This is a genomic window from Agromyces fucosus (genome assembly GCF_004134865.1).
Taxonomy (GTDB): domain Bacteria; phylum Actinomycetota; class Actinomycetes; order Actinomycetales; family Microbacteriaceae; genus Agromyces; species Agromyces fucosus.
In genome coordinates this window covers 403,011-613,236 of sequence record NZ_SDPO01000004.1, presented here as the reverse complement: position 1 = coordinate 613,236, position 210,226 = coordinate 403,011, and the positions used below count along the sequence as shown (strand labels likewise).

The following is a 210,226-nucleotide window of genomic DNA, read 5'->3' as shown; positions in this document are numbered from 1 at the left end:
AAAGGCCGTGTGAGTGGCCAAAGATACGCTCGCGTCCACTCTGTGGTTCCCTTCAGACGGGAAACCCAAAAACTCAACACTGAGAACACACCCGCACCACCACACCCCCACACCGGGGCCTGGTGGGTGCGGTCACCGAGACCACCAACCACCCCAACCGGGGTGTGATTGGTTCTAGAGTTTCGGCGGCCATAGCGCGAGGGAAACGCCCGGACACATTCCGAACCCGGAAGCTAAGACTCGCAGCGCCGATGGTACTGCAGGGGGGACCCTGTGGGAGAGTAGGACACCGCCGGACATAAATTCGAAGAGAGCCGCCCAGAAATGGGCGGCTCTCTTTGGTTTAACACCCGCCCCAACGCGGCACAACCCAACAGCACACGGCCGCCCCAACCGGGCGGCCTTTCCACGTTCACGAGACCGGATCCGAAGCGCTCGCTATCCTGAGGGCATGGGGAGCCGTCTGAGCGAGGCGATGAGTCCCTACCTGCGCGCCCACGCCTCCAACCCCGTCGACTGGTATCCATGGGGTGAGGCGGCGTTCGAGACCGCCCGGCAGCGGGATGTGCCGGTGCTGATCTCCATCGGCTACGCCACATGCCACTGGTGCCATGTCATGGCGCGGGAGAGCTTCAGCGATCCCGCCGTCGCCGCGTTGCTCAATGACGGCTTCGTCGCGATCAAGGTGGATCGCGAGGAGCATCCCGACGTCGACGCGAGCTACCTCGCAGCCGCGTCGGCGTTCACGCGCGAGCTGGGCTGGCCGCTCACGGTGTTCGCCTCACCAGACGGTCGCGCGTTCTACGCCGGCACGTACTTCCCGCCGCGCGAGATCCGCGGGGTTCCCTCCTTCACGAACGTGCTCGCCGCGGTCAGCTCGGCGTGGCGCGAGCGCCGCGCCGAACTCGACGCGACGGCGGCGGCCGTGGGCGAGGCGTTGGCGGCGGCATCCGCTGTTCGGACCGATGGGGTGCTGCCCGGCCGACCAGAGCTCGAGGGCGCGATCGCGTCGCTCGCCGCTCAGGAGGACCGTGTGCACGGCGGATTCGGCGGCGCGCCGAAGTTCCCGGTCGCGCCGGTGCTCGAGTTCCTGACCGTCGCGGGCGGATCCGGGCGGGCGCTGGCCGAGCGCACGGTTCGGCTCATGGGGGCCTCGCCGCTGCACGATCCGGTCGAGGGCGGGTTCTTCCGCTACGCGACGCGTGCGGACTGGACCGAGCCGCACTACGAGCGCATGCTCACCGACAACGCGCTGCTGCTCAGGGTATCGACGGAGCTCGGTCGGGCGCGCCCGACCGACGAGCACACGGGGTCGATCGCCGACGGCGTCGCGCGATTCCTGATCGACCGGTTGCAGCTGGCGAGCGGCGGCTTCGCCAGTGCGCAAGACTCCGAGAGCGTCATCGACGGCGAACGGAGCGAGGGCGGGTACTACCGCCAGGACGCCGAGGGGCGGGCGCTGCTGGCGCCGCCGCCCCTCGACGAGAAGGTGCTGACCGGCTGGAACGGGCTCGCGATCGGAGCGCTGGCGAGGCACGGCTTCGTGCGCGGCGACGATCGGTCGGTCGAGGCGGCGCGTCGCGCTGCGGACGTGCTGCTCGCCACGCATGTGCGGTCGGACGGCAGCCTGGTGCGTGCGTCGCTCGACGGGCGTGCCTCGACGGCCGTCGCCACGTTGGAGGACACGGGCATGTTCGCGGGCGGGCTGCTCGAGCTCGCCCTCGTCACCGGCGAGCCCGGTTACGCGAATGCCGCACGATCCCTGATCGACGCAGCCATGGCAGCGAGTGGCGCGAGCGGCGCCAGCGACGGCGAGGCCGACGCCGTTCTCCCGTTCGCGGCGCCGGCCGGGGGAGACCCCGTGCTGCGGGCGCGCGGTCTCGAGCTGCCCGACGACCCGGCAGAGGGCGCAGCGCCGTCGGGCCTCACCGCCTGCGCGGATGCCGCGTGGCGGCTGTACCTCCTCGGCGCAGGCGACGCGTATCTCGCGGCGGCGGAGCGGGCGATGGCCTCGGTCGCGGGGATCGCGCTGGAGCGGCCGATCGCCTTCGGCGGTGCGCTCGCGCTGATGGCGCGGCTTGCGGCCCCGATCGTGCAGCTCGTGACGGTCGTGCCCGAGCAAGGGGAGCGCGAAGGCGGTGCCGAGGCAGGGGAGCACCCGCTCCTCGCGGCGACAAGGGCGCACGAGGCATCCGTCGTGGTGATCGTCGACGAGCGGCAGGCCCGCGAGTTCGCCGACGCGGGATTCACGTTGTTCGCCGAGCGCACCGCGCGGAACGGGGCTGCCGCCGCGTACCGCTGCGAGGCGTTCGTCTGCGCGCTGCCGGTCGAGGACCCGTCGATGCTCGGGGCCCTCGGTCCTCGCGAATGAGGGTGTGCACCGGGATGGGCGCGCGAACTCGGGGATCCGTACGATGAGAGCATGACGCAGCGCGCGAACGACCGACCCGGCACGATCGCGATCGCGGCGGTGCTCGATGCCATGCTCGTCGTCGTCTTCGTCTCGATCGGCCGGAGCAGCCACGCCGAAGGCCTCGACCTCGCGGGCATCGCGGCGACCGCGTGGCCGTTCATCGCGGCACTCGCGGTAGGCTGGCTCGCGGCACGGGCTTGGAGGCATCCGCTCGCCGTCTGGCCCACGGGCGTGATCGTCTGGGCCGTCACGGTGATCGGCGGCATGCTGCTCCGCGTGGTCAGCGGCCAGGGCACGCAGTTCGCGTTCATCGTCGTCGCCACCCTGACGCTCGCCGCGTTCCTGCTCGGATGGCGGCTCGTCGCCCTGCTCGTGACCCGGCGGGTCCGAGTCGGAGCCACGAGCGGCACCACGAGCGGAGGAGCCACGACCGACGCCGACACCGGCGCCGTCGACGCCGGTGCTCCCGACGCCTCGCGAACCGATCGCGCATGAACCCGATCGAGTGGCTCTTCGACGCCCAGTTGGTGATCGGCGACCAGGTCATCCTCTGGCGCGAGATCGTCGGCAACCTGTTCGGACTCGCGAGCGCGCTCGGCGGCCTGCGGCGCAAGGTCTGGGCGTGGCCCGTCGGCATCGTCGGCAATGCGCTGCTCTTCACCGTCTTCATGGGTGCGCTCTTCGAGACGCCGAACCCCGTGAACCTGCTCGGGCAGGCCGGCCGGCAGCTCATGTTCATCGCCGTCTCGATTTACGGCTGGGTGCGCTGGAGCCAGCACAAACAGGTGAGCGACTCCGCCGTCGAACCGCGGTGGGCGAGCGCGCGGGCCCGCATCCTGCTCGGCGTCGCGCTCGTCGGCGGCACGCTCGTGCTGACCCCGATCTTCCGCGCCCTCGGCTCGTTCGAACCCGTCTGGGCCGACGCGTGGATCTTCATGGGCTCACTGCTGGCGACCTGGGGCATGGCCAAGGGATGGACCGAGTTCTGGCTCATCTGGGTGGCCGTCGACATCGTCGGCGTGCCGCTGCTCGTCAGCGCCGGCTACTACGCCTCGGCGCTGCTCTACGTCTTCTACGGGCTGTTCACGATCTTCGGCTTCATCACCTGGATGCGCGTGCAGCGGGTCACCAGCGCGACGGCACCCGGTCGAGCACCAACCACACCGCAGAGCTGAGCTCGGGGTGCTCGAGGGCGATCTCGCGCAGCAACTCGTACTCGAACTTCGCGACGTCTCCCTCGCGGGCGGCCGGGTGGTACGCACGTGCTCGCACCGTGCGCCAGCGTTCGGAGTGGAGCCGGTCTTCGCGCAGCGTCGCGACGACCTGTTCGTCGACCGACGGCAGGTCGGGCAGGAACACCCACGGGTCTTCGCCGAGGCGGCATCGGAGCTCGATGAGCGCCGAGAGCTCGTCGCGTGCGTCTTGACGCAGCCGCTCCAGAGTCGTCGACTCTGCCATGCGCGCCTCCCCTCGCCTCGTTCGATCGTAATCAACGCTAAACGCACCGTGTGACGGCAGGGTTACAGAGCGCAACCCGACATGTACGCCAGATGACGAACGGATGACGGTCGACATCGTCGTCATGCCGGTCACCTGATTGAATGGTGCGCACTGCCGGGACCCGCCACGGCGGACGACGCCCGGGAGGCACGAGTTTTGCAGTACCTGATCCTGCACGGCTACGAGAACCGGCGCCCCGACGGGCACTGGCAACGTTGGCTCGCCGCCGAGCTCGAGGGGAGCGGGGCCGCGGTTCGCTACCCGCAGTTGCCTGAGCCCGATGAGCCCGTGCTCGACGACTGGATCGCCGCGATCGAGCGCGAACTGCTCGGCACCGACGCGGCATCGCTGACCGTCGTGTGCCACAGCCTCGGCTGCGCCGCGTGGCTCGCGCTCGCGGCCCGGCGTGCGGCAGCAGGGCGAACGGATGCCGCGGCATCCCGTCTGCTGCTCGTCGCCCCGGTCTCGGACCCGGTACTCCGGGGGATCCCCGGCATCGCCGGGTTCGCCCTCGGCGGCGACGCCGTGGACGCCGCCGCCGCAGAGGTCGTCGTGATCGCCGGCGACGCAGACCCCTACTGCCCCGAGGGCGCCGGACGCGTGTTCGCGGAGCCGCTCGGGGCCGAGCACGTCACGGTGACGGGCGGCGGGCACCTCACGATCGACGACGGCTTCGGTGCGTTCCCGCTGGTCCTGGATCTCGCGACTCGCTGACCGGACCGCTTGGCATCGGGGCGTTCCCGCTGGTCCCGGATGTCGCGACTCGCTGACGGGGCCGCGCCGGCGCCGGTGCGCTTGAATGGTCGAATGAGCACCGAGCCCGAACCGTCACCCCTGATCCTCGCCGACGAGGCTCGTGCGGACCGTCTCCTCGAACTCCTCCGCGCCGACCTCGTCGCCGCTGACTTCACGGTCCCCGCGCTCGAGGCGCTCTGGGGTGAGGACGCCGCGGCCGCCCTGCACCGCGGCGAACGTGTACCGGCTCGGCGGGTGCTCGATGCCCGTCGGCGAGAGCACGGGGCATCTGCGGATCTCGCGACCCTCGCCGAGCTCTTCGTGCTCGGGGTCGCCGTGCCCCGCGCCGAGCTCGCGGAGGCGCTCGCGGGGCTCGGGGTCGACGGAGCGATCGAGCTCGGGCTCGTCGGCGACGCCGGTGACGACGGCGATGCCGACGTGACGGCTCGCGAGGCATCCGTTCGTGCACGGCGCGACCTTCGACCGTACGCATTCGCGGACGCCTACGGCAGCGCTGAATGGTGGATCCTCTCGGATCTCGGCGAGCTCGCTCTCGGGCACGCGCTCGGCGAGCATCACGTGCTCGGCGTCGGCGGCGCCTCGATGACGCTCTCGGGGCTCATGCTGCCGACGCCGGCGAGGCGCGTGCTCGACCTCGGCACGGGCTGCGGCATCCAGGCGATGCACGCCTCCCGGTTCGCCGAGCACATCGTGGCGACCGACATCTCGGAGCGTGCGCTCGGGATCGCGAGACTGAACCTCGTGCTGAACGGCATCGACGGCGTCGAGCTGCGGCTCGGCAGCCTCTTCGAGCCCGTCGCGGGGGAGCGGTTCGATCGCATCGTCTCGAATCCGCCCTTCGTCATCACGCCGCGCGTCGAGGGCGTGCCCGAATACGACTACCGGGACGGCGGAATGGTCGGCGATGCGCTCGTCGAAGCCGTGATCCGGGAAGCCCATGAGCACCTCGAACCGGGCGGCGTCGCGCAGCTGCTCGGCAACTGGGAGTATCGCGTCGGCGGCGCCGTGGATGACGGCGCGGCCGACGGCCTCGAACGCGTCGGCGGCTGGGCTGCCGCACTCGAGCACTGGGTGGTCGAGCGCGAGGTGCAGCACGTCACCGAATACGCCGAGACGTGGATCCGCGACGGCGGCACGAAGCCGGGCACGGCGGAGTTCGACCGGTTGTACGACGTCTGGCTCGACGACTTCGCCGCGCGCGGGGTCGAGCGCGTCGGCTTCGGCTATGTGCTGCTGCGGCGTGCGGATGCCGCGGCATCCGATGCGCATGAGGGTCGGCTCGCGCGACTCGAGCGCCTGCACGGACCGCTCGGCGCGAACGATGCCGGGCTCGGCGCACACCTCGCCGAGTGCCTCGCCGGGCACGACCGCCAGGCGGCACTCGACGACACCGCGCTCGCCGCAGCCCGCTTCACGACCGCGGGCGATGTCACTGAGGAGCGCCACTACTGGCCGGGCGACGACGACCCGACGGCGATGCTGCTGCGACAGGGCGGTGGCTTCGGGCGTGCGATCAGCCTCGACACCGGGCTCGCGGCCCTCGTCGGGGCAAGCGACGGCGAGCTGTCGATCGGAGCGATCGTCGCGGCCCTCGCCCAGTTGCTCGAGGTCGACGAGACGGCGCTCGCGGCCGAGCTGCTGCCGGCGGTGCGCACGCTCGTCGACGACGGCATGCTGCGCTTCGCCGACTGAGCGGACTGAGCGGACTGAGCCGACTGAGCGGACCGACTCGACGGGGCTGAGTGAGCCGGTCGGGCCTCAGACGGTGCCGGCCGGAGGCCAGGCGCCGATGATGAGAGCCATCACGATCACGGTCACGAACTCGTGCCCGATGTTGAGGATGGTGAGGCCGGGCGGCCGCCCCTCGAACACGTCGTGGGTGATGAAGCGTGCAGCCGTGAATCCCGCCCACAGCATGAGGCCCGTGGTGATCGCCATGAGCAGGTAGTTGCCGCCGAGCGCGGTCCACGCGACCTGGGTCGCGATGGCGAGCACCCACGCCGAGATGAAGCTCACGACGAGGGTCGTGAGGATCGGTCCGACGGCTCCGCGCTCGCCGGAGTCGTCGACCTTCGCGACCCGCATCCAGTAGTTGCCGAAGACCTTCGGCGTGTACCAGATCGACCCCACCAGCATCGTCGACAGCGTCGCGATGATCACTGCCCAGTAATTCACGTCGATCAGCATTTCAGCGTCTCCGATGAGTCACGCGCTCGGTCACGGCAATCTTCACGTCGATCAGCATCTCTGCCTCTCTCGCGACCCGCTCGGGCCCCTGTGCTCGGCAGTCTAGACCCGCGTACAGCCGTGCCGCGGTATTCTCGTGGTCGCACATCCGAAAGCGAGCCCATGCCCGACAGTCCGCTCTCCGCCTCACCGTACGAGGTGCTCGGCGTCGCGTCCGACGCGGACGACGCGACGCTGCGGCTCGCCTATCGACGGGCGCTGCGGAGTGCGCACCCAGACACGGGCGGCGATGTCGTCCGCTTCCACGCCGTGCAGCTGGCCTGGGAACTCGTCGGCACTCCCGATGCACGGGCGCTCTTCGATCGCGGTGCCCGCGGCGGTGCACCGGCGCCGAGCCGCGAGGCATGGGCTCCGGCGGCGCCGAGGCCGCGTCGCGATTCGCGTCCGCTCGCCCGCACCTACGGTCATCCAGGCGGCCTCTCGCGCGAACGCTACCTCGGGTTGATCCGGGAGTGGGCGGGCCGCGGCGTGACCCTCGCGGATCCCTACGACCCCGCGCTCGTGCGGAGTGCGCCCCGCGACATCCGTCACGTGCTCGCCGACGCGCTCGCCGAGGAGGCGAGCGCCCGCTCGCTGTCGACGCTCGGCATCGCCTACACGGTCTGGCACGACGTGGCGACGGATGCCGCGGGCCACGGCCTGCCGCCGAAGCTCGACCACCTCGTGCTGGGGCCGACGGGCCTCTTCGCGATCCAGTCGGAAGACTGGGGCGGGCCGGTCGCCATGAAACGGGGCGAACTCGTCGGCGCGGCGCTCGACGGAGAGCGGCCGATGCGCGCCCTCGCCGCCCGCGCGAAGGCCATCGGGCGTGCCGCGAAGGTCAAGCCGACGGCGCTCGTCATCGTCGTGCCCGACGAGCACGCCGAGGAGTCGCTCGAACTCGGCGGCACCAATCGCGGCGCCGTCGTCGCCCTCGTGCGCCGCTCGCGCCTCGCGAGCGCGGTGCGCGAGGGCCTGCCGGGCTCGGCCCATCTCGGCGGCACCGAGGTCATGGAAGTACGCGCTCGGCTGCAGGCGGTCGTGCGCTTCGCCTGATCTGCCGAGCGGCGAACTCGACCCCGAAGCGCCTGATGCGCTGCATCCGCGGCGATCACGAGCCCGCTTCGCCTGACCCGGCGAGCGGCGAACTCGACCCCGGGCCGCAGGCGGTGTTGGATGGGAGGATGCCCGCATCACGCACTGACGCCTACATCGCCGACTTCGCCGAGTTCGTCCAGGCCTCGCCGTCGTCGTACCACGCGGCCGCCGAGGTCGCGCGCCGCCTCGAAGCCGCCGGATTCGACCGACTCGACGAGCGCGAGGACTGGCCCGCGGGTGGCGGCCGTCACGTGGTCGTGCGCGACGGCGCCGTCATCGCGTGGGTCGCGCCGCCCGCCGCCTCGGCCACGACGCCGTTCCGGGTGCTCGGCGCCCACACCGACTCGCCGTCGTTCAAGCTGAAGCCGCGTCCGAGCTCGAGCTCGGAGGGTCTGCTGCAGGCCGGCGTCGAGGTGTACGGCGGGCCGCTCCTGAACTCCTGGCTCGACCGCGAGCTCGAACTCGCCGGCCGCATCGTCACCGACGACGGCGCAACGCACCTCGTGCGCACCGGGCCGATGCTGCGCATCCCGCAGCTCGCGATCCACCTCGACCGCGAGGTCAACAAGGGTCTCACGCTCGACAAGCAGCGCCATGTGCAGCCGGTGTGGGGCGCCGGCGCGTCGGGGGACATCCTCGACCTGTTGGCGGCGACGGCCGGCGTCGACGCCGAGCGGATCGTCGGCCACGACGTGCTCGTCGCCGACACGCAGACGCCGGCGCGGTTCGGGCTCGACGACACCCTCTTCGCGTCGGGTCGCATGGACAACCTCAGCTCGGTCTACGCCGGACTCGTCGCGCTGCTCGAGGCACCCGCCGACGCCGGCCAGGTGAGCGTGCTCGCGGCTTTCGATCACGAGGAGCTCGGCTCGGAGTCGCGCTCGGGCGCGAGCGGCCCGTTCCTCGACGACGTGCTCGTGCGCATCGGCGCCGGGCTCGGCGCGGGCGACATCGAGCGTCGACGTGCGTACGCGGCATCCTGGATCGTCTCGTCCGACGCCGGCCATGCCGTGCACCCGAACTACCCCGAGCGGCACGACCCCGCGAACCGGCCCTCGCTCGGCGGCGGGCCGCTCCTCAAGCTCAACGCCAACCAGCGCTACGCGAGCGACGCCGAGGGCGCTGCGTTCTGGGCGGCGGTCTGCCGGCAGGCGGGCGTGACGGCCCAGCCCTTCGTCTCGAACAACTCGATCCCGTGCGGATCGACCATCGGCCCGCTCTCGGCCACCCGTCTCGGCATCCGCACGGTGGATGTCGGCGTGCCGCTGCTCTCGATGCACTCGGCACGGGAGCTCGCGCACGTCGACGACCTGACGGCCCTCGGCTCGGCGGTCACCGCCTTCTTCGCGCCGGCGGTCTAGGGCGCGGCCGGCGTCACGGCTGTTCGCCGCGGGCGTCCGACCGCACCGCGGTGCGGGAGTCCAACGCGAGCTCTTCGGCGTCGAGCGCGAAGAACAGCTCGCGCATGACCTCCTCGTTCAGGTGTCCGGAGTCGCGCTCCTCGAGCACGACGGCGCGCCGGGCGGCGATCCACCGGCGGGAGAGCTCGGCGAACTCGGTGGCGGAGACCATGGCTGCGGACTCCTCGTCACCCTCGAGCCGGCGACTCCTCGCGGCATCCGCTCGGATGCGCTCCTCGAAGCGGTCGATGACGCTGTCGGCGTGCTCGGGGCCGAAGCGGCCACGCCACTCGTCGCGCCGGCTCTCGATGTAGGCGAATCCCGCCTTGCTGCTGCGCCGCAGTACCGCCTGGATCTCCTTGCGGTCCTGCTCGCGCTCGTCGTCGGCGACGACTCCGAGCCGGCGGATCAGCGTCGGCAGCGTCGTCGACTGCAGCAGGAGCGTGCCGACGGTCACGACGAACGCGACGAGGAACACCGTGCTGCCCGCCGTCGGATCGGCGATCGTGGGGATCGCGGTCGCGGTCGCGAGGGTGACGACACCGCGCATTCCCGCCCATGAGATGACCGCGAGCTCCTTCGCCTCGAGCCGGGGCTCTACACGGTATCGGCGCCCGCGCCGCGCCCAGATGGGCGCCAGCCACTCGCCGAGGCGCCGTGACAGCGCATAGCCGCCGAAGACCCAGCCGATGCGCACCACGATGACGGTCGCGAGCGCCGCGAACGCGAGGCCGACGTTCACCCAGAGCCCGAGCGGGCTCGACAGCACGTCCATGACGGCGGGGCTGAGCTGCAGCCCGATGAGTGCGAAGACGAGGCCCTCGAGCAGCACGTCGACCGATTGCCACAGCGGTCGTTCCTGCTGGCGTGTGGCGTAGCCCGTCTTCGGGGCGTTGTACCCGATCAGGATTCCGGCGGCGACGACCGAGAGCACGCCCGACCCGCCGAGCCGTTCGGCGATCGCGTAGGCCGCGAACGGCACGAGCAGGCTGATGGTGCCGAGGACGACGGGGTCGTCGAGCCGCGAACGCACGACATTCACGAGCCAGCCGATGACGAGCCCGAACCCGGTGCCGACGGCGACCGCGATGAGGAACGAGCCCACGCCGTCGAGCCAGGTGACGGTCGCCCCCGCGACGATGGCCGCGAACGTGCGGAACAGGGTGATGGAGGTCGCGTCGTTGACGAGGCTCTCGCCCGAGATGACCGTCATGACCCGCCGGGGCAGGCCGAGTCTGCGGCCGACGGCCGCGGCGGAGACGGCATCGGACGGCGCGACGATCGCTCCGATCAGGAGCGCCAGCGGCAGGCCGAGCGAGGGGGCGATGAGCCACACCACCGCGCCGACCGCGAAGGCCGTGGCGATCGGCAGCCCGATGCCGAGCCGCCGGATCTGGCTGATGCTGCGCCGGAAGTTCAGGTACGTGACGTCGAGGGCGGCCGAGTACAGGAGCGGTGGCAGCACGAGACTCAGCACGAGTTCGCCGTCGACATCGATCTCGGGGATCGCCGGAACCACGGAGACGACGAAGGCGACCCCCATGACGAGCAGCGGTGCCGGCCAGCCGCGCCATCGGGCGAACGCGGTGATCGCGAGCGAACCGCCGAGCAACAGGAAGATCTCTCCGAGATGCATGGACTCAGGGTAGGCGCGTGCCGGCCCGCGTGCGAGCCGCCCGACCGCTGCCACGGTGGCGGGATGTCGCGCCAGGACGGCGTGATTTCCCCTGCCCTCGGCCCGCGACGGGTGACAGGGTGAACACCATGACCGAGACGATCACGGCCACGCAGCCGGCAGCAGCACCCGCACCGTCACGAGCGCCCGAGCTCTTCGCGCACGTCGCCGACCGCGACGCCGCGATCGCGCACTTCCGTGGCCGGCTCGGCTTCGAGGCGGATGTCTCGGATGTCGCCGCCGCGCTCGCCGGCGCCGATCCGGGCGCGGGTTCCGACCCGGACGCGGGTTCCGCCCTGGGATTCGTGCTCGTCGACACCCGCAGCGAAGCCTCGTGGGCGCAGGGGCACGTGCCGGGCGCCGTGCACCTGCCGGGGCGGCGAATCGCGGCCGAGGCCTCATCGCGCATTCCGGCGGGGATGCCCGTCGTCGTCTACTGCTGGGGACCCGGATGCAACGGCGCCACCCGCGCCGCGCTCGAGTTCGCGATGCTCGGCCACCCCGTCAAGGAGATGCTCGGCGGGTTCGAGTACTGGGTGCGCGAAGGCTTCGCGTACGACACGGCCGACGGGCGGGCGCAGCTGGCGGCCGACCCGCTCACGAACGTCGCCGAGGCGGAGCTCGGCGGCGGGGCCGTCGCCGACGGCGCCATCAGCTGCGCCTGCTGAGACCGGCGCGCAGAGCACGGGCGGGCGCCGGCCGGGACACCGGCGCCCGCCCGGCCGTCAGGATGCGCGGTCGGCTCGATTCAGCGCAGCGGGCCGCGCCGGCTCTCGAGCCAGAGGGTGTGTTCGCGCAGGCCGTTCCGCACGGCGGCCTTGATGATCAGGTAGCCGATCCAGAGCATGAGCGCGAGCACGGCGAGGTAGATCGCGAGGCCGATCGCGAGGCCGAGGAGGCCGGCGCCCCAGAACAGGTCGGGGATATTCGGGTCGGGGGTGTCCATCTGCACAGCGTGCCAGACGCCCGCGAGTCGCGCGAGAGTCCCGATCGGGGGACACGACCTCGCGAGCGACGGCTGTCAGCACTCGATGACGTTGACCGCGAGGCCGCCCTCGCTCGTCTCCTTGTACTTCGTCATCATGTCGATGCCGGTCTGCCGCATGGTCTCGATGACGGTGTCGAGCGAGACCACGTGCGTACCGTCGCCGTGCAGCGCGAGCCGCGCGGCGGAGACGGCGGTCGACGACGCGATCGCGTTGCGTTCGATGCAGGGCACCTGCACGAGTCCGCCGACGGGGTCGCACGTGAGGCCGAGGTGGTGCTCCATCGCGATCTCGGCGGCGTTCTCGATCTGCCGGGGCGTGCCGCCGAGCACGGCGCAGAGCGCACCGGCCGCCATCGCGCAGGCCGAGCCGACCTCGGCCTGGCAACCGCCCTCGGCGCCGGAGATCGACGCGTTCTTCTTGACGAGGGAGGCGATCGCCGCGGCGGTCAGCAGGTAGCGGCGGATGCCGGCGGCATCCGCACCCGGCACGAACTTGAGATAGTAGTGGCCGACGGCCGGGATGATGCCGGCCGCACCGTTCGTGGGCGCGGTGACGACCCGCCCGCCCGCGGCGTTCTCCTCGTTCACGGCGAGGGCGAACGCCTGCAGCCATTCGGTCGAGGTGTCGCGGAGGTGCTCGTCGCGGTCGTACTCCTCGAGCCGCTGTCGCACGAGCGCGGCGCGCCGCTTCACGCGCAGGCCACCCGGAAGGGTGCCGTCGGCCGACAGCCCGTTCGAGACGCATTCCGCCATGGCGGCCCAGATCGCGTCGAGTCCGTCGTCGATGCCCTGCTCGCCGTGGACGGCGACCTCGTTGTGCCGAGCGACGTCGCAGAGCGAGACGCCGTGCTCCTCGCAGAGCGCGAGCAGCTCGTCGGCGCTCGAATAGGGCAGCGGATGCCGCAGCGCCTCGGCCTCGGACGCCGTCTCGCCCTCGCGGCGGATGAACCCGCCGCCGACCGAGTAGTACGTGTCTTCCGCGAGGGGGAGCGGGGCATCGCCCCAAGCTTGCAGCGTCATCGCGTTGGGGTGGCCGGGCAGGCGGGTGCGCGGCTCGAGGGTGACATCGCTGCGCAGCATCCGTATCGAATGCCTGCCGGCGATCAACACCTCGGCGCCGTCACCGAGGCCGGACCATGCGCCGCGCACCTCGTCGGGGTCGCAGTCGTGCGGCTCGAGGCCCGCGAGGCCGGCGACGACCGCGTCGGGCGTGCCGTGGCCGAGGCCGGTGGCGCCGAGCGAGCCGTAGAGCGAGCACGTGATGCGGGTGACCCGGTCGAGCACGCCATCGCTCGCGAGTCGTTCGGCGAAGGCACGTGCGGCCCGCATCGGGCCGACGGTGTGGGAACTCGAGGGGCCGATCCCGATCGAGAAGAGATCGAGGGCTGAGACGAACGCTGTCACCCTTCAAGGCTACGCGGGGCGCCGCGCAGCGTTGTGGCGGGAATTCGCAGAATCATGCGCATCCGGTCGTCACCGCGCGGGATCGGCGCACGATCGGCCGTGTGCACGCACATGGCCGATCGGCGGCCTGTTCGCGCGCAGCAAACCCGGCGTCGGACCCGCGCCGCGATCGTAGGCTGGAAGGCGATCATGCAGAACGACGACGCCCCCTTCCTCATCCGACCGATCCGCGATCGCGACGTCGCCGACGAGCCCGCCCTCATCGACGCCGCGTTCGCCGCAGGCCCGTACGGCCACCTTCCCGTGAGCGCCGAGCGACGTGCGTTCGAGCGGGACGTGTCGGGGCGCGCGGCATCCGGTGCCGTGCTCGTGGCGGTCGCCGACGGCGTCGACGGCGACGGTGATCGACTGCTCGGCACCGCGAGCGTGCTGCGCGCGGACTCGCCGTACTCGCGGGTCGCGGTCGGCGATGAGGCCGAGGTTCGGCTCGTCGCCGTCGACCCCGACGCGCAAGGCGCCGGCCTGGGGCAAGCCCTGATGCGGGCGAGCATGGAGACCGCGCTCGGCTGGGGCGCCGACGCGCTGCTGCTCGACACGGGGGAGCTCAACACGCGTGCCCGGGCGCTCTACGCGCGACTCGGGTTCGACCGGCTGCCCGAGCGCGACGAGCGCTTCGGCGAGGTCGTGGGATTCGCGTACCGCTTCGGCCTCCAGGAGCGGGACGACATCCGCGTGCGGCTCATGCACCCCGATGAGGTCGAGGCGGTCACCGAACTCGTCGAGGGCGCGTACGCGAGCGACTTCGAACTGAGCGACGCCTACCGCGCCGACATCGTCGCGGTCGCGGAGCGCGCACGCGACCACCAGGTCTGGGTGGCGACGGATGCCTCGACGGGCGCGCTGATCGGCACGGCATCGACCCCCGTGGCGGGCGCGACGATCTCGCCGCTCGCTCGCGCGGGCGAACTCGACTTCCGCTTCCTCGGCGTCGCGGCGGACGCCCGCCGTCGCGGAGTCGGCGAGGTGCTCGTCGGACACGTCCTCCGGCTGGCGCGGATCCGCGGCCTCGAGCGGGTGGTGCTGAACACCGGCCCCGACATGCTCGCGGCCCAGCGGCTCTACGACCGTCTCGGGTTCGAGCGGCTGCACGAGCGGGAGTTCACGTTCGAACGCCCCGACGGGACGAGCTTCCTCATGATCGCCTACGGGCGGGACGTCGAGGCCGCCGCCGCCTGACCGCCGCCTGAGCGCCGCCGCTTGCAGGCGGTCGCGATGCCTGTCAGTGCCACGTGAGCGTGCTGTGAGTGCGTGCGCGGAGCATGGTCCTCATGACCACGATCACTGCACACGACATCGCCTTCCGCGGCGCCTGGGCCGTCGAGGCCGAAGGGCTCGTGAAGACGTTCGGCGCGAACCGGGCGGTCGACGGCGTCGACCTGCGCGTCGCGACCGGCACCGTCTACGGCGTCCTCGGCCCGAACGGCGCCGGCAAGACCACGACCATCTCGATGCTCGCCACGCTCCTGCGACCCGACGGCGGCAACGCCCGCATCTTCGGCCACGACGTGCAACGCGAGTCGCAGGTGGTGCGCCAGCTCATCGGCGTGACCGGCCAGTACGCGTCGGTCGACGAGACCCTCTCGGCCACCGAGAACCTCGTGCTGTTCGCCCGTCTGCTCGGCCTCTCGCACCGCGCGGCGAAGGCGAAGGCCGCCGAGCTGCTCGACGAGTTCGGCCTGACGGAGGCGGCACGGCGGCCCCTGAAGAACTTCTCGGGGGGAATGCGCCGCCGACTCGACCTCGCCGCGAGCCTCATCGCGCAACCGCCGCTCATCTTCCTCGACGAACCCACCACCGGGCTCGACCCTCGAACCCGCTCACAGATGTGGGACACCATCCGGCGGCTCGTCGCGACCGGATCCACGGTGCTGCTCACGACGCAGTACCTCGATGAGGCCGACCAGCTCGCCGACCGCATCGCGGTCATCGACCGCGGTCGCGTCGTCGCCGAGGGCACGGGAGACGACCTCAAGGCGTCCGTCGGCTCCTCGAGCCTCCAGTTGCGGCTGCAGGATCCGCGCGACCTCGACGACCTTCGCGTCGCGATCGAGCGAGTGCTGAAGGTCACGCCGACGGTCTCGCCCGAGGCGGGTCGCGTGACCGCGCCGATGGACGACCCCGACATCGTCACCGAGCTCCTCGTCACGCTGCGCGACGAGGGCATCCGCCTCTCCGAGCTGAGCGTGCAGAAGCCGACGCTCGACGAGGTCTTCCTCACCCTCACCGGGCACGGCGTCGAAGCCGACGCATCCGGTGCCGAGTCCGCGAACGAGCTCGAAGGGAGCCGCGCATGAGCGCCATCGCCACCACGACCATCACCCCGGGTGCCGATCGCACCCTGAAGAACCGGGTCTCGCTCTCCCAGAGCCTGGCGCACACCGTCACCATGGCCTATCGGGGACTGCTGAAGATCAAGCGCACGCCCGAGCAGCTGTTCGACGTGACGCTGCAGCCGATCATCTTCACGCTGATGTTCACGTACATCTTCGGCGGCGCGGTCGCCGGCGACGTGCAGAACTACCTGCCGATCATCATTCCCGGCATCCTGGTGCAGACCGTCATCTCGACGTCGATCGTGACCGGCGTGCAGCTCCGGGAGGACATGGACAAGGGCGTGTTCGACCGGTTCCGCTCCTTGCCGATCGCACGCATCGCACCGCTCTCGGGAGCACTCCTCGCCGATACCGTGCGCTACCTGATCGCCACGACGCTGACCTTCGCGATGGGCTTCGTGATGGGGCTGCGCCCGGAGGGCGGCGCCGGCGGCGTGCTCGCAGCAGCGGTGCTCGTGATCGTGTGCGCGTGGTCGCTGTCGTGGATCTTCGCCTTCTTCGGCGTGATCGCCCGTACCGCGTCGAGCGTGCAGGGCATCTCGATGCTCATCCTGTTCCCGCTCACGTTCCTGTCGAACGCCTTCGTGGACCCGAGCACCATGCCGGCGCCCCTCGAGTGGTTCGCGAACATCAACCCGGTGTCGCATCTCGTGACGGCCGTTCGCGACCTCGTCAACAGCGGCACGATCGGCGCGGACTTCGGCTGGTCGTTGTTCGGCTCCGCCGTGGTGGTGGCCGTGTTCGCACCCCTCACGGTGCGGGCGTACATGCGGAAGGCCTGACGGCCGCAGGATCAGGCAGTTCGCCGAACGGGCGTCGCGAGCAGTTCGCGCGCCCGTTCGACGCGTTCGCCGGGGGAGCGGCTCGCTGCCGTGTCGCGCGCCAGGCGAACGGCGTCGACACCGGCGCGCCGTTCCGCCTCGGCGAACCGGTCGGCGAGGTGCAGTGCGGGCAGGTCCTGACGGGCGTGCAGCTGCTCACCGAGCGCGAGCAGCTCGAGGCCGCGCTCGCGAAGTTCAGCAGAGGGCTGCCGCATCGCCCAGGCGCCCCAACCCGCGGCGACCGTGCCGAGCACGGGGAAGTCGGTGAACCCGGGCCGAGCCCGGAGCATGGCGGTGAGGCGTCGCCGGAGCGAGTCGGCCCACCCTGCCACCTCATCGCCCGGCCAATCGGCGGATGCCCCGGCGAGCAGCGTCGACAGCGACAGGAGATACCACGGGGCCGACGGCCCGCGGGCCGTGCCGAGGTCGGCGACCAGGGCACGGGCATGAACGAGTGCGTCGTCCGGCCTCCCCTCGAGCCGCGCGAGCTCGGCGAGACCGAGCTGGGCGATGGCCCGGAGCTCGAGGCCGTCGGAGGTCGAGCGGCTGTCGTCGACCATCCGGTCGAGGCCGAGCCTCGCCTCCTCGAGCCGACCGGCCGCGAGGAGCGAGCCAGAGACCATCCACTCGAGCTGGAGCAGATCCTGTTCGGCGCCGAGCAGCTCGAGCCCTTCGCGGGCGACGCCCGTCCACCGCAGCGCCTCCTGCGGATCGGCCGACTGGCTCGCGAGCTGCGCCAGCATCATCGAGGACATGGCCTGCGCCCACACGTCGTTCGTCACGCTCGAGAGCTGATTCGCCCGGGCCGCGTGCACCCTGGCGGAGACGGGGTCGCCGGCGTTCTCGTCGTACTGGGCCTGGATGATCGACCCCAGGAGTGCCGTGCGAGGGTCCTCGGCGAACGCCATCTCGCGCAGCCCGTCGATCGCCTTCGGCAGGTCGGGGTACGCGAAGAGGAAGCTCGAGAGCGCCGCCAGCCAAGGCTCGACGGGCAGCTCGCGAGCGGCCACCCGTCTGAGCCGGGCGAGGGCCCGGACCCCGGTCGGCGAGCCGATCGCCAGGTTCGTTCCCGCGATGAGCACGTACGAGAGGGTCGCGGCCGGCACCGGGGCATCCGCTGCCGTTCCCCGGGTCGCGTCGAGCACCGGCGCGCTGAACGCGAGGATCTCGGAGTGCGCGCTCCGAACGGTCCAGTAGTACCCGAGCGTCGCGAAGATGCCGAGCACCGCGGCGCCGTCGCGATCGTCGAGAGCGCCGCGCAGCAGGGCGACGAGATTGTCCTGCTCGACCCTGAGGGAATCGAGGGCGTGCAGCTGGCCGCCGTGGTCGACCTCGTCGAGCCGGTCGCGGGCGAAGGAGACCGCCCAATCGCGCATCGCCCGCGAGACCTCCGCGGTCTCGCCGCGCTCGCCGAGTCGTTCCTGGCCGTATTCGCGCACGGTCTCGAGCATGCGATAGCGGGGCTCGCCGCGATCGGAGGTCTCGGTCATGCTCAGCATCGACTGCGTGATGAGACCGTCGAGGAGCCAGACGGCGTCCGCGACTCCCGTCACCCGGTCGGCCGCTTCGAGGCCGAACCCGTCGGCGAACCACGAGAGCCGCGCCAGGGCGCGGCGTTCGTCGTCGGTCAGCAGTGCCCAGCTCCACCCGATGACCGCGGCGAGCGTGCGCTGGCGTTCGGGCGCCGAACGGTCGCCGTCGGCGAGGAGCGCGAACCGGTTCTCGAGGCGCGCCTCGATCTGCTCGACGGTCATCGACCGCACCCGCGCGGCGGCGAGCTCGATCGCGAGCGGCAGCCCGTCGAGGCGGTCGCACAGTCGGGTGACGATGTCGAGGGGGAGCGCCGCGCCGGGACGGGCGGCTCGTGCGCGCTCGATGAACAGCTGTGCCGCAGGCCCTGGGGCGGCACTTGTGCCGTCGGCGGAGAGGGGCTCGAGCGGATACACCTGCTCGGCGCCGATCGCGAGCGGGCTGCGACTCGTCGCCAGCACGCGAAGCGAGGGAACGGCTGCCAGGAGGTCGGCGGTCCAGGTGGCGGCTCCCTCGACGACCTGTTCGCAGTTGTCGAGCACGAGCAGCGCGGGACGTTCGGCGAGTTGCTGCATGATCCGCGACCGGACATCGGGTCGGATCGCCGTCTCGGCGATCCGCTGACTCGAACCCGCCTCGCGGATGCCCAGCGTCGAGGCCAGCGCGAGCGTCACGTCGTCGTCGCTGCGCACGCTCGCGAGCTCCACCACCACGACCGTCGGGGCGGTCGATCGCGCGGCGACCTCCTGCGCGAGACGGGTCTTGCCGAGGCCACCGGTGCCGAGGATCGTGACGAGGCGATGGTGGGCGAGCCCCTGTTCGATCGCATCGAGGTCGCCGCCGCGGCCGATCAGCTCGTTGGGTGCCGCCCGCACCCCGATGCGCAGGCGCGGGGCGCGGCTCGTCGGCTCTTCGGCGCGCAGCAGCTCGGCGTTGAGCGCGACGAGCTCCGCCGACGGTGAGGCGCCGAGCTCTTCGGCGAGCACTGCGCGGAAGGCTGCGAACTCGGCGATGGCGTCGGCTCGACGACCGGATGCCGCGAGCTCCCGCAGGCGCGCGGCGACGAGGTGCTCGTTGACGGGGGCGCCATCGAGCAGCACGCGAAGGTCGGCGGCTGCACCGTCGTGGTCGCCGGCGGCGGCTCGAAGGGCGGCACGCCGCTCGAGGAGCGCCGCCCGCGCCGCCGCTGATCGTCCGGCGAGCAGTTCCGCGACGGGCGCGCCGCCGAGGTCGGTGCCGGGCTCCCCGTGCCAGAGCGCCAGCGCCCGGTCCAGTGCAGCGGCGTCGGCGGTGCTGCCGCCGGATTCGGCCGCGAGCTGCGCCGCGCTGAGATCGAGTTCGCCGGGTGCCACGTCGAGGGCGTAGCCGCCGGGCAGGAAGCGGACGAGCCCATCGGCCGCGACTGCGCGCAGACGGCTCACGAGGGTCTGGAGTGCCGCCTTCGCGTTGCGCGGCGGCGCTTCGCCCCACAGCTCGTCGATGATCGTCTCGACCCCGACGGTGCCGCCTGCGTCGTGCGGCGCGGCGGCGAGCACCGCGACGAGGGCCTTCGCAAGCGTGCCGGGAGGCTCGACGAGGGTGCCGTCGCGTCCCTCCACGCGCACCGGCCCGAGCACGCTGACGCGTGGCCGTTCGGCGAGGGCGTTGAGCACGGCACGAGCCTACCCGCCGCCCACGGTCACGAAGCGTGGGCGGGCGCGGCGGTCCGCGCCATCCACTGCTCGGGGTGTTCGAGCGCCGTGAACCCGAACCGTTCGTAGAGTCCGTGCGCATCGGCAGTGGTGAGGCCGATGCGCCGGAGCCCGAGTGGTTCGAGGGTCGCCATGATCCGCTCGATGAGCGCCACGCCGATGCCGCGGCCGCGTGCCTCGCCGTCGACGAATACATCGCACAGCCAGGCGAAGGTCACGCCGTCGGTGATGACCCGCGCGTAGGCGAGCTGCTCCCCGCTGGTGCGGTCGTAGATGCCGTAGTTGCGCGATGCCGCGACGGCGGCGTCGTGCGCCTCGCGCGAGCGACCACTCGCCCAGTACGACTCCTCGGCGAGCCAGGTGTGCACACGATCGAGGTCGAGGCGTGCGGGGTCGGCGGAGAACTCGAGGTCGTCGTGCATCCCTCGATGCAATCGCAGGGACGGTGTGCGGGGCAACGGCCAATTCGAGGTCGGTGGCCCGTGCCGCTCTGCGAGACTGGTGCGATGTCGACCACTGCACCGCACAGCCCCGGCCGTTCCTCGCGCGGCGGTCGCGCGGTACGCGTCATCCTCGCGGTGCTCGTCGTGCTCGCACTCATCGTCGTGGGGTTCCTGGTCTGGGCGAAGACCGTGATGCAGGGCGAGCGGCCGGCGTCGCTCGAGGCGTGGACCGACGATCGCGTGAGCATCGAGTCCTTCGACGACTCGATCGTGATGACACCGGTCGACGACGCATCCGATCGCGGACTCGTCTTCATTCCGGGCGCCAGGGTCGACCCGTACGCCTACATGGCCAAGCTCGTCGACGCGGTGGCGGAGACGGGAACGACGGTGGTCATCACGAAGCCGATCCTGAACCTCGCGTTCTTCGACCAGCGACCGCTCGCGACGTTCACCGGCCATGCGCCCGAGGTGTCCGACTGGTACGTCGGCGGCCACTCGCTCGGCGGGGTGCGGGCGTGCATGATGGCGACGGAGGAGGATGTCGCGGGCGTCGTGTTCTTCGGCTCGTACTGCGCGAACGACCTCAGCGGGTCAGGGCTCGCGGCACTCAGCATCTCGGGCAGTGAAGACGGGCTCAGCACGCCCGGGAAGATCGAGGGCGCGGCGCACCTGCTGCCGGAGGACGCGACCTTCGTCGAGATCGAGGGCGCCAACCATGCGAGCTTCGGAGACTACGGCGTGCAGCCGGGCGACGGTGTCGCGACGGCACCCGACCATGAGGTTCGCGACGAGATCACGCGTGCGCTCGCAGAATTGTTGGGCGCACCCGAAGAGTAGAGCCCGACACGGCCGCCGGCGGGGTGCCGGTGCGAACGAGCGCGCCCGGGGCGGTTGAGCAACTCGGGTTGACAAACGAGAATAAGCAACCTAGGTTGCTTCTATGACCCCTCCGAAGCAGCAGAGTCCGGACCCCACCGGGGTCGAGGCCGACGACCTGGCCGCCGTCGTCGCCCTGCGCGAACTCGCCGACCGACTCGAGGACGCCGCCGTCGAACGCGCCATGCGCGCCGGCTGGAGCTGGACTCAGGTCGCCGAGGCGCTCGGGGTCACCCGGCAGGCCGTGCACAAGAAGCACCACCGCCGGCTCGAACTCGCCGGCATCGAACTGAGGAGGCGCAATGCCTGATCGTTTGGACGACGACGCGCTCGACGCGACGCTGAAGGAGGTCATCATCTCCTCGATCGACGAGGCGATCCGACGCGGCGCGGCCAGCGTCGAGGCCGAGCACCTGTTGCTCGCGATCTCGGCCGGCCACGACGCGGCTGGGCGCACGCTCGCCGAGTTCGGTCTCGACCACGACGGCGTGGAAGCCGCGCTCCGCGGCGAACGCGAACGATCGTTGCGCGCAGCGGGCATCGAACCCGTCGCCGAGGACCGATTGGCCGCCACTCGGCAGTCGCGTCCGGCCTGGGGGGCCACGGTTCGCGAAGCGCTGCGTCGTGCCGACTTCAAGACCCATCGGAAACGCGGCCGTGCCGAGCGCGAACGACTCGCGGTCGGCGACGCGCTCGTCGGAATCCTCCGGGCCGACCTCGGTACCGTGCCCCGGGCACTCGCCTATGCGGGCGTCGACCGGGCCGCACTCATCGACGCCCTCGGACGAGCCTGACGATGCCGAACCGCGTGGACCGGGCGAGCTTCGCGGGTGAGGAGACGATGCCGGATTCCGGCGGCCTCTCGATCGAGGTCGATGGCCTCCGACTGCGGTACGGCACGACCGAAGTGCTGCACGGGGTGTCGTTCCAGGTGCGTCGGGGTGAGGTGCTGGCCCTGCTCGGCCCGAACGGGGCGGGCAAGACGTCGACGATCGAGATCCTCGAGGGCTTCCGGATGCGGTCGGCCGGCCGCGTCGATGTGCTGGGCGTCGACCCGGCGCTCGGCACCGAGCACTGGCGCGCTCGCATGGGCATCGTGCTGCAATCATGGCGCGACCACCCGAAATGGCGTGTGCGCGAACTCCTCGCGTTCCAGGGCTCGCTCTACGCGCCCTACTCGACGCCGGTGATCCGTCGGCCGTGGGATGTCGACGACCTCCTCGCCGCGGTCGGATTGGCCGAACAGGCCGATCGGCCGATCAAGGTGCTCTCGGGCGGCCAGCGGCGACGGCTCGACGTCGCGATCGGACTCGTGGGCCGCCCCGAACTGGTCTTCCTCGACGAACCGACGACGGGCCTCGATCCGAAGGCGCGACGCGACTTCCACGCGCTGGTCCGGCGGATCCGCGACGAGTTCGAGGCCACGGTGCTCATCACGACGCACGATCTCGACGAGGCCGAGAAGCTCGCGGACCGCATCATCATCCTCGCCGAGGGCGGGATCGTCGCCGACGGCACCCCGTCGCAACTGACGCGGCAGATCGCGGGCCACGACGAGGTGAGCTGGGTTCACGGAGGAGCTCGCCAGGTACGCCACGTCGCGGACTCCACCGCCTTCGCGCGTGGGCTGTTCGCGCGCGACGGGAACTCGATCCGCGAGCTCGAGATCCGCCGGGCGACGCTCGAAGACGCCTATCTGGCACTCGTGCGGAACGCCGAACAGGCCGCGGCCCACCCGGCCGAGGTTGCGCCGGAACCGGACGGGGCATCCCGGTGACGGCTGTTGCGCCCGCCCTCCGCGCCGGTGTCGGGCGCGGCCTGATCGAGCTCCGGCAGGCGTTCACCGGCATGGAGCTCGTGAACCAGCTGCTCTGGCCGGTGGCCACGCTGGCCGCCGTGTTCTTCCTCCGCGACATCGCGATCGGGAGCACCGGCTACCGGCTCGGCACCATCATCCTGCCGGGGGCGCTCGGCATGTTCGTCGCGCTCGGCGCACTGCTCGTCGTGCAGCAGCTGGCAGCCGATCGTGAGGACGGCACGCTCCTGCGCGCCAAGGCGAGCCCGAACGGGATTCGCGCCTACCTCGTCGGCAAGCTCGTGCAGATCTCGGCGACGATCCTCGCGTATCTCGCGATCATCCTGATCCCCGGTGTCTTCCTCGTCAGCGGCCTCGAGATCGCCGACCCGACCTCGTGGATCACGTTCGCGTGGGTGCTGCTGCTCGGCCTCGTCGCGACGCAGACGATCGGGGCCATGCTCGGATCCGTGGTCGCGACACCGCGCGGAGCGGGCTACCTGTCGCTCCCGGTGCTCGGGCTCATCGCGATCTCGGGCATCTTCGCCCCGATCACGGGCCTGCCCGACTGGCTGCAGTGGATCGCACAGGTCTTCCCGGTGTACTGGCTCGGGCTCGGCATGCGTGCGGCGTTCCTCCCCGACGAGGCGGCGATCGTCGAGATCGGCGAATCGTGGCGCCACCTCGAGACGGCGGCCGTGCTCGGCGCCTGGGCGGTCGTCGGGCTCGTGCTCGCGCCGGTGGTGCTGCGACGCATGGCGCGACGGGAGTCGGGCTCGAGCGTCGCACGGCGCCGTGAACGAGCGATGCAACGGGTCGGGTGACGCCTGGCCGATCATCGAGATTGTTGACCAATCAGGTTCGAACGTCGTAGGTTGCCACATAACATCCCGGCCTGCGACGGAAGGACCTCCTTGTGAAATCCAGAATTCTCGCCCTCGCAGGTTCGGTGGCCATCGCGGCGCCGCTGGCGCTCGGTGCCGCGACGTCGGCCGGTGCGGCGACGACCGAGAACCCACCGGTCGCGCTCGTCGACGGCGTCACCGCTCCGATCTACGACTACGCCGACGCCATCCGGGAGACGGTCTGGGTCACCGCCCCCGACCTCGACGGCGACGGGGTCGACGAGCGCATCGCGACCGACATCATCCGCCCGCGGGAACTCGACGGCAACGCACGGGTCCCGATCATCATGGACGCCAGCCCGTACTACCTGAGCTCCGGACGCGGCAACGAGGCGGAGCGCAAGGTCTACGACGCCGACGGGAACCTCGTCAAGTTCCCCCTCTACTACGACAACTACTTCGTGCCGCGCGGGTACGCCTTCGTCGCGGTCGACATGGCGGGGACCGCGCGTTCGACCGGCTGCACCGATGAGGGCGGCCGCTCCGACATCGAGTCGGTCAAGGCCGTGGTGGAGTGGCTGTCCGGCGACGGGGTCGCCCATGACGCCGACGGCGCGGTCGTCGACGCGGACTGGAGCAACGGCAAGACCGGCATGATCGGCAAGTCCTACGACGGGACCCTGGCCAACGGTGTCGCGGCCACCGGCGTCGACGGCTTGAAGACGATCGTGCCGATCAGCGCGATCAGCTCGTGGTACGACTACAACCGCTGGCAGGGCGCGGTGAAGTCCTTCAACTACCCGAGCAGCCTGTCGCGCTCGGTCGCGTCCAATCGAACCATCGCGACCGACTGCTCGGCGCGCTTGAACTGGATGAACGACAACGACGGCGACGAGACGGGGGCCTACACCGACTTCTGGGCCGAGCGCGACTACCGCGAGGGCACCTCGTACGACGTGTCGAAGGTCACGGCCAGCGTGTTCATCATGCACGGACTGCAGGACACCAACGTCAAGACGATGAACGCCTCGAAGTGGTGGGACGACCTCGGCGAGCAGGGTGTGCTCCGCAAGATGTGGCTCACCCGCCTCGGTCACGTGGACCCCTTCGACTCCGAGCGCGCACTGTGGGTCGACACCCTTCACCGATGGTTCGACCACGAGCTCATGGACATCGACAACGGCATCGACCGCGAACCCGCCGTGAGCGTGGAGACCGCGCCGAACCAGTGGGAGCAGTCGAAGACCTGGCCGATCGCCTCGGCACGCACCCAGACGCTGAACCTGCACGCCGACGGCACGCTGATGCTCGGAAGGCAGGACCGCTCCACGGCCAGCTACATCAATTCCGCGTCGCTGAGCGAGGCGAACGCCGTCAGGATCGGAGCCAACGCCAACCGGCTGCAGTTCCTCACCGGCACGACCAAGCACGACATCCGGATCTCGGGCACGCCGACGGTCGACCTCGACCTGACCCACACCGCCCCAGTCGGGCAGGTGTCGGTCATGCTGGTCGACTACGGCGTGATGGACCGCGTCAGCGCCTCGGGCGACGGCGCGCAGACGCTGAGCACCGAGTCGTGCTGGGGCCCGGCGACCGCGACCGACGACGCCTGCTACCTGGATGTCGCCAAGCGCATCTCGAGCACCGAGCTGCAAGTGGTGGCCAGAGGGTGGGCCCGCCTCGACGGGGCGGGAAACCACCAGGTCACCGTCGAACTGGCTGCCAACGACGTCGTCGTGCCGGCGGGGCACCAGCTCGGCCTCGTGATCAGCGGCAGCCGCAACGGGGTCGTGGCCGTGGACACGGCGGCGACCACCTACACGGTCGGTCTGAGCGGTTCGAAGCTGAACCTCCCGGTGTCGGGCCCGATGGCCGGCTTCGGTCCGGGGCGTCTGACCGAGAAGGACACCGAGACCCTCAGCCCGGGAACCCTGGCCGATCTCGACGAAACGGTGTGGCCGGGCAACTGACCCGACCGCAGACGAGCGTCGCCGATCGCACCGAGGTGCGGTCGGCGGCGCTCGTCGTCAGCGCACCGTCTTGCGCGCCGTGATCTGTCCGGTGTCGAAGCCGAGCAGGTGCAGTCCGCCGTGGAAACGGGCGTGCTCGACCTTGATGCATCGGTCCATGACGACGGTGAGACCCTGCTCCTCGCCGTAGTACGCGGCCTCCTGGTTCCAGATGCCGAGCTGCACCCAGATCGTCTTGGCCCCCGAGGCGAGCACCTCGTCGACCACCTGCGGGATGTCGGAGCCGCGGCGGAACACCACGACGATGTCGGGCACCTCGGGCAGGTCGGCGAGGCTCGCGTAGGCGGGCTGGCCGAGGATCTCGGTCTCCATGGGGTTCACGAAGTAGAGCCGGTAGTCGCTCGACTGCTGCAGGTAGGTGCCGACGAAGAAGCTCGAGCGCTGCGGCTTGGGCGAGGCGCCGACGATCGCGACCGACTTCGCCGCGTTCAGGATCTTGAGCCGCTGCTTCGCGTCGGGCCCGGTCCAGGTGCGCTGCGACTTCAGGAGCTTCGCGAGCGGCGAGCTCGCCGGCAGCTCGCACGAGAGGCCGTTGACGAGGCGCACGGTCTCGACGTCGCCGGCTTCGAGGGCAGCGGATGCCGCGGCATCCGTCGTCTCGGTCACTGTGGTCATCGTGCTGCTCCCGTCGCGATCGTGAGGGCCTGGTCGAGGTCGTCGATGATGTCTTCGACATCTTCGATGCCGACCGACAACCGCACAACCCCCGGCAGGACGCCTGCGTCGACGAGCTGCTGCTCGGTGAGCTGCGCGTGCGTCGTCGATGCGGGGTGGATGATGAGCGTCTTCGCGTCGCCGATGTTGGCGAGGTGGCTTGCGAGGTTGACGTTCTCGATGAGCGCCTGGCCGACCGAGCGGCCGCCCTTCACCTCGAAGCTGAACACCGAACCGGGGCCCTTCGGGAGGTACTTCCGGGCGCGGTCGTGGTGCGGGTGGCCGGGCAGGCCCGCCCAGAGCACGCGCTCGATGCGCGGGTCGGCGTCGAGCCACTCCGCGACGACCCGGGCGTTGTCGATGTGGGCCTGGATGCGGTACGGCAGCGTCTCGACGCCCTGCGCGAGCAGGAACGCCGAGTGCGGCGCGAGCGCCGGGCCGATGTCGCGGAGCTGCTCTGCGCGGAGCCGCGTGAGGAACGCGTATTCGCCGAAGTTGCCCGACCACTGGAGGCCGCCGTAGCTCGGCACGGGCTGGCCGAAGAGCGGGAACTTCTCGGAGTGCCAGTCGAAGCGGCCAGACTCGACGACCACGCCGCCGAGCGTGGTGCCGTGACCGCCGAGGAACTTCGTCGCGGAGTGCGTGACGATGTCGGCGCCCCACTCGATCGGGCGGTTCAGGTACGGAGTCGCGATCGTGGAGTCGACGATGAAGGGGATGCCGTGGGCGTGCGCGACGTCGGCGAGGGCCTCGAGGTCGGCGATCTCACCCGAGGGGTTCGCGATCGTCTCGACGAACAGCGCCTTGGTCTTGTCGGTGATCGCCGCGGCGTAGTCGGCGGCGTCGGCCGACTGCACGAACGTCGTCTCGATGCCGAAGCGGCGCAGCGTGACATCCAGCTGGGTGATCGAACCGCCGTAGAGGTTCGCCGAGGCGACGATGTGGTCGCCGGAGCCGGCGAGGCTCGCGAAGGTGATGTACTGCGCCGAGAGGCCGCTCGCCGTCGCGACGGCGCCGAGGCCGCCCTCGAGGCTCGCGACGCGCTCCTCGAAGCTCGCGACGGTCGGGTTCGCGAGGCGCGAGTATATGTTGCCGTACTTCTGCAGGGCGAACCGCGCAGCGGCATCGGCGGTGTCGTCGAAGACGAACGCGCTCGACTGGTAGATCGGCAGCGCGCGGGCGCCCGTCACCTGGTCGGGGATGTTGCCCGCGTGGATGGCGCGGGTCTTGAAGCCGTATTCGCGGTCTGCCATGCCGGCAACGCTACTGCCGGCCGCAGCGGGATCGGCCCGTCGGCGTAACGCAGGGCAACGGATGTCGGGAGGAGGGGCCGGCCGATCCGTTACCGTGAGGCGCATGATCCTCGAACACGCGCTGCTGCCCGTCGTCCCCGGCCGGGAGGCCGACTTCGAAGCGGCGTTCGCCGAGGCGAAGACGATCATCGCCGGCATGCCCGGCTTCATCGATCTTCGGCTCTCGCGCTCGATCGAGACGCCGAACGACTACCTGCTGCTCGTGCAGTGGGAGAGCGTCGAGGCGCACGAGACGGGCTTCCGCGGCTCGCCCGAGTACGGCCGGTGGCGTGAACTGCTCCACCGGTTCTACGAGCCGTTCCCGGTCGTCGAGCACTTCGCGGAGGTCGCCCGCGCGGGCTGAGGCGAGCTGGCGTGCGCCGCGGCATCCGCTCGGCGCGCCTGCACAGGGCCTGCCCAGCCCCCGTTGCTACCATCGTGAACAGGTCGCCGACTGCGGCCCCGGACGAGGGATCAGTACCCGGAACGCGACAAGACTGGCCACAGGAGTGGATCAGTCATGGCATGGGTCATCCTCATCGCGTCCGGCGTGCTCGAAGCCGTCTGGGCCACCGCGCTCGGCAAGTCCGAGGGCTTCACGAAGCTCTGGCCGTCGGTCGTCTTCTTCGGCGCACTCGCCCTCTCGATGGGCGGACTCGCCTGGGCGATGCGCGACATCCCGACCGGCACCGCCTACGCCGTCTGGGTCGGCATCGGGGCGGCGCTCACGGTCGTCTGGGCCATGGTCACGGGCGACGCCGAGGCGTCCTGGGTCAAGATCGCCCTGCTGGTCGGGCTCGTCGGCTGCGTCGTCGGCCTCAAGTTCGTCGACGGCGGCAGCCACTAGGCGCCATGGGCGCCGAGAGCGCCGCGAGCGGATCGACCCCGACGTCGCCTCCTACGGCGCCGACGCCCGACGCACCAGCCGGTACGGCGCCTGCTCCACCCGCGGCGGAGAGGCCGGGTCGTCGACGAGGCGCAGCACTGATGCCACGGCGAGACGTGCGAGTTCGCCGAGGTCGGGCGCGATGGTCGTGAGCGGCGGCGTCGCGAACGCCGACTCGGGCGCATCGTCCCAGCCGGCGACGGCCAGTTGGGCGGGCACGTCGATCCCGGCCTCCCTGAAGGCGCGGAGCGCGCCGATCGCGAGCAGGTCGTTCGCGCAGACCAGTCCGTCCAGCCCGTCGAGTCCTCGTGGGCGGGCGAGCAGGACACGGGTCCGGGCGTAGCCCTCCTCGCGCGAGTAGTCGCCTTCGGGGGAGTCGCGGTTCCACGGCGAGATCTCCAGCGCGTCCACCGGGTCGGGTTCGAGTCCCGCGAGCCGGAGCGCCCAGCGGAAGCCCTCGAGACGGAGGTCGGCCGCCGCGGCGCCGCTCGAGGAATCCGGCACCGCACCCAGGAAGCCGAGCCGGCGCCGACCCGACGCGATGAGGTGCGCGGTCACGTCGCGCGAGCTGGTGACGCTGTCGATGACGACCCGGTCGACGCGCGCGCTCCGGATCCGCTCGCCGAGCACGACGAGCGGCGTGCTGCCGCGCGCCGCGGTGAGCTCGTCGTCTCCGATCGACATCGCGCTCAGGATGACGCCGTCGGTGAGCAGCGTGCGGTAACCCGCCACCGCACGGAGTTCGCGCTCGGGATCGCCGTGCGTCTCGTCGACCACGACGTCGTAACCGGCCTGCTCGGCCGCGGTGACCACCGCGTGCGCGAGCTGCGCGAAGTACGGCAGCGACAGGAAGGGCACCGACAGCGTGAGCAGGTTGGTGCGCCCGATACGCAGCTGTCGCGCCGCGAGCTGGGGTCGGTAGCCGAGCTCGGCGATCGCGGCCTCGACGCGGGACCTGGTCGCCGCGCTCACCGGGGCCTTGCCGCTGATCACGTTCGAGACGGTGCGGTACGAGACGCCGGAGATCGCCGCGACGTCCTTCAGCGTCGGCGCCGCCGAACGGCGCGACGACCCGGACCCGTCGGTGCCGTTCATGCCGCTCACCAGCGGTTCCTCACGTCTTCGGCCCAGCCCAGGAGCCCGTCGACCTCCACGCGTTCGCCGTCGACCAGCACCCACCCCGAGTAGTGCCCGAAGCACTGGTGCCCGTGCGAGCCGAAGACGACGAGCTCGGTCGCGCTCACACGGTCCCAGAACGGTTCGAAGCGAAGATCGGCGGATGCCCCGTGGATCCGCCACGGCGCCAGCCAGTCGTGCTCGTCGTACTCCCAGTCGAGCTCTTCCTCGATCTTCGAGAGCCGCCCGTCGACGACGACCGCGTTCTCGGTCGACCCGCTCCCGTCGGTCCACTTCCCGCCGAGCTGCAGGCCGATCGTGCGGCCGCCGACGGTGCCCGAGGCTGCACCCCAGTTCCACACCATGCGATAGGGCCAGCGGCCCCTGCCGTGGTCGAGCACTGCCCAGCTCTCGCCCGCGGGCAGTTCGATCCGCTCACGACCGGCTTCGGCGGAGTCCAGCTCGAGCCAGCCGGTCGCGGGGCGGGCGACGTCCTTCACCGTGTACTGGAATCGTCTCCTCGACCACGGGACGACGACGCCGAGGCGCTCGTGCCCCTCGGGCAGCTCGGCCAGGATCTCGAGGCGTGCGCCGTCGACCTCGGCGCGGAGCAGGGTGCCGCCCTCGACCTCCTCCACATCGATCGAGATGCCGTTCGCCCGTGCCCGCGCGGGCCCGTCGCCGAGCGAGGCGGGCAGCGTCGCCCCGCCGCCGAACGGCACGATCGCCGAGCGATCGAGCGTCGCCCCGGTCCGCCGGTCGTGCACGAGCACCGCGTGGACCGCGGCGTAGTCGATCGACGAGACCGTGAGCGCGATGAGGTGCGTGGGCGTGGTCACCGCCCAGTACTCCCAGCGCTTGTTGCGCCCCCAGACGCGTCGTCCGTCGATGCCGGAGGTGTCGTGCAGCGGCACGCGGCTCCAGCCGACTGCGGCCGGGTTCAGGCTGCCGTCGGGCAGGCAGAGGGCGACGGGGGCGGTGAGCTCACGCTCGACGATGGGGCGGGGCATCCTGGACCTCTGGTTCGAATGGCGGGTCGGTGGGGGAACGGGCGACGCGGCCGGTGCCACGGTGGGAGCGAGGGCGAGGGCGACGGCGGCGGCGAAGCGCGCCGCGAGCTCGACGTTCACCTCGCGCACCCGGTCTGCGCGCAGCTTCAGCACGGTGCGGTCGGCGGTGACGAGACCGTTGAGCTCGTCCTCGACGTCGCTGAGCTGCGTGTACACGTAACCGCTCAGTCCGGCGTCGACGGCGGGCCCGACCTCGTTCCGATGCAGCGCGACGAATGCGTCGGTGAGATCGTCGATCGTGCGGGAGCGGCGGTAGCCGAACTCCCGTGGCCCGAACTCGTGGCCGGGCAGCCGCAGGCTGTAGCCGCCGTACTCCGAGACGACGATCGCCCGCCGCTCGGTCCGCCACGACCGCTCGGGCCTGATGCGGCGGAAGTACACGTGGAGGCTCCGGAGGTCGCCGCCGCCCTGGTCGTGCCATCCGCTCGCGTGGTCGATCACCCGGTCGGGGTCGAGCGCGCGCAGGCGGTCGACGGCGTCGAGCGCATCGAACTGGCCCCAGCCCTCGTTGAAGGGCACCCAGACGACGACGCTCGGCGCGTTGCCGAGGAGGCGGACGGTCTCGTCGAGCTCGGCGCGGAATTCTTCGCGGCCCGCGGCGTCCTGCCGGCCGAACAACCGGTGCCGTCGGTCGTCGAGGCGCAGCGGCAGCTTCACCGGCACGGTCACGACGGCGGGGTGGTACCGGCGGCCGCCGTTCACGAGATCCTGCCAGACCAGCATGCCGAGACGGTCGCAGTGGTGGTACCAGCGCAGCGACTCGACCTTGATGTGCTTGCGCAGGGCGTTGAAGCCGAGCGATTTCATCTGCTCGATGTCGTGCACGAGCGCCGCGTCGGATGGCGGCGTGTAGAGGCCTTCGGGCCAGTAGCCCTGGTCGAGCACCGCCGCGTGCAGGATCGGCTCGCCGTTCAGCATCAACCGCGGGCGGCCGTGCGCATCGGGCGCGACGCCGACCGAGCGCATGCCGAAGTAGCTCTCGACGCGGTCTTCGCCGAGTCGCACCTCGAGGTCGTAGAGGAACGGGTCGTCGGGGTGCCAGCGGTGCGGCTCCGGCAGCGGCAGGCGCATCGGCCGGCCGGTGGGCCCAGTCGCTCGCGCGACCTCCCGGCCGGCGTCGAGGACGACCACGGTCGCCTGGAGTGCGTCGGCCGTGCGAGCGCGGTCGGATGCTCCGGGCTCGGCGTCGGACCTGCTCGGGCCGACCTCGATCAGCACTTCGACGTGCTCCTCGTCGAGCAGCGGACGAATGCGGAGCTCCCGCACGTGCACCGTCGGCACCCGCTCGAGCCACACCGTCTGCCAGATGCCGGATTGAGCGGTGTACCAGATGCCGCCCCGGCGCAGGGCCTGCTTGCCGCGGGAGTGGTACGACGTGTCGCTCGGGTCCACCACGTCGACCACGAGTTCGTGCTCGGCGCCGTCGCCGAGCGGCGCAGTCACGTCGATGGTGAACGGAAGGTACCCGCCCGAGTGTTCGCCGACGACCTCGCCGTCCACGATGACCCGGCAGCGCTGGTCGACGGCGCCGAAGTGGAGCAGCAGCCGGCCGCCGTCGGCCCCGCCGTGGACCTGGACCGTCCGGCGGTACCAGAGGCGTTCGTCGGGCTGCAGCTGACGCCCCACGCCGGAGAGTTCGGCCTCGGGGGAGAACGGGACGACGATCTCGCCCTGCCAGCTCTCGGGGATCGGGGGCGCGGCGAGATCGGCCCCGGCGGTGAACGCGAACGACCACACGCCGTTGAGGTTCAGCCAGTGCTCGCGCACGAGCTGCGGCCGGGGATACTCGGGCAGCGGGTGTTCGCGATCGAGATCGCTCGCCCAGGGTGTGCGCCGGCTCATGCGCGGTCCGCCCGGGTTGCGACCCGGGCATCCTCGCCGCGTCGCATCATCCGTGCACGCAGCATCGCGAGCGGCGGCACCGCGACGAGCACGACGGCCGCCGCCAGGAAGATCTCGGGGCCGGGCACCGGGTGCGAGACGCCGAGCTCGACGTAGGAGTGGTCGGCGCCCGAGATCACGGCGGCGCCGATCGCCGGGCCGATCAGCATCGGAATCAGGATCGCCATGATCATGCGGGCGCCCTGTACGCCACCCGCCCGGTCTGCAGGGGTGCGGTCGCGCGTCATCGCGGAGACCGCGGCCACGGAGGTCATCATGCCGGCCATCATCACCGTCGCGGCGGCGATGACGCCGGTCATCTCGCGCACGAAGAGCATGGCGAGGAGGCCGGCGGCGAACGCCCCGACGGCGAACGGGAGGAACCGGGGCTTGCCGATCCGGTCCATCAGGCGTCCGCCGGCCACGCTCAGCGCCGAGGCGAGCAGCAGCACGACACCGAGCACGATCGCGTATCCGTCGAGCGCGAGCGAATAGCGCAGGTAGATGAGCACGTACGGCAGGAAGACCTGCGAGCTGATGCCGATGACCGTCCAGATCGCGAGCGTCAGGAACAGGGCGGGTTCGCGTCGGATGGTCTGCGGGCGCAGCCCCTCGAAGATCGCGCGCAGCACGCCGTGCGGGTGCTTCGCGACGCCTCGGTCGCGGATCAGGAACCAGGCTGCGATGCCGGTGGCCACCGTGATCCCGCCCACGATGCCGAAGAACAGACTCCACTGACCCGACTGCGTGAGCGGGTCGAGGAGCACGAAGACGAGCAGCATGCCGATGAGCGGCATGACGGCGAGCCATCCGTCGACGTGGCCGCGGTTGGCGGGCACCGTCGAATCGGTGACCCACGCGGCGAACGCCGCATCGTTCGCGCCCGAGCCGATGAAGCTCATGACGCAGTCGAGCGCGATGATCGCGATCACGGCGGTCGCGGTCGCCGCAGCGGCCGTCGATGCACCGGATGCCCCGTTGGCGAGCGCCCCGGAAGCGCCGCCGCCGATCAGGCCGAATGCGGCAGTGACGAGACCCCAGGCGATGTAGCCGATCGCGACGAACTCGCGGCGACGGGCGAGCCGGTCCGACCAGGCGCCGAAGAGCAGCGTGGCCGCCGTGGCGGCGACGGCGCTCGCCGCGACCATGATCGCGATGACGGCGGGGTCGGTCGAGATCGTGTCGTAGACGAACAGGTTGAGGTACATGTTCTCGATGACCCAGGCGAGCTGACCGACGAGTCCGACGGCGAGGATCGCCGTCCAGGTGCGCCCGCCGAGGCGCGGAGTGCCGAGCGCGCCGATGCGCCGGGTGTCGATGGTGTCCGGGGTGCGCATGTGCGGTGGTTGCTCCTCGCTGGTTTCAACGTTGAAACCGTCGCCCACCATAGCACCGGCGCACGCCCGTCTCGATCGTCGTGCCGAGGTGGCCGCGTGGTCGACGAGACGAGCCCCGTCGCGACATCTCGACGGCGCATCGCGCAGCCGTGTCAATAATCCTTGACATGATGTCGAATATTCTCTACATTTGGCATGTCAAACATTTCTGACATTCCGAGGAGGACGCATGTCGTACGAGGAGAAGGGCACCTGGGTCTACCTCGTGGTCGCCGTCGTGGGGAGCACGGTGTACCTCTCGCTCGTGCTGCCGCAGTTGCTCGGCGGCACGCCCGCCCACGAGATCGACTACGTGCCGACGATGCTCTGGGTGATCGGGGGCGCGATCGTCGCCTCGATCATCGGGCGCATCCTCGTCGAGATCCTCTCGCCGAGCGAGAGGACGCGCGGCGACATCCGCGACAAGGAGATCGACCGGCTCGGAGAGCGGGTCGGCAGCTCGTTCGTCGTGATCGGCGCCCTCGGCGCACTCGTGCTCGCGATGCTCGACGCCGACGGCTTCTGGATCGCGAACACCGTCTACCTCTGCTTCGTGCTCTCCGCCGTCGTCTCGACCATCACGAAGATCGTCGCCTACCGCAGGGGGGTGCCGGCATGGTGAAGCCCACGAAGGTGACGAACGAGATCCGCTCCCTGCGGTTCCGCGCCGGCGAGATGACACAGGCCGAGCTCGCGAAGCGCCTCGGGGTCACCCGCCAGACGGTCATCGCCATCGAGCAGGGGCGCTATTCGCCCTCGCTCGAGATGGCCTTCCAGCTCGCGCGGATCTTCGGGGTGCCGCTCGACGACGTCTTCCAGTACCCCGATCACGACATGGCAACGGGCTCGGAGGAGTCGGCATCATGAGAATCGCCGTCTACGAACGGTACGGTCCGCCCGAGGTGCTGCATCTGCAGGAGGCCGTCGATCCGGAGATCGGCACGAACGAGGTGCTCGTACGGGTCGAGGCGACCACCGTCGGCCCCTCCGACAGCGCCGGGCGCAGCGGCACCCCGCGCTTCGCCCGCCTCTTCTTCGGGCTCGCGAAGCCGAAGCACCCCGTGCTCGGCTCCGACTTCGCCGGCGTCGTCGAACGCGTCGGCGATGGCGTGACCAGCTTCGCGACCGGCGATCGGGTCTTCGGCACCCTGGCACCCGCGATGGGCGCGCACGCCGAACTCGTGTGCATCGCCGAGGACGCGCCGATCGTGCACATCCCCGCCCGGCTCGGCGCCGCCGAGGCCGTCGCGACGGTCGACGGATTCCTCACCGCGCTGCCCTTCCTCCGCGATCTGGCGGCCGTGGCGCCGGGTCAGGTCGTGCTCGTCAACGGGGCATCGGGCACCGTCGGGTCGGCGACGGTGCAGCTGGCCAAGCACTTCGGGGCGACCGTCGTCGGCGTGTGCAGCGCAGCGAACGCCCCGCTCGTCACCTCGCTCGGGGCCGACCGCGTCATCGACTATGCGCACGAGGACTTCACCGAGGCGCGCGGAGCCTACGACGTGATCTTCGACGCGGTCGGCAAGCGCTCCTTCGGCGCCGCCCGCCGCGCGCTCGCGCCGCACGGCATCTACCTCACGACGGTGCCGTCGGCCGCGATCATGATGCAGTGGCCGCTCACGAGGTGGTTCAGCCGCGGGCGGCGGGCGGCGATCGCCTTCACGGGGCTCCGCGACATCCGGCTCAAGGCGGCGGATCTCGCCCTGCTCGTCGAACTCATCGAATCGGGCGAGATCGTGCCGGTCATCGACCGCGTCGTCGCCTTTGACCGCATGGCCGAGGCGCACCGCCGGGTCGACACCGGGCACAAGGTCGGCAGCGTCGTGGTCGCCGTGTCGCCCGCTGCACCGCGGGTCGCGTCGCCGGCAGCATCGCCATCCGCGAAGGCGGCATCGTGAGGGCGATCGTGCAGCATCGGTACGGCGGTCCCGACGAGCTCGCGCTCGCCGAGGTCGCCGCGCCCGAGCCCGCGGCCGACGAGGTGCTCATCCGCGTCATGGCCGTCGCCGTCAGCATGGGCGACGTGCTGCTCATGCGCGGCGAGCCGCGAGCGGTGCGACTCGCCTACGGACTGCGGCGGCCGAAGCGGCCGATCATCGGCCGGGATGTCGCGGGCGAGGTCGTGGCGGTCGGCCATGCCGTCACGCGGTTCGCGGTCGGGGACGCCGTCTTCGCGGAGTCCGACCAGGGCGGCTTCGCCGAGTTCGTCGCGGTGCCCGAGCGCTTCGTCGCCGCTCGGCCGACCTCGGTCGACGCGATCCACGCGGCAGCCGTCGTCGTCTCGGGCACGACGGCGATGCAGGGCCTGCGCCTCGCAGGCGTCGGGGCCGGGCAGCACGTGCTCGTCAACGGCGCCTCGGGCGGCGTCGGCGGATTCGCCGTGCAGCTCGCCAAGGGTCGGGGCGCGGAGGTGACCGGGGTCTCCCGCGGCGCCAAGGCCGAGCACGTGCGTGCGCTCGGCGCCGACCACGTGATCGACTACTCGACCGAGGACTTCACCGCGAACCTGGGCCGCTACGACGTCGTCTTCGACCTCGTCGCCGACCGCCCGCTCGGTCGCGTGCGTCGCTCGCTCACGCCGCGGGGCACGCTCGTGCTGTCGTCCGGCCGCGGCGGCACGGTGCTCGGGCCGATGCGGCGGATGGCCGCGGCATCCGTCATCTCGCCGTTCGTCTCGCAGCGGCTCCGCCCGCTCGCGGCCGCGCGCAGCGGTGACGACCTCGCCGAACTCGCCCGCCGCATCGACGCCGGCGAGGTGCGCCCGGTCGTCGACCGCGTGTTCCCGCTCGAGAAGGCGGCCGAGGCGGTCGCCATGCTCGAGTCGGGCGAGGTGCGCGGCAAGGTCGTCATCGCGGTGTGATCCGCGCGGCACCGTCAGCCGAGCAGCGCCGCGCGGCACCGGTCAGCCGAGTAGCACCGCGTGGCACCGTCAGCCGAGCAGCGCCGCGCGGCACCCGTCGGCCGAGTAGTACCGCGCAGCACCGGTCAGCCGAGCAGCACCGCGCCGTAGGCGAGGCCCGCGACGAGCACCCACGAGGTGAGGCCGACGACGAGGGCGCGCCATCCGGTGCTCGCGAGTTCGCCGAGTCGGATCGAGGCGCCGAGCGCGAAGAGGGCCATCGCCAGCGCTGCGGTCTGCAGGGTGTCGGCACCCGTCAGCACCCACTCGGGCAGCGGCACGAACGTGTTCAACAGCACGGCGACAAGGAACCCGGCGACGAAGAGCGGCACGATCGCCGGGCGGGGCCCCTCGACGTCGACCGCCCGTCGCCGCTCGACGGCGGCGGTGATCGCGACCATCGGGGCGAGCATGAGCACGCGGGTGAGCTTGACGACGACGGCGACCGCGAGGGCGGCCGTGCCGGCGATCTGCGCCGTCGCGACGACCTGGCCGACGTCGTGCACGCCCGCGCCGACCCAGTGGCCGAACTGCACGTTCGAGAGGCCGAGCGGATGCCACAGCGCCGGCAGCACCGCGATCGCGAGCGTGCCGCACAGCGTCACGAGGGCGACCGGCACTGCCTGCTCCTCGTCGCGGGCGCGCACCGCGGCGCCCATCGCGCCGATCGCCGATGCGCCGCAGATCGAGAAGCCGCTCGCCACGAGCAGCGGCTGGTGACCGGGCAGCCCGAGCGCCCGGCCGAGGCCGATGGTGCCGACGAACGTCAGCACGACGACCGCGACGGTCGTCGCGATCGTGACCCAGCCGAGCGATGCGATGTCGACGAGGCTGAGCTTGAGGCCGAGCAGCACGATGCCGACCCGGAGCAGCCGACGGGAGGCGACCCGCATGCCCGGCGCCAGGGATCCGCCGAGCGCAGGGCGGAGGGCCGGGATCTGACCGACGACGATGCCGAGCGCGACCGAGGCCGTCAGCAGCGGCACGGCGGGGAACGCCAGGTGCGCGAGCCAGGCGATGAGGGCCGCGGATGCCGCGACGACGAGTCCCGGCAGCAAACGACGCACCTCACAACGCTAGCCGACTCGACGCCGACGCCGACGCCGACGCCGGCGGTCGCCCGTCGGTGGCGGGCGGTAGCGTCGCCCCATGGAGCAGTTCACGGTCGACATCGAAGACGACGTGCTCGTCGACCTGCGTCGTCGCATCGCGCAGCGCCGACTGCCGTTGCCGACGCCGGGAGCCCCGTGGTCGGCGGGCACCGATCCCGCCGAGCTCGAGCGCCTGCTCGCCTATTGGGGCGGCGAGTTCGACTGGCGGTCGATCGAACGCCGGCTGAACACCGTGCCGCAGTTCACGGCGGACGTCGGCGGAGGCCGAGTGCACTTCGCGTGGATCCGTGCGGAGCGACGGGATCCCGCGCCCGTGCCGATCATCCTCAGCCACGGCTGGCCGTACACGTTCGCCGAGATGCTGCCGATCGTGCCGCACCTCGTCGACCCGGTGCGTCATGGCGGCCGACCGGAAGACACGTTCGACGTGGTCATCCCGTCACTGCCCGGTTTCGGCTTCTCGGATCCGCCGGGCGAGGCGCACTTCGTCGCCGACGAGATCGCCGAGCGGTGGCATGCGCTCATGCACGACGTGCTCGGGTACGAGCGGTATGCGAGCTACGGCGAAGACGTCGGCACGTGGATCAGCGACTGGACGGCGGCACTGCACCCCGAGTCGGTGCTCGGCCTCTTCGCGACCCACGCCGCGTTCCCTTCTGCCGAGCGACGCGACGACCTCACCGAGGAGGAGATCGGGTTCCGTGCCGCCCTCGATGCGAAGTGGCTCGGGGAGTCCGCGTACAGCGAGCTGCAGTCGACGAAGCCCGACACCCTCGCCGCGGCGCTGAACGATTCGCCGACCGGCCTCGCCGCCTGGCTCGTCGAGAAGTTCCGCACGTGGAGCGGCGGCGACAAGGCGTACCGGGCTGCGTGGAGCGATGACGACGTGCTCACGACGGCCACCCTCTACTGGGCGACGCAGAGCATCGGCACCTCGTTCCGCGCGTACTACGACGACCGGTTCGACACCGCGCAGATGCCGCTCGTCGAGGTGCCGGTGGGCGTCGCCGTGCAGTACCGCGAACACGGGTTCCCGCAGAGCTACGCCGCGCGCACCTACCGGGACATCCGCGCCTGGCAGCAGCTGCCGAGCGGTGGGCACTTCACGGTCAAGCAGTCTCCCGAGCTCGTCGCCGCCGCCATGCGGGAGTTCTTCCGGCCGCTCCGCGGGTGAGGCCGGCGTGCCCGCGGGCCCGTCCGACGCATCAGCCCCAGCTCGGCAGCCAGAAGTGCAGCTGCCGGAACGTGGGTACGACCGGCATGCCCGACCAGATCGGGAAGAAGAAGGCCGAGACGGCGAGCACGAACGCGAGGTAGATCACCACGATGGCGATGCCGCGTTCGCGGCGCCAGTACGGGTCGTCGCGGCGGCCGAGCACGAGCCCGATCACGAAGACGAGCGCGAGCACCATGAACGGCTCGAAGGCGATCGAGTAGAACTGGAAGACCGTGCGGTTCAGGTAGCCGAGCCACGGCAGGTACCCGGCGGCGAGCCCGACGAGGATGAGGCCCACCTGCCACTCGCGGTAGCGCACGAGCCGGTAGACGAGGTAGAAGCACGCCGCTGCGGCCGCCCACCAGATGAGCGGGTTGCCGACTCCGATGATCGACGACCAGCAGGTGTCGGCGCCGCAGCCTCCCGATCCGTCCTCGGTCGAGGCGAAGTACATGTTCGTGGGGCGGATCATGAAGAGCCACGTGAGCGGATTCGACTGCCACGGGTGCGGGCTGTGCACGCCGACGTGGTAGCCGTAGGCGGCCTCGTGGTAGTGCCAGAGGCTCTGCAGTGAGAGCGGAACCCACGAGAACATGCCGGTCGCGGCGTTGCCCGCCTCTTCGGCCCAGTGCCGGTAGTAGCCGCCGTCGGTGACGAGCCACCCCGTCCACGACGCGAGGTAGACGACGGCAGCCACGGGCACGAGGAGCAGGAACGTCACCGGCCCCTGCTTCAGGATCGACGCCGACAACCAGAACGGCACTCCTGCGCGTCGGCGCGCGAGGGCGTCGACGATGACGAGGTAGATGCCGAACGCGGCGAGGAACCAGAGCCCCGACCACTTCACGGCGCTCGCGGCACCGAACGCGACCCCGGCGGCCACCACCCACGGCCGGGCCCAGATCGCCGGCCCGTAGTGCGGCTCGAGCCCCCAGCCGCGAGCGGCGTCGAGCCGCTCCCGCAGGAGACGGGCCGACGGTTCGCGGTCGAGCAGCACGAACCAGAACCCGAGGAGCGCGAAGAGCATCACCCAGTTGTCGAGCAGGGCGACGCGCGACATCACGATCGCGTTGCCGTCGACTGCGAACAGCAGCCCGCCGATGACCGCGAGGATCGTCGAGGCGAAGAGGCGGCGAGCGATGACCGATATCAGGAAGACCGCGATCGTGCCCGCGAGCGCCGTCGACGCGCGCCACCAGAAGGGGTCGCCGGCGCCGAAGGCGGCCATGCCGAGCGAGATCATCCACTTGCCGAGCGGCGGATGCACCACGTACGAGGCGGCATCGTTGAAGATGCCGGTGTCGCCGGCCGCGAACTCGGCGTCCGCGTCCTCGGGCCAGCTCGACTCGTAGCCGTTCTGCAGCAGGGTCCACGCGTCCTTGACGTAGTACGTCTCGTCGAAGACGATCGCGGGCGGGTGGCCGAGGTTCCAGAACCGCAGCACCGCCGCGATGAGGGTGACCACGATCGGACCGCCCCAGTACCAGAGCAGCCGGCGGCGGGGCGTCGACAGCACCCTGGCCCACCAGTCGTCGAGGCGGCTGCCCCGCCGTGCCTCGACCGGCGCGTCGTGAGCGTCCACGTCGTCGTGCGGGTCCACGTCGTCGTGCGCCTCCGCGTCGACGTGAGCGGATGCCTCGGCGCTCCGTTCCTCGCGTGTCTCGGCGGCGCCCGGCTCCACTCCCATGCGCCAACCCTAAACGAGTCGGGCGGACAGGCCCGGCCAGACGACTGGTGCGGGCTGGTGTCATGCTTGAGACCATGATCATCCTCGCGGCGACGCCCATCGGCAATCTCGGCGACGCTTCAACCCGTCTTCGCGAGGCGCTGGCCTCGGCGACCGTCATCGCCTCCGAAGACACGCGGGTGACCCAGCGGCTGCTCGCCGGCCTCGGCATCGAGAACCGCCCGAGGCTCATCGCGCTGCACGAGCACAACGAACGGCAGAAGGCGGCGGAGCTCGTCGAACTCGCGCGTGACACCGACCTGCTCGTGCTGAGCGACGCCGGCATGCCGACCGTGTCCGATCCCGGATTCCCGCTCGTGGCGGCGGCGGCCGACGCAGGCGTCGAGGTCACCGTCCTGCCCGGCCCGTCGGCCGTGATCACCGCGCTCGCCGTGTCGGGCCTGCCGACCGACCGCTTCGCATTCGAGGGCTTCCTTCCGCGCAAGGCGGGGGAGCGCGCCCGTCGCCTCGCCGAGCTCGCCGGCGACCGCCGCACCCTGCTGTTCTTCGAGGGCCCGTCGCGGCTCGCCGCGAGCCTCGCCGCCCTCGCCGAGGCGTTCGGAGCCGACCGGCCCGCAGCGGTCTGCCGCGAGCTCACCAAGATGTACGAGGAGGTGCGCCGCGGCCCGCTCGGCGAACTCGCGACCTGGGCCGAGGGCGGGGTGCGCGGCGAGATCGTGATCGTCGTCGGGGGAGCGGGCGAACAGGAGGCGAACCCCGAGAACGCGCTCGCGCGGGTGCTCGAGCTCGCGGCATCCGGTACCCGGTTGAAGGACGCGGCGGCGCTCGTCGCCGCGGAGAGCGGCCTGAGCACGCGAGACCTCTACGAGGCGGCGCTGCAGGCGCGCAAACGCGGCTGACACGCCGGCGAGTCGCCGGGCACGCCCGCCTAGCGGTCGCGGGCGCACCGTGTCCAGCCCTGTCGGATTCCGCCGGGCAGGCGGAGAATGGCAGTACCCGTAGAGCGGTGGAGGTGCGAGATGACTCACGACCCGACCCACGACCTGGCTCACGTCGTCCGATTCTCCGAGCACGGCGGACCAGAGGTGCTCGAGGTCGTCGAACAGCCGATGCCCATCCCCGGCGAGGGCGAAGTGCTCGTCGCGGTGTTCGCGACGGGGCTGAACCCGGTCGAGAGCGCGATCCGTCGAGGAGACCATCCCGAACGCTGGCCCGTCAGCTTCCCATCGGTGCAGGGCCGCGATCTCGCGGGGGTCGTCGCCGCGACCGGACCCGGCGTCTCCTCGTTCTCGCACGGCGACGAGGTCATGGGCTTCGTCGATCGGGGCGCGCACGCGACCCACGTCGTCGTGCCCGAGGCGCAGCTGCTGACGAAGCCGCCCGAGCTCGCCTGGGAGGTCGCCGGCTCGCTCTACGTCGCGGGCACGACCGCGTGGACGGCGGTCGAGGGGCTGGCGCTGACGCCGTCCGACACGGTCGTCATCACCGCTGCGGCCGGCGGCGTCGGATGCCTCGCCGCCCAGTTCGCCCGCATGCGTGGCGCCACCGTGATCGGCACGAGCGTCGAGACGCGATTCGACTTCCTGCGGCAGTTCGGGGTGCTGCCCGTGGCCTACGGACCCGACCTCGCCGAGCGCGTGCGGCCGGTCGCCCCGGGGCCCGTCACCGGCTTCCTCGACTTCCTCGGCGGCGAGACCGATGCGGCGATCGCCCTCGGGGTGCCGCCCTCGCGGATCCTCACGGTGCTCGACTGGGACGCCGTGGAGGATGAGGAGGCCGTCAAGCTCTACGCCGGCGACGTCGTGGCGCTCGGCCGTGTCGCCGCCCTCGTCGCGGCCCGCCGGGCGCGGCTGCCGATCGCCGACATCTTCCCGCTCGAGTCCGTCGCCGACGCCTACCGCGCGCTCGACCGGCGCGAGGCGCCCGGGAAGATCGTGCTCGGCATGCGGATCGTCGGCTATCCCGGCCAGAAGGTGCAGGAGCCCGCGATCAAGGAACAGGACGTGACGCTCGGCGTGCCGACCCCGCACGAGCACATGGAGGTGGAGGAGGCGGTGCCCCCGGCGATCCTCGACGGCAGCGTCCGCCGCCGTCGGCGCGACCGGAACGCCGGGACATCCGCTCAGCAGTGACTTGCAACTGGAGCGTCCGCCGGCGTCGGCGTAACCGGGACTCCGGCACGTCCGCTCGCCCCTGACTCCGACCTTGAAGCTGCAGCGTGCGCCGGCGTCGGCGTAACCGGGACGCCGGGACATCCGCTCGCCCGTAGGATTGGGGAATGGCCGACGGCTCCTCGTTCTATATCACCACGCCCATTTTCTACGTGAATGACGTGCCCCACATCGGGCACGCCTACACCGAGGTCGCTGCCGACGTGCTCGCGCGCTGGCACCGCCAGGCGGGCGACGACACCTGGATGCTCACGGGCACCGACGAGCACGGCCAGAAGATCCTGCGCACCGCGACCGCCAATGGCGTGACGCCGAAGCAGTGGGCCGACAAGCTCGTCGACGAGGCGTGGAAGCCGCTGCTCGCGACCGTCGACATCGCCAACGACGACTTCATCCGCACGACCGACGCCCGCCACGAGGCGAACGTGCAGAAGTTCCTGCAGAAGCTCTACGACGACGGCCACATCTACACGGGCGAGTACGAGGGTTACTACTGCGTCGGCTGCGAGGAGTACAAGCAGCCGTCCGACCTCGTGCCGGGCACGGGGGAGTACGAGGGCCAGCAAGTCTGCGCGATCCACTCGAAGCCCGTCGAGCTGCTGCACGAGAAGAACTACTTCTTCCGCATGTCGGCGTTCGCCGACAAGCTGCTCGCGCTCTACGAGGAGCGCCCCGACTTCGTGCAGCCCGAATCGGCGCGCAACGAGGCCGTCTCGTTCGTGAAGTCGGGCCTCGCCGACCTCTCGATCTCGCGTTCGACGTTCGACTGGGGCGTGAAGGTGCCGTGGGACGAGTCGCACGTCGTCTACGTCTGGTTCGACGCGCTCCTGAACTACATCACCGCCGTCGGCTACGGGCAGGACGACGAGGAGTTCGCGCGCCGCTGGCCGGCCCAGCACCTCATCGGCAAGGACATCCTGCGCTTCCACGCCGTGATCTGGCCGGCCATGCTCATGGCGGCGGGTCTCGAGGTGCCGAAGGGCGTCTTCGGTCACGGCTGGCTGCTCGTCGGCGGCGAGAAGATGTCGAAGTCGAAGCTCACCGGCATCGCGCCCGAGCAGATCACCGAGACCTTCGGCTCCGACGCGTTCCGCTACTACTTCCTGCGCGCGATCGCGTTCGGCCAAGACGGCTCGTTCTCGTGGGAAGATCTGGCGGCGCGCTACCAGGCCGAGCTCGCGAACGGCTTCGGCAACCTCGCCTCGCGCGTGGTCGCGATGATCAACCGCTACTGCGACGGCGCGGTGCCCGCCGCCGGCACCCTGACGGCCGCCGACATCGAGATCGCGAGCGTCGAGCGACGGGCGACGGATGCCTCGTGGGAGGCGATCGGCCGCCTCGCGATCCACGAGGCCATCGGCGCCGCCTGGGAGCTCGTCGACGCCCTCAACGGCTACCTCACGATCGAGGAGCCGTGGAGCCTCGCGAAGGACCCCGAGCAGCGCGACCGCCTCGAGACCGTGCTCGCCACGGCGTACCACGGCCTCGGCACGCTCGCCGTGCTGCTCTCGCCGGTGCTGCCCGTCGCGACGGCCAAGCTCTGGACCGCGCTCGGCGCCCCCGGCACCGTGCAGGAGCAGCGCATCGACCAGGCCGACTCCTGGACGACCGGCACGCAGGTCACGGCGCTCGAAGGGCTCTTCCCGCGCGTCGAGGTGGCCGAATGATCGAGCTCGGAGCAGCAGCGGCGTGAGCGATCCGTCGCCCGCACACCTCCGCACCCGCTCCGACGGTGGCCGTGCCGTCGAGTACCCGCCGGCGCCCGAGCCGCTCCGCGTGGCCGTGTACGACAACCACACGCACCTCGAGATCGCCGACGGCGCGCTGCCCCTCGACGTGCACGAGCACCTCGAGCGCGCGGCATCCGTCGGCATCGCCGGGGCCGTGCAGGTCGGCACGGATGTCGCGACGAGCATCTGGTCGGCCGAGGTCGCGGCGCGCGAGCCGCGGCTGCTCGCGGCGGTGGCCCTGCACCCGAACGAGGCGCCCGAGCTCGAGGCATCTGCTGGGGTGTCGGGCACCGGGCTCGACGACGCCCTCGCCGTGATCGACGAGCTCGCGGCGCGCCCGCGCGTGCGTGCGATCGGCGAGACCGGGCTCGATTTCTTCCGCACGGGTGAAGACGGTCGGGGCGCGCAGTTCCGTTCGTTCGAGGCCCACATCGACATCGCGAAGCGGCACGGGCTCGCGCTGCAGATCCACGACCGCGACGCGCACGACGAGGTCGTGTCGACCCTCCGCCGGGTCGGTGCACCCGAGCGCACCGTGTTCCACTGCTTCTCGGGCGGCGAGGAGCTCGCGAGGCTCGCCGCCGACGAGGGCTGGTACCTCTCGTTCGCCGGCAACGTCACGTTCAAGAACGCCGAGAACCTCCGCGAGGCGCTTCGGGTCGCGCCGAGCGACCGCATCCTCGTCGAGACGGATGCCCCGTACCTCACGCCCGTTCCGCTCCGCGGCCGCCCGAACGCGCCCTACCTCGTGCCGCACACGGTGCGTTTCATGGCCGAGGTGCTCGGTGCCGACCTCGACGAGTTCTGCGAACAGCTCGCGGCGAACACGGTCGCGGTGTACGGCTCGTGGCAAGATGAGCCCGTGATCGGGCCAGCAGAAGCGGACGCAGGGGCGTGAACGCGCATCGACATGCGGCTGAGGGCGCCGAGACGGTCCCCAGGCTGCTCGGGCCCGCCGAGATCCGCGACCTCGCCGAGCTCCTCGACGTCACGCCGACGAAGAAGCTCGGCCAGAACTTCGTGCACGACGCGAACACCGTACGCCGTATCGTGCAGACCGCCGGCGTGCAGCCGGGCGAGACGGTGCTCGAGATCGGACCGGGTCTCGGCTCGCTGACGCTCGGGCTGCTCGAGACCGGGGCATCCGTCATCGCCGTCGAGATCGACAAGCGCCTCGCCGCCCAGTTGCCGCACACCGCCGGCATCATGCAGCCGGGCACCCCACTCACTGTGGTGACCGAAGACGCGTTGCGCGTGACCGAGCTGCCCGGCGAACCGGTGCGGCTCGTCGCGAACCTCCCCTACAACATCTCGGTGCCGGTGCTGCTGCACCTGCTCGAGCACTTCGACTCCCTGCAGTCGGGCATCGTCATGGTGCAGGCCGAGGTCGGCTACCGGCTCGCCGCCGACCCCGGCTCGAAGGTCTACGGCGCGCCGAGCGTCAAGGCGGCCTGGTACGGCAACTGGCGCACGGCGGGCCAGGTCTCGCGGATGGTCTTCTGGCCGGTCCCGAACGTCGACTCGGTGCTCGTCGGCTTCGAGCGAGCGGACGCCCCGGGCACCGAGGCCGAGCGCATCGCCACCTTCGCCCTCGTCGACGCGGCGTTCCAGCAGCGGCGCAAGATGCTGCGACAGTCGCTCTCGTCGGTGCTCGGGGGCGGATCAGCACAGGCGAGCGCCGTGCTCGAGGCCGCGGGTGTCGACCCGCAGGAGCGCGGCGAACAACTCACCGTGGCCGACTTCCTCCGCATCGCCCGCGCGGTCTGATCTCGCGCTAGCGTGGGTGCCGTGGGCACGCAACGATCGGTGGGGGCATCGGCCGACAACGTCGGCGACGACGCCGTCGTCAGCGCGACGGGCAGGTCGCGGGACGACTGGTTCGCACTGCTCGACGCCGCCGGCGCGGCCGGCTGGAAGCACCAGGCGATCGCCAACTGGCTCGCCCGAGATCAGGGCGTCGACCCGTGGTGGGCGCAGGGCATCACCGTCGGGTACGAGCAGGCGCGGGGCATCCGCCTGCCCGGACAGCGTCAGGACGGCACCTTCGAGGTGAGCGTCACGCGCACGATCGCGGGCGACGTCGAGCCGGCGCTGCGCGCCCTCGCCGCCGTGGTGACCGCGCAGACGGGCGTCGAACCGCTCGCCCTGAACCTCGCGGCGAAGTACCCGACCGCTCGCTTCCCACTCGACAGCGGGGAGTTCCTGCTCGCCTCGGCGTCGGCCCGCGGCGCGGGCAAGACCTCCATCGGCCTCGTGCGCGGTCGCATGCCGAACGGCGACGACCTCGCCGAGGCCAAGGAGACCCTGCGCGGATGGCTCGGCGCGGTGGCCGTGGAAGCGGTCGGTTAGCGTGGAGTCATGACGATCGCGGCGACCGACGAGGCAGTGCACGTTCGGGCACCCGGAAAGATCAACCTCTTCATGCGGGTCGGCGCGGTGCAGGCCGACGGCTACCACGACGTCGCCACCGCCTATCAGGCCGTCTCGCTCTACGAAGACGTGCGCGCCTGGCCCGACGACGAGTTCAGCGTCTCGTTCGGCGGCACCGTCGACACCTCGGGCCTGCCGACCGATCGCTCGAACCTCGCCATCAAGGCCGCGAAGCTCCTCGCGCGCACGGCGGGAGTACCGGGCGGCGTGCACCTCGAGATCGAGAAGCACGTGCCGATCGCCGGTGGCATGGGCGGCGGATCCGCCGATGCCGCGGCGACCCTCGTGGCCTGCGACGCGCTCTGGGGCACCGCACTCGCGAAGGAGGAACTGCACGCCCTCGCGGCCAAGCTCGGCGCCGACGTGCCGTTCGCCCTCTCCGGCGGCACGGCCATCGGCACGGGGCGCGGCGATCAGCTGAGCCCCGCGCTCGCGACCGGTTCGTTCCACTGGGTGCTCGCGGTCGCGGAGTTCGGCCTGTCGACTCCCGCCGTCTACCAGGAGCTCGACCGGCAGCGCGAGTCCCGGCTCGGCCTCGTGCACGACGGCACGGCGCCGGTGGTCGACGCGGCGGTGTTGCAGGCGCTGCGTGCGGGCGACGCCCGACGCCTCGCGGAGTCGCTGCACAACGACCTCCAGCCGGCGGCGCTGAGCCTCGCTCCCGGACTCGGCGGCATCCTCGATCTCGGGGCCGCGCATGGGGCGCTCGCCGGCCTCGTCTCGGGGTCGGGCCCGACCATCGCGTTCCTGGTCGATGACACCGACTCCGCGCTCGAACTGCAGGTCGCCCTCTCGGCCGCACGCCTGCACGCCGTGCACGTGCACGGGGCCGTGCACGGGGCGCGCATCATCTCGGGCTGAGCAGCTGCAAGGCGGGCCCGCGTCGCTGCGAGCGAGCCCGCTGCACGTAAACTCAGGGGGACATGGCACATCTCCTGGGCGCCGAGCGCCTGCACCTCGAATTCCCGACGCGCGTCGTCTTCGACGAGGTGACCCTCGGCATCGACGAGGGCGACCGCATCGGCGTCGTCGGCCGCAACGGCGACGGCAAGTCCACGCTCCTGAAGCTGCTCGACGGCCGGCTCACGGCCGACGGCGGGCGGGTCACGCATCGCCGCGGCATCCGCATCGGCACGCTCGACCAGGCCGACGTGGTCGACCCGGGCAAGACGGTCGCCGAGTTCGTCGTCGGCGGCATCGAGGAGCACGTGTGGGCGGGCGACGCCAAGGTGCGCGACGTCATCGCGGGCCTCCTGAGCGACGTCCCGTGGCACGGGCAGATCGCGAGCCTCTCGGGCGGACAGCGCCGCCGAGTCGGACTCGCCGCCCTCCTCGTCGGCGACTGGGACGTCGTCTTCCTCGACGAGCCCACGAACCACCTCGACGTCGAGGGCATCGCCTGGCTCGCCGGACACCTGAAGCGCCGCTGGCCCGCCGACTCCGGCGCCCTCGTCGTCGTGACCCACGACCGCTGGTTCCTCGACGAGGTCTGCACCGCGACGTGGGAGGTGCACGACGGCATCGTCGAGCCCTTCGAGGGCGGCTACGCGGCCTACGTGCTGCAGCGCGTCGAGCGCGACCGCTCCGCCGCGGCATCCGAGGCGAAGCGCCAGAACCTCATGCGCAAAGAGCTCGCGTGGCTGCGCCGCGGCCCGCCCGCTCGCACGTCGAAGCCCAAGTTCCGCATCGACGCGGCGAACGAGCTCATCGCGAACGAGCCGCCCATCCGCAACAAGGTCGAGCTCGACCGGCTCGCGGTCTCGCGCCTCGGCAAGGACGTCGTCGACCTCATCGACGTGTCGGTGCAGTTCCCGATGGTCGACCCCGTCACGGGCGAACCGGCGACCCGCACGGTGCTGAACGACGTCGAATGGCGCATCGCGCCCGGCGAGCGCACCGGCATCCTCGGCGTCAACGGCGCCGGCAAGTCGACGCTGCTCGGGCTCGTGACGGGCGCGGTCGAGCCGACGGCCGGCCGCGTCAAGCGCGGCAAGACCGTGCGCATCGCGACGCTCAGCCAGGAACTGAACGAGCTCACCGAGTGGGCGGATTCGAGAGTCTCCGCGGTCGTCGCCGAGCAGCGATCGAGCTATCAGGTCGGCGACAAGGAGATGACGCCCGGGCAGCTCCTCGAGCGCCTGGGCTTCACGACCGCACAGCTGTCCACCCCGGTGAAGAACCTCTCGGGCGGTCAGAAGCGGCGCCTGCAGCTCCTGCTCATCCTGCTGCAGGAGCCGAACGTGCTCATCCTCGACGAGCCGACGAACGACCTCGACACCGACATGCTCGCGGCGATCGAGGACCTGCTCGACTCGTGGCCCGGCACGCTGCTCGTCGTCTCCCACGACCGCTACCTCATCGAGCGCGTCACCGACCGCCAGTTCGCCATCCTCGACGGGCACCTGCGCGACCTGCCGCGTGGCGTCGAGCAGTACCTCGAACTGCGAAGGGCAGCGGATGTCGCGGCCAACGCGCCTGCCGGCACGTCGACGTCGTCGCACGCGGCCTCCACCTCGTCTGCGGCCGCGAAGGCGACGGCCGGGGGAGCGGCGAGTTCGCTCGCGGGCGCCGACCGGCGCAACGCCGAGAAGGAGCTGGCGTCGATCGACCGCAAGCTCGAGAAGCTCTCGGTCCAGATCGCCGCGGCGCACGAGAAGCTCGCGGTGCACGACCAGGGCGACTACGTCGGCCTGGCGGCGCTCGGTGACTCGCTGCGCGAGCTCGAGGCATCCGTCGCCGACCTCGAAACCCGCTGGCTCGAAGTTTCCGAGTCGCTGGAGGCCTGACGTCGCAGAAGCTGTGACGGACTGTGACCCAGGCGTCGGGTGAGCAAAGAATCTTCGCCTAGCGTTGTTCTTGCACCCGCGATCGCGGCATCGAAGCCCCCACCGTTCACCAGCAGTGGCGGAGCCATGCCTGCTCCACGCCAACAGCACCCGGTCGCGTGCGCTCCAGCGAAAGGGAACCCACATGTCACGTCAGCACCCGTCCTCCCGTCAGGCGAAGCTCATCGCCGCACTCGCCGCAGTGCCGCTCGTCTTCGGCCTCGCCTCCTGCGCCGCTCCGGCCGCCGGCGAAGGCGACGCGAACGACGTCATCAAGATCGGCGTCGTCGGAAAGGCCGACCCCCAGTGGGCCGCCTTCGAAGAGGCCGCAGCCGACGAGGGCATCGAGATCGAGCTGGTCGACTTCTCCGACTACGCCCAGCCGAATCCCGCCACCACCGAGGGCGAGCTCGACCTGAACCAGTTCCAGCACATCGTCTATCTCGCCGACTACAACGTGTCGGCCGGCGAAGACCTCGCCCCCATCGGCGCCACCGCGATCTACCCGCTCGGGCTCTACTCGACGAAGTACGACTCGGTGAAGGCCATCCCCGAGGGCGAGACCGTGGCGGTGCCGAACGATGCCTCGAACCAGGCACGCGCGCTGCTCGTGCTGCAGTCGGCCGGCCTCATCGAGCTGAAGAGCGGCGGCACGATCTTCTCCGACCTCGCCGATGTCGACGAGTCGGCATCGAAGGTCAAGGTCACCGCCCTCGAGGCCTCGCTCACGCCGACCTCGCTGCCGGACCTCGCCGCGGCCGTCATCAACAACGACTTCGTCGCCGACGCCGGCCTCACCTTCGAGGACGCGATCGCGCAGGACGACCCGAGCGACCCGAACGCGCTGCCGTACGTCAACATCTTCGCCACCCGTGCCGAAGACAAGGACAACGCGACCTACAAGAAGCTCGTCGAGATCTTCCAGACCGACCCCGAGGTGCAGGCCGGCCTGCTGGAGGCGTCCGGCAACACGGCGGTCGCGGTGACGACGCCGGTCGCCGACCTCGAGAAGTCGCTCGCCAAGGTCGAGGCCGACACCAAGGCCGCGAAGGGCTGATCGCGCTCGCGCGTTCCGTACCCGCCGTTCGGGCGGTGAGCACCGCACTGGTGCCCACCGCCCCGTTCGCGTTCACGACATTTCTGCGTCGCAGAGGAGAACACCATGGCGCTCGTCGCCCTGCGCAACGTCACCAAGACGTACCCGGCACCTGAGAAGGGCGCCCCGCCCGTCGTCGCGATCGACGGCGTGAGCCTCGAGATCGAACCCGGTGACGTGTACGGCATCATCGGCTATTCGGGTGCCGGCAAGTCCACGCTCGTGCGGCTCGTGAACGCGCTCGAACCCGCGACGTCGGGCTCGATCGAGGTCGACGGCCGCGAGATCACGACCATGCCGGAACGCGAGCTCCGCGGCATCCGGCTCGGCATCGGCATGATCTTCCAGCAGTTCAACCTCTTCAACTCGAAGACGGTGTGGGCGAACATCGCGTACCCGCTGCAGGTGGCAGGGGCGTCGAAGAGCGAGATCTCGGCGCGCGTCGCCGAACTGCTCGAGTTCGTGGGCCTCGCCGGCAAGGCGAAGAACTACCCCGACCAGCTCTCGGGCGGGCAGAAGCAGCGCGTCGGCATCGCCCGCGCCCTCGCGACCTCGCCGCGGCTGCTGCTCGCCGACGAGGCGACGAGCGCACTCGACCCCGAGACCACCCAAGAGGTGCTCGAACTGCTGAAACGCGTGAACCGCGAGTTCGGCGTCACTATCATCGTCATCACCCACGAGATGGACGTCATCCAGTCCATCGCCACGAAGGTCGCCGTCATGGACGGCGGACGCGTGATCGAGCACGGGGACGTGTTCGACGTGTTCTCGAACCCGCAGAACCCGTCGTCGCAGCGCTTCGTCGGCACCGTCGTGAAGGGCACCCCCTCGCCGGCTGAGCTCGCCGTGCTGCGCGAACGCCACGAGGGCCGCATCGTCACGATCTCGTTCCGCGACGGCGACGCCTCGCAGGCCGCGGTCTTCGTCGCGCTCGCGACCGCCGGCATCGAGTTCGAGCTCGTCTACGGCGGCATCAACGACATCCAGGGCCGGGCATTCGGCCACCTCACCCTCGCGATCAGGGGTGCGGATGCCGCGGTCGACGCGGTGCTCGCCGAGATATCCTCCCGCGTCGACGTGACGGAGGTGCCGTGATGGATCGCCTCTTCGAACTCGGGTCGGAGTTCTGGGTCGCCGCGGCCGAGACCCTCTACATGGCGTCGCTCACCCTCCTCATCGGCGGGCTCGGCGGACTGCTGCTCGGCACGGTGCTCTACACGACGCGACCGGGGAGCCTGCTCTCGAATCGCGCAGTGTTCAACATCGTGAACGTCGTCATCAACTTCTTCCGGCCGATCCCGTTCATCATCTTCATCGCCGCGGTGCAGCCGCTCTCACGGCTCGTGATCGGCACCGGCATCGGCAACGACGCGCTCATCTTCGCGCTCTCGATCGCGGCTTCGTTCGCCATCGCCCGAATCGTCGAGCAGAACCTGCTCACCGTGTCGCCCGGAGCGATCGAGGCGGCCCGTGCGATGGGAGCCGGACCGCTCCGGATCCTCCGTACGGTCGTCATCCCGGAGGCGCTCGGCCCGCTCATCCTCGGGTACACCTTCGTGCTCGTCGCAATCGTCGACATGACGGCGATGGCGGGCTTCATCGGCGGCGGCGGCCTCGGCAACTTCGCGCTCGTCTACGGCTACCGCCAGTTCGAGCCGGCGATCACGTGGGCCGCCGTCATCATCATCGTCGTGTTCGTGCAGGGCGTGCAGTTCCTCGGAAACTGGCTGGCCCGCAAGGTCATGCGCCGGTAGCGAGGCGGAGGTGACTGGCATTGCGGCGTCAGCGGCGTCAGCAGTGTCAGTGAAGTCAGCGCGCAGCACCTGACGCGGCGAGTCACCTGGATCAGTGGAGTCGCCTGGACGGCGCAACCGCAATCACCGACTCGCCTGTCAGAACGGCGGAGCTTCGGCGAATCTGAGTTGGGCTGCCGCATCGGGCGGGGTCGTCACGGGCGGCGACTCGGCGGCTCGAGCATCATCAGCTCGACTCGACATCCTCGACATTGTGCGTGCAGGGTGGGTGCGATGCACCCGGCCGGACGGCGAGGTCCACTCGAGCACGGCACCGGCCAGATGTCGCATCGACCATGATGTCTCGTGCTTGAGGTGATGGTGGAGCGAGCAGAGGTGCGCCAGATTGTCGAAGGCCGTTCGGCCGACGTCGGCCCAATCGATGCTGTGGTCGAGTTCGCTGCGACTTGCGTTGCGATTGCAGCCCGGGAACCGACACGTGCCGTCGCGCACCTGCAGCCACCGCTTCAAGTCAGCCGGCGGTCGATAGCTGGTGCGATCGACGTCGAGCACGGTGCCCGTCACCGGATCGGAGAGCAGTCGCACAAAGGAGGGCGCCTCCGCTGCGAGTCGGCGAGCAGCCTCGGGGTCGATCGGGCCGTAGCCGTCGAGGAGCGCGGGCTCCGTCGAGGAGCCCATGAGTGTCAGCACCGGAACGGTGACGTGCACGCTCGGCCGCACGCGGCCGCAGGCGGCGGCGAACGCGGAGTCGTCGCCGAGCCCGCCGTACAGCAGCAGATCGCGGAGTGCGTCGGCACGGATCTGGTCGTTCGTCGAGGCCACGATCCGCACGGCATGTTCGCCGGCGGGCTCCGAACCGAGACGGCTCACATCGTCGGCGCACTCGCCGGCCTCTCGTGCGACACGATCGAGGCGGTCTTTGATGAGGAGCGCGTCGGCGGCCGGCAGCAGGGCATGCAGCCAGGCCATGCCATCGAGGGCGGGCTCGATTTCGACGCGGCGCTTCTGGCGGGCTGCTCGGCGCCGATCGGCGACCGACTGCGCCTGCAGTTCTTCGCGCAACGAGCGCGCCTTGCGGCGAACAGCGGCGGCCGTGTGATCGGACGCGAATCGAGCGAGCTGTTCGTCGAGTTCGGCCAGAACGCGCGGCTCGTCGTCGAGCTCGGTCACGGCCTCGACGATGACCCGCGCATGCTGCATGCTGAGCGATCCCTCGCGGAGCGACGACAACGTGGCGGGAAGCTGCGTCGACAACGCCCATGCATCGTCGATCTGACGCTGCATGGTGCTCTCGGGGACGTGCAATGCGGTCGCGAGTTCGGCGGTGACGCTGCGGCGCGCAAGCTCTCGGCGCCGTGCAGGTGAGAGGTTCGGGGAGACGAACGCCCGCTCGGCGCGGAGCGCGAACGACACCGTCAGGAACACCACGTCGACTCGCATCGCCGCATTCATCGCTTCGACGCGCTGCGCCTGCACCGCCGCATTCACGAGCTGGGCCAGGCCATCTTGCGCCAACGCATACGGCGACCGCTCCCCGTCGGTATCCCCGTCGTTTTCGCTCGGCGTAATACCAGATGAGCTGGTGTTTCCGAGTGCGAATTGCATGACGCAATCCTATCAGCGATCGAACGTATGTTCGAGGGTTGTGGAGAACTTTGTGACGCGGGCTGGGCTGACAGGGGTGGGGTGGGCTGTCGGGGCTGGGCTGGGCTGCCAGGGCAGGGCAGGGCAGGGCTGGGCTGACAGGGCTGGGCTGGCGGGGCTGGGGTGGGCTGGCAGTGGGTGGGCTGCGCTGCCAGGGCTGGGCCGGGTGCAGCAACCGGATGCAGGCGAGCGGATGCCGCGGGCACGCGTGGGCCCGCGGCATCCGCTGTGCTCAGTCGCCGACGGTCGACAGCTCGTTCGGCACGTGCGGCAGCTCGACGCTCGCAGTGATCTCGCCGGACTCGAGGTCCACGACGTGCAGCGTCGAGGTGGCGGGGTCGGTGACGTACGCGCGCTGGCCGCGGACCTCGAGCGAGGGCCGCGCCTCCTGCCAGTCGACCGGCTCGGTCCACGGGGCGATCACGTCGAAGCGTGCCGAGACGGTCCCCGCCGCGGGGTCGATGACGTGGATGGCCCCGTCGGTTCCGAGCACGAGGGCCTCGCCGTGCGGGCCCCGGGCCAGCGAGCGGAACGTGTAGCTCGTGCCGAGCTCGACGAAACGCAGGGTCGCTGTCTCGGTGTCGATGAGGCTCACCCGCTCGGGGCGCTCGAGTTCCGCCTCGGCCTCGACCTTGTAGTCGCCCAGGACGATCGGGGACTCGGGGGAGCCCGCCTGGTTCCCGATGCGGCCGTAGGCGTCGGGAGCGGCGATCTTGGTGAAGGCACCGTCGCGGTAGAGCACCGCACCGTTCTCGCAGCCGAGCACGACGACCTCGTCGGCGGCGACGGTCTCGCCGTGCACGCCGGGGCAGTCCTCCGTGCGGGCGAGCTCGGCGCGGTCGGTGTCGAGCACGACGGCGCCGGAGCGGCTCTCGCTCGTGCCGAGCGTCGTGAGCAGTGCGCCGCCCTCGAGCGCGACCGCGACGCCGTGGTGCGCGTCAGGGCTCTCGTACTCGGTCAGCTCGGGTGCTCCGCCCTCGAGCGTCGACGGGTCGAAGAGCTGCACGCGCCCGGTGCCGTCGGCGAAGAGCGCGGTCGTGCCGGCGTGCGTCGTGACGTGGCCCGGGTGCTCAGCCGCGAACTCGGTCGCGGTGAGCTCCGGCGACTCGGCGTAGTAGTGGGCGTGGTCGCCGTGCTCCTCGATCGTGACCCCGGTGTCGAGTACGCGGAACGAGTCATCCGTCGACACGATCACGTGGCGTGCGTCGCCGGCGGGGTTCAGGCGGAGGAATCCGTCGAGCGGCACGTCGTCGACGGTCTCGAGCGAGTCTCCCTCCAGTACGAGGACGCCGCCGTCATAGCTCACGACGACGCGCGGCGCACTCACCTCGGCCTCGGTCGAGTGGGCTTCGGATGCCTCGGCGGTGCCGCCATCGCCGTCGGCAGGGCTCGCGCAGGCCGCCAACGCGAGCGCCAGCACCGGGGCCGCGACGGCCGCGAATCGGAAAGGGGATCGTCTGTTCGGTGTGTTCACGACGTCACCGTATCGTTAATGAAAATCATTATCAACAACGCTGACACCGCATCGAATCAAGCGAATCGATCCGGGCGGTCGACCCGCTCGCCGCGCGGCCTCTCCTCAGTCGAACCCGAGGCTGAGCTTGCGCAGCAGGCCGGCGAGCCGCTTCTGCTCCGCCGCAGGGAGGCTGCGGAGCAGCTCGGCCTCGGCGTCGACGAGGCGCGTGATCGCCGCGTCGACGCGGGTGAGCCCGGCAGAGGTCATCTCGACGAGGATGCCGCGCCCGTCGTTCGGGTCGGTCTGCCGGTTCACGAGCCCGCGCTCGACGAGCCGGTCGATGCGGTTCGTCATCGTGCCGCTCGAGACGAGCGTCTGCTGCAGGAGCTGCTTGGGGGAGAGCCGATAGGGGGAGCCCGCACGGCGCAGCGCTGAGAGCACGTCGAACTCCGAGGACTCGAGCTCCGAACGAGCGAACGCCTGACGCCGCGCCCGGTCGAGGTGCTTCGAGAGTCGCGCGACGCGCGAGAGCACCTGCAGCGGTGAGAAATCGAGGTCGGGTCGCTCTCGCTCCCAGTCGTCGACGATCCGGTCGACCTCGTCAGCATCGGTCATCCCGTCATTATCCCGCGACCGGACGGGGCGCCGGTGCAGGCGGTGCCGGTGCAGACGGCGCCGGATGCCTCGAGCCGCCCGTCGGCTCATCGGCGACGGCCTGCTCATGGCAGACTGGTTGACGCGCGCGGCCAGGCGCCCGCGCGATCCGCCATAGTGTAACGGCAGCACGGCAGCCTTTGGAGCTGTTCGGTCCAGGTTCGAATCCTGGTGGCGGAGCCCGAACGGCCGTCCCGATCGATCCCTCAGACCGCACCGATAGGAACACGCGCGAATGACCGACCAGAACCTCGCCATCATCGTCCTCGCCGCAGGTCAGGGCACGCGCATGAAGTCCGCGGTGCCGAAGCTGCTGCACCCGCTCGCCGGCGCGCCGATCGTGGCACACGTTCTCGCCACCGCGCGGGCGCTCGACGCCGTGCACATCGTCGCCGTCGTGCGCCACGAGCGCGACCTCGTGGCGACCGTGGTCGAGCGGGAACTCCCCGGCACGATCATCGTCGACCAAGACGAGATCCCGGGCACCGGCCGCGCCGTCGAGCAGGCCATCGCCGCGCTCCCGGCCGACTTCGACGGCGAGGTCCTCGTGTTGAACGGCGACGTGCCGCTCCTGAACGCCGACACGCTCGCGGCATTCCTCGAGCAGCACCGGGCGGATGCCGCCGAGGCATCCGTGCTCTCGGCCGTCTACGACGACCCCACCGGCTACGGCCGCGTCGTGCGCGACGCCGCCGGCCTCTTCGACCGCATCGTCGAGCAGAAGGACGCGAGCGACGACGAGCGCGCGATCGCCGAGATCAACGCGGGCATCTACGCGTTCGGTGCGGCGGCGCTCCGCGACCAGCTCGCGAACCTCACGACCGACAACGCGCAGGGCGAGAAGTACCTCACCGACGTGATCGGCCTGCTCCGCGCCGCCGGCTCCGAGGTCGAGGCCGTGCCCGTCTCCGAGCCCTGGCTCGTCGCCGGCATCAACGACCGCGCTCAGCTCTCGGAGACCGCTGCTCGCCTGAACGCGCTCATCGTGCGCGGCTGGCAGCTGAACGGCGTCACGATCGAGGACCCCGCGACGACCTGGATCGACCTCGCCGTGCGCATCGAGCCCGACGTCACCATCCGTCCGGGCACGCAGCTCAAGGGGGCCACGCTCATCGCCACGGGCGCGATCGTCGGACCCGACACGACCCTCATCGACTGCGAGATCGGCGAGAACGCCGAGGTCAAGCGCACCGACGCCACCCTCGCGGTCATCGCCGCCGGGGCGACGGTCGGGCCGTTCTCGTTCCTGCGACCGGGCACGGTGCTCGGCGCCGACGGCAAGATCGGCGCATTCGTCGAGACGAAGAACGCGAACATCGGCGAGGGCAGCAAGGTGCCGCACCTCAGCTACATCGGCGACACCACGGTCGGCGAGCATTCGAACGTCGGCGCCGGTTCGATCACGGCGAACTACGACGGCGTGAACAAGCACCGCACCGAGATCGGCTCGCACGTGCGCACCGGCTCGCACGGCGTCTTCGTCGCGCCCGTTAGGATTGGGGACGGCGTCTACACGGGTGCCGGCACGGTCGTCCGCAAAGACGTCCCCGCCGGTGCACTCGCCGTGAACGTGGCGCCGCAACGCAACATCGAGGGATGGGTCCAGACGCACCGAGCCGGCTCCGCGGCTGCTGAGGCAGCTGCCGCCGCCGAGGCGACGGGCCCCGCCGCCGACTGACGCACCGGCCGAGGCGGGTGGAGAGGACACACCGAGACATGTCGGGAATCGAGACCACCGGTTCGAAACGCCTCGTACTCGTGTCGGGGCGGGCGCACCCGTCGCTGGCCAACGAGATCGCGGCCGAGCTCGGCGCGGAGCTCGTGCCGACCGATGCGCGCACCTTCGCCAACGGCGAGATCTACGCACGCTACGACGAGAGCGTGCGCGGTTCCGACGCCTTCGTGATCCAGTCGCACACCTCGCCCATCAACGAGTGGCTCATGGAGCAGCTCATCATGATCGATGCGCTCAAGCGCGCATCGGCCAAGCGCATCACGGTCGTCGCGCCGTTCTACCCCTACGCCCGCCAAGACAAGAAGGGCCGTGGCCGCGAGCCGATCTCGGCACGACTCGTCGCCGATCTCTTCAAGGCCGCCGGTGCCGACCGCATCATGTCGATCGACCTGCACGCCGCGCAGATCCAGGGCTTCTTCGACGGCCCGGTCGACCACCTCTTCGCGATGCCGGTGCTGCTCGAGGAGTTCAAGAACTCGCTCGACCCGTCGACGCTGACGGTCGTCTCGCCCGACATGGGCCGGGTGCGCGTCGCCGACATCTGGAGCGACAAGCTCGGCGCGCCGCTCGCCATCATCCACAAGCGCCGCGACCCGCTCGTGCCGAACCAGGTCTCGGTGCACGAGATCATCGGCCCGGTCGAGGGTCGCGTCTGCCTCCTCGTCGACGACCTCATCGACACCGGCCGAACGATCGTGAAGGCCGCAGAGGCGCTGAAGGCGGCGGGCGCCATCGGCGTCGTGGTCGCGGCGACGCACGCGGTCTTCTCCAACCCCGCGACCGAGATCCTGCAGTCCGACGTCATCGACCGCGTCGTCGTCACCGACACGCTGCCGGTGCCCGAAGACAAGCGCTGGGACCGCCTCACGGTGCTGCCGATCGCGCCGCTCCTCGCCCGGGCGATCCACGAGGTCTTCGAAGACGGCTCGGTCACGAGCATGTTCGACGGCGCGGCGTAAGGCGCAGCGATGGAGATCACGACCCCTCGCCCCTGGCTCTCGAGCTACGCGGAGGGGGTTCCGGCCGACCTCCCCGTCGAGACGGGCTCGCTCGCCGACCTCATCCGCACCTCCGTCGAGACCTATCCCGACAACGCGGCACTCGAGTTCTTCGGCCGAACCACGAACTACGCCGAGCTCGGCGAGCAGATCGAGCGCGCGGCCGAGGGGCTGCGCCTGCTCGGCGTGCAGAAGGGCGACCCCGTCGCGCTCGTGCTGCCGAACTGCCCGCAGCACATCGTCGCGTTCTATGCGGTGCTCCGCCTCGGTGCGATCGTCGTCGAGCACAACCCGCTCTACACGCCGCGTGAACTCCGCCACCAGTTCGAGGATCACGGCGCTCGCGTCGTCATCGCCTGGAACAACGTCGTCGAGACCATCCAGGACTTCCCGCCGGATGTCGCGGTGCAGACGATCATCTCGGTCGACGTGACCCGGGCGATGCCCTTCACGATGCGCGCGATGCTGCGCCTGCCGATCGCGAAGGCCCGCGAGTCCCGCAGCGCGCTCACGACGGCCGTGCGCGGCACGACGCCGTGGGAGAAGATCGTCGGGGCCGAACCGATCGATGCCCACATCATCGGGCCCGAGGTCTCCGACGTCGCCGTGATCCAGTACACGAGCGGCACGACCGGCAGTCCGAAGGGCGCGACCCTCACGCACGGCAACCTCGGTGCCAACGCGGCCCAGGCGCGCGCGTGGGTGCCCGAGATCGAGCGCGGCACCGCCGTCGTGTACGCGGTGCTGCCGATGTTCCACGCCTACGGGCTCACGCTCTGCCTCACCTTCGCGATGAGCATGGGCGCCCGCCTCGTGCTCTTCCCGAAGTTCGACCCCGACCTCGTGCTCAAGGTCGTGAAGAAGCATCCGCCGACGTTCCTGCCCGCCGTGCCGCCGATCTACGACCGGCTCACGAAGGCCGCGGTCGCCGAGGGCGTCTCGCTCGACGGCATCCGCATCGCCATCTCGGGCGCCATGCCGCTCTCGGCGGCGGTCGTCGAGCCCTGGGAGGCCGAGACCGGCGGATACCTCGTCGAGGGCTACGGCCTCTCGGAGTGCTCGCCGGTGCTCATGGCGAACCCCGTGGCACCGAACCGCAAGGCCGGCACGGTCGGCCTCCCGCTGCCCTCGACCGAGGTGCGCGTCGTCGACCCAGAGTCGCCCGGCACCGATGTCGCGACGGGCGCTGAGGGCGAGCTCATCGTGCGCGGCCCGCAGGTGTTCTCGGGCTACTGGAAGAAGCCCGAAGAGACCGAGGCCGTCTTCGTGCCCGCGACCGACGGCGGTGCCGACTGGTACCGCACGGGCGACATCGTCGCGATCGACGACGAGGGCTTCGTGCGCATCGTCGACCGCATCAAGGAGCTCGTCATCACGGGCGGCTTCAACGTCGCGCCGAGCGAGGTCGAGGAGGCGCTGCGCGCGCACCCCGACGTCGAGGACGCCGCCGTCGTCGGACTGCCCGACGAGCACACTGGCGAGCAGGTCGTCGCGGTGGTGGTGCTCCGCGACGGAGCCGTGCTCGACGAGTCCGCGCTCCGCGACTTCGCCCGCGCCGGTCTCACGCCGTACAAGGTGCCGAAGCGCGTCGTGCAGGTCGACGAGCTGCCGAAGTCCCTCATCGGCAAGGTGCTGCGCCGCGAGGTGCGCAACAGCCTGCTGAACGGCTGAGCGGGGCCGCCGTGTCGTTCCTCTCCGCCGAGACCGCCCGCGCGCTCGCCGAGCTCGTGGCACTCGATGCGCTGCACGGGAGCTCGGCAGGCTCGACCCGCAGAGACGACGACGAGACGGATGCCGAGCCGCTCGAGCGGCTCCGAGGCATCCGCTCGCTCGTCGCCGCGCTCGAAGCCGACGCGGCGTCGCTCGCTGCGGTGCGCGAGGCCATGGCCGCCGGTCGCACGTGGGACGAGATCGCGGATGCCGCGGGCCTCAGCCCGTCGGCGGCGAAGTACCGCTGGGCCGGCGATGACGACGAGATCGCGGCGCGGCACGAGGCGAGCCGCAAGCGCAAGCGCGAGCGCCCGTCGAGCGTGCCGACCGAACTGCCCGGCCTCTCGGTCTCCGAAGCGGCGGCGAAGCTCGGCGTGACGCCGCAGGCGATCTACCAGCGCGTCACGCGCGGGCTGCTCCGCGCCGAGACGGTCGAGCTCGCCGACGGCCGCAAGTACAAGCGGGTCTTCCCCGACGAAGGCGGCACCCCCGCGCCCGCAGCGGGCTGACTCAGGCGACGGGTTCGAGGAACTCGAGACGGTTGCCGTGGCAGTCCTCGCTGTAGAACCGTCGCATGCCCGGGAAGTCGTCGTCGAAACGCACGGGGTACCCAGCGCTTCGGAGCCGGCCCGCCCACTCGTCGAGGTCGGCGACGAGGAGCCCGGGATGGGCCTTCGTCGCCGGGCGGAAGTCGGGGTCGACGCCCAGGTGCAGCTCGATGGCGTGGCCGCGGAACCAACACCCGCCGCGCCCGGCGAGCACCGGAGGCTTCTCGAGCTCGGCGAACCCCAGCACTCCGGCGTAGAAGTCGCGCAGCGCGGCCTCGCTGCCCGGGGGACAGGTGAGTTGGACGTGATGCAGCATGCGCGACCCTCCGAAGTATCTCGATGGCAAGATACCTCGAGGTGGAGCCTCGGCGCCATCCGGGCCGCAAGGAGGGACGCAGAGGGCTCAGACGTCGCGTTCGGCGGGATCGATCGGCCGGGGCGCGCCCGGCAGCAGTCCGAGCTCGGCGATGAGGGTCTCGGTGCCGTTCTCGCCGACCGCGAAGCACTGCCAGCCCGGCCCGCCGCGGGCGAAGAGGTCGAACGAGACGCGGGCGCCCGCGGCATCCGTGTCGAACTGCGCCGCGTACACCGCGCAGGAGCGCTGCGCGGCCGACTGGGCGGTACCGAAGACCGAGAGCACGATCGGAAGCAGCATCGCGCAGAGCGCCACGATCACCGTGATGCGGATGGCACGCCGCCGCCGGTCGCCGTAGACGGGACCCCGAGGGTCGTCGTCGTCGGCGCCGTGCAGCTCGGGATGCGGCTCGCTCACACGGTGCCCTCGGCGAAGATCGAGGCGATGCCGCCCGCACTCGCGAGCAGCGTCGCCGCCGCCACGCCCATGAGCGCACCGCGCGGCGGCGTGATGACGAGGCGCTGCCCCGCGAGCTGCCGTCGCCGTACCGTGCCGATCGCGACGGCGGCACCGGATGCCGCGAACAGCACCACCCCCACGGCGACGAGCAGCGGCTGACCGGCCACGAACCCCGCACGCATCGACAGCAGCGCGTTGACCGCGAGCGCGAGGGCCGTGCGGCTCCACGCGAGCGCGGTGCGCTCGGGCTGGAGCCCGGGGTCGCCCGTCGCGGGAACGCTGTACGCGGCCATGTCAGTCGTCCATCGTCACGCCACGAGGAGCAGCACCACGAGCACGGCACTCGTCAGGAGGCAGACCGCCGCGAGGGCGGGCAGCACCCAGCTGAACGGGAGCGGACGGCCGTTCCGGATGGCGATCTCGTTGCCGCGCCACCGGGTGTACGACACGACGCTCAGCACTGCGGCGACGACGCCGAGCCCCGTCGAGAGCAGCGTCACGACGAGGCGCGGGTCGAGCTCCGTCGCGAACTGGTGCAGCAGCACGCCGCCCGCGAGGAGCGCGAGCGCCGTTCGGATCCATGCGAGGAAGGTGCGTTCGTTGGCGAGGGTGAACCGGTAGTCGGGTTCCTCGCCCTCGTCACGCCATTTCGGGTCGCGCATGGCCGGCCGTCTCAGTTCCAGCCGCCTCAGTGCGAGGAGGGCGTCGTCTCGATCTCCGAGTGGTCGCCCGACCAGAGCGTGTGGAACACGCCCTCCTTGTCGATCCGCTTGTAGGTGTGCGCACCGAAGAAGTCGCGCTGGCCCTGGATGAGCGCGGCGGGCAGGCGCTGTGCGCGGAGCCCGTCGTAGTAGGCGAGCGACGACGAGAACGCGGGCGTCGGGATGCCGGACTGCGCCGCGATCGCGACGACCCGGCGCCAGGCCTCCTGCGCTCCCGCGACGGCGTCGCGGAAGTACGGGGCGACGACGAGCGCGACGAGCGCGGGGTCGTCGGCGTAGGCGTCGGCGATGCGGTTCAGGAACCGGGCGCGGATGATGCATCCGGCGCGCCAGATCTTCGCGATGTCGCCCTTCTTGACGTCCCAGCCGTACTGCTCGGCGCCGGCGATGATCTCGTCGAAGCCCTGCGAGTAGGCGATGATCTTCGAGGCGTAGAGCGCGAGGCGCACGTCTTCGATGAACGCGTCGGCGTCGCCGTCGGCGACCGTCCACGCCTGGGCGGGGCCGGGCAGGTCGGATGCCGCCTCGCGCTGTGCGCGCTTCGAGGAGAGGCTGCGGGCGAAGACGGCCTCGGCGATGCCGGAGGTCGGGACGCCGAGGTCGAGCGCGTTCTGCACGGTCCACGCGCCGGTGCCCTTGGCGCCGGCCTCGTCGAGGATGACGTCGACGAGCGGCCGGCCGGTCGAGGCATCCGTCTGGCGCAGCACCTCGGCGGTGATCTCGATGAGGTAGCTCTCGAGCTCGCCGGTGTTCCACTCGGCGAAGATGTCGGCGATCTCGGCGGGCGACTTGCCCGTGCCCTGGCGGATGAGGTCGTAGGCCTCGGCGATGAGCTGCATGTCGGCGTACTCGATGCCGTTGTGCACCATCTTCACGAAGTGGCCGGCGCCGTCGGTGCCGACGTGCGTGACGCACGGCTCGCCCTCGGCGATCGCGGCGATCGACGCGAGGATCGGGCCGAGGGTCTCGTACGACTCCGCGGAGCCGCCGGGCATGATCGAGGGGCCGTTCAGCGCGCCCTCTTCACCGCCCGAGATGCCGGTGCCGACGAAGTGGATGCCGGTGGGGGCGATCTCGCCCTCGCGGCGGATCGTGTCGTGGAAGTTCGCGTTGCCGCCGTCGACGATGATGTCGCCCGGCTCGAAGCGCGCGACGAGTTCGGAGATGACCGCGTCGGTGCCCTTGCCGGCCTGCACCATGATGATCGCCGTGCGCGGCTTCGCGAGCGATGCCACGAAGTCGTCGTAGCCTTCGGAGGCGACGAATCCTGCCTCGGGGTGTTCGCTCGTCAGCGTGCGCGTGCGCTCGGGGGAGCGGTTGAACACCGCGACCGTGTTGCCTTCACGGCTCGCCAGGTTGCGGGCGAGGTTCGACCCCATGACCGCGAGTCCGACGACGCCGATGTTTGCTGATGCTGATGCAGGCACGAACACTCTCCTCGTGAGTTTCTTGGGATCGACTCCAGCGTACTGTGAGCGAGGCTCACCGTTGCGCGACGTTGCTGAGAGGTCGGCGTCGGTGCGGCGTCGGTGGTTCCGAGAGGGGTCGCGCGGTGCGCACCGGCGGGGCTGGTAGACTTCATGGTCGGTCATGTGCGCCTCTGGTGCGGTGGCCGTGAACTTCGGCGAGGGACGCCCTGGTTCGTCCGCGAGAGCGGGCGCGACGGGTATCCGTGATCGACGCGGTAGGAGCAGGCTCCACGGCTTTTCCTCACGCTCTGCGCAGTCCGACTGCGCGCGTTCGAGTCGAGAACAACAGACAACGATCTGGGCCGCGAGCCCGCAAGGAGAGACATCATGGACGAAGACAACAAGGTCGTCGCAGACACCCGCGAGTCGTTCGGCAAGGGCGCTGCCCGCAAGCTGCGCGCCACCGGCAAGATCCCCGCCGTCGTGTACGGCCACGGCACCGAGCCGCGCCACATCGCGCTGCCGTCGCACCAGATCGGCCTGATCCTGCGCAAGGCCAACGCCGTGCTCGACCTGCAGATCGATGGCAAGAGCCAGCTCGCCCTCGTCAAGGACGTGCAGAAGGACCCGGTGCACCAGGTCATCGAGCACCTCGACCTCATCGTCATCAAGAAGGGCGAGAAGGTTCAGGTCGAGGTTCCCGTGCACGTCGAGGGTGAGACCGCGCCCGGCACGATCGCCGACCTCGATCAGCACACGCTGTCGCTCGAGGCGGAGGCCACGCACATCCCCGAGAACGTGGTCGTGAACGTCGAGGGCCTCGAAGAGGGCACGCAGATCCTCGCGGGCGCCGTCGAGCTGCCCAAGGGCGCCACGCTGCTCTCCGACCCCGAGGCGCTCGTCATCAACGTGCACACGCCGCAGAAGGTCGACCTCGGCGAGGAGGCCGCTGAGGCCGAGGCCGAGGGCGAGGCGACCGAGGAAGCAGCCGAGGCTGCTACCGAAGAGGCTGCCGAGTAGCACTCGCACCACCGCGACGGGGCCCCGCCTCCCGCATCCGGGTACGCTCGGATTGCGGGGCGCGGGGCCCCGCCCGTTCCACGCCGCACCGATTCACCCCGCACCCGGAGGTCCGATGGGAATCCTCGACCTGCTGCGCCCGCGCCGGAAGGACGACGCCATGCCCCAGAACACCTGGCTGGTGGTCGGCCTCGGCAATCCGGGCGCCCAGTACGCCGGCAACCGGCACAACGTCGGCCAGATGGTCGCCGACGAGCTCGCCGAGCGCATCGGCGCGCCCTTCAAGAGCCACAAGACTCCGTCGCGCGTGGCAGAGGGCTTCCTCCGCCCCGGCGGACCGAAGCTCGTGATCGCCAAGCCCAACAGCTACATGAACACCTCGGGCGGGCCGGTCTCCGCGCTCCTGAAGTTCTATTCGCTGAGCCCAGAGCAGCTCATCGTCGTGCACGATGAGCTCGACCTGCCGTTCGACACCGTCCGCCTCAAGCAGGGCGGCGGCCACGGCGGCCACAACGGTCTCCGCGACATCCAGAAGGCGACGGATGCCGCGCCGTTCCTGCGCGTCCGCGTCGGCATCGGCCGCCCGCCCGGTCGTCAGGACCCGGCCGACTTCGTGCTCAAGGACTTCTCGGGTGCCGAGCGGGCGACCCTGCCGAACCTGCTGTCGGATGCCGCGGACGCGGTCGAGGCCGTCGCGAGCGACGGCCTCGTGGCGGCGCAGCAGAAGTTCCACGCGCCGAGCTAGGTAGGCCTGGCGGACCCGCGTCAGTCGCAGGACCTGGCGGGCGACTCGACGACGCTGATCGTGGTGATCGGCTGCCCCTCGACATTCGCGGTCATGGTGACCGTCAGCTCCCCAGCGGGGAGCTCCGTCACCCGCGTGCTGAACGCGTGGAAGGCATTGTCGCCCGGCTGAACATCGGGGAACGACTTCGTCCCGAATGCGGATTCGTACGTGATCGACACGGGCGCGTCGGAGAGGTTCGGCGTCTTGACCGCCAGCACGGCCTTCCCGCCCGCGCATCGGCTCGACACCGAGGCGTTCACCTCGAGCGGTTCCACGGCCGGTCGAGCGAGTTCGGACATCATGGCCGCCTGCCATTGGCGCGCCATCCATCCATAGCCGGCGGCGTCGGGGTGGAGCGTGTCGACGAACCCGCCGGTGTAGCCCGTGTTCAGGTCGACCAGGTGCACCTTCTCGCCGGCGGCGGCCGCCTCCGCGACGAGTTCGGCGATCATGGCGTTGTAGGCGGCGACCCGGCGGTTCTCGGCCGACGTGGACGCGTTGTTGTAGGGCGTGACCGCCCCGGCGAAGATGTCGGCGTCGGGAAGCATCGTGGTGAGCTTGTCGAGCAGGTCGCGGTAGTGCCGGCGCGCCACGTTGCCGTCGGCGTCGGTCTGCTGGTCCCAGTTCAGCCGGAACAGGTCGTTGGCACCGACGAGCAGGAGGACGACGTCGGGGGAAAGCGCGGCGCGCGGTCCGTAGGTGAAGCTTCCCCGGCCGGGCACCGAGTACGTCAGGGGCGCGTCCAGGCCGGTGAGCCAGTGGCCTCCGTGGGGATCGCGGTCGGTGCCGCCGTACTGCGCGAACGTCTCGGTCGCCAGGCCGTCGAGGTTGCGCTCGATGTCCCAGGTGGAGAACGATGAGTGCCCGCCGTGGTTCTGCTGCTCGGCGGGCAGCGTTCCGGGCCCGACCCGAGAGTCGCCGACGAAGCGGAACCCGGGAGCCACCGGGGCGAGCAGGGAGGCCAACGCGCCCCGGTAGCCCGCCGGCGCGGAGCCGCCGAAGGTGATCGAGTCGCCGCTGGGATAGACCTGCAGGTCGTCGGGAAGGCCGGGGCCGAATGGGAAGAGCTCGACGCTTCCCGCCAGGACGTCGATACCCTCGCTCGAGGCGTTCGCCCCGACGATCCGGAGGACGCCGGTTCCGGTCTTCGTCACGCGCCCCGTGCCCGACAGCGGTGCGTTGAGCGTCACGGTGTGGTCTCCGGTGTCGATCGTCAGACCGGTCTCTGGGATCGTCAGGGCGGCACCGTCGATGCGGGCATCGGCGGTGACGTCGATCGTGCCGATCTCGAGCGCCCCGGCGCCGGCGTGCGTCACGGCGCCCGACAGCGCCGCGCGTTCGAGATGGAGAGGTGCCACCGTGGTCAGCGTCGTGTCGGCCGCGATCGTTACGGCGCCCGTGAAGTGCAGCGCACCGGGGGCGGCGGCATCGCCGAACGTCGTGCTCGCCGTCAGGTCGACGGCATTGTCGAACGCTCGCGGTGCGGTGCCCGTGGAGGTCAGCGTGCCCGCCAGCACGACGGGGCCGCTTCCGAAGGCGTCGTCCTGACCGGTGCGCACGATGCCGCGGGTGCTCGTGAACCCGCCCGTGAACGTGTTCGATCCTCCGAGCACGAGCGTGCCCGCACCGACGGCGGAGCGGCTCACCCCGAACGCACCGGAGATCTGCCCGCTGATCGTGCCGGTCGACGAGCTTCCGATGGTCGCGTTCCCGGTCAGTGCGACCGGGCCGGTCAGCGCGCTGCCCTCGTCGAGACGGAGGGCGCCCCGGTTCTCGCTGTTCCCGTCGCCCTCGACCTGCAGGGAAGTGGCCAGGGAGCTGCCCGAGAGGTAGAGCGATGCGTCGTTCGCCACGACGAACGACGCGAGTGCGCCCTGCGTGGAGCTCGCCCCGATGACGGCCAGCTTGCCGGCCCCGGTCGTGCGGACCTCGACCGCGCGAGCGGACAGGTTCCCCAGCGCACCCTCGAGCACCGTGGTGCCTTCGCCGCTGACGGACACCGAGCCCGCCGCCACGAGGTCGCCGCCGATGCCGACGCGGCTGACGACGCCCGGTCCGGGGGCGAAGCGGGCGTCGCTGTCGGGCTGCCAGGCTCGCGAGGCGGTGCCGTCGTTCCAGGTGATCCCCGAGAGGTTCCATGTGCCGTTGCCGCTCGTCGTGGTCGGCCCGTCTGTGCCATCGGTGTCCCAGGTGAGCAGACCTGTCGCCGCGAGGGAGGGGATCATCAGCGTGGAGAGCAGGCGCGTGAGTCGCACGGATGATCCCTTCGTCGGAAACAGTGTTCACGACCATAGATCCAATAGGATCGTCCCCGCAAGGGCTGATCACCGTGCAGTGCCGGGTCGAGCTCGCCGGTCAGATCAGCCGGCGGAGGAACTCCTCGGGCGACAGCCCCTCGGCCTGCGCGCGAAGGCGGAGCCGGTCGATCTCCTCGGTCGACAGCTCGAGGGTGACGCTGTGCCACGCCTCGGGCGCTTCTTCGAGGCTGAAGAGGGCGTCGTCGACTTCGGGCTCGCCGAGCACGAGGTCCGGCGTTCCCAGGTCGACCGGCTCGGGCAGGTCTTCGGACATCGCGGCGTCCACGGTGGGTGCGACCGCAACCGTCGTCGCCCCGCCGTCTTCGCAGTCCGCGCTCCATCCGGGACCCGTCGGGATCTCTCGTCCGCGCTGATACGCCTCGGCGACGGCGCGAGCGCGGAGGTCGGCCGCCTCGTTGAGCGCGTGGCCGATGTGGCCCTTGACCCACTCGAATCGGTAGCGCCGGCCAGCGATGGCCTCGTCGATCTCCTGCAGGAGCTCGACGTTCATGACGGCCTTGCCGTCGGCCTTGCGCCAGCCCTTGCGCTTCCAGCCGGGCATCCACTTCGTCACGGAGTTGATCACGTACTGGCTGTCGCACTGCACGAGCAGCTCGTCGTCGAGGTGGGCCGTGGCCCGGAAGAGCTCGAGTACGGCCTTCAGCTCGCCCTGGTTGTTGGTCGCGTGCTTCCAGCCGCCGGCCGCCCAGCACGAGTCGTCGACGTACCAGGCCCAGCCTGCAGGGCCCGGGTTCCCGAGGGCGGATCCGTCGGCGGCGGCGGTGATCATGCGGAGGGCCTCCTGGCGTTTCGACTGCGGCGCCCATCGTATCGGCCGGCACCGACGCGGCGCGGTTCTGCAACCCGTGGGAGGGGTGTCGGATGCGCCGCGTAGACTCGACGGGTGAACCTCCAGGGCTTTCTCACGGCGCTTTCGCGTGCCGAAACCATCGATGCGGCACTCGCCGAAGCCCAGCGGAACGCAGACTTCTCGGCACCCGCGGGCCTCGACGCCCCGCTGATCGCGGGCCTGCTCCAGCGCCGAGCCGACGCCGGCCTGCCGCCGGCCCTGCTCGCCGTCACCGCGACGAGTCGCGAGGGCGAGTCGCTGCGAGCCTCACTCGCGCCGTACCTCCCCGACGCCGAGCTCATCGAGTTCCCCGCCTGGGAGACCCTGCCGCACGAGCGGCTGAGCCCCTCGGCCGAGACGGTGGGTCGCCGTCTCCATGCCATCAGGCGCATGCACGATTGGGCGGCAGAGGGGTCGCGGCATCCGCTCGTCGTCGTCGCGTCGGTGCGAGCGGCGCTGCAGCCCCTCGCCGACAATCTCGCGTCGCTCGACCCCGTCGAACTCGTCGCCGGCGGGCGCGGCTACAACCTCGCCGAACTCGCGGTGCGACTCGTCGACCTCGCATATGCGCGAGTCGACATGGTGGCGCGACGCGGTGAGTTCGCGGTGCGCGGCGGCATCCTCGACGTCTTCCCGCCCACGGCCGACCACCCCGTGCGCGTCGAGTTCTTCGGCGACGAGGTCGAAGAACTCCGTGCGTTCTCGGTCGCCGACCAGCGTTCGCTGCCCGATGTCGTCGAGCGCGTGTCGCTCCCGCCGAGCCGCGAGCTGCTGCTCACCGAGCCGGTGCGGCAGCGCGCACGCGAGATGGTGCACGAGTTCCCGAGCCTCGCGGGCCTCCTCGAGAAGGTCTCCGAGGGCATTCCCGTCGAGGGCATGGAGTCGCTCGCGCCCGCCCTGCTCGAACGACTGGTGCCGCTCGCGCACTACCTGCCGCAGGGCGCCGCCGTCGCCGTGCTCGAGCCCGAGCGGGTGGCCGGTCGGGCCGTCAACCTCGGCGAGACGAACCGGGAGTTCCTCGCCGCCGCGTGGAATGCCGCGACCGCCGGGGCCGCCGCCCCGATCGACCTCGCGGCGGGCGACTTCCTGACCGTGCGCGAGCTTCGCGACGCCGTGCTGTTCAGCACCCCGGGCCAGCCCGATCCGCAGCGCGTGTGGTGGAACTTCTCGGGCTTCGACATGGGCGACGCCGCCGAGGTCGTCGCCGCGGCCGGCGGAGGCGCAGCCGGCGGGGAGGCCGAGTCGCAGCTGACGAGCGCCACCACGACCGTGCGAGTCGTCGCCAACGCGATGCCGAGCTTCCAGGGCAACGTGGCCGGGGCCGTCGACCACGCCGCCGAGCGCCTGCGCGACGGGTGGACGCTCGTCGTGGCATCCGCCGGTCACGGCCTCGTCGAGCGCGCACGCGACGTGCTCGCCGAGGCCGGCCTCGCGGCCCGGCTCGTCGACGACGTGCCCGCCGAACTCGAACCCGGTGTCGCATACCTCGTGCAGGCCGACGCCGCTCACGGCTACGAGGTGCCGGGGGTCAAGCTCGGGCTGCTCGCCGAGTCCGAGTTCTACGGCCGTGCCGCCGGCTACGACGCACGCCAGGGCAAGAAGCTCGCGAGCCGGCGCCGCAACGTCGTCGACCCGCTGCAGCTGAAGGCCGGCGACTTCGTCGTGCACCAGACGCACGGCATCGGCAAGTTCATCGAGATGGTGCAGCGCGAGGTCGCGACGGGCGCGCGGCCGACCGGTCCGAGCCGCACCGCGGGCATCCAGCAGCAACCGACCGCGGTGCGCGAGTACCTCGTCATCGAGTACGCGCCGTCGAAGCGCGGGCACGCGGGAGACCGGCTCTTCGTGCCGACCGACCAGCTCGACCTGCTCTCGCGGTATGTGGGCGGCGAGGCGCCGTCGCTCTCCAAGATGGGCGGCAGCGACTGGGCGCAGGCCAAGGGCAAGGCGCGCAAGGCCGTGCGCGACATCGCCGTCTCGCTCGTGAAGCTCTACTCGGCCCGCATGGCGTCGAAGGGTCACGCGTTCGGCCCCGACACCCCATGGCAGCACGAGCTCGAGGAGGCGTTCCCGTTCACCGAGACGCCCGACCAGCTGCAGACGATCGACGAGGTCAAGGCCGACATGGAACGGTCGATCCCGATGGACCGCCTGCTCGCCGGCGACGTCGGCTTCGGCAAGACCGAGGTCGCGGTGCGCGCCGCCTTCAAGGCGATCCAGGAGGGCAAGCAGGTCGCGATGCTCGTGCCGACGACGCTCCTCGTCAAGCAGCACCTCGAGACGTTCACCGAGCGCTACGCGGGCTTCCCCGTGCACGTGCGCGCCCTCAGCCGGTTCCAGTCCGACAAGGAGGCGCGCGACACGATCGCCGGGCTCGCCGACGGCACCGTCGACATGGTCATCGGCACGCACCGCATCCTCACCGAGAAGGTGACGTTCAAAGACGTCGGCCTCGTCATCATCGACGAGGAGCAGCGATTCGGCGTCGAGCACAAGGACGCGCTGAAGAAGCTGAAGACCAACGTCGACATCCTCGCGATGAGCGCGACGCCGATCCCGCGATCGCTCGAGATGGCGGTCACCGGCATCCGCGAGATGTCGACGCTCGCGACCCCGCCCGAAGACCGTCACCCCATCCTCACCTTCGTGGGGCCGTACTCCGACCAGCAGGTGGCCGCGGCGATCCGTCGCGAGATGCTCCGCGAGGGCCAGGTGTTCTTCGTGCACAACCGGGTGTCGTCGATCAACCGGGTCGCGGCGCAGCTCGCCGAGCTCGTGCCGGAGGCGCGCATCGCCGTCGCCCACGGACAGCTCAACGAGCACGTGCTCGAGCAGATCGTGAACGACTTCTGGGAGCGCAAGTTCGACGTGTTGGTCTCGACGACCATCATCGAGACCGGCCTCGACATCACGAATGCGAACACGATCATCATCGACCGGGCCGACAAGTACGGGCTCAGCCAGCTGCACCAGCTGCGCGGTCGGGTCGGTCGAGGCCGCGAGCGCGCCTACGGCTACTTCCTCTACGACCCGGCGAAGCCGCTCTCCGAGACCGCGCACGACCGGCTCTCGACGATCGCCGCCAACAACGAGCTCGGCAGCGGCATGCAGGTCGCCCTGAAAGACCTCGAGATCCGCGGCGCGGGCAACCTGCTCGGCGCCGAGCAGGCGGGCCACATCGCGGGCGTCGGCTTCGACCTCTACCTCCGCATGATCGGCGAGGCCGTCTCGGCGTTCCGCGGCGACGTCGCCACCGGTCAGACCGAGCTGCGGCTCGAGCTGCCCGTCGATGCGCACATCCCCGAGGACTACGTCGACTCCGAGCGGCTGCGGCTCGAGGCCTACCAGAAACTGTCGGCCGCGAGCGGTCCGGCCGCGAAGGACGGCCAGATCGACCAGGTCGTCGACGAACTCGTCGACCGCTACGGCGAGCCGCCCGAGCAGGTCAAGCACCTCGTGGCGATCTCCCGGCTCCGCCGCGAGGCGCAGCGGGCAGGCCTCTCCGACGTCATCGCGACCGGATCGAAGCTCCGCATCGCGCCCGCGAACATCCCCGACTCGCGCCGCGTGCGCCTCGAGCGCATGTACCCGGGCGCCAAGCACTTCGCCCAGAACGACGTGATCCTCGTGCCGTTCCCCGTCACGAACGGCGAGCTGCCGAGCGACGCCGACCTCATCGACTGGGTGTCGCGACTCATCATCGCGATCTTCCCGATTCCCGAGGCTCCGGCGACGGATGCCGCGGGGCAGGCGTCCACCGCCGCTCCTGGCAGCTGACTCCGCCGTGGCGTCCGGCTGCCGCCACAGGATCGGAGATCGGCGCGATCTCGGATCCGAGCCGCCCGCGGATCCGAACCTGCGCAGAGCTCCGAGATCGTGGTGAAGCAGCTCGACAGGGCCGTCGGCTAGACCTTCAGGTGGCCCCACTCGGCGAGGAACTCCTCGACCGACATCTGCTCGAGGTCGGTGTTGATCGCCCGCAGCAGGGCATCGGCCTCGTCGAGCGATCCGGCGCGCGTGCGGATCACCGGAGCATCGGTACTCGTGCGCAGCACGACGAGATCGGCGACCGACGGCCCACCGAGACCCGTCGCCTCGCCCGCGATGAGCAGTGCGGCGTGCCACGCCTTGCCGAGCCCGCGACGGCGGATCTCGTGCAGCTCGGCGCGAAGGAATCGGGCGGCGGGCGTGCGGTCGCTCATCCATCCAGTCTGGTGCATCGCCCCGCCCCCCGCTCACCCACCACAGGCCACGGTCCGCCACAGGCCACAGGCCACAGGCCACAGGCCACAGGCCACAGGCCACGGGCCACAGGCCACGGTCCACCACAGGCCACGGTCCGCCACAGGCCACAGGCCACAGGCCACGGTCTGCCACACGATCGGAGATCCGCACAGCTTCGGACCCGAACCGTCGGATGGCTCCGAGATTGCGCAGATGTCCGTGCGAGCGCGGGTCGGCTCAGCGCGAGAACGCCCCGCCGACGCCGGCGTGGCCGCCGTGCCGCTTGTAGTGGCGCGAGCGCAGACTCACGACGATCGCCGAGACGACGATCGCGATGCCCGAGCCGAGCAGCACGGCGAGGGTGCCCTCGTCGGCGACCTCGGGCAGCCCGACGAACGCCAACTCGTTCATGAGCAGCGACACCGTGAAGCCGATGCCGCCGAGCGCACCGATGACGAAGAGGTCGCCGAGCGTCAGCGGGGTGCCCGTTCGCCGACGCACGACGAGCGCACCGAGGCCGCCCGCGAGCATGATGCCCACGATCTTGCCGACCGGCAGCCCGATGAGGATGCCCCAGAACGCGGGGTCGAGCTCGCTCGGCTGCACCTGCGGCACGGCGACCATCGCCGCCGAGAACGCGAAGAGCGGCAGGATCACGCCGTTCGACCACGGCTCGAGGGTGTGCACCGCCCGCCCGCCGGGACGGCGGGCCATGACGAGGCCGAGGGCTACGCCCGCGATCGTCGCGTGCACCCCCGACTGGTAGACGAAGTACCACGCGAGCACGCCGAGCACGATCAGCACGACCACGATCGGCCACTGCGGCTTTCGCGAGAGGATCCACGCCGAGCGCGGCTTCATGATGCGGCTCACGGCGCCGAACAGGGCGATGGCGATGCCCGCGAAGCCGAGCGAGGCGAGGTCGGCGTCGGCGGTGAAGAAGAAGGCGATGATCAGGATCGCGATGAGGTCGTCGAGCACGGCGAGGGCGAGGAGGAACACCCGCACTCGTGTCGGGATCCAAGTGCCGAACATCGCGAGCACCCCGAGGGCGAAGGCGATGTCGGTCGCGGTGGGGATGGGCCATCCGTCGACCGTCTCGGTGCCGGCCGTGAAGGCGAAGAAGATGAGGGCGGGCACGACGACCCCGCCGACCGCGGCGATCGCCGGCAGCAGGGCCTTCGACAGGCTGTTGAGCTCGCCGATGACGAGTTCGCGCTTCAGCTCGACCGCGACGATGAAGAAGAAGATCGCGAGCAGTCCGTCGCTGATCCAGTGGCCGGTCGAGAGGTCGAGGCCGAGCCAGGGCAGGTCGATGTGCTCGTTCTTGAGGTCGATGAGCGCCGGCCCGAACGAGAGGTTCGCGACCAGGAGGCCCAGCACGGCGGCGATGAGGAGGAGGGCGGCGGCCCATCGCTCGGAGCGGAGGAAGTTCATATCGGACTCCTGGAAGTCGCGTGCACGAGCTGCGTGGGAAGCGCGTGCGACAAGGCGGAACAGTGACGACGGTCTCCCGTCGGCCGACCAGACTTCCCGGCGCTCCTCGTGGCAGTCTACGGGCGACGGGCATTCCACCCGGGCGGCGCGCCTGCGCTGGGCCCTCCACGCCTACGCTGGTGCGGTGCAACTCTCGCTCTGGGCGACGCTCCTCGCCGCGTGCTTCGTCATCAGCTTCACCCCGGGCGCGGGCGCGATCAACACGATGGGCAACTCCCTGAACGTGGGCTTCCGGCGCTCGATCTGGGGCATCCTCGGCCAGCAGGCCGCCCTCATCGTGCACATCCTGATCGTCGCCGCCGGCCTCGGCGTCCTCGTCGCGGGGTCGCCCATCGCGTTCGAGGTGATCCGGTACGCGGGAGCCGCGTACCTCGTGTACCTCGGCATCCGGCAACTGCTCGCGAAGCCGCAGCCGCCGGCCGCCGCTGACGACGGCCGCGCGGAGGACGGCGAGGGCGACGCCGACGGCGTCGACACGAACGAAGGCGAACCGGATGACGCGCGGCAGGCGCCAGCCGGGAGCGCGGAGTCGCGCTGGTCGATGTTCCGCAGGGGCCTCTGGGTGAATCTCCTGAATCCGAAGGCGATCGTCTTCTTCCTCGCCTTCCTGCCGCAGTTCATCCGTCCCGAGCTGCCGCTCCTGCCGCAATACCTGATCGTCGGGCTGACGGTCGTGGTGGTCGACGTGATCGTGATGTGGGGCTTCTTCGCGGTGGCGGCGCACGGCCTGCGGAGGTTCACCCGTTCGGTGCGCGGCCAGCGCGTGCTGAACAGCGTCTTCGGATCGCTGTTCATCGGGGTGGGCGTGCTCCTCGCCGTCGTGCACTGAGGCCCGCTCGGAGGGCCGATCCGAACGACGCGTTTCCGACCGACGCCACCTAGGCTGCCGGTATGAGCGCAGCGCACCCCGGACTGGACGAACTCATCGACACGGTGGCTCTCCTCCGTGCACCGGGCGGGTGCCCATGGGATGCGGACCAGACCCACGAGAGCCTCGTGCAGTACCTCGTGGAGGAGAGCTGGGAACTCATCGACGCGATCGAGTCGGGCAGTCGCGAAGAGATGATCGAGGAGCTCGGCGACGTGCTCTACCAAGTGCTCTTCCACGCCGACCTCGCCGCCCATACCGACGGCGAGCGCTTCGACATCGACGACGTCGCCCGTCACATGACGGCCAAGATGGTGTCGCGGCATCCGCATGTCTTCGGCGATCGAGAGGCCGAGACCGCAGCCGACGTGGTCGCCTTCTGGGACGACCTGAAGGCCGATGAGAAGCCGCACCGCACGAGCGTGCTCGACGGCATCCCGCGCGGCATGCCGGCGCTCGCGCTCGCGCAGAAGGTGCTCGGCAAGGCCGAGAAGGTGGGCGTGACGGATGCCTCGGCGCTCGCCTCGCCCGCGACGGAGGACGAGCTCGGCCGACAGTTGCTCGGCCTCGTGGCATCCGCCCGTTCGCAGGGCCTCGACGCCGAACGGGCATTGCGCACCGCCGTGCGCGCCCTCGAGGATGAGGTGCGCGGCGCCGAGGCGTCGCGCACCGGCTGACGCGCCGACGCGACGCTCGCGGATGCCTCGGCGCAGGCGTACCGTCGGACGGAACCCGACTCCCGAGGGAGGACGCATGGGCATCGAGGACTGGCGGCTCGAGGAGTTCTTCGACGCGTACGGCGAGGCGCAGCGCGACTTCGACGCCGATGCCACCGCGCGGCTCTGGGGGCTGCCGGGCATGGTGATCACCGACGACTTCGCGGGCGCGCTCGAGAGCCGCGCCGACATGGCGGCCGGGCTCTCGTCGTCGTATCCGCTCTATCGCCGGCTCGGCTTCGCGGGGATCGTGCCCGAGCTGCGGGCGGTGAGCTCGCTCACCGACGTGCTGTCGCTGGTGCGCGTGCGCTGGAGCTACCTCGACGCGGACGACGAGCTGATCGTCACGAGCGACGTCGAGTACCTCGTGCGCGACGATGCCGACGGGCTCCGCATCTACGTCGCGGTCGGCATCGACGAGGCCGACGCGCTGCGGAGGGCGGCGGCGGCGAAGGGGATCGAGCTCGACGCAGGCTGAGCCGACCCGTCGCCTCAAGCGCAGTGGCCGACGCCCGCGTGCTGGAAGAATGGTCGCCATGGCTGCATCCGTCACCCCTCCGCGCGGCATGCGCGACTTCCTCCCGGCCGAGAAGGCCCGTCGCGAGCACGCACTCGGCGTGATCCGCGGGGTGTACGCGGCGCACGGCTTCGACGAGATCGAGACGCCCGTGATGGAGGACTCGTCGCGCCTCCACGCCGGTCTCGGCGGCGACAACGAGAAGCTCGCCTTCGCCGTCATGAAGCGCGCACTCAGCGCCGACGACCTCGCGCGAGCCGCGGCATCCGGCGACGCGCTCTCGCTCGCCGACCTCGGCTTGCGCTACGACCTCACGGTGCCGCTCGCCCGGTTCTACGCGACGCACCGGGCTGCGCTCCCGCCCGTGTTCCGCTCGATCCAGATCGCGCCGGTGTGGCGCGCCGAGCGCCCGCAGAAGGGCCGTTACCGCCAGTTCGTGCAGTGCGACATCGACATCATCGGCGAGGCGGGCTCGCTCGCCGAGCTCGAACTGCTCACCGCGACCGTCGCGACGCTCGACGCGCTCGGCCTCTCGGGGTGCACGGTCCGTCTCAACGACCGGCGCATCCTCGCCGGCATCCTCGGCTCGTGGGGCGTGCCCGACGAACTGCGCGAGCGAGCACTCATCACGATCGACAAGCTCGACAAGATCGGCACCGGGGGAGTAGCGGCCGAGCTCGCCGAGCTCGGCATCGTCACGGGCGATGCGGATGTCGCGGCCGAGCTCGAGGCGCTCACGAATGCCGACTGGCACCTCGCCGACGGCGTCGTTCCGCCGCCGAGCTGGCTCGACCGCGACGCCTACGCCGACCTGCTCGCGCTGCGCGCAGCGCTGCCCGACGCGGCCATCGAGTTCGATCCCACCCTCGTGCGCGGCATGGGCTACTACACGGGCACGATCTTCGAGATCGCGCACCCCGACTACGGCTACTCGCTCGGCGGCGGCGGCCGGTACGACGGCATGATCGGCCGCTTCCTCGGCCAGGAGGTGCCCGCGTGCGGCTTCTCGATCGGCTTCGAGCGCATCGTCGACCTGCTCGCCGTGCGCGACGAGGAGCGCCCGCGCGCGGTCGTGCTCGTCTACGACGCGGATGTCCCGGCCGGGCGCCTGCTCGCGCTGAAGCAGGAGCTCGTGGCATCCGGTGCTCGTGTGCGTCTCGAGCGCCGCGTGAAGAACCTGCGCGCCCTGCTCGACCGGGTGACCGCCGACGGATTCGACGCCTTCGCGCAGGTCGGCGCCGAGACGACGGATGCCGCGTCGCTCGCGTTCCGCGAGCTGGGCGAGTAGCTCTCGCGCCGCAAGCACGAGACATCCTCGACCTCTAGACTGGCTGGCGGATCACGACGGGGTCATCCGCTGCATACCCACCCATCACAGAGGAGTTCACTGTGGCAATCATCGAAGCTGTAGGCGCACGCGAGATTCTCGACTCGCGCGGCAACCCGACCGTCGAGGTCGAGGTGCTGCTCGACGACGGCTCGCTGGCCCGCGCCGCGGTGCCCTCGGGCGCATCGACCGGTGCCTTCGAGGCGTACGAGCTGCGCGACGGCGACAACGACCGCTACCTCGGCAAGGGCGTGCAGAAGGCCGTCGACGCCGTGCTCGACGACCTCGGCCCCGCCATCGAAGACCTCGACGCCGCCGACCAGCGCCTCGTCGACGCCGCCCTCATCGAGGCCGACGGCACCGACAACAAGAGCCGGCTCGGCGCCAACGCCATCCTCGGCGTGAGCCTCGCGGTCGCGAAGGCCGCGGCCGACTCGGCCGACCTGCCGCTCTTCCGCTACCTCGGCGGCCCGAACGCCCACGTGCTGCCCGTGCCGATGATGAACATCATCAACGGCGGTGCGCACGCCGACACCGGCGTCGACATCCAGGAGTTCATGGTGCTGCCGATCGGCGCGCCGAGCTACTCCGAGGGGCTCCGCTGGGGCGTCGAGACCTACCACGCGCTGAAGAGCCTGCTGAAGGCCAAGGGCCTCTCGACCGGCCTCGGCGACGAGGGCGGCTTCGCTCCCGACTTCGCGCACAACCGCGCGGCGCTCGACTTCATCTCCGAGGCGATCGAGAAGGCCGGCTTCACGCTCGGCACCGACCTCGCGCTCGGCCTCGATGTCGCGGCGAGCGAGTTCTACGAGAACGGCGTCTACAAGTTCGAGGGCAAGGACCGCACGTCGGCCGAGATGAACGCGTACTACGCCGAGCTCGCCGCCGCGTACCCGCTCGTGTCGATCGAGGACCCGCTCGACGAGTCCGACTGGGACGGATGGGCCGCCCTCACCGCCGAGCTCGGCACGAAGCTGCAGCTCGTCGGCGACGACCTCTTCGTCACCAACCCGAAGCGCCTCGCCGAGGGCATCGCGAAGAAGACCGGCAACTCGATCCTCGTCAAGGTGAACCAGATCGGCACCCTGACCGAGACCCTCGACGCCGTGACCCTCGCGCAGCGCTCGGGCTACACCGCCGTCATGTCGCACCGTTCTGGTGAGACCGAGGACACGACGATCGCCGACCTCGCCGTCGCGACCGACTGCGGTCAGATCAAGACGGGCGCGCCCGCCCGGAGCGAGCGGGTCGCCAAGTACAATCAGCTTCTGAGGATCGAAGAGGAACTCGGTGAGGCCGCGGTGTACGCCGGCCGCACGGCGTTCCCCCGCTACACGGCCTGAGCAGCATCGCATGTGACGGGGGCGGCCGAGTGGCCGCCCCCGTCACGCGTATCCGGGTGGCATGACGAGGAGGGGCGATGCGAGACGACACCGGTCGCTCCGGCCGCGTTCCCAAGCGTCCGACCGTGCCCACCCCGAAGCCCGCTGCGAAGCGCGGCGCGACGCCTGCCGCCGGCTCGAAGGCGTCGACCGCGAAGCCGGACACCGCGAAGTCGACCTCCGCGAAGTCGACCTCCGCGAAGTCGACCTCCGCGAAGTCGACCTCCGCGAAGGCGTCCTCCGCGAAGGCGTCCTCGGCGAAGCCGAGTGCATCCGCGAAGGTCGCCTCCGGCACGGGCAGGAAGCCCTCGGCGCCCGCGGCCGGTCGGAGTCCCGACCAGCAGGGCGCCGCCGCCCGTTCGGGCTGGCTCAGCGGCATCCGATTCTCAGGTTTCTCCCTCATCATGATGGGAGTACTCGTGCTCGCCGTCGTGGTGCTCGCGCCGACGATCGCGGCGTTCGCACAGCAGCGGCAGCAGATCGCCGAGCTCCGCGCCGCCGTCTCCGCACAGGAGGAGGAGGTCCAGCGCCTGCGCGCCGAGCGCGAGCGCTGGAACGACGACACGTTCATCGTGACCCAGGCGCGCGAGCGCCTGTACTACGTGATGCCGGGCGAGGTGAGCTACCTCGTCATCGACGACCGAACGGCAGCGGCGAAGGCGGATGCCACGGCCGAGGTCTCGGCCGACGTGACCGAATCGAAGGGCGACTGGATGACCACCCTGCTCGACTCGGTGTTCACCGCGGGCCTCGCCCCCGACGCGGTGCCGCCGACCGACCCGGCCACCGATCCCACGACCCCGCCGCCCGCCGCCCCACCCGCCGAGGAGACCCGATGACCCGCCCGCCCTTCGAACCGGTGAGCGAGCGCGACGTGCGCATCGTCTCGGCGCAGCTCGGACGCCCGGCGCGCGACGTCGTCGGCATCGCGGCGCGCTGCGTGTGCGGCGCTCCCACGGTCGTCGCCACGGCGCCGCGCCTGACCGACGGCACGCCGTTCCCGACCTTCTACTACCTCTCGCACCCGACGGCGACCGCCGCGATGTCGTTCCTCGAGGCCGCCCAGCTCATGGTCGAGTGCACCGAACTCCTGGCTGCCGACGCCGACGTCGCCGAGGCCTACGGCCGCGCCCATCGCGACTACCTCGCCGACCGCGAGTCGATCGCCGTCGTGCCCGAGCTCGCCGGAATCTCCGCGGGCGGCATGCCCACGCGCGTGAAGTGCCTGCACGCGCTCGTCGCGCATTCGCTCGCCGCCGGCCCCGGGGTGAACCCGATGGGCGACATCGCGCTCGAGCGCTCGACCTGGTCGCCCGACGTCTGCCGCTGTCCCGACTACGGCGTCGACGAGGCGCCCTCGCTCGAGACCGCCGAGGAGCCCATCGAGTGAACCCGTCGACGCGCCCGCACCGCTCCGAACGCGCCTCGCGTTCCGGGCGATCCGGTCGCGCCCGCCGCCCGCTGGCGTTCGTCGTGCGCGCCACCGCGACGCTCGCGGCGGCGACGATGCTCGCGCTCGCGGGAGCCGGGGCCGCGCGAGCCGACCTCGTGCGCGACTACGAGTACTGGCTCGCCGACTACGGCTTCACGACGGCGTGGAACACCACGAAGGGCGACGGCGTCACGGTCGCCGTCATCGACACGGGCGTCAACGGCAACGTCGCCGAGCTCCGCGGCACCGTCGTCGGCGGCACGGATGTCTCGGGCCTCGGCACCCCCGACGGCCAGACGCCCGTCGGGGACGACGACACCCACGGCACCATGGTCGCGGGCTTGCTCGCCGGTCGCGGCACGGGGGAGGGCAGCGGGGTCATCGGCACGGCGCCCGAGGCCGACCTGCTCACGGTCTCGGTGGCATTCGGCCAGGACACGGGCGCTGCGAAGTCGAACGACGACCAGATCGCCGAGGCGGTGCGATGGGCGGTCGACAACGGCGCCGACGTCATCAATATGTCGCTCACGCGCAACACCCCCGATTGGCCCGAGAGCTGGGACGACGCGTTCATGTACGCCTTCGACCACGATGTCGTCATCGTCGCGGCCGCGGGCAACCGGGGCAGCGGCACGAGCCAGGTCGGGGCGCCCGCCACGATTCCCGGCGTGCTGACCGTCGCCGGTGTCGACAAGGCCAAGAACGCGAGCCTCGACGCGAGTTCGCAGGGCATCACGATCGCGGTGGCCGCACCCAGCGAAGACCTCGTCGGCGTGCTGCCCGACGGCAGCCACGTGCAGTGGGACGGCACGAGCGGTGCCGCCCCGATCGTGACCGGCCTCGTCGCGCTGATCCGCTCCGAATACCCCGACCTCGACGCGGCGAACGTCATCAACCGACTCATCACGACGGCAGACCCCAACGGCCAGACGGTGCCGAGTGCCCTCTACGGGTACGGCCTCATCGATCCGGTGGCCGCGCTCGAGTCGAATGTCCCGAAGGTGGACGAGAATCCGCTCGGCAGCCTGGCCGACTGGATCACGCTGCATCGGCGTGCCGAGGTCGAGGCGCCCGATGAGGGCAGCAGCGTCGACCAGCCCATCGTGCCGATCGCCGACCCGCCGTTGCCTCGATCCGACGGTGCGCAGACGCTCCTTCCGACCCAGTGGACGCTGGCCTACATCACGGTGCCGCTCTCACTGGTCGCAGGGTTTGGTACGCTAGCAGCGCTGTTGGGCATCGGCGCCACTCGGCATACCAAGCGGACTGTCCGCATTCGCGAGCAGTGATCGCACGCAAATCAGCCCGCACGTCCCAAAACTGAGGAGTCCATTCACCGTGCCCAAGATTCTCATCGTCGGCGGTGGCTATGCGGGGTTCTACACGGCGTGGAAGCTCGAGAAGTGGTTGCGCGCCGGCGAGGCAGAGGTCACGATCGTCGACCCGCTGCCGTACATGACGTACCAGCCCTTCCTTCCCGAGGTCGCTGCAGGGTCGATCGAGCCCCGCCACTCGGTGGTCGCGCAGCGTCGCCACCTGAAGAAGACCAACGTGGTGACCGCGAAGGTCACGCACATCGATCACGCGGCCAAGACCGCGACGATCACGCCCGAACTCGGTGAGCCGTGGCAGTTCGACTACGACGTCGTCGTGGTCACCGGCGGCGCCGTGTCGCGCACCTTCCCGATCCCGGGCATCGCCGACAACGCGATCGGCCTGAAGTCGGTCGAAGAGGCCGTCGCGATCCGCGACCGCGTGCTCACGAACTTCGACAAGGCCTCGAACCTCCCCCCGGGCCCCGAGCGTGAGCGCCTGCTCACCTTCGTGGTCGTCGGCGGCGGCTTCGCCGGCATCGAGGTGTTCGCCGAGCTCCGCTCGTTCGCGAGCTCGCTGCTCGAGTACTACCCGCAGCTCACGTTCGACGAGACGCACTTCCACCTCATCGAGGCCATGGGTCGCATCATGCCCGAGGTGTCGCTCGAGACGAGCCACTGGGTCATCAAGCACCTCGCTCAGCGCGGCGCCGAGATCCACCTCGACACGCAGCTCACGAGCGCGGTCGACGGCGTCATCGAGCTGTCGACCGGTGAGAGCTTCGAGACCGACCTCATCGTCTGGACCGCCGGTGTCATGGCGAACCCGGCGATCGTGCGTTCGAGCGACCTCCCCGTCGAGGAGCGCGGCCGCATCAAGACCCGTGCCGACCTGCGCGTCGGCGACGACGACGACTTCGTGGCCGACGCCTGGGCCGCCGGCGACATCGCCGCCGTCCCCGACCTCACCGGCGGCGGCGTCGGCGGCTACTGCGTGCCGAACGCGCAGCACGCCGTGCGTCAGGGCAAGCTGCTCGCGAAGAACATCGTCGCGGTCCTGCGCGGCGAGGAGCCGAAGCAGTACTTCCACAAGAACCTGGGTGCGGTCGCCGGCCTCGGCGTCGGCTCGGGCGTCTTCCAGTCGGGCAAGCTCGCGATCAAGGGCCTCCCGGCCTGGTTCGCGCACCGCGGCTACCACGGTCTGGCGATGCCCAGCTGGGAACGCAAGTTCCGCGTCTTCTGGGGCTGGTGGAACAACTTCTGGCTCGGCCGCGACATCGTCTCGCTGAGCGCCGTTCAGCAGCCGCGCGCCCAGTTCGAGCTGTTCGCCGCTCGTCCGAAGCCGCCGGCCGTCGAGGCGCCCGCGCCCGCTGCCTCACCCGCGAAGTCGGAGAAGCCGGCGAAGCAGGAGGCCGTCGCCGCCAAGTAGCGACGTCCCCTGACTAGGCTGTGACGCGGCGTCGCCCTTCGGGGCGGCGCCGCGCTCCCGTAGCCCAATCGGCAGAGGCAGGCGACTTAAACTCGCCTCAGTCTGGGTTCGAATCCCAGCGGGAGCACCGAAGAAGCTCGGCCGCGCAAGGGGGTGGGAACCACCGGCACGCGTTGGTATCTTCGTGACATGTCGTCATACCCGGAGCGGCTGGCACCCGCGCTCGACATCGACGCCCGACTCACCGAGATCGAGCGACGGGTGAACCTGCTCGTCAACACCACGCCCCTCAATGCCGCCGAGGCGTGGGCGGACTTCGAACGCAGCGACTTCGGCACGGCCCCGACGCTGCGGCTGCGACCGTTGGACTTCGACCCCGACCTGGCGCAGCGGGACCTGTACGACCTCGAGGTCGAGAACGTCGACGATCCGGCGCTGCACACGCTCTTCCGGGCGAAGCGGGACGAGATCGCCCGGCAGATCACCGCGCTGGAGGACCGCGACACGTCACGGTTCCTCTACGGCTCGCTCCAGCTGTACGGAACCGTGGCCCCTCCGCTGGCGGCTGCGGCGGAGGAGCTGCTCGAGACGATCCCCCCGCAGGCGCCCAGCACCCAGACCGTCACGGCCGGGGCTTTCGCCGACGCCGCCCGTGCGGAGTTCGAGCGCTACCGCGCCGTGTACCCCGACTTCCCTGTTCGTGTCGAGGTGCGGGACGACGTCTCCGAGCTGATGGTGTCGTTCGGGAGCCTGCTCATCCCGGAGTCCGCCGCCTTCCGGGCCGACCGGGTCGAAGCGCTGCTCCACCACGAGGTCGGCACCCACGTCGTCACCTTCCAGAACGGTGCCCGGCAGCCGCTGAAGCTGTTGACCATCGGCCTGCCCGGCTACGACGAGACGCAGGAGGGCCTCGCCGTGCTCGCCGAGTACCTGACCGGCGGGTTGGACCCGCGGCGGCTGCGCGTGCTCGCGGCGCGAGTGGTCGCCGTCGGCAAGATGCTCGAGGGTGCAGGCTTCGTCGAGATCTTCGAGTCGCTGCGAGCCGACCATCGCATCCCGGCGCGCACCGCGTGGTCGATCGCCATCCGGGTCGTCGTCGGAGGGGGCTCGGTGAAGGACGCGATCTACCTGCGGGGCATCACGCGCATCATCGACGCCCTGGCTGAGGGCAGCACGCTCGACGTGCTGCTCGTGGGAAAGCTCGCGCTCGACCACATCCCCCTGGTGCAGGACCTGCTCGACCGCGAGGTGCTCCACCCACCGTGGGTTCGGCCGCGCTGGCTCGACGTGCCCGGTGCACGGGAGCGCCTGGAGAAACTGCGCGCGGGCGCGCAGGTGACCGACCTCTACGAGGGAGACGTGGCGGCATGAGACTGGCATTCCTCGTCAACGACGTCGATACCGAGGTCGACGAGTACACGACCACGCGACTCGCCAGGGCCGCAGCCAGGGGAGGCCACGAGACCTGGTACATCGGCGTCGGAGACCTCGAGCTCGGCAGCAGCGACGGACTCTTCGCGGCCATGGCTCGCGCTGCGAGGTGGGAGAGCGACGACACCCTCGCGAGCTTCATGAAGCGCATCAAGGCGCGCGACGCCGAGCGGATCGTGATGGACGACCTGGATGCGCTCGTCCTGCGCAACGAGTCGATCGACGACCTGCAGGAGCGTCCCTGGGCCAGCCCGATGGGCGTGGTGTTCGGACAGATGCTCGCGGAGCGAGGCGTGACGGTGGTGAACGACCCGGACACCCTGCATCGCGCGACCAGCAAGCTCTACCTGGAGGAGTTCCCCGAGACGGTCAGGCCCCGGTCGCTCGTGACACGGAACAAGCAGGCGATCGAGCGGTTCGTGGACGAGGTCGGCCACTGCGTCGTCAAACCGCTGTACGGGGCCAAGGGACGCAACGTCTTCATGATCGACGGCCCGGGGGAGACCAACCTCGCGCAGATGACGGAGGCGGTCCTGCAGGACGGCTACGCCATCATCCAGGAGTTCATCGACGGAGCCGAGGACGGCGACGCCCGGATCTTCCTGCTCGAAGGCCGCATCCTCGAGCGCGACGGCAGGCCGGCCGCCTTCCGGCGCGTGCCCACCGGCAACGACCCGCGCGCCAACATCAGCACCGGCGGTCGGTCGGTGCCGCTCGAGATCGGCGAGGTCGAGCTCGGCATCGTCGAGGCCATGGGCGCCAAGCTCGTCGCCGACGGCATGTTCCTCGTGGGCATCGACGTGATCGGCGGCCACGTGGTGGAGATCAACGCGGAGAGTCCCGGCGGGTTCCAGAGCGTCGAGCGGCTCTACGACCTCGACATCGCCGAGACCGTCATCGAGGCCCTGGAGCGCCGCGCGAGCCCCTGAGCCGCATGCGGCTCGTGGAGGCTCGCGCGGTCACGTCAGCTGACGGCCTTGCGCACGATCTCGGTGACCTTCGCCTCGACCGCGGGTGTCCAGTTGCGCACCGCGAAACCGATGGGCCACAGGTCGCCGTCGTCGAGATTCGCCCGATCCTCGAAGCCGATGGTCGCGTAGCGGGTCTTGAACTTCGCGGCGGCCTGGATGAAGACGACGATCTTGCCCTCGGCGTTCGCGAAGCCCGGCATCCCGTAATACGTCTTCGGCACGAGGTCGGGTGCGACCTCGGTGACGACCTTGTAGAGGCCCTCGGCGAGCGACTTGTCCGCGGGCTCCATCTCGGCGATGGCGTCGAGCACCGCCTTGTCGCCGGCCGCCCGGTTCTTGCCGGCCTTCTCCTGGTCGCGGAGTTCCTTCGCGCGCTGCCTGACGGCGTCGCGCTCTTCCTTGCTCAGTCCTTGGGACGTATCTGCCTTCGCCATCTCGTGGTCCTTCCTCGGATCCTCATCGTCGCCGCCGCGTGGCGGGCCGTCGATGTCAGGCTAAGCGGGGGCGAATGCCTCGCGCTTCTCCATTCCTGATCGATGTCCAGCGTGTCGGAGTGCAGCGTGCCGGCACATCGGGTCGCTCCGGCGTCAGCTCAGCCGGTCGAGGCGCCGGAGGATGAGCCCCTCGCGGAGCGCCCACGGCGACACCTCGAGCTCGTCGACGCCGAAGGCGCGCATGGTCTCGGAGAGCACGACGGCGCCCGCCACGATCTGGAACGTGCGGTCGGCCGTGATGCCGGGCAGCGCCGGCCGCGCGTCGGCGGGGATGCGCGCGAGCCGCGGAGTCCAGTCGTCGAGGCCGTCGCGGGTCAGGATGCTGCGCTCGGTGTCGCCGAAGCCGTCTTCGACGCTCCCGGCGAGCCGGGCGAGCGAGCGGATGGTCTTCGACGAGCCGACGACGTGGTTCGGCGACGGCAGGGCCTTGAACGGCTCGACGGCCTCGGCGAGCACCTCGCGCGCATGGGCGCGCAGGCGCGCGACCTGTTCGAGGGAGGGCGGGTCGTCGGGCAGGAACGAGATGGTCGAGCGCCCCGCGCCGAGGGGCAGCGACCGCGCGACATCCGGTACCTCGTCGATGCCCTGCGCGATCTCGAGCGAGCCGCCGCCGATGTCGAAGAGCAGCAGGCGCCCGGCCGACCAGCCGTACCACCGGCGCACGGCGAGGTAGGTGAGCCGCGACTCGTCGTCGCCCGAGAGCACCTGCAGCCGCACGCCGGTGTCGCGTTCGACGAGGTCGAGCACGTCTTCGCCGTTCGCCGCCTCGCGGATGGCCGAGGTCGCGAACGCGAGCAGCTCCTCGATGCCGGCCTCTCGCGCTGCGGATGCCGCTCCGCCGACCGCGGCGACGATGGCGGCGACGCCCTCCTCGCTGATGGCCCCGTCGGGCTCGAGGTAGCGCATGAGCCGCAGCACCGACTTGTGCGAGGCTGTCGGTATGGGGCGTGCGCCGGGGTGCGCTTCGACGACCAGCAAGTGCACCGTGTTGGAACCGACGTCGAGAACTCCGAGGCGCATGCTGCGAGCGTAACGGTTTTCGTGCATACTGATGCGACTGGGACGATCGTCCCACTTCAGTCGTCGATGGTGTCGAAGGAGTCGCATGGCCCGCATCCCCGCTTCAGAACGGCGCGCCGCGCTCGTGCAGGCGGCACTCCGTGTCGTGTCCCAGCGCGGAATCGCCCATGCCACCACCCGTGCGATCGTCGCCGAGGCCGGCATGTCGCTCGCGAGCTTCCACTACGCGTTCGACTCGCGCGACGAGCTCATCGACGAACTCATCACGACGGTCGTCGCCCGCGAGCAGGAGGCGGTGCTGCCCGACGATCTCCAGGGGCACGACATCCGCGACATGCTCGAGGCCGGGCTGCTGCGCTACTTCGACCACCTCCGCGCCGACCCCGAGCACGAGCAGGCGATGCTCGAACTCACGCAGTACGCGCTGCGCTCGCCCGATCGCCATCCGCTCGCCGTCGCCCAGTACGCCCGCTACACCGAGCTCGGCGCTCGCTCCCTCGCGGCCGCCGCCGAGCTCGCAGGGGTCGTCTGGACCACGCCCGTCGAGCAGGTCGCCCGGGTGCTCATCGCCTTCACCGACGGGCTCACCCTCACGTGGCTCGTCACCCGCGACGACGACGTCGCACGCGCGGTCGCACACGCGGCCGCCGACGCCCTTTCGAGAATGGCCGAGCCCCGATGACGAGCCTCGATTCCGCGCCACACCAGGCGCAGCCCACGACCGCCGCCCTGGGGGAGCCGGTCCGCCGGGTCTCCGCCGGCTGGATCGCCTCGTTCGCGACGGTCTGGCTCGGCATCTGGATGGCGCAGCTCACGCCTGTGCAGTTGCTGCTGCCCGCGCAGATCGACGCGCAGCTCAAGCCCGACAACTGGGTCGACAGCGTCGTCGCGTTCGGCATCATCTCGGGCATCGCCGCCATCGCGACGATCATCGCGTATCCGCTGACGGGGGCGCTCTCCGACCGCACGACGTCGCGCTTCGGCCGTCGACGCCCGTGGATCGCGATCGGCGCCGTCGTCTTCGGCCTCTCGCTCGTGACGCTCGGCCAGCAGACCGAGATCTGGGCGATCGGGGCGACGTGGGTCGCGGCATCCGTCGGCTTCTGCATCATGACCGCCGCGCTCACCGCCACCATCTCCGACCAGGTGCCCGTGAACCAGCGCGGCTTCGTCTCGGGCTGGATGTCGGCGCCCCAGGCGGTCGGCATCATCGTCGGGCTCGTGCTCGTCACCGAACTCGTCACCGACGCCTCGCTCGGGTACATCCTGCTCGCGGTGATCCTCGTCGTGCTGGCGGTGCCGTTCCTCTTCCGGGCCGACCAGCCGCTCGCCCCGACCGAGCGCGTGCGCGTCACGGCCAAGGGCATCCTCAGCGGCTTCTGGATCAGCCCGCGCAAGCACCCCGACTTCGGCTGGACCCTGCTGAGCCGCGTGCTCGTCTCCGTCGGCAACGCGCTCGGCACGAGCCTGCTGCTCTACTTCCTGATGTTCCAGCTGAAGGACGAGAACGCCGAGGACGACCTGATCGTGCTCACGCTCATCTACATGGTGTTCGTGATCCTCGCCTCCCTCATCCTCGGCAAGCTCTCCGACAAGCTCGGCCGCCGGAAGCTCTTCGTCTTCATCGCCTCCGGCCTGCAGGGCGTCGCGGCCCTCATGCTCGGCCTGTTCCCCGACCTCACGGTCGCGATGGTGGGTGCCGGGCTCCTCGGCCTCGGCTACGGCTGCTTCCTCTCCGTCGACCAGGCGCTCGCGACGCAGGTGCTGCCCGACGCCGCGTCGCGCGGCAAAGACCTGGGCATCATGAACATCGCCTCGGCGGTGCCGCAGGCCATCGCGCCGATGATCGGAGCCGCGGCCGTCGTGGTCTCGGGCTCGTTCATGCTGGTCTTCCTCCTCGGCGCCGCCTTCTCGTTCGCCGGTGCATTCGCCGTCGCTCGTGTGCGGAGCGTGCGCTGATGACGATCGACCTGCGCAAGACCGGGTCACCGGTGTCGGATGCCGCCGACTGGCTGCGGCCCGAGAGGTACTGGCCGTCGCTGACCGCCGCCACCGCACACCTCGACGCCCCCGTCGGTGCACTGCACCTCGGGGCGCTGCGGCACAACGCCCTCGACATGCTGCGGCGCGCGAACGGCACGCCGATCCGCGTGGCCTCGAAGTCGCTCCGCGTGCGCGGCATCGTCGAGGCGCTCCTCGAGATGCCCGGCTACCACGGCGTGCTCGCCTACACGCTCGCCGAGGCGCTGTGGCTCGCCGAGACGGTCGACGACGTCGTGGTCGGCTACCCGACCGCCGAGCGCGCGTCGATCCGCCGTCTCGCGAGCGATGCCGAGCTCGCGAAGCGGGTGACCCTCATGGTCGACTCCCCGGCCCAGCTCGACCTCGTCGACGCGGTGCTGCCGCCCGGCAAGCGAGCACCCATCCGCGTGTGCCTCGAACTCGACGCCTCGTGGAACGCGCCGCTCCTCGGCCACCTGGGCGTGCGTCGCTCGCCCGTGCACGCGCCCGAAGACGCCGCCGCGCTCGCCGCGTACATCGTGAAGCGCCCCGGCTTCGAACTCGTGGGCATGATGGCCTACGAGGCCCAGATCGCGGGCGTCGTGAACCAGCCCGCCGGGCGCCCGGTCGACGGCGCCGTCAACCGCTGGATGCAGTCGCGCTCGATGCCCGAGCTGCGTGAGCGTCGCGGGCGCGCCGTGGCCGCCGTGCGCGAGATCGTGGAGCTCGAGTTCGTCAACGGCGGCGGCACCGGTTCGCTCGAGGCGACCCATGCCGACACGTCCGTGACCGAGATCGCGGCGGGCTCCGGCATCTTCGGCGGACACCTCTTCGACGGCTACCAGCACTTCACGCCAGCGCCGGCCGCGGCATGGGCGCTCGACATCGTGCGTCGCCCGAGCCGCGAGCACGCCACGATCCTCGGCGGCGGCTGGATCGCCTCGGGGCCGCCCGCCGCCGATCGGCTGCCGAAGATCGTGTGGCCCGAGGGGCTCGTGATGGAGTCCCGCGAAATGGCCGGCGAGGTGCAGAGCCCCGTGAGCGGGCCGGCCGCCCGCGGCATGAAGGTCGGCGACCGCGTGTGGCTGCGTCACACGAAGTCGGGCGAGCTGGCCGAGCACCTGAACGAGTTCGCCCTGGTCGATGCGGGCGAGGTCGTCGACACCATCCCGACGTATCGGGGAGAAGGGAAGGCGTTCCTGTGACGGTTCCGGGAGCCAGCTGGCACATGTGTACGGGTCGTGTGGGCATGGAGGCGCTCCAATGACCGCGACAGGAGCCGTCTGGCGCAACTGGGGTCGCACGGAATCGGTGCGGCCCCTTCGCGTGGAGCGCCCGGCCACGGCCGAGGCGGTCCAGCGGGCGGTCGCGTCCGCCGCGGCATCCGGCCTGGCCATCAAGCCCGTCGGCTCGGGCCACAGCTTCACCGGCATCGCGGTCGCGCCGGGCGTGCAGCTCGACATGGCCGACGTCTCGGGCGTCGTCGATGCGGATGTCGCGACTGGCCGGGTCACGCTCGGCGCCGGCACCAGGCTGCACGACCTGCCCGAGCTGCTCGCACCCTACGGTCTCGCCCTCGCGAACATGGGCGACATCGACCGCCAGACGATCTCGGGCGCGACCTCGACGGGAACGCACGGCACCGGCCTCGGGTTCGGCGGTCTCGCCACGCAGATCGTCGCCGCGCGTCTCGTGACCGGCACGGGCGAGCTCATCACCGTGAGCGAGACCGAGCGTCCCGAGCTACTGCCCGCCGTGCGCCTCGGCCTCGGCGCGCTCGGCGTGCTCGTCGACGTGACGCTCCAGCTCGTGCCGCGCTACGTGCTGCACGCCGTCGAGAAGCCAGAGCCGCTCGGCGAGGTGCTCGACGCCTGGGAGGAGCGGGTGCGCGGCGCCGACCACTTCGAGTTCTACTGGTTCCCGCACACCGAGGCGGCCCTGACGAAGACGAACACACGCCTGCCGGGCGATGCTCCGCGTCGTCCGCTCGGGCGCCTCTCGCGCTGGCTCGACGACGAGCTCCTCGCGAACGGCGCCTATCGCGGCGTCTGCGCCCTCGGCACGGTCGCTCCCGGCGTGGTGCCGGCGTTCGCGCGTCAGGTCGAGAAGCTCACGGGTGATCGCGACTTCGCCGACTTCTCGCCCCGGGTCTACGTCACGAACCGCACGGTGCGGTTCCGCGAGATGGAGTACGCGGTGCCGCTCGCGGCCGTGCCCGACGCCATGCGCGAGGTGCGTGCGCTCATCGAGCGGAGGGGCTGGCGCATCAGCTTCCCGATCGAGGTGCGGGCCGCGGCATCCGATGACAACTGGCTCTCGACCGCACACGGCCGCGAGTCGGGCTACATCGCCGTGCACCGCTACTACCGGGAGGACCCGACCGAGTACTTCGCCGCGGTCGAGGCGATCATGCGCGGTTACGGAGGCCGCCCGCACTGGGGCAAGATGCACTCGCGCGACGCCGAGTCGCTGCGCGAGGTCTACCCGCGCTTCGATGAGTTCCTGCGCGTGCGCGACGAGCTCGACCCCGAGCGCCGTTTCGCGAACCCGTACCTCGACCGCGTACTCGGCGCCTAGGCACGCGACGACGAGGGGCGGATGCCGCGTGGCATCCGCCCCTCGGTCGTGTGTGCAGGAGCCTCAGGGCGTGCGGCGACGCAGCGTGATCGAGCCGAGCACGATGGATCCGACGATCCACGCGACGATCACGAGGAGCTTCGCCGTGATCCACTCGGCGCTCTCCGAATCGGCGGCGACGGCCTGCAGGGCGTCGATCGCGAAGCTCAGCGGCAGCCACTCGCTGATCGCCTCGAGGCCCTCGGGCAGCTGGTCGCGGGGGATGAAGATGCCGCCGAGGAGGATCTGCGGGAAGACGATGAGCGGCATGAACTGCACGACCTGGAACTCCGACCGGGCGAACGCGCTCGCGAGCAGGCCGAGGGCGGTGCCGAGCAGGGCATCGGCGACGGCCACGGCGAAGAGCAGCCAGAGCGAGCCCTCGATCTCGAGCCCGCACACCCACACGGCGAAGGAGACGGCGATCGCGGTCTGGAACACGGCGAGGAGGCCGAACGCGAGGGCGTAGCCGAGGATGAAGTCGCCCTTGCCCATCGGCATCGAGAGCAGTCGCTCGAGGGTGCCGCTCCGGCGCTCCCTGAGCGTCGAGATGCTCGTGACGAGGAACATCACGATGAACGGGAAGAGCGCGATCATCGCGGGGCCGATGTCGGTGAAGTAGTCGGTGTCGACGAAGATCCACGCGACCAGGCCGATGAGCAGGCTCGGCACCACGAGCAGCAGGGCCACCGTTCGGTGATCGTGGCGGATCTGGCCGAGCACGCGTCCGGCGGTCGCGAAGGTGCGGGTGAGGTTCATCGCTCCGTCCTCCGCTTCGTCTCCCTCGTCGGGCGCAGATCGGGTTCGTCGCGTTCGATGAGTCGCAGGAACGCCTGCTCCACGTCGTCGGTGGCGGTGACCTGGAGCACGCCCTGCACGGTGTCGTCGGCGAGCAGCGCACCGTCGCGGAGCAGCAGCAGCCGGTCGCAGCGCTTCGCCTCGTCCATGACGTGGCTCGAGATGAGGAGCGTGGCACCGTCGTCGGCGAGGCTGCGGAAGAGCGCCCAGAGTTCGACGCGCAGCACGGGGTCGAGGCCGACGGTCGGTTCGTCGAGCACGAGCACCTCGGGCGCGCCGAGGAGCGCCGCCGCGAGCGAGACCCGGCTGCGCTGCCCGCCCGAGAGCGAGCCGACGAGCCGGCCGGCCACCGGGCCGAGCTCCGTGCGTTCGATGACGCGATCGATGTCGGATGCCGGTGCGCCGATGATGCGTCGGAAGTAGGCCAGGTTCTGGCGCACCGAGAGGTCGTCGTAGACGCTCGCCTGCTGGGTGACGTAGCCCATGCGGGTGCGGAGGGCCCTGCTGCCCGCCGGAAGGCCCAGCACCTCGATCGTGCCCGACTTCACGACCTGCACGCCCACGATCGCGCGCATCAGGGTCGTCTTGCCGCTGCCGCTCGGGCCGAGCAGGCCGATGATGCGGCCGCGCGGCACGGCGAGCGAGAGGCGGTCGAGCACGGGCGCGCCGCCCCGCACGACGGTCAGGTCCTGCACGATGATCGCGGCGCCGGACGCGGCATCCGAGTTATTCATCATGTGCTGAATCATTCGCCGATGGCGCCGTGCTGTCAAGCGTTTCCGGACTCCCGGTCAGGCGCCCGTTTCCGGACTCCCCGTCAGGTGCCATTGCACGGCAGGGCCGACCCGCCACACGAGCTCCTCCACGTCGGCCGAGGCGACGGGCTCGAACTCGAGCACGTACCGCACCATGATGACGCCGACGAGCTGCGACGCCGCGAGCTCGGCCCGGAGATCGGCGTCGTCGGCATCGCCCAGCGCGGTGGCGATGCGCTGCATGATCTCGCGGCGGAGGAACTCGCGGAGCATCCGGGCGACCGGCCCCTGGCCGATCGCCGAGCGCAGCGCGGCGACTGCGGCCGGGCGGACGGCGCCGGAGTCCCATGCCGTGAGCACCGCGCGCACCAGGCGGCCGCCGAGCTCGTCGATCGGAGCGGCGAGTGCCTCGCGCACGACACGTTCCGGGCGCAGCGGCACCTCGACCACCTCGGCGACGAGCGCCTGCTTGCCGTCGAAGTAATGGTGCACGAGCGCGGGGTCGACCTGGGCGCGACGAGCGATCGCACGCATCGAGGCCGCCTCGTACCCGTGCTCGGCGAATTCGGCGGTCGCGGCAGCCAAGATGCGGGCACGAGTGTCACCTGCGTTCGCGCCGCGGGGCCGGCCGCGCCGACGGCGTTCGGAGTGCTCCGTCACAGCCTGAGCCTATGCCCGGAGATCGCTCTCCGGTTCCTCCGAGTCTCATGGGAAGCACAGCTCACCCGAAGGCTCGCTCGGTACACTGAAACGACACAGCAACTGTCGCTCAGAGCGCTTAGGAGTCCGTGCCATGGAATGGCTCATCCCCGTCATCATCGTCGTCGCGCTCGTGGTGATCATCGGCATCTACCTCTGGGCCACGTACAACTCGCTCGTGACGCTGAACGTGCGCGTCGACGAGGCGTGGAGCGACATCACGGTGCAGCTGAAGCGACGTGCCGACCTCATCCCGAACCTCATCGAGGCGGTCAAGGGCTACGCGGCGCACGAGAAGTCGGTCTTCGAGTCCGTCACCCGGGCGCGGGCCGAGACGTTGACCGCGCAGGGCCCGGCCGAGGCCGGTGCGGCCGAGAACCACATGCAGCAGGCGCTGAAGTCGATCTTCGCGGTCGCCGAGGCGTACCCGCAGCTGCAGGCGAGCCAGAACTTCCTCCAGCTCCAGTCCGAGCTCGTCGACACCGAAGACAAGATCCAGGCCTCGCGCCGGTTCTACAACGGCGGCGTGCGCGAGCTCAACACGAAGATCAAGGTCTTCCCGAACACCCTGTTCGTGCGCAGCCTCGGCTTCCACGAGCGCGACTTCTTCGAGGTCACGGAGCCCGCGGCGATCGCCGAGCCTCCGCGCGTGCAGTTCTAAGGGCCGGCGTTGTACCGCGCGATCGCGAAGAACAAGCGCAACACCGTCTTCATCGTCCTGTTCTTCCTCGCCATCATCGGCGGATTGGGCTGGCTGGCGGCGTACATCTACCACGACGTCACGATCGTGGTGGTCACCCTCGTGATCGCCACAGCGTACGCACTGTTCCAGTACTTCACGGCCGATCGGCAGGCGCTCTCGATGTCGGGAGCGGTCGAGCTGCACTCCAAGGCCGATCACCCGCGACTCTGGCGCACGGTCGAGAACCTCTCGATCACGACCGGCACCCCCATGCCGCGCGTGTTCGTGATCTCCGATCCGGCGCCGAACGCGTTCGCCACCGGCCGTGACCCCGAGCACGCCGTCGTCGCCGCGACCACGGGGCTTCTCGAGATCATGGACGACGCCGAGCTCGAGGGCGTCATGGCCCACGAACTCGGGCACGTGCGCAACTACGACATCCGTCTCTCGATGGTGGTCTTCGGTCTCGTCGTCGCCGTCGGGTTCATCTCGGACATGCTCGTGCGCATGGCCTTCTTCGGCCGGGGCAACAACAACGGCAACCCGATCGTCATGATCTTCGGCCTCGTCGCGATGCTCATCGCACCGCTCGTGGCGAGCCTCGTGCAGCTCGCGGTCTCGCGTCAGCGCGAGTACCTCGCCGATGCCACCGGCGCGATGACGACGCGTCACCCCGACGCGCTCGCGCGGGCGCTCCTGAAGCTCGAGACGTACGGCCGGCCCATGCAGCGGCAGAACTCGTCGATGGCCCACCTCTGGATCGCCGACCCGCTGAAGCCCGGCATCATGGACAAGCTCTTCGCCACCCACCCGCCGATCGCCGACCGGGTCAAGCGGCTCGAGGAGATGGGCGGCGCGTTCTGAGCGCTCGCTGCACCGCGAGTTCGTCGTCGGTCCTGACGCGACTGCAGTCGAGCACGCCACAGTTCAACGTGCGGTGGACTCCCCGTCGGCCGCCCACGCCGCGCCCAAGGCGAACAACGTCGACACGCCGTACTGCTCCATGGCCGCCGCAATGCGGCGCCGACCTGTTCGCGGGTTGATCCCGAGCCTGCGAGATGCCGCGTCGAGCGTGACGCCCTGCTTCATCAGCGCAAGAAGCGGCCCCCACGGCTGCTGCGTCCCACCGATCGGCTCGCCGCGACGCCAGAGCTCGCGGAACAGGCATCGGCCCAGCTCGGCGAGCGCCGCGCTGCGGACACCGACCACGCTCGACGGCCAGCCCTCGCCCCACTCGATCGGGAATGCGAGCACCTCGCCGTCGATCCAGAACCAACTCGGAAGGTCGTCGAGAAGGCGGAACTCCACCCCGACGGCAGCGTAGCGCTCGGCGATCGCCACGAGCCGGGCGTCCCCTGCCATCGAACGCGGGAGAATGGCTCGCACCGATCGCTTGCCCGCGAACATCTCCGCGAAACGGCCGGCGCGCGCGGGATCGGTCTGCAGATAGCGCCCGAGATCGGGAAGCACCGACCAGGCGGACTCGCTCTGCTCCCGCGCGATGTCGAACCAGAGGTCTTCTGCCGCCTGCGGCCCGTGTCGCACGAAGACGGGGACGATGTCGCCGGATGCCTCGCCCACAGCCCAGTGGCGCAGGAGCGTCGGAAGGTCTGCAACGAGCGCCTCGATTCGCGAGGCGGCCTCGTCCGCCGACTGCCGCATCAGACGTGCTTCGCGACCGACGACGTCGGCCGTCCACCTCGCCGGCGTCGCCCACGCGATCGTCCCATCGTGCGCCGAGATCGCACCTGTCCGCGCGAGACGGGCAACGGCGGCGGCCGTCTCGCCCTCATCCGCGTGCGCGGTGATGGCGAGCTCCGCCACCGTCTCAGGACGGCTGCGGTAGATCAGTTCGAGTAGTGCCCGATCCTCCATGTCCACCTCCGGAGCGTGTGGACACCATCATGGCGCATGTGACCGCATCCGGACGCCCTCTAGCGGCCATGGCCGGAAGCGGAGGTTGTTCTGTCCGCTTCTGTCCAGCCACACTGATCTGTGGGACCGGAGTCCATGGCTTCGTCTGCAACAAGCGAGGAAGCCATGGCTCCGCCGACGGATCGTCAACGGGGGCAGCGATATGAACGGCAAGAGCGGCACGAACCAGGGCATGGTACGCGTTGTCGCCGTCACGGCGGTGGCAGTACTCGCGCTGGGAGTCACGGCTTGCACCGCGGGCACGACCGACGAACCGTCGCCGAGCGGGTCCGTCGTCGCACTCGGCGAAGCACCCAATCAAGACGTCGTCGAGCTCTACACGGATCGCGACACGGCAGTGGCCGCCGCCGTCGATGCGCTTCCCCGGTTCATCGAGAAGGCGCTCGAGCAGACCGGAGTGCCCGGCGCGGCCGTCGCGGTCGTCTCGAACGGTGAGGTCGTGTTCGAAGAGGGATACGGTGTGCGGGACGTGTCGACCGGGGAGCCCGTCAGCGTCGATACCGTCTTCCAGATCGCGTCGCTGTCGAAGCCGCTCTCGTCGAGCATCGCTGCGAAAGCCATCACCGAAGACGCCGATCTGTCGTGGGAGGACCCGGTCGTCGAATACCTCCCCGACTTCGCGCTGAACGATCCGTACGTGACCGAACATGGAAAGATCGCCGACTACTTCTCGCACCGCACCGGCATTCCGACCGGCGGCGGCGATGACCTGGAGGACATCGGCTTCGATGTCGACTACATCATGGCCCACATGAACCAGATTCCGCTGGCGTCGTTCCGCGACACGTACCAGTACTCCAACTTCGGACTGACGGTGGGCGGCGAGGCGGTCGCGGCGTCGCGCGGGCAGACGTGGGCGCAGACCGCGAACGAACTGCTGTTCGAGCCGCTCGGCATGACGTCGACGACGACCGTCCACGACGACTATCTCGCCGCGGATGACCGCGCGGCAATGCACGCCCGTACCGGCGAAGGACAGTACGAGCAGCTGTTCGACCGTGACGCCGATGCCGAGGCTCCTGCCGGCGGTGTCGCCTCCACCGCCGGAGACATCGCGAAGTGGATGAACATGGTGCTCGCGAACGGCGAGGTCGACGGCGCGGAGTTCATCGACCCGCTCGTGCTCGCCAAGACCTACTCGGCGCATTCGATCACCGGCGGCGATGCCAAGGACCTGACGTCGCGCACCTCGCACTACGGATTCGGCACGAACGTCGGTGCCACCGTGACCGGCCGCGTCAGCATCAGCCACTCCGGCGCATTCGGGTGGGGTTCCGCCACGAACGCCACGATGATCCCCGATCTGGACCTCGGGATCGTCGTGCTCACGAACGGAGCGCCGTCGGGGGTTCCGGAAGCGGTCGTCTCGGAGTTCGTCGACCTCGTTCAGTTCGGCGAGGAGACGCGACCCTGGTTGGACCTCTGGCCCGGCGTCTTCGAGCACTTCTCCGACCCGGCGGGCGACCTCGTCGGCGAGGAGCCCCCCGCAGATGGCGCGGCAGCGGGTCCGGCCGCCGACTATGTCGGCACCTATACGAGCCCCTACTTCGGCGACTTCGTCGTGACCGAGGACAACGGCACCCTCACCGGCGCGCTCGGCCCCGAGGGCGGCTACACGTTCGAGATCGATCCGTGGGACGGCGACACGCTGTCCTTCGTGCCGACCGGTGAGAACGCGCTCCCCGGATCGCTCTCCTCGGCGGTCTTCGTCCGCGAGGGCGGGCAGATCACCGGGGTCACCTTGACGTACTTCAACAAGTTCCCGGCACCGGGGCAGGAGCCGAACGGGCTCGGCGTCTTCACCCGGGCCGGCTGAGCCTCTCTGTTCAGGCCGACGCTGTTCAGGCCGACGCTGTTCGGGCCGACGCTGTTCAGGCCGCCGCGCGAAGTTCCGACGCCAGTGCGGGGGAGAGGTCGCCGCGCCCGGTGACGCTCACCTCGCCGAGCCCCTGCCAGGCAGCCGCGCGCTGCAGCACGGGCACGAGGCGTGCAGCGGTCTCGGCCGGCGCCCCTGGTTCGCTCCAGGCCGACTGGACGCGCAGCACGCCCGCCTGCCGGTCGCTCTTCAGGTCGACTCGGCCGACGACGCGATCGTCGATGAGCACCGGCAGCGAGTAGTACCCGAACTTGCGCTCGGGCTCGGGCGTGTAGATCTCGATGCGGTAGTGGAAGCCGAAGAGGCGCTCGGTGCGCGGCCGGAACCACACCACTGGGTCGAACGGTGAGAGCACCGCCTCCGTCTCGATGCGCCGCGGCCGCTTCGCGTCGCGGTGCAGCCAGGCCGGCGTCTGCCGCGCCCCGGTCGTCCACCCCGGCACCTCGACGGGCAGGAGCACCCCGGCCTCCTCGAGTTCGGTGATCGCCTGCCGCACGGGCGCGCGCTTCATGCGCCAGTAGTCGGCGAGGTCGGCCTCGGTCGCGATGCCCTGAGCGGATGCCGCGAGCCCCACGAGTTCGCGAACGGCGTCGGCTTCGGCCGGGGCGCTGCCCAGCAGCTCGCTCGGCAGCGCCTGCTCGGGCAGGGCGTAGACGCGTTCGAAGCGGCGCCGCTCGACGCACACGACGTCGCCGGTGCGGAACATCATCTCGAGCGTTCGCTTGACATCGGACCAGCCCCACCAGGGGCCCCGGCGCTCGTTGGAGTCATGCTCGATCTCGCTGGCGCGCATCGGGCCGTTGGCCGCGAGCTCGGCTCGGAGCCACTCGGCGAGCGAGCGATTCTCGGTGACCCATCCGCCCCAATCGCTGCCCTTGGCGCGATACTCCTCGCGGCGGAACTCGAACAGCGGCCAGAGCTCGCGGGGGATGTACGCGGCCTGGTGCGCCCAGTACTCGACCATGCGACCCCGTCGCCCGGTCGTGATGCGGTCGAGCACGGTGCGGTCGTACGCGCCGATACGGCTGAACGCGGGCAGGTAGTGGCTGCGCTCGAACACGTTGACCGAGTCGATCTGCAGCAGCGCGAGACGATCGATGACGCCGTTGACGGCGCGCGTGCCTGGCGACTCGGGCAGCGAGCGTGAGAAGCCCTGCGCGGCGAGCGCGATGCGACGGGCGAGGGCGGGGCTGACGACGTCGACCATGATCACCGACGATAGCGGGCACGACCGACACCGCAGGGCCGCGGGGGCGCGCGGCATCCGTCGCCCATGCCGCCCGGTTCATACGCCGCGCCTAGACTGGAGCGATGACGGACTCCACGGGGCGGAAACGGGGCCGATTGTCGCGGGGCGCAGCGGAGACGCAGCCGCCCGCACCGGTGGAGGCTGCGCCGCGCGACGTGACCGAGAGCATCCCGTTCGGCGTGCGTCTCGCCGCCAGCTGGTCGTGGCGCATGCTGCTCATCGGCGGAGTGCTCGCCGTCGTCGTCTTCCTGATCATCCAGCTGCGGCTCATCGTCATCCCGATCCTCGTCGCGGTGCTGGTCGGCGCGCTGCTCGTGCCGTTCTCCGGCCTGTTGCAGAAGCACCGCTGGCCGAAATGGCTCGCGGTCACGACCGCCATGCTCTCGGCGCTGATCGTGGTCGGCGGCCTGCTCACGCTCGGGATCACGCAGATCGTGCGCGGCTCCGACGAGCTCGCCGCGCAGTCGCTCGTCGCCTGGGACCAGTTCCGCGAATGGCTGCTCGAGGGCCCGTTCCACATCACCGAGGCCCAGCTGAACGACTGGGTCGATCAGATCATCACGTCGGTGCAGCAGGACTCCAGCGTGCTCGTGAGCGGTGCGCTCTCGCTCAGCTCGACGCTCGGGCACTTCCTCGCGGGCATGCTGCTCGCGCTCTTCGCGACGCTCTTCATCCTCATCGACGGCCGCGGCATCTGGAACTGGATCGTCGGCATCTTCCCGCGTCGCGGCCGTGCCGCGATCGACGGGGCCGGGCATGCCGGCTGGGCGACGCTCCAGAACTTCGTGAAGGTGCAGATCCTCGTCGCCACGATCGACGCGATCGGCATCGGACTCGGCGCGTTCTTCCTCGGCGTCCCCCTCGCGGTGCCGATCGCCATCCTCGTGTTCCTCGGCTCCTTCATCCCGATCGTCGGTGCGGTCGCCACCGGCGCACTCGCCGTCTTCGTCGCCCTCGTCTACAACGGACCCGTGATCGCGCTCATCATGCTCGGCATCGTGCTGCTCGTGCAGCAGGTCGAGGGCCACGTGCTGCAGCCGCTCATCATGGGCACCGCCGTGAAGGTGCATCCGCTCGGCGTGGTCGTCGCGGTGGCGACCGGTTCGCTCCTCGCCGGCATCCCCGGTGCGCTCTTCGCGGTGCCCGTCGCCGCGGTCGTGAACGTCATGATCCTCTCGGTCGCGAGCGGCGCGTGGAAGAACGATGCCGCACCTCCGCCGCCGCCCCGTTCGGCGCTCTGGCGCACGGTGCCGCAGCGCCCAGGCTACAAACGAGGAGAATGAACGACTTGACGCCCACGATCACGATCGCAGGACCGAGCCTCGCCGATTTCGAGCGTGCGCGAGGCGTGGTCTCCGTCGTCGCCCGGCAGACGCCCATGGAGTCCTCGCGGTTCCTCGCCGAACTCCTCGGCGTGCCCGTGCACCTGAAATGCGAGAACCTGCAGCGCACGGGCTCGTACAAGCTCCGCGGCGCCTATCACCGCATCGCCGCGCTGACCGAGTCGGAACGCGCACGCGGGGTCGTCGCAGCCTCGGCCGGCAACCACGCACAGGGCGTCGCGTTCGCCGCGCGTGAACTCGGCATCAGCGCCACGATCTTCATGCCCGTCGGGGTCGCGCTGCCGAAGCTCGAGGCGACCCGCGCCTACGGCGCGGACGTCGTGCTCCGCGGCGACTCCGTCGGCGAGACGCTCGAAGCTGCGGCGGTGTTCGCCGACGAGACCGGCGCCGTCATCATCCCGCCGTTCGACCACCCCGACGTGATCGCGGGTCAGGGCACGCTCGGACTCGAGATCCTCGAGCAGACGCCCGACGTCGCCACCATCATCGTGCCCATCGGCGGTGGCGGGCTCGCCGCCGGCATCGCGAGCGCCGCCAAGCAGCGCGCCGCCCAGCTCGGCCGCACGATCCGCATCGTCGGCGTGCAGGCCGAGAACGCCGCGCCCTACGTGGCGTCGCTCGCCGCCGGCTCGCCGCAGCGGGTGCCGGTCGTGCCGACCATCGCCGACGGCATCGCCGTCTACCGGCCCGGCGAGCTGAACTTCGAGATCATCCGCGAGGCGATCGACGAGATCGTCACAGTCACCGAAGACGACATCGCGAGGGCGCTCCTCGTGCTGCTCGAGCGAGCGAAGCTCGTGGTCGAGCCGGCCGGCGCGGTCTCGGTCGCCGCCATCATGACGGGCCAGATCGTCTCAGACGGCCCGGTCGTCGCGATGCTCTCGGGCGGCAACATCGATCCGCTCCTCATGCAGCGGGTGATCGCGCACGGGCTCGCGGCATCCGATCGGTACCTCACGCTCCGCATCGGCATGCCCGACCGTCCCGGCCAGCTCGCCCGCATCGCCGAGCTGCTCGCCGAAGCGAACGCGAACGTCATCGAGGTGCTGCACACGCGCCACGGATCAGGACTGCAGATCTCGGAGGTCGAGCTCAAGCTCTCCATCGAGACCCGCGGTCCCGACCACCGGGCCGAGGTCGTCGAGGTGCTGCGCCGAGCCGGCTACGAGCCCGTCGTCGACAACGACTAGTCGGGGTTCCGGTCAGGTCGCGGAGGAGGCCTCAGGCCTACTGGCCGCCCCAGGTCTCGACGCTCGTGACCTCGACATCGATCTCACGGCCGTTGGGCGCGGTGTAGCTCGTCTTCTCGCCGACCTTCAGGCCGAGGATCGCGGCGCCGAGCGGGCTCTGCGTGCTCCAGACGTCGAGCTCGGAGTCGCCGGCGATCTCGCGGCTGCCGATCAGGAACGTCTCTTCATCGCCCGCGATGATGGCCGTGATGACGGTGCCGGCCTCGACGACGCCCGACGACTGCGGCGCCTCGCCGACCTCGGCGGTGCGGAGCAGTTCCTTCAGCTGACGGATGCGGGCCTCCATCTTGCCCTGCTCGTCTTTGGCGGCGTGGTAGCCGCCGTTCTCCTTGAGGTCGCCCTCCTCGCGCGCGGACTCGATTCGCTTCGCGATCTCTTCGCGGCCGTGCGTGGAGAGGTGCTCGAGTTCCCCTGCCAGGCGGTCGTAGGCCTCCTGGGTGAGCCAGGTCGCGGTGACGTCCTGCGCCATGATGCACACTCCCGTGTCATGCAGCCTCGACTGCACTCCGTATAGACGTGTCGCCCCGACGGATGTCGGAGCGAATGCCCCATGTTAGGTGAGCCAGCAACCGTAAATCAAACCGGTGTTCGCCTCCTGGGCGACTCGTACCGTCTCTGTGAGACTGCGGAGGTGCCGATCGGACGCCGGCACCTCGACGATCTTCCAGCCCACGACCGTGAAGTCCTCGTTGAAGGCCTGCACGGCGCACGCGGTCTCGTTGCCCGGCGGGACCGACAGGGTCCAGGTGACCTCGACGGCCCGGTCCTCGTTCAGGAGGCGGTGGCCGGTGTCGGTGACCTCGATCTGCGGCTTCTGGCCGTCGAGACCCGCCCAGACGACCCACGCGACGAGCACGATCGCGAAGGCGATCGCTCCGCCGATCAGCAGCATGCGATCGCGGGTGCGGTGCGTGCGGGTGCGCCCGTAGCGCTCGTCGAGCGCGCCGTCGCCGGGTGCTGAGTTCGGGGGCGCTGCGTTCGAGGGCGCCGAGTTCGAGGGCGCTGCGTTCTGGGGCGTGGTCACCGCAGGCTCCTCGGGGGTCGATCGTCTAGGCTTGGATTCAAGCCTAACGCGCCCGGCGCAGGCCGATGCTCGACAGTGCAAGCGTGGATCACCGCACGCGTGAAAGAGAGTCCGATGCTCGTCGTCCCAGCCCTGATCGTCCTGGCCGAAGACGAGGAGTTCGACCCGAACACCGTGACGCCCGGCATCTGGGGCTTCGTCATCACGTTCCTCATCATGGTCGTGGTGGTGCTGCTCGTGCTCGACATGGTGCGCCGCATCCGCCGCACGAACTACCGCATCGAGGTGCGCGAGCAGCTCGAGGCCGAGGCGCGCGACGCCGAGATCGCCGAGGCCGACGGCCAGGTGACGGATGCCTCCGGCACCCTGCCCCCCGCCGAACCCGGTTCGACCGACGACGGGCCCGACGAGGCATCCGCTCGCTGAACGGGTCTCGAAACGCTCGCTGATCGGGTCTCGAAACGCTCGTTTCGCTCGTTCCTCGACCTGCGTCGATCGCCGCGTCAGCCGACGTGGTAGACGGGGGCGATCGCGATGAGCAGCGTCGCCGTCCAGTGGCACATGAACGCGAGCACCGTGCAGGCGTGGAAGATCTCGTGGAACCCGAAGACGCCCGGCCAGGGGTTCGGCTTCTTCAGCCCGTAGACGATTGCCCCGCCGGTGTAGAGCAGGCCGCCGACGATCACGAGCACCATCATCGCGGCGTTCGCGGCGAGCAGGTCGCCGAGGTACATCACGGCCGCCCAGCCGAGCAGCAGGTAGAGCGCCACGTAGAGCCATCGGGGCGCGCCGATCCAGAACACGCGGAAGCCGATGCCCGCGAGGGCCCCGGCCCAGACGACGCCGAGGAGCAGCCAGCCCTTGTCGGGCGGCAGGGCGAGCACCGCGAGCGGCGTGTAGGTGCCCGCGATCAGCAGGAAGATGTTGGCGTGGTCGATGCGCTTCAGCAGGAGCTTCGTCTTGGGCTTCCAGTCGAAGCGGTGGTACAGCGCCGAGTTGCCGAAGAGCAGCATCGAGGAGAGCACGAAGACCGCAGAGGCCCACTTCGCCGGGGCACCCTCGGCGAGCACGATGAGCACGATGCCCGCGACGATCGTGACGGGGAAGGTGCCGGCGTGGATCCAGCCGCGCCACGTGGGCTTGACCTCTTCGGGATGTGCGAGCGAGTCGTCGAGCAGGGGGATGTTGGGCAGATCGGGCCCGTGCTCGCCCCGCGAGACGGCCACGTCTTGGGGGTCGTCGGGCGCGACGGGGCGGGAGAGTTCATCCATGGCATCGTGCGATGCGCGCCGGCGCTTCGAGGTCATGCTGACAGCGTAGGACCTCGCCGGTCACGACCGCCTGTGAGTGTCGGATGCCGCGGAGGGGTAGCGTAGTCCCGTGCAGACGAGCGATCAGCCCCTCGGTCGCGGCATCCTCTACCGCCTCTATCAGAACCGGCTCCGGCGCGGACTCGACCCCGAGGCCATGCCGCGCCATGTCGCGATGATCATCGACGGCAACCGCCGGTGGGCGAAGCAGCTCGGCTACGACACGGCGGCCCACGGCCACCGTGCGGGCGCGGCGAAGATGCGCGAGTTCCTCGAGTGGTGCGACGACGCCGGCATCAAGACGGTCACCCTCTACCTGCTCTCGAGCGACAACCTCGGCAACCGCCCCTCCGCCGAGCTCGCGGACCTCATCGAGATCATCGCGGAGCTCGCCGAGGAGCTCTCGCACTACCGCGACTGGCGCGTGCAGCACGTCGGGTCGGATGCCGGGCTCCCCGTGCCCCTCGTCGCTGCCCTCGACGCCGCAGAGCACCGCACCGCCGACAAGCACGGACTGCACGTCAACCTGGCCGTCGGCTACGGCGGCCGCAAGGAGATCACCGACGCGATGCGCTCGATCGTGGCCGAGCATCACGCCGAGGGGCGGAGCCTCGACGACCTGGCCGAGCGGCTGACGCCCGACCTCATCGGCCAGCACCTCTACACCGGCGGCCAGCCCGATCCCGACCTCGTCATCCGCACCTCGGGCGAGCAGCGGCTCAGCGACTTCATGCTCTGGCAGTCGGCCCACAGCGAGTTCTACTTCGTCGAGGCACTCGGCCCCGACCTCCGCAAGGTCGACTTCCTTCGGGCGCTCCGCGACTACACGAAGCGTCATCGCCGATTCGGCGGATGACTCGCGACACCCTCGTCTGCGAGACTATGCGCGCCGATCAACTCCGCCTCGATGAAGGGGGCACCACCACGTGACCATCGACGATTTCACGGCCGGATTCACCCAGGAACCCGGATACCTCGACTACGGCCGGGTCGGGCCGCTCTCGACTGCCGCAGCCGAGGAGTCGCTCGTCTTCACCCAGGTGCTGCAGCGCGCCCGCCACGGCAGCCTCGACGAGATCCGCGAGCAAGACGGCCGGGTGCGCGCGGCGGCATCGGCGGTCACCGGGTTCCCGGCCGATCAGATCGTCTTCCAGCCCAACACGACGACCGGCATCATGCACGCGATGTTCGGCCTCACCGGCGGGGTGCTGCTCTCGGCCGACGAGTTCCCGAGCCTGCCCATCGCCGCGGTGCGCGCCCAGGAGGCGCTGCACACCGTGCAGCCCGTGTGGCTCGAGACCGACCACGGCAAGGTGACCCCCGGCCAGATCCGCGAACAGCTCGAGTCGAACGTCGCCGCCGTCGCGGTGAGCCTCGTCGACTCGCGCTCGGGCTACCTCTGCGACATCGAGGGCATCCGCCAGGTCATCGGCGATCGGCTGCTGATCGTCGACGCGATCCAGGGCTTCGGCGTCGTCGACGCCCCCTGGGAGGTGGCCGACGTCGTGCTGACCGGCGGGCAGAAGTGGTGCCGCGCCGGCTGGGGCACGGGGTTCATGGCCCTGTCGCCGCGTGCGCTCGACCAGTTGACCCCCGTGTTCTCCGGCTTCACCGGCACCGAAGAGGACGAGCCCTGGGGCGAGGTGCCGCCGCCGGCATCTGGTGCACGCGCCTACCGCGTGTCGAACCCCGACCCGCTCGCCGAGGCCAGGTTCGCAGCGAGCCTCGAGGAGATCGCCGGGGTCGGCGTCGACGCGATCAACGCCGCGATGGCCGAGCGGGTCAGCCAGACCATCGAGCTCGCCGACGAGTTCGCGATCGCGGTCGTCTCCTCGCGCGACGAGCGCGAGCGCGCCGGCATCGTGGTGCTCGAGCCGCCGACCGAGCAGGTGACGCTGCTCACGGCGTCACTGCACAACCACGGCGTGACGGCGACCATGCGGCAGGGGAGGATCCGCCTGTCGGTCCACGCCGCCACGTCGGGCGAGACGCTCGACATGCTGCGCGCGGCGTTCGTCTCGTACGGCACCGCGGCGAGCTACTGACGCCTCTGCGGGTGGAGCCCGTCGAAACGGCTTCCACGAACGCGGGGTTTCGACATGCGCGCACGGCGCAATGTGAACGTGAGATGACCCGCCGCGTGTCGCTTCCGGGGTTCCGGCCAGACGGACGTAGGTTCACCTCAACAGGTAAATCACCTGTTCGAGTCGGCTCGTGAACCGCTCGTGGGAGGATCACCGCCGACGCGGAATGCCGAGCTGAAGCTCGGGGCGGGAGCTGGCGTGTCACTCTCTACCTCCAACTCGACCGATGCAGCACAGGACGTCTCGGCGGTCGCCGCGACACGACAGGCTGAGCGCACGTACGTGCTCGACACCTCGGTGCTGCTCTCCGATCCGAAGGCCCTGTTCCGCTTCGACGAGCACGCGGTCGTGCTGCCCGTCGTCGTGATCACGGAGCTCGAGGCCAAGCGGAACGACCCCGAGATCGGCTACTTCGCCCGTCAGGCGCTGCGCATCCTCGACGAGCTGCGCGTCGAGCACGAGCGACTCGACTTCCCGATCACCGTCGGCGACGGGGGGTCGCTCCGCGTCGAGCTGAACCACAGCGACCAGAGCGTGCTGCCCTCGGGGCTGCGGCTCTCCGACAACGACTCGCGCATCCTCGCGTGCGCGCTGAACCTCGCCAATGAGGGCCTCGCCGTCACCGTCGTCTCGAAGGACCTGCCGCTGCGCGTGAAAGCCGCCTCGATCGGCCTCGACGCCGCGGAGTACCGGCACGAGCTCGCGATCGACTCGGGTTGGAACGGCATGGCCGAGCTCGACCTCGGCTCCAACGACATGGCGAAGCTCTACGAGCACGAACACCTGACGGTCGGCGCCGACCTCGAGCAGCCGATCAACACCGGCCTCGTCATCCACTCCGACCGCGGCTCGGCGCTCGGCCGCGTCGTGGGCGAGCGCGAGGTGCGGCTCGTGCGCGGCGACCGCGAGGTCTTCGGACTGCACGGGCGCTCGGCCGAGCAGCGGCTCGCGATCGACCTGCTGCTCGATCCCGAGATCGGCATCCTCTCGCTCGGCGGCCGCGCCGGCACCGGCAAGTCGGCGCTCGCCCTCTGCGCCGGCCTCGAGGCGGTGCTCGAACGGCAGCAGCACAAGAAGATCATGGTGTTCCGTCCGCTGTACGCAGTGGGCGGCCAGGAGCTCGGCTACCTGCCGGGCGACCAGGGCGAGAAGATGAACCCCTGGGGCCAGGCCGTGTTCGACACGCTCGGCTCGGTGGTCTCCGACAACGTGCTCGAAGAGGTCGTCGAACGCGGCATCCTCGAGGTGCTGCCGCTGACGCACATCCGCGGGCGTTCGCTGCACGATGCGTTCGTGATCGTCGACGAGGCGCAGTCGCTCGAGCGCAACGTGCTGCTGACCGTGCTCTCCCGCGTCGGCCAGAACTCTCGGGTGGTGCTCACCCACGACGTCGCCCAGCGCGACAACCTGCGGGTCGGCCGCCACGACGGCGTCGCCAGCGTGATCGAGACGCTGAAGGGACATCCGCTCTTCGCCCACATCACGCTCACCCGCTCGGAGCGCTCGGCGATCGCCGCCCTCGTGGCTGAGATGCTCGACGGGCACGAACTGGCGTAACCGTACGTCCTCGAGCCGCTCCCGGTCCGTGGAGCGGCTCGAGGCTACCCGTACAGCTTCGCGTCGTAGGTGCGCCCGTAGTACGCGTCGAGCGCTTCGATCGACTCGTTCGGGCGCTCGAGGATCTGCGCGATGACCGCGCGACGAGGTGCAGCCCCCGGGTTCCAGTACTCGGGCTTCCACGTCTGCGATCGGAGGAACGCCTTCGAGCAGTGCGAGAAGACCTCGTCGATCGCGACCTCGAGGACGAGCTCCGGTTCGTGGCCCCGCACCTGCATGCGATCGGCGTAGGGCGCATCCCGCAGGAGACGGCCCCGGCCGTTGATGCGAAGGGTGTCGCCGCGACCGGGGATGACGAAGAGCAGCCCGACGTTCGGGTTCTCGAGCACGTTGTGGAAGCCGTCGGCCCGTCGGTTGCCCGGCCGTTCGGGGATCGCGATCGTCGTCTCGTCGAGCACGATCGCGAAACCGGCGGGGTCGCCCTTGGGGGAGACGTCGGCATTGCCGGCGGCATCCGCCGTCGAGACGAAGCAGAGCGGGGATGCCGCGAGCCACTGCCGATCGAGGTCGTGCAGCCGGGCGCGCGACTTGTCGCGAGCCGCGGGCAACGGTCGGCCGATGATCTCCTCGAGCTCGGCGGCGGTCGTGACGGGGATGCCTCCATGATCCATGGCTCCACGCTACGCCCGCGGTTGAGGTGGATCGGCCGGGACCGCGGCGCCTGAGAAGATCGGATCATGCGGGCGAATCGTGCAGTGCTCTTCGACGTCGACGGCACGCTGATCGACGCGATGGCCGGCCAGCGACGCATCTGGCAGGAGTGGGCCGAGCGGTTCGAGCTCGACCCGTCGGTCGTGTACGAGACGGCGCTGCGCACCAGGCCGGTCGAGACCGTCGCCGAACTGCTGCCGGGGCGCGACCCTGCCCCGCTCGTCGCCGTGTTCGATCGATTCGAAGATGCGGAGGCCGCGCATGGGCCGCTGCATGCGGTTGACGGAGCTGCGCTGCTCCTCTCGTCGCTCGAGCCGCAAACCTGGGCCCTCGTGACCTCGAACGCCGAACGACGGGTGACGGCACGGTTCCGGCGACTCGGACTGCCGGTGCCCGACGTCATCGTCGACAACACGTCGACCCGCCGTGGCAAGCCGTCGCCCGACCCCTACTTGCTCGCGGCCCATCGACTCGGCGCCCACCCGAGCGACTGCCTCGTGATCGAGGACGCCCCCTCGGGCGTTGCAGCCGGGATCGCCGCCGGTATGACGACCTGGAGCGTGAACGGCGAGGTGCCGGTCGCGGGTGCCCATCGGCACTTCCTCACGCTCGCCGAGGCAACCCCCGATATCGTCGCCTTCGTCGCGGGCCGCGACGGGCACGCGGCATCCGCCTGACGCATTTACGACGAAGCGCCCCGCCGGATCGGCGGGGCGCTCCTGCTCGGCACAGGTGCCGAGCGACTACTTCGCCTGCGGCGGACGCGTCATCGACAGCAGGTCGAGTGCCGTGTCGAGCTGCTCGACCGTGAGGTCGCCGCGCTCGACGTAGCCGAGGTCGATGACGGCCTCGCGAACCGTGATGCCCTTGGCGACCGAGTGCTTCGCGATCTTCGCGGCGGCCTCGTAGCCGATGAGCTTGTTGAGCGGGGTCACGATCGAGGGCGACATGCCCGCGAGGGCCGTCGCGCGCTCGACATCGGCCTCGAGACCGTCGATCGTCTTGTCGGCGAGCACGCGAACGGAGTTCGAGAGCAGGCGGATCGACTCGAGGAGTGCGGTGCCCATGACCGGGATCTGCACGTTGAGCTCGAAGGCACCGGATGCACCGGCCCATGCGATCGTCGCATCGTTGCCGATGACCCGTGCGCAGACCATGAGCACTGCCTCGGGGACGACGGGGTTGACCTTGCCCGGCATGATCGAGGAGCCCGGCTGCAGGTCGGGGATGCGCAGTTCGCCGAGACCCGTGTTCGGGCCCGAGCCCATCCAGCGGAGGTCGTTCGAGATCTTCGTGAGGCTCACGGCGATCGTGCGCAGCGCGCCCGAGGCGTCGACGAGACCGTCGCGGTTGGCCTGCGCCTCGAAGTGGTCGGCGGCCTCGGTGACCGGCAGTTCGGTCTCGGCCTGCAGGAGCGAGATGACGAGCTGCGGGAACCCGGCCGGGGTGTTGATGCCGGTGCCGACGGCGGTGCCGCCGAGCGGGACCTCTGCCACGCGGGGGAGCGCCGTGCGCACGCGCTCGATGCCGAGGCGGATCTGGCGGGCGTAGCCGCCGAACTCCTGGCCGAGCGTGACGGGGGTCGCGTCCATCAGGTGGGTGCGGCCGGCCTTGACGACGCCGGCCCACTCGACGGCCTTCGCCTCGAGGGCGACGGCGAGGTGGTCGAGCGACGGGATGAGCTCGTCGATGAGCGCCGCCGTGACGGCGATGTGCACCGAGGTCGGGAAGACGTCGTTCGACGACTGCGAGGCGTTCACGTGGTCGTTGGGGTGCACCGCACTGCCGAGCTTGCCCGTCGCGATCGTGGCGAGCACCTCGTTCATGTTCATGTTCGAGGAGGTGCCCGAGCCGGTCTGGTAGACGTCGACCGGGAAGTGCTCGGTGTAGCCGTGCACGCCCGAGATGACCTCGTCTGCGGCGTCTTCGATCGCCTTCGCGATGGCGGGGTCGAGCACTCCGAGCTGGGCGTTCGCCTGCGCGGCCGCCTTCTTGATGCGTGCGAGCGCCTGGATCTGCTGCGGCTCGAGGCCGGCGCCGGAGATCGGGAAGTTCTCGACGGCGCGCTGGGTCTGCGCCCGGTAGAGCGCCGATGCGGGGACCCGCACCTCGCCCATCGTGTCGTGCTCGATGCGATAGTCGGCGGCGTTGTCCACCACGGTGTGATTCCCTTCGATGTGCGGTGCCGGATGTCCCGGCCTTGCCGCTGGTTCAGTCGGCTCGAGTCGTGGGCCCGCGCCAGTCAGACCGAACCGACGACGATGTCGGTCTCGACACGACCCTCGAAGAGTCGGTAGTTCGCTCCGACGATAGCCAGCGTACCCGCTGCGATCGCGTCGCTGATCATCTCGGACGCGGCCACGAGTTCGGTCACGGTGTTGCGCAGGTGCTCGCGGCCGACGAAGCCGGTGTCGACGTGGGCGGGGTCCACCGGCGCGTCTTCGGCGCCGCCCGCGACCTTGCGCACGGCGGGCACGATCTTCTCGACCAGGCCGGCGATGTGCACGGGCAGCGGTGCGGCGTCGGCGGCCTCGGAGTCGATGGCGGCGCGCACGGCACCGCACTCGTCGTGCGCCAGCACGATGACGAGCGGCACGTTCAGCAGGCCGACGGCGTACTCGAGCGAGCCGAGCGACGACGGCGTCACGACCTGGCCGGCGTTGCGCACCACGAACGCGTCGCCGAGCCCGACGTCGAAGATGATCTCGGCGGCGAGACGCGAGTCGCTGCATCCGAAGATCGCGACGAGCGGGCGCTGCGAGTGCGCGAGCGACGCACGGCGGTCGACGTCTTGACGGGGGTGGAGCGGCTTGCCGGCCACGAAGCGGGCGTTGCCGCTGCGCAGCTCGCGCCACGTTTCAGCCGGAGTCTGCGGACGTTCTTTCGGCTGCGTGGTCACGTGGTGCCCTTTCAGTCCTGTGCCTCGATCGTCGGCGTGAGCGCCGACGCGAGGGTCTCGAATTCTTCGGGAGTCGCGGTGCCGAGCAGCACGAAGGTGCTGCCGCCCGCTTCGGTGGTGAGGCCGTAGCGGGCGTTGCCGACGTCTTCGGGGGAGTCGCGGTTGTCGTAGACCGTCCACTCGACGCCGTCGACCGTGGTGGTGCCCACGGCGAGCGTGCGGGCGAGGAGGCCGGCGACCCAGGTGGGGTTCGCGTCGAGACCCTGGTAGAGCCCGATGAACTCGTCGCTCGGAGTGAGGTAACCCACGTACCACGCGGTCACGTCGTCGGCCTGGCTGACGCGGAGCTCGGCGGCGTTGGCGCGCCAGCCCTCGGGCAGCTCGGGGACCGCGAGCGGGTCGGAGCTCGTGGCCTGCGCCTGCTCGGCGAGGGATGCCACGTCGATGTCTCGCTCGATGGGGGTGTCGCTGCGCGGCACGAGCAGCACGATGACGAGCATGATGGCGAGGCTCGCGCCGAGCGCGAGCAGGAGGTTGCGCAGCGTCTGGCGCTGGCGGTGCTTCAGCGAGTTCTCGGCCTTGCGGGCGGCCGTCTCCTCAGGGGTCTCGGGTCGGCCGAGCTCGGCGACGACCCTGGGTGCGCGCTCCGCCATCAGCGGTCGCCGCTGTCGTCGGCCGCCGCGAGGGATGAGCCGGCGCGCGCCGCCTCGAGACGGGCCTTCGCGCCGATCAGCCACTCCTCGCAGCGGGCCGCGAGGGCCTCGCCGCGCTCCCACAGCGCGAGCGACTGCTCGAGCGTCGCCGAACCCTGCTCGAGCTCGCCGACGACCTGCACGAGTTCGTCGCGCGCCTGCTCGTAGCTCAGCTCGGAGACTTCGGTGGTGGAGGGCATGGCGTCCATTCTATTCGGCGTGTTCGTGGGCGTTATTCAGCGAGGTCGTGCACCGAGGCCACCGCTCCGCGGGAGACGGCCGCGAAGGCGCCCTCGGCCAACGTGACCGTGAGCTCGGCGCCGTCGGGTGCCCCGGCCGGGCCGCGCACCACATGGCCGTCGGCGCCCTGCACGATCGCGTAGCCACGGTCGAGCGTCGCCTGCGGTGAGAGCGCCCGCAGGTGCCCGCGCAGCTCTGCGACCCGGTGCGTCTGCCGGTCGATCGTGCGCTCGACGAGTTCGGCGCCGCGCGCCACCCACCGGGTCAGGTCCTCTGCGCGTCGGTCGACGATCCACGAGGTCTCGGCCAGCGCCGGGCGTGAGCGCAGGTGACCGATGCGGTCGATCTCGCGGGAGAGGATCGCCTGCAGCCGCATGCCGAGCCGGGCGCGGGCCTGCTCGACCCGTACGAGCTCCTCGTTGACGTCGGGCACGACGCGCTTCGCGGCGTCGGTCGGGGTGGAGGCCCGCAGGTCGGCGACCTCGTCGAGGAGGGGCCGGTCGGCCTCGTGCCCGATCGCCGAGACGATGGGGGTGGAGGCGGAGGCCGCTGCGCGCACGACCCGCTCGTCGCTGAACCCGAGCAGGTTCTGGAAGTCGCCGCCGCCGCGGGCGATGATGATGACCTCGACCTCGGGGTCGGCGTCGAGCCGCTCGATCGCCGGTACGACCTCGGAGACCATGCGGTCGCCCTGCACCGCGGCGTGCACGACGCGGAAGTCGACGGCGGGCCACCGGAGCCGAGCGTTCCGGAGCACGTCCTTCTCGGCATCGCTGTCTTTGCCCGTGATGAGCCCGACGACGCCCGGCAGGAACGGCAGCCGTCGCTTGCGCGCCGCGTCGAACAGTCCCTCTGCCGCGAGCTGGGTGCGCAGGCGCTCGAGGCGCTCGAGCAGGTCGCCGAGGCCGACGTGCTTCAGCTCGAAGACCTGCATCGAGAGCGAACCGCCCTTGACCCACCAGTTGGGCTTCACGAGCGCGACGACCCGGTCGCCCTGCTTGAACTGCTCGTCGAACCGTGCCCGCACCGACGACCACACCTGGAATGAGAGCGTCGCCTCGGCGTCGAGGTCTTTGAGCTTGCCGTAGACGTTGCCGCCCGAGACCCCCCACTGGGTGATCTCGCCCTCGACCCACACCGTGCCGAGCCGGTCGATGTACTGCTTGAGCTTGCCCGAGAGGAGCCCGACCGGCCACGGGGTTTCACGCGTCGCCGGTGCATCCGTCATGTGTGGCCTCCCAGCCGTCTGCCCGCGTCAGCCGCGTAGGATGGGGACCGTGACGAGCACTACGGAAACCCCGCGAATCGGCCTTGGCATGCCCCGAGTTCCGGGCGTGCGCGGCCGGCTCAAGGATAACCCGGTCCCCGGACAGAAGCGGGTGCTCCTCGCGGCCCCGCGCGGCTACTGCGCCGGCGTCGATCGCGCCGTGATCGCGGTCGAGAAGGCCCTCGAGCACTACGGCGCCCCCGTGTACGTGCGCAAGCAGATCGTGCACAATATCCACGTCGTCACCGAGCTCGAGGCGCTGGGCGCGATCTTCGTCGAAGAGGTCGACGAGGTGCCCGAGGGCGCCAACATCGTCTTCAGCGCGCACGGCGTCTCGCCGGCCGTCGTGAACGCCGCCGCCGACCGCGGCCTGCACACAATCGACGCGACCTGCCCGCTCGTGACCAAGGTGCACCGCGAGGCCGTGCGCTTCGCGCGCGACGACTTCGAGATCCTGCTCATCGGCCACGAGGGCCACGAAGAGGTCGAGGGCACCGCGGGCGAGGCGCCCGATCACGTGACGATCGTCAACAGCCCCGACGACGTCGACAACATCGTGGTGCAAGACCCCGACAAGGTCGTGTGGCTCTCGCAGACCACGCTCTCGGTCGACGAGACGATGGAGACCGTGCGCCGACTCCGCGAGCGGTTCCCGAACCTGCAGGACCCGCCCTCCGACGACATCTGCTACGCGACCCAGAACCGCCAGGTCGCGATCAAGAAGGTCGCGCAAGACGCCGACCTCGTGATCGTCGTCGGCTCCGCCAACAGCTCGAACAGCGTGCGCCTCGTCGAGGTCGCGCTCGAGTACGGCGCCAAGGCCGCCTACCGGGTCGATTACGCGAGCGAGGTCAAGCAGGAGTGGCTCGACGGTGTCGAGACGGTCGGCGTGACGAGCGGGGCATCCGTGCCGGAGGAACTCGTGAAGGAGCTGCTCGACGCGCTCTCCGATGCCGGCTACGGCTCGGTCGCCGAGGTGAAGACGGCTGAGGAAGACCTGATGTTCTCGCTCCCGAAGGAGCTGCGCAAAGACCTCCAGGGCAAGACCGACGAGCGCGCGCTCGGCGGGCGGGGTCGCGCGCAGCGCTGATCGTCGTTCGTCGACCGGCCACCGGGTGCCGGTTTCCGATGCGCGAGCGAGCGGATGTCGCGGCACCGTGTTCCGCCGTCGGCGAACTTCGCGCCGTGGCGCCGATTTCTGACGCCTTCGGTGATGGAGTGAGCGCTCACTCCGCGTAATATCGCCCGCATGACCTCGAGTACCGAGCGCACGATGCGCGCGAAGCCGATGCCGGTCGAGGAGCGTCGAGCGGCGATCGCGCAGGCGACCCTGCCGCTGCTCGTGGCACACGGCCGCGACGTCACGACCCGGCAGATCGCCGATGCATCCGGGGTCGCCGAGGGCACGCTGTTCCGCGTGTTCGACGACAAGGAGGCGATCATCGACGCCGCCGTCGAGCACTTCCTCGACCCCGAGCCGTTCCGGGCGGCGCTGCGCAGCATCGACCCGTCGCTGCCCCTCGAGCTGAAGGTCGAGCTCGTGCTCGCCCGGTTCCTCGACCGATTCAGCGGCATCTTCGGCGTCTTCGCGGCCCTCGGCAATCGACCCCGACCGCCCGCGCAGAACCTCGAGATCATCACGGGCATCTTCGACGAGCTGCTCGCCCCCGACCTCGAGGCGCTGCGCGTGCCGCCCGCCCAGGTCTTCAAGTTCGTGCGCCTCGTGGCATTCTCGTCGGCGATGCCGCAGTTCGGCCCGACCATCGGGCTCGACACCGACGAGCTCGCGCACCTCATCGTCCACGGCATCGCGGCACCAACGGGCGCACCTGCGCCCGCAGCATCCGCTGCCGCAGCTGCCGACGCATTCGCCGAACCGAATCTCCAGACCGCCTCGACCAGCCCGACGGGAACCACTCCATGCTGATGAAACTGCTGCGCCGGCATCTCCGGCCGTACTGGGCGCTGCTCCTCGGCGTCATCGTGTTCCAGCTCGCGCAATCGATCGCCTCGCTGTACCTGCCGACGCTGAACGCCGACATCATCGACGACGGCGTCGCCACGGGCGATACCGCGTTCATCATCTCGACCGGCGGCGTGATGCTCGCCATCACGCTCGCCCAAGTCGCGTGCGCCATCGCGGCGGTCTACTTCGGCGCGAAGGCGGCGATGGCGTTCGGCCGCGACCTGCGCGTCGCCGTGTTCCGAAAGGTCGCCGACTTCTCGGAGCAGGAGGTCTCGCGCTTCGGCGCGCCGAGCCTCATCACGCGCTCGACGAACGACGTGCAGCAGGTGCAGATGCTCGTGCTCATGTCGTGCACGATCCTGGTGTCCGCGCCGATCCTCGCGATCGGCGGCGTCTACATGGCGCTCCGCGAAGACCTCGCGCTCTCGTGGATCATGGTGGTCGCCGTGCCCGTGCTGCTCGTCTCGGTCGGGCTCATCATCAGCCGCATGGTGCCCCTCTTCCAGTCGATGCAGAAGCGCATCGACGCGGTGAACCGGGTGCTCAGGGAGCAGCTCACCGGCATCCGGGTCATCCGCGCCTTCGTGCGCGAGGGCGTCGAGAGCGAACGCTTCGACGAGGCCAACGACGCGCTCACCGACACCGCGCTGAAGGCGGGCCGCCTCTTCGCGCTCGTCTTCCCGGTCGTGATGCTCGTGCTGAACGTGTCGAGCATCGCGGTGCTCTGGTTCGGCGCCTACCGCGTCGAAGACGGATCCATGCAGATCGGCTCGCTCACCGCCTTCCTCAGCTACCTCATCCAGATCCTGATGGCCGTCATGATGGCGACGATGATCGCGTTCCTGCTGCCCCGCGCCGCGGTCTCCGCCGGCCGCATCGGCGAGGTGCTCGAGACGTCGTCGAGCGTCGTCGATCCCGAACAGCCCGTCTTCGCGCTCACAGCACCCGGAACAGTTGAGTTCCGCGGCGTCGACTTCGCCTACCCCGGCGCAGAGGAGCCCGTGCTGCACGGGCTCGACTTCGTCGCCGAACCCGGTCAGGTCACCGCGATCATCGGTGCCACAGGCTCGGGCAAGACGACCATCGTCAACCTCGTCGCGCGGCTCTTCGACGCCACCGGCGGCTCCGTGCTCGTCGGCGGCGTCGACGTGCGCGAGCTCGACCCCGAGGTGCTCGGCGCCCAGCTCGCCCTCGTACCGCAGAAGCCGTACCTCTTCGCCGGCACCGTCGGCTCGACGCTGCGCTACGGCGACCCCGACGCGAGCGACGCCGAGCTCTGGAGCGTGCTCGAGACCGCCCAGGCGCGTGACTTCGTCGCCGCGATGCCGGGGCAGCTCGAGGCGCCGATCGCGCAGGGCGGCACGAACGTCTCAGGCGGGCAGCGCCAACGACTCTCGATCGCCAGGGCGCTCGCGAAACGACCGCCGATCTACCTCTTCGACGACTCGTTCTCGGCGCTCGACACGGCGACCGACGCCCGCCTCCGTGCGGCGCTGTCGCGCTCGGTGTCGGAGGCCACGATGATCGTCGTCGCCCAGCGCGTCGCCACGATCGTCGGGGCCGACAAGATCCTCGTCGTCGAGGACGGCCGGATCACGGCCCAGGGCACCCATGAGGAACTGCTCGCGAGCTCCGAGGCGTACGCCGAGATCGTCGAGAGCCAGCTGAGCGTGGAGGAGGCGGCATGAGCGCGTCGCAGGGACAGTCCAAGGAACCCGCCGACTCGCAGGAGGCCCCGGTGACCAATGAGGCCCCCGCGGCCCCGGCCCGACCGGTCGGCCCGCCCCGCCGCGGCCCGATGGGCGGCGGCCCGATGGGCGGCATGGGCATGCCCGCCGAGAAGTCGATGAACTTCTGGCCGTCGGCCAAGCGACTGCTCCGCCGGCTCAAGCCCGAGCGCGCGCTCGTGGTCGCCGTCGTGCTGCTCGGCGTCGTGAGCGTCGTCTTCTCGGTGCTCGGCCCGAAGATCCTCGGCGAGGCCACGAACATCATCTTCGAGGGCTTCCTCTCGTCGCAGATGCCGGCGGGCGCCACGCAGCAGCAGGTCGTCGACCAGCTGCGCGCCTCGGGCGACACCCAGCAGGCCGACATGGTGTCGTCGATGAGCCTCGTGCCCGGGCAGGGCATCGACTTCAGCGCGCTTGCGACCGTGCTGCTCTGGGTGCTCGCGCTCTACGTGCTCGCGTCGGTCTTCGGCTGGGCGCAGGGCTACGTGCTGAACGGCGTGACGCAGCGCACCGTCTACCGCCTGCGCCAGGAGGTCGAGGACAAGCTCCACCGCCTGCCCCTGTCGTACTTCGACAAGATGCAGCGCGGCGAGCTGCTCTCGCGCGTGACGAACGACATCGACAACGTCTCGCAGTCGCTGCAGCAGACGATGAGCCAGTTGCTGACGTCACTCCTGACGGTCATCGGCGTGCTCGTCATGATGTTCGTGATCTCGCCGCTCCTCGCCGCGATCGCGCTCGTCACGATCCCGCTCACGATCCTCATCACGACCGTCATCGCGAAGCGCTCGCAGAAGCTCTTCGTCGCGCAGTGGACCCACACCGGAACGCTCAACGCGCAGATCGAGGAGGCGTACTCAGGCCACGCCCTCGTGCGCGTCTTCGGCCGCCGCCGCGAGGTCGAGCGCGGTTTCGACGACAAGAACGACCAGCTCTACGAGGCGAGCTTCGGCGCGCAGTTCGTGAGCGGCATCATCATGCCCGCGATGATGTTCGTCGGCAACCTCGTCTACGTCGCGATCGCCGTCGTCGGCGGGCTCATGGTCGCCGCGGGCGGCATCAGCCTCGGCGACGTGCAGGCCTTCATCCAGTACTCGAGGCAGTTCACGCAGCCGCTCAGCCAGCTCGGCTCGATGGCGAACCTCCTGCAGTCGGGCGTCGCGAGCGCCGAGCGCGTGTTCGAACTGCTCGACGCCGACGAGCAGGTGCCCGACCCGGTCGAGCCCGAGGCCGCGGCCGATGCGGACGGCGCGGAGGGTGCGGCATCCGGCCGTCTCGTCTTCGACGACGTCTCGTTCAGCTACGACCCCGAGAAGCCGCTCATCGCCGACCTCTCGCTCACCGCGGAACCCGGGCAGTCGATCGCGATCGTCGGCCCGACCGGCGCGGGCAAGACGACGCTCGTGAACCTCATCATGCGGTTCTACGAGCTCGACTCCGGCCGCATCACCCTCGACGGCGTCGACATCACGCGGATGACCCGCGACGAGCTGCGCGGCCGCATGGGCATGGTGCTGCAGGACACCTGGCTGTTCACGGGCACGATCCGCGAGAACATCGCCTACGGGCGACCGGATGCCTCGGAGGACGAGATCCTCGAAGCGGCCCGCGCGACCTACGTCGACCGGTTCGTGCGAACGCTCCCCGACGGCTACGACACGGTGCTCGACGACGAGGCGTCGAACCTGTCGGCCGGTGAGAAGCAGCTCATCACGATCGCCCGCGCGTTCCTCGCCCAGCCCGCCGTCCTCATCCTCGACGAGGCGACGAGCTCGGTCGACACGCGCACCGAGCTGCTGCTGCAGCACGCGATGAACGCGCTGCGGAAAGACCGCACGAGCTTCGTGATCGCCCACCGGCTCTCGACGATCCGCGACGCCGACCTCATCCTCGTGATGGAGGACGGGCACATCGTCGAGCAGGGCGACCACGCGGAGCTGCTCGCCGCCGGCGGCGCCTACACGCGCCTCTACGAGGCGCAGTTCGCCGCCCCGGTCGACGCTGCGGCGCTCGTGGACCCCGAGGACGTCGGCGGCCCCGGCCCCTCCACGGGTGGCATGGAGGCGGTGCCGGAGGGCGCCGCGACCTGAGGCCCGCCGTCGAACGAAGAAGTCCGCCCTCCGGTGATCGGAGGGCGGACTTCGTTCGTTCGGTGCGGAGTTCCGGGTCGGGACCGACGGCGCCTACTGCGGGGCGGGCGTCAGGGACTGCATGAAGCCGGGATCGCTCGCGAACACGAGCATGCCGACGACGACCACCACGATGAAGGCCGCGACGCCCGCGACGAGCGGGATCCACCAGGCCAGGCGACCGGCGCGAAGCCGGGCGCGCGACCAGAGCAGCGCCCCGAACCACAGCACGAGCTGGAGGGCGATGCCGAGGAGGACGAACGTGGGAACAGCGGGACCGGGAACGAATTCGGCTGGTGCATCGATGCCGAGCATCGACGCCGAGAGCTTCGCCGACTCGAGCGCGGTCGTCGGCAGCTGGAAGATCGCCAGGCTGTTGTAGAGCGCGCCGAACACGCCGATGACGAGCAGCGCGATCGTCCACATGCGGTCGACCGGGTGCGCGCGGCCGGTACCGGACCGCTGGGCGTCCGCCGGTGCCGCGGGCGACACCGCAGCCGCTGCGGCGGCGTTCGCCTCAGCGGCGGCTGCGGCCGCGCGCTCATCGACGGGCGGCGTCCACGTCCACCCCTCGGGGGCGTACTCGCCGTACTGCGGACGAGGCCGCTCGTCGCGCGACGACGGCGCGGCGGGCGGGTTCGCCCCTCCGCGCGTCGACTCGGCGCCGCGCGACTCGGCGCCGCGCGACTCGGCGGCACCCGACTCGGCGGCACCCGACTCGTCGGGCGTTCGAGCGGCCTCGTGCTGCGACATCCGTGCCCTACGCGCTGATCGACTGCGCGGCGGAACCGAGCTGACGCGTCGACTCGCCGACGCGCACCGCCATGGCGGTCTCCGCGACCTTGCCCCACGCGCGCGGGTCGTACTGCTTCTTGTTGCCGACCGAACCGTCGACCTTCAGCACGCCGTCGTAGTTCTTCAGCATGTAGTCGGCGACGGCCCGCGTGTACGCGTACTGGGTGTCGGTGTCGATGTTCATCTTCACGACGCCGTTCGCGACGGCCTCGGCGATCTCAGCGTCGGTCGAGCCAGAGCCGCCGTGGAAGACGAGGTCGAGGGGCTTCGGGGCCGTGCCGTACTTGGCCTGCAGGCCGTCCTGGATCTCCTTCAGGAGCGCGGGGCGCAGCTTCACGTTGCCGGGCGCGTAGACGCCGTGCACGTTGCCGAACGTGAGGGCGGCCATGTAGCGGCCCTGCTCACCGAAGCCGAGCGCCTCGACGGTCGCGATCGCGTCGTCGAGCGTCGTGTAGAGCGCGTCGTTCGAGCCCTCGTGCTGCACACCGTCCTCTTCGCCGCCGACGACGCCGATCTCGACCTCGAGGATCGCGTTGATCGCCTTCATGCGGGGGAGGATCTCTTTGGCGATCTCGAGGTTCTCGGTGAGCGGCACGGCCGAGCCGTCCCACATGTGGGACTGGAAGATCGGGTTGCGGCCGGCCTTGACCTCGGCCTCGGAGGCCTCGATGAGCGGGAACACGAAGTCGGCGAGGGCCGGCTTCGGGCAGTGGTCGGTGTGCAGCGCGACCGTGATCGGGTAGTTCTTCGCGACCTCGTGGGCGAAGCGCGCGAACGCGAGCGCGCCGGTGGCGCGGGCCTTGACCGTGTGGCCGGCGAAGTAGTCGGCGCCGCCGGTGGTGACCTGGATGATGCCGTCGGAGCCAGCCTCGGTCAGGCCCTGCAGCACCGCGTTGAGCGTCTGCGAGGAGGAGACGTTGAAGGCCGGGAACGCGAAGCCCTTGGCCTTCGCGGTGTCCAGCATCTCGGCGTACTGCTCGGGGGTGGCGATGGGCATGGTGCTCCTTCGGACGACGGTGGGGTGTGGAGTCGAGTCTATCGACTAGCCGAGGGGTGCTCAGGTGTCGGATGCCGCGGCGCCCGCAGCACGGCAGGATGGACGCGTGCCGACCGACCAGACCGACCAGACCGACCAGCTCCGCCTCGCCGAACTCGGCCTCGTCGACGGCTTCCGCCGTGCCACGGCCCTCGCCGCGCTCGCCGCAACGCCGCTCGTCGGCTCAGGCGACGGCCACGCCGTCGACGCGCTCGCCGTGCAGGCGCTGCGGGCGGCGCTCGGCGAGCTCGACGTCGACGGGGTCGTCGTGGTCGGCGAAGGCGAGAAGGACGAGGCGCCGATGCTGTACGTCGGCGAGCGGTTCGGCCGCGGCGGCGGGCCCGCCGTCGATCTCGCCGTCGACCCGGTCGACGGCACCCGACTCGCTGCGGCGGGCGCACCGGGCGCCATGGCCGTGCTCGCTCTCGCGCCGCGCGGGACCCTGGCGGCACTCGGTTCGGCCCACTACCTCGAGAAGCACGTCACGTGGCTTCCGGATGCCCCGGCCGGCGCTTCCGTCGGCGAGCTCGTCGCACGCATCGCCGCGGCGCGCGGCGCTGCTCCGGCCGAGGTGCGGGTCGCCGTGCAGGAGCGGCCGAGGAACGAGGGGTTCGTCGACGAGGCGCGGGCGGCAGGGGCATCCGTCGAGCTCTTCGTGCACGGCGACGTCGAGCGGAGCCTCCGTGCCGCGGGTGGTCGCGCGGGACTCGACCTCGTGTCGGGCGTCGGTGGAGCCCCGGAGGGCGTGCTGACCGCGGCGGCGGTGCGGGCGCTCGGCGGGTCGATGTGGGCCCGGATGGCACCGCAGTCGACGAGCGAGCGGGAGCGGGTGATCGCCGACGGTCTCGACCTCGACCGCGTGTGGTCGCTCGGCGAGCTCTGCGGCGCCCCCGCCTGGGTGTTCCTGAGTGCCGTGACCGAGTGTGCACCCGGGGACACGGTGCTGCCAGGCGTGCGAACGGTGCCGGGCGACGGCGCCCGCGTGAGCACCTGGCACGCGGGGCCCGGCGTCGGGGCTGCGACCGGCGAGCTGCTGCTGGCGTGAACGCCGGCTTAAGAATGCACATTCTTTCATCGCCCTCGAGCTGAAAACCGGCGAGATCGACGGGCGTGCTGCATAGGCTGGAACCATCGTTCCAAGGCCGCCACGACTGGCCGGCCGCCCTAGCGTCCGGGAGGACCCTCGATGGTGAGCACCGATACGGCAAGCCTGTTCTTGCACCCCGACCGAAACATCGCGATCGAGCTCGTGCGTGCCACGGAGGCTGCGGCGATCCGCTCGTATCCGTGGATCGGCAAGGGCGACAAGCTCGGCGCCGACGGCGCCGCGGTCGACGCGATGCGCGCGTTCCTCGGCACGGTGGACTTCGAGGGCGTGGTCGTCATCGGTGAGGGCGAGAAGGACGCCGCGCCCATGCTCTTCAACGGCGAGCGCGTCGGCACGGGCCGCGGCCCCGCCTGCGACATCGCAGTCGACCCGATCGACGGCACCTCGCTCACGGCAGCCGGACGTCACAACGCGCTCTCGGTCATCGCCGTCTCCGACCGCGGCACCATGCTCGACGCCTCGTCGGTCTTCTACATGGACAAGATCGTCACGGATGCCTCGGGCATCGGCGTCGTCGACATCCGCCGGCCGATCGGCGAGAACCTGCGCGCGCTCGCCGCGGCGAAGGGCAAGGACGTCAGCGAGCTGCGTGTCGCCGTGCTGAACCGCGAACGCCACGAGCAGCTCATCGCCGACATCCGCGAGGCCGGCGCCGGCACCCGCCTGATGAGCGACGGCGACGTCGCCGGCGGCATCAACGCTGCTCGCTACGAGTCGCGCATCGACATGTGCGTCGGCATCGGCGGCAGCCCCGAGGGCATCACCACGGCGTGCGCGATCAAGGCGCTCGGCGGGTTCATGCAGGGCGTGCTCGCACCGAAGGACGACGCCGAGCGCGCGCGCGGCGAGGCCGCAGGACTCGACTGCGACCGGGTCTACGAACTCGACGACCTCGTGCGCGGCGACAACACCTTCTTCGTCGCAACGGGCGTGACCGACGGCGAGCTGCTCGACGGCGTGCGTCGCAAGGGCCCCGTCGTGCGCACCGAGTCGATCGTGCTCCGCGGCAAGTCGGGCACGATCCGCCGCATCGTGGCCGACCACCTCGTCGACAAGTGGCTCGTCGACGACGTGCTCTGACGCTCGTGCGCGGATGACCGTGTCGGCGGGCATTGCCATGATGGACGAGTGACCGCCGCCGCTCGACTCCCGCGCGCCCTCCGCCCATTCGGATCGGGCCAGTACCGCCTGCTCACGGCGGCGCTCGCTGCGTCGCTCCTGAGCGCCGGGGCCTGGATCGTGTCGGCCGTCTGGCAGGTCGTCGAACTCGGCGGCACGCCCGTCGACCTCTCGTTCGTCGCCGTCGGATCGAGTCTCGGGCTCGTGCTCGCGGTGCTCTTCGGCGGGGTCGCGGCCGACCGCATCCCGCAGCGGCGCATCCTGCTCACGGTCGAGGTCGTGCGGGGCATCGCGTTCTCGGTCGCCGCCGTGCTCGCCGCCTCCGGGCTGATCGAGGTGTGGCACCTCGCCGTGCTCTCGTTCGTGCTCGGGCTCGCCGACGGGTTCTTCTACCCGGCGTACTCGGCGTGGCTGCCCGCGATCCTGCCCGAGGGTCAGCTGCTCGCGGCCAACGGCATCGAGGGGGTGCTGCGGCCCTCCGTGATGAACGCCGCCGGCCCGGCGGTCGCGAGCGCCCTCATCGCCGTGCAGGGGCCCTGGCTCGCGTTCGCGGTGGTCGCGGGGCTGCAGGTCGTCGCGGCGGCCGTGCTGGGAGTCATGCGCACGACACCCGTGCGTCGCGTGCTCGACGGGCCGCCGGTGCATCCGGTTCGGCAGACCTTCATCGACCTGCGCGACGGGTTCTCGTACCTGCTGCGCACGAAGTGGCTGCTGGCGACGCTCGTCTTCTCGATCCTGCTGGTCTTCGTCATCATGGGCCCGATCGAGGTGCTGCTGCCGTTCGCCGTGAAAGACCAGACGGGCGGCGGCGCCGGCGCCTTCGCCCTTGCGCTCGCCGCCTTCGGCGTGGGCGGGGCGATCGGGTCGCTCGCCGTCGCCTCCATGCGACTGCCGCGGCGCTACCTGACGCTCATGATCCTGGCCTGGGGCTTCGGATGCCTCCCGCTCGCGATCATCGGCTATACCTCCTGGCTCTGGGTGATGGTCGTCGCGCTCTTCATCTGCGGGTTGCTCTTCTCGGGTGCCAGCGTCGTTTGGGGCACGTTGCTGCAACGCCGGGTGCCTCCCGCCATGCTCGGCCGGGTGTCGAGCCTCGACTTCTTCGTGTCGCTCGCCCTCATGCCGATCTCGATGGCGGTCGCCGGGCCCGTGGGGGAGTGGATCGGCATCGCTCCGGCCTTCCTCATCGCGGGTGTCGTGTCACCGCTGCTCGCGATCGGCACGCTGGCGATCGCACGCCTCGGCACAGACGAGCTGGCACATCCGCTCGACGCCATGGTCGATGCCGAGCCGGTGACCGGTGCCGGCGCGGCCGCCGGGTTCGAGTCGGGGCCTGCCGCGTAGCAGGCCCCGACCAGATCACTCTTGGCAGCTCGCGGCGTCGTAGGCGGCGCTCACGGCCGCCGTGACCGGCGCGCCGTCCTTCATCGCCTGCACCTGGACCTCGACGGTGCCGGCCGGCACCGAGACGGCGCGCGTCGTGAACACGTGCACCGCGTTCTTGCCCGGTTCGACCGCGGCGAAGGACTTGGTGCCGTACTCCGACGCGAGATCGATCGACACCGGCACCTGCTCGTCGTTGACGGCGCGAACCGTGACCATCGCCTTGCCCGCGATGCACCGCATTCCGGCGGTCGCCGTCACGTCGAGGGCGACCGGCTCGGGCAGGTCGATGACCCAGCCCTGGGCTGTCAGCCCGCCGAACACGTCTTCGGCGGTGCGGTCGCCGAAGGTCGGTGCGACCTCGCCGCCCGAGAGCGAGACGGTGATCGGCGCATCCGTCGTTCCGTAGCCCCAGAACGGCGTCGTCGAGTCGGCGCAGCTCGTGCCCGACGCCAGGTGCACGTTCGCGCCGGCGGCGAGCTCAGCGGTGCGGAACTGCTCGAGCGACGAGAAGGGGTGCTCTGCGCTGCCGTCGCCGGCGGTCGCTGCTGAGCAGTCGAGGTGCACCTCGTCGAGCTTGCCCGGGTCACTGGCCAGCTGATCGTAGAGCGCCAGCGTGGCGAGCGAGTACGGCGCACGGGCCTTGTCGATCGAGACCCGGAACTTCTGGGCCGTCACGGCGTTCGGCAGGGTGACGATGCGGCTGACGCCGATCGTGCCGGCCTTGGCCACCTCGACCCAGGCCCCGTCGACCTCGGCGTCGATCGAGAAGGCCTCGACGACCTGGCCGTGCTCGAGCACGCCTTCGCCGAGCGCGATGCGCCGCACGGACTTCGGCGAGCCGAGGTCGATCGTCACGTCGCCGGCGTCGGCCGTCGGGCTCAGCCACGACGAGCGCGTGTCGCCGTCGGTCAGCGCAGCGGATGCCTCGCCGGCACCGACCGCCACCGGGACACCGAGCGCGTGGTCCTTCGAGAACGCCTTCCGTCGCTCGGCGGCGAAGCCGTCGAGTGCGGCGACCGAGGCGGGAGCGAACGAACCGGCAGTGGTGGGCGGGGTGTTCAGCAGCATCACGGAGTTGCGGCCAGTGGTGCCGAGGTAGTGGCCGAGCAGCGTCGACGGCGACTTGGGAGTGTCGGTCGGATGCGCGAACCAGCCCTGCGTCAACTTCATGTCGGCCTCCGTGGGCCACCAGTGCAGGGCGTTCGCCCCACTCGCGGCGGCGGCCTGAAGGGCAGCCGCCGAGCCGACCTGTTCGAACGTTCCGCCGTCGACGGCACCGATCTTGCCGCCGTCACCCGCATCGCTGATCGGGACGGGGCCCCATTCGTCCTGCCGGGCCACGCCGGACTCGTTGCCGACCCAGCGCACATCCCGGCCGCCGACGGCGACCACGGCCCCGGGCTGGAGCTTCGAGATGAGGTCGTAGAACGCCGGGTAGTCGTAGAACTCCTGCTTGCCGGTGTTGCCGTTCGACCCGTCGAACCAGACCTCGTCGACCTGGCCGTACTCGGTGAGGATCTCGTAGAGCGTGTTGAGGAAGTAGGCGCCGTAGTCGGTGGCCGAGTACTCGAACGTCTGCAGCTCGCTGCCAGCGCGGTCATCGCCCTCGACGAGGGTCGGGATCGTGCGCGGGGTCTTCGCGCTGCCGTTGCCGAACACGCCGAACTGCTCTTCGTGCGAGTCGGCCGGTGACATGTAGAGGCCCACCTTCATGCCGTACTTGCGCGCGGCGTCCGTGAACTCTCGCACGATGTCGCCGTCCCCGTTCTTCCAGGGCGTCGCCCCCACGTCGTAGTCGGTATAGCGCGAGGGGTAGAGCAGGAAGCCGTCGTGGTGCTTGAGCGTCAGGATCGCCATGCGGTGGCCGCTGTCCCGCAGCGACCTCACCCAGGCGTCGACATCGATCTCCCCGGTGGGCTGGAAGCGTGAGAGGTCTTCGGTGCCGTGGCCCCATTCCTGGTTGTAGAACGTGTTGATGCCGAAGTGGATGAACGCGGTGAGTCCGAGCTCCTGCCACGCGAGCTGCTGCTCGGTGGGGCGCACGAGCGCCGCCTTCGCGAGCAGGTTCGCGGGGCAGTCGGCCGACGTCACCTGGATGTAGTTGGCCGGAGAGAGGTCTCCGAGCGGCTCGCACGGCATCGGCACGTCGAGCTCCTGGTAGCGGAACGCCGAGCCGTCGAAGGCGCCGTCGAGGAGTGCGAACCGCGCTCGGTCGATGCTGCCCTTGAATCCGCGGTTGCCGATCGCCGGCACCTCATTGCCGAGCGCGAGCGTCGTGGTCGTCGCCTGGTTGCGGGTGGCTGGTGCGGCGCCGACCACTTCGGGCAGTTCCTTGCCATCGAGCCACGCCACGACCTTCGTCTCGGAGGCACTGGGCACGTAGGCGAGCGAGAGCACGTGCGGCTGGCCGCCGGCCGGCAGGGCCACCTTGCTCAGGTAGTCGTGCCAGGTGCCGTTGATCAGGGCACTGAACCCGTACTGGAGGCCATCCGAACGGTACCGGGCGGTGAAGTTGCCGCCGACGGCGGCGATCGTGCCGAGGTCGACCTGCGTGCCCGAGGCGGTGAACTCCGTCTCGATCACGAAGGCGCGGTCGAGGGATGCCCCGGTGAACAGGTTCTCGGTCGCCGTGAAGTCCGCGGCCTGGTTGCCGCCGCCGAGGTTCAGTCGGCTGTCTGCGATGCTCGCGGTGCCGCGAAGGGCGAGGGCTCCATCGAGCCGTTCGCCCGCCGCGGGGGTGTATGCGGAGGCGGCCGTCGTGCCGTTGAACTGCACGTCGAGCAGGCTCGTCGTGATCTGCGCGGGCTGGAACTCGAAGAGCTGGGGGTCGTATGCCGCGAGGTCTCCGACGACGCGCACCCTGGACAGGTCGCCCTTCAGGCCGCGAGCCGCTCCCGAGAGGTGCACTTCGTGACCGAACCCGAACGCGTTCACCGCCGAGGCGCTCACGCCGACCGGGGCATCGGCGGTGACGGTCGTGAGCTCCTCGCCGTCGAGCCAGACGTGCATCTGCGCGCCGTCGCCCTGCAGGTACTGGATCGACAACTGGTGCGCCACGCCGGCCGCAGGCAGGGGAGCGTCCGTGCGATGCGATGACCAGCTCGTACCGTCGTGCGACTCGAATCCGTAGACCAGCTTGCCGCCCTGCACGCGAGCGAAGAGGTTGCCCGCCGCTGAGAAGATCGTCGCCAGGTCCGTCTGGACGCCGGTGGGCGTGAATTCGACTTCAGCGAGGAATCCGCTCGTCGGCGTCACCCCTCCGATCGCGAACTCGGATGCCTCGAAGCGGATGCCCTGCGTACCGCCGGCGAGGCGCACCCCACCGCCCGGCAACTGTTCCTCGCCGCCGGCGGTGCGGCGGACGACGCCGCGCATCGATTCGCCCTCGGTCGTGGTGTAGGCCGTCGTGCCCACGAGCGATCCGCCGAAGCGGATGTCGAGGTCATCGCTCGTGGCCGCTGCCGCGAGACTCGCCGGTGCGATGCCGACGGCGATCGTGCCGACCGCCGCGACGATCGCGAGGAGTCGTCTCGATCGCCGCTTGGAAGTAGGGATCGGCCGTGGCGGCAGGGTCGCTCGTCGCATGATCAACGTCACTCCATCGGTTCGTTGTGGCAGCGTGGCTGCAGTTGTCGGCAGCGTATTGGATATTCGATCTTCGTACAACCATCTAAAGAAAGTCGCGACGAGATGCACTGAGCGCGGCTGGATGATCGCGAACGCCGCTCGTGTTTCGAAGGGGTCGACGTCGGCACTTCCTCGTGCAAGTCTGGGCGACGAGGCGCCCGCGCACGAGTGGCGCACACCGGTGAGAGGGATCAACGATGGTCACGATTCGAGATGCGTTTCCGGGGTTCAGTGTCGACGACGTCGACGCGGCTCGAGAGTTCTACGGCACGAGACTCGGGCTGCCGGTGGCAGACGAACCCGGCGCCGGAGCCCTACGCGTCACATTGCCGTCGGGACAGGGTGTCTTCATCTACCCGAAGCCGAATCACGAACCGGCGAGCTTCACGATCCTGAACCTCGTGGTCGACGACATCGATCGCGCGGTCGAAGAACTGAACGCAGCAGGCGTGGTGACGAAGATCTACACGGCCCCTGATGACTTCGGCACCGACGAGCGCGGCATCGCCCGCGGATCGGAGACGGGGCAGGGACCCGACATCGCCTGGTTCACCGACCCCGCCGGCAACGTCATCAGCGTGCTCACCGCCTGAGCGGTTCGGGAGCCAGGCCAGCGACTCAGATCGAGCGGATCTCGGGGTCGATGTCCGCGACGAAGCTGAGGTCGTCGGCCTCGATCTCCAGTTCGATATCGCCTGCCGTCGCTTCGGGTGCGGTCGCGGGTTCGAGCGTCGTGAGTTCGGCGGGCTCGGTCGCGAGGGTCGAGGTGAACTCGTAGGCCGTGAGCTCGCGGGGGCTCTCGTCGATGCCTTCGAGCTGTGCGAGCACCTTGGTCTCGTCGAGCGCCTTGAGCTTTCGTGCGGTGGGCATGACCCGCGTCTCGAGCGAGCCGACGAAGGAGTTGTAGTCCTTGACGGTGCGCTCGATCGTGCGGCCGAGCTTCTCGATCTGGCCGGCGGTCACGGACAGCCGGGTGTAGAGCTCACGGCTGAGGTCGAAGAGCGTCTTGGCCTCCTTGGTCAGCACGTCTTGCTGCCAACTGAAGGCAACGGTCTTCAGCACCGACCACAGCGTGACGGGCGAGGCGAGCGCGACGCGCTTCGAGAAGGCGTAGTCGAGCAGGGCGGGGTCGGTCTCGAGAGCGCTCGAGACCAGCGACTCGCTCGGGATGAAGGCGATGACCATCTCGGGTGAGGCGCCGAGCCCCGCCCAATAGGTCTTGCCGCCGAGGGCCGTGATGTGGTCGCGAACCGCCTTGACATGCTGCTTCATGAGCGACTCGCGGCGTGCGGCCTCGGCGCCCGTGGCCGTGAGGGGGATCTGGCTGGCTTCGAGGTAGGCGTTGAAGGGAACCTTGGCATCGACGGCGATGTTCTTGCCGCCCGGCAGGTGGATCACCATGTCGGGGCGACCCGCCCCGGAGTCCGTCGTGATCGAGTGCTGGGTGTCGAAGTCGACGCGTTCGAGGAGACCCGCCGCCTCGACGACGCTCTTCAGCTGCGTCTCGCCCCAGACGCCACGCGTGCTGTTGGAGCGGAGGGCGGAAGCGAGCGTCTCGGCGGTGGAGCGCAGGCGCTCTTCATTCTCGGCCGCGATCTTGAGCTGCTGGCTCAGCTCACCGTGCTGCTGGTGGCGCTGCGCCTCGAGCTCGGTGACCTTGGCCTGCATCTCGGTGATGGTCTGCTTGACGGGCGCGAGCGCCGTCAGCACCTTGCTGTCGGCGGCCTCGCGAGCCTCGCGCTGCTGCTGCTCGGACCGCTGGCGCTCGACGATCTCACGGTACTGAGTGCGCGCCGACTCGATCTGCTCGCGCAGGCCCACGGTCGTCGCCTGGGCCGCCGCGATCTCGGCGCGGAGTCGGGCCTGCACCTGCTGCTCCTCGGAGCGGATTCGCGCCTGCTCGGCGGAGTTGTCAGCCTGCAGCGCCGCGATCGCCGCCTGATGCCGCGCCTCGACCAGCGCGGGGTCTTCGACCGGGTTCGCGTCGGACGGGGCCTCGGCAGCGCGCCTGGAAGCGAGGAACCAGGTCGCGAGCGCACCCAGCGCGATGCCCACCACGAGGCCGATCACGAGCAGCAGAATCTCCATGCCCACAGTGTCGCAGTGGCCGCAGACATCGGCCGGTTGCGAGCCCGGCGGGCCGTTACTGCAGGGCCATCGGGCCGTGCGCTGCACGGTCGTCGCGTGTGGCGACGGGCCCGATCGCACCGATCTTCACCCGAGTGATGTGCGCGAGCCGGTCGAGGTCGTCGACCTCGTGGCGCGCCGCGGCGTGCACGACGATCGCGGCGCACGCCTCGGCGTCGGCGAGCGCGTCGTGGTGCGAGAAGCCCTCGAAGCCCGCGGCCATCGCCGCGACCGGCAATCGGTACGAGTCGAGGTGGTAGGTGCGACGGGCCACCTGCAGGCTGCAGAGGTAGCGGAAATCGGGCACGTCGAGACCGAGCGCCGTCGAGGTCTTGGCGATGACGCCCATGTCGAAGCCCGCGTTGTGCGCGACGAGCATGTCGTCGCCGGCGAACTCGCGGAGGCGGGGCAGATGCACCCGCCAGTCGTCGGCGTTCGCCACCATGTCGGGAGTGATGCCGTGGATGCGCACGTTCCACTCCGAGAACTCGTTGTGCGGGAACGGCGGACGGATGTACCGGTGCTCGCGCTCGACGACCCGGCCGTCCCTCACCTTCACGAGGCCCACCGAACAGGCGGAGGCGCCAGAGGAGTTGGCGGTTTCGAAGTCGATCGCGGTGAAGTCCACTGGCACACAGGCATCGTCGCATGCCGCGCCGACACCGCCCGTCGCCCGCGCCGCGAACGCCGAGGTTGACGGATGCCCCGGGCTGGGCGTGGAATGGCGGTGGCCGGCGCCCGTTCGTGCGGCGGGGGAAAACGTGCCACGTGAGGAAGAGGATCGCGATGAACGAACGACCCGAGGCGGCGGAGCCCCGCGAGCACGGCCTGGTCGCCGATCCCTCCGACCCCGCGACGCAGGTCAATGCGCGCTCGTTCGGCGCCGCGGCATCCGTCTACCATCAGGCCCGGCCCGGGTACCCGGCCGAGGCGATCGCCTGGCTCATCGGCGACGCGACCCGCGTGCTCGACCTCGGCGCGGGCACCGGCAAGCTCACCGAGGCGCTCGTCGCCCTCGATCGCGAGGTCATCGCGGTCGACCCCGTCGAGGAGATGCTCGAGGAGCTCGAGGTCGCCGTGCCCGGCGTGCCGCGAATCCTCGGCACGGCCGAGGACATCCCGATCGAAGACGACGCCGTCGACGCCGTCGTCGCCGGCCAGGCGTGGCACTGGTTCCAGCCCGATCGCGCGATCCCCGAGATCGCGCGGGTGCTCCGGCCGCATGGCATCCTCGGGCTCGTCTGGAACAGCCGCGACACCCGCGTCGACTGGCTCCGGCAGGCAGGGGAGATCATGCACGAACGGCACGACGCGAGCGCAACGTTCGAGAGCTACGTGAACGTCGGGCCCCCGTTCGGCGAGATCGTCGAGCACACGGTGGAGTGGGGTGCACGGATGTCCCGTGAGGCGTTCCTCGACCTCGTGCGGTCGCGCAGCTACTTCATCACCTCGACGCCCGACGAGCAGCGGGCGACGATCGGCGCGCTCGAGACCCTCCTCGCGACCCACCCCGACCTCGCAGGCGCCGAGGAACTCGTCGTGCCGTACGTGACCCGCTGCTTCCGCACGGTGCTCGCCGACTGAACGGGGCGTGCCCGTATCCTGACCTGATGCATCGCGGACGGGCGTACCTGGCACTCGCGCTCGCCAACCTCTTCTGGGCGGGCAACTACGTCTTCGGCGAGATGGTCACAACCGAGATCACGCCGATCTCGCTCACCTTCTGGCGCTGGGTGTTCGCCGCGATCCCGCTGCTCGTGCTCGCCTGGGCGATCGAGCGACCCGACTGGCGCGCGGCAACGCGCGAGTGGCCGCTGCACTTGCTGCAGTCCGCGCTCGGACTCACGGGCTACACGTTGTTCCTCTACAGCGCGCTGGGTCTCACCGGGGCGGTGAACGCCGCCGTCATCTCGGCGATCAACCCGGCGACGATCGCGCTCGCCGCGGCGATCTTCCTGCATCAGCGGCTGCACGGCCTGCAGATCGTCGGCCTCGTCGTCGCGTTCGCGGGGGTCACGCTCGTGCTCACGGGCGGCGACGTGCTGGCCGTGCTCGAGCAGGGTTTCCGCATCGGGGACCTGCTCGTCGTGGCATCCGTCATCGCCTGGACCGCGTACTCGATCGTCGCCCGCCGGCTCCGGACCCCGCCGATCACGGCCACCGCCGTGCAGGCCGTACTCGCGGTGGCGACCATGCTGCCCTTCGTCACCGTCATCGGCGTCACCTTGCCGACCACGGCCGGCGGAATCGCGGGCCTCGCCTACATCGTGATCTTCCCGTCGATGCTCGGCTACGCGCTCTGGAACCTCGGCTCTGGCGCGGTCGGCCCAGCCCGCGCCGGCATCTTCCTGAACCTGCTGCCGGTGTTCACGGTGCTGATCGCCCTGGCGTTCGGGCAGTCGCTCGAGCCGATCGCGATGGCGGGCGGCGCGCTCGTGCTGCTCGGCGTGTACCTGACGCTCAGAATCGGGCGGGCGAAGCGAGCGGATGCCTCGACCGACCTGCCGGTACGATAGACCCCCGTGGCTCTCACTATCGGTATCGTCGGTCTGCCCAATGTCGGCAAGTCCACCCTCTTCAACGCCCTCACCAAGAACCAGGTGCTCGCGGCGAACTACCCGTTCGCGACGATCGAGCCCAACGTGGGCGTGGTGAACCTGCCCGATCCGCGGCTCGAGACGCTCGCCGGCATCTTCGGCTCCGAGCGCATCCTCCCCGCAGCCGTGTCGTTCGTCGACATCGCCGGCATCGTGCGTGGCGCGTCCGAAGGCGAGGGCCTCGGCAACAAGTTCCTCGCCAACATCCGCGAGGCCGACGCGATCGCGCAGGTCGTGCGCGGCTTCGAGGACTCCGACGTCGTGCACGTCGAGGGCGCCGTCGACCCCAAGGCCGACATGGAGACGATCAACACCGAGCTGATCCTCGCCGACCTCGAGACCCTCGAACGCGCCATCCCGCGCTTCGAGAAGGAGATCAAGGGCAAGAAGCTCGACCCGTCGGTGCTCGAGGCCGCGAAGGCCGCTCTCGACGTGCTGCAACGGGGCACGCCGCTCTCAGCGGCATCCGTCGACCTCGCTCCCGTGAAGGAGCTCGGCCTGCTGACCGCGAAGCCCTTCATCTACGTCTTCAACGTCGACGAGTCCGTGCTGACGGACGAGGCGAAGAAGGCCGAGCTCGCTGCGCTCGTCGCGCCGGCAGAGGCCGTCTTCCTCGACGCGAAGATCGAGTCCGAACTCATCGACCTCGACCCCGCGGATGCCGCGGAACTGCTGGCCTCGACCGGCCAGGAGGAGTCCGGTCTCGACCAGCTCGCCCGCATCGGCTTCGACACGCTCGGGCTCCAGACCTACCTCACGGCAGGCCCCAAGGAGTCGCGCGCGTGGACGATCCACAAGGGCGACAAGGCACCCCAGGCCGCCGGCGTGATCCACACCGACTTCGAGCGCGGCTTCATCAAGGCCGAGGTCATCTCCTTCGCCGACCTCGTCGAGACCGGCTCGGTCGCCGAAGCCCGCGCCAAGGGCAAGGCCCGCATGGAGGGCAAGGACTACGTCATGCAGGACGGCGACGTCGTGGAGTTCCGCTTCAACGTGTGACCCTGCGCCGCCCGCGCCCCACCCGTACACTGCGAAGTGCGAATGTCGGGCCGAGGACGCCCTCGGCAGGATTCCGCCGTTCGCACGGGGGAGGGGGCACGCCATGCGTCGCACGCAGCGGAGGTGGGCCGTCGCGATCGCCGCGGCCGTCATCATCGGGTTCGGATCCAGTCCGGCATGGGCGGGAGAAGTGGTGGGGCCGCAGGGCGATCCGCCTGCGACGACCGAGCCTCTGCCCACGTCGGGCGCACCGAGTCCTGAAGAGCCCGACGAGGAGACGCCGGCACCCGAGGAACCGTCACCCGGTGACGCGAGCCCCGCCCCGGTGGCACCCACACCGACGCCGACCGACGAGCCGGAGTCGTCCACTCCTGCACCGGCCGCGCCCGACGACGCTCCGCAAGCGCTCAGTCCGTTCGCGCTGACGTCGGTCACCCCGTTCGGTCCAGGCGTGCACCGGCTCGCGGGCGCCGACCGATTCTCCACGTCGGTCGCGATCTCGCAGCGGTTCGCCTCGAACGTGCCGGTGGTGTACGTGGCGACCGGGGCCGACTTCCCCGACGCGTTGAGCGCCGCAGCCCCAGCGGCGCATCTCGGCGGGCCGTTGCTGCTGACGCACAGCGACAGCCTTCCGGCCGTGGTGCGAGACGAGGTAGTGCGACTCGCACCCGACCGGATCGTCGTCGTCGGCGGTGAGGCCGTCATCGGTGCTGGTGTCTACGACGAACTCGCGATGCTGGCGCCGACGATCATCCGGCTCGGGGGTGCCGACCGCTACGAGAGCGGCGAGTTGCTGATCGCCGATTCGTTCACCGCTGCCGCGGAGGCATTCATCGCGACCGGGAACAACTTCCCCGACGCGCTCGCCGCCTCAGCGGCGGCAGGCTCGCTCGGTGCGCCGGTCTTCCTCGTCGATGGTGAATCGGTGCGCCCGAGCACGATCGCGGCCCTGTACGAGTTGGGCGTCCGGACGATCCGCATCGCTGGCGGATCGAGCGCCGTCAGCGTGGAGATCGCCCAGCAGTTGACGGGGGGCGGGTTCACCGTGCTTCGGCACGAGGGTGCTGATCGATACCTCACGGCCGTGGCGATCAACGCGGCGGTGTTCGGTGCGAGTGCTCCAGTGAGTGCTGCCTTCATCGCGAACGGCGACGGCTTCGCCGACGCGCTGGCGGGTGCCGCCCTCGCCGGCGCGGTCGGTGGGCCGCTCTACGTCGCGCAGAAGTGGTGCGTGCCGCAGTCGGTCTCGACCGCGATCGGCGCGCTGGCGCCGACGGCACGCGTGCTGCTCGGTGGTCCGGCCGCCCTCAGTGATTCCGTGGCACGTGATGCCGTCTGCGCAGCGTGGATGAAGCCGGCCAGTGGACGGATCACCGACGTCTTCGGCCCGCGCGAGCCCATCTGCACTGCGGGCGGATGCACGCAGTCCTTCCACCGGGGTGTCGACCTCGGTACCGGATGCAACGCGCCGATCTATGCGGCGGCCGGGGGCCGGGTCGTCAGCGCCGGCTGGCTCGGGACCTACGGCAACTGGGTGAAGATCGACCACGGCGCATACACGCACACCGGGTATGCGCATATCGCCAACGGGGGCATCCTCGTGAGCGTCGGCGAATGGGTGCTCCCAGGCCAGCAGATCGCATGGTCCGGCGCGACCGGCGCGGCCACCGGATGCCATCTCCACTTCGAGGTGTACGAGAACGGCACGCAGGTCGATCCCGTCCCGTTCATGCTGGACCGCGGCATCCGATTGGGCTGAGCCCTTGCCGCTTCACCGTGTGACCCTGCGACGCCCGCGGTACTGTTGGCCGGCATGAGAAGACTTCGCCTGCTCGGCCTCGCCGCTGCGGTGGTGGCGAGCTCGACGGTGTCGGGTTGCTCTTTGGCGTGCACCACCATCGGATGGATCGATGCGGTCAACGTCGAGCTCGACGGAAGTGCGGGTGAGGTGGCCGCGGTCGAGCTGTGTACCGACGGCGTCTGCGCTTCGGCGGCTCCGCTTCTGCCGGCGAGCGATGAACCGCTGCACGTGATGACGGCGCTGCCCGAAGCATCCGCAACGCCCTCGAGCGCACCGGCCGATGTGGCGTTGCTGTTCTCCACCGAGCGCGTCGACGAGGACACCTGGCGGATCTTGTTCCCCGCGCAGCAGCCGGACTCGCTCACCGTGCGTGCCGTCACGGCGACCGGTGAGGTGCTCGCCGAGCGCGAGGCCGCCATCGAGTGGCGGCGCGTGGGCGGAAGCGAGCAGTGCGGCGGCCCGAGCGAGGGCGAGCCGATCAGCCTCGACATCCCGTGACGCGGCGCCGTCGCCCTCGTCGACTCAACCGAGCTCCTCGGCAAGGCCGATGAGGATGCCCTCGGGCCCGCGCACGTAGCAGAGCCGGTACACGTCCTCATATCGCACGACTTCGGTGCTGACGAGTTCCACGCCGTGCTCGCGCAGGCGGTCGAGGGTCGCATCGAGATCGTCGACGGCGAACATGACGCGCAAGTAGCCGAGCGCGTTGACCGGCGCGTTCCGATGATCGGAGACGACGGCGGGCTCGATGAAGCGCGAGAGTTCGATCCGGCTGTGGCCGTCGGGGGTGCGCATCATCGCGATCTCGACACGCTGGTGCCCTAGGCCGGTGACTTGTCCGGCCCACTCGCCCTCGACGACGGTCTGCCCTTCGAGCTCGAGTCCGAGTTCGCGGAAGAACGCGATCGCCGCGGCGAGATCCTCGACGACGATGCCGACATTGTCCATCTTCACGGTCATGGCGCCCACCCTACCGAGACCAACACGCGCCCGGGAGGTGCATCGTGGCGTTCCGTGGGAGCCTCCTGCGAGGATGACCTGGTGACGCTGCCGACCCCGACCCTGCACACCGAGCGCCTGCGACTCCGTCCGTTCACCGACGACGACGCCGATGCCCTCTTCGCGTTGCAGAGCGACGCGGACGTCCTTCGCTACTGGGATTCTCCGCCGTGGACCGACCGGGCCTCGGTCGCACGCTTCATGGACGGATGCCGACGGATGGCGGACGAGGGCAGTGGTGCGCGCGTCGCGATCGAGCGCACCGCCGATCGGGCTTTCGTCGGCTGGTGCACCTTCAACAGCTGGAACTCCGACTTTCGCAGCGCCTCCCTGGGGTACTGCCTCAACAGGGCGGCGTGGGGCCACGGCTACGCGACGGAGGCAGCGCGTGCGCTGCTGCGATGGGCCTTCGACACGATCGATCTGAATCGAGTCCAGTCCGAGACCGATACCCGCAACCTGGCGTCCGCCCGAGTGCTCGAGAAGCTGGGCTTCGTGCGCGAGGGGACGCTGCGCGAGGACTGCATCGTCAACGGCGACGTGTCCGACAGTTGGGTGTACGGCCTGCTGAGGCGTGACTGGACGCACTGAACGTCGTCACCGCGCTCAAGCGCAGGGTGCCGCCGTCAGCGGCCCTGTCGCTTCTTGTAGGGCTTCGGCTTGCCCTTCACGATGGGCGCGCGACCCTTGCCCTTGGAGGCCTTCGCCTTGCCACCGGCCTTCACCACGGGCTTCTCGACGGGAGCGGGCGCCGCAGCGATCTCCGCCCTGGCCTCGTCGAGCAGCAGGAGCCCGACCTTGGTGAGCCGGGTGTCGCCCTGCCGAGTGAAGAGCGGGTGCCCGACCTCGGCCTCGAGCTTGTCGATCGAGGTGTAGAGCGACGCGAGCGGGATGCCGAGGGCTTCTGCGGCACGCGGGAAGTGCAACTCCTCGGCGACTACGACGAATCGTCGAAGCAGGGTGATGTTCACGGGGAGCCTCTCGTCGGTCCGCGCGAATCGCGGCCCGCTCCTCAGGGTACGTGAGTCGGCGCGCCCGAAGCGGCTTGTCACGCAGCGCGACGCGGATTGGACTGGATGCACCAGCACCGGGATACTCGTTGCGGGCTCCGCACGCTGCGCGTCCACCGCCGACAGAAACGAGTCGCCCTGATGATCACCGTGCACCTGCGCTACGAGATCGATGCCGACAAGCTCGCCGAGTTCCGCGAGTACGGGGAGCGCTGGATCCGCCTCGTCAACAAGCTCGGCGGCATGCACCACGGCTACTTCCTCCCGAGCGAGGGGGACAGCGACGAGGCGTTCGCGCTCTTCACCTTCCCGTCGCTCGCCGACTACGAGCAGTATCGGCTCGCAGCCGCTGATGATCCCGAGTGCATCGAGGCGTACGAGTATGCGGTCGAGACGAAGTGCATCCGGCGGTACGAACGCCGGTTCCTCTCGCCGGTCTTCAACTGACGCACCGCGCCAGTTCAGGCGACGTGCTGCGCGTGCGCGCCGCTGACGTCGCCGAGCACGCGACAGACCGCTTCGGGAGCGGCCGTGAAGCGCCCGGCGGTGCCGTCGTCGGCGAGGTAGTGCACGCGGATGCCGCGGCCGACGCGCACGAGCTTGGTGACCTCGAAGCTCCGGCCGGAGACGCTGACGAGCGTGTCGCCCACGGCGAGGTGCCGGGTCTCCCGAAGTTCGATCGTCGTCATAGTGAGAGTGTCTCAGCACCCACCGACATCCGCGCGCGACCGTAGGTGTCCCCGGTGGCCTTGTCAACCCGTTGTCGCAGGCCGGGTGCCTTGCCTACCGTGGAGGAGCCGACGTACTGAACTGGTGCGCCGGCCAGACCGATTCCCGAGGAGGAAGCCATGAACGCCAAAGACGATCTGGGCAACGCCGCCGAACGAATGACCGGCAAGGTCAAGGAGGGCATCGGCAAGATGACCGACAACGAGCGGCTCGAGGCGGAGGGCAAGGCCGACCAGGTCAAGGCCGACGCCAAGAAGGCCGCCGACAAGGTCAAGGACGCCTTCGACGACGGCACGAAGTAGCGGGACCTCGATCTGATCCCACGAATGAATCGGAGGGTACGAACATGAGCATCGGCCTCGGCATTCTGCTCGTGGCGATCGGCGCGGTCCTCACCTTTGCGCTGAACGTCACCGTCGACTGGATCGACCTCGATCTCGTCGGCTACATCCTGATGGTCGCGGGTGCGATCGTCATCATCTTCGGTCTGATCTTCATGATGCGACGTCGTCGGAGCATCTCCACGACGAGCTCGACCGCCGATCCGGTGGTGGGCCAACGCGTCACGCGGACCGAGGACCAGGCTGCGCCTCCCGAGGTGTAGTCCTGCAGGGGAGCGGATGCCGCGCCGGGGGGCGCGGCATCCGCGGGCCCATGCTCGCCGCGCTGCATGCGGTGAGCCGCCGCTGTAGCAAGGGCTGGCTGCCACGAGGGCTACCCTCGCCGCCGGCCGATGTGCGAGGCTGGCGTCATGCCCGAGTCGCCCGAGGTGCAGGCGCTCGTCGAAGATCTGGGCACGCGCTTGGCGGGCCGCGAGATCACCGACGTCGACGTCGTGGAGTTCCGCGCGGCCAAGACGCGCAGCCGCCCGCCGACCTCCCTGCGTGGTGAGCGCGTCAGCGGGGCGACCCGCCATGGCAAGCACGTCGACCTCGCGGTCGGCGACGCGCACCTCGTGGTATCACTCGGCCGGCACGGCTGGGCGCGGTATGCGAAGGGCGACGCCGATGCATCCGAGTCCGAGGGGCCCGACGCCGACGCTCCGCCGACACTCGTGGTGCTGACCTTCGACGACGGCACCGTCGTCGAGCTGACGGATGCCGGTGACTGGGTGTCGCTCGGCTGCTGGGTCGTCGACGACCCGCGCGAGGTGCCGGCGGTTGCGAAGCTCGGAGCGGATCCTGCCGATCCCGGGTTCACGCGGGCCGACTTCGACCGTGTCGTCGTCGGGCGCCGCAAGCAGGTGAAGGCCGTGCTGCAGGAGCAGGAATCGCTCGCGGGCATCGGCAACGCGTACTCCGATGAGATCCTGCACCTCGCAAAGATCTCCCCAGTGACCCACGCTGCGGCGCTCACCGACGACGAGCTGGATCGCCTCTTCGACGCAACGGTCGGCACGATCAGGAGTGCGATCGAACACCAGCGCGGAGTGCCGATCGACCAGCTCAAGGCCGCGAAGATCGCGTCGATGCGCGTGCACGGACGTGCCGGCGAGACATGCCCCGTCTGCGGCGACACCGTGCTCGACTTCTCGTTCGCGAGCACGACGGCCCAGTACTGCCCGACCTGCCAGACGGGCGGCGAACGCCTGCCGCTGCGCGCCGCCGGATAGATCGCCCGCCGGGCGTGCAAGACTCGCGGCTGACGCGACATAAACGTGGTGTGAGGATCGCCAGCACCGCAGCACCCGCCGATGCAGCCGAGGAGGTGGCGATGCCCGAGCCCGCAGACACGTCCGCGACGAGCGCCGAGACGGCCTGGTTCACCGAGGTCGTCCGCGAGCACTCGACCGCCCTCGTCCGATACTTCGCCAGGCGGGGACCCCGCCAGGACGCGGAGGACCTCGCCGCGGAGGTCTTCGCGACCGCGTGGCGTCGCCGGGCCGACGTGCCGCGCGAGGCGGTGTTGCCCTGGCTCTACCGCACCGCGGGCTTCATCCTCGCGAACGGTCGTCGCAAGCACGTCGACCTCCCGGTGGAAGAGGTGCCGGAGTCGGGGACGGTGCGGATCGAGCACGACCCCGAGCTGAGCGCGCTCTTCGACGCCGAGCTGCGCGGGGCGCTCGCGAGCGTCGGCGAACGCGACCGGCGGATCCTGCTCCTGCACGCGTGGGAGGGCCTCGACGGACAGGAGCTCGCCGAGGTGCTCGGCATCTCGCGCTCCGGAGCGGATGCCGCGCTCTCCCGTGCGCGCAAGCGCCTGCGCGAAGCCTGGGGCGAGCGCCTGTCGTTCTAGTCCGGTGCCCGGCCCCCGCTGCAAGATCTCGCCCGCTCCGGACATATCCCCAGTGAACCGCACGCACGAAGGGTGTCCGACATGAACGACGACAACGAGCTCGACCCGGTCGCACGACTGCGTGCCGCCGACCCCGCAGCGGGTGTCGAACCCCGCCCCGGATTCGTCGAGGACGTCATCGCGCAGAGCACGGCTGAGACACCGGATGCCGCAGCCGACGATTCCACCTCGGCCGCTGTGACCGACCTCGGTGCCGAGCGCGCGCGGCGCCGTCCGCGCTGGCTCGTCGTCGCCGCGGTGGCCGCCTCGGTCGCCGTCGTCGGCGGTGCCGGGTTCGGCATCGGGACGCTGACCGCCGGATCGACCGAGCTCGCCGCCGCACCGATCTCGCTGGGCACCGCGCAAGAGGGCGCCACGCAGGAGTCCTCGGCATTCGACGCCGCCAGCGGCAAGATGGCGGGGCCCGGTGTCAACGACACGATGATGCCCTATGGATACGGTCGCAACGTGTTCAGCGCCTCGGGGCTCTCCACCGACGGCGGCACGGCACCGGCGTACGCCTACGACGCGCGAGCAGCGTCGAACACCGAGACTGTCGCCGCGCTCGCCGCGGCGCTCGGCGTCGAGGGCACGCCGGTGCTGAAGGACGGCAGCTGGACCGTCGGGCCTCAGGACGGCTCCGGCCCGGCCCTCTTCGTCGGGCTCGACGGCACGCTCGGCTTCTCGTACTCCGACCCGGCGATCAACCCGTGGAACTGCGGGCCGATGACGGTCGAACCGGCGACTCCGGACGATGCGGTGATTCCCGAGATGCCGGCGTGCGAGCCTCCCGTCGCCGACCTGCCGAGCGAGGCCGCCGCGATCGATGCGCTCCGGTCGCTCGTCACCGCCGCGGGCCGCGACGCCGACGCGTTCGAGTACACCTCCGAGACCTGGGAGGGCGCGGTCACGCGCATGGCGCAGGCGTGGCCGGTCGTCGACGGCCAGCGCATCGACCAGTCGTGGTCGCTCGAGCTCTCCAAGGCCGGCATCGTCAGCGCGTCCGGGGCGCTCGCCGGCCTCGTCGCGTTGGGCGACTACGAGATCGTCAGCGAGCAGCAGGCCTTCGAGCGGCTCTCCGATCCGCGGTTCGGCGCCCAGACGACCGCGATGCCGTTCGCCGCGACCGAGGGGCCGGCCGGGCTCATGACCGAGGAATGGGTGCCTCCGACCGAACCTCCGGCGACGCCGACGGCCGGCAGTTCCGTCGCGTGGCCCGTGAACGATGTGAAGATCGTCAGCGCGCGCCTCGGGCTCTCGAGCCAGTGGCAGCCCGACGGCAGCGTGATCGTCGTTCCCGCCTACGAGTTCACCGACGCCGACGGCGGCACCTGGTCGGTCGTCGCGGTCACCGACTCGAAGCTCGACTTCTCGACCGAGTAGGGCCGACCGGGGCCCTCGAAGGGTGCGACGGTCGGCGGCAAGGTGCAGGATGTCAGTGTGCCCGAGCTTCCCGAAGTGCAGGCGCTCGCCGCGTTCCTCGACGAGCGCGCGGCGGGCCACGCCTTCGCCTCGCTCCGGGTCGCGGCGATCTCGGCGCTCAAGACCTTCGACCCGCCGCTCGCCGCGCTCGAGGGGCAGCGCATCGAGCGGGTGCGTCGTCATGGCAAGTTCGTCGACCTCGACACCGGTGCCCTCCACCTCGTCTTCCACCTCGCACGGGCCGGCTGGCTCCGCTGGTACGACGAGGTGCCGTCGACGCCGGTCAAGCCCGGTCGCTCACCGCTCGCGCTGCGCGTGCGCCTCGACGACGGTTCGGGTTTCGACCTGACCGAGGCCGGCACCAAGAAGTCCCTCGCGGTGTACGTCGTGCACGACCCCGCCGAGGTGCCGGGCATCGCGCGACTCGGGCCCGATCCGACCGCACCCGACTTCACCCTCGCCGACTTCGCCGCCGTGCTCGACGGCCGCCGCACGCAGATCAAGGGGGTGCTGCGCGACCAATCGGTGTTCGCCGGCATCGGCAACGCCTACTCCGACGAGATCCTGCACGCCGCGAAGATGTCGCCGTACGCGCTCGCCGCGAAACTCGCGCCCGAGCAGGTCGAGACGCTCTACCGGGCGATGCGGGACACCCTCGCGGAGGCGGTTGCCGTGGCATCCGGTCGCCCGCCCGCCGAGCTCAAAGACGCCAAGCGTCGCGGGATGCGCGTGCATGGACGCACCGGGGAGACCTGCGAGGTCTGCGGCGACACGATTCGGCAGGTCATCTTCGCCGATTCGACGTTCCAGTACTGCCCGGGATGCCAGACCGGCGGCAAGCCGCTCGCCGACCGGGTGCTCTCGCGACTCGTGAAGTAGCAGCAGGTCCCGACTCGTGCACCGGGCGCTCGCCTGCTAAGCAGGAGGCATGACGACACCCGACGTGCACTGGCCGCGGTCCGCCGGACCGATCACCCTGCGGCCGCCGACGAACGCCGACCTCGACCAGGTCCTCGAGTGGCGCAATCGCCCCGAGGTCACCCGCTGGCTGTTGCGCACCGAGGTCGAGCCCGCCGCCTTCCGCAAGGTCTGGCTCGACGGGATCGACGACCCGAACGACCACTCGGCGATCGCCGTCGTCGGCGACGAGGTCGTGGGCACCGGGTCGCTCTGGATCACCGATGCGATGGGGCAGAACCACGTCGATCCGGGTCCATGGCGGCGCGCGGAGGGCGGAATCGGCTACGGGGTGGCGCCCGCGCATGCCGGCAGGGGGTACGCCACCGAGATCGCCCGGGCGCTCCTCGACCTCGCGTTCGGCGAGCTCGGCGTGCACCGCGTCACAGCCGGCTGCTTCGCCGACAACACGGCGTCGTGGCGCGTCATGGAGAAGCTGGGAATGCGGCGCGAGCAGCACGGTGTGCGCGATTCCTGGCATGCGGACCTCGGCTGGGTCGACGGCTACACGTACGCGATCCTCGGCGAGGAGTGGCGGGCGTCGCGAGCCGGCTGACCACCGATCTCGCGGACCGCCTCGAGCCCGCCGGGCGGTCCGACGTTCCGCGAGCAATCCTCAGAAGGTTGCTTTCTGCAACCATTCCCCCCAGTATGGGGGCCATGATCCTCGCCGACGAGTGGCTGCGCGCCTACGACGACCAACTCCGCACCGACGCTGAGACGCCGAGTGCGATCGCGGTCGAACGGCTCGGCCCGTTGCGGTTGGTCACCTTCGCCGGAGGCCGCGGTTTCGTGACGTATCGCGACCTCGACGGGGCGACCGCGACCGAGATCGCCGGCCTCGTCGTCGGCGCGCTCGCCCACTACCTCGCCGATCCCGAGATCACCCGGGTGGAGTGGAAGACCCGTGGCCACGATGCCGCCCCCGGCCTGCACGGCACCCTCCTCGCCAACGGCTTCGAGGCCGATGAAGCCGAATCGATCATGATCGGCCAGGCGAGCGCACTCGTCGCGGACGTTCCACTGCCCGACGGCGTCACCGTGCGCCGGGTGACCGAGGAATCCGACGTCCGTGCGATGTGCCGCATGCAGGGCGAGGTGTTCGGCGACGAGTTCTCCGACGCTACCGCCGATGCCGTGCTCGCGCGGCTCGCTCGCGGCGACGGCATGGAGCTCTGGGTCGCCGAGGCCGACGGGGGCATCGTCAGCGCAGGGCGGCTCGAACCGGTGGCCGGCACCGACTTCGCGGGCATCTGGGGCGGAGCGACCCGTGAGGAATGGCGCGGTCGCGGCGTCTACCGCGCGTTGACCTCGGCACGTGCGAAGTCGGCGATCGCGATGGGCAAACGGCTCATCAATTCGGACTCGACCGAGTTCTCGCGGCCCATCCTCGAACGGTCGGGGCTCGTGCGGGTCTCGACGACGACGCCGTATCGCTGGCGGCGCTGAACTCCCAGCAGCCGCTGGCTAGGGTTGACCGGTGACTGCAACACTCGTGGCCCAGGGCCTCGCCGGGGGCTACGCCCACCGCACACTCTTCGACGGCCTCGACCTCACGGTGGCCCCGGGTGATGTCGTCGGCATCGTCGGCGTCAACGGTGCCGGCAAGTCGACACTGCTCCGCATTCTGGCGGGCGAGCTCGAACCCCAGGCCGGTACCGTGCATCTCTCGCCCGCCGATGCCTTCGTCGGCTGGCTGCCGCAGGAGCACGAGCGGGTGGAGGGCGAGACCATCTCAACCTACGTCGCGCGGCGCACCGGTGCGGCCGAGGCATCCGCTCGTCTCGACGCGGCCGCGCTGGCACTGGGGTCGACGGATGCCCCGGCGCCCGGGGCTCCCGACCCCGCCGACGAGTACTCGGTGGCCCTCGAGCGCTGGCTCGCGTCGGGCGCCGCCGACCTCGACGAGCGGCTCCCGGCGGTGCTCGCCGACCTCGGACTCAGCCTCGACGGCGGCGACGCCCACCTCTCCGCCGACTCGATGATGACCTCGCTCTCGGGTGGACAGGCCGCACGCGTCGGGCTCGCCGCCCTGCTCTGCTCCCGCTTCGACCTCGTGCTGCTCGACGAGCCCACGAACGACCTCGATCTCGACGGGCTCGAACGACTCGAGGCGTTCGTCCGCGGCATCCGCGGCGGCGTGGTGCTCGTCAGCCATGACCGGGAGTTCCTCGCCCGCTCGGTCACCCGGGTGCTCGAACTCGACCTCGCCCAGCACTCCAACCGCATCTACGGCGGTGGCTACGACGCGTACCTCGAGGAGCGGGCGACCGCCCGGCGCCAGCAGCGCGACGACTACGAGGAGTTCGCCGCGAAGAAGGCCGACCTCGTCGGCCGGGCGCGCACCCAGCGCGAGTGGTCGAGCCAGGGCGTGCGCAACGCGATGAAGAAGTCGCCCGACAACGACAAGATCCGGCGCAAGGCCGCGACGGAGTCGAGCGAGAAGCAGGCCCAGAAGGTCCGCCAGATGGAGAGCCGCATCGCGCGCCTCGACGAGGTCGAGGAACCGCGCAAGGAATGGCAGCTCGAGTTCACGATCGGCCAGGCGCCGCGTTCGAGCTCGGTCGTGTCGACGCTGAACGAAGCCGTGGTGCAGCAGGGCGACTTCACGCTCGGCCCCGTCTCGCTGCAGGTCGATGCGGGGGAGCGCATCGGCATCACCGGCCCGAACGGAGCAGGCAAGTCGACGTTGCTCGCCCTCCTGCTCGGGCGGCGCGCGGCCGATGCGGGAACGGCGAGCCTCGGGACATCCGTCGCCATCGGCGAGATCGACCAGGCTCGCACGCAGCTCACCGGGGCGGCGCCGCTCGCCGACTCGTTCGAGGCCCTCGTGCCCGAGTACTCGGCCGGCGAGGTGCGCACCCTGCTCGCGAAGTTCGGGCTGAAGGCCGATCACGTCCTTCGCCCCGTCGACGCGCTCTCGCCCGGTGAGCGCACGCGCGCGGGCCTCGCGCTGCTGCAGGCGCGCGGCGTCAACGTGCTCGTGCTCGACGAGCCGACGAACCACCTCGACCTCGCGGCGATCGAGCAGCTCGAAGAGGCCCTCGACTCGTACGAGGGCACGCTCCTGCTCGTGACGCACGACCGCCGCATGCTCGAGCATGTGCGTCTCGATCGCCGCTGGCACGTCGAAGCCGGTCGGGTCACCGACAGCTGAGTGTCGGCTGCCGCTGCGAGACTTGGAGGCGATGATCGACGAACTCCGCACCGAACGCCTCCTCCTTCGCCCGCTGACCCTCGACGACGCCGACGCGTACTTCCGCGTGTACGGCGACCCCCGAACATGGGAGCACCTTCCCAGCAGCAGGCACACGAGTCGTGCCATGTCGGTGGACGCCATCGAACGGGCGATCGCCGGACGGCTCGAGTACGGGTTCTCCCACAATGCGGTGTTCCTTCGAGAACCCGTCGGCGCACTGCCCGCCGGTGCGTTCCTCGGTTCGGCCGGAGCGAGAATGCTCGACTTCGACGCCTGGAACCTCGGCTATCGCTTCGCTCCCGAGGCCTGGGGCCGCGGATTCGCGACCGAGGCCGCGAGGGCGTCGCTCACCGCAGCGCAGACGACCCGGCCCGACACCCCGGTCACGGCCAGGGTGCTCGGCGACAACGCCGCCTCCATCCGCGTGATCGAGCGCATCGGGCTCGAGCTGCAGTGGCGGGGGCGCGCTGCGCGCCTGGGCGGCTCCGACGACGAGCACTCCTCGACGCCCGGCACCACGACGCACCTCGATCGGGTGATCTATGCCGACCGCGCGCTCGGCGACGAGATGCTCGACGCGGTCATCGCGCTCGGCTGACCGGCCGCCGAGGCGCGCTCGAGCCGACCCGCGGTCGTGCCGCAGAATCGGGCTCGAGCGCGCGACGTCGGGCCGACCTCAGGCCGAGGTCGATGTGCCGTGCCTGCCGCGGCCCGTCTCGACGTCGGCATCCCGTGCCGTGGTGTCGACGTCGGCATCCCGTGCCGTGGTGTCGACGTTTGCATCCCGTGCGGTGTCGTCGACATCGGGGTCAAGCCGGTCGGCCTTCTTCAGGCGGTCGTCGGCCTCGGTGTGCAGGTCCGCCGCGTCGGCGTTGCGAGCCTCGCTCTCACGGGCGAGTCGCTCGGAGTCGAGTCGGGCCTGCGCGGCTGCGGCTTCGGCTCGCTTCGCGTCGGCGGCAGCCGCTGCGGCATCCGCTTCACGCTGACGCGCCGCAGCGTCGGTTTCGGCCGCGCTCTGCCGAAGGTCGGCCGCGCGCCGGCGATCGGCCTCGAGACGGGCCTCGCGCCGCCGATTGCCCGTCGCCATGACGATGATGACGACGACGATCGCGATGACGACGACGATGCCGACGATGATCCAGACGATTGTGCTCGTGTCCACAGTGATCCGCCTCCTCGGGGTCGGGTTGCCCCAGCCAACCGCGCGCGGTCGACGGCGGCAACGCCTTGCGGATCGCGACCGAGTGCGGGATGATCACGCCCGCGAAGACGCCTCGCGCAGCCCTCCGGCTGGTACGTCGACGGCGACCGGGCCGAGGAGCACGTCGAGGAGCCGCGCCAGCACCTCGAGCCCATCGGGTGAGAGCACCGATTCGAGGTGTCCCTGCACCGAGGCCACCCGCGGTCCGCGGAGCGCGTGCACCACACCCGTCGCGGCATCCGATGCCACCTCGAGTTCGAGGGCCGGGGTGATCGAGCCGTTCTCAGCCATCGCCGCGAAGGTGTTGTAGAAGCCGACCGCCGCCGGCTCGCCGAACAGGTCGACGTCGAGCTGCACGCCCTGCCGCGGCGCAGGCAGCGGCGCGATCGGCAGACCCGCGAGGGTCGCAAGCACCTGGTGGCTGAGGCAGACGGCGAGCATCGGCGCGCCGCTCTCGAGCCGCTCGACCATCAGCTCGCGCAGGCGCCTCAGCCGAGGATCGGCCGAGTTGCGCGGGTCGCCGGGCCCCGGGCCGAAGACCACCAGGTCGTCGGATGCCTCGGGCACGGCCTCGTTCCACGGCACGACCCGCGCCTCCAGGCCGAGGTGCCGCAACTGGTGGGCGAGCATCGTCGTGAAGTCGTCGCCGGCGTCGATAACGAGGGCCTTCGTACCGCGCGACGGGTGCGCCGCCTGCGGCGCGCTCCAGAACCTCGCGAGGTGGTCGTTGCGCGAGTCGAGGAGCGTGGCGATGCGGTCGTCGTCGCGAGCACCGTCGCCCACGGCCGATGCGCCGACCGTGCTCGACGTCGGCGTCGCGTCCGCTCGCGGAATCGTCCCGAGCGCCGTCAGGACGCCGGCCGCCTTGGCGTGCGTCTCGGCCACCTCGCCGTCCGGGTCGGAGTGCCGCACGAGCGTCGCCCCGACGGGCACGCGCACCCCGCCCTCGCCGTCGACGTAGGCCGTGCGGATGAGGATGGGCGCATCGAGGTCGTAGCCGCCGGCTCCCGGCGTGAAGCGCGCCAGCACGCCCGCGTAGTATCCGCGGGCGGTCGACTCGTGGCGCGCGATCACCGTGCAGGCGTTGCCCATGGGTGAACCCGTCACGGTCGGCGCGAACATCGTGAGCCGCAGCACCTCGCGGGGGTCGAGGTCGCTGCGTCCCTCGAGCAGGTACTCGGTGTGCGTGAGCCGCGACATCCGCTTCAGGAACGGACCCCGGATACGCCCGCCGTCGGGGCACACCGCGCTCATCATCTTGAGTTCTTCGTCGACGACCATGACGAGCTCCTCGCGCTCCTTCACGTCGCCGAGGAATGCGACGAGGTCGTCGTCGGCGGGCGGCCCCGCGAGATGGCGGAAGGTGCCGCTGATCGGATTCATCGAGACGACCCCGTCGATCGACGACACGTGACGCTCGGGTGTCGCACCGACGGTCGAGAGACCTGGCGTGTGCATCGCGAACGTCCAGTAGGCGCCGGCCTCGTGCTCGAGCAGGGCGCGCAGCCAGCCGAGCACCGCATGCGCGGCGGATGCCTCGATGCGCCCCGTGAACTCGCGCCGGATCACGAAGTTCGCGCCCTCGCCCCGACCGATCTCGTCGTCGATCACCCGCCGCACCCGATCGGCGTACTCGGCATCGCTCACGTCGACGGCGAGGTCGTCGACGGCGATCGGATGCTCCGGCAGCATTCCGATCGCCACGTCGAGGCCGATCGTCTCCCGCTCGCGCACGACGAGGCAGCGGAGCGGAGCCCCATCGTCGTGCGCGACGAAGCCGCGCTCGCGCACCTGGCGGAACGGCACGAGCGCCAGCACCTCGGCACCGTCGAGCGGGATGTCGGCGAGGCGGTCGACGTCGACGACGTCGCCGACGAGCACGTCGAGCGTCGGTTCGTGCTCTCGGCGCACGACGGCGAAGGGCGCGGGGTCGGTCGCGGCGAGCAGTGAGGCGAGCAGTCGCGTCATGGGATTCTCCGGTCGGGCCCTCGGGCGCCACCCTCCGCATACGCGAAAAGACCGCCCTCGGGCGGTCAAAGTACGTCGAAACGCGTGGCCGCCTAGGAGGCGGGCCACCAGTTCTGGTTCGACGAGGTCATGTCGAGGACTCTAGCATCGGCTCCGCCCGGACGGCGCGCCGATACGATTCCGAGTGATGACCACAGAGACTGGAATCGAGATCGTGGCCCGCCTGCGCACCGCCGGATGCGTGTTCGCCGAGGACGAGGCGGCCCTGCTGCTCGAGACAGGCGCAACGGGTGCCGAACTCGAGGAGCTGGTCGAGCGCCGTGTCACCGGCGAACCCCTCGAGCAGGTGCTCGGCTGGGCGGAGTTCGCGGGCCTCCGCATGCGCGTGCTGCCCGGTGTCTTCGTGCCGAGGCGCCGTACCGAGTTCCTGGCAGCAGAAGCTGCGAGCCTCGCGAAGCGCGCCGCCGAGACCGCGCCGGTCGGCTCCGAGCACCCCCCTGTCGTGGTCGACATCTGCTGCGGCGTCGGCGCCATCGGTGCGGCGATCGCGGATGCCGCCGGGCCGCTGCACCTCGTCGCGGCCGATCTCGACCCCGTGGCGGTGCAGGCGGCGCGGCTGAACCTCGAACCGATCGGCGGGCTCGTCTTCGAGGGCGATCTCTACGACGCGCTGCCCGCCGAACTGCGGGGCCGCGTCGACGTGCTCGCCGTCAATGCCCCGTACGTGCCGAGCGAGGCGATCGCCACGATGCCGCCCGAGGCGCGCGACCATGAGGCCCGCATGGCCCTCGATGGCGGCGGAGACGGGCTCGACGTGCATCGCCGGGTCGCGGCATCCGCTCGCTCGTGGCTCGCTCCCGGGGGTGCGCTGTTGATCGAGACGAGCGTGCGTCAGGCTCCCATCGCCGCCGCATTCTTCGAGCAGGGCGGCCTCGCTGCTCGGATCCTGCACGATGACGAGGCCGACGCGACCGTCGTGATCGGGGTGCGCGGCGCCGATCGCGCAGGCGGACACGGGCCGAGCTGAGACGGGCGCCAGCCGCGACAGGCTCGGCCGCCGACCCGTTCGCCTCGCCTCAGTCCCCGGCCCGCGCCGCCGACAGGAGCTCGGCCACCTGGGCGTCGGTGGTCTGCGCGAAGTCGAGGTAGTGCATGCCGACGGCCATGAAACCCGGCGGCACCGACAGGCAGAGGATCTCGTCGACCGCCGGGTCGGCGGCGAGCGATCCGATCGAGTCGGACGCACCGACCGGAACGGCGAGCACCACTCGAGTGGCCCCGCGGGCTTTCGCGACGACCGCCGCGACTCGTGCGGTGGCGCCCGTCGCGACGCCGTCGTCGACGATCACCGCCGTGCGGCCCTCGAGTGAGATCGGCGGCTCGCCGCCTCGGAACCGGGCGACCCGCGCGTCGAGTTCGGCCCGCTCGACGCGTTCGATGTCGCGCAGTTCCCCGGGGGAGACGAACACGGAGTCGACGATGTCGTCGTTCAGCACTCGAGCGCCCTGTTCGCCGATCGCGCCCATCGCCACTTCGGGTTGTCCGGGGACCCCGAGCTTGCGCACGACGAGCACGTCGAGCGGGGCGCCGAGCGCCGCCGCGATCGGTGCCGCGACCGGCACTCCGCCGCGAGGCAGGCCGAGCACCACCGGCTGCCCGAGGTCGACGCCCGCGAGTGCCGCGGCGAGTCGCCGCCCCGCGTCGGTTCGATCCTTGAAGTGCTCCATGTCGTGCGCCCGTCGAGCCGTGCACCGGCCCGTCGATCGCGACCGTTCGGCTCCCTTCCATGCTCCCACCACTCCGCCGCACCGCCAAGGGGATCCGGACCGCCCGGGGTGGAACGCGGTCCGCGAATGGCCCGTGAACACGGGGCGAATCCGAGTGAAGTTCGCGTCTTGCAACTCGTCGCTTACACTGAACCAAATCCCTCCCCGATCTGGGGAACCCGAACTGAGGATTCGACGAGGCCCCCACTCGTCGGCTTGGAGTGTCCGTGGGACGTCACAGTGAAGCGGCAACGGCGAAGCAGCCGGGCCGCAGACTCATCCTGTCCATCATCGGTGCAGTCGTCGTCGTCGGACTCGTGTCATCCGGCGTCTTCCTCTGGGTCGGCGGCTACCTGAACCCCCTCTTCGCGTCGGCCGAAGCCGGTTGCACCGAGACCGAGCAGCTCTCCGTCGTGGCCGATACGTCGATCGCCCCCGCGCTGACCGAGATCGCCGAGAAGTTCGACGCGAACTCCGATCTCTGCGTGACGACCGAGGTCACCGCGCAGGACTCGGCCGACACCGCCGCCGTCGTCGCCTCGGGCGGCGAGGAGTCCGATGCCTGGATCCCCGAGTCGAGCGTGTGGCTCGACCGCATGAACGCCACCGCCACCTCGCTCGGCCAGTCGCCGCCCGAGGTCGACGTGCGCGAGTCGATCGCCTCGTCGCCCGTCGTCTTCGCAGGCGCCGCGACGAAGGCCACGGAGCTCGCGGCCGAACCGGTGAGCTGGGCCCGAGTGCTCGGCGGCACCCTGCCCACGATCCTGCCCGACCCCGAGGCATCCGCTGCGAGCCTCGCCGGGCTGCTCGCCCTGCGCGGCCACTCATCGCCCGACGACCCGCGACAGTTCGCCGGCGCGATGATCGAGCTCGGCAAGTCCATCCCCGCATCGACGGGTGCCGCGTTCGGCACCGTGAGCGCATCCCAAGATCCCGCGGTCGTCGTCACGAGCGAGGCGCAGGTCGCCGCGTACAACCTCGACGACCCCGCTGAGGCGCTCGTCGCCGCCTATCCCGTCGACGGCACGGTGTCGCTCGACTATCCGTTCGTGAGCATGTCGGCGCCTGACGACGCGGCCGAAGACGATGCGGCCGTCGAAGCCGATGCCGACGCCGCCCCGGCGGAGACGCCGGTCGCGACGCGCAGCGAACTGCTCGACGCCTTCGAGGCCGCGGTCCGCGAGAGCGCGAAGACGCTGGCGGCCGCCGGCTTCCGGGCGCCCGACGGCACCGGCGAGCTCGACATCACCGGCCTCGGTGCGGAAGCCCCCTCGGCGACGGCGGCGCTCGACGGCGCGGCCCAGCTCGAGATCCTTCGAGCCTGGTCGGTGCTGACGCTGCGCTCGCGGATGCTCGCCGTGATCGACGTGTCGGGATCGATGGAGGAACCGGCCGAGAACGGCCTGCGCCGCATCGACATCTTCCAGCAGGCCGCCGTCGGCGCGATGCAGAAGTTCTCGGGCGAAGTCGAACTCGGCGTCTGGGTGTTCTCCACCGCACGCAACGGCGACCTCGACTACGAGGACCTCTCGCCCATCGCACCGCTCGGCGATGCCGCGCACTCGCAGGAGATCGCCGGCATCATCCAGTCGCTGCCTGCCAGGCTCGGCGGTGCGACCGGCCTCTACGACACGACGCTCGCCGCGGTGCAGCGGGTGCGCGAGACGTACGACCCCGAGAAGGTCAACTCGGTGCTGCTCTTCACCGACGGCAAGAACGAAGACGAGAACGGCATCGACCTCGACACGCTCCTCGCCGAGCTCGCGAAGATCGACGACCCCACCAAGCCCGTGCCCGTCATCATGATCGGCTTCGGACCCGACACCGACCTCGCCGCCATGCAGCGCATCGCGCAGGCGACGAAGGGAGCCGCGTACTCGGCCTCGAAGCCCGAAGACCTCGGCACGGTGCTCGTCGACGCCCTCTCGCAGCGCAGCTGCCGCCCGAACTGCGGCTGACACCTCGCAGCGCGGCTGCCGCCCGAACTGCGGCTGACCACCTCGCAGCGCGGCTGCCGCCCGAACTGCGGCTGACCACCTCGCAGCGCGGCTGCCGCCCGAACTGCGGCTGACGTTGGTGTTCGCGAAGGCGGAGTTCACGCCGACGCGGTGAACGACGAAGGGGGGCCCGGCAGATGCCGGGCCCCCTTCGTACTGCGTGGAGGTCAGTGCGCCGCCGGGGCGCCCTCCATCATGTCGGCCGGCTTGCGCACGAAGAACGCGCCGACGATCGCCAGGAGCGAGAGGATCGCGCCCACCATGAACGCCGAGCGGATGCCGGACGCCGCCGCGGCCTCGGCCGTTGCGCCGGCCGTCGTCGCGGTCAGCGACTGCGTCGCCATGATCGTCACGAACAGCGCCGTGCCGGCCGCGCCGGCGACCTGCTGCACGGTGCCGACGATCGCGGATCCGTGGGAGTAGAACTTCGGGTCGACCGAGCCGAGCGCCGACGTGAAGAGCGGCGTGAACATGAACGCGAGACCGGCCGACAGCACGATGTGGGCGACGAGCAGCAACCACGGCGACGTCGTGTCGGTCACGAGCGTGAGCGACCAGAGCACGCCGCTGACGACGAACGCACCGGGTACGAGCAGCGGCGTCGGGCCGAGGCGATCGAAGAGCCGGCCCACGGTCGGACCGAGCAGGCCCATCGTGAGACCGCCCGGCAGCAGCAGCAGGCCGGTCATGATCGGCTCGAGGTGCAGCACGTTCTGCAGGTAGATCGGCAGCAGGATGATCGTGCCGAACAGCGCCGCCATCATGATCGTCATGAGGCCGATCGAGATCGAGAAGTTGCGCGACAGGAACGTGCGCAGGTCGAGCAGCGCCCGGTCGTGCTTCTGCAGGATCAGCTGTCGCCAGATGAACGCGCCGATGGCGATCGCGCCGACAGCGAAGGCGATCCACATCGGCGCAGCGCCGAAGCTGCTGCCGGCGGTCTCGGCGCCGATCTGGCTGAGCCCGTAGACGAGCCCGCCGAAGCCGAAGGCCGACAGCACCACCGAGAACACGTCGATCGGGATCTTGCGGGGCTCGCTGACGTTCTCGACCCGGCGGATGCCGATGACGAGCATCGCGAGCGCGATCGGCAGCACGAGCCAGAACATGAACCGCCACGAGAGCGAGTTCAGGATGAGGCCCGAGATGGTCGGGCCGATCGCCGGAGCCACCGACATCACGATCGCGACGCGGCCCATGAGTCGGCCGCGGTCGCTCGGGGCGACGAGGGTCATGAGCGTCGTCATGAGCAGCGGCATCATGATGGCCGTGCCGCTCGCCTGCACGACCCGGCCGACGAGGAGCACCTCGAAGCCCGGAGCCATGGCCGCGATGAGCGTGCCCGTCGAGAAGAGGCTCATGGCGGCGATGAAGATCGGCCGCGTCGCGAAGCGCTGCAGCAGGTAGCCGGTGATCGGGATGACGACGGCCATCGTCAGCATGAACGCGGTGGTCAGCCACTGCGCCTGGGAGATGGAGATGCCGAGGTCGACGACGAGGTGCGGGATCGCCACGCCCATGATCGTCTCGTTGAGGATGACGACGAAGGAAGCGGCGAGGAGGAGCCAGATCACCCGGTTGTTTCGGGCGCCGTGCAGCGCCTCCACATCGGAGTGCTCGTGCATGGTGAGGTCGCCGGCAGGGGCGACCTCGAGGTCACGGAGTTCAGGAACGGCGCGTTCGGTCAAGGAATATTGGTCCAATCGATGTCGGCGCAGGGCTGCGCCGGAGAATTGCGTCGAATACGTTGGTCAACCCGCGTCGGGTGACTCGCTATTCCCCGATTCCGACATCGATCGGAACGCATGGAACCGAGCGCTCTCGACGAGCGCCGGCCTGCTGGGAAACTCGGTCGCGCGGGGCGGCTTACGGAGCCGGAGCCGGGCCGTCGGTGGGAGTCGGCCGGGGGAGCCAGCCCTCGAGGAGCTGCTCTTCGGGAGCGAGCTCGTTCTCGATGCGCCGCTCGTCAGCCTTGTCAGCAGGTGTTTCGCTCATGTCGCCACGATACCGCGCACCGCAGACACGGCACGAGCGACGGATGCCGCGGCATCCGCCAGCTCTTCGGCCGTGTTCTCCGCGCCGAGCGTGAAACGCACCGCTGTCTGGGCGAGTTCGGTCGGCAGTCCGACGGCAGTGAGCACGTGGGAGGCCTCGTCGCTGCCGGCCGCGCACGCCGATCCGCTCGAACAGACGATGCCGTCGCGCTCGAGCTCGAGGAGCACGGCCTCGCCGCTGGTGCCCGGGAAGACGAACGAGACCGTGCCCGGCAGGCGGTGCTCGGGATCGCCCGTCGGCTGCGCGCCCGGAACCGTCGCCGCGATCGTCGCCGTGAACGCGGAGCCGAGTGCGGCGACGTGCGCCGCGGCATCCGCTCGCTCGGCCTCGGCGAGGCGCAGCGCCGTCGCGAAGGCGACCGCGCCCGCGACGTTCTCGGTGCCCGACCTGCGCCCGCGTTCCTGCCCGCCGCCGTGCAGCACCGGCTCGACTTGGAGCCGTCCGCGCACGATGAGCGCGCCCGTGCCCTTCGGAGCGCCGACCTTGTGACCGGCGAGCGAGAGGGCGTCGACGCCGAGCACGTCGAGTGAGAGGGGGAGCCAGCCGGCCGCCTGCACGGCATCGGTGTGCATGAGGGCCCCGGCGGCGTGCGCGACCGCGGCAAGTTCGGCGATCGGCTGCACCGTGCCGATCTCGTTGTTCGCGAGCTGCACCGAGACGAGCGCGGTGTCGGGCCGGATGACTCGGCTCAGCGCCTCGGGCGTGACGAGGCCGCCCACGTCGACGGCGACCTCGGAGACCTCGAAGCCGTGCACGCGGGCGAGGAAGGCCGCGGACTCGAGCACCGCCTCGTGCTCGATCGGGGAGATCACGAGGTGGCGCCCGCGGGGGTTCGCGAGCGCGAGGCCCTTCACCGCGAGGTTGTCGGCCTCGGTGCCGCCGCTCGTGAAGACGACGTCGCCGGGTCGGCAGCCGACGACCGCGGCCACCGTCGCGCGAGCCGCGGCGAGGGCGCGGGACGCCTCCTCGCCCAGCGCATGATGGCTCGACGGGTTGCCGAACGAGCCCGAGAGGAACGGCCACATCGCCTCGAGCGCCTCTCGGCGCACGGGCGTCGTCGCCGCGTGGTCGAGGAAGATCACGTCGAGACCGTCACGTCGAGGCCGAGGTCGAGCGAGCGCACCGAATGGGTGAGGGCACCGACCGAGATCATGTCGACACCGGTCGCCGCGATCTCGCGCACCGTGTCGAGGGAGACGCCGCCGGAGGCCTCGACGATCGCCCGGCCCGCGATGAGGGCGACGCCCGCGCGCAGCCCATCGGGAGTGAAGTTGTCGAGCATGACGGTGTCGGCCCCGCCCGCGAGCACCGCCTCGACCTGGTCGAGCCGGTCGACCTCGACCTCGAGGTGGGCGGTGTGGGGCATCCGCTCGCGTGCGGCCCGGAGCGCGGTCGCGAGGTCGTGGCCGCCGGCTGTCAGCACGGCGAGGTGATTGTCCTTCGCCATCACCGCGTCGGAGAGCGAACGGCGGTGGTTGCGGCCGCCGCCGTCGCGCACGGCCTGGCGTTCGAGGCTGCGCAGGCCCGGCGTGGTCTTGCGGGTGTCGACGATGCGCGCCCGAGTGCCGGCCGTCTCCGCGACGTACCGGGCCGTGAGCGTCGCGATGCCCGACATGCGCTGCACGAGGTTGAGGCCGACGCGCTCGGCGCGCAGGATGCCGCGGGCCGGACCGCTCACGCGGGCGAGCACCGCGCCCGCCTCGAACGGCTCGCCGTCGACCGCGAGAGCCTCGACGACGATGGCCGGATCGATGAGGCGGAAGGCCGCGGCGAAGACCTCGATGCCGCTCAGCACTCCCGGCTCGCGCGCCACGAGCTCGGCCGTCGCGGTGGCCGTCACCGGGATCAGCACCTCGGAGGTGAGGTCGCCCCACGGGGCGTCCTCGTCGAGCGCCGCGCCGACGATGCGGTCCATCTCTCTCAGGTCGGTCATCAGGCGGCCTCTCGTTCGAGTGCGGTGGGTTCGTGCAAGGTGGCGGAGACGACGACGTTCGGGTCGTCGGTGCGGAAGTGCGCGCCGCAGCTTGTGCGCCGGGCCCGGGCGGCGGCGACGGTCAGGCGGGCGAGATCGAGCAGGTTGCGATCCTCGGCGCTGCGGCGGTCGACGGGGTCGAGTGCGTGCCACGCATCGAGCCGAGCGGATGCCGCCGCCAGCCCCTCCTCGTCGCGCTCGAGTCCCACGTGGCTCCACATGAGGGCCTGCAGCTCGTCGCGATCGACGGGTGCACCGTGCACGACCTGGGCGGATCGTGCAGGCGTTCCGGCCACCGCGGCCTCGGACGCAGCGGCTGCTCGCGACGCCTCCGACGCCGTGATCGCCCGAACCGCTCGGTCGGCGAACACCGCCGCCTCGAGCAGCGAGTTCGACGCGAGTCGGTTGGCACCGTGCACGCCGGTGCGGGCGACCTCGCCGATCGCGAAGAGTCCGGGCACGCTCGTGCGCCCCTCGAGGTCGGTCGCGATGCCGCCCATGGCGTAGTGCGCGGCCGGCGTGACCGGCACGGGCTCGCGGGCCCAGTCGAAGCCGGCAGCTCGTACGACGGCGTCGAGGCCCGGGAAGCGGCGGGCGAGCTCCGCGCCGCCGAGCGCCGTGGCGTCGAGCACCACCGGTGCGCCGCCCTGCTCGAGCGATCGCCGCCAGACCGCGCGGGCCACGACGTCGCGCGGCGCGAGTTCGCCGCGCGCGTCGACGTCGAGCATGAAACGGCGACCGCTCTCGTCGCGCAGCACCGCGCCCTCGCCGCGCACGGCTTCGGAGATGAGCGGAGTGCCGGGGGCGGCGAGCGCCGTCGGGTGGAACTGGGTGAACTCGAGGTCGGCGACGCGCGCGCCGGCACGCCAGGCCGCCGCCACTCCGTCGCCCGTTGCGACCGCCGGGTTCGTCGTATGCCGGAAGAGGCATCCGCTGCCGCCCGTGGCGAGCACGACCGCGTCGGCGCGGCGCTCGACGACGGCACCGGAAGCCCCGAGCAGCTGCGCCCCGACGACGTGCCCGCCCTCGACGAGGAGGTCGACGAGCATCGTCTGCTCGTCGATCGCGACGGCTCGGCGCCGCACGGTGGCCACGAGGGCGTGCTCGATGGCCGCGCCGGTGGCGTCGCCGCCGGCGTGCAGCACGCGGGCGCGCGAGTGCGCGGCCTCGAGTCCGCGCTCGAGCCCGGACTCGCCCCGATCGAAGGCGACACCGAACCGGATGAGGTCTCGCACGCGGTCGGGGCCCTCGTCGACCAGCACGCGCACGGCCGCCGGATCGGCGAGCCCGGCACCTGCCTCGATCGTGTCGGCGAGATGACGCTCGGCGGAGTCGTCGGGGAAGAGCGCTGCAGCGATGCCGCCCTGGGCATAGCGCGTATTGCCCTCGGCGAGCTCGGCCTTCGTGACGAGCTCGACGGTGTGCCCGGCATCGGTGGCCTTCACGGCGGCCCAGAGGCCGGCGATGCCGCCCCCGATCACGAGCACGCGCGCCATGTCAGGCTCCCGCGACGGGCTGCGGAGCCGCTGCCGGCGGCTTCGCCGCGAGCATCCGCTCGAGGGCCACCCGCGCGGGCTCGGCCACGTCGTCGGCGACGGTGATGCGGTTGACGACGCGGCCCGCGACGAGCTCCTCGAGCACCCAGGCGAGGTACCCGGGGTGGATGCGGTACATCGTCGAGCACGGGCACACGACGGGGTCGAGGCAGAAGATCGTGTGCTGCGGGTACTCGGCCGCGAGGCGCTGCACGAGGTTGATCTCGGTGCCGATCGCGAAGGTCGAGCCCGCGGGGGCGGCCTGGATCGCCTTCACGATGAAGTCGGTCGAACCCGCGGCATCCGCTGCGTCGACGACGGGCATGGGGCACTCGGGGTGCACGATGACCTGCACGCCGGGGTGGTCGACGCGGGCCTGCGCGATCTGGTCGACCGTGAACCGGCGGTGCACCGAGCAGAAGCCGTGCCACAGGATGACCCGGGCTTCGCCCAGTTCGCCCGCCGTGTTGCCGCCGAGCGCCTTGCGCGGGTTCCACATCGGCATCTGCTCGAGGGGCACGCCCATGGCCTTCGCGGTGTTGCGGCCGAGGTGCTGGTCGGGGAAGAAGAGCACCCGCTGCCCGCGCTCGAACGCCCACTCGAGCACCGTCTTCGCGTTCGAGGAGGTGCAGACGATGCCGCCGTGGCGCCCGACGAAGCCCTTGAGGGCCGCCGACGAGTTCATGTAGGTCACCGGGATGACGGGCACGCGCCCCGAGGCATCCGTCGCCGTCAGGTCGCCGTAGACCTCTTCGAGCTGCTCCCAGCACTCCTCGACCGAGCTCTCGTCGGCCATGTCGGCCATCGAGCAGCCGGCGGCGAGGTTCGGGAGGATCACGGCCTGCTCGGGCGTCGAGAGCAGGTCGGCGGTCTCGGCCATGAAGTGCACGCCGCAGAACACGATCGCCTCGGCGTCGGGCCGGGTGAGGGCGGCGTTCGCGAGCTGGAACGAGTCGCCCACGAAGTCGGCGTGCTCGATGACCTCGTCGCGCTGGTAGAAGTGGCCGAGCACGACGGCGCGGTCGCCGAGGGTCGCCTTCGCGGCGCGGATGCGCGCGTGCAGCTCGTCTGCGGAAGCCGTGCGGTACGACTCGGGCAGCGCGCCCTGCCGGGGCGAGCCCGTGGGGATGACGTCGCCCATCGACGACCCGGGCCCGTACGAGACGGGGCCCGCGTCGAACTCCCAGGGGCCCTTCGCGAGTTCGGGCGAGCACGATACGCCGGTGGCGGCACCCGCCTCGATGAGGCGGATGGTGCGGTCGACTGATGCCGCCGCTCGCGTGTCGTCGGTCTGCAGGTCGTCGATCGAGATGGTCATGATGCCGGTCGCTCTCTCAGGGATTCGGTTCGCACGGTCGGGTCGGGGTTCGCCCCGGCGAGGGCGGTGGAGTCGTAGCGGTAGAGCTTCGGTGGTCGGTTGCGTGCGCCGGCCAGTCGCTCGCCCGTCTCGCGCAGCCGGCCCGAGGCGAGCATCGTGCGTCGGAAGTTCGCGGGATCGAGCGGGCGCTGCAGCACCGCTTCGACGACCTCGCGGAGCTCGGCGAGCGTGAAGGTCTCGCCGAGGAAGGCGTGCGCGATCTGGGAGTACTCGACCTTGGTGCGCAGCCGCCAGAGGGCGTACTCGATGATGCGGTTGTGGTCGAACGCGAGCCCCGGCAGCGTGTCGGCCGGCACCCAGCGGACGTTCGGCCCTGCGGTCGCCCGGGCTGCCTCGTCGCTCTGCACGAGCGCCCAGTAGACGACGGAGACCACGCGCACCCCGGGGGAGCGGTCGACCTCGCCGAACGTGTACAGCTGCTCGAGGTAGGTAGGGGCGAGGCCGGTCGTGAGCCGCAGGGTGCGGGCAGCTGCCGCTTCGAGTTCTTCTGCGGGCGGCAGCCAGCCGCCGGGCAGGGCCCAGAGGCCGAGCTGGGGTTCGCGAGTGCGGCGCACGAGCGGGGTCCAGAGCACCGGGTGGCCCGAGCGGTCGGGTCGCAGCGCGAAGATCACCGTGGAGACGGCGAGTCGCGTCGGCGCGTCGCCATCGGGCTCGGTCGGGTGCGGCATCCGGCACCTCCGCTCTTTTGGTCACACTGACTCGAACTCGGTCGACAGCAGCTTACAGTCATCCTGACCAGAACACGAACCCGCTGTCGTCGGATCACAGCCGATGCCCAGCCGCCGCGGAAGCGCCCCGCTGCTAGGATCGGAGCACAATCTCATACCGGGCCATCGACGCGTCGCGGGAGAGCCGGTCAGCGCCAACCGAAGTACGAACGGACAGCGCCCGACCGGCACCGAAGGAGCAAGCCTCCCCGCCAATCTCTCAGGTCACCACACCGCGATGACGAGGCCGCTCTGAAAAGTGGATTCCGCGACGGCTCGCGGCCTCCCGCCCACGGTGAAAGCGCGCCAGCGTGAAACTCTCAGGCTCATGACAGAGGGGGAGTTCCCACACGGCACGCTTCCGCGACCGTGACAACGCCGGCGTTCGCCGGCACGTCTGGAGAACTCTCGTGACCAACGAACCCGGTACCGCAAGCCTCGAATCGTCGAGCTCCGAGCGACGCAGCCCTCTCGACGCCGTGCATCGCGCCGCGGGCGCGAGCTTCACCGACTTCGCGGGCTGGCAGATGCCCGTGCGCTACTCCAGCGACCTCGCCGAGCACCACGCCGTCCGCACCGCGGCCGGGCTCTTCGACCTCTCGCACATGGGCGAGATCGTGCTCATCGGCCAGCAGGCCGCCGCCGCGCTCGACCACGCGCTCGCCGGCAAGCTCTCGGCCATCGAGATCGGGCAGGCCAAGTACTCCCTGCTGCTCGCCGACGACGGCGGCATCATCGACGACCTCGTCGTCTACCGCACGGGCGACGACCGGTACATGGTCGTCGCGAACGCCTCGAACGCGGCCGTCGTCGCCGACGAGCTCCGCGCCCGCGCCGAGGGCTTCGACACGTTCGTCTCCGACGAGAGCGACGACGTCGCGCTCATCGCCCTGCAGGGCCCCGACGCCCGCGCAGTACTGCTCGAGACGCCGGGCTTCGGCGTCGACGGGCCGGGCAACGACGAGGAGGACTTCGACGCGAAGCTCGAGGGCCTCAAGTACTACCGCGCCTTCCCGGCGACCTTCGAGGGCGAGCCCGTGCTCGTCGCGCGTACGGGCTACACCGGCGAAGACGGCTTCGAGCTCTACCTCGCCCCCGAGCGCGCGACGCGTCTGTGGGAGGCGCTCGCCGAGACCGGCGGCCCCCGAGTCACGCCCTGCGGCCTCGCGAGCCGCGACACGCTGCGCCTCGAGGCGGGCATGCCGCTCTACGGCCACGAGTTGAGCCGCGACATCTTGCCCGTGCAGGCCGGCCTCGGCCGCGTCGTCGCCCTCGCCAAGCCCGACGAGTTCGTCGGTCGCGCCGCCGTCGAGCAGGGCCCCGCAGCGGATGCCCCGGTGCTCGTCGGCCTCGCGGCGGAGGGCCGCCGGGCGCCCCGCGCCGAGTACGAGGTCTTCGACGGCGCCGATGCCGATGCCGCGCGCGTCGGTGTCATCACGAGCGGGGCGCTCTCGCCGACGCTCGGCCACCCGATCGCCATGGCCCTCGTCGCGCCCGACGCCGCCGAGCCGGGCAGCGAGCTCTTCGTCGACGTCCGCGGCACGCGAGTCGCGGCATCCGTCGTCGCCCTTCCCTTCTACAAGCGCACCGCCTGACCGCCGGCCGGCTCGACCGGCACCACGCACACCGCATTCACCGCACGACTCACAAGGAGCACGCCATGACCGACCAGACCGCACTGCACTACACCGAAGAACACGAGTGGATCGCCATCGACGGCGACGTCGCCACGATCGGCATCACCGACTATGCCGCCGAGAAGCTCGGCGACGTCGTCTTCGTCGAGCTGCCCGCGGCCGGCACGACCGTGACCGAGGGCACCGTCGTCGGCGAGATCGAGTCGACGAAGTCGGTCGGCGAGCTCTTCGCCCCCGTCAGCGGCGAGGTCGTCGAGGCCAACCAGACCGTCGTCGACTCGCCCGAGCTCGTCAACAGCGACCCCTTCGGCGAGGGTTGGCTCATCAAGGTGAACGCCTCGAGCCTGCCGAAGTTCCTCACGCACGCCGAGTACCGCGCACTGGTCGGAGAGTAAGCACCCGCATGAGCACCCCCACCTCCTCAGCATTCGACCTCGACGCCTTCGGGCGCCGCCACATCGGCACCAGCCCGAGCGACCACGGGCTCATGCTCGCCGAGCTCGGCTACGACTCCCTCGACGCCCTCATGGCCGCCGCGGTGCCCACGTCGATCCGCATGGGGGAGGTGCTGAACTCGGCGATCCCGGCCGCAGCCACCGAGCGCGAAGCGCTCGCCGAGCTCGCGGCGCTCGCCGAGCAGAACACCGTGCGCACCTCGATGATCGGCCTCGGCTATTACGGCACCGTCACGCCGTCGGTCATCCAGCGCAACGTGCTCGAGAACCCGAGCTGGTACACGGCCTACACGCCGTACCAGCCCGAGATCTCGCAGGGCCGCCTCGAGGCGCTCATCAACTTCCAGACGATGGTCACCGACCTCACGGGCCTCGACACCGCCAACGCGTCGATGCTCGACGAGGGCACCGCGGTCGTCGAGGGCATGCTGCTCGCGCGCCGCGCCTCGAAGTCGACCTCGAACCGCTTCGTCGTCGACGCCGACGCCCTGCCCCAGACGCTCGCGCTCCTGCAGTCGCGCTCGGAGGCGGTCGGCATCGAGCTCGTCGTCGCGTCGCTCGACGAGCAGACGGATGTCGCCGCCTTCGGCGACCACTTCGGCCTCTTCGTGCAGTACCCGGGCGCTTCGGGCCGCGTGTGGAACCCGGCATCCGTCATCGCGGCCTCGAAGGCGCAGGGCGGCCTCGTGGTCGCCGCCGCCGACCTGCTCGCGCTGGCACTCATCACGAGCCCGGGCGAGCTCGGCGCCGACGTCGCCGTCGGAACCTCGCAGCGCTTCGGCGTGCCCATGGGCTTCGGCGGACCGCACGCGGGCTACATGGCCGTCCGCAAGGGCCTCGAGCGGCAGTTGCCGGGCCGGCTCGTCGGCGTCTCGAAGGACGCCGTCGGCGCGCCCGCGTACCGCCTCACGCTGCAGGCGCGCGAGCAGCACATCCGCCGCGAGAAGGCGACGTCGAACATCTGCACCGCCCAGGTGCTGCTCGCCGTCATGGCGTCGATGTACGCCGTCTACCACGGGCCCCGCGGCATCCGTCACATCGCGGTCTCGACTGCGGCGAAGGCGACCGCGCTCGCCGAGGTGCTGACCGGCTACGGCCTCACCCTCGCGCACGACAGCTACTTCGACACGATCCGCGTGCACGTGCCAGGACTCGCCGGCAACATCGTCGAGCGCGCCCGCGCCCTCGGGGTCAACGTGTGGGAGGCCGACGAGGCGACCGTGCACGTCGCGGTCGACGAGACGACCACCGAGGCGGAGCTCTCGCTCGTGGCACAGGCGTTCGGGCTGCCCGAGCGCACCGCGGTCGAGATCGAGACCTCGAGTCTGCCGGCCGTCGCGAGCGGCGAGCTGCGTCGCACGAGCGGCTACCTCGAGCACCCCGTCTTCAACACGCACCACTCCGAGACGCAGATGATGCGGTACCTGAAGACCCTCGCCGACCGCGACTACGCGCTCGACCGCGGCATGATCCCGCTGGGCTCCTGCACGATGAAGCTCAACGCCGCGACCGAGATGCAGTCGGTCACGTGGCCCGAGTTCGCGAACCTGCACCCCTTCGCACCCGAGGCCGACGTCGTCGGCACGCTCGGCCTCATCGAGCAGCTCGAGACCTGGCTCGCCGAGGTCACCGGGTACGACACGGTCTCGCTGCAGCCGAACGCGGGCAGCCAGGGTGAGCTCGCCGGCCTCCTCGCGATCCGCGGCTACCACCACGCAAACGGCGAGACGGAGCGCACGGTGTGCCTCATCCCGTCGAGCGCCCACGGCACCAACGCGGCATCCGCCGTGCTCGCCGGCATGCGCGTCGTCGTTGTGGCGACCGACGAGCTCGGCAACGTCGACCTCGACGACCTGCGCGCGAAGATCGCCGAGCACGCCGACAGCCTCGCCGCCCTCATGATCACCTACCCCTCGACGCACGGCGTCTACGAGCACGAGGTGAAGACCATCACGCAGGCCGTGCACGACGCCGGCGGCCAGGTCTACGTCGACGGCGCGAACCTCAACGCCCTGCTCGGCTTCGCCCGCTTCGGCGACTTCGGCGGCGACGTCTCGCACCTGAACCTGCACAAGACGTTCTGCATCCCGCACGGCGGCGGCGGCCCCGGCGTCGGCCCGGTCGCGGCGAAGGCGCACCTTGCGCCCTACCTGCCCGGCCACCCGATGGCGCAGCGCGCCGACCACTCGGGCGGCGTCACGCACGACGGCGGGCCGGTCTCGGCGGCGCCGTACGGCAGCCCGTCGATCCTGCCGATCTCGTGGGCGTACGTGCGCATGATGGGCTCCGAGGGGCTCAAGCAGGCGACCGCGTCGGCGGTGCTCGCGGCGAACTTCGTGGCCTCGCGCCTGCGCGACCACTACCCGGTGCTCTACACGGGCGACAACGGGCTCGTCGCGCACGAGTGCATCCTCGACCTGCGACCCCTCACGGCGGCGACGGGCGTGACCGTCGACGACGTGGCGAAGCGCCTCGTCGACTACGGGTTCCACGCGCCGACGATGTCTTTCCCCGTCGCGGGCACGCTCATGATCGAGCCGACCGAGTCCGAAGACCTGGCCGAGCTCGAGCGCTTCGTCGAGGCGATGGTCGCGATCAAGGCCGAGGCCGACGCCGTCGCCGCGGGCGAGTGGCCCGCCGACGACAATCCTCTCGTCAACGCGCCGCACACCGCGGAGTCGGTCATCGCCGGGGAGTGGACCCACGCCTACACCCGCGAGCAGGCCGTGTACCCGGTGCACTCGCTCGTGCGGGGCAAGTATTGGGTGCCCGTGCGCCGCATCGACCAGGCCTTCGGCGACCGCAACCTCGTGTGCGCCTGCCCGCCGGTCGAGGCGTTCGCGTAGCGAAGCGAAGCGGATGCCTCGAGGAAGCAGAGTGGCCGCGCTTTCGCCGTTTGTAGTCACGGCGTTCGCGTAGCGAGCGATTCGGAGCCGATCGCCCCCGCACTGGAGGCATCGGCGGATGACGTGCTCGCGACTATGCGGGGCGCGGTGCCGCGTGGCGGCCGCGCTCCGTGTACGCGCGAGGGGCGCGAGCGGGCGCTGACGGTGCGCCTGCGACCGTCACGAGGGCAGTGCGACGCGCGGTGACGCGTTCGTGCGCCGCGGTGATCTCGGCTTCGGTCGCGAGGAAGCGACGATCCGAGGCGCGTGCGGCGAGACGGCCTGCGGTGAAGGCGGCGGCGAGTGACATGATTCAGCTCCGACTCTGTGTGCGGCGGTGCCGGTCGGCGCCCGCGTGGCGAGGGATGGCCCCATGCTCTCGAGCCGCACGATCCGCCGGATCAGGGCGACCCCGATGCGCACCCCCGGGAGTACACTGAGGTTCTCTCGAATTCACCCACGGGTTCGTCAGGGCCCGGGTTCTCTCGAAGCGGAGGGGGCATGATGTCCGTCGATCTCTTCACGGTGCTCACGACCGTCGGGTTCGTTGGGTTCCTCGTCGGCACCTCGATGCTCGCAGGCCGCGGCCTCGGGCTCGAACAGCGCGCGGGCCTGCTCGAACGACGCGACCCCGCCACGGCGGAGGCGCTGCGACGCGCCCAGTCGATCACCGACTTCTCGAGCGGCAGCGTCTTCGGCGACGAGGGCTTCTACTCGCCGGTATGCACGCCGTCCCGGCGCAGCGGTCTCGACATGGCGCGGGTGCGGGGCACCGACTCCGACTTCCGCGTCGAGGTCGCCGAGGAGGCCCTGCCGCCGATGCCGACGACCGTGGTGGCGCTCGGGAGGAGCGAGCACGTGCCGCGAACACCGCGCACGCGGCATCCGGTGCGCACGGACCAGCCCGCTCGACCGGCTCAGCCGGCCGAGACGGCGAAGAGCTCCGGCCACCAGCCGACCGCGAGCGGGTAGCCGACGAACGACGCGATGTCGAGGATCCAGTGCGCGATGACGAGCGGCATCGTGCGACCCCAGCGCTGGTAGCACCACCCGAAGACGACGCCCATGGCGACGTTTCCGACGAACGGCCCGAAGCCCTGGTACAGGTGGTAGGTGCCGCGCAGCACGGCGCTCGAGAGGATCGTCGCCCACGGGCCGACGCCGAGCTCCCTGAATCGCGTGAAGAGGTAGCCGACGACGATGACCTCCTCGGTCAGCGCAGCTTCGAGCGCCCGGAACACGAGGATCGGCACCGTCCACCACAACCAGTCGGCCGGTGAGGCCTCGACCGCGACGGTGATGCCTCCTGCGCGGCCGAGCGCGTAGAGCGCGAGCCCCGGCACGCCGATGGCGAGCACCAGCAGCACACCGGATGCCGCATCCCGACCCGGCCTCGTCAGGTCGAGGCCGATGCGGCGGAACGGGTTCGTGCCGGGTGCCCAGAGCAGGTACAGCACGAGTGCCACGGCGAACAGACCGAAGAAGACGTCGAGGAACTGGTACGTGAAGTCGAGCCATTCGCGCGGTGCGCGAGACGGGTTCAGTGCGACCGTCTGATCGCCGAGCGGCGTCTCGGCGGTCACCTTCGCGACGATCGACACGATCGAGTAGACGGCGGATGCCCCGAGCGAGAGACCGAGCACGATGACGACCTCGAGCCGCAGCCGCCATGCAGAAGACATGCGGCAATCATCGCATGAGCGGCTCAGACGCAACATTCGTGCGGATTCGCGACGGAATCCGCCGAGGTCCGTGTCGCTAGGTTGCGCGTCGGTAACGGTTTGCCCTTCTGGTTTGCTTACCGGGGGTCCGGTTCATAGTCTCGATCTACCAGCGCTCCAGCGCGGCCACGAGCCGTGTTGTCGTCGCATATCTCACAGGAGGAACATTGAAGATCAAGAGAATCGGCGTTGCAGCCATTGCTCTTGCTGCCGCCGGCGCATTGACGCTGTCTGGCTGCACGAGCGGCGGTGCTGACCCGTCGGCCCCTGCTGGCGATGCCACCGCGGTCATCACGACCAACGGCTCCGAGCCCCAGAACCCGCTGATCCCCACCAACACCAACGAGGTCGGTGGCGGCAAGATCCTCGACGCGATCTTCGCGGGCCTGGTCTACTACGACGCCAAGGGTGCTGCGCACAACGACGTCGCCGAGTCGATCGAGACCGACGACGCGCAGAACTACACGATCAAGCTCAAGGCCGACCAGAAGTTCACGAACGGCGAGCCCGTCACCGCGAACTCCTTCGTCGACGCCTGGAACTACGGCGCGGACACGGCCAACGAGCAGCTCTCGCAGTACTTCTTCGAGTCCATCGACGGCTTCAGCTACGAAGAGTCCGTCCCCGAACTCCCGGGCCTCGAGGTCGTCGACGACACGACCTTCACGGTCAAGCTGAAGCAGCCCGAGTCGGACTTCCCGCTGCGCCTCGGCTACTCGGCCTTCTACCCGCTGCCCGAGTCGGCATTCGAGGACCTCGCGGCCTTCGGTGAGAGCCCGGTCGGCAACGGCGCGTACATGCTCGACGGCGAAGACGCCTGGAAGCACAACGAGAAGATCGACCTCGTCGTGAACCCCGACTACGACGGCCCCCGCAAGGCGGTCAACGGCGGACTCGACATCATCTTCTACGCCTCGCAGGACGCCGCGTACGCCGACCTCCAGGGCGGCAACCTCGACGTGCTCGACGCGATCCCCGACTCGGCTCTCGCGACGTTCGAAGACGAGTTCGGCGACCGTGCGATCACCCAGGCGGCTGCGATCTTCCAGTCGTTCACGATCCCCGCGCGTCTGCCGCACTTCTCGGGCGAAGAGGGCAACCTCCGCCGCCAGGCGATCTCGATGGCGATCAACCGCGACGAGATCACCGACGTGATCTTCGCCGGCACCCGCACCCCGGCGCACGACTTCACGTCGCCGGTCATCGACGGCTACTCGGAAGAGATCCCCGGCTCCGAGGTTCTCGACTACAACCCCGAAGAGGCGAAGAAGCTGTGGGCCCAGGCCGACGCGATCGCTCCGTGGGACGGCACCTTCAAGATCGCCTACAACGCTGACGGTGGCCACCAGGCCTGGGTCGACGCTGTGGCGAACGGCCTGAAGAACGACCTGGGCATCGACGCCGCCGGCGACCCGTACCCCACGTTCGCTGAGGCTCGCACGAAGATCACCGACCGCACCATCCAGACGGCCTTCCGTTCGGGCTGGCAGGCGGACTACCCGGCGCTCTTCAACTTCCTCGGCCCGCTCTACGGAACCGGTGCCGGCTCGAACGATGGCGACTACTCGAACCCCGAGGTCGACACGCTCCTGAAGGAGGGCCTCGCGGAGACCGACATCGCCGCCGCGAACGAGAAGTTCCAGGCTGCACAGGAGATCCTGTTCCAGGACCTCCCCGCCGTTCCGCTGTGGTACTCCACGGTCAACGGTGCTTGGAGCGAGGTCGTCAACGACGTCGAGTTCGGTTGGAACTCGGTGCCGCTGTACTACCAGATCACCAAGAGCGAGTAATTCCCGATCAAGGACGACTCGGGGTTAGACTCTGAGGCGCCCGTGGGGCGGCAGCCGAGCAGGCTGCCGCCCCACTCCCACGTATCCACGGTGTTCACCTGATCGGCGTAGCATCGTGGAGTCGAACTCGCACAACGGTGAGGTTTCTTTCAACATGTCCACATTCGCAGAACGCAGGGCCTGATCCATGGCCGGCTATATCCTGCGCCGACTGCTGCAGGCGATCCCTGTCCTGCTCGGCACCACGTTCCTGATCTATTTCATGGTCTTCGCCATGCCCGGCGATCCGATCGTCGCGCTGTTCGGCGACAAGACCCCGCCCCCGCAGGTCATCGAAGCCCTGCGCGAGCGCTACCACCTGGACCAGCCGTTCATCGTCCAGTACTTCATCTTCCTCGGCAACATCTTCAAGGGTGACCTCGGCGTCTCGTTCTCGGGTCAGCCCGTCTCCGAGATCCTGATGGCCACGTTCCCGGTGACGTTGCGACTCGCAGCGATGGCCGTGTTCTTCGAAATGGTCGCCGGCATCTCGATCGGCCTCATCTCGGGCCTTCGCAAGGGCGGCATCTTCGACGCGAGCGCACTCGTCGTGAGCCTCATCCTCATCTCGCTGCCGATCTTCGTGCTGGCGTTCGTGATGCAGTGGTTCTTCGGCATCTATCTGGGGTGGTTCAGAACCACCGTCGGCCCGGGCGCGCCAACGCAAGACTTGATATTGCCGGCCATCGTGCTGGCCACCATCAGCTTCGCCCAGATCGTCCGACTGACGCGGGCGTCGGTCATCGACACCGACGGTCAGGACTTCGTTCGCACTGCCGCGAGCAAGGGTCTGACCCGTGGGCGCATCGTCCCCGTGCACATCCTGCGCAACTCGCTCATCCCCGTCGTCACCTACCTCGCCGTCGACTTCGGCACCTTGATGGTCGGCGCCACGGTGACCGAGGGCATCTTCAACGTGCCGGGTGTCGGCCGCACGCTCTACCAGGCGATCATCCGAGGCGAGGGACCGACCGTCGTCTCCTTCGTGACGATCATGGTGCTGATCTACCTCGTGGTGAACCTGCTGGTGGATCTCCTGTACGCCGTTCTCGACCCGAGGATCCGTTATGCCAAGTAAGACCAGACCAGACCAGCAGCACTACGTCGCTCCGCTCGAAGAGACGCCGCTCGTCGCCATCGACTCGGTCAAGGCCGAGGGCAAGCCCTCGAACCTGTGGACCGACGCCTGGAACGACGTGCGCAAGCGCCCGATGTTCTGGATCTCCTCCGTGCTGATCCTCCTCGTCGTGGTTGTGGCGCTGTTCCCCGGCCTGTTCACGCAGACGCCGCCGAACAACGACTGCCTCCTCGCGAACAGCAACGCGGGTCCGACCGAGGGACACCCGCTCGGCTTCACCAAGCAGGGTTGCGACATCTACTCGCGCATCATCCACGGCACGTCGACGTCGCTGGCCGTCGGCCTCATCGTCACGTTCCTCGTGGCGCTGCTCGGCATCGTCTTCGGTGCGTTCGCGGGCTTCTACGGCGGATGGCTCGACTCGGTGCTCTCGCGCCTGGGCGACATCTTCTTCTCGATCCCCTACATCCTCGCCGCCGTCGTCATCATGTCGGTGCTCTCGGCCTACCGGAACGTGTGGGTGATCTCGCTCGCGATCGGATTGTTCGCGTGGCCGGCAACCGCCCGTGTGCTCCGAGCCGAGATCCTCCGGGTGAAGAACGCCGACTTCGTCATGGCCTCCACGGCCCTCGGCGTCTCGCGATTCCGCATCCTCGTGCGCCACGTGCTGCCGAACTCGATCGCACCGGTCATCGTCATCACGACCATCTCGCTCGCCTCGGCGATCGTCGCGGAGGCGACCCTGTCGTTCCTCGGCGTCGGATTGCCGACCGACATCATGTCGTGGGGCAACGACATCAGCCAGGCCCAGACCTCGCTGCGCACGGCGCCCCAGACGCTGATCCTGCCGTCGATCGCGCTGTCGGTCACCGTGCTGAGCTTCATCATGCTCGGCGAGGTCGTGCGCGATGCGCTCGACCCGAAGGCGAGGGCACAGCGATGAGCCAGTCCTCGAACGCGACGAACCAGGCTTCGAACGGATCGAACGTGCAATCAGAACGCGCCGACGGCGCCGAGCGACCGCTCCTCGAGATCAAGGATCTCCAGGTCGGCTTCAACACCCAAGACGGTCTCGTGAAGGCCGTCGACGGGGTCAACATCACCCTCTACCGCGGGCAGAGCCTCGCGATCGTGGGGGAGTCGGGCTCGGGCAAGTCGACGACCGCGCACGCGATCATCAACCTGCTCCCCGGCACCGGACACATCTCGGGCGGTCAGATCCTCCTCGACGGCCAAGACCTCACGAAGGCCTCGGCGAGAGAGATGCAGACCGTCCGCGGTCGCAAGATCGGCTTCGTCCCGCAGGACCCGATGTCGAACCTCAACCCCGTGTGGTCTATCGGCTTCCAGGTCGAAGAGGCGATCAAGGCCAACGGCATCGCCACTGGGCGCAAAGAGGTCAAGAAGCGCGCCATCGAGGTGCTGAAGCAGGCCGGGCTCGGCGATGCCGACCGTCGCATGCGTCAGTTCCCGCACCAGTTCTCGGGCGGCATGCGCCAGCGCGTGCTGATCGGCATGGGGCTCGCGGCCAACCCGCAGCTGCTCATCGCCGACGAGCCGACCTCGGCGCTCGACGTCACGGTGCAGCGGGTCATCCTCGATCACCTCGAATCGCTCACGCGCGAGCTCGGCACGACACTGCTGTTCATCACGCACGACCTCGGCCTCGCAGCCGAGCGCGCAGAGCAGCTCGTGGTCATGTACAAGGGCCGTGTCGTCGAATCCGGTCCGTCGGTCGACATCCTGCAGAACCCGCAGCACCCGTACACGCAGCGACTCGTCGCCGCGGCGCCGAGCCTCGCCTCGCGTCGCATCCAGGCGACGGGGTCGATCTCCGCGGCCGAGTCCTCGATGACCGAGGGCGCGGCAGCCGTCGCGGGCGACTCGATCGACCTGATCGCGACCGCCGAGGCTCGTGCCGAGGCCCTCGCGGCCGCTCCGGCGGCGCCCCCGGCGATCGTCGTCGAAGACCTCACCAAGGTCTTCAAGATCCGCGGCTCGGGCGACTTCACCGCGGTCGACAAGGTCTCGTTCCAGATTCCCAAGGGCTCCACCATGGCGCTCGTCGGCGAGTCGGGCTCGGGCAAGTCGACCGTCGCGAAGATGCTGCTGAAGCTCGAAGACGCGACGAGCGGCAAGATCGTCGTCGGCGGCAAAGACCTGGCGAGCGTGACCGGCAAGGAGCTCTTCAACCTCCGCAGCCGCATGCAGCCGGTCTTCCAGGACCCGTACGGTTCGCTGAACCCGCTGCGCAACATCGGCAACACCATCTCGGAGCCGCTCTTCACGCACAAGGTCGGCACCAGCGCCTCGCGTCGCGAGCGGGTCTACGAGCTGCTCGACCAGGTGTCGCTGCCGCGCACGCTCATCAGCCGCTACCCGAACGAACTCTCGGGCGGCCAGCGCCAGCGCATCGCCATCGCGCGTGCGCTCGCGTTGAAGCCCGAGATCGTGGTGCTCGACGAGGCCGTGTCGGCACTCGACGTGCTCGTGCAAGCGCAGATCCTGCGCCTGCTCGCCGACCTGCAGGCCGAGCTCGGGCTGACGTACCTCTTCATCACGCACGACCTCGCCGTCGTGCGCGTCATCGCCGACCACGTCTGTGTGATGCAGAAGGGTCGCATCGTCGAGGCGGCGACCACCGACGAGGTGTTCGACAACCCGCAGGAGCAGTACACGAAGGATCTCCTCGCGGCGATCCCTGGTGCGGGCATCGAGCTCGGCGCCTAGCCACCGAGCAGTTCGAGAACGACGCGAGCGCCCGGCATCCGATCACTCGGAGGCCGGGCGCTTTCGCGTTCTCAGCTTCACAGGCGCGTGACAGGGTACGCTTGAGGGGCGCACGCCGTCACTGCGGCATCCTGCGCTCCCCACAGACCTTCACACAGCGCTTCCACGCTGTCTCCGTGCGCTGATCTCGCCGCCCGGGGGCGACGGGGGGCCGGCACCCTCGAGGACCAAACATGGCCAACGCCACCCGGAACGATCTGCGAAACGTCGCGATCGTCGCTCACGTCGACCACGGCAAGACCACGCTCGTCGACGCGATGCTCAACCAGACGAACTCCTTCGATGCGCATGCGCACGTCGAGGAGCGCGCCATGGACTCGAACGAGCTCGAGCGCGAGAAGGGCATCACGATCCTCGCCAAGAACACGGCGATCTCGTACAAGGGCGCGCACGCCACCGATGGCCCCATCACGATCAACGTGATCGACACGCCCGGCCACGCCGACTTCGGCGGAGAGGTCGAGCGCGGCCTGTCGATGGTCGACGGCGTCGTCCTCCTCGTCGACTCGAGCGAGGGCCCGCTGCCGCAGACGCGCTTCGTGCTCCGCAAGGCGCTCGAGGCCCGCATGCCGGTGATCCTGCTCGTCAACAAGACCGACCGTCCCGACGCGCGCATCGACGAGGTCGTCGCCGAGAGCCAGGACCTCCTGCTCGGCCTCGCCTCCGACCTGGCCGACGACGTGCCCGACCTCGACCTCGACGCGATCCTCGACGTGCCGGTCGTCTACGCGTCGGGCCGCAACGGCGCCGCGAGCCACAACAAGCCCGGCAACGGCGAGCTCCCCGACAACGACGACCTCGAGCCCCTCTTCGAGGCGATCCTGCAGCACATCCCGGCGCCCGTCTACGACGACGAGCACCCCCTGCAGGCGCACGTCACGAACCTCGACGCATCGCCGTTCCTCGGTCGTCTCGCCCTGCTCCGCGTCTTCCACGGCACGATCAAGAAGGGCCAGACGGTCGCCTGGGTCAAGCACGACGGCTCCGTCCAGAACGTGCGCGTGACCGAGCTCTTCCTCACGAAGGCGCTCGACCGCTACCCGGCCGAGAGCGCCGGCCCCGGCGACATCGCCGTGGTCGCAGGGTTCGAAGACATCATGATCGGCGACACGCTCGCCGACGCCGAAGACGTGCGCCCGCTCCCGATCATCGCGGTCGACGAGCCCGCGATCTCGATGACGATCGGCACGAACACCTCGCCCCTCGTCGGCAAGGTCAAGGGCCACAAGCTCACCGCCCGCATGGTGAAGGACCGCCTCGACCGCGAACTCGTCGGCAACGTCTCGCTCAAGGTCCTCGACATCGGCCGCCCCGACGCGTGGGAGGTCCAGGGCCGCGGCGAGCTCGCACTCGCGATCCTCGTCGAGCAGATGCGCCGCGAGGGCTTCGAGCTCACCGTGGGCAAGCCGCAGGTGGTCACCAAGCAGGTCGACGGCAAGGTGCACGAGCCCTACGAGCACCTCACGATCGACGCTCCCGAGGAGTACCTCGGCGCGATCACGCAGCTGCTCGCCGCCCGCAAGGGCCGCATGGACAACATGTCGAACCACGGCACCGGCTGGGTCCGCATGGAGTTCATCGTTCCGAGCCGCGGCCTCATCGGCTTCCGCACCGAGTTCATGACCACCACGCGCGGCACGGGCATCGCGAACGCGATCTCGCACGGCTACGACGCGTGGGCCGGCCAGATCGTCACCCGCAACAACGGCTCGATCGTCGCCGACCGCTCGGGCGTCGTCACGCCGTTCGCGATCATCGCCCTGCAGGAGCGCATGACGTTCTTCGTGAACCCGACCGAAGAGGTCTACGAGGGCATGGTCATCGGCGAGAACTCGCGCAACGACGACATGGACGTGAACATCACCAAGGAGAAGAAGCTGACGAACATGCGTCAGTCGACCTCCGACACGTTCGAGTCGATGACGCCCTCGCGCCAGCTCTCGCTCGAGGAGTGCCTCGAGTTCGCCCGTGAAGACGAGTGCGTCGAGGTCACGCCCGCCGCCGTGCGCATCCGCAAGGTCGAGCTCGACGCGACAGCCCGTGCCCGCACGACGTCGCGCCTGAAGAAGCAGAACTAGCAGCGCACCTGCACGACGAGCGGATGCCCCGGGGTCGATCGACCACGGGGCATCCGCTCGTCTGCGTTCCGCCGAGCGTTTCGCCGAGATGCGCGTGGAGTCAAGGGGAGACCGCTCTCACGTTTCGCGGCGAATATGCATGCGCATCGGAGGTTCTTCCCAGAGTCGGTGCGTACCGTAGCTGAGGTTGTCTCGCACCTGACTCGGAAAATACGTAACGCACCCCACATATATGACTCCCCCCAAGCACGGCCGCAGAGCGGCCACACCCAGCCCTGCCCGCCCCGCCTCCGTACCTCGCACCGCCACCATCGGATCCCAGCACCGCCGCACCCGCGTGGCCGCAGCTCGTTCCGGCTCCGCGGCCCTGCGCCCGGCCTTCGCGGTCATCGCCATGTCGTTCGCCGCGGCCATGATGGTCGCCACGAGCGTTCCCGCGCTGGCGATCACCGCAACCGACACCGTGGCCCGCGCCTCGGTCTACGCGCCTGCCGAAGACACGATCGAGTACGCACCGCAGACCGTCGAGGTGGGCAGCGAGGGTGTCATGTCACCGCTCGCCGCCGAGCAGTACCTCGTCGAAGCCGCGCCGCCGCCCATCATGTCGCAGGTCGCGAGCCTCGGCAGCGTGGCGCTCATCGACACCGACGCGATCGTGTGGCCGGTGCAGAACCCGACGAAGCGCAGCGACGGCTTCGGCCCGCGGTCGGCGCCCTGCAGCGGCTGCTCGAGCTCGCACGACGGCGTCGACTTCAACCCCGGCAACGGCACGCCCGTGATGTCGATCGCCGACGGCGTGGTCGTGCTCGCCACCGAGAACGGCGGCGGGCTGGGCGTCAACGTCGAGGTGCAGCACAACATCGGCGGCGAGCTCATCACGAGCTCCTACGCGCACATGCAGTCCGGCTCGATCGCCGTCTCGGTCGGCCAGCAGGTCACGGCAGGCCAGCAGCTCGGACTCGTCGGCACGACCGGGCAGTCGACCGGCCCGCACCTGCACCTCGAGATGTTCGGCGCCGACGGTGTGCGGTTCGACGGCTTCGCCTGGCTGGCGGCTCGAATCGGCTGAACCGGTCCCGGCCCACCGGCCGGCCTGACACGTGGCGCGACGCCTCCTGAGTACTGGCTTGGCCTCAGGCCCCCATGAAGGACTCAGGCCCCCATGAACGATGGATCGCGCTTCTCGACGAACGCCGCGACGCCCTCGCGCATGTCGTGGGTGCGGAACGCGTCGCCGAAGGCGGCGATCTCGAGGTCGGTCGCCGATTCCGTGCGGCGCCCGGCGGCGTCGACGAGCACTCGCTTCGCGAGGCCGACGGCCGGTGCGGCGTTCGCGCCGACCTCGTCGAGGGTCGCCCGTGCGCCAGCGAGGAGCGACTCGCGGTCGGGGAACGACCGCACGACGAGTCCGATCGAGACGGCTTCCGCCGTGTCGATGCGCCGACCCGTGTAGATGAGCTCCTTTGCCCGCGCGAGACCGACGGCTCGGGGGAGGCGCACGGTGCCGCCGAAGCCCGGGATGAGGCCCAGGTGCACCTCGGGCTGGCCGAAGCTCGAGGCATCCGTCGCGTAGATGAAGTCGCAGGCGAGCGCGAGTTCGAGGCCGCCGCCGAGCGCGAAGCCGTCGACGCAGGCGATGACGGGCGCCGAGAGCCCTTCGATCGCCGCCGCCACCCGATGGCCGAGTCGTGACGAGTCCTCGCCCTGTTCGGGCGTGAGGCCCGCCAGCGCACGGATGTCGGCGCCGGCCACGAAGGCGCGACCGCCGGCGCCGGTGAGCAGCACACCGCGCACGGCACTGCCCTCGGCGGCGAGGGACTCGAATACGGCGAGCAGGGCCGAGAGCACGTCGGGGGAGAGGGCGTTCAGTGCCTTCGGGCGATCGATCGTCACGATCGCGAGCCTGCCGTCGCGCTCGACGCGCACGTCGGGCCCGTTCTCCTGGGTGCTGGGCTCGGCCATCATCGGTCCTCTCCGCACGGCCCGTTCCGTGTCCCGCCCCACGCTACGCCATCCCCTTGCGACGGCCGGGCGGTAGAATCCGACGTGGGGCGAGCGGATGCCGCGTGGTGTCCGCCACCCCGCCCCAGACCGCTGCACACGAGGAGCCGGCCATGCGACCGTCCACCACCCACCGTCGGATGGGCATCGCCGCGGTGATCGCCGTGCTGACGGCGACCATGCTCTCGGGCTGCTTCCCGAACCCCGGCGACCTCGTCAACCAGGGCGTCGAAGACGCCATCGAAGAGGCGACCGGGGGTGACGTCAGCCTCGGCGGGGAGCTGCCGGCCGACTTCCCCGAATCGGTCGCGCTCATCGACGGCGACATCAGCTTCGCCGGCGGTGCTCCTGGCGGCGAGGGCTGGGTCGTCATGATCTCGTCGAGTGCGGCCGATCCCGTCGCCGACGCGGCCGCGAAGCTCGAGGCCGCGGGCTTCACCGAGGACACCACGCTGAACGGCGACACCGCGAGCGCCGTCGTGTACTCCGACGGCGAGTACCTCGTGCTGATCGCCGGCGACGGCGACGTCGTCTCGTACACCGTCACCCCGCAGCCGAAGTGATGGGTCGAACCAGCCTCGGCACCATCCTCGTCGCCTTCCTGGTCGGTCTCGCCTACGGCGCCCTCGGCACGGTCGGCCACCGCGCGGTGCTGCGCATCGGCGAGGTGGCGATCCCGTGGGGCCTCGCCGCGGCGCTCATCGGCGTCGCAGCGCTCCTGCTGGGCATCCGGCTCGTCGCCGGAGGCCGCATCGCGGCGGCCGCGGCCGGTGCCGGCATCGTCGTCGCGGTCGCCGTGCTCACACTCCCCGGGCCGGGCGGTTCGGTGCTGATCGTGGGCGATCTGACCGGCACGATCTGGTCGGTCGCCCCCGCGCTCATCGCCGTGCTCGTCGTCGCATGGCCGAAGCTGCCCTCGCCGCGCCCGCGCGACGCCTAGACTGGAATCTCAGCCTTTCGAAGGGACAGCGAACACCGTGACCTATGTCATCGCCCTTCCGTGCGTCGACGTCAAAGACCGCGCCTGCATCGACGAGTGCCCCGTCGACTGCATCTACGAGGGTGAGCGCTCGCTCTACATCCACCCCGACGAATGCGTCGATTGCGGTGCGTGCGAGCCCGTCTGCCCCGTCGAAGCCATCTACTACGAAGACGACCTGCCCGACATGTGGGCCGACTACTACAAGGCCAACGTCGAGTTCTTCGACGACATCGGCTCGCCCGGCGGCGCGGCCAAGATCGGCGTCATCCCGAAGGACCACCCCGTGATCGCGGTGCTCCCTCCCCAGGCGCACTGAGCATGGCGCGCGGCGAACTGCCCGACTACCCCTGGGATCTGATGGCGCCCTTCCGTGTGCGCGCCGCGGCTCACCCACAGGGCGTCGTCGACCTGTCGATCGGCTCGCCGGTCGATCCCACGCCCGAGCTCGTGCGCGCGGCTCTCGCGAATGCCACCGATGCCCACGCGTATCCGCAGACGACGGGCACCGACGAACTGCGCGGCGCCATCATCGACTGGTTCGCGCGCCGGCGCGGCGTCACGGGCCTCACGGAGGCGAACGTGCTGCCGACCGTGGGCTCCAAGGAACTCGTCGCCCTCCTGCCCTTCCTCCTCGGCCTCGGCGAAGGCGACGTCGTCGTGCACCCCAAGGCGGCGTACCCGAGCTACGAGATGGGTGCCGTGCTCGTCGGCGCCACCTCGATGGCCTCCGATGATCCGGCCGAATGGCCCGCCGCGACGAAGCTCGTGTGGCTGAACAGCCCCGGCAATCCCGACGGGCGGGTGCTGACGATCGACGAGCTGCGCGCGGCCCGCGAACGGGCGCTCGAACTCGACGCGATCATCGTCGGCGACGAGTGCTACGCCGAGCTCGGCTGGGAGGGCGAATGGGCGGATGCCCCGATCCCGAGCCTGCTCGATCCGCGGGTCGTCGGCGACAGCCGTCGCAACACGCTCGTGGCCTACTCCCTGTCGAAGCAGTCGAACATGGCTGGCTACCGCACCGCCTTCATCGCGGGCTGCAGCACCGTCATCGACCGAATCACGACCGTACGCAAGCACGCGGGGCTCATGCTCCCGCAGCCGTTGCAGGCGGCGATGATCGCCGCGCTCCGCGACGACGAGCACGTCGCCGAGCAGAAGGCGCGGTACCGCGCGCGGCGCGAGCTGCTGAAGCCCGCGCTCGAGGCGGCAGGGTTCCGCGTCGACCGCAGCGAGGCCGGTCTCTACCTCTGGGCGACCGAGGGCCGCGACGGCTGGGACTCGATCGGCAGGCTCGCCGATCTGGGCATCGTGGCCGGACCGGGGCACTTCTACGGCGTGCACCACCCTGAGCACGTACGGCTGTCGCTGACCGCGACCGACGACCGCGTCGCGGCCGCGGCCGAGCGGCTCCGGGCCGCCGCTGCGGCGTGACATCCGCAGATTCTCGGGGGCGCTCTCGCGGGCGACTGTGACTCTCGCCAACGGATAGGATGATCTGTTGGCGGGTGCGACAGTGTGTTCGGAGCCCGTCTAGGCTGTATTCGGATCGAGGCCGCCAGAGCGGCTGAGACCGGAAAGCAGGTGACCGCGCAAGTGACGATCACAGGAGGCGCCGTGAGCGACGTCCGGAACAAAGCGGCTGGAGAGAACCCCCAGACCGCGACCCTGCAGTTCGGCAGCACCACCGCCGAACTGCCCGTCCACCGTGCGGTACAGGGCAACTCGAGCATCGACGTGTCGACGCTCACGCGGCAGACCGGGCTCACCGCGCTCGACTACGGGTTCGTCAACACCGCGTCGACGCGGTCGGCGATCACGTACATCGACGGTGAGCAGGGCATCCTGCGGTACCGCGGGTACCCGATCGAGCAGCTCGCGGCGAACTCGACCTACCTCGAGGTCGCCTGGCTGCTCATCTACGGCGAGCTCCCAACGGCAGACCAGCTCGGCGAGTTCGACGAGAAGATCCGTCACCACACCCTGCTGCACGAAGACCTCAAGCGCTTCTTCTCGTCGCTGCCGCACACGGCGCACCCGATGGCGGTGCTCTCGAGCGCGGTGTCGGCCCTGTCGACGTACTACGAGGACTCGACCGACTCGAACGACCCCGAGCAGGTCGAGCTCACCATGGTGCGCCTGCTCGCGAAGCTCCCGGTCATCGCGGCCTACGCGCACAAGAAGTCGATCGGCCAGGCGTTCCTGTACCCCGACAACTCGCTGTCGTTCGTCGACAACTTCCTGAAGCTCAACTTCGGCAACATGGCCGAGCCCTTCCAGGTCGATCCGGTGCTCTCCACCGCGCTCGACCGCCTGCTGATCCTGCACGAGGACCACGAGCAGAACGCGTCGACCTCGACCGTCCGCCTCGTCGGCTCGACCGGTGCGAACCTCTACGCCTCGATCTCCGCGGGCATCCAGGCGCTCTCGGGACCGCTCCACGGCGGCGCCAACGAAGCCGTGCTGCAGATGCTCGCCCGCATCCGCGACTCCGGCGAAGGCGTCGAGAAGTTCGTCGAGCGCGTGAAGAACAAGGAAGACGGCGTGAAGCTCATGGGCTTCGGACACCGCGTCTACAAGAACTACGACCCCCGCGCGACGATCGTCAAGCAGTCGGCCGACGAGGTGCTCGCCGGCCTCGGGGTCGCCGACCCGCTGCTCGACATCGCCAAGGAGCTCGAGCAGTTCGCGCTGCAGGACGACTACTTCAAGGAGCGTCGCCTCTATCCGAACGTCGACTTCTACACCGGCGTGATCTACAAGGCGATGGGCTTCCCGACGCGCATGTTCACCGTGCTCTTCGCGATCGGTCGCCTGCCCGGCTGGATGGCGCACTGGCGCGAGATGAACCTCGACCCGCAGACCAAGATCGGCCGCCCGCAGCAGCTCTACATCGGCGAGCCCGAGCGGCACTACCCCTCGGTCTGAGCCGCAGCACTCGATCGAACGCCGGTCCCGCCTTCAGGCGGGGCCGGCGTTTCATCTCCCGTCGCCGTGCCGGCCGTGCCGGCATCGTGCACGCCAGGTGAGCGCAGGGCCCGTCCCGGCTCACCCGGCGGGAGTCAGCCTCAGGGTGTTCGTCGCGCCGGCATCGACCGCGTCGCGCGTGAACGCCCAGTCGCGGAGCTGCCCGTGCTGCCAGAGCGGTGCCTGGTCGGCGTAGTTCGCGTGGAAGGCGTGGCCGGAGGCGCCGGTCAGGTTGATCCAGCGTGAGGCGTCGCGGTCGGCCAGGTCGACGACCATGCGCATCGACGGCACCCAGTCGACGCCGTAGCCGACGGTCGCATCCCAGCCGATGGCGTTGACGATCGAAGAGCCGCCGCCGAGTTCGTAGGGACCCCGGTTGAACAGCCACTCGATCGGCGCGATGCCGGACTCGCCGAAGCTCTGGTTCGTGAGCGTGAGCGTGTGCAGCCGGCCCCAGCGCCAGGAATCGGGGTTGCCGCCCATCGAGTCCTCGGACTCGGTCCATGCCGCGTCGAGCGCGTTCGCGATCATCGCATCCCTGCCGGCGACGCCGAGTTCGTCGTTCGTCCACCACGTGGAGTCGGGCTCACCGAGCAGCGTGCCGACGACGTTGAACCAGCGGTCGCCTCCCTGCGGCTGCGTCGACTCGGGCAGCCCGCCGAACATGTCGTCGAGCAGCGTGCGCCAGAACACGGCGAAGTAGGCCGCCTGCGCGCTGTCGACGTCGGCGCTGCCGTTCCAGCCGGCGAGCAGTTCGGCGCCGCGAGCGGCGTCGCCGTCGAGATCGAGTCCGGCGATCACGGGGAGGAAGGCGTCGGCGTTCGAATCGCCGGTGTCGAGCTGGATCTCCGCGAGCGAGTCGACCGTGAACTGCTCGCCGGCGTCGATGCGTTCGCGGATCAGTCGCTCGATGCCGGCGGCTCGGTAGCCGTAGTCCCAGTCCTTCGTGAGCATCGGGCCGGCAGGGCCGGCGGCCGCGTTGTTGGCCGTGACGAGGTAGCCCGCGGGCGGATTCAGCACAGACGGCAGCTGATCGAAGGGGATCGTGCCGGCCCAGCCGTTCGTGCTGGTCCACCCGGGCAGCGGCAGCGTGCCGTCGCCCGTCTTGCGCACGGGGATGCGGCCCGGCGCCTGGTAGCCGATGTTGCCCGAGGCATCCGCGTAGATGAGGTTCTGCGCAGGCACGTCGAACAGTGCGGCGGCCGCCCGGAACCCCTCCCAATCCTGTGCTCGATCGAGGGCGAAGATCGCGCCCGCGGTCGTGCCGGGCGACAGCGCGGTCCACTGCAGGGACACGGCGTAGTCGCCCTGCGGCTCGCCCGCGGCCGCCGGGTACTGGGCGGCGACCTCGGCGAAGTCGTCGCGGATGTCGGTCACGATCGGACCGCGCGCCGTCGAGCGCACCGTGATCGTGACGGGGTCGCCGCCCGCGACCTCGATGACCTCGTCACGGGTCGTGAGCGGCACCTGGACGCCGTCGAGCTCGTAGGTGTCGCCGCTCACTCGTTCGAGGTAGAGGTCGGCGACATCGGGCCCGAGGTTGGTGAAGCCCCAGGCGATCGAGGCATTCTGCCCGATCACGATTCCGGGCAGCCCCGAGAACGAGTACCCGGCGACGTCGAACCCGCACGTCTCGGTGACCTCGACGCAGTGCAGCCCCATCTGGGTCCAGATGGAGGGCATGGCCGGGCCGAGGTGCGGGTCGTTGGCCAGCAGCGGCAGGCCCGACTCGGTCAGGGCCCCGCCCACGACCCACGAGTTCGAACCGAGGTCGCCGCCCTCGGGGCCGAGCAGCTCGGGGACTCCGTCGATCGCCGCGCGCAGGGTGGCGAGGGCGGCGACGTAGTCGGAGGCAGGCTCGGATGCCGCCGCGGCATCCGTCTCGATCGTGTCGGTCTCGTCGGGGAGGGGCGTCACCGACTGCGCCGCGGTGGCCGCCACAGGCTGCCCGCCGACGATCGTGGGCATCGTCTCCCAGGGGAAGTCGGGGTGCAGGCGCGCGACCTCTTCGGGTGGCAGTGCGGTCGAGAGCATCGCGCGGTCGATCTCGTCGCCGAGATTCGAGCGCAGGTCCCAGGCCATGGCCTTCAGCCACGCGATCGAGTCGACGCCCGACCAGGGCTCGGGGGAGTAGCCCGGGTTCTGCAGCCCGAGCACCGCGTACTCGAGCGAGAGGTCGGCACCGCTGCGTTCCTCGAGGTAGGCGTTGACGCCCTCGGCGTACGCGTCGTAGTACGACCGCGGCACCTCGCCGAGCGCGTCGTACTCCTGCTGGGCGATGCCCCGCCAGTCGAGCGTGCGGATGAACGTGTCGGTGCCGACCTGCGACTCGCCGAACATCTCGGCGAGTCGGCCGGCGGTGACGTGCCGGCGGAAGTCCATCTCCCAGAAGCGGTCCTGCGCGTGCACGTACCCCTGCGCGACGAACAGGTCGTGGTCGGTCTCCGCATACAGCTGCGGGATGCCGGCGTCATCGCGGATGACGGTGACCTCTGCGCTCAGCCCCGGAACGTCGACCGCGCCGTTCATCGTCGGGAACGAACGCTGCACGGTCCACCAGCCGAGTCCGGCCGCGACGACCGCGAGCACGAGCATGGTGATGAGCAGGCCGATGACGAATCGCATCACTCGATGCCGACTGGTTCGCGGTGCGTCGGTACCCACGCCACTCCTTCGTGCTGCGCAGACGAGGGCCGCCCAATGGCGGCCCGGGTCACCAACTGTAGCCGAGAGGACGGGCCCTTCGACCCGGTCGTTGCAGGGCTGTGATGTGGGCGGATCCGCGAGACCGGAGCTGCGCGGTCGCGAGTGCTACGCGTGCAGTGCGGCGTTCAGCTGCACGCCCTCGCCAGAGCGCGAGAGCGCCTCGACCTGGCCGTTCAGGGAGTTGCGTCGGAAGAGCAGGTTCGGCACTCCCGAGAGCACGACGGCCTTGACGGTGTTCGGTCGTTCGCCCGGCCCGCCCTGCAGCACGACCTTCGTGCCGGCGGTGACGTAGAGGCCCGCCTCGACGACGCTGTCGTCGCCGATCGAGATGCCGATACCCGAGTTCGCGCCGAGGAGCGCGCGCTCGCCGATGACGACGCGCTGCGTGCCGCCGCCCGACAGGGTGCCCATGATCGAGGCCCCGCCGCCGATGTCGGAGCCGTCGCCGACGACGACGCCCTGCGAGATGCGGCCCTCCACCATCGAGGCGCCGAGTGTGCCGGCGTTGAAGTTCACGAATCCCTCGTGCATGACGGTCGTGCCGGGCGCGAGGTGCGCGCCGAGGCGCACACGGGCGGCGTCGGCGATGCGCACCCGATCGGGGGTGACGTAGTCGAGCAGGCGCGGGAACTTGTCGACGCTGACGGCGTGGATGCCGGCACGCTGCAGTGCGGGGCGCAGGCGGTGGAAGTCGGTCGGATGCACCGGACCCGCGTTGGTCCAGACCACGGCGGGCAGGTGGGCGAAGATGCCGTCGAGGTTCACCGTGTTGGGCGCTGCGAGCAGGTGGGAGAGCACGTGCAGACGCAGGTACGCGTCGCTCGTGCCGGTCGGAGCGGCGTCGAGGTCGATCGTCACCGTGACGGCCTCCACCGTGACGGTGCGGCGCTCGTCGGCGCCGGCGAGCGCGAGGTGCTCGGCCGCGAGCGGCGCAGCGGCGTCTGCGTCGCCGAGCACCGGTGCCGGGAACCACGTGTCGAGGACGCTGCCGTCGGCGGCGACGGTCGCGAGACCTGCTGCGGAGGCGAGGCGGGCGGGGCTGGACGCGACGTCGTTCGTGGGCATGATCCAAGGGTAGCGAGCGCGAGTGAAGGTGTGACGTTCCGATGCGTTCGTAGACTGGTGGGCATGCCTCCCGCCGCCGCACCGCTCACGCTCGACCTGACCGCCGATTCCCTCGCCATCACCCAGGCGATCTGCGATGCGCCGAGCGTGTCGGGCGACGAGTCGCGGCTCGCCGACGCGATCGAGCAGGCGCTCGCCGGGGCATCCCACCTCGAGGTGATCCGCGACGGCGACACGATCGTCGCGCGCACGAACCTCGGCCGCGAACGCCGGGTCGTGATCGCCGGACACATCGACACCGTGCCGATCAACGAGAACCTGCCCACCCGGTTCGAGACCGAAGACGGCGTCGACTACCTCTGGGGCCGCGGAACGGTCGACATGAAGGCGGGCGTCGCAGTGCAGCTGAAGCTCGCCCTCGAGCTCACCGACCCCATCGTCGACCTCACCTGGATGTGGTACGACAACGAGGAGGTCGCCTCCTCGCTCAACGGCCTCGGGCGGCTCTCGCGCAACCGCCCCGACCTCTTCGCCGGCGACTTCGCCATCCTCGGCGAACCGTCGAACGGGCAGGTCGAGGGCGGCTGCAACGGCACGCTCCGTGCCGAGGTCTGGACCACCGGGCTGCGGGCGCACTCGGCGCGCAGCTGGGTCGGCGACAACGCCATCCACAAGCTCGCACCGGCGCTGGCGAAGCTCGCCGAGTACCGGGCCGAGACCGTCGAGGTCGACGGGCTCGACTACCGCGAAGGGCTGAACGCCGTGCTCGTCTCGGGCGGCATCGCGGGCAACGTGATCCCCGACGAGGCCGTGCTCACGGTCAACTACCGCTTCGCGCCGAGCCGCAGCGTCGCCGAGGCATCCGCCTTCGTCACCGAGTTCTTCGACGGCTTCGAGGTCGCGATCGTCGACAGCGCCGAGGGCGCCCGGCCCGGGCTCGACGACCCGCTCGCGCAGCAGTTCGTGCGCGCTGTCGGCGCCGAGGCTCGCCCCAAGTACGGCTGGACGGATGTCGCGCGCTTCAGCGCCCTCGGCATCCCGGCGGTGAACTTCGGCCCCGGCGACCCGCTCAAGGCGCACGCCGACGACGAACGTGTCGACGTCGCCCAGATCGTGCACACCGAGGTCGCGCTGCGGGCCTGGCTGACCGGCGCCACTGCCTGAGCGGCCCGGCGCGAGCGAGGACCCCAATGACCACGTCGTCGGCCGCGGTGCGCGAACCCGACCCGTTCCGCGCGACGCGCTGGTCGCCGCGCGTTCGCTGGCGGATCGCCCCGTGGTGGGCGAAGGTCGCCCTGGTCTTCCTCGGTGCACGCGCGATCACCACGACGATGGTGCTCGTGATGGCGAGCCTGCAGGGGTCGAATCCGTGGACCCAGGCTCGCCCGGGCTACTTCGAGTACGCGAATCTCTGGGACGCCCGGTGGTACCAGATCATCTGGCTGGGCGGGTACCCGGCCGACCTTCCGTTGACCGAGGCCGGGCAGGTCGCCGAGAACGCATGGGCATTCCTGCCCGTCTACCCGATGCTCGTCGGCCTCGTGAGCTCGTTCGGGGTGCCGTGGAACGTGGCATCCGTCGTCGTGTCTCTCGCCGCGGGCCTCGGGGCCGCTCTCGTCACGTACCGACTCATGTCGCGCTTCCTCGAGCCCGACCGCGCCCTCTTCGCCGTCGTGCTGTTCTGCGTCGCGCCGGTCTCGCCGATCATGCAGTTCGGCTACGCCGAATCCCTCGGCCTGCTCTGGCTCTCGCTCGCCCTGCTGCTGCTCGTCGATCGGCGGTACGGATGGCTCGTGCCCGTGCTCGCCGTGTGGGCGTTCACGCGGCCCGGTGCGCTCGCCTTCGCGCTCACGCTCGGCCTGCACTGGCTGTGGCGGTGGTTCTCACGGCGGACGGACCCGTTCCCCATGCGGGAACGCGTGCTCGCGGCATCCGTCGCGGTGTTCGCGGGACTCGTCGGCCTCGCCTGGCCCGGCGTCGTCTGGGCGGCGACGGGGGAGCTGCACGGGTACACGGCGACGGAACTCGCGTGGCGCTCGGCGTACATCGGCTACCAGGAACTCGTGCCGTTCACGGCGTGGTTCCAGTCGGCCGACTGGTGGCTCGGCCAGCCGCTCGGCCCGATCGTCGTCATCGCGCTCATCGTCGGTTTCGCGATCACGCTCTTCCTGCCGGCGGTCCGCCGGCTCGGCGTCGACCTGCGACTCTGGCTCGCGAGTTACGCGCTGTACCTGCTCGCGGTGTTCTTCCCGCAGTCGAGCACGTTCCGGCTGCTCGCGCCCATGTTCCCGCTCGTCGGCGCGATGGCCCGGCCACGGGCGCGCTGGTACCGCTGGGGGATGGTCGCGCTCTCCATCGTGCTGCAACTCGGATGGCTGCTCATCGCATGGGGGATCGACGGCCGCGACTGGACGCCTCCCTGATGGGAAGGGGAATCCGGGCTATCGGAGGATGCCCTCCGTCTGTGGGAAGTCGTCAATCGGCTTGTCCACAGGCTCGCGGCGATTTCCCAGCGCCGCCTGTGTTAGCAGATAATGGAATCTCAGCCACGAAAGGGGAGCTCAATGGCGGCCATGAAGCCACGCACCGGAGACGGGCCAATGGAGGCTGTGAAGGAGGGTCGACTCATCATCGTTCGAGTTCCACTCGAGGGTGGCGGGCGCCTCGTCGTCTCGGTGAACGATGCTGAGGCCAAGGAGCTGTACGACGTCCTCGGCGGCGTCGTGAATCCCGCCTGAGTCACATCACTCGAATCGAGCCCCGATACTCTCGGGGCTCGAGTCGTTTCCGGCGTCAGACGCCGAGCTTGACGATCTGCAGCAGCCCGTCGCCGGCTGGCGAGATCGCCGTCGCGACCGCGGTCGAGGTCGAGAGCTCCGAGATGAGGGTGCGGTAGGCGCTCGCCGATTCGTCGCGGCGAGCCGGGTCGGCGACTCGGCCCTTCCAGAGGGCGCGTGCGACGAGGACCATGCCCCCGGGCTTCGCGAGGCGCAGTCCGTGCTCGGCGTACTCGATGACCGACGGCGCGTCTGCGTCGATGAAGACGATGTCGTACGAGCTCTCGTTCATGCGCGGCAGCACTTCGCTCGCACGCCCGGCGATGAGTCGCACTCGCGCTGCGGCGATGCCGGCGTCGGCGAAATGCTGGCGCGCATGCTGCTGGTACTCGTTCTCGGTGTCGATCGAGGTGAGCAGTGCTCTGCGGGCAGCCTGGAGCATCCAGAGGCCCGAGACGCCGACTCCGGTGCCGACCTCGATGATCGACTGGGCGCGCGAGGCGGCGGCGAGCACGGCGAGTTGCGCGCCCACGGCGGGCGAGACCGGCTCGACGCCGAGCTCGAGCGATTGCTGACGGGCCTTGGCGATCGACTCGGTCACGGCGACCGAGTCGTCGACGTACTTCCAGTTCAGGTCGTGATCGGACACGTGGCGGCTCCCGGATGGATCTCTCAGCCCTCAGCCTACGGTGAACACGCAGTGGCGTTTGCACGCCTCGCCGCCCACTATCCTGTAGGGGTGTTCGGTCTGACGTTCGAGAAGCTCCTCATCATCGGGGTGATCGCTGTCTTCCTGCTCGGGCCGGAGCGGCTGCCGCACTACGCCGCGCAATTGGGTCGGTTGGTGAGATCACTGCGAGACATGGCCAACGGCGCGAAAGACCGCATGCGCGACGAGATGGGCCCCGATTTCGACGACGTCGACTGGAAGAAGCTCGACCCGCGTCAGTACGACCCGCGTCGCATCATCCGCGAGGCGCTCACCGACGTCGACCCGTTCGCCGAGGAGGCGCCGGCGCCCGTCGTCGCCCGGGCATCGGTCAACGAGAACTCCGCCTACCTGCAGCGCAAGCGCCAGCGTGACGCGCTCGGCGCCGACGAACCCGCGCCGTTCGACTCCGAAGCGACCTGAGCCGCCCGCTCGACGTCGCCTGCGCCGCCCAGAGGCACGCGCGGCGGTGAGCGGATGCCTCGTGCCGGGCGCTCAGCGCAGCCGCAGCACCTTCAGCGCCTGCGCGAGCAGCACGAGAAGCGGAGCCTTCTGCTCGTACTCCTTCGCGGTGCGCGGCAGTTGCAGGAGCCCGGTGACCGATGAGATCGTGACGGGCTCCACGAAGCGCAGGAGTCCCGCCTCGCCGTTGCGGCGTCCGAGGCCCGATTGCTTCACGCCACCCATCGGTGCCGCCACGGATGCGAACGAGCCGCGGTATCCCTCGTTGATGTTGACGCTGCCGGCGTCGAGGGCGTCCGCGACGCGGCGCGCACGCCCGGCGGATGACGTGAAGACGGCGGCGTTCAGGCCGTACTCGCTCGAATTGGCCGCGAGCACCCCCTCGTCGTCGCTGTCGATGAGGTAGAGCGAGGCGATCGCGCCGAAGGTCTCCTCGGCGTAGACGTCCATGTCGGGAGTGACGCCGGTGAGGATCGTCGGCTCGAAGAACCACGGCCCGATGTCGGGCCGGTGCGTGCCGCCGACGAGCACGACGGCCCCCTTCGCGACGGCGTCGTCGAGGTGCGCCTGCACCCGCTCGAGCTGCGCGGCACTCGCGAGCGACCCGAAGTCGGCGCTGAAGTCGAGGCCGGAGCCGAGCTTGGCCGACCGCAGTCGCTCGACGAGCGCCCGCTGGAACGGGCCCGCGACCTTCTGGTGCACGTAGATGCGCTCGACCGAGACGCAGAGCTGGCCCATCGCCGAGAACGCGGCGTGCGCGGAGTTCGCCGCGGCCTCTGCGGGGTCGACGTCGTCGAGGACGAGCAGGGCGTTCTTGCCGCCGAGTTCGAGCGAGGAGCCGATGAGACGGCGGCCCGCCTTCTCGCCGATCTTCCGGCCGGTCGCCGTCGAGCCGGTGAAGCAGATGTAGTCCGCGGCATCCGTCAGCGCCTCGCCGACCTCGGCGGCCGGGCCCGCCACGACGGCCCAGAGCGCTGCGGGCACGCCGGCATCGATGTAGGCGCGACGGAGGGCGAGGATCGAGAGCGCACCCTGGTCGTCGGCCTTCTGCACGACGCCGCATCCGGCGGCGAGGGCGGGCACGACGTCCATCGCGGCGAGGCTCAGCGCGAAGTTCCACGGGGTGATGACGCCGACGACGCCCTTCGGCCGGAACTGCACCCGGCTCGTCGCCACGGTCGGAAGGCCGGAGCGGATGGGTCGACCGTGCAGCACCTTGCGGGCGGCGAGCGCGTTGTAGCGGGTGACGGAGACGGCCTCGAAGATCTCCTCGAAGGCCTGACCGCGGGTCTTGCCGCTCTCGAGCTGGATGAGGTCGAGCAGCATCTCGCGTCGCTCGAGGATGAGGTCGTGCGCCCGCAGCAGCACGCGGCGGCGCTCGGCGAAGCCGGCACGGGCCCACGCGAGCTGGGCGAGCTTCGCGCGGGCGAACGCGTCGAGCACGTCGTCGGCGCTCGATCGCGGCAGCTCGTGCAGCGTCTCGCCCGTCGAGGGGGTCGGGACGGCGATGGTCTCGGAGCCGGAGGCGACGACATCGTCGGCGAGGCTCGCGTACAGGTCGGGGGAGGCCGTGGGGGCGCGCATGCGCACAGTCTAGGACAGTCGACCCAGTTCTAGGTCAGTTGACCCAGTTCGCGGTCCGAAGCGTGCCGACAGGTGAGTACACTGCCTCCATGACCGCATCGGTGCGTCCCCTCTCCCGCGGTGTCGTGGCCCGCTATGCGATCGGCTCCATCGGCACGGGCGGCTTCGCCACGCTGCCCGGTCTCGTGCTCGTGTACTACCTGACCGACACCCTCGGCGTGACGGCGCTCGTCGCGGGACTCGTCGTGACCGCCGCCAAGGTGTGGGACGTCGTGATCGACCCGTGGATCGGCGAGCGCAGCGACCGCGCCCTCGCGCGCACCGGCACTCGTCGCACGTGGATGATCGTGGGTGCCCTCGCGCTGCCCGTCGGCTTCATCGTCACGTTCGCGGTGCCGGCGGGCCTCGACCCCGGGGCATCCGGCATCTGGGTGTTCCTGGCCTTCCTCGCGACGGCGACGGCGTTCAGCCTCTTCCAGGTGCCCTACATCGCACTCCCGGCCGAGCTCACCGCCGACTACGACGCACGCACGCGGCTGCTGACCTGGCGCGTCGTCGTGCTCACGATCGCGATCCTGCTCTTCGGCGCCGGCGGCCCAGAGGTGCGTGCGGCGTTCGACGACGAGCACACGGGCTACCTCGTGATGGCGATCGTCGCGGGCCTCGTGATCGGGGCGGGCATGTTCGTCGCGACCTCGACGGCGGCGAAGGCCGGTGCGCCCGTGCCCAGTCCGTCGACGGATGCCGCGCCGCGCCGCGACATCCGCGCCGGGTACGCCGAGGGCTTCGCCGCCCTCAAGCGCAGCCCCGCCTTCCGCGCGCTGCTCGCGGCATTCGTGCTGCAGGGCCTCGCGACGGGGCTCATGCTCGCGGGCGCCCAGTTCGTCGCGACCTGGGTGCTCCGTGACGAGCGCGCGGTGACCTACCTCTTCGTCGCGCTCATCGGCCCGGCGGTGCTCTTCGCGCCCGTCTGGCAGGCGATCGCCCGCCGCGTGGGCAAGGAGCGCGGGTTCGCCCTCGCGAGCACCCTCTTCGGCATCGCCGCCCTCACCCTGGTCGGCATGATCTGGGCGCCGGGCGCGTGGGTGTACGTGCCCGTCGCGCTCGCCGGCGCCGGCTACGCGGGCATGCAGTCGCTGCCGATGGCCATGCTGCCCGACGTGATCTCGCACGACGCCCGCACGCACGGCATCGGCCGCGCCGGCAGCTTCGGCGGCGTCTGGACCGCGGGGGAGACCGCCGGCATGGCGCTCGGCGCCACGGTCCTCACGATCGTGCTCGCGTTGACCGGCTACGTGGAGTCGATCGGCTCCCAGACGGTGACCCAGTCTCCGGCCGCGATCGCGGGCATCGCGATCAGCTTCAGCGCGATTCCCGCGCTGCTCGTCGCCGCGAGCCTCGTGGCGCTGCGCAAGTACCCGCTCCGACGCGCGGACATCGAAGCCGATGCCGCCGCCACGACCGCAGAGACGGTGGCATGATGACCCACTTCCGCCGCGAGGCATCCGAGATCCTCGCCGAGCTCGAGGCGATGCGCGCCCTCGACGCCCCGACGCACGGTGGCCGGGTGCTCTCGTACGTCTACGACTCGGGCCTCGCCGAGCTCGACGAGCTCGCCGCCGGCGCGGCCCGTCTCGTGCAGCCCGTGAACGGACTCGACCCGACGACGTTCACCTCGGTCGCCGCGATGGAGGCCGGCGTCGTCGGCTTCGCGCGACGCGTGCTCGGCGGCGCGGGCGACGACGACATCGTCGGGTCGGTCACCTCGGGGGGCACCGAGAGCTGCCTGCTCGCGGTGAAGTCGGCACGCGACCTCTGGCGATCGGTGCGAGCGGGCAGCCCGCGCGTGCCCCGCATCGTCGCCCCGGTCACCGTGCACGCCGCATTCCACAAGGCCGCCGAGTACTTCGGGCTCGAGCTCGACCTCGTGCCGGTCGACCCGCTGACGGGCGTCGTCTCCGCCGCCGCGATCGAGGAGCGGCTCGGCGACGACGTCGCGCTCGTCGTGGTGAGCGCGCCGTCCTATCCGTTCGCGGCGCTCGATCCGGTCGCGGATGTCGCGTCGATCACCGGCCCGCGCGGGATCGCGCTGCACGTCGACGCCTGCATCGGCGGTTTCGCCCTCGCGTTCTGGCCCGACGAGCTGCCCGCGTGGAACCTCGCTGTTCCCGGCGTCACGAGCCTCTCCGCCGACCTCCACAAGTACGGGTACGCGCCGAAGGGCGTCTCGGTGCTGCTCACGCGCGGCCGCGACCGCCAGCGGTTCCAGTACTTCGCGACGACCGCCTGGCCGGGGTACCCGGTCGTGAACCCCACGCTCACCGGCTCGAAGCCCGCCGGGCCCCTCGCCGCCGCCTGGTCGATCATCGAGGCGCTCGGCGAAGAGGGCTTCGCCGGACTCACCGCGCAGGCGGCGCGAGCGACCGATGCGCTGCGCGGCGTCGTCGCGGGCATCGACGGGCTGAAGATCGTCGGCACGCCGACCGGCCCGCTCTTCGCGGTCGCCGTCGACGAGTCGGTGCCGGCCGACCGGAGAGTCGACCCCCACCACTGGGCGGATGCCGCGCGCGCATCGGGATGGCACCTGCAGCTGCAGCCCGCGCTCACCCAGGCCGACGGCACGCGACTGCCCCACACGACCCACCTCACGGTGACGCCGGTGACGGAGGCCGTGATCGGCGAACTGTCGAAGGCGCTCGTCGCCGCCGCCGATGTCGTGCGGGGCGTGCCACCCGTCGACGGTCGTGCGCTCGTCGCCGGGCTGGCTGAGACGTTGCCCGGTGGCCTCGACGCGCTCGCCGGGGCATCCGCCGGCCTCGACTCGGAGGGCGCTGCGGGCCTGCTGCGAGCGTTCGGGCTGCTCGGGGGTGCCGTTGCCGATGACGAGGCTGCCGGCGCCGATGGTGCGCTGCCCGACCGGCTCGCCCCGGTGCTCGCGCTCGTCGGTGCGCTGCCGCCGCAGCTCACCGAGCGTCTGCTCGTGGAGCTGCTCGCCCGGGTCGTGGAGCCGGCCCCCGGTTCCTGAGCGCCTCGTCAGTCGATCAGGCGTCGAGGATGAACGCGCGCTCGCCCGTCAGCGGGCGCAACTGGCCGGTGATCGGGAACGGCACCACGTGCTCGATCGCGGGCGCGTCGATGGCGCCGAAGTCGTCCTTCTTCACGCGCACCGCGGTCGACGAGACCTCGGTGATGCGCACGCGAAGCCACGTGCCGTCGTCGAGCCGCAGTTCGTACAGGTCGGCGAGGTAGCCGATTCCCGTCTCCTCGAGCGTCTCTTCGGCGCTCAGCCAGTCGAGCGCGTCGGTCAGGGGCCGACCGAGGAGGTCGATCACGACGAAGCCCTCGCCGTCGGGGCGCATCCACCCGAGCAGTTCACCGTCGCCGCGACGATGCTCGATCCAGTCAGCCGGTGTCGTCATGCTTCGAGGCTACCGAAGGCGGTGGTCGCACCTCAGGTCGTACGGATCCTGCCCGTGGGGTCGACCGTGATGACGACCGTCTGCACCTTGCGATTGAGCGCCCGGTAGACGACGTAGATGAGCCACAGGCCGCCGGTCAGGATCACGAGGATGAGGTTCCAGAACCAGCCGATGCGCTTGTTCTTGGAGACGACGGCCTGGCCCGCGGCGACGGACTGCACCGTCCAGCCGCGCTGCGCGTACTTCGCGACCTCGGCATTGAGCAGTTGGGCACGCGACTCGTCGGAGAGCGCGGCAGGGGATGGATTCGGGGTGCTCATGCCGGGATTCTATCGAGCGAACCCCGGCCGCACCGGTGCGAAGGCGTCACGCGGTGCCGGTCACTCCAGCCCGCAGCGTTCGCCGTAGTAGGCGTAGAGCTCGGCCTTCAGCGCGTCGCCCGACGATCGGTCGAGCCGACCCTCGCGACCGTCGGCCGTGCGGATCTCGAAGGGCAGGATCGTGCCGCGCTTGTCGTCGGCGATCGCGTGGGCGTCGCAGCGGGCAGGTCTCACCGGGAGGGTGATCGTCAGCGGGTCGCCGCCCACCGCCACCTCGGTGCCGAGCGGCCAGTCGACGCCGCCCTCGGCGTTCAGCAGCGTGGTGCCGTACACGCGGTCGATCACGAACGAGCCCGCGGCGTCGGCGTCGGCATCGGATGCCGCGGGCACGACCTCGACGTCGATGAACGCACGCTGCTCGGCGCCGGTGCCCGTCGTGCGCAGATGCTCCGGCATCTCGATCGCGGCGACGCGCTCGACCGACTCGGCGAGGCAGTCGGCGTTCGCGACGCGCGCCAGCGTGCCGTGCGGATCGTCGGCGGTGAGTTCGCCGGAGGCCCGGCCCGAGGGCACCGCCACCTCGAGCAGGATCGTCGCCTCGGGATCGGGCACCGTCGAACCGTCGCCGCACTCGCTCGCCGACAGCGGGAGCCGGATCTGCAGTGCGTCGCCGGGCCCGACCTCGAACGGGTCGCTCCGCACCATGCCGGGAGCGAGCGTCGGCGAGTCGACCTCGAGCCGCTCGACCGTCACCGGCTCGTCGCCGCCGTTCTCGATGCGCACGACGAGCCGGTGCGCCTCGATGTCGAGGCGACCCTGCTGCACGCGCGCGGAGAGGCCCTCGGGCAGCTCGGCTGCGGGAATCCGGGCCAGTGGACCGCATGCGGAGAGCCCGAACGCCATCGAGGCGACCGCGAAGACGGCGATGACGGATGTCGCGAGCCGGCGGGTCAGGCGGGCGCGCGACATCCGCTCACCGGACCGTCACGTCGAGTCGTCGCCCCGCCAGCGAGCGGGGCACGGCGGCGAGCTGCGCCGCGACCTGCTCGATCGCACGGGCAGCGGGATCGTCGGGCTCCGCGAGCACGACCGGCATGCCGTCGTCGCCGCCGCGACGGAGGGCGACGCTGAGCGGCACGCTCGCGAGCAGCGGCACGGGTGCGGGCTGACCCGCTGAGAGCCGCTCGGCGACGATCTCGCCGCCGCCGGCGCCGAAGAGGTCGAAGATCTCGCCGCCGGGCTGCGCGAAGCCGGCCATGTTCTCGACGACGCCCACGATCTTCTGGCCGGTCTGGCGCGCCACGACGCCCGAGCGCTCCGCGACGTCGGCCGCTGCGGGCTGCGGAGTCGTCACGACGACGACCTCGGCGTTCGGCAGCAGCTGCCCGAGCGAGATCGCGACGTCGCCCGTGCCGGGCGGCAGGTCGACGAGCAGCACGTCGAGGTCGCCGAAGTACACGTCGGTGAGGAACTGCGAGAGCGTGCGGTGCAGCATCGGTCCGCGCCACGCGACGGCGACGGATGACGCGCGCCCACCCGCTTCGCTCGGTTCGACGAACATGCCGATCGAGATGACCTTCACGCCGTGCGCGACGGGCGGGAGGATCATGTCGTCGACCCGGGTGGGCCGGGCAGCGAGCCCCGACTCGTCGACGAGCCCGACGAGCCCCGGGATCGAGAAGCCGTGCACGTCGGCGTCGACGAGCCCGACCGACAAGCCGCGGGCGGCGAGCGCGACGGCCAGGTTCGCGGTGATCGTCGACTTGCCGACGCCGCCCTTGCCGCTCGTGACCGCGATCACCCGGGTGAGGCTGCCCGGGCCGAAGGGGTTGCCGCGCGCCGCCTTGCCGCCGCGGAGGCGCTCGGTGAGCGCAGCACGCTGCTCGGGCGTCATGACGCCGAGCACGACCTCGGCGTTGCCGGCGCCGACGACCGTCTCGGTCGCCTGCCGCACGTCACGTTCGATGCGGTCGGAGGCGGGGCATCCGACGATCGTCAGGCGGATGCCGACCTCGACGCGGCCGTCGTCGCCGACGACGACGCGGTCGACCATGTCGAGCTCGGTGATGGGCTTTCGGATCTCGGGGTCGATGACGCCCGTGAGCGCCGCGCGAACGGCGGTCTCGAGGGCGGCCGGGTCGACCGCGGCGTGGTCAGCGGCCGGCATGCTCCGCGTCCTCCTCGTCGCGTCGGTCGAGCTCCTCGATGATCGAGCGCAGCTCCGAGCGGATGAACTCGCGCGACGCGAGGTCTTTCATCGCGAGGCGCAGCGCCACGACCTCGCGGGCGAGGTACTCGGTGTCGGCGAGGTTGCGCTCGGCGCGCTGGCGATCCTGCTCGATCTGCACGCGGTCGCGGTCGTCTTGACGGTTCTGCGCGAGCAGGATGAGGGGCGCGGCGTACGACGCCTGCAGCGAGAGCACGAGCGTGAGGGCCGTGAAGCCGATCGCGATCGAGTCGAAGCGCCACTGCTCGGGTGCGAACGTGTTCCAGACCATCCAGCCGATCGCGAACACCGAGAGGGCCAGCAGGAATCCGGGCGTGCCCATACCGCGGGCCACCAGCTCGGTGAAGCGACCGAATCGGTCGCTGTCGCCCGAGCCCCGGAAGGACGGGGCGCGGCGCGTGCCCTTCGGGGTGTCGAACCGCCGGTCGTCTGCGTCAGCGCGTGCCATCTCCTGCCCTCCTTCCGTTCGAGATGGGGATACTCCCCGTCGTCAGCTGGGCTCGCGCGGCTGCGCGGCGCCCCACCTCGGTATCTTCGGGATGACTTCGCCAGTCATCGGGCAGGAGGTAGTCGAGCACGTCGTCAATCGTCACCACCCCGACGAGTCGATGCTTCTCGTCGACGACCGGCACCGAGACGAGGTCGTAGCTCGCGAGGATGCGGCTGACCTCGGCGGCTGACGTGTCGGCGCGCACGGGTTCGAGGCCCTGGTCGATGAGCGTGCCGAGCCGCTCGTGCGGCGGGTAGCGCAACATGCGCTGGAAGTGCACGATGCCGAGGAATCGCCCGGTCGGCGGCTCGTACGGCGGCAGCGTCACGCAGACCGCCGCACCGAGGGCGGGCGGCAGGTCGTGGCGACGGATGAGCGCGAGACCCTCGGCCACCGTGGCATCGGCCGAGACGATGATCGGCTCGGGGGTCATGAGGCCGCCGGCGGTGTCGGGCCCGTACGAGAGCAGGAAGCGCACGTCGTCGGCCTCTTCGGGCTCCATGAGCTCGAGCAGGTGCTCGCCGCGGCCCTCGGGGAGCTGCGCGATGAGGTCGGCGGCGTCGTCGGGCTGCATGTGGTCGAGCACATCGGCGGCGCGGTCGTCGCCGAGACCGGCGAGGATCACCACCTGGTCGGACTCGGGCATCTCTTCGAGCACGTCGGCCAGGCGGTCGTCGGAGAGCTCTTCGGCGACCTCTTGGCGCCGCTGGGCCGGAAGGTCGAGGAGCGTGTTCGCGAGGTCGGCGGGCTTCAGCTCGGAGTACGACGCGATGAGGTGCTCGGCGGACTGCGCCTCACCCGGAGGGTTCACCTCGCGCACCTCGCGCCAGGTGACGTACGCCGACTGACCCTTCGAGAACGGGGAAGCGCCCTTGGGGCGACGCACGAAGAGCTGGTCGACCTGCCACTCGCCGGGCTCGAGCTCCTCGATCGCGACGTCTTCGATCGAGGCCGTGCCCGAACCGTCGACGAAGGCGACCTTGCGACCGAGCATCTCGGCGATGACGCGCACCTCGCCGCCGCGCTGCTCGAAGCGTCGGAGGTTGATGAGACCCGTCGTGATGATCTGGCCGCCACCGATGGAGGTCACCCGGCCGATCGAGAGGAAGACGCGGCGCTTGCCGGGGATCTCGACGATGAGACCGACGACGCGCGGAGGGTCGCTCTTGCGGTACACGACGAGGACGTCGCGCACCTTGCCGACCCGATCACCGGCGGGGTCGAAGACGGCGCACCCGGCGAGTCGGGCGACGAAGACTCTCGTGGCGCTCACGCCTACCAACTTAGTCCCGGATGCCTCGTGCGCGGCCCGCTTCCCGGCCTCGAGCGTGCGCGTCGTGGGAGAATGGCCGGGTGAGCACTCAATCCCCGTTCGGTGGCCGAGTCGGCCGTGCCTACCCGATCCTGCCCAAGGGCGAGACGGTGGCGAGCTTCGAGACCTACGCCGAAGCGCAGGCCGCGGTCGACGCCCTCGCCAAGGCTGAGTTCCCCGTGAAGGAGCTCGCGATCGTGGGCACCGACCTCACGAGCGTCGAGCGCATCACCGGCAAGCTCACGTGGGGCCGCGCCGCCGGCGCCGGCGCCCTGTCGGGCGCCTGGTTCGGCACCTTCCTCGGCCTGCTGTTCTTCATCTTCGCGCCGACCGGCGCCTCGGTCGGCATCCTCATCTCCGCGGTGCTCATCGGCGCCGGGTTCGGCATGATCTTCAGCGTCGTCTCGTACTCGTTGAACCGGCGCCGCCGCGACTTCACCTCGGTCGGGCAGGTGCTCGCGACCAGGTACGCGATCATCGCCGAGAGCGCGCACGTCGACCGGGCCCGCAGCGTGCTCGGCGTCGACGCGCCGGCGCCCGAGCGCCCGGCCGCGAACCTGCCGGTCGAGAACGGCGGGCGACCGCTGAGCTACGGCGAGGCGACGGATGCCGCGAAGCGCGCCGCCGCCGAAGGGGCCCGGGGTGCGCAGGCTCCTGTTCGCCCGCGCTATGGGGAACTCGCGCCGACGGCCGACGCCGGCGACGCGGCATCCGCTGCAGCGCAGTCAGACGACGACGGCGCCGAGGCGTCGAAGGCCGCCGAGCCGCCCGCCTCGGAGCGCTGAGAGCCTGAAGTCCCGTCTCTCGAGGTCGGGGCATTTCCCAGGCTCGCGATCCTCGGCACCGAGTTCGCGTGGGCGAAACGGGTCGCCGCGCTCGTCAAGCGTCAGCTCGCGCTTCTAGGCGTGGCGGCAGGCGCGCCGACTGTCGAAGTCGACGGCCTGACCACCGGGTCGCTCGCTACCGAACGCCGCCGCGCACCCACGCCTCGACCTCGTCGGCCGTGCGGGGGATGCCGGCGGAGAGGTTCTCGGCGCCGTCGGCGGTGACGAGGATGTCGTCTTCGATGCGCACGCCGATGCCGCGGAACTCCACGGGCACCGTGAGGTCGTCTGGCTGGAAGTACAGGCCGGGCTCGATCGTGAAGACCATGCCCGCCTCGAGCACGCCGTCGAGGTACATCTCGCGTCGCGCCTGCGCGCAGTCGTGCACGTCGAGGCCGAGGTGGTGGCTCGTGCCGTGCACCATGTAGCGGCGGTGGAACTGGTTCTCGGGCTCGAGCGACTCCTCAGCCGAGACCGGGAGGAACCCCCACTCGGCGGTCTTGCGCGCGATGACCTGCATCGCCGCGGCGTGCACCTCGCGGAAGACGATGCCGGGCCGCACGATCGAGAAGGCGGCATCGGCAGCCTCGCGCACGGCCTCGTAGATCTTGCGCTGCACCTCGGAGAACGTGCCGTTCACCGGGAACGTGCGGGTGATGTCGGCGGTGTAGTAGGAGTCCATCTCGACGCCGGCGTCGAGCAGCACGAGGTCGCCGGGCACGACGGGGCCGTCGTTGCGGGTCCAGTGCAGGATCGTCGCGTGCGGGCCGGCGGCGGCGATCGAGTCGTAGCCGACGTCGTTGCCGTCGAGGCGTGCGCGCGTCGCGAAGACGCCCTCGATGACGCGCTCGCCGCGAACCTCGGCGGTGATGCGGGGCAGCTCGCCGATGACCTCGGTGAAGCCGCGCTGCGTGGCATCGATCGCGGCTCGCATCTCGGCGATCTCGAACGCGTCCTTCACGAGGCGGAGCTCGGAGAGCACGCGGGCGAGCTCGGCGTCGGGCTCGTGCGAGCCGCCGACCTCGAGCGAGAACGGGGCGTCGGAGGCGTTCGTCGACAGCGCCTGCTCGGCCGCGAAGCGGATGCGGGCGTGGTCGACGCGCTCGGTGACGGATGCATCGGCCTCGCGCAGCACGAGGGTCGCCGTGTCGACGGCGTCGATGACCCGGTCGAACTCCTCGAGTCCGCGGGTCGCCACGTCGAGGTCGGCGGCGACGTGCGCGAGCGAGGGGCGCGCGCCGATCCAGAACTCGCCGATGGCGGGGTTCGCGTAGAACTCCTCGGAGTCGCGGCCGGCGCGTTCGCGGAAGTAGACGGTCGCCTCGTGGCCGCCGGTGGTCGGCTCGAAGACGAGCACGGCCCCGGGCTCGGAGTCGGAGCCCCAGCCGGTCAGGTGCGCGAATGCCGAATGCGCGCGGAACGGGTAGTCGGTGTCGTTGGCGCGCTGCTTCATGTCGCCCGCGGGCACGATGAGTCGCTGGCCCGTGAACGCCGCCGAGACCTTCGCACGGCGGGCGGCGGCGAAGGAGGCCTGCTCACGCGCCTGCGGGAGGGTCTCGTCGCGCTCGGCCCAGCCGGTGCCGATGAAGTTCTTGAAGCCCTCGGAGCCGGGCGTCGTCGAGCGGTTCGCGTTGCGGCCGCCCTCCTCGCTCGCGGTCGTGACGGACGACGTCGTCTCGGTCGTGGAAGTGTCGCTGGTGTTGGCCATGCGACCATTCTCGCACCGTCGGCTGATGGTCGGATCAGGCCATCGGCGGCTCAGCCAGCCGCGACGAGCGTGGACACGATGGGCCGGTGATCGCTGCCCGCGTCGTCGTAGCCCTCGAGCACCTCGAACGCCTCGACGCTCCAGTTCGGCGTTGCCATCACATGGTCGATCGGGCTGCCGAAGAACGGCGGCACGTCGGTCGGCCAGGTGCCGAGGCCTGCGGCACCGGCCTGCGCCGCGGCATCCGTGCACTGGCCCATGTCGCCGCCATCGATGCCGTGACCGGCGAAGTGATCGACCGTCGCGTTGAAGTCGCCCGCCATGATCACGTCGTCGCCGGCGCACTGCTCGGCGAGCCAGTCGAGGTCGCTGCGCCAGTTGCGCAGCTCCCACCGGATTGGTGCCACGGCGTGCACGGCGACGATGCGCGGGCCGTCGCCGTCGGACGGGTCGGCCACCACGCTCGGCACCGTGTTCGTGTTGCCGGGCGGGCCCGGGACCTCGGGCGTGATCACGTCGTAGTCGCCGAGGTCGGGGCTGATCAGGATCGTCGTCGACCGTGCCTTCGCGATGTCGTCGTAGGCGGCGGTGTGCACCCACATCGGGCTGCCGCCCTCGCGCATCGCGATCGCGACCTCCTCGCCGAGCGGCTCGGTGGTCTCGGGCAGCACGACGATGTCGGCACCGCGCTCGATCGCGAGATCGGCGATCGTCGACGCCTCGGGCACCTCGCCGAGCGTGTTCCACGAGAGCACCGTCACGGACTCGGGACCCGAATCGGCAGCGGATGCCCCGAACCCGCGCGCCGTCAGCACTGCCACGTTGCCCGCGGCGAAGAGTGCGAAGACGGCCGCCATCGCGAACGCGAAGACCCGGATCGGCCGCACGAGGGCGAGCAGCAGGAAGACGACCAGTGCCACCACGCCCCCCGCGGCCGCGGTGCCCCTCAGCGCGACGACGTGTGCAGCCACCCACTGGTTCTGCAGGCCGAAGGCCTGCGGCCACACGAGCACGAGCGCAATGGCGGCGGTGCCGAGCACGATGGCCCAGCCGAGGATGCGGGGGAGCATTCCACCAACCCTAGGCGAGCGAGTCGAGCGGATGCCGGTCGAGCCGCTGGGAGTCGCCGGTGAGGTGGCTCGACGTACTCGTATCTGTTCCGCATACGAGGCGCAGCGCGTGTCGGCTGTCGCCGATAGCCTGAGAGTCGGCGTCGGGATTCCGAACGCGAGTGCCATTGCGCGATCGTCGAAGACCGAAAGGGAGCGACTGGATGACCGATCCGATTCAGAGTCAGATCGAGCTATACCAGTCTGCAGATGGCGCGATCACACTCGGCGTGCGCACCGACGCCGAGAGCGTGTGGCTCTCTGCCGACCAGATCTCCGAGCTCTTCGGCCGTGACAAGTCGACGATCTCCCGCCATCTCCGAAACCTCTTCGCCGACGGAGAACTCGAGCGCGAGGCAGTTGTTGCAGAATTTGCAACAACTGCGAGCGATGGCAAGACATATCTGGTCGCCCACTACGACCTCGACGTCGTGATCTCGGTCGGGTATCGGGTCAAGTCAGCCGAGGGCGTCCGCTTTCGACAGTGGGCCACACAGGTGCTCCGCCGGTACGTGCTCGAGGGTGTTGCACTGAATGAGCAGCGGCTCACGCAGATTGGTCGAATCGTACGTGTGCTCGCGCGCTCGACCGATGAGCTCGTGTCAGGCGTCGCGGACGTGCTCTCGGGTTACCTACCGGGTCTCCAGACGCTCAGGGATTACGACGACGGCACGATCGTTCCGCCAGCCGGTGATGCGCCGACCTGGACGTTGAGCTATTCCGACGCTCGGGCGGTCATCGACCATGTGCGCGCGGAGTTTCCCGATGACCATCTCTTCGGCCGCGAGCGTGGCGACGCGCTGCGTGGCATCGTCGCAACCGTGTACCAGGGATTCGCCGGCCGAGACCTGTACCCGACGGTTCAAGACAAGGCGGCGAACCTGCTCTACCTCGTCGTGAAAGACCACCCCCTCTCCGACGGCAACAAGCGCAGCGCGGCCGCGCTCTTCGTACACTTCCTTGCACACAACGGCGTGCTCGCCGACGACCTCGGGCGACCGCGCATCACGAACAACGCTCTCGCCGCGATCACCCTCATGGTCGCGATGAGCGATCCGAAGGAGAAGGACCTCATGATCGCGCTGCTCATGCGGATGCTCGCGGGGGAGGGTTCGTGAATCGCGCCCACGACCGGGGCGCGGCAGGCGAAGCCGACCTGCACACGCACTCGACGGTCTCCGACGGCACCGAGGCTCCCGCCGAACTCATGCGGCAGGCGGCGCGCGCCGGGCTCTGGGGCGTCGCACTCACCGACCACGACTCGACGAGCGGATGGGCCGAAGCCGCCGCCGCCGTGTCCGAGACGGGTGTCGCGCTCATCCCCGGCATGGAGCTCTCGACCCGCGAGGGCTACACGAGCGTGCACATGCTCGCGTACCTGATCGATCCGCTCGACGAGGCGCTCATCGCCGAGACTGCGCACATCCGCGAGTCCCGGTTCACCCGCGCCGAGGCGATCGTGCGCAGCATCGGACGCGACTACGCGCTCACCTGGGACGACGTGCTCGCACAGACCGTCGAGGGCACGACGATCGGGCGCCCGCACATCGCCGACGCGCTCGTCGCCCGCGGCCACGCCTCCACGCGATCGGCGGCGTTCGACGGCATCCTGCACCCGCGTGCGGGCTACGCGCAGCCGCACTACGCGCCCGATCCGCTCACCGGCGTGCGGCTCATCCGCGCGGCAGGAGGGGTGCCCGTGCTCGCGCACCCCGGCACCCGCGGCGCCGAGCGGGTCATCCCGCCTGCGCGCCTCGAACAGCTCGTCGAGGCCGGCCTCTTCGGGCTCGAGATCGACCACCCCGAGAACCGCGAGGACGCGAAGCCGCGATTGCGGGCGCTCGCCGCACGCTTCGGCCTGCGCATCACGGGCTCCAGCGACTATCACGGCACCGGCAAGCCGAACCGGCTCGGCGAGTGCCGTACTGCTCCCGATGTCGTCGAGGCGATCATCGCCGAGGGGCGTGGGTCTGCGCCCGTGCTGCCTTAGCCGATCACTCGCCGCGGAGCAAGACGCCGATCATGGCGCGATCGTGCGCTGCAGGATCGACTTCAGCGTGCCGAGTTCGTCGGAGCTCACCGCGTGGAACAGCTCTGCCGAGACGCGCTTGGTGTGCCGCTGCGCAGTTCGGAGGGCGTCTTCTCCGTCGTTCGTGAGGGCGAGGATCGTCACCCGGCGGTCGAGCGTCGATGGCGTTCGGGTGACGTAGCCGAGCCGTTCGAGGTCGTCGACCACACGCACCATGCCGGTCTTGTCGGTGTTCAGACGCGCGACGAGGTCGCGCTGGGTCTGCACGCCATCTCGGATCAGGAACATCACCGTGACGTGGCGGCTGGTGAGTTTCATCGGCCGCAACGCGTCGTTCAGTCGTTGCGTCGCCAGTGAGTAGACCTGGTGGAGCAGCAGCCCCACCTCGATCGAGACCTGCCCGCTGTCATCGCTCATGGCTCGATTCTCTCAAATTCGATCCAAATGCAATTGATCCATTTGGATCTATTCAGTAGGCTCCGATCATGTCCTCCATTAACGAAACGGCCCGCGAACCGCGCCGGTGGCCGATGCGGTTCCTGCGGATCTCACTGACGGTCACCGCCCTGCTCATGTTCGGCCAGGCGGTGCTCGCCGGCCTGTTCATGGGCGGGCAGTCGTCGGCATTCGGATGGCATCGCGAGATGGCGACGGTCACAGGCATCGCCTTGATCGTGAGCATCGTCGCCGCGATCCTCGCACGACGACTCGGGCAGGCCCCGCTGTGGCCGATCTGGGCGACGACCGGATTGCTCGCGCTCATGTCGCTGCTGGCGTTCGCCGGGTTCCGTTCGCTGCCCGCCCTGCACGTGCCGCTCGCGGTGATCACGATCCTCCTCGCCGTCGCACTGGCCGCGTGGGCGTTGAGGTATCAGCCGACCGCGACCGCTTCGAGCGAGCAGAGCGCGCCCGACGACGACCGCGTGCGAACCGAATCGCCGACCTCTGCTTCGGTGTCCTGAACCTTCCGGAGCGGCAACGCACAGCGGCAACGCACAGCGGCAACGCACAGCGCCCGCCCGGCCGAAGCCGAGCGGGCGCTGAAACGTGACTGCCGGGGTTACGCCTGCGGCGTCGTGCCACCGGTGCGCGGTCCGCGGCGACGGCGACGGCGCGGGGGAGCGGCGTTGCCGTCGTGGTGCTCGTGGCCCTTGCCGTCGTGCGTGCCCGTGCCGGGCTCCTTGACCGCAACGGCCTCCGCGGGGGCAGCGTGAGCAACGGATGCTGCGGCGGCCTCGGTCGGCGCGGACTCGGCGACGACGCCCGCGGTCTCGCCGGCCGGCTTGCCGCCGCGCGTGCGGTTACGGCTGCGGGTGCGGGGTGCGCGCTCAGCGCCCGCATCCGCTCGCTCGGAACCGCCCTCGGAACGGCCGCCGGAACGACCCTCCGAACGACCGCCGGAGCGGCCCTCGCTGCGACCGGCCGTGGCGGAGCGCGTGGGAGCGGCGACCGCGGACGACGGCTTCAGGCGGCCCTTGGTGCCGGCGGGGATGTCGAGGTCGCTGAAGAGGTGCGGGCTCGACGAGTAGGTCTCGGTCGGCTCGGGCTGGCCGAACTCGAGGGCGCGGTTGATGAGCGCCCACTTGTGCAGGTCGTCCCAGTCGACGAACGTCACGGCGATGCCGGTCTTGCCGGCGCGGCCGGTGCGGCCGACGCGGTGCAGGTACGCCTTGTCGTCGTCGGGGATGGTGTGGTTGATGACGTGCGTCACGTCGTCGACGTCGATGCCGCGCGCCGCGACATCCGTGGCGATGAGCACGTCTTTCTTGCCGGCCTTGAACGCGGCCATGGCGCGCTCGCGCTGGTCCTGGTTCAGGTCGCCGTGCACGGCAGCGGCGTTGAAGCCGCGGTCGTTGAGCTCCTCGACGAGCTTGGCCGCCGCGCGCTTCGTGCGCGTGAAGATGACGGTCTTGCCGCGACCCTCGGCCTGCAGGATGCGCGAGATGACCTCGTCTTTGTCGAGCGAGTGCGCGCGGTAGACGAGGTGCTTGATGTTCGCCTGCGTGAGGCCCTCGTCGGGGTCGGTCGCGCGGATGTGGATGGGGCGCACCATGAAGCGGCGCGCGAGTGCCACGATCGGGCCCGGCATGGTCGCCGAGAACAGCATCGTGTGGCGGGTCGCGGGCGTCTGCGCCATGAGCTTCTCGATGTCGGCGAGGAAGCCGAGGTCGAGCATCTTGTCGGCCTCGTCGAGCACCATCTCCTGAACGTTCTTCAGGGAGAGGAGTCGCTGCGAGGCGAGGTCGAGGAGGCGGCCGGGGGTGCCGACGACGATCTGCGCGCCGGCCTTCAGCTGCTCGATCTGACCTTCGTAGGCCTTGCCGCCGTAGATCGACACGATCTTGGTCGGGCGATTGGATGTCGCGAGCTCGAGGTCTTCGGTGACCTGCACGCAGAGCTCGCGGGTCGGCACCACGACGAGCGCCTTGACGCCGCCCTCGGGGTCGTCGCCGAGGCGCTGGATGATCGGGAGGCCGAACCCGAAGGTCTTGCCCGTGCCGGTCTTGGCCTGGCCGATGATGTCCTGGCCCGCGAGGGCGAGGGGGATGGTCTGTTCCTGGATGGGGAAGGCATCGATGATGCCCTTCCCGGCGAGGGCGTCGACGATGTCGGACGCGATGCCGAGGTCGGTGAATGTGGTCAAAAGTCTGCCTGTTCGTGTTGCTCGAGGTGGCGGTCGGATGCGCGCCCCGTTCTCAACTCCAGGCGCACGGCTGCGGATCCATCGCCCGCATGCACCCTCTACCCTATCCGAGACTCCCTGAACGCCTCGGAAGCTGCCTTTCGTCGCCGCCCGGAGCCGAGTCCGGCGGCACGCGTCGGTAAGCTGTCTGCGTGGTCTTCTGGTCGAATCGGCGCATCGCGCGCCCCGAGTTGCCTCGGCTGCGCCCGCGCGTCGCTCCGACCGACCTCGCGAAGGTGGACTTCACCGAGCTCGTGCCCGAGCCCGTGCCGTTCCTCGGCCAAGCCGCGTACATCCAGCTCGAGTTCTTCGAGTCGCTCGCGCGTTCCGTCGCGACGGCCCCCACGCTCTCGGCGAAAGAGGGGCTCAGTCGCGCCGCCGGCGGCGCGCTGCGTCAGCACCACGCCCTGATCGCCGAGCTCCGACGGCTCGGAGCCGAGCCGGTCGAGGTGATGGCGCCGTTCGCGCCTGCGGCCGAGCGATTCCGCCAGGCCAGCGCGGGCGCCGACTGGTACGAGCTGCTGCTCGGCATCCACGTGACGTCGGGCATGCTCGACGACTACTTCTCCAGGCTCGCCGAAGGCCTGCCCGGCGAACTCGCGACGCGGGTGCGCGCCATCCTCGCGGAAGACGAGGCGTCGGCGGGCGTGCTGCACGACGAGCTGTTCGCCGCGATCGAGGCCGAGGCCGAGCCCGGTCTCGCCGACCGACTGGCCCTCTGGGGGCGCAGCCTCGTCGGCGACACGCTGCTCATCGCGCGATCCGCGCTGCGCGCGTCGGACTCGCGTGACCGCGGTGCCGATGTCGAGCCGGTCTTCACCGAGCTCATCGCGGCGCACACGCGGCGCATGGACGCGCTCGGCCTCACGGCCTGAGCGTGCAGCGACTCATCCTCTGAGCGGGCGCTGAACCACCACCTGCGCGCGCTCGACCTCACGGCCGAACAACGAGCGGCGCGGTACGCGTCAGGCGCTCGCGGCGTCTGCGCCCGGTCGGGACAGGCGCTCGAAGAGCACGGCATCCGCTCGCTCCCGGCGCGGCGAGATGAGGTAGAGCACCGCGGCCGGCACGAGTGCCGACGCCACGAGGGCGGCGACCCAGATCCATCCGCCGTCCCACGGCCAGCCGAGCCAGGTCAACGCGACCCACACGACGGCGGCGACGCCGGCGCCGATCGCCGAGCCCACGGCCACGCCGCGGAGGTGCCGGAGCGGCACCACGAACTGCGTGGCGAGGCCGAGGATGGCGCCGCCGACGACGACGAAGATGAGCTCCATGTCAGGCGACGAATCCGACGCGGCGCGACTCCTCTGAACCGATCTCGACGTACGCGAGTGCGGCCGAGGGCACGACGTAGCGGGTGCCCTTGTCGTCGGTGAGGGTCAGCAGCGGCGACTGGCCGGCGAGGGCCGCGGCGACCGCCTGCTCGACCTCCGCAGCTGACTGCGAGGTCTC

At 70.5% G+C, this 210,226-nt stretch carries 199 protein-coding genes, 2 tRNA genes, 1 rRNA gene and 2 riboswitches (1 of these 204 running past the window's edge); of the genes, 123 read left to right on the top strand and 79 right to left on the bottom strand.

Features of this window, described 5'->3' with window-relative positions:
- Positions 1 to 181: 181 nt before the first annotated feature.
- The 4 genes from rrf (at position 182) to pnuC (ending at position 3,588) form a co-directional block, all read left to right on the top strand.
- Positions 182 to 298 (top strand): 5S ribosomal RNA (gene rrf, locus ESP57_RS18320).
- Between the two features lie 153 nt (positions 299 to 451).
- A complete protein-coding gene (locus ESP57_RS18315) occupies positions 452 to 2,371 on the top strand; it encodes a thioredoxin domain-containing protein (RefSeq protein WP_129232489.1) in 1,920 nt (639 codons plus the stop codon).
- Positions 2,372 to 2,422: 51 nt separating this feature from the next.
- The gene (locus ESP57_RS18310) at positions 2,423 to 2,908 is read left to right on the top strand and encodes a DUF3054 domain-containing protein (RefSeq protein ID WP_129232488.1); all 486 of its coding nucleotides are present in this window, start codon (positions 2,423 to 2,425) and stop codon (positions 2,906 to 2,908) included.
- On the top strand, positions 2,905 to 3,588 hold the full coding sequence (gene pnuC, locus ESP57_RS18305) for a nicotinamide riboside transporter PnuC (protein ID WP_129232487.1): 684 nt from the start codon (positions 2,905 to 2,907) through the stop codon (positions 3,586 to 3,588). The genes ESP57_RS18310 and pnuC overlap by 4 nt, the downstream gene beginning before the upstream one ends.
- Here the strand turns inward: pnuC and ESP57_RS18300 are convergent.
- Positions 3,539 to 3,871 (bottom strand): hypothetical protein, encoded by a 333-nt coding sequence (locus tag ESP57_RS18300; RefSeq protein WP_056014879.1) that lies wholly within the window; start codon positions 3,869 to 3,871, stop codon positions 3,539 to 3,541. The two genes, pnuC and ESP57_RS18300, sit on opposite strands and share 50 nt — an antisense overlap.
- A gap of 198 nt (positions 3,872 to 4,069) precedes the next feature.
- Here ESP57_RS18300 and ESP57_RS18295 point away from each other — a divergent pair, with 198 nt between their 5' ends.
- Together ESP57_RS18295 and ESP57_RS18290 are read left to right on the top strand one after the other, a co-directional pair.
- Positions 4,070 to 4,627: an RBBP9/YdeN family alpha/beta hydrolase gene (locus ESP57_RS18295; RefSeq protein WP_129232486.1), complete on the top strand. Its 558-nt coding sequence runs from the start codon at positions 4,070 to 4,072 to the stop codon at positions 4,625 to 4,627.
- Positions 4,628 to 4,720: 93 nt separating this feature from the next.
- Positions 4,721 to 6,361 carry a DUF7059 domain-containing protein gene (locus tag ESP57_RS18290; RefSeq protein ID WP_129232485.1) on the top strand — a complete coding sequence of 547 codons (1,641 nt, stop codon included), beginning with the start codon at positions 4,721 to 4,723 and terminating at the stop codon, positions 6,359 to 6,361.
- 66 nt (positions 6,362 to 6,427) lie between these two features.
- On the opposite strand, the gene ESP57_RS18285 is transcribed toward ESP57_RS18290, so the two are convergent.
- Complete coding sequence (locus ESP57_RS18285) at positions 6,428 to 6,856, bottom strand: DUF1761 domain-containing protein (RefSeq protein WP_056014874.1); 429 nt, start codon at positions 6,854 to 6,856, stop codon at positions 6,428 to 6,430.
- Between the two features lie 162 nt (positions 6,857 to 7,018).
- On the opposite strand from ESP57_RS18285, the gene ESP57_RS18280 reads away from it, so the two are divergent.
- Positions 7,019 to 7,951, top strand: coding sequence for a J domain-containing protein (locus ESP57_RS18280; protein ID WP_056014872.1), 933 nt, complete (start codon positions 7,019 to 7,021; stop codon positions 7,949 to 7,951).
- Positions 7,952 to 8,079: 128 nt separating this feature from the next.
- Positions 8,080 to 9,354 carry a M18 family aminopeptidase gene (locus ESP57_RS18275; RefSeq protein ID WP_129232484.1) on the top strand — a complete coding sequence of 425 codons (1,275 nt, stop codon included), beginning with the start codon at positions 8,080 to 8,082 and terminating at the stop codon, positions 9,352 to 9,354.
- A gap of 13 nt (positions 9,355 to 9,367) precedes the next feature.
- On the opposite strand, the gene ESP57_RS18270 is transcribed toward ESP57_RS18275, so the two are convergent.
- Positions 9,368 to 11,029 carry a cation:proton antiporter gene (locus tag ESP57_RS18270; RefSeq protein ID WP_129232483.1) on the bottom strand — a complete coding sequence of 554 codons (1,662 nt, stop codon included), beginning with the start codon at positions 11,027 to 11,029 and terminating at the stop codon, positions 9,368 to 9,370.
- Positions 11,030 to 11,157: 128 nt separating this feature from the next.
- Here ESP57_RS18270 and ESP57_RS18265 point away from each other — a divergent pair, with 128 nt between their 5' ends.
- Positions 11,158 to 11,736, top strand: coding sequence for a rhodanese-like domain-containing protein (locus ESP57_RS18265; protein WP_129232482.1), 579 nt, complete (start codon positions 11,158 to 11,160; stop codon positions 11,734 to 11,736).
- A gap of 80 nt (positions 11,737 to 11,816) precedes the next feature.
- Here the strand turns inward: ESP57_RS18265 and ESP57_RS18260 are convergent, their stop codons facing one another.
- Both ESP57_RS18260 and ESP57_RS18255 read right to left on the bottom strand, forming a co-directional pair.
- Positions 11,817 to 12,014: a hypothetical protein gene (locus ESP57_RS18260; protein WP_129232481.1), complete on the bottom strand. Its 198-nt coding sequence runs from the start codon at positions 12,012 to 12,014 to the stop codon at positions 11,817 to 11,819.
- A gap of 75 nt (positions 12,015 to 12,089) precedes the next feature.
- On the bottom strand, positions 12,090 to 13,460 hold the full coding sequence (locus ESP57_RS18255) for an L-serine ammonia-lyase (protein WP_129232480.1): 1,371 nt from the start codon (positions 13,458 to 13,460) through the stop codon (positions 12,090 to 12,092).
- Positions 13,461 to 13,649: 189 nt separating this feature from the next.
- Here ESP57_RS18255 and ESP57_RS18250 point away from each other — a divergent pair, with 189 nt between their 5' ends.
- The 3 genes from ESP57_RS18250 (at position 13,650) to ESP57_RS18240 (ending at position 16,635) form a co-directional block, all read left to right on the top strand.
- Positions 13,650 to 14,696: a GNAT family N-acetyltransferase gene (locus ESP57_RS18250; RefSeq protein WP_129232479.1), complete on the top strand. Its 1,047-nt coding sequence runs from the start codon at positions 13,650 to 13,652 to the stop codon at positions 14,694 to 14,696.
- 92 nt (positions 14,697 to 14,788) lie between these two features.
- The gene (locus ESP57_RS18245) at positions 14,789 to 15,814 is read left to right on the top strand and encodes an ATP-binding cassette domain-containing protein (protein ID WP_129232478.1); all 1,026 of its coding nucleotides are present in this window, start codon (positions 14,789 to 14,791) and stop codon (positions 15,812 to 15,814) included.
- The gene (locus tag ESP57_RS18240) at positions 15,811 to 16,635 is read left to right on the top strand and encodes an ABC transporter permease (protein WP_056014862.1); all 825 of its coding nucleotides are present in this window, start codon (positions 15,811 to 15,813) and stop codon (positions 16,633 to 16,635) included. Before ESP57_RS18245 ends, ESP57_RS18240 begins: the two co-directional genes overlap by 4 nt.
- 11 nt (positions 16,636 to 16,646) lie before the next feature.
- Here the strand turns inward: ESP57_RS18240 and ESP57_RS18235 are convergent, their stop codons facing one another.
- The gene (locus ESP57_RS18235; RefSeq protein WP_129232477.1) at positions 16,647 to 19,856 is read right to left on the bottom strand and encodes an ATP-binding protein; all 3,210 of its coding nucleotides are present in this window, start codon (positions 19,854 to 19,856) and stop codon (positions 16,647 to 16,649) included.
- A gap of 26 nt (positions 19,857 to 19,882) precedes the next feature.
- The gene (locus tag ESP57_RS18230) at positions 19,883 to 20,317 is read right to left on the bottom strand and encodes a GNAT family N-acetyltransferase (RefSeq protein WP_056014858.1); all 435 of its coding nucleotides are present in this window, start codon (positions 20,315 to 20,317) and stop codon (positions 19,883 to 19,885) included.
- Positions 20,318 to 20,401: 84 nt separating this feature from the next.
- Between ESP57_RS18230 and ESP57_RS18225 the strand changes: the two genes are divergently transcribed.
- From ESP57_RS18225 to ESP57_RS18200, 6 genes are all read left to right on the top strand, one after another.
- On the top strand, positions 20,402 to 21,178 hold the full coding sequence (locus ESP57_RS18225) for an alpha/beta hydrolase (protein ID WP_129232476.1): 777 nt from the start codon (positions 20,402 to 20,404) through the stop codon (positions 21,176 to 21,178).
- Positions 21,179 to 21,281: 103 nt separating this feature from the next.
- Complete coding sequence (locus ESP57_RS18220) at positions 21,282 to 21,527, top strand: helix-turn-helix domain-containing protein (RefSeq protein ID WP_056014856.1); 246 nt, start codon at positions 21,282 to 21,284, stop codon at positions 21,525 to 21,527.
- The gene (locus tag ESP57_RS18215) at positions 21,520 to 22,011 is read left to right on the top strand and encodes a Clp protease N-terminal domain-containing protein (protein ID WP_129232475.1); all 492 of its coding nucleotides are present in this window, start codon (positions 21,520 to 21,522) and stop codon (positions 22,009 to 22,011) included. The genes ESP57_RS18220 and ESP57_RS18215 overlap by 8 nt, the downstream gene beginning before the upstream one ends.
- Positions 22,012 to 22,013: 2 nt before the next feature.
- Positions 22,014 to 22,994 (top strand): ABC transporter ATP-binding protein, encoded by a 981-nt coding sequence (locus tag ESP57_RS18210; protein WP_243648581.1) that lies wholly within the window; start codon positions 22,014 to 22,016, stop codon positions 22,992 to 22,994.
- Positions 22,991 to 23,836 (top strand): ABC transporter permease, encoded by an 846-nt coding sequence (locus tag ESP57_RS18205; RefSeq protein ID WP_243648580.1) that lies wholly within the window; start codon positions 22,991 to 22,993, stop codon positions 23,834 to 23,836. The genes ESP57_RS18210 and ESP57_RS18205 overlap by 4 nt, the downstream gene beginning before the upstream one ends.
- Positions 23,837 to 23,928: 92 nt before the next feature.
- Positions 23,929 to 25,830, top strand: coding sequence for a CocE/NonD family hydrolase (locus ESP57_RS18200; RefSeq protein WP_165877516.1), 1,902 nt, complete (start codon positions 23,929 to 23,931; stop codon positions 25,828 to 25,830).
- Positions 25,831 to 25,887: 57 nt separating this feature from the next.
- On the opposite strand, the gene ESP57_RS18195 is transcribed toward ESP57_RS18200, so the two are convergent.
- Complete coding sequence (locus tag ESP57_RS18195) at positions 25,888 to 26,505, bottom strand: CoA-binding protein (protein ID WP_115961724.1); 618 nt, start codon at positions 26,503 to 26,505, stop codon at positions 25,888 to 25,890.
- Positions 26,502 to 27,797, bottom strand: coding sequence for an O-acetylhomoserine aminocarboxypropyltransferase/cysteine synthase family protein (locus ESP57_RS18190; RefSeq protein WP_129232473.1), 1,296 nt, complete (start codon positions 27,795 to 27,797; stop codon positions 26,502 to 26,504). The genes ESP57_RS18195 and ESP57_RS18190 overlap by 4 nt, the downstream gene beginning before the upstream one ends.
- 103 nt (positions 27,798 to 27,900) lie before the next feature.
- On the opposite strand from ESP57_RS18190, the gene ESP57_RS18185 reads away from it, so the two are divergent.
- Positions 27,901 to 28,200, top strand: a complete 300-nt coding sequence (locus tag ESP57_RS18185) for an antibiotic biosynthesis monooxygenase family protein (RefSeq protein WP_129232472.1) — start codon at positions 27,901 to 27,903, stop codon at positions 28,198 to 28,200.
- A gap of 77 nt (positions 28,201 to 28,277) precedes the next feature.
- Positions 28,278 to 28,342, top strand: a riboswitch (guanidine-III (ykkC-III) riboswitch).
- 14 nt (positions 28,343 to 28,356) lie between these two features.
- Positions 28,357 to 28,683 (top strand): DMT family transporter, encoded by a 327-nt coding sequence (locus ESP57_RS18180; protein ID WP_129232471.1) that lies wholly within the window; start codon positions 28,357 to 28,359, stop codon positions 28,681 to 28,683.
- Between the two features lie 51 nt (positions 28,684 to 28,734).
- Here the strand turns inward: ESP57_RS18180 and ESP57_RS18175 are convergent, their stop codons facing one another.
- From ESP57_RS18175 to ESP57_RS18165, 3 genes are read right to left on the bottom strand one after another with little or no spacing between them, the layout of a single operon-like run.
- Positions 28,735 to 29,817, bottom strand: coding sequence for a LacI family DNA-binding transcriptional regulator (locus tag ESP57_RS18175; protein WP_243648591.1), 1,083 nt, complete (start codon positions 29,815 to 29,817; stop codon positions 28,735 to 28,737).
- A 5-nt stretch (positions 29,818 to 29,822) separates the two neighbouring features.
- Positions 29,823 to 32,750: a DUF2804 family protein gene (locus ESP57_RS18810; protein ID WP_129232469.1), complete on the bottom strand. Its 2,928-nt coding sequence runs from the start codon at positions 32,748 to 32,750 to the stop codon at positions 29,823 to 29,825.
- On the bottom strand, positions 32,747 to 34,126 hold the full coding sequence (locus ESP57_RS18165; protein WP_129232468.1) for an MFS transporter: 1,380 nt from the start codon (positions 34,124 to 34,126) through the stop codon (positions 32,747 to 32,749). The genes ESP57_RS18810 and ESP57_RS18165 overlap by 4 nt, the downstream gene beginning before the upstream one ends.
- A 229-nt stretch (positions 34,127 to 34,355) precedes the next feature.
- On the opposite strand from ESP57_RS18165, the gene ESP57_RS18160 reads away from it, so the two are divergent.
- From ESP57_RS18160 to ESP57_RS18145, 4 genes are read left to right on the top strand one after another with little or no spacing between them, the layout of a single operon-like run.
- Complete coding sequence (locus ESP57_RS18160; protein ID WP_129232467.1) at positions 34,356 to 34,787, top strand: hypothetical protein; 432 nt, start codon at positions 34,356 to 34,358, stop codon at positions 34,785 to 34,787.
- Positions 34,781 to 35,032 carry a helix-turn-helix transcriptional regulator gene (locus tag ESP57_RS18155; RefSeq protein ID WP_056014836.1) on the top strand — a complete coding sequence of 84 codons (252 nt, stop codon included), beginning with the start codon at positions 34,781 to 34,783 and terminating at the stop codon, positions 35,030 to 35,032. The genes ESP57_RS18160 and ESP57_RS18155 overlap by 7 nt, the downstream gene beginning before the upstream one ends.
- A complete protein-coding gene (locus tag ESP57_RS18150) occupies positions 35,029 to 36,063 on the top strand; it encodes an NAD(P)-dependent alcohol dehydrogenase (RefSeq protein WP_129232466.1) in 1,035 nt (344 codons plus the stop codon). The genes ESP57_RS18155 and ESP57_RS18150 overlap by 4 nt, the downstream gene beginning before the upstream one ends.
- Positions 36,060 to 37,025, top strand: a complete 966-nt coding sequence (locus ESP57_RS18145) for an NAD(P)-dependent alcohol dehydrogenase (protein ID WP_129232465.1) — start codon at positions 36,060 to 36,062, stop codon at positions 37,023 to 37,025. The genes ESP57_RS18150 and ESP57_RS18145 overlap by 4 nt, the downstream gene beginning before the upstream one ends.
- A 125-nt stretch (positions 37,026 to 37,150) precedes the next feature.
- Here ESP57_RS18145 and ESP57_RS18140 read toward each other — a convergent pair whose 3' ends face one another.
- Positions 37,151 to 38,131, bottom strand: coding sequence for a YeiH family protein (locus tag ESP57_RS18140; RefSeq protein ID WP_129232464.1), 981 nt, complete (start codon positions 38,129 to 38,131; stop codon positions 37,151 to 37,153).
- 82 nt (positions 38,132 to 38,213) lie between these two features.
- Between ESP57_RS18140 and ESP57_RS18135 the strand changes: the two genes are divergently transcribed.
- Entirely contained in the window at positions 38,214 to 39,350 is a 1,137-nt protein-coding gene (locus ESP57_RS18135) for an epoxide hydrolase family protein (protein WP_129232463.1), read from the top strand.
- A gap of 31 nt (positions 39,351 to 39,381) precedes the next feature.
- On the opposite strand, the gene ESP57_RS18130 is transcribed toward ESP57_RS18135, so the two are convergent.
- Positions 39,382 to 41,079, bottom strand: a complete 1,698-nt coding sequence (locus ESP57_RS18130; protein WP_129232462.1) for a dolichyl-phosphate-mannose--protein mannosyltransferase — start codon at positions 41,077 to 41,079, stop codon at positions 39,382 to 39,384.
- Between the two features lie 74 nt (positions 41,080 to 41,153).
- Between ESP57_RS18130 and rsmI the strand changes: the two genes are divergently transcribed.
- The 11 genes from rsmI to ESP57_RS18075 all read left to right on the top strand — a co-directional run bounded on the left by rsmI (position 41,154) and on the right by ESP57_RS18075 (position 53,085).
- Entirely contained in the window at positions 41,154 to 41,978 is an 825-nt protein-coding gene (gene rsmI, locus ESP57_RS18125; protein WP_056014825.1) for a 16S rRNA (cytidine(1402)-2'-O)-methyltransferase, read from the top strand.
- Between the two features lie 120 nt (positions 41,979 to 42,098).
- Positions 42,099 to 43,211 carry an NADP-dependent oxidoreductase gene (locus ESP57_RS18120; protein ID WP_129232461.1) on the top strand — a complete coding sequence of 371 codons (1,113 nt, stop codon included), beginning with the start codon at positions 42,099 to 42,101 and terminating at the stop codon, positions 43,209 to 43,211.
- A gap of 146 nt (positions 43,212 to 43,357) precedes the next feature.
- The gene (gene metG / locus ESP57_RS18115; protein ID WP_129232460.1) at positions 43,358 to 44,917 is read left to right on the top strand and encodes a methionine--tRNA ligase; all 1,560 of its coding nucleotides are present in this window, start codon (positions 43,358 to 43,360) and stop codon (positions 44,915 to 44,917) included.
- A gap of 22 nt (positions 44,918 to 44,939) precedes the next feature.
- Positions 44,940 to 45,878 carry a TatD family hydrolase gene (locus ESP57_RS18110; RefSeq protein WP_129232459.1) on the top strand — a complete coding sequence of 313 codons (939 nt, stop codon included), beginning with the start codon at positions 44,940 to 44,942 and terminating at the stop codon, positions 45,876 to 45,878.
- Positions 45,875 to 46,747: a 16S rRNA (adenine(1518)-N(6)/adenine(1519)-N(6))-dimethyltransferase RsmA gene (rsmA, locus tag ESP57_RS18105; RefSeq protein ID WP_129232458.1), complete on the top strand. Its 873-nt coding sequence runs from the start codon at positions 45,875 to 45,877 to the stop codon at positions 46,745 to 46,747. The genes ESP57_RS18110 and rsmA overlap by 4 nt, the downstream gene beginning before the upstream one ends.
- Positions 46,748 to 46,768: 21 nt before the next feature.
- Positions 46,769 to 47,329, top strand: coding sequence for a hypothetical protein (locus tag ESP57_RS18100; RefSeq protein ID WP_129232457.1), 561 nt, complete (start codon positions 46,769 to 46,771; stop codon positions 47,327 to 47,329).
- 9 nt (positions 47,330 to 47,338) lie between these two features.
- Positions 47,339 to 48,271, top strand: coding sequence for a 4-(cytidine 5'-diphospho)-2-C-methyl-D-erythritol kinase (locus ESP57_RS18095; RefSeq protein ID WP_129232456.1), 933 nt, complete (start codon positions 47,339 to 47,341; stop codon positions 48,269 to 48,271).
- A 62-nt stretch (positions 48,272 to 48,333) separates the two neighbouring features.
- Positions 48,334 to 50,196, top strand: a complete 1,863-nt coding sequence (locus ESP57_RS18090; protein ID WP_129232455.1) for an ABC-F family ATP-binding cassette domain-containing protein — start codon at positions 48,334 to 48,336, stop codon at positions 50,194 to 50,196.
- Between the two features lie 184 nt (positions 50,197 to 50,380).
- Entirely contained in the window at positions 50,381 to 51,292 is a 912-nt protein-coding gene (locus ESP57_RS18085; protein ID WP_056014813.1) for a MetQ/NlpA family ABC transporter substrate-binding protein, read from the top strand.
- A 105-nt stretch (positions 51,293 to 51,397) separates the two neighbouring features.
- Positions 51,398 to 52,426 (top strand): methionine ABC transporter ATP-binding protein, encoded by a 1,029-nt coding sequence (locus ESP57_RS18080; protein ID WP_115961790.1) that lies wholly within the window; start codon positions 51,398 to 51,400, stop codon positions 52,424 to 52,426.
- On the top strand, positions 52,426 to 53,085 hold the full coding sequence (locus tag ESP57_RS18075) for a methionine ABC transporter permease (RefSeq protein ID WP_129232454.1): 660 nt from the start codon (positions 52,426 to 52,428) through the stop codon (positions 53,083 to 53,085). The genes ESP57_RS18080 and ESP57_RS18075 overlap by 1 nt, the downstream gene beginning before the upstream one ends.
- 138 nt (positions 53,086 to 53,223) lie before the next feature.
- Here ESP57_RS18075 and ESP57_RS18070 read toward each other — a convergent pair whose 3' ends face one another.
- The 3 genes from ESP57_RS18070 to ESP57_RS18060 all read right to left on the bottom strand — a co-directional run bounded on the left by ESP57_RS18070 (position 53,224) and on the right by ESP57_RS18060 (position 56,800).
- Positions 53,224 to 54,525, bottom strand: coding sequence for an HNH endonuclease signature motif containing protein (locus tag ESP57_RS18070; RefSeq protein ID WP_165877515.1), 1,302 nt, complete (start codon positions 54,523 to 54,525; stop codon positions 53,224 to 53,226).
- Positions 54,526 to 54,961: 436 nt separating this feature from the next.
- A complete protein-coding gene (gene aztD / locus ESP57_RS18065) occupies positions 54,962 to 56,203 on the bottom strand; it encodes a zinc metallochaperone AztD (protein WP_129232452.1) in 1,242 nt (413 codons plus the stop codon).
- Positions 56,204 to 56,308: 105 nt separating this feature from the next.
- Entirely contained in the window at positions 56,309 to 56,800 is a 492-nt protein-coding gene (locus tag ESP57_RS18060; RefSeq protein WP_056014804.1) for a MarR family winged helix-turn-helix transcriptional regulator, read from the bottom strand.
- A gap of 147 nt (positions 56,801 to 56,947) precedes the next feature.
- On the opposite strand from ESP57_RS18060, the gene ESP57_RS18055 reads away from it, so the two are divergent.
- From ESP57_RS18055 to ESP57_RS18035, 5 genes are all read left to right on the top strand, one after another.
- Positions 56,948 to 57,019: transfer RNA gene (locus tag ESP57_RS18055), tRNA-Gln, on the top strand.
- 55 nt (positions 57,020 to 57,074) lie between these two features.
- Positions 57,075 to 58,517, top strand: a complete 1,443-nt coding sequence (glmU, locus tag ESP57_RS18050; RefSeq protein ID WP_129232451.1) for a bifunctional UDP-N-acetylglucosamine diphosphorylase/glucosamine-1-phosphate N-acetyltransferase GlmU — start codon at positions 57,075 to 57,077, stop codon at positions 58,515 to 58,517.
- 38 nt (positions 58,518 to 58,555) lie between these two features.
- Positions 58,556 to 59,533 (top strand): ribose-phosphate diphosphokinase, encoded by a 978-nt coding sequence (locus tag ESP57_RS18045; protein ID WP_056014800.1) that lies wholly within the window; start codon positions 58,556 to 58,558, stop codon positions 59,531 to 59,533.
- A gap of 9 nt (positions 59,534 to 59,542) precedes the next feature.
- Positions 59,543 to 61,243 carry a long-chain-fatty-acid--CoA ligase gene (locus tag ESP57_RS18040; RefSeq protein WP_129232450.1) on the top strand — a complete coding sequence of 567 codons (1,701 nt, stop codon included), beginning with the start codon at positions 59,543 to 59,545 and terminating at the stop codon, positions 61,241 to 61,243.
- A gap of 11 nt (positions 61,244 to 61,254) precedes the next feature.
- The gene (locus tag ESP57_RS18035; RefSeq protein ID WP_129232449.1) at positions 61,255 to 61,791 is read left to right on the top strand and encodes a hypothetical protein; all 537 of its coding nucleotides are present in this window, start codon (positions 61,255 to 61,257) and stop codon (positions 61,789 to 61,791) included.
- Position 61,792: 1 nt separating this feature from the next.
- Here the strand turns inward: ESP57_RS18035 and ESP57_RS18030 are convergent, their stop codons facing one another.
- The 5 genes from ESP57_RS18030 to gndA form a co-directional block, all read right to left on the bottom strand.
- Positions 61,793 to 62,146 carry a VOC family protein gene (locus ESP57_RS18030; protein ID WP_129232448.1) on the bottom strand — a complete coding sequence of 118 codons (354 nt, stop codon included), beginning with the start codon at positions 62,144 to 62,146 and terminating at the stop codon, positions 61,793 to 61,795.
- An 87-nt stretch (positions 62,147 to 62,233) separates the two neighbouring features.
- Positions 62,234 to 62,602 (bottom strand): hypothetical protein, encoded by a 369-nt coding sequence (locus tag ESP57_RS18025; RefSeq protein ID WP_056014791.1) that lies wholly within the window; start codon positions 62,600 to 62,602, stop codon positions 62,234 to 62,236.
- The gene (locus ESP57_RS18020; RefSeq protein WP_056014788.1) at positions 62,599 to 62,937 is read right to left on the bottom strand and encodes a DUF202 domain-containing protein; all 339 of its coding nucleotides are present in this window, start codon (positions 62,935 to 62,937) and stop codon (positions 62,599 to 62,601) included. Before ESP57_RS18020 ends, ESP57_RS18025 begins: the two co-directional genes overlap by 4 nt.
- 15 nt (positions 62,938 to 62,952) lie before the next feature.
- Complete coding sequence (locus ESP57_RS18015; protein ID WP_056014785.1) at positions 62,953 to 63,306, bottom strand: YidH family protein; 354 nt, start codon at positions 63,304 to 63,306, stop codon at positions 62,953 to 62,955.
- A gap of 26 nt (positions 63,307 to 63,332) precedes the next feature.
- On the bottom strand, positions 63,333 to 64,745 hold the full coding sequence (gndA, locus tag ESP57_RS18010) for an NADP-dependent phosphogluconate dehydrogenase (RefSeq protein WP_243648590.1): 1,413 nt from the start codon (positions 64,743 to 64,745) through the stop codon (positions 63,333 to 63,335).
- A gap of 417 nt (positions 64,746 to 65,162) precedes the next feature.
- Between gndA and ESP57_RS18005 the strand changes: the two genes are divergently transcribed.
- Both ESP57_RS18005 and pth read left to right on the top strand, forming a co-directional pair.
- Positions 65,163 to 65,795 carry a 50S ribosomal protein L25/general stress protein Ctc gene (locus ESP57_RS18005; protein WP_207904583.1) on the top strand — a complete coding sequence of 211 codons (633 nt, stop codon included), beginning with the start codon at positions 65,163 to 65,165 and terminating at the stop codon, positions 65,793 to 65,795.
- A gap of 160 nt (positions 65,796 to 65,955) precedes the next feature.
- Positions 65,956 to 66,540, top strand: coding sequence for an aminoacyl-tRNA hydrolase (gene pth / locus ESP57_RS18000; RefSeq protein ID WP_056015036.1), 585 nt, complete (start codon positions 65,956 to 65,958; stop codon positions 66,538 to 66,540).
- A gap of 20 nt (positions 66,541 to 66,560) precedes the next feature.
- Here pth and ESP57_RS17995 read toward each other — a convergent pair whose 3' ends face one another.
- Together ESP57_RS17995 and ESP57_RS17990 are read right to left on the bottom strand one after the other, a co-directional pair.
- Entirely contained in the window at positions 66,561 to 68,837 is a 2,277-nt protein-coding gene (locus tag ESP57_RS17995; protein ID WP_129232445.1) for a GDSL-type esterase/lipase family protein, read from the bottom strand.
- A gap of 100 nt (positions 68,838 to 68,937) precedes the next feature.
- Positions 68,938 to 69,669, bottom strand: coding sequence for an RNase H family protein (locus ESP57_RS17990; RefSeq protein ID WP_115961821.1), 732 nt, complete (start codon positions 69,667 to 69,669; stop codon positions 68,938 to 68,940).
- 114 nt (positions 69,670 to 69,783) lie between these two features.
- Between ESP57_RS17990 and mfd the strand changes: the two genes are divergently transcribed.
- Positions 69,784 to 73,506 carry a transcription-repair coupling factor gene (mfd, locus tag ESP57_RS17985; protein WP_056014776.1) on the top strand — a complete coding sequence of 1,241 codons (3,723 nt, stop codon included), beginning with the start codon at positions 69,784 to 69,786 and terminating at the stop codon, positions 73,504 to 73,506.
- A gap of 128 nt (positions 73,507 to 73,634) precedes the next feature.
- Here mfd and ESP57_RS17980 read toward each other — a convergent pair whose 3' ends face one another.
- Entirely contained in the window at positions 73,635 to 73,931 is a 297-nt protein-coding gene (locus ESP57_RS17980) for a hypothetical protein (protein WP_056014772.1), read from the bottom strand.
- A 259-nt stretch (positions 73,932 to 74,190) separates the two neighbouring features.
- Positions 74,191 to 75,390 carry a Na+/H+ antiporter NhaA gene (locus tag ESP57_RS17975; RefSeq protein ID WP_129232444.1) on the bottom strand — a complete coding sequence of 400 codons (1,200 nt, stop codon included), beginning with the start codon at positions 75,388 to 75,390 and terminating at the stop codon, positions 74,191 to 74,193.
- A 184-nt stretch (positions 75,391 to 75,574) separates the two neighbouring features.
- On the opposite strand from ESP57_RS17975, the gene ESP57_RS17970 reads away from it, so the two are divergent.
- The 12 genes from ESP57_RS17970 to ESP57_RS17915 all read left to right on the top strand — a co-directional run bounded on the left by ESP57_RS17970 (position 75,575) and on the right by ESP57_RS17915 (position 86,794).
- Complete coding sequence (locus ESP57_RS17970; RefSeq protein WP_243648579.1) at positions 75,575 to 76,279, top strand: LysE family transporter; 705 nt, start codon at positions 75,575 to 75,577, stop codon at positions 76,277 to 76,279.
- A 62-nt stretch (positions 76,280 to 76,341) separates the two neighbouring features.
- Positions 76,342 to 76,995, top strand: coding sequence for a nucleoside triphosphate pyrophosphohydrolase (locus ESP57_RS17965; RefSeq protein ID WP_129232442.1), 654 nt, complete (start codon positions 76,342 to 76,344; stop codon positions 76,993 to 76,995).
- 76 nt (positions 76,996 to 77,071) lie between these two features.
- Positions 77,072 to 77,512 (top strand): DUF6841 family protein, encoded by a 441-nt coding sequence (locus ESP57_RS17960; RefSeq protein ID WP_129232441.1) that lies wholly within the window; start codon positions 77,072 to 77,074, stop codon positions 77,510 to 77,512.
- A gap of 58 nt (positions 77,513 to 77,570) precedes the next feature.
- Complete coding sequence (gene hisS, locus ESP57_RS17955) at positions 77,571 to 78,839, top strand: histidine--tRNA ligase (protein ID WP_129232440.1); 1,269 nt, start codon at positions 77,571 to 77,573, stop codon at positions 78,837 to 78,839.
- Between the two features lie 101 nt (positions 78,840 to 78,940).
- Positions 78,941 to 80,221 carry a phosphopyruvate hydratase gene (eno, locus tag ESP57_RS17950; protein WP_115961830.1) on the top strand — a complete coding sequence of 427 codons (1,281 nt, stop codon included), beginning with the start codon at positions 78,941 to 78,943 and terminating at the stop codon, positions 80,219 to 80,221.
- A gap of 77 nt (positions 80,222 to 80,298) precedes the next feature.
- Positions 80,299 to 81,099, top strand: coding sequence for an FtsB family cell division protein (locus ESP57_RS18805; RefSeq protein WP_243648578.1), 801 nt, complete (start codon positions 80,299 to 80,301; stop codon positions 81,097 to 81,099).
- The gene (locus ESP57_RS17940; RefSeq protein WP_115961833.1) at positions 81,096 to 81,650 is read left to right on the top strand and encodes a DUF501 domain-containing protein; all 555 of its coding nucleotides are present in this window, start codon (positions 81,096 to 81,098) and stop codon (positions 81,648 to 81,650) included. The genes ESP57_RS18805 and ESP57_RS17940 overlap by 4 nt, the downstream gene beginning before the upstream one ends.
- Positions 81,647 to 82,981 (top strand): S8 family serine peptidase, encoded by a 1,335-nt coding sequence (locus ESP57_RS17935; RefSeq protein WP_235507809.1) that lies wholly within the window; start codon positions 81,647 to 81,649, stop codon positions 82,979 to 82,981. Before ESP57_RS17940 ends, ESP57_RS17935 begins: the two co-directional genes overlap by 4 nt.
- 49 nt (positions 82,982 to 83,030) lie before the next feature.
- Positions 83,031 to 84,434 (top strand): NAD(P)/FAD-dependent oxidoreductase, encoded by a 1,404-nt coding sequence (locus tag ESP57_RS17930; protein WP_056014754.1) that lies wholly within the window; start codon positions 83,031 to 83,033, stop codon positions 84,432 to 84,434.
- Between the two features lie 53 nt (positions 84,435 to 84,487).
- Positions 84,488 to 84,561: transfer RNA gene (locus tag ESP57_RS17925), tRNA-Leu, on the top strand.
- A 62-nt stretch (positions 84,562 to 84,623) separates the two neighbouring features.
- Positions 84,624 to 85,805, top strand: a complete 1,182-nt coding sequence (locus ESP57_RS17920; RefSeq protein WP_129232439.1) for a peptidase MATCAP family protein — start codon at positions 84,624 to 84,626, stop codon at positions 85,803 to 85,805.
- Positions 85,802 to 86,794 carry an ATP-grasp domain-containing protein gene (locus ESP57_RS17915; RefSeq protein ID WP_115961839.1) on the top strand — a complete coding sequence of 331 codons (993 nt, stop codon included), beginning with the start codon at positions 85,802 to 85,804 and terminating at the stop codon, positions 86,792 to 86,794. The genes ESP57_RS17920 and ESP57_RS17915 overlap by 4 nt, the downstream gene beginning before the upstream one ends.
- A gap of 35 nt (positions 86,795 to 86,829) precedes the next feature.
- Here ESP57_RS17915 and ESP57_RS17910 read toward each other — a convergent pair whose 3' ends face one another.
- Entirely contained in the window at positions 86,830 to 87,270 is a 441-nt protein-coding gene (locus tag ESP57_RS17910) for an iron chaperone (protein ID WP_129232438.1), read from the bottom strand.
- A 153-nt stretch (positions 87,271 to 87,423) separates the two neighbouring features.
- Positions 87,424 to 88,350: a Ppx/GppA phosphatase family protein gene (locus tag ESP57_RS17905; RefSeq protein WP_115961842.1), complete on the bottom strand. Its 927-nt coding sequence runs from the start codon at positions 88,348 to 88,350 to the stop codon at positions 87,424 to 87,426.
- Between the two features lie 85 nt (positions 88,351 to 88,435).
- Here ESP57_RS17905 and ESP57_RS17900 point away from each other — a divergent pair, with 85 nt between their 5' ends.
- From ESP57_RS17900 to ESP57_RS17885, 4 genes are read left to right on the top strand one after another with little or no spacing between them, the layout of a single operon-like run.
- Positions 88,436 to 89,032 (top strand): TetR/AcrR family transcriptional regulator, encoded by a 597-nt coding sequence (locus ESP57_RS17900; protein ID WP_056014739.1) that lies wholly within the window; start codon positions 88,436 to 88,438, stop codon positions 89,030 to 89,032.
- Entirely contained in the window at positions 89,029 to 90,309 is a 1,281-nt protein-coding gene (locus tag ESP57_RS17895) for an MFS transporter (RefSeq protein WP_056014736.1), read from the top strand. Before ESP57_RS17900 ends, ESP57_RS17895 begins: the two co-directional genes overlap by 4 nt.
- The gene (locus ESP57_RS17890; protein ID WP_129232437.1) at positions 90,309 to 91,556 is read left to right on the top strand and encodes an amino acid deaminase/aldolase; all 1,248 of its coding nucleotides are present in this window, start codon (positions 90,309 to 90,311) and stop codon (positions 91,554 to 91,556) included. The genes ESP57_RS17895 and ESP57_RS17890 overlap by 1 nt, the downstream gene beginning before the upstream one ends.
- A 58-nt stretch (positions 91,557 to 91,614) precedes the next feature.
- Entirely contained in the window at positions 91,615 to 92,928 is a 1,314-nt protein-coding gene (locus tag ESP57_RS17885) for a D-arabinono-1,4-lactone oxidase (protein WP_129232436.1), read from the top strand.
- Positions 92,929 to 92,991: 63 nt separating this feature from the next.
- On the opposite strand, the gene ESP57_RS17880 is transcribed toward ESP57_RS17885, so the two are convergent.
- From ESP57_RS17880 to ESP57_RS17870, 3 genes are read right to left on the bottom strand one after another with little or no spacing between them, the layout of a single operon-like run.
- A complete protein-coding gene (locus ESP57_RS17880; RefSeq protein WP_056014726.1) occupies positions 92,992 to 93,726 on the bottom strand; it encodes an ABC transporter permease in 735 nt (244 codons plus the stop codon).
- Positions 93,723 to 94,502, bottom strand: coding sequence for an ABC transporter ATP-binding protein (locus ESP57_RS17875; protein WP_129232435.1), 780 nt, complete (start codon positions 94,500 to 94,502; stop codon positions 93,723 to 93,725). The genes ESP57_RS17880 and ESP57_RS17875 overlap by 4 nt, the downstream gene beginning before the upstream one ends.
- Before the next feature lie 54 nt (positions 94,503 to 94,556).
- Positions 94,557 to 95,180: a TetR/AcrR family transcriptional regulator gene (locus ESP57_RS17870; RefSeq protein WP_243648577.1), complete on the bottom strand. Its 624-nt coding sequence runs from the start codon at positions 95,178 to 95,180 to the stop codon at positions 94,557 to 94,559.
- A gap of 133 nt (positions 95,181 to 95,313) precedes the next feature.
- On the opposite strand from ESP57_RS17870, the gene ESP57_RS17865 reads away from it, so the two are divergent.
- Both ESP57_RS17865 and ESP57_RS17860 read left to right on the top strand, forming a co-directional pair.
- Positions 95,314 to 95,880 (top strand): LemA family protein, encoded by a 567-nt coding sequence (locus ESP57_RS17865; protein ID WP_056014716.1) that lies wholly within the window; start codon positions 95,314 to 95,316, stop codon positions 95,878 to 95,880.
- Positions 95,881 to 95,889: 9 nt separating this feature from the next.
- A complete protein-coding gene (locus tag ESP57_RS17860) occupies positions 95,890 to 96,765 on the top strand; it encodes a M48 family metalloprotease (protein WP_056014713.1) in 876 nt (291 codons plus the stop codon).
- A gap of 63 nt (positions 96,766 to 96,828) precedes the next feature.
- Here the strand turns inward: ESP57_RS17860 and ESP57_RS17855 are convergent, their stop codons facing one another.
- A complete protein-coding gene (locus tag ESP57_RS17855) occupies positions 96,829 to 97,776 on the bottom strand; it encodes a hypothetical protein (RefSeq protein ID WP_056014711.1) in 948 nt (315 codons plus the stop codon).
- A 202-nt stretch (positions 97,777 to 97,978) separates the two neighbouring features.
- On the opposite strand from ESP57_RS17855, the gene ESP57_RS17850 reads away from it, so the two are divergent.
- Positions 97,979 to 99,652, top strand: coding sequence for a serine hydrolase (locus ESP57_RS17850; protein ID WP_165877514.1), 1,674 nt, complete (start codon positions 97,979 to 97,981; stop codon positions 99,650 to 99,652).
- Between the two features lie 55 nt (positions 99,653 to 99,707).
- Here ESP57_RS17850 and ESP57_RS17845 read toward each other — a convergent pair whose 3' ends face one another.
- Entirely contained in the window at positions 99,708 to 100,919 is a 1,212-nt protein-coding gene (locus ESP57_RS17845; RefSeq protein WP_129232433.1) for a winged helix-turn-helix domain-containing protein, read from the bottom strand.
- Positions 100,920 to 101,023: 104 nt separating this feature from the next.
- Here ESP57_RS17845 and ESP57_RS17840 point away from each other — a divergent pair, with 104 nt between their 5' ends.
- Together ESP57_RS17840 and ilvA are read left to right on the top strand one after the other, a co-directional pair.
- Positions 101,024 to 102,244, top strand: a complete 1,221-nt coding sequence (locus ESP57_RS17840) for an AI-2E family transporter (protein ID WP_129232432.1) — start codon at positions 101,024 to 101,026, stop codon at positions 102,242 to 102,244.
- On the top strand, positions 102,241 to 103,494 hold the full coding sequence (gene ilvA, locus ESP57_RS17835; RefSeq protein ID WP_056014702.1) for a threonine ammonia-lyase: 1,254 nt from the start codon (positions 102,241 to 102,243) through the stop codon (positions 103,492 to 103,494). The genes ESP57_RS17840 and ilvA overlap by 4 nt, the downstream gene beginning before the upstream one ends.
- A 37-nt stretch (positions 103,495 to 103,531) precedes the next feature.
- Here the strand turns inward: ilvA and greA are convergent, their stop codons facing one another.
- Positions 103,532 to 104,023, bottom strand: coding sequence for a transcription elongation factor GreA (gene greA, locus ESP57_RS17830; RefSeq protein WP_056014696.1), 492 nt, complete (start codon positions 104,021 to 104,023; stop codon positions 103,532 to 103,534).
- 84 nt (positions 104,024 to 104,107) lie between these two features.
- Positions 104,108 to 104,578: a DUF4307 domain-containing protein gene (locus ESP57_RS17825; RefSeq protein ID WP_129232431.1), complete on the bottom strand. Its 471-nt coding sequence runs from the start codon at positions 104,576 to 104,578 to the stop codon at positions 104,108 to 104,110.
- A gap of 114 nt (positions 104,579 to 104,692) precedes the next feature.
- Here ESP57_RS17825 and ESP57_RS17820 point away from each other — a divergent pair, with 114 nt between their 5' ends.
- Positions 104,693 to 105,004, top strand: coding sequence for a hypothetical protein (locus tag ESP57_RS17820; protein ID WP_129232430.1), 312 nt, complete (start codon positions 104,693 to 104,695; stop codon positions 105,002 to 105,004).
- A 77-nt stretch (positions 105,005 to 105,081) separates the two neighbouring features.
- Here ESP57_RS17820 and trhA read toward each other — a convergent pair whose 3' ends face one another.
- Positions 105,082 to 105,885, bottom strand: coding sequence for a PAQR family membrane homeostasis protein TrhA (trhA, locus tag ESP57_RS17815; RefSeq protein WP_243648576.1), 804 nt, complete (start codon positions 105,883 to 105,885; stop codon positions 105,082 to 105,084).
- A gap of 73 nt (positions 105,886 to 105,958) precedes the next feature.
- Between trhA and ESP57_RS17810 the strand changes: the two genes are divergently transcribed.
- The 3 genes from ESP57_RS17810 to ESP57_RS17800 all read left to right on the top strand — a co-directional run bounded on the left by ESP57_RS17810 (position 105,959) and on the right by ESP57_RS17800 (position 109,529).
- Positions 105,959 to 106,744 carry an isoprenyl transferase gene (locus ESP57_RS17810; RefSeq protein WP_056014690.1) on the top strand — a complete coding sequence of 262 codons (786 nt, stop codon included), beginning with the start codon at positions 105,959 to 105,961 and terminating at the stop codon, positions 106,742 to 106,744.
- A 70-nt stretch (positions 106,745 to 106,814) separates the two neighbouring features.
- Positions 106,815 to 107,933, top strand: coding sequence for an aminotransferase class V-fold PLP-dependent enzyme (locus ESP57_RS17805; RefSeq protein ID WP_129232429.1), 1,119 nt, complete (start codon positions 106,815 to 106,817; stop codon positions 107,931 to 107,933).
- A gap of 237 nt (positions 107,934 to 108,170) precedes the next feature.
- Positions 108,171 to 109,529, top strand: a complete 1,359-nt coding sequence (locus tag ESP57_RS17800; RefSeq protein ID WP_243648575.1) for an RNA 5'-3' helicase PhoH2 — start codon at positions 108,171 to 108,173, stop codon at positions 109,527 to 109,529.
- Positions 109,530 to 109,573: 44 nt separating this feature from the next.
- Here ESP57_RS17800 and ESP57_RS17795 read toward each other — a convergent pair whose 3' ends face one another.
- Positions 109,574 to 110,200 carry an MSMEG_1061 family FMN-dependent PPOX-type flavoprotein gene (locus ESP57_RS17795; RefSeq protein WP_129232428.1) on the bottom strand — a complete coding sequence of 209 codons (627 nt, stop codon included), beginning with the start codon at positions 110,198 to 110,200 and terminating at the stop codon, positions 109,574 to 109,576.
- Positions 110,201 to 110,266: 66 nt separating this feature from the next.
- Between ESP57_RS17795 and ESP57_RS17790 the strand changes: the two genes are divergently transcribed.
- Complete coding sequence (locus ESP57_RS17790; RefSeq protein ID WP_129232427.1) at positions 110,267 to 110,917, top strand: HAD family hydrolase; 651 nt, start codon at positions 110,267 to 110,269, stop codon at positions 110,915 to 110,917.
- A 66-nt stretch (positions 110,918 to 110,983) separates the two neighbouring features.
- Here the strand turns inward: ESP57_RS17790 and ESP57_RS17785 are convergent, their stop codons facing one another.
- The 5 genes from ESP57_RS17785 to xseA form a co-directional block, all read right to left on the bottom strand.
- The gene (locus ESP57_RS17785; RefSeq protein WP_424220214.1) at positions 110,984 to 112,399 is read right to left on the bottom strand and encodes a class II fumarate hydratase; all 1,416 of its coding nucleotides are present in this window, start codon (positions 112,397 to 112,399) and stop codon (positions 110,984 to 110,986) included.
- An 83-nt stretch (positions 112,400 to 112,482) separates the two neighbouring features.
- Positions 112,483 to 113,139: a carbonic anhydrase gene (locus ESP57_RS17780; RefSeq protein WP_056014666.1), complete on the bottom strand. Its 657-nt coding sequence runs from the start codon at positions 113,137 to 113,139 to the stop codon at positions 112,483 to 112,485.
- A gap of 11 nt (positions 113,140 to 113,150) precedes the next feature.
- Positions 113,151 to 113,792, bottom strand: a complete 642-nt coding sequence (locus ESP57_RS17775; protein WP_056014663.1) for a DUF4245 domain-containing protein — start codon at positions 113,790 to 113,792, stop codon at positions 113,151 to 113,153.
- Positions 113,792 to 114,040 (bottom strand): exodeoxyribonuclease VII small subunit, encoded by a 249-nt coding sequence (locus ESP57_RS17770; protein ID WP_129232426.1) that lies wholly within the window; start codon positions 114,038 to 114,040, stop codon positions 113,792 to 113,794. Before ESP57_RS17770 ends, ESP57_RS17775 begins: the two co-directional genes overlap by 1 nt.
- A 23-nt stretch (positions 114,041 to 114,063) precedes the next feature.
- Positions 114,064 to 115,299, bottom strand: coding sequence for an exodeoxyribonuclease VII large subunit (gene xseA, locus ESP57_RS17765; RefSeq protein ID WP_129232425.1), 1,236 nt, complete (start codon positions 115,297 to 115,299; stop codon positions 114,064 to 114,066).
- A gap of 88 nt (positions 115,300 to 115,387) precedes the next feature.
- On the opposite strand from xseA, the gene ESP57_RS17760 reads away from it, so the two are divergent.
- The 4 genes from ESP57_RS17760 to ESP57_RS17745 all read left to right on the top strand — a co-directional run bounded on the left by ESP57_RS17760 (position 115,388) and on the right by ESP57_RS17745 (position 121,121).
- Complete coding sequence (locus ESP57_RS17760; protein ID WP_129232514.1) at positions 115,388 to 116,428, top strand: 4-hydroxy-3-methylbut-2-enyl diphosphate reductase; 1,041 nt, start codon at positions 115,388 to 115,390, stop codon at positions 116,426 to 116,428.
- 159 nt (positions 116,429 to 116,587) lie between these two features.
- Positions 116,588 to 117,265, top strand: coding sequence for a TetR/AcrR family transcriptional regulator (locus tag ESP57_RS17755; RefSeq protein WP_129232424.1), 678 nt, complete (start codon positions 116,588 to 116,590; stop codon positions 117,263 to 117,265).
- The gene (locus ESP57_RS17750) at positions 117,259 to 118,992 is read left to right on the top strand and encodes an ABC transporter ATP-binding protein (RefSeq protein WP_129232423.1); all 1,734 of its coding nucleotides are present in this window, start codon (positions 117,259 to 117,261) and stop codon (positions 118,990 to 118,992) included. Before ESP57_RS17755 ends, ESP57_RS17750 begins: the two co-directional genes overlap by 7 nt.
- Positions 118,989 to 121,121 carry an ABC transporter ATP-binding protein gene (locus tag ESP57_RS17745; protein WP_424220209.1) on the top strand — a complete coding sequence of 711 codons (2,133 nt, stop codon included), beginning with the start codon at positions 118,989 to 118,991 and terminating at the stop codon, positions 121,119 to 121,121. The genes ESP57_RS17750 and ESP57_RS17745 overlap by 4 nt, the downstream gene beginning before the upstream one ends.
- A gap of 93 nt (positions 121,122 to 121,214) precedes the next feature.
- Here the strand turns inward: ESP57_RS17745 and ESP57_RS17740 are convergent, their stop codons facing one another.
- Together ESP57_RS17740 and fbaA are read right to left on the bottom strand one after the other, a co-directional pair.
- Positions 121,215 to 121,913: a DUF6264 family protein gene (locus ESP57_RS17740; protein ID WP_129232422.1), complete on the bottom strand. Its 699-nt coding sequence runs from the start codon at positions 121,911 to 121,913 to the stop codon at positions 121,215 to 121,217.
- 7 nt (positions 121,914 to 121,920) lie between these two features.
- Positions 121,921 to 122,952: a class II fructose-bisphosphate aldolase gene (gene fbaA, locus ESP57_RS17735; protein ID WP_056014640.1), complete on the bottom strand. Its 1,032-nt coding sequence runs from the start codon at positions 122,950 to 122,952 to the stop codon at positions 121,921 to 121,923.
- Between the two features lie 106 nt (positions 122,953 to 123,058).
- Between fbaA and ESP57_RS17730 the strand changes: the two genes are divergently transcribed.
- The 3 genes from ESP57_RS17730 to ESP57_RS17720 all read left to right on the top strand — a co-directional run bounded on the left by ESP57_RS17730 (position 123,059) and on the right by ESP57_RS17720 (position 126,562).
- The gene (locus ESP57_RS17730) at positions 123,059 to 124,036 is read left to right on the top strand and encodes a fructose-bisphosphatase class II (RefSeq protein WP_165877513.1); all 978 of its coding nucleotides are present in this window, start codon (positions 123,059 to 123,061) and stop codon (positions 124,034 to 124,036) included.
- Between the two features lie 141 nt (positions 124,037 to 124,177).
- Positions 124,178 to 125,179, top strand: a complete 1,002-nt coding sequence (gene glpX, locus ESP57_RS17725) for a class II fructose-bisphosphatase (protein WP_129232420.1) — start codon at positions 124,178 to 124,180, stop codon at positions 125,177 to 125,179.
- A 48-nt stretch (positions 125,180 to 125,227) separates the two neighbouring features.
- Positions 125,228 to 126,562, top strand: coding sequence for an MFS transporter (locus tag ESP57_RS17720; protein ID WP_129232419.1), 1,335 nt, complete (start codon positions 125,228 to 125,230; stop codon positions 126,560 to 126,562).
- A 15-nt stretch (positions 126,563 to 126,577) separates the two neighbouring features.
- On the opposite strand, the gene ESP57_RS17715 is transcribed toward ESP57_RS17720, so the two are convergent.
- Positions 126,578 to 130,189, bottom strand: a complete 3,612-nt coding sequence (locus tag ESP57_RS17715; protein ID WP_129232418.1) for an alpha-L-fucosidase — start codon at positions 130,187 to 130,189, stop codon at positions 126,578 to 126,580.
- Positions 130,190 to 130,428: 239 nt separating this feature from the next.
- On the opposite strand from ESP57_RS17715, the gene ESP57_RS17710 reads away from it, so the two are divergent.
- The gene (locus ESP57_RS17710) at positions 130,429 to 130,824 is read left to right on the top strand and encodes a VOC family protein (protein WP_115961931.1); all 396 of its coding nucleotides are present in this window, start codon (positions 130,429 to 130,431) and stop codon (positions 130,822 to 130,824) included.
- 25 nt (positions 130,825 to 130,849) lie between these two features.
- Here the strand turns inward: ESP57_RS17710 and ESP57_RS17705 are convergent, their stop codons facing one another.
- Both ESP57_RS17705 and ESP57_RS17700 read right to left on the bottom strand, forming a co-directional pair.
- Positions 130,850 to 132,319, bottom strand: a complete 1,470-nt coding sequence (locus tag ESP57_RS17705) for a DNA recombination protein RmuC (protein ID WP_115961934.1) — start codon at positions 132,317 to 132,319, stop codon at positions 130,850 to 130,852.
- 55 nt (positions 132,320 to 132,374) lie between these two features.
- Positions 132,375 to 132,992, bottom strand: coding sequence for a 3'-5' exonuclease (locus ESP57_RS17700; RefSeq protein WP_115961937.1), 618 nt, complete (start codon positions 132,990 to 132,992; stop codon positions 132,375 to 132,377).
- 152 nt (positions 132,993 to 133,144) lie between these two features.
- Here ESP57_RS17700 and ESP57_RS17695 point away from each other — a divergent pair, with 152 nt between their 5' ends.
- The 5 genes from ESP57_RS17695 to ESP57_RS17675 all read left to right on the top strand — a co-directional run bounded on the left by ESP57_RS17695 (position 133,145) and on the right by ESP57_RS17675 (position 138,253).
- On the top strand, positions 133,145 to 133,942 hold the full coding sequence (locus ESP57_RS17695) for a class I SAM-dependent methyltransferase (RefSeq protein WP_129232417.1): 798 nt from the start codon (positions 133,145 to 133,147) through the stop codon (positions 133,940 to 133,942).
- A 26-nt stretch (positions 133,943 to 133,968) separates the two neighbouring features.
- Positions 133,969 to 134,874: a DMT family transporter gene (locus ESP57_RS17690; RefSeq protein WP_129232416.1), complete on the top strand. Its 906-nt coding sequence runs from the start codon at positions 133,969 to 133,971 to the stop codon at positions 134,872 to 134,874.
- 6 nt (positions 134,875 to 134,880) lie between these two features.
- Positions 134,881 to 135,954, top strand: coding sequence for a redox-regulated ATPase YchF (gene ychF, locus ESP57_RS17685; RefSeq protein ID WP_129232415.1), 1,074 nt, complete (start codon positions 134,881 to 134,883; stop codon positions 135,952 to 135,954).
- A gap of 103 nt (positions 135,955 to 136,057) precedes the next feature.
- The gene (locus ESP57_RS17680) at positions 136,058 to 137,713 is read left to right on the top strand and encodes a cell wall-binding repeat-containing protein (RefSeq protein WP_129232414.1); all 1,656 of its coding nucleotides are present in this window, start codon (positions 136,058 to 136,060) and stop codon (positions 137,711 to 137,713) included.
- Positions 137,714 to 137,767: 54 nt separating this feature from the next.
- On the top strand, positions 137,768 to 138,253 hold the full coding sequence (locus ESP57_RS17675) for a hypothetical protein (protein WP_129232413.1): 486 nt from the start codon (positions 137,768 to 137,770) through the stop codon (positions 138,251 to 138,253).
- Positions 138,254 to 138,277: 24 nt separating this feature from the next.
- On the opposite strand, the gene ESP57_RS17670 is transcribed toward ESP57_RS17675, so the two are convergent.
- Positions 138,278 to 138,715, bottom strand: a complete 438-nt coding sequence (locus ESP57_RS17670) for a VOC family protein (RefSeq protein WP_165877512.1) — start codon at positions 138,713 to 138,715, stop codon at positions 138,278 to 138,280.
- An 81-nt stretch (positions 138,716 to 138,796) separates the two neighbouring features.
- Here ESP57_RS17670 and ESP57_RS17665 point away from each other — a divergent pair, with 81 nt between their 5' ends.
- Positions 138,797 to 139,345, top strand: a complete 549-nt coding sequence (locus tag ESP57_RS17665) for a GNAT family N-acetyltransferase (RefSeq protein ID WP_115961952.1) — start codon at positions 138,797 to 138,799, stop codon at positions 139,343 to 139,345.
- A 35-nt stretch (positions 139,346 to 139,380) separates the two neighbouring features.
- On the opposite strand, the gene ESP57_RS17660 is transcribed toward ESP57_RS17665, so the two are convergent.
- On the bottom strand, positions 139,381 to 139,725 hold the full coding sequence (locus tag ESP57_RS17660; RefSeq protein ID WP_056014605.1) for a LysR family transcriptional regulator: 345 nt from the start codon (positions 139,723 to 139,725) through the stop codon (positions 139,381 to 139,383).
- A 180-nt stretch (positions 139,726 to 139,905) separates the two neighbouring features.
- On the opposite strand from ESP57_RS17660, the gene ESP57_RS17655 reads away from it, so the two are divergent.
- Positions 139,906 to 140,211: an NIPSNAP family protein gene (locus ESP57_RS17655; RefSeq protein WP_056014602.1), complete on the top strand. Its 306-nt coding sequence runs from the start codon at positions 139,906 to 139,908 to the stop codon at positions 140,209 to 140,211.
- A gap of 14 nt (positions 140,212 to 140,225) precedes the next feature.
- On the opposite strand, the gene ESP57_RS17650 is transcribed toward ESP57_RS17655, so the two are convergent.
- Positions 140,226 to 140,453: a hypothetical protein gene (locus ESP57_RS17650; protein ID WP_056014599.1), complete on the bottom strand. Its 228-nt coding sequence runs from the start codon at positions 140,451 to 140,453 to the stop codon at positions 140,226 to 140,228.
- Positions 140,454 to 140,612: 159 nt separating this feature from the next.
- Here ESP57_RS17650 and ESP57_RS17645 point away from each other — a divergent pair, with 159 nt between their 5' ends.
- The 10 genes from ESP57_RS17645 to ESP57_RS17600 all read left to right on the top strand — a co-directional run bounded on the left by ESP57_RS17645 (position 140,613) and on the right by ESP57_RS17600 (position 148,943).
- Entirely contained in the window at positions 140,613 to 140,795 is a 183-nt protein-coding gene (locus ESP57_RS17645) for a CsbD family protein (protein ID WP_056014597.1), read from the top strand.
- Between the two features lie 44 nt (positions 140,796 to 140,839).
- A complete protein-coding gene (locus tag ESP57_RS17640; protein ID WP_056014595.1) occupies positions 140,840 to 141,097 on the top strand; it encodes a DUF6458 family protein in 258 nt (85 codons plus the stop codon).
- A 147-nt stretch (positions 141,098 to 141,244) separates the two neighbouring features.
- Positions 141,245 to 142,105 carry a DNA-formamidopyrimidine glycosylase family protein gene (locus tag ESP57_RS17635; RefSeq protein WP_129232412.1) on the top strand — a complete coding sequence of 287 codons (861 nt, stop codon included), beginning with the start codon at positions 141,245 to 141,247 and terminating at the stop codon, positions 142,103 to 142,105.
- Between the two features lie 101 nt (positions 142,106 to 142,206).
- Entirely contained in the window at positions 142,207 to 142,728 is a 522-nt protein-coding gene (locus ESP57_RS17630) for an RNA polymerase sigma factor (protein ID WP_129232411.1), read from the top strand.
- 81 nt (positions 142,729 to 142,809) lie between these two features.
- Positions 142,810 to 144,150, top strand: coding sequence for a hypothetical protein (locus tag ESP57_RS17625; RefSeq protein ID WP_129232410.1), 1,341 nt, complete (start codon positions 142,810 to 142,812; stop codon positions 144,148 to 144,150).
- 57 nt (positions 144,151 to 144,207) lie between these two features.
- Positions 144,208 to 145,068: an Fpg/Nei family DNA glycosylase gene (locus ESP57_RS17620; protein WP_056014589.1), complete on the top strand. Its 861-nt coding sequence runs from the start codon at positions 144,208 to 144,210 to the stop codon at positions 145,066 to 145,068.
- Positions 145,069 to 145,117: 49 nt separating this feature from the next.
- Complete coding sequence (locus ESP57_RS17615) at positions 145,118 to 145,702, top strand: GNAT family N-acetyltransferase (RefSeq protein WP_129232409.1); 585 nt, start codon at positions 145,118 to 145,120, stop codon at positions 145,700 to 145,702.
- 104 nt (positions 145,703 to 145,806) lie between these two features.
- Entirely contained in the window at positions 145,807 to 146,595 is a 789-nt protein-coding gene (locus tag ESP57_RS17610; RefSeq protein WP_129232408.1) for a GNAT family N-acetyltransferase, read from the top strand.
- 31 nt (positions 146,596 to 146,626) lie between these two features.
- On the top strand, positions 146,627 to 148,303 hold the full coding sequence (locus tag ESP57_RS17605; RefSeq protein ID WP_129232407.1) for an ABC-F family ATP-binding cassette domain-containing protein: 1,677 nt from the start codon (positions 146,627 to 146,629) through the stop codon (positions 148,301 to 148,303).
- Positions 148,304 to 148,334: 31 nt separating this feature from the next.
- Positions 148,335 to 148,943 (top strand): GNAT family N-acetyltransferase, encoded by a 609-nt coding sequence (locus ESP57_RS17600; protein ID WP_165877511.1) that lies wholly within the window; start codon positions 148,335 to 148,337, stop codon positions 148,941 to 148,943.
- A gap of 78 nt (positions 148,944 to 149,021) precedes the next feature.
- Here ESP57_RS17600 and ESP57_RS17595 read toward each other — a convergent pair whose 3' ends face one another.
- Entirely contained in the window at positions 149,022 to 149,507 is a 486-nt protein-coding gene (locus ESP57_RS17595) for a hypothetical protein (RefSeq protein ID WP_129232405.1), read from the bottom strand.
- A gap of 93 nt (positions 149,508 to 149,600) precedes the next feature.
- Positions 149,601 to 151,514 (bottom strand): anthranilate synthase family protein, encoded by a 1,914-nt coding sequence (locus ESP57_RS17590; protein WP_129232404.1) that lies wholly within the window; start codon positions 151,512 to 151,514, stop codon positions 149,601 to 149,603.
- A 187-nt stretch (positions 151,515 to 151,701) separates the two neighbouring features.
- Between ESP57_RS17590 and ESP57_RS17585 the strand changes: the two genes are divergently transcribed.
- Positions 151,702 to 152,541: a putative protein N(5)-glutamine methyltransferase gene (locus tag ESP57_RS17585; RefSeq protein WP_129232403.1), complete on the top strand. Its 840-nt coding sequence runs from the start codon at positions 151,702 to 151,704 to the stop codon at positions 152,539 to 152,541.
- Positions 152,542 to 152,590: 49 nt separating this feature from the next.
- On the opposite strand, the gene ESP57_RS17580 is transcribed toward ESP57_RS17585, so the two are convergent.
- Positions 152,591 to 153,241: a phosphoribosyltransferase gene (locus ESP57_RS17580; protein ID WP_129232402.1), complete on the bottom strand. Its 651-nt coding sequence runs from the start codon at positions 153,239 to 153,241 to the stop codon at positions 152,591 to 152,593.
- Positions 153,242 to 153,507: 266 nt separating this feature from the next.
- On the opposite strand from ESP57_RS17580, the gene ESP57_RS17575 reads away from it, so the two are divergent.
- Positions 153,508 to 155,238, top strand: a complete 1,731-nt coding sequence (locus tag ESP57_RS17575; RefSeq protein WP_165877510.1) for a substrate-binding domain-containing protein — start codon at positions 153,508 to 153,510, stop codon at positions 155,236 to 155,238.
- 206 nt (positions 155,239 to 155,444) lie between these two features.
- Here the strand turns inward: ESP57_RS17575 and ESP57_RS17570 are convergent, their stop codons facing one another.
- From ESP57_RS17570 to ESP57_RS17545, 7 genes are all read right to left on the bottom strand, one after another.
- Positions 155,445 to 156,902: a DHA2 family efflux MFS transporter permease subunit gene (locus ESP57_RS17570; protein ID WP_115962732.1), complete on the bottom strand. Its 1,458-nt coding sequence runs from the start codon at positions 156,900 to 156,902 to the stop codon at positions 155,445 to 155,447.
- Positions 156,903 to 157,143: 241 nt separating this feature from the next.
- Positions 157,144 to 157,272 (bottom strand): hypothetical protein, encoded by a 129-nt coding sequence (locus ESP57_RS18870; RefSeq protein ID WP_268753238.1) that lies wholly within the window; start codon positions 157,270 to 157,272, stop codon positions 157,144 to 157,146.
- A complete protein-coding gene (locus ESP57_RS17565; protein ID WP_129232400.1) occupies positions 157,269 to 158,414 on the bottom strand; it encodes a cysteine desulfurase family protein in 1,146 nt (381 codons plus the stop codon). Before ESP57_RS17565 ends, ESP57_RS18870 begins: the two co-directional genes overlap by 4 nt.
- Entirely contained in the window at positions 158,411 to 159,265 is an 855-nt protein-coding gene (gene nadC / locus ESP57_RS17560) for a carboxylating nicotinate-nucleotide diphosphorylase (RefSeq protein ID WP_129232399.1), read from the bottom strand. Before nadC ends, ESP57_RS17565 begins: the two co-directional genes overlap by 4 nt.
- A complete protein-coding gene (gene nadB / locus ESP57_RS17555) occupies positions 159,265 to 160,800 on the bottom strand; it encodes an L-aspartate oxidase (RefSeq protein ID WP_129232398.1) in 1,536 nt (511 codons plus the stop codon). Before nadB ends, nadC begins: the two co-directional genes overlap by 1 nt.
- Before the next feature lies 1 nt (position 160,801).
- The gene (gene nadA / locus ESP57_RS17550) at positions 160,802 to 162,157 is read right to left on the bottom strand and encodes a quinolinate synthase NadA (protein ID WP_129232397.1); all 1,356 of its coding nucleotides are present in this window, start codon (positions 162,155 to 162,157) and stop codon (positions 160,802 to 160,804) included.
- Positions 162,154 to 162,885, bottom strand: a complete 732-nt coding sequence (locus ESP57_RS17545; protein ID WP_056014546.1) for an NUDIX hydrolase — start codon at positions 162,883 to 162,885, stop codon at positions 162,154 to 162,156. Before ESP57_RS17545 ends, nadA begins: the two co-directional genes overlap by 4 nt.
- Before the next feature lie 166 nt (positions 162,886 to 163,051).
- Positions 163,052 to 163,170, top strand: a riboswitch (glycine riboswitch).
- A gap of 164 nt (positions 163,171 to 163,334) precedes the next feature.
- Here ESP57_RS17545 and gcvT point away from each other — a divergent pair.
- From gcvT to gcvP, 3 genes are all read left to right on the top strand, one after another.
- Positions 163,335 to 164,519 (top strand): glycine cleavage system aminomethyltransferase GcvT, encoded by a 1,185-nt coding sequence (gene gcvT, locus ESP57_RS17540; RefSeq protein WP_129232396.1) that lies wholly within the window; start codon positions 163,335 to 163,337, stop codon positions 164,517 to 164,519.
- Positions 164,520 to 164,584: 65 nt separating this feature from the next.
- A complete protein-coding gene (gcvH, locus tag ESP57_RS17535) occupies positions 164,585 to 164,956 on the top strand; it encodes a glycine cleavage system protein GcvH (protein ID WP_074261438.1) in 372 nt (123 codons plus the stop codon).
- Positions 164,957 to 164,964: 8 nt separating this feature from the next.
- Positions 164,965 to 167,862, top strand: a complete 2,898-nt coding sequence (gcvP, locus tag ESP57_RS17530) for an aminomethyl-transferring glycine dehydrogenase (RefSeq protein WP_129232395.1) — start codon at positions 164,965 to 164,967, stop codon at positions 167,860 to 167,862.
- 133 nt (positions 167,863 to 167,995) lie between these two features.
- Here the strand turns inward: gcvP and ESP57_RS17525 are convergent, their stop codons facing one another.
- Positions 167,996 to 168,211 (bottom strand): hypothetical protein, encoded by a 216-nt coding sequence (locus ESP57_RS17525; RefSeq protein ID WP_056014534.1) that lies wholly within the window; start codon positions 168,209 to 168,211, stop codon positions 167,996 to 167,998.
- Positions 168,212 to 168,405: 194 nt separating this feature from the next.
- Here ESP57_RS17525 and ESP57_RS17520 point away from each other — a divergent pair, with 194 nt between their 5' ends.
- Positions 168,406 to 168,873, top strand: coding sequence for a hypothetical protein (locus tag ESP57_RS17520; protein ID WP_129232394.1), 468 nt, complete (start codon positions 168,406 to 168,408; stop codon positions 168,871 to 168,873).
- Here ESP57_RS17520 and ESP57_RS17515 read toward each other — a convergent pair.
- Entirely contained in the window at positions 168,819 to 169,583 is a 765-nt protein-coding gene (locus tag ESP57_RS17515; RefSeq protein WP_129232393.1) for a CPBP family intramembrane glutamic endopeptidase, read from the bottom strand. The genes ESP57_RS17520 and ESP57_RS17515 overlap by 55 nt on opposite strands.
- Before the next feature lie 206 nt (positions 169,584 to 169,789).
- Here ESP57_RS17515 and ESP57_RS17510 point away from each other — a divergent pair, with 206 nt between their 5' ends.
- The 6 genes from ESP57_RS17510 to ESP57_RS17485 all read left to right on the top strand — a co-directional run bounded on the left by ESP57_RS17510 (position 169,790) and on the right by ESP57_RS17485 (position 178,466).
- The gene (locus tag ESP57_RS17510; RefSeq protein ID WP_056014523.1) at positions 169,790 to 171,412 is read left to right on the top strand and encodes a peptide ABC transporter substrate-binding protein; all 1,623 of its coding nucleotides are present in this window, start codon (positions 169,790 to 169,792) and stop codon (positions 171,410 to 171,412) included.
- A 187-nt stretch (positions 171,413 to 171,599) separates the two neighbouring features.
- Positions 171,600 to 172,529, top strand: coding sequence for an ABC transporter permease (locus tag ESP57_RS17505; RefSeq protein WP_056014520.1), 930 nt, complete (start codon positions 171,600 to 171,602; stop codon positions 172,527 to 172,529).
- The gene (locus ESP57_RS17500; protein WP_056014517.1) at positions 172,519 to 173,472 is read left to right on the top strand and encodes an ABC transporter permease; all 954 of its coding nucleotides are present in this window, start codon (positions 172,519 to 172,521) and stop codon (positions 173,470 to 173,472) included. Before ESP57_RS17505 ends, ESP57_RS17500 begins: the two co-directional genes overlap by 11 nt.
- On the top strand, positions 173,469 to 175,259 hold the full coding sequence (locus tag ESP57_RS17495) for a dipeptide ABC transporter ATP-binding protein (protein WP_129232392.1): 1,791 nt from the start codon (positions 173,469 to 173,471) through the stop codon (positions 175,257 to 175,259). The genes ESP57_RS17500 and ESP57_RS17495 overlap by 4 nt, the downstream gene beginning before the upstream one ends.
- Positions 175,260 to 175,492: 233 nt before the next feature.
- Positions 175,493 to 177,397 (top strand): translational GTPase TypA, encoded by a 1,905-nt coding sequence (typA, locus tag ESP57_RS17490; protein ID WP_056014511.1) that lies wholly within the window; start codon positions 175,493 to 175,495, stop codon positions 177,395 to 177,397.
- Positions 177,398 to 177,734: 337 nt separating this feature from the next.
- Positions 177,735 to 178,466, top strand: a complete 732-nt coding sequence (locus ESP57_RS17485) for a M23 family metallopeptidase (RefSeq protein WP_056014508.1) — start codon at positions 177,735 to 177,737, stop codon at positions 178,464 to 178,466.
- Positions 178,467 to 178,549: 83 nt separating this feature from the next.
- On the opposite strand, the gene ESP57_RS17480 is transcribed toward ESP57_RS17485, so the two are convergent.
- On the bottom strand, positions 178,550 to 179,359 hold the full coding sequence (locus ESP57_RS17480; protein ID WP_056015006.1) for an enoyl-CoA hydratase/isomerase family protein: 810 nt from the start codon (positions 179,357 to 179,359) through the stop codon (positions 178,550 to 178,552).
- A 152-nt stretch (positions 179,360 to 179,511) separates the two neighbouring features.
- On the opposite strand from ESP57_RS17480, the gene ESP57_RS17475 reads away from it, so the two are divergent.
- The 5 genes from ESP57_RS17475 to ESP57_RS17455 all read left to right on the top strand — a co-directional run bounded on the left by ESP57_RS17475 (position 179,512) and on the right by ESP57_RS17455 (position 183,308).
- The gene (locus tag ESP57_RS17475) at positions 179,512 to 179,961 is read left to right on the top strand and encodes a hypothetical protein (RefSeq protein WP_129232390.1); all 450 of its coding nucleotides are present in this window, start codon (positions 179,512 to 179,514) and stop codon (positions 179,959 to 179,961) included.
- Positions 179,961 to 180,338: a hypothetical protein gene (locus tag ESP57_RS17470; RefSeq protein ID WP_129232389.1), complete on the top strand. Its 378-nt coding sequence runs from the start codon at positions 179,961 to 179,963 to the stop codon at positions 180,336 to 180,338. Before ESP57_RS17475 ends, ESP57_RS17470 begins: the two co-directional genes overlap by 1 nt.
- 37 nt (positions 180,339 to 180,375) lie before the next feature.
- Positions 180,376 to 180,696, top strand: a complete 321-nt coding sequence (gene fdxA / locus ESP57_RS17465) for a ferredoxin (protein ID WP_056014499.1) — start codon at positions 180,376 to 180,378, stop codon at positions 180,694 to 180,696.
- A gap of 2 nt (positions 180,697 to 180,698) precedes the next feature.
- A complete protein-coding gene (gene dapC / locus ESP57_RS17460; protein WP_129232388.1) occupies positions 180,699 to 181,814 on the top strand; it encodes a succinyldiaminopimelate transaminase in 1,116 nt (371 codons plus the stop codon).
- Between the two features lie 183 nt (positions 181,815 to 181,997).
- Positions 181,998 to 183,308 (top strand): citrate synthase, encoded by a 1,311-nt coding sequence (locus ESP57_RS17455; protein WP_082571671.1) that lies wholly within the window; start codon positions 181,998 to 182,000, stop codon positions 183,306 to 183,308.
- A 120-nt stretch (positions 183,309 to 183,428) separates the two neighbouring features.
- Here ESP57_RS17455 and ESP57_RS17450 read toward each other — a convergent pair whose 3' ends face one another.
- Positions 183,429 to 185,972, bottom strand: a complete 2,544-nt coding sequence (locus tag ESP57_RS17450) for a penicillin acylase family protein (protein ID WP_129232387.1) — start codon at positions 185,970 to 185,972, stop codon at positions 183,429 to 183,431.
- Between the two features lie 186 nt (positions 185,973 to 186,158).
- Entirely contained in the window at positions 186,159 to 187,118 is a 960-nt protein-coding gene (dapD, locus tag ESP57_RS17445; protein ID WP_129232386.1) for a 2,3,4,5-tetrahydropyridine-2,6-dicarboxylate N-succinyltransferase, read from the bottom strand.
- Between the two features lie 63 nt (positions 187,119 to 187,181).
- On the opposite strand from dapD, the gene dapE reads away from it, so the two are divergent.
- The 3 genes from dapE to ESP57_RS17430 all read left to right on the top strand — a co-directional run bounded on the left by dapE (position 187,182) and on the right by ESP57_RS17430 (position 189,856).
- A complete protein-coding gene (gene dapE / locus ESP57_RS17440) occupies positions 187,182 to 188,282 on the top strand; it encodes a succinyl-diaminopimelate desuccinylase (protein WP_129232385.1) in 1,101 nt (366 codons plus the stop codon).
- 26 nt (positions 188,283 to 188,308) lie between these two features.
- Positions 188,309 to 189,541 (top strand): hypothetical protein, encoded by a 1,233-nt coding sequence (locus ESP57_RS17435; protein ID WP_243648574.1) that lies wholly within the window; start codon positions 188,309 to 188,311, stop codon positions 189,539 to 189,541.
- Positions 189,542 to 189,682: 141 nt separating this feature from the next.
- Complete coding sequence (locus tag ESP57_RS17430; protein WP_067875042.1) at positions 189,683 to 189,856, top strand: DUF3117 domain-containing protein; 174 nt, start codon at positions 189,683 to 189,685, stop codon at positions 189,854 to 189,856.
- Positions 189,857 to 189,911: 55 nt separating this feature from the next.
- Here the strand turns inward: ESP57_RS17430 and ESP57_RS17425 are convergent, their stop codons facing one another.
- Complete coding sequence (locus ESP57_RS17425) at positions 189,912 to 190,544, bottom strand: O-methyltransferase (RefSeq protein ID WP_056014478.1); 633 nt, start codon at positions 190,542 to 190,544, stop codon at positions 189,912 to 189,914.
- 90 nt (positions 190,545 to 190,634) lie between these two features.
- Between ESP57_RS17425 and ESP57_RS17420 the strand changes: the two genes are divergently transcribed.
- A complete protein-coding gene (locus ESP57_RS17420) occupies positions 190,635 to 191,027 on the top strand; it encodes a sec-independent translocase (protein ID WP_056014474.1) in 393 nt (130 codons plus the stop codon).
- 72 nt (positions 191,028 to 191,099) lie between these two features.
- On the opposite strand, the gene ESP57_RS17415 is transcribed toward ESP57_RS17420, so the two are convergent.
- Positions 191,100 to 192,650, bottom strand: a complete 1,551-nt coding sequence (locus tag ESP57_RS17415; RefSeq protein WP_056014471.1) for a succinic semialdehyde dehydrogenase — start codon at positions 192,648 to 192,650, stop codon at positions 191,100 to 191,102.
- Positions 192,651 to 192,739: 89 nt separating this feature from the next.
- Here ESP57_RS17415 and ESP57_RS17410 point away from each other — a divergent pair, with 89 nt between their 5' ends.
- A complete protein-coding gene (locus ESP57_RS17410; protein WP_056014469.1) occupies positions 192,740 to 194,131 on the top strand; it encodes an MFS transporter in 1,392 nt (463 codons plus the stop codon).
- Positions 194,131 to 195,675, top strand: a complete 1,545-nt coding sequence (locus ESP57_RS17405; RefSeq protein ID WP_129232384.1) for a pyridoxal phosphate-dependent decarboxylase family protein — start codon at positions 194,131 to 194,133, stop codon at positions 195,673 to 195,675. Before ESP57_RS17410 ends, ESP57_RS17405 begins: the two co-directional genes overlap by 1 nt.
- Before the next feature lie 16 nt (positions 195,676 to 195,691).
- On the opposite strand, the gene ESP57_RS17400 is transcribed toward ESP57_RS17405, so the two are convergent.
- From ESP57_RS17400 to ESP57_RS17375, 6 genes are read right to left on the bottom strand one after another with little or no spacing between them, the layout of a single operon-like run.
- The gene (locus tag ESP57_RS17400; protein WP_115962049.1) at positions 195,692 to 196,069 is read right to left on the bottom strand and encodes a hypothetical protein; all 378 of its coding nucleotides are present in this window, start codon (positions 196,067 to 196,069) and stop codon (positions 195,692 to 195,694) included.
- 32 nt (positions 196,070 to 196,101) lie between these two features.
- Positions 196,102 to 196,389, bottom strand: coding sequence for a hypothetical protein (locus ESP57_RS17395; protein ID WP_056014460.1), 288 nt, complete (start codon positions 196,387 to 196,389; stop codon positions 196,102 to 196,104).
- A gap of 60 nt (positions 196,390 to 196,449) precedes the next feature.
- Positions 196,450 to 197,358, bottom strand: a complete 909-nt coding sequence (locus ESP57_RS17390) for a hypothetical protein (RefSeq protein ID WP_129232383.1) — start codon at positions 197,356 to 197,358, stop codon at positions 196,450 to 196,452.
- A gap of 4 nt (positions 197,359 to 197,362) precedes the next feature.
- Positions 197,363 to 198,556: an Mrp/NBP35 family ATP-binding protein gene (locus ESP57_RS17385; protein WP_129232382.1), complete on the bottom strand. Its 1,194-nt coding sequence runs from the start codon at positions 198,554 to 198,556 to the stop codon at positions 197,363 to 197,365.
- On the bottom strand, positions 198,543 to 199,064 hold the full coding sequence (locus ESP57_RS17380; protein ID WP_056014451.1) for a DUF1003 domain-containing protein: 522 nt from the start codon (positions 199,062 to 199,064) through the stop codon (positions 198,543 to 198,545). The genes ESP57_RS17385 and ESP57_RS17380 overlap by 14 nt, the downstream gene beginning before the upstream one ends.
- On the bottom strand, positions 199,051 to 200,379 hold the full coding sequence (locus tag ESP57_RS17375; protein WP_115962058.1) for a magnesium transporter MgtE N-terminal domain-containing protein: 1,329 nt from the start codon (positions 200,377 to 200,379) through the stop codon (positions 199,051 to 199,053). Before ESP57_RS17375 ends, ESP57_RS17380 begins: the two co-directional genes overlap by 14 nt.
- 80 nt (positions 200,380 to 200,459) lie before the next feature.
- On the opposite strand from ESP57_RS17375, the gene ESP57_RS18645 reads away from it, so the two are divergent.
- Positions 200,460 to 201,203 carry a YflT domain-containing protein gene (locus tag ESP57_RS18645; RefSeq protein ID WP_207904582.1) on the top strand — a complete coding sequence of 248 codons (744 nt, stop codon included), beginning with the start codon at positions 200,460 to 200,462 and terminating at the stop codon, positions 201,201 to 201,203.
- Positions 201,204 to 201,378: 175 nt separating this feature from the next.
- Here the strand turns inward: ESP57_RS18645 and ESP57_RS17365 are convergent, their stop codons facing one another.
- Together ESP57_RS17365 and ESP57_RS17360 are read right to left on the bottom strand one after the other, a co-directional pair.
- Complete coding sequence (locus tag ESP57_RS17365; RefSeq protein ID WP_129232381.1) at positions 201,379 to 202,950, bottom strand: aminopeptidase P family protein; 1,572 nt, start codon at positions 202,948 to 202,950, stop codon at positions 201,379 to 201,381.
- 50 nt (positions 202,951 to 203,000) lie between these two features.
- Positions 203,001 to 204,020, bottom strand: coding sequence for an endonuclease/exonuclease/phosphatase family protein (locus tag ESP57_RS17360; protein ID WP_129232380.1), 1,020 nt, complete (start codon positions 204,018 to 204,020; stop codon positions 203,001 to 203,003).
- Positions 204,021 to 204,223: 203 nt separating this feature from the next.
- Between ESP57_RS17360 and ESP57_RS17355 the strand changes: the two genes are divergently transcribed.
- Together ESP57_RS17355 and ESP57_RS17350 are read left to right on the top strand one after the other, a co-directional pair.
- Positions 204,224 to 205,177, top strand: coding sequence for a virulence RhuM family protein/type II toxin-antitoxin system death-on-curing family toxin (locus ESP57_RS17355; RefSeq protein WP_115962067.1), 954 nt, complete (start codon positions 204,224 to 204,226; stop codon positions 205,175 to 205,177).
- Positions 205,174 to 206,049, top strand: coding sequence for a PHP domain-containing protein (locus ESP57_RS17350; protein WP_129232379.1), 876 nt, complete (start codon positions 205,174 to 205,176; stop codon positions 206,047 to 206,049). The genes ESP57_RS17355 and ESP57_RS17350 overlap by 4 nt, the downstream gene beginning before the upstream one ends.
- A gap of 30 nt (positions 206,050 to 206,079) precedes the next feature.
- Here ESP57_RS17350 and ESP57_RS17345 read toward each other — a convergent pair whose 3' ends face one another.
- The gene (locus tag ESP57_RS17345; RefSeq protein WP_129232378.1) at positions 206,080 to 206,505 is read right to left on the bottom strand and encodes a MarR family winged helix-turn-helix transcriptional regulator; all 426 of its coding nucleotides are present in this window, start codon (positions 206,503 to 206,505) and stop codon (positions 206,080 to 206,082) included.
- A gap of 68 nt (positions 206,506 to 206,573) precedes the next feature.
- On the opposite strand from ESP57_RS17345, the gene ESP57_RS17340 reads away from it, so the two are divergent.
- Positions 206,574 to 207,050: an MFS transporter gene (locus ESP57_RS17340; protein WP_129232377.1), complete on the top strand. Its 477-nt coding sequence runs from the start codon at positions 206,574 to 206,576 to the stop codon at positions 207,048 to 207,050.
- A gap of 98 nt (positions 207,051 to 207,148) precedes the next feature.
- Here ESP57_RS17340 and ESP57_RS17335 read toward each other — a convergent pair whose 3' ends face one another.
- Complete coding sequence (locus ESP57_RS17335; RefSeq protein ID WP_129232376.1) at positions 207,149 to 208,732, bottom strand: DEAD/DEAH box helicase; 1,584 nt, start codon at positions 208,730 to 208,732, stop codon at positions 207,149 to 207,151.
- Between the two features lie 191 nt (positions 208,733 to 208,923).
- On the opposite strand from ESP57_RS17335, the gene ESP57_RS17330 reads away from it, so the two are divergent.
- Entirely contained in the window at positions 208,924 to 209,646 is a 723-nt protein-coding gene (locus tag ESP57_RS17330) for a ferritin-like fold-containing protein (protein WP_056014424.1), read from the top strand.
- Positions 209,647 to 209,736: 90 nt separating this feature from the next.
- Here ESP57_RS17330 and ESP57_RS17325 read toward each other — a convergent pair whose 3' ends face one another.
- A complete protein-coding gene (locus ESP57_RS17325; protein WP_115962091.1) occupies positions 209,737 to 210,048 on the bottom strand; it encodes a hypothetical protein in 312 nt (103 codons plus the stop codon).
- A 1-nt stretch (position 210,049) separates the two neighbouring features.
- Positions 210,050 to 210,226, bottom strand: the 3' portion of a protein-coding gene (locus tag ESP57_RS17320) for a DUF3107 domain-containing protein (protein ID WP_056014418.1). Its footprint extends 48 nt past the window's final position; only the last 177 of its 225 coding nucleotides appear in the window; its start codon lies off the right edge, out of view; the stop codon is at positions 210,050 to 210,052.

Coding starts and splice junctions, on each gene's coding strand:
- ESP57_RS18315 (WP_129232489.1), top strand. CDS start 452: ATGGGGAGCCGTCTGAGCGAGGCGATGAGTCCCTACCTGCGCGCCCAC.
- ESP57_RS18310 (WP_129232488.1), top strand. CDS start 2,423: ATGACGCAGCGCGCGAACGACCGACCCGGCACGATCGCGATCGCGGCG.
- pnuC (WP_129232487.1), top strand. CDS start 2,905: ATGAACCCGATCGAGTGGCTCTTCGACGCCCAGTTGGTGATCGGCGAC.
- ESP57_RS18300 (WP_056014879.1), bottom strand. CDS start 3,871: ATGGCAGAGTCGACGACTCTGGAGCGGCTGCGTCAAGACGCACGCGAC.
- ESP57_RS18290 (WP_129232485.1), top strand. CDS start 4,721: ATGAGCACCGAGCCCGAACCGTCACCCCTGATCCTCGCCGACGAGGCT.
- ESP57_RS18285 (WP_056014874.1), bottom strand. CDS start 6,856: ATGCTGATCGACGTGAATTACTGGGCAGTGATCATCGCGACGCTGTCG.
- ESP57_RS18280 (WP_056014872.1), top strand. CDS start 7,019: ATGCCCGACAGTCCGCTCTCCGCCTCACCGTACGAGGTGCTCGGCGTC.
- ESP57_RS18275 (WP_129232484.1), top strand. CDS start 8,080: ATGCCCGCATCACGCACTGACGCCTACATCGCCGACTTCGCCGAGTTC.
- ESP57_RS18270 (WP_129232483.1), bottom strand. CDS start 11,029: ATGCATCTCGGAGAGATCTTCCTGTTGCTCGGCGGTTCGCTCGCGATC.
- ESP57_RS18265 (WP_129232482.1), top strand. CDS start 11,158: ATGACCGAGACGATCACGGCCACGCAGCCGGCAGCAGCACCCGCACCG.
- ESP57_RS18260 (WP_129232481.1), bottom strand. CDS start 12,014: ATGGACACCCCCGACCCGAATATCCCCGACCTGTTCTGGGGCGCCGGC.
- ESP57_RS18250 (WP_129232479.1), top strand. CDS start 13,650: ATGCAGAACGACGACGCCCCCTTCCTCATCCGACCGATCCGCGATCGC.
- ESP57_RS18245 (WP_129232478.1), top strand. CDS start 14,789: ATGACCACGATCACTGCACACGACATCGCCTTCCGCGGCGCCTGGGCC.
- ESP57_RS18240 (WP_056014862.1), top strand. CDS start 15,811: ATGAGCGCCATCGCCACCACGACCATCACCCCGGGTGCCGATCGCACC.
- ESP57_RS18230 (WP_056014858.1), bottom strand. CDS start 20,317: ATGCACGACGACCTCGAGTTCTCCGCCGACCCCGCACGCCTCGACCTC.
- ESP57_RS18225 (WP_129232476.1), top strand. CDS start 20,402: ATGTCGACCACTGCACCGCACAGCCCCGGCCGTTCCTCGCGCGGCGGT.
- ESP57_RS18220 (WP_056014856.1), top strand. CDS start 21,282: ATGACCCCTCCGAAGCAGCAGAGTCCGGACCCCACCGGGGTCGAGGCC.
- ESP57_RS18215 (WP_129232475.1), top strand. CDS start 21,520: ATGCCTGATCGTTTGGACGACGACGCGCTCGACGCGACGCTGAAGGAG.
- ESP57_RS18210 (WP_243648581.1), top strand. CDS start 22,014: ATGCCGAACCGCGTGGACCGGGCGAGCTTCGCGGGTGAGGAGACGATG.
- ESP57_RS18195 (WP_115961724.1), bottom strand. CDS start 26,505: ATGACCACAGTGACCGAGACGACGGATGCCGCGGCATCCGCTGCCCTC.
- ESP57_RS18190 (WP_129232473.1), bottom strand. CDS start 27,797: ATGGCAGACCGCGAATACGGCTTCAAGACCCGCGCCATCCACGCGGGC.
- ESP57_RS18185 (WP_129232472.1), top strand. CDS start 27,901: ATGATCCTCGAACACGCGCTGCTGCCCGTCGTCCCCGGCCGGGAGGCC.
- ESP57_RS18180 (WP_129232471.1), top strand. CDS start 28,357: ATGGCATGGGTCATCCTCATCGCGTCCGGCGTGCTCGAAGCCGTCTGG.
- ESP57_RS18175 (WP_243648591.1), bottom strand. CDS start 29,817: ATGAACGGCACCGACGGGTCCGGGTCGTCGCGCCGTTCGGCGGCGCCG.
- ESP57_RS18810 (WP_129232469.1), bottom strand. CDS start 32,750: ATGAGCCGGCGCACACCCTGGGCGAGCGATCTCGATCGCGAACACCCG.
- ESP57_RS18165 (WP_129232468.1), bottom strand. CDS start 34,126: ATGCGCACCCCGGACACCATCGACACCCGGCGCATCGGCGCGCTCGGC.
- ESP57_RS18160 (WP_129232467.1), top strand. CDS start 34,356: ATGTCGTACGAGGAGAAGGGCACCTGGGTCTACCTCGTGGTCGCCGTC.
- ESP57_RS18155 (WP_056014836.1), top strand. CDS start 34,781: ATGGTGAAGCCCACGAAGGTGACGAACGAGATCCGCTCCCTGCGGTTC.
- ESP57_RS18150 (WP_129232466.1), top strand. CDS start 35,029: ATGAGAATCGCCGTCTACGAACGGTACGGTCCGCCCGAGGTGCTGCAT.
- ESP57_RS18135 (WP_129232463.1), top strand. CDS start 38,214: ATGGAGCAGTTCACGGTCGACATCGAAGACGACGTGCTCGTCGACCTG.
- ESP57_RS18130 (WP_129232462.1), bottom strand. CDS start 41,079: ATGGGAGTGGAGCCGGGCGCCGCCGAGACACGCGAGGAACGGAGCGCC.
- rsmI (WP_056014825.1), top strand. CDS start 41,154: ATGATCATCCTCGCGGCGACGCCCATCGGCAATCTCGGCGACGCTTCA.
- ESP57_RS18120 (WP_129232461.1), top strand. CDS start 42,099: ATGACTCACGACCCGACCCACGACCTGGCTCACGTCGTCCGATTCTCC.
- metG (WP_129232460.1), top strand. CDS start 43,358: ATGGCCGACGGCTCCTCGTTCTATATCACCACGCCCATTTTCTACGTG.
- ESP57_RS18095 (WP_129232456.1), top strand. CDS start 47,339: ATGACGATCGCGGCGACCGACGAGGCAGTGCACGTTCGGGCACCCGGA.
- ESP57_RS18090 (WP_129232455.1), top strand. CDS start 48,334: ATGGCACATCTCCTGGGCGCCGAGCGCCTGCACCTCGAATTCCCGACG.
- ESP57_RS18085 (WP_056014813.1), top strand. CDS start 50,381: ATGTCACGTCAGCACCCGTCCTCCCGTCAGGCGAAGCTCATCGCCGCA.
- ESP57_RS18080 (WP_115961790.1), top strand. CDS start 51,398: ATGGCGCTCGTCGCCCTGCGCAACGTCACCAAGACGTACCCGGCACCT.
- ESP57_RS18075 (WP_129232454.1), top strand. CDS start 52,426: ATGGATCGCCTCTTCGAACTCGGGTCGGAGTTCTGGGTCGCCGCGGCC.
- ESP57_RS18070 (WP_165877515.1), bottom strand. CDS start 54,525: ATGCGAGTCGACGTGGTGTTCCTGACGGTGTCGTTCGCGCTCCGCGCC.
- ESP57_RS18060 (WP_056014804.1), bottom strand. CDS start 56,800: ATGACCGATGCTGACGAGGTCGACCGGATCGTCGACGACTGGGAGCGA.
- glmU (WP_129232451.1), top strand. CDS start 57,075: ATGACCGACCAGAACCTCGCCATCATCGTCCTCGCCGCAGGTCAGGGC.
- ESP57_RS18045 (WP_056014800.1), top strand. CDS start 58,556: ATGTCGGGAATCGAGACCACCGGTTCGAAACGCCTCGTACTCGTGTCG.
- ESP57_RS18040 (WP_129232450.1), top strand. CDS start 59,543: ATGGAGATCACGACCCCTCGCCCCTGGCTCTCGAGCTACGCGGAGGGG.
- ESP57_RS18030 (WP_129232448.1), bottom strand. CDS start 62,146: ATGCTGCATCACGTCCAACTCACCTGTCCCCCGGGCAGCGAGGCCGCG.
- ESP57_RS18020 (WP_056014788.1), bottom strand. CDS start 62,937: ATGGCCGCGTACAGCGTTCCCGCGACGGGCGACCCCGGGCTCCAGCCC.
- ESP57_RS18015 (WP_056014785.1), bottom strand. CDS start 63,306: ATGCGCGACCCGAAATGGCGTGACGAGGGCGAGGAACCCGACTACCGG.
- gndA (WP_243648590.1), bottom strand. CDS start 64,745: ATGGGGTCGAACCTCGCCCGCAACCTGGCGAGCCGTGAAGGCAACACG.
- ESP57_RS18005 (WP_207904583.1), top strand. CDS start 65,163: ATGGACGAAGACAACAAGGTCGTCGCAGACACCCGCGAGTCGTTCGGC.
- pth (WP_056015036.1), top strand. CDS start 65,956: ATGCCCCAGAACACCTGGCTGGTGGTCGGCCTCGGCAATCCGGGCGCC.
- ESP57_RS17990 (WP_115961821.1), bottom strand. CDS start 69,669: ATGATCACCGCCGCCGCCGACGGATCCGCCCTCGGGAACCCGGGCCCT.
- ESP57_RS17980 (WP_056014772.1), bottom strand. CDS start 73,931: ATGAGCGACCGCACGCCCGCCGCCCGATTCCTTCGCGCCGAGCTGCAC.
- ESP57_RS17975 (WP_129232444.1), bottom strand. CDS start 75,390: ATGAACTTCCTCCGCTCCGAGCGATGGGCCGCCGCCCTCCTCCTCATC.
- ESP57_RS17965 (WP_129232442.1), top strand. CDS start 76,342: ATGAGCGCAGCGCACCCCGGACTGGACGAACTCATCGACACGGTGGCT.
- ESP57_RS17960 (WP_129232441.1), top strand. CDS start 77,072: ATGGGCATCGAGGACTGGCGGCTCGAGGAGTTCTTCGACGCGTACGGC.
- hisS (WP_129232440.1), top strand. CDS start 77,571: ATGGCTGCATCCGTCACCCCTCCGCGCGGCATGCGCGACTTCCTCCCG.
- ESP57_RS18805 (WP_243648578.1), top strand. CDS start 80,299: ATGCGAGACGACACCGGTCGCTCCGGCCGCGTTCCCAAGCGTCCGACC.
- ESP57_RS17940 (WP_115961833.1), top strand. CDS start 81,096: ATGACCCGCCCGCCCTTCGAACCGGTGAGCGAGCGCGACGTGCGCATC.
- ESP57_RS17920 (WP_129232439.1), top strand. CDS start 84,624: ATGTCGTCATACCCGGAGCGGCTGGCACCCGCGCTCGACATCGACGCC.
- ESP57_RS17915 (WP_115961839.1), top strand. CDS start 85,802: ATGAGACTGGCATTCCTCGTCAACGACGTCGATACCGAGGTCGACGAG.
- ESP57_RS17910 (WP_129232438.1), bottom strand. CDS start 87,270: ATGGCGAAGGCAGATACGTCCCAAGGACTGAGCAAGGAAGAGCGCGAC.
- ESP57_RS17905 (WP_115961842.1), bottom strand. CDS start 88,350: ATGCGCCTCGGAGTTCTCGACGTCGGTTCCAACACGGTGCACTTGCTG.
- ESP57_RS17900 (WP_056014739.1), top strand. CDS start 88,436: ATGGCCCGCATCCCCGCTTCAGAACGGCGCGCCGCGCTCGTGCAGGCG.
- ESP57_RS17895 (WP_056014736.1), top strand. CDS start 89,029: ATGACGAGCCTCGATTCCGCGCCACACCAGGCGCAGCCCACGACCGCC.
- ESP57_RS17890 (WP_129232437.1), top strand. CDS start 90,309: ATGACGATCGACCTGCGCAAGACCGGGTCACCGGTGTCGGATGCCGCC.
- ESP57_RS17885 (WP_129232436.1), top strand. CDS start 91,615: ATGACCGCGACAGGAGCCGTCTGGCGCAACTGGGGTCGCACGGAATCG.
- ESP57_RS17880 (WP_056014726.1), bottom strand. CDS start 93,726: ATGAACCTCACCCGCACCTTCGCGACCGCCGGACGCGTGCTCGGCCAG.
- ESP57_RS17875 (WP_129232435.1), bottom strand. CDS start 94,502: ATGATGAATAACTCGGATGCCGCGTCCGGCGCCGCGATCATCGTGCAG.
- ESP57_RS17865 (WP_056014716.1), top strand. CDS start 95,314: ATGGAATGGCTCATCCCCGTCATCATCGTCGTCGCGCTCGTGGTGATC.
- ESP57_RS17855 (WP_056014711.1), bottom strand. CDS start 97,776: ATGGAGGATCGGGCACTACTCGAACTGATCTACCGCAGCCGTCCTGAG.
- ESP57_RS17850 (WP_165877514.1), top strand. CDS start 97,979: ATGAACGGCAAGAGCGGCACGAACCAGGGCATGGTACGCGTTGTCGCC.
- ESP57_RS17845 (WP_129232433.1), bottom strand. CDS start 100,919: ATGGTCGACGTCGTCAGCCCCGCCCTCGCCCGTCGCATCGCGCTCGCC.
- ESP57_RS17840 (WP_129232432.1), top strand. CDS start 101,024: ATGACGGACTCCACGGGGCGGAAACGGGGCCGATTGTCGCGGGGCGCA.
- ilvA (WP_056014702.1), top strand. CDS start 102,241: ATGAACGACTTGACGCCCACGATCACGATCGCAGGACCGAGCCTCGCC.
- greA (WP_056014696.1), bottom strand. CDS start 104,023: ATGGCGCAGGACGTCACCGCGACCTGGCTCACCCAGGAGGCCTACGAC.
- ESP57_RS17820 (WP_129232430.1), top strand. CDS start 104,693: ATGCTCGTCGTCCCAGCCCTGATCGTCCTGGCCGAAGACGAGGAGTTC.
- trhA (WP_243648576.1), bottom strand. CDS start 105,885: ATGACCTCGAAGCGCCGGCGCGCATCGCACGATGCCATGGATGAACTC.
- ESP57_RS17795 (WP_129232428.1), bottom strand. CDS start 110,200: ATGGATCATGGAGGCATCCCCGTCACGACCGCCGCCGAGCTCGAGGAG.
- ESP57_RS17790 (WP_129232427.1), top strand. CDS start 110,267: ATGCGGGCGAATCGTGCAGTGCTCTTCGACGTCGACGGCACGCTGATC.
- ESP57_RS17775 (WP_056014663.1), bottom strand. CDS start 113,792: ATGGCGGAGCGCGCACCCAGGGTCGTCGCCGAGCTCGGCCGACCCGAG.
- ESP57_RS17770 (WP_129232426.1), bottom strand. CDS start 114,040: ATGGACGCCATGCCCTCCACCACCGAAGTCTCCGAGCTGAGCTACGAG.
- xseA (WP_129232425.1), bottom strand. CDS start 115,299: ATGACGGATGCACCGGCGACGCGTGAAACCCCGTGGCCGGTCGGGCTC.
- ESP57_RS17760 (WP_129232514.1), top strand. CDS start 115,388: ATGCCCCGAGTTCCGGGCGTGCGCGGCCGGCTCAAGGATAACCCGGTC.
- ESP57_RS17755 (WP_129232424.1), top strand. CDS start 116,588: ATGACCTCGAGTACCGAGCGCACGATGCGCGCGAAGCCGATGCCGGTC.
- ESP57_RS17750 (WP_129232423.1), top strand. CDS start 117,259: ATGCTGATGAAACTGCTGCGCCGGCATCTCCGGCCGTACTGGGCGCTG.
- ESP57_RS17745 (WP_424220209.1), top strand. CDS start 118,989: ATGAGCGCGTCGCAGGGACAGTCCAAGGAACCCGCCGACTCGCAGGAG.
- ESP57_RS17740 (WP_129232422.1), bottom strand. CDS start 121,913: ATGTCGCAGCACGAGGCCGCTCGAACGCCCGACGAGTCGGGTGCCGCC.
- fbaA (WP_056014640.1), bottom strand. CDS start 122,952: ATGCCCATCGCCACCCCCGAGCAGTACGCCGAGATGCTGGACACCGCG.
- glpX (WP_129232420.1), top strand. CDS start 124,178: ATGGTGAGCACCGATACGGCAAGCCTGTTCTTGCACCCCGACCGAAAC.
- ESP57_RS17715 (WP_129232418.1), bottom strand. CDS start 130,189: ATGCGACGAGCGACCCTGCCGCCACGGCCGATCCCTACTTCCAAGCGG.
- ESP57_RS17710 (WP_115961931.1), top strand. CDS start 130,429: ATGGTCACGATTCGAGATGCGTTTCCGGGGTTCAGTGTCGACGACGTC.
- ESP57_RS17705 (WP_115961934.1), bottom strand. CDS start 132,319: ATGGAGATTCTGCTGCTCGTGATCGGCCTCGTGGTGGGCATCGCGCTG.
- ESP57_RS17695 (WP_129232417.1), top strand. CDS start 133,145: ATGAACGAACGACCCGAGGCGGCGGAGCCCCGCGAGCACGGCCTGGTC.
- ESP57_RS17690 (WP_129232416.1), top strand. CDS start 133,969: ATGCATCGCGGACGGGCGTACCTGGCACTCGCGCTCGCCAACCTCTTC.
- ESP57_RS17680 (WP_129232414.1), top strand. CDS start 136,058: ATGCGTCGCACGCAGCGGAGGTGGGCCGTCGCGATCGCCGCGGCCGTC.
- ESP57_RS17675 (WP_129232413.1), top strand. CDS start 137,768: ATGAGAAGACTTCGCCTGCTCGGCCTCGCCGCTGCGGTGGTGGCGAGC.
- ESP57_RS17670 (WP_165877512.1), bottom strand. CDS start 138,715: ATGACCGTGAAGATGGACAATGTCGGCATCGTCGTCGAGGATCTCGCC.
- ESP57_RS17655 (WP_056014602.1), top strand. CDS start 139,906: ATGATCACCGTGCACCTGCGCTACGAGATCGATGCCGACAAGCTCGCC.
- ESP57_RS17650 (WP_056014599.1), bottom strand. CDS start 140,453: ATGACGACGATCGAACTTCGGGAGACCCGGCACCTCGCCGTGGGCGAC.
- ESP57_RS17645 (WP_056014597.1), top strand. CDS start 140,613: ATGAACGCCAAAGACGATCTGGGCAACGCCGCCGAACGAATGACCGGC.
- ESP57_RS17640 (WP_056014595.1), top strand. CDS start 140,840: ATGAGCATCGGCCTCGGCATTCTGCTCGTGGCGATCGGCGCGGTCCTC.
- ESP57_RS17635 (WP_129232412.1), top strand. CDS start 141,245: ATGCCCGAGTCGCCCGAGGTGCAGGCGCTCGTCGAAGATCTGGGCACG.
- ESP57_RS17630 (WP_129232411.1), top strand. CDS start 142,207: ATGCCCGAGCCCGCAGACACGTCCGCGACGAGCGCCGAGACGGCCTGG.
- ESP57_RS17625 (WP_129232410.1), top strand. CDS start 142,810: ATGAACGACGACAACGAGCTCGACCCGGTCGCACGACTGCGTGCCGCC.
- ESP57_RS17615 (WP_129232409.1), top strand. CDS start 145,118: ATGACGACACCCGACGTGCACTGGCCGCGGTCCGCCGGACCGATCACC.
- ESP57_RS17610 (WP_129232408.1), top strand. CDS start 145,807: ATGATCCTCGCCGACGAGTGGCTGCGCGCCTACGACGACCAACTCCGC.
- ESP57_RS17600 (WP_165877511.1), top strand. CDS start 148,335: ATGATCGACGAACTCCGCACCGAACGCCTCCTCCTTCGCCCGCTGACC.
- ESP57_RS17590 (WP_129232404.1), bottom strand. CDS start 151,514: ATGACGCGACTGCTCGCCTCACTGCTCGCCGCGACCGACCCCGCGCCC.
- ESP57_RS17585 (WP_129232403.1), top strand. CDS start 151,702: ATGACCACAGAGACTGGAATCGAGATCGTGGCCCGCCTGCGCACCGCC.
- ESP57_RS17580 (WP_129232402.1), bottom strand. CDS start 153,241: ATGGAGCACTTCAAGGATCGAACCGACGCGGGGCGGCGACTCGCCGCG.
- ESP57_RS17570 (WP_115962732.1), bottom strand. CDS start 156,902: ATGCACGAGCACTCCGATGTGGAGGCGCTGCACGGCGCCCGAAACAAC.
- ESP57_RS18870 (WP_268753238.1), bottom strand. CDS start 157,272: ATGAGCGAAACACCTGCTGACAAGGCTGACGAGCGGCGCATCGAGAAC.
- nadC (WP_129232399.1), bottom strand. CDS start 159,265: ATGACCGACCTGAGAGAGATGGACCGCATCGTCGGCGCGGCGCTCGAC.
- nadB (WP_129232398.1), bottom strand. CDS start 160,800: ATGGCGCGCGTGCTCGTGATCGGGGGCGGCATCGCCGGCCTCTGGGCC.
- nadA (WP_129232397.1), bottom strand. CDS start 162,157: ATGACCATCTCGATCGACGACCTGCAGACCGACGACACGCGAGCGGCG.
- ESP57_RS17545 (WP_056014546.1), bottom strand. CDS start 162,885: ATGCCGCACCCGACCGAGCCCGATGGCGACGCGCCGACGCGACTCGCC.
- gcvH (WP_074261438.1), top strand. CDS start 164,585: ATGACCGACCAGACCGCACTGCACTACACCGAAGAACACGAGTGGATC.
- gcvP (WP_129232395.1), top strand. CDS start 164,965: ATGAGCACCCCCACCTCCTCAGCATTCGACCTCGACGCCTTCGGGCGC.
- ESP57_RS17525 (WP_056014534.1), bottom strand. CDS start 168,211: ATGTCACTCGCCGCCGCCTTCACCGCAGGCCGTCTCGCCGCACGCGCC.
- ESP57_RS17520 (WP_129232394.1), top strand. CDS start 168,406: ATGTCCGTCGATCTCTTCACGGTGCTCACGACCGTCGGGTTCGTTGGG.
- ESP57_RS17515 (WP_129232393.1), bottom strand. CDS start 169,583: ATGTCTTCTGCATGGCGGCTGCGGCTCGAGGTCGTCATCGTGCTCGGT.
- ESP57_RS17505 (WP_056014520.1), top strand. CDS start 171,600: ATGGCCGGCTATATCCTGCGCCGACTGCTGCAGGCGATCCCTGTCCTG.
- ESP57_RS17500 (WP_056014517.1), top strand. CDS start 172,519: ATGCCAAGTAAGACCAGACCAGACCAGCAGCACTACGTCGCTCCGCTC.
- ESP57_RS17495 (WP_129232392.1), top strand. CDS start 173,469: ATGAGCCAGTCCTCGAACGCGACGAACCAGGCTTCGAACGGATCGAAC.
- typA (WP_056014511.1), top strand. CDS start 175,493: ATGGCCAACGCCACCCGGAACGATCTGCGAAACGTCGCGATCGTCGCT.
- ESP57_RS17480 (WP_056015006.1), bottom strand. CDS start 179,359: ATGGCCGAGCCCAGCACCCAGGAGAACGGGCCCGACGTGCGCGTCGAG.
- ESP57_RS17475 (WP_129232390.1), top strand. CDS start 179,512: ATGCGACCGTCCACCACCCACCGTCGGATGGGCATCGCCGCGGTGATC.
- ESP57_RS17470 (WP_129232389.1), top strand. CDS start 179,961: ATGGGTCGAACCAGCCTCGGCACCATCCTCGTCGCCTTCCTGGTCGGT.
- dapC (WP_129232388.1), top strand. CDS start 180,699: ATGGCGCGCGGCGAACTGCCCGACTACCCCTGGGATCTGATGGCGCCC.
- ESP57_RS17450 (WP_129232387.1), bottom strand. CDS start 185,972: ATGCGATTCGTCATCGGCCTGCTCATCACCATGCTCGTGCTCGCGGTC.
- dapD (WP_129232386.1), bottom strand. CDS start 187,118: ATGCCCACGAACGACGTCGCGTCCAGCCCCGCCCGCCTCGCCTCCGCA.
- dapE (WP_129232385.1), top strand. CDS start 187,182: ATGCCTCCCGCCGCCGCACCGCTCACGCTCGACCTGACCGCCGATTCC.
- ESP57_RS17435 (WP_243648574.1), top strand. CDS start 188,309: ATGACCACGTCGTCGGCCGCGGTGCGCGAACCCGACCCGTTCCGCGCG.
- ESP57_RS17430 (WP_067875042.1), top strand. CDS start 189,683: ATGGCGGCCATGAAGCCACGCACCGGAGACGGGCCAATGGAGGCTGTG.
- ESP57_RS17415 (WP_056014471.1), bottom strand. CDS start 192,650: ATGCGCGCCCCCACGGCCTCCCCCGACCTGTACGCGAGCCTCGCCGAC.
- ESP57_RS17410 (WP_056014469.1), top strand. CDS start 192,740: ATGACCGCATCGGTGCGTCCCCTCTCCCGCGGTGTCGTGGCCCGCTAT.
- ESP57_RS17405 (WP_129232384.1), top strand. CDS start 194,131: ATGACCCACTTCCGCCGCGAGGCATCCGAGATCCTCGCCGAGCTCGAG.
- ESP57_RS17400 (WP_115962049.1), bottom strand. CDS start 196,069: ATGACGACACCGGCTGACTGGATCGAGCATCGTCGCGGCGACGGTGAA.
- ESP57_RS17395 (WP_056014460.1), bottom strand. CDS start 196,389: ATGAGCACCCCGAATCCATCCCCTGCCGCGCTCTCCGACGAGTCGCGT.
- ESP57_RS17390 (WP_129232383.1), bottom strand. CDS start 197,358: ATGTCGCGCGCCCGCCTGACCCGCCGGCTCGCGACATCCGTCATCGCC.
- ESP57_RS17385 (WP_129232382.1), bottom strand. CDS start 198,556: ATGCCGGCCGCTGACCACGCCGCGGTCGACCCGGCCGCCCTCGAGACC.
- ESP57_RS17380 (WP_056014451.1), bottom strand. CDS start 199,064: ATGGCACGCGCTGACGCAGACGACCGGCGGTTCGACACCCCGAAGGGC.
- ESP57_RS17365 (WP_129232381.1), bottom strand. CDS start 202,950: ATGGCCAACACCAGCGACACTTCCACGACCGAGACGACGTCGTCCGTC.
- ESP57_RS17360 (WP_129232380.1), bottom strand. CDS start 204,020: ATGCTCCCCCGCATCCTCGGCTGGGCCATCGTGCTCGGCACCGCCGCC.
- ESP57_RS17355 (WP_115962067.1), top strand. CDS start 204,224: ATGACCGATCCGATTCAGAGTCAGATCGAGCTATACCAGTCTGCAGAT.
- ESP57_RS17345 (WP_129232378.1), bottom strand. CDS start 206,505: ATGAGCGATGACAGCGGGCAGGTCTCGATCGAGGTGGGGCTGCTGCTC.
- ESP57_RS17340 (WP_129232377.1), top strand. CDS start 206,574: ATGTCCTCCATTAACGAAACGGCCCGCGAACCGCGCCGGTGGCCGATG.
- ESP57_RS17325 (WP_115962091.1), bottom strand. CDS start 210,048: ATGGAGCTCATCTTCGTCGTCGTCGGCGGCGCCATCCTCGGCCTCGCC.